Source organism: Arthrobacter sp. FW306-07-I (genome assembly GCF_021800405.1).
Taxonomy (GTDB): domain Bacteria; phylum Actinomycetota; class Actinomycetes; order Actinomycetales; family Micrococcaceae; genus Arthrobacter.
In genome coordinates this window covers 790,729-1,018,036 of sequence record NZ_CP084550.1, presented here as the reverse complement: position 1 = coordinate 1,018,036, position 227,308 = coordinate 790,729, and the positions used below count along the sequence as shown (strand labels likewise).

208 protein-coding genes, 1 tRNA gene and 3 riboswitches (2 of these 212 running past the window's edge) are annotated in these 227,308 nt (G+C 65.3%); of the genes, 94 read left to right on the top strand and 115 right to left on the bottom strand.

Features of this window, described 5'->3' with window-relative positions:
• Both LFT46_RS04795 and LFT46_RS04790 read right to left on the bottom strand, forming a co-directional pair.
• On the bottom strand, positions 1-50 hold the 5' portion of the coding sequence (locus LFT46_RS04795) for a PASTA domain-containing protein (protein WP_236821413.1). It extends 712 nt beyond the left edge of the window; only the first 50 of its 762 coding nucleotides appear in the window; its start codon is at positions 48-50; its stop codon lies off the left edge, out of view.
• Between the two features lie 66 nt (positions 51-116).
• Complete coding sequence (locus tag LFT46_RS04790; protein WP_236821412.1) at positions 117-1,391, bottom strand: GmrSD restriction endonuclease domain-containing protein; 1,275 nt, start codon at positions 1,389-1,391, stop codon at positions 117-119.
• Between the two features lie 397 nt (positions 1,392-1,788).
• Between LFT46_RS04790 and LFT46_RS04785 the strand changes: the two genes are divergently transcribed.
• The gene (locus tag LFT46_RS04785) at positions 1,789-2,181 is read left to right on the top strand and encodes a VOC family protein (RefSeq protein WP_236801299.1); all 393 of its coding nucleotides are present in this window, start codon (positions 1,789-1,791) and stop codon (positions 2,179-2,181) included.
• On the opposite strand, the gene LFT46_RS04780 is transcribed toward LFT46_RS04785, so the two are convergent.
• The gene (locus LFT46_RS04780) at positions 2,178-2,825 is read right to left on the bottom strand and encodes an SOUL family heme-binding protein (protein ID WP_236821411.1); all 648 of its coding nucleotides are present in this window, start codon (positions 2,823-2,825) and stop codon (positions 2,178-2,180) included. The two genes, LFT46_RS04785 and LFT46_RS04780, sit on opposite strands and share 4 nt — an antisense overlap.
• A gap of 65 nt (positions 2,826-2,890) precedes the next feature.
• Positions 2,891-3,340 carry a DUF3592 domain-containing protein gene (locus LFT46_RS04775; protein WP_236821410.1) on the bottom strand — a complete coding sequence of 150 codons (450 nt, stop codon included), beginning with the start codon at positions 3,338-3,340 and terminating at the stop codon, positions 2,891-2,893.
• Between the two features lie 193 nt (positions 3,341-3,533).
• Here LFT46_RS04775 and LFT46_RS04770 point away from each other — a divergent pair, with 193 nt between their 5' ends.
• Together LFT46_RS04770 and LFT46_RS04765 are read left to right on the top strand one after the other, a co-directional pair.
• Positions 3,534-3,995: a MarR family winged helix-turn-helix transcriptional regulator gene (locus LFT46_RS04770; protein ID WP_236821409.1), complete on the top strand. Its 462-nt coding sequence runs from the start codon at positions 3,534-3,536 to the stop codon at positions 3,993-3,995.
• Complete coding sequence (locus LFT46_RS04765; protein WP_236821408.1) at positions 3,992-5,263, top strand: MFS transporter; 1,272 nt, start codon at positions 3,992-3,994, stop codon at positions 5,261-5,263. The genes LFT46_RS04770 and LFT46_RS04765 overlap by 4 nt, the downstream gene beginning before the upstream one ends.
• A gap of 350 nt (positions 5,264-5,613) precedes the next feature.
• Here LFT46_RS04765 and LFT46_RS04760 read toward each other — a convergent pair whose 3' ends face one another.
• The 8 genes from LFT46_RS04760 to LFT46_RS04725 all read right to left on the bottom strand — a co-directional run bounded on the left by LFT46_RS04760 (position 5,614) and on the right by LFT46_RS04725 (position 10,895).
• Positions 5,614-5,964 carry a cupin domain-containing protein gene (locus LFT46_RS04760; protein WP_236801294.1) on the bottom strand — a complete coding sequence of 117 codons (351 nt, stop codon included), beginning with the start codon at positions 5,962-5,964 and terminating at the stop codon, positions 5,614-5,616.
• A 137-nt stretch (positions 5,965-6,101) separates the two neighbouring features.
• Positions 6,102-6,488, bottom strand: coding sequence for a VOC family protein (locus LFT46_RS04755; RefSeq protein WP_236801293.1), 387 nt, complete (start codon positions 6,486-6,488; stop codon positions 6,102-6,104).
• 237 nt (positions 6,489-6,725) lie between these two features.
• Complete coding sequence (locus LFT46_RS04750) at positions 6,726-7,049, bottom strand: hypothetical protein (RefSeq protein ID WP_236821407.1); 324 nt, start codon at positions 7,047-7,049, stop codon at positions 6,726-6,728.
• 71 nt (positions 7,050-7,120) lie between these two features.
• Complete coding sequence (locus LFT46_RS04745; protein WP_236821406.1) at positions 7,121-7,465, bottom strand: iron chaperone; 345 nt, start codon at positions 7,463-7,465, stop codon at positions 7,121-7,123.
• 8 nt (positions 7,466-7,473) lie between these two features.
• Positions 7,474-7,941, bottom strand: coding sequence for an SRPBCC family protein (locus LFT46_RS04740; protein ID WP_236801290.1), 468 nt, complete (start codon positions 7,939-7,941; stop codon positions 7,474-7,476).
• Positions 7,942-7,984: 43 nt separating this feature from the next.
• Positions 7,985-8,902 carry a 2-hydroxyacid dehydrogenase gene (locus LFT46_RS04735; protein ID WP_236821405.1) on the bottom strand — a complete coding sequence of 306 codons (918 nt, stop codon included), beginning with the start codon at positions 8,900-8,902 and terminating at the stop codon, positions 7,985-7,987.
• Positions 8,899-9,681, bottom strand: coding sequence for a DeoR/GlpR family DNA-binding transcription regulator (locus LFT46_RS04730; RefSeq protein ID WP_236821404.1), 783 nt, complete (start codon positions 9,679-9,681; stop codon positions 8,899-8,901). Before LFT46_RS04730 ends, LFT46_RS04735 begins: the two co-directional genes overlap by 4 nt.
• A 71-nt stretch (positions 9,682-9,752) precedes the next feature.
• Complete coding sequence (locus tag LFT46_RS04725) at positions 9,753-10,895, bottom strand: Gfo/Idh/MocA family protein (RefSeq protein WP_236821403.1); 1,143 nt, start codon at positions 10,893-10,895, stop codon at positions 9,753-9,755.
• 138 nt (positions 10,896-11,033) lie between these two features.
• On the opposite strand from LFT46_RS04725, the gene LFT46_RS04720 reads away from it, so the two are divergent.
• The 11 genes from LFT46_RS04720 to LFT46_RS04670 all read left to right on the top strand — a co-directional run bounded on the left by LFT46_RS04720 (position 11,034) and on the right by LFT46_RS04670 (position 22,480).
• Complete coding sequence (locus LFT46_RS04720; RefSeq protein WP_236821402.1) at positions 11,034-11,936, top strand: PfkB family carbohydrate kinase; 903 nt, start codon at positions 11,034-11,036, stop codon at positions 11,934-11,936.
• Between the two features lie 21 nt (positions 11,937-11,957).
• Entirely contained in the window at positions 11,958-12,842 is an 885-nt protein-coding gene (locus tag LFT46_RS04715) for an aldolase (protein ID WP_236821401.1), read from the top strand.
• A gap of 114 nt (positions 12,843-12,956) precedes the next feature.
• Complete coding sequence (locus LFT46_RS04710; RefSeq protein WP_236821400.1) at positions 12,957-14,246, top strand: ABC transporter substrate-binding protein; 1,290 nt, start codon at positions 12,957-12,959, stop codon at positions 14,244-14,246.
• Positions 14,243-15,199, top strand: coding sequence for a carbohydrate ABC transporter permease (locus LFT46_RS04705; RefSeq protein ID WP_236821399.1), 957 nt, complete (start codon positions 14,243-14,245; stop codon positions 15,197-15,199). The genes LFT46_RS04710 and LFT46_RS04705 overlap by 4 nt, the downstream gene beginning before the upstream one ends.
• A 4-nt stretch (positions 15,200-15,203) precedes the next feature.
• Positions 15,204-16,019 carry a carbohydrate ABC transporter permease gene (locus tag LFT46_RS04700; protein ID WP_236821398.1) on the top strand — a complete coding sequence of 272 codons (816 nt, stop codon included), beginning with the start codon at positions 15,204-15,206 and terminating at the stop codon, positions 16,017-16,019.
• 64 nt (positions 16,020-16,083) lie between these two features.
• The gene (locus tag LFT46_RS04695; RefSeq protein WP_236821397.1) at positions 16,084-17,523 is read left to right on the top strand and encodes an NAD-dependent succinate-semialdehyde dehydrogenase; all 1,440 of its coding nucleotides are present in this window, start codon (positions 16,084-16,086) and stop codon (positions 17,521-17,523) included.
• Positions 17,524-18,267: a sulfite exporter TauE/SafE family protein gene (locus tag LFT46_RS04690; protein ID WP_236821396.1), complete on the top strand. Its 744-nt coding sequence runs from the start codon at positions 17,524-17,526 to the stop codon at positions 18,265-18,267.
• A gap of 37 nt (positions 18,268-18,304) precedes the next feature.
• Entirely contained in the window at positions 18,305-19,564 is a 1,260-nt protein-coding gene (locus tag LFT46_RS04685; protein ID WP_236821395.1) for an AGE family epimerase/isomerase, read from the top strand.
• A 125-nt stretch (positions 19,565-19,689) separates the two neighbouring features.
• Positions 19,690-20,931, top strand: coding sequence for an MFS transporter (locus tag LFT46_RS04680; RefSeq protein ID WP_236821394.1), 1,242 nt, complete (start codon positions 19,690-19,692; stop codon positions 20,929-20,931).
• Positions 20,932-21,182: 251 nt separating this feature from the next.
• Positions 21,183-21,836 (top strand): hypothetical protein, encoded by a 654-nt coding sequence (locus LFT46_RS04675; RefSeq protein ID WP_236821393.1) that lies wholly within the window; start codon positions 21,183-21,185, stop codon positions 21,834-21,836.
• 95 nt (positions 21,837-21,931) lie between these two features.
• On the top strand, positions 21,932-22,480 hold the full coding sequence (locus tag LFT46_RS04670) for an RNA polymerase sigma factor (protein WP_236821392.1): 549 nt from the start codon (positions 21,932-21,934) through the stop codon (positions 22,478-22,480).
• An 835-nt stretch (positions 22,481-23,315) separates the two neighbouring features.
• Here LFT46_RS04670 and LFT46_RS04665 read toward each other — a convergent pair.
• Complete coding sequence (locus LFT46_RS04665; protein WP_236801285.1) at positions 23,316-23,651, bottom strand: cupin domain-containing protein; 336 nt, start codon at positions 23,649-23,651, stop codon at positions 23,316-23,318.
• A gap of 136 nt (positions 23,652-23,787) precedes the next feature.
• On the opposite strand from LFT46_RS04665, the gene LFT46_RS04660 reads away from it, so the two are divergent.
• The 3 genes from LFT46_RS04660 (at position 23,788) to LFT46_RS04650 (ending at position 26,323) form a co-directional block, all read left to right on the top strand.
• Positions 23,788-24,195, top strand: a complete 408-nt coding sequence (locus LFT46_RS04660) for a DUF1304 family protein (RefSeq protein ID WP_236801284.1) — start codon at positions 23,788-23,790, stop codon at positions 24,193-24,195.
• Between the two features lie 72 nt (positions 24,196-24,267).
• Positions 24,268-25,515 (top strand): mechanosensitive ion channel family protein, encoded by a 1,248-nt coding sequence (locus LFT46_RS04655; protein ID WP_236821391.1) that lies wholly within the window; start codon positions 24,268-24,270, stop codon positions 25,513-25,515.
• Between the two features lie 55 nt (positions 25,516-25,570).
• Positions 25,571-26,323 carry an ArsR/SmtB family transcription factor gene (locus LFT46_RS04650; RefSeq protein ID WP_236821390.1) on the top strand — a complete coding sequence of 251 codons (753 nt, stop codon included), beginning with the start codon at positions 25,571-25,573 and terminating at the stop codon, positions 26,321-26,323.
• An 82-nt stretch (positions 26,324-26,405) separates the two neighbouring features.
• Here the strand turns inward: LFT46_RS04650 and LFT46_RS04645 are convergent, their stop codons facing one another.
• Positions 26,406-27,752: an alpha-L-fucosidase gene (locus LFT46_RS04645; protein WP_236821389.1), complete on the bottom strand. Its 1,347-nt coding sequence runs from the start codon at positions 27,750-27,752 to the stop codon at positions 26,406-26,408.
• A complete protein-coding gene (locus LFT46_RS04640) occupies positions 27,745-28,560 on the bottom strand; it encodes a FadR/GntR family transcriptional regulator (RefSeq protein WP_236821388.1) in 816 nt (271 codons plus the stop codon). Before LFT46_RS04640 ends, LFT46_RS04645 begins: the two co-directional genes overlap by 8 nt.
• 131 nt (positions 28,561-28,691) lie before the next feature.
• Between LFT46_RS04640 and LFT46_RS04635 the strand changes: the two genes are divergently transcribed.
• The 8 genes from LFT46_RS04635 to LFT46_RS04600 all read left to right on the top strand — a co-directional run bounded on the left by LFT46_RS04635 (position 28,692) and on the right by LFT46_RS04600 (position 36,059).
• Complete coding sequence (locus LFT46_RS04635) at positions 28,692-30,077, top strand: L-fuconate dehydratase (RefSeq protein ID WP_236821387.1); 1,386 nt, start codon at positions 28,692-28,694, stop codon at positions 30,075-30,077.
• The gene (locus LFT46_RS04630) at positions 30,074-30,502 is read left to right on the top strand and encodes an RbsD/FucU family protein (protein WP_142130903.1); all 429 of its coding nucleotides are present in this window, start codon (positions 30,074-30,076) and stop codon (positions 30,500-30,502) included. Before LFT46_RS04635 ends, LFT46_RS04630 begins: the two co-directional genes overlap by 4 nt.
• A 20-nt stretch (positions 30,503-30,522) precedes the next feature.
• Positions 30,523-31,395 carry an amidohydrolase family protein gene (locus tag LFT46_RS04625; protein ID WP_236821386.1) on the top strand — a complete coding sequence of 291 codons (873 nt, stop codon included), beginning with the start codon at positions 30,523-30,525 and terminating at the stop codon, positions 31,393-31,395.
• 1 nt (position 31,396) lies between these two features.
• Entirely contained in the window at positions 31,397-32,368 is a 972-nt protein-coding gene (locus LFT46_RS04620; protein WP_236821385.1) for an aldo/keto reductase, read from the top strand.
• A gap of 37 nt (positions 32,369-32,405) precedes the next feature.
• The gene (locus tag LFT46_RS04615) at positions 32,406-33,251 is read left to right on the top strand and encodes a fumarylacetoacetate hydrolase family protein (protein ID WP_236801277.1); all 846 of its coding nucleotides are present in this window, start codon (positions 32,406-32,408) and stop codon (positions 33,249-33,251) included.
• A gap of 18 nt (positions 33,252-33,269) precedes the next feature.
• Complete coding sequence (locus LFT46_RS04610) at positions 33,270-34,028, top strand: SDR family NAD(P)-dependent oxidoreductase (RefSeq protein ID WP_236821384.1); 759 nt, start codon at positions 33,270-33,272, stop codon at positions 34,026-34,028.
• Between the two features lie 54 nt (positions 34,029-34,082).
• On the top strand, positions 34,083-35,378 hold the full coding sequence (locus LFT46_RS04605; RefSeq protein ID WP_236821383.1) for a hemolysin family protein: 1,296 nt from the start codon (positions 34,083-34,085) through the stop codon (positions 35,376-35,378).
• 210 nt (positions 35,379-35,588) lie between these two features.
• Positions 35,589-36,059: a hypothetical protein gene (locus tag LFT46_RS04600; RefSeq protein ID WP_236821382.1), complete on the top strand. Its 471-nt coding sequence runs from the start codon at positions 35,589-35,591 to the stop codon at positions 36,057-36,059.
• A gap of 66 nt (positions 36,060-36,125) precedes the next feature.
• Here the strand turns inward: LFT46_RS04600 and LFT46_RS04595 are convergent, their stop codons facing one another.
• From LFT46_RS04595 to fdhA, 5 genes are all read right to left on the bottom strand, one after another.
• Entirely contained in the window at positions 36,126-36,869 is a 744-nt protein-coding gene (locus tag LFT46_RS04595) for a dienelactone hydrolase family protein (protein ID WP_236821381.1), read from the bottom strand.
• A 65-nt stretch (positions 36,870-36,934) separates the two neighbouring features.
• Positions 36,935-38,296: an MFS transporter gene (locus LFT46_RS04590; protein WP_236821380.1), complete on the bottom strand. Its 1,362-nt coding sequence runs from the start codon at positions 38,294-38,296 to the stop codon at positions 36,935-36,937.
• A 68-nt stretch (positions 38,297-38,364) separates the two neighbouring features.
• Positions 38,365-39,315 carry a serine hydrolase gene (locus LFT46_RS04585; RefSeq protein ID WP_236821379.1) on the bottom strand — a complete coding sequence of 317 codons (951 nt, stop codon included), beginning with the start codon at positions 39,313-39,315 and terminating at the stop codon, positions 38,365-38,367.
• A 260-nt stretch (positions 39,316-39,575) separates the two neighbouring features.
• Positions 39,576-39,929: a GNAT family N-acetyltransferase gene (locus tag LFT46_RS04580; RefSeq protein ID WP_236821378.1), complete on the bottom strand. Its 354-nt coding sequence runs from the start codon at positions 39,927-39,929 to the stop codon at positions 39,576-39,578.
• Positions 39,930-40,034: 105 nt separating this feature from the next.
• Positions 40,035-41,246: a formaldehyde dehydrogenase, glutathione-independent gene (fdhA, locus tag LFT46_RS04575; protein ID WP_236801269.1), complete on the bottom strand. Its 1,212-nt coding sequence runs from the start codon at positions 41,244-41,246 to the stop codon at positions 40,035-40,037.
• A gap of 302 nt (positions 41,247-41,548) precedes the next feature.
• Between fdhA and LFT46_RS04570 the strand changes: the two genes are divergently transcribed.
• The 4 genes from LFT46_RS04570 to LFT46_RS04555 all read left to right on the top strand — a co-directional run bounded on the left by LFT46_RS04570 (position 41,549) and on the right by LFT46_RS04555 (position 49,548).
• On the top strand, positions 41,549-42,523 hold the full coding sequence (locus tag LFT46_RS04570) for an aldo/keto reductase (RefSeq protein ID WP_236821377.1): 975 nt from the start codon (positions 41,549-41,551) through the stop codon (positions 42,521-42,523).
• A 197-nt stretch (positions 42,524-42,720) separates the two neighbouring features.
• Positions 42,721-44,457, top strand: coding sequence for a RecQ family ATP-dependent DNA helicase (locus LFT46_RS04565; protein WP_236821376.1), 1,737 nt, complete (start codon positions 42,721-42,723; stop codon positions 44,455-44,457).
• A 37-nt stretch (positions 44,458-44,494) separates the two neighbouring features.
• Positions 44,495-45,697, top strand: a complete 1,203-nt coding sequence (locus LFT46_RS04560; protein ID WP_236821375.1) for a TerC family protein — start codon at positions 44,495-44,497, stop codon at positions 45,695-45,697.
• A 161-nt stretch (positions 45,698-45,858) separates the two neighbouring features.
• Positions 45,859-49,548, top strand: a complete 3,690-nt coding sequence (locus LFT46_RS04555; RefSeq protein ID WP_236821374.1) for a TM0106 family RecB-like putative nuclease — start codon at positions 45,859-45,861, stop codon at positions 49,546-49,548.
• A gap of 102 nt (positions 49,549-49,650) precedes the next feature.
• Here the strand turns inward: LFT46_RS04555 and LFT46_RS04550 are convergent, their stop codons facing one another.
• From LFT46_RS04550 to LFT46_RS04540, 3 genes are all read right to left on the bottom strand, one after another.
• The gene (locus LFT46_RS04550) at positions 49,651-49,962 is read right to left on the bottom strand and encodes an acylphosphatase (RefSeq protein ID WP_236801264.1); all 312 of its coding nucleotides are present in this window, start codon (positions 49,960-49,962) and stop codon (positions 49,651-49,653) included.
• 96 nt (positions 49,963-50,058) lie between these two features.
• Positions 50,059-51,012 carry a pullulanase X25 domain-containing protein gene (locus LFT46_RS04545; protein WP_236821373.1) on the bottom strand — a complete coding sequence of 318 codons (954 nt, stop codon included), beginning with the start codon at positions 51,010-51,012 and terminating at the stop codon, positions 50,059-50,061.
• A 261-nt stretch (positions 51,013-51,273) separates the two neighbouring features.
• Positions 51,274-52,335 carry an adenosine deaminase gene (locus tag LFT46_RS04540; protein ID WP_236821372.1) on the bottom strand — a complete coding sequence of 354 codons (1,062 nt, stop codon included), beginning with the start codon at positions 52,333-52,335 and terminating at the stop codon, positions 51,274-51,276.
• 311 nt (positions 52,336-52,646) lie between these two features.
• On the opposite strand from LFT46_RS04540, the gene LFT46_RS04535 reads away from it, so the two are divergent.
• Complete coding sequence (locus tag LFT46_RS04535) at positions 52,647-53,303, top strand: LysM peptidoglycan-binding domain-containing protein (RefSeq protein WP_236801261.1); 657 nt, start codon at positions 52,647-52,649, stop codon at positions 53,301-53,303.
• Between the two features lie 183 nt (positions 53,304-53,486).
• Here the strand turns inward: LFT46_RS04535 and LFT46_RS04530 are convergent, their stop codons facing one another.
• Positions 53,487-54,074: a hypothetical protein gene (locus LFT46_RS04530; RefSeq protein ID WP_236801260.1), complete on the bottom strand. Its 588-nt coding sequence runs from the start codon at positions 54,072-54,074 to the stop codon at positions 53,487-53,489.
• A 156-nt stretch (positions 54,075-54,230) separates the two neighbouring features.
• Between LFT46_RS04530 and LFT46_RS04525 the strand changes: the two genes are divergently transcribed.
• The 6 genes from LFT46_RS04525 (at position 54,231) to LFT46_RS04500 (ending at position 60,153) form a co-directional block, all read left to right on the top strand.
• Positions 54,231-55,151, top strand: coding sequence for an MSMEG_6728 family protein (locus LFT46_RS04525; protein WP_236821371.1), 921 nt, complete (start codon positions 54,231-54,233; stop codon positions 55,149-55,151).
• A 3-nt stretch (positions 55,152-55,154) separates the two neighbouring features.
• A complete protein-coding gene (locus LFT46_RS04520; protein WP_236821370.1) occupies positions 55,155-56,015 on the top strand; it encodes an SDR family oxidoreductase in 861 nt (286 codons plus the stop codon).
• A 70-nt stretch (positions 56,016-56,085) separates the two neighbouring features.
• Positions 56,086-56,481 carry a DUF1622 domain-containing protein gene (locus LFT46_RS04515; protein ID WP_236801257.1) on the top strand — a complete coding sequence of 132 codons (396 nt, stop codon included), beginning with the start codon at positions 56,086-56,088 and terminating at the stop codon, positions 56,479-56,481.
• A gap of 74 nt (positions 56,482-56,555) precedes the next feature.
• Complete coding sequence (locus tag LFT46_RS04510) at positions 56,556-58,469, top strand: HNH endonuclease signature motif containing protein (RefSeq protein WP_236821369.1); 1,914 nt, start codon at positions 56,556-56,558, stop codon at positions 58,467-58,469.
• A gap of 34 nt (positions 58,470-58,503) precedes the next feature.
• The gene (locus LFT46_RS04505; protein ID WP_236801254.1) at positions 58,504-59,283 is read left to right on the top strand and encodes an isocitrate lyase/PEP mutase family protein; all 780 of its coding nucleotides are present in this window, start codon (positions 58,504-58,506) and stop codon (positions 59,281-59,283) included.
• Positions 59,284-59,436: 153 nt separating this feature from the next.
• Positions 59,437-60,153: a YqjF family protein gene (locus LFT46_RS04500; RefSeq protein ID WP_336885560.1), complete on the top strand. Its 717-nt coding sequence runs from the start codon at positions 59,437-59,439 to the stop codon at positions 60,151-60,153.
• On the opposite strand, the gene LFT46_RS04495 is transcribed toward LFT46_RS04500, so the two are convergent.
• A complete protein-coding gene (locus LFT46_RS04495; RefSeq protein ID WP_236801252.1) occupies positions 60,150-60,503 on the bottom strand; it encodes a hypothetical protein in 354 nt (117 codons plus the stop codon). The two genes, LFT46_RS04500 and LFT46_RS04495, sit on opposite strands and share 4 nt — an antisense overlap.
• A 46-nt stretch (positions 60,504-60,549) precedes the next feature.
• A complete protein-coding gene (locus tag LFT46_RS04490; protein WP_236821368.1) occupies positions 60,550-63,036 on the bottom strand; it encodes a Tex family protein in 2,487 nt (828 codons plus the stop codon).
• A 129-nt stretch (positions 63,037-63,165) separates the two neighbouring features.
• Here LFT46_RS04490 and LFT46_RS04485 point away from each other — a divergent pair, with 129 nt between their 5' ends.
• Positions 63,166-63,483, top strand: a complete 318-nt coding sequence (locus tag LFT46_RS04485; protein ID WP_236802795.1) for a hypothetical protein — start codon at positions 63,166-63,168, stop codon at positions 63,481-63,483.
• 255 nt (positions 63,484-63,738) lie between these two features.
• Here the strand turns inward: LFT46_RS04485 and LFT46_RS04480 are convergent, their stop codons facing one another.
• The 4 genes from LFT46_RS04480 to LFT46_RS04465 form a co-directional block, all read right to left on the bottom strand.
• Positions 63,739-64,809, bottom strand: a complete 1,071-nt coding sequence (locus tag LFT46_RS04480) for an alkene reductase (protein WP_236821367.1) — start codon at positions 64,807-64,809, stop codon at positions 63,739-63,741.
• 122 nt (positions 64,810-64,931) lie between these two features.
• The gene (locus LFT46_RS04475) at positions 64,932-65,540 is read right to left on the bottom strand and encodes a PKD domain-containing protein (RefSeq protein ID WP_236821366.1); all 609 of its coding nucleotides are present in this window, start codon (positions 65,538-65,540) and stop codon (positions 64,932-64,934) included.
• 329 nt (positions 65,541-65,869) lie between these two features.
• The gene (locus LFT46_RS04470; protein ID WP_236821365.1) at positions 65,870-66,397 is read right to left on the bottom strand and encodes a DUF6318 family protein; all 528 of its coding nucleotides are present in this window, start codon (positions 66,395-66,397) and stop codon (positions 65,870-65,872) included.
• A gap of 348 nt (positions 66,398-66,745) precedes the next feature.
• A complete protein-coding gene (locus tag LFT46_RS04465; protein WP_236821364.1) occupies positions 66,746-68,473 on the bottom strand; it encodes a purine-cytosine permease family protein in 1,728 nt (575 codons plus the stop codon).
• A 187-nt stretch (positions 68,474-68,660) separates the two neighbouring features.
• Here LFT46_RS04465 and LFT46_RS04460 point away from each other — a divergent pair, with 187 nt between their 5' ends.
• Entirely contained in the window at positions 68,661-69,095 is a 435-nt protein-coding gene (locus LFT46_RS04460) for a pyridoxamine 5'-phosphate oxidase family protein (RefSeq protein WP_142130942.1), read from the top strand.
• A 19-nt stretch (positions 69,096-69,114) separates the two neighbouring features.
• A complete protein-coding gene (locus LFT46_RS04455; RefSeq protein ID WP_236801246.1) occupies positions 69,115-69,558 on the top strand; it encodes a very short patch repair endonuclease in 444 nt (147 codons plus the stop codon).
• A gap of 166 nt (positions 69,559-69,724) precedes the next feature.
• Here LFT46_RS04455 and LFT46_RS04450 read toward each other — a convergent pair whose 3' ends face one another.
• Entirely contained in the window at positions 69,725-70,906 is a 1,182-nt protein-coding gene (locus LFT46_RS04450; RefSeq protein WP_442863688.1) for a glycosyl hydrolase, read from the bottom strand.
• A 279-nt stretch (positions 70,907-71,185) separates the two neighbouring features.
• Between LFT46_RS04450 and LFT46_RS04445 the strand changes: the two genes are divergently transcribed.
• Positions 71,186-71,596 carry an Hpt domain-containing protein gene (locus LFT46_RS04445; protein ID WP_236821363.1) on the top strand — a complete coding sequence of 137 codons (411 nt, stop codon included), beginning with the start codon at positions 71,186-71,188 and terminating at the stop codon, positions 71,594-71,596.
• Here the strand turns inward: LFT46_RS04445 and LFT46_RS04440 are convergent.
• On the bottom strand, positions 71,569-72,333 hold the full coding sequence (locus LFT46_RS04440) for a response regulator transcription factor (protein ID WP_236801243.1): 765 nt from the start codon (positions 72,331-72,333) through the stop codon (positions 71,569-71,571). The genes LFT46_RS04445 and LFT46_RS04440 overlap by 28 nt on opposite strands.
• A gap of 94 nt (positions 72,334-72,427) precedes the next feature.
• On the opposite strand from LFT46_RS04440, the gene LFT46_RS04435 reads away from it, so the two are divergent.
• Positions 72,428-74,083 (top strand): sensor histidine kinase, encoded by a 1,656-nt coding sequence (locus tag LFT46_RS04435; protein ID WP_236821362.1) that lies wholly within the window; start codon positions 72,428-72,430, stop codon positions 74,081-74,083.
• Positions 74,084-74,165: 82 nt separating this feature from the next.
• Here the strand turns inward: LFT46_RS04435 and LFT46_RS04430 are convergent, their stop codons facing one another.
• The 10 genes from LFT46_RS04430 to speB form a co-directional block, all read right to left on the bottom strand.
• On the bottom strand, positions 74,166-75,419 hold the full coding sequence (locus tag LFT46_RS04430; RefSeq protein WP_236821361.1) for an McrC family protein: 1,254 nt from the start codon (positions 75,417-75,419) through the stop codon (positions 74,166-74,168).
• Positions 75,406-77,637 carry an McrB family protein gene (locus LFT46_RS04425; protein ID WP_236821360.1) on the bottom strand — a complete coding sequence of 744 codons (2,232 nt, stop codon included), beginning with the start codon at positions 77,635-77,637 and terminating at the stop codon, positions 75,406-75,408. Before LFT46_RS04425 ends, LFT46_RS04430 begins: the two co-directional genes overlap by 14 nt.
• A gap of 69 nt (positions 77,638-77,706) precedes the next feature.
• Positions 77,707-77,964: a PLD nuclease N-terminal domain-containing protein gene (locus tag LFT46_RS04420; protein ID WP_236801239.1), complete on the bottom strand. Its 258-nt coding sequence runs from the start codon at positions 77,962-77,964 to the stop codon at positions 77,707-77,709.
• 79 nt (positions 77,965-78,043) lie between these two features.
• A complete protein-coding gene (locus LFT46_RS04415) occupies positions 78,044-78,460 on the bottom strand; it encodes an acyl-CoA thioesterase (protein WP_236801238.1) in 417 nt (138 codons plus the stop codon).
• Between the two features lie 38 nt (positions 78,461-78,498).
• Positions 78,499-80,562 carry an ABC transporter ATP-binding protein gene (locus tag LFT46_RS04410; RefSeq protein ID WP_272910822.1) on the bottom strand — a complete coding sequence of 688 codons (2,064 nt, stop codon included), beginning with the start codon at positions 80,560-80,562 and terminating at the stop codon, positions 78,499-78,501.
• Positions 80,559-82,292 (bottom strand): ABC transporter ATP-binding protein, encoded by a 1,734-nt coding sequence (locus LFT46_RS04405; protein ID WP_236821359.1) that lies wholly within the window; start codon positions 82,290-82,292, stop codon positions 80,559-80,561. The genes LFT46_RS04410 and LFT46_RS04405 overlap by 4 nt, the downstream gene beginning before the upstream one ends.
• Positions 82,293-82,518: 226 nt before the next feature.
• Entirely contained in the window at positions 82,519-84,753 is a 2,235-nt protein-coding gene (locus LFT46_RS04400) for an MDR family MFS transporter (protein ID WP_236821358.1), read from the bottom strand.
• Positions 84,746-85,240, bottom strand: a complete 495-nt coding sequence (locus tag LFT46_RS04395; RefSeq protein WP_236801235.1) for a MarR family winged helix-turn-helix transcriptional regulator — start codon at positions 85,238-85,240, stop codon at positions 84,746-84,748. Before LFT46_RS04395 ends, LFT46_RS04400 begins: the two co-directional genes overlap by 8 nt.
• 146 nt (positions 85,241-85,386) lie before the next feature.
• On the bottom strand, positions 85,387-87,075 hold the full coding sequence (locus LFT46_RS04390; RefSeq protein ID WP_236821357.1) for a thiamine pyrophosphate-binding protein: 1,689 nt from the start codon (positions 87,073-87,075) through the stop codon (positions 85,387-85,389).
• Between the two features lie 4 nt (positions 87,076-87,079).
• Positions 87,080-88,144 carry an agmatinase gene (speB, locus tag LFT46_RS04385; RefSeq protein ID WP_236821356.1) on the bottom strand — a complete coding sequence of 355 codons (1,065 nt, stop codon included), beginning with the start codon at positions 88,142-88,144 and terminating at the stop codon, positions 87,080-87,082.
• Positions 88,145-88,452: 308 nt separating this feature from the next.
• Here speB and LFT46_RS04380 point away from each other — a divergent pair, with 308 nt between their 5' ends.
• Positions 88,453-89,283: a DUF559 domain-containing protein gene (locus tag LFT46_RS04380; RefSeq protein WP_236821355.1), complete on the top strand. Its 831-nt coding sequence runs from the start codon at positions 88,453-88,455 to the stop codon at positions 89,281-89,283.
• Positions 89,284-89,399: 116 nt separating this feature from the next.
• Here the strand turns inward: LFT46_RS04380 and LFT46_RS04375 are convergent, their stop codons facing one another.
• The gene (locus LFT46_RS04375) at positions 89,400-89,975 is read right to left on the bottom strand and encodes a helix-turn-helix domain-containing protein (protein WP_018769601.1); all 576 of its coding nucleotides are present in this window, start codon (positions 89,973-89,975) and stop codon (positions 89,400-89,402) included.
• A gap of 261 nt (positions 89,976-90,236) precedes the next feature.
• On the opposite strand from LFT46_RS04375, the gene LFT46_RS04370 reads away from it, so the two are divergent.
• Entirely contained in the window at positions 90,237-91,757 is a 1,521-nt protein-coding gene (locus LFT46_RS04370) for a sodium:solute symporter (RefSeq protein ID WP_236801231.1), read from the top strand.
• 102 nt (positions 91,758-91,859) lie between these two features.
• On the opposite strand, the gene LFT46_RS04365 is transcribed toward LFT46_RS04370, so the two are convergent.
• Positions 91,860-92,087, bottom strand: coding sequence for a hypothetical protein (locus LFT46_RS04365; RefSeq protein WP_236801230.1), 228 nt, complete (start codon positions 92,085-92,087; stop codon positions 91,860-91,862).
• Positions 92,088-92,352: 265 nt separating this feature from the next.
• Here LFT46_RS04365 and LFT46_RS04360 point away from each other — a divergent pair, with 265 nt between their 5' ends.
• On the top strand, positions 92,353-93,498 hold the full coding sequence (locus LFT46_RS04360; RefSeq protein WP_236801229.1) for a VIT1/CCC1 transporter family protein: 1,146 nt from the start codon (positions 92,353-92,355) through the stop codon (positions 93,496-93,498).
• Between the two features lie 40 nt (positions 93,499-93,538).
• Here LFT46_RS04360 and LFT46_RS04355 read toward each other — a convergent pair whose 3' ends face one another.
• Positions 93,539-94,675 (bottom strand): LOG family protein, encoded by a 1,137-nt coding sequence (locus LFT46_RS04355; RefSeq protein WP_236801227.1) that lies wholly within the window; start codon positions 94,673-94,675, stop codon positions 93,539-93,541.
• Positions 94,676-94,950: 275 nt separating this feature from the next.
• Here LFT46_RS04355 and LFT46_RS04350 point away from each other — a divergent pair, with 275 nt between their 5' ends.
• Both LFT46_RS04350 and iolB read left to right on the top strand, forming a co-directional pair.
• A complete protein-coding gene (locus tag LFT46_RS04350; RefSeq protein WP_236821354.1) occupies positions 94,951-95,691 on the top strand; it encodes a GntR family transcriptional regulator in 741 nt (246 codons plus the stop codon).
• A gap of 17 nt (positions 95,692-95,708) precedes the next feature.
• Complete coding sequence (iolB, locus tag LFT46_RS04345) at positions 95,709-96,602, top strand: 5-deoxy-glucuronate isomerase (protein WP_236821353.1); 894 nt, start codon at positions 95,709-95,711, stop codon at positions 96,600-96,602.
• A 6-nt stretch (positions 96,603-96,608) separates the two neighbouring features.
• Here iolB and LFT46_RS04340 read toward each other — a convergent pair whose 3' ends face one another.
• Complete coding sequence (locus tag LFT46_RS04340; protein ID WP_236821352.1) at positions 96,609-97,817, bottom strand: MFS transporter; 1,209 nt, start codon at positions 97,815-97,817, stop codon at positions 96,609-96,611.
• Between the two features lie 169 nt (positions 97,818-97,986).
• On the opposite strand from LFT46_RS04340, the gene LFT46_RS04335 reads away from it, so the two are divergent.
• Positions 97,987-98,436 carry a MarR family winged helix-turn-helix transcriptional regulator gene (locus LFT46_RS04335; RefSeq protein ID WP_236821351.1) on the top strand — a complete coding sequence of 150 codons (450 nt, stop codon included), beginning with the start codon at positions 97,987-97,989 and terminating at the stop codon, positions 98,434-98,436.
• A 92-nt stretch (positions 98,437-98,528) separates the two neighbouring features.
• On the opposite strand, the gene LFT46_RS04330 is transcribed toward LFT46_RS04335, so the two are convergent.
• From LFT46_RS04330 to iolC, 7 genes are all read right to left on the bottom strand, one after another.
• A complete protein-coding gene (locus LFT46_RS04330) occupies positions 98,529-99,965 on the bottom strand; it encodes a sugar porter family MFS transporter (protein ID WP_442863672.1) in 1,437 nt (478 codons plus the stop codon).
• A gap of 235 nt (positions 99,966-100,200) precedes the next feature.
• Positions 100,201-101,214, bottom strand: a complete 1,014-nt coding sequence (locus LFT46_RS04325; protein WP_236821349.1) for a Gfo/Idh/MocA family protein — start codon at positions 101,212-101,214, stop codon at positions 100,201-100,203.
• Positions 101,215-101,270: 56 nt separating this feature from the next.
• On the bottom strand, positions 101,271-102,182 hold the full coding sequence (locus LFT46_RS04320) for a sugar phosphate isomerase/epimerase family protein (RefSeq protein ID WP_236821348.1): 912 nt from the start codon (positions 102,180-102,182) through the stop codon (positions 101,271-101,273).
• 25 nt (positions 102,183-102,207) lie between these two features.
• Positions 102,208-103,722 carry a CoA-acylating methylmalonate-semialdehyde dehydrogenase gene (locus LFT46_RS04315; RefSeq protein ID WP_236821347.1) on the bottom strand — a complete coding sequence of 505 codons (1,515 nt, stop codon included), beginning with the start codon at positions 103,720-103,722 and terminating at the stop codon, positions 102,208-102,210.
• A 31-nt stretch (positions 103,723-103,753) separates the two neighbouring features.
• Positions 103,754-105,703 carry a 3D-(3,5/4)-trihydroxycyclohexane-1,2-dione acylhydrolase (decyclizing) gene (gene iolD / locus LFT46_RS04310; protein WP_236821346.1) on the bottom strand — a complete coding sequence of 650 codons (1,950 nt, stop codon included), beginning with the start codon at positions 105,701-105,703 and terminating at the stop codon, positions 103,754-103,756.
• A gap of 32 nt (positions 105,704-105,735) precedes the next feature.
• A complete protein-coding gene (locus tag LFT46_RS04305; RefSeq protein WP_236821345.1) occupies positions 105,736-106,671 on the bottom strand; it encodes a Cgl0159 family (beta/alpha)8-fold protein in 936 nt (311 codons plus the stop codon).
• Entirely contained in the window at positions 106,668-107,693 is a 1,026-nt protein-coding gene (gene iolC, locus LFT46_RS04300; protein WP_236801214.1) for a 5-dehydro-2-deoxygluconokinase, read from the bottom strand. Before iolC ends, LFT46_RS04305 begins: the two co-directional genes overlap by 4 nt.
• Before the next feature lie 253 nt (positions 107,694-107,946).
• On the opposite strand from iolC, the gene LFT46_RS04295 reads away from it, so the two are divergent.
• Entirely contained in the window at positions 107,947-108,306 is a 360-nt protein-coding gene (locus LFT46_RS04295; RefSeq protein WP_236801213.1) for an ArsR/SmtB family transcription factor, read from the top strand.
• A complete protein-coding gene (locus tag LFT46_RS04290) occupies positions 108,306-108,788 on the top strand; it encodes an SRPBCC family protein (RefSeq protein ID WP_236821344.1) in 483 nt (160 codons plus the stop codon). The genes LFT46_RS04295 and LFT46_RS04290 overlap by 1 nt, the downstream gene beginning before the upstream one ends.
• Positions 108,789-108,810: 22 nt before the next feature.
• On the opposite strand, the gene LFT46_RS04285 is transcribed toward LFT46_RS04290, so the two are convergent.
• The 14 genes from LFT46_RS04285 to LFT46_RS04220 all read right to left on the bottom strand — a co-directional run bounded on the left by LFT46_RS04285 (position 108,811) and on the right by LFT46_RS04220 (position 123,321).
• Positions 108,811-109,587: a triose-phosphate isomerase family protein gene (locus LFT46_RS04285; protein WP_236821343.1), complete on the bottom strand. Its 777-nt coding sequence runs from the start codon at positions 109,585-109,587 to the stop codon at positions 108,811-108,813.
• 28 nt (positions 109,588-109,615) lie between these two features.
• Positions 109,616-110,962, bottom strand: coding sequence for an MFS transporter (locus LFT46_RS04280; RefSeq protein WP_236801211.1), 1,347 nt, complete (start codon positions 110,960-110,962; stop codon positions 109,616-109,618).
• A 104-nt stretch (positions 110,963-111,066) separates the two neighbouring features.
• Entirely contained in the window at positions 111,067-111,834 is a 768-nt protein-coding gene (locus LFT46_RS04275; protein WP_236821342.1) for an SDR family NAD(P)-dependent oxidoreductase, read from the bottom strand.
• Positions 111,835-111,890: 56 nt separating this feature from the next.
• Positions 111,891-112,844 carry a 3-hydroxyacyl-CoA dehydrogenase family protein gene (locus LFT46_RS04270; protein WP_236801209.1) on the bottom strand — a complete coding sequence of 318 codons (954 nt, stop codon included), beginning with the start codon at positions 112,842-112,844 and terminating at the stop codon, positions 111,891-111,893.
• Entirely contained in the window at positions 112,841-113,335 is a 495-nt protein-coding gene (locus LFT46_RS04265; protein ID WP_236801208.1) for a ribose-5-phosphate isomerase, read from the bottom strand. Before LFT46_RS04265 ends, LFT46_RS04270 begins: the two co-directional genes overlap by 4 nt.
• Before the next feature lie 10 nt (positions 113,336-113,345).
• Positions 113,346-115,067 (bottom strand): dihydroxyacetone kinase subunit DhaL, encoded by a 1,722-nt coding sequence (gene dhaL / locus LFT46_RS04260; RefSeq protein ID WP_236801207.1) that lies wholly within the window; start codon positions 115,065-115,067, stop codon positions 113,346-113,348.
• Between the two features lie 44 nt (positions 115,068-115,111).
• Positions 115,112-116,110 (bottom strand): sugar phosphate isomerase/epimerase family protein, encoded by a 999-nt coding sequence (locus LFT46_RS04255; protein WP_236821341.1) that lies wholly within the window; start codon positions 116,108-116,110, stop codon positions 115,112-115,114.
• A 132-nt stretch (positions 116,111-116,242) separates the two neighbouring features.
• Entirely contained in the window at positions 116,243-116,932 is a 690-nt protein-coding gene (locus LFT46_RS04250; RefSeq protein ID WP_236821340.1) for a GntR family transcriptional regulator, read from the bottom strand.
• A gap of 118 nt (positions 116,933-117,050) precedes the next feature.
• Positions 117,051-117,827 carry an SDR family NAD(P)-dependent oxidoreductase gene (locus tag LFT46_RS04245; RefSeq protein WP_236801203.1) on the bottom strand — a complete coding sequence of 259 codons (777 nt, stop codon included), beginning with the start codon at positions 117,825-117,827 and terminating at the stop codon, positions 117,051-117,053.
• Between the two features lie 9 nt (positions 117,828-117,836).
• Complete coding sequence (locus tag LFT46_RS04240) at positions 117,837-119,186, bottom strand: MFS transporter (protein ID WP_236821339.1); 1,350 nt, start codon at positions 119,184-119,186, stop codon at positions 117,837-117,839.
• 226 nt (positions 119,187-119,412) lie between these two features.
• Entirely contained in the window at positions 119,413-120,144 is a 732-nt protein-coding gene (locus LFT46_RS04235) for a FadR/GntR family transcriptional regulator (protein WP_236821338.1), read from the bottom strand.
• A gap of 191 nt (positions 120,145-120,335) precedes the next feature.
• Positions 120,336-121,238 (bottom strand): succinate--CoA ligase subunit alpha, encoded by a 903-nt coding sequence (sucD, locus tag LFT46_RS04230; protein WP_236801197.1) that lies wholly within the window; start codon positions 121,236-121,238, stop codon positions 120,336-120,338.
• 11 nt (positions 121,239-121,249) lie between these two features.
• The gene (sucC, locus tag LFT46_RS04225; protein WP_236801196.1) at positions 121,250-122,419 is read right to left on the bottom strand and encodes an ADP-forming succinate--CoA ligase subunit beta; all 1,170 of its coding nucleotides are present in this window, start codon (positions 122,417-122,419) and stop codon (positions 121,250-121,252) included.
• A gap of 224 nt (positions 122,420-122,643) precedes the next feature.
• A complete protein-coding gene (locus LFT46_RS04220; protein ID WP_236821990.1) occupies positions 122,644-123,321 on the bottom strand; it encodes a hypothetical protein in 678 nt (225 codons plus the stop codon).
• A gap of 246 nt (positions 123,322-123,567) precedes the next feature.
• On the opposite strand from LFT46_RS04220, the gene LFT46_RS04215 reads away from it, so the two are divergent.
• Entirely contained in the window at positions 123,568-124,560 is a 993-nt protein-coding gene (locus LFT46_RS04215; protein ID WP_236820561.1) for an IS481 family transposase, read from the top strand.
• On the opposite strand, the gene LFT46_RS04210 is transcribed toward LFT46_RS04215, so the two are convergent.
• Both LFT46_RS04210 and LFT46_RS04205 read right to left on the bottom strand, forming a co-directional pair.
• Positions 124,531-125,097 (bottom strand): NAD(P)H-dependent oxidoreductase, encoded by a 567-nt coding sequence (locus LFT46_RS04210; protein ID WP_236821337.1) that lies wholly within the window; start codon positions 125,095-125,097, stop codon positions 124,531-124,533. The two genes, LFT46_RS04215 and LFT46_RS04210, sit on opposite strands and share 30 nt — an antisense overlap.
• Positions 125,098-125,126: 29 nt before the next feature.
• Entirely contained in the window at positions 125,127-125,804 is a 678-nt protein-coding gene (locus LFT46_RS04205; protein WP_236821336.1) for an NADPH-dependent F420 reductase, read from the bottom strand.
• A gap of 130 nt (positions 125,805-125,934) precedes the next feature.
• On the opposite strand from LFT46_RS04205, the gene LFT46_RS04200 reads away from it, so the two are divergent.
• Positions 125,935-126,513 carry a TetR/AcrR family transcriptional regulator gene (locus tag LFT46_RS04200; protein ID WP_236801194.1) on the top strand — a complete coding sequence of 193 codons (579 nt, stop codon included), beginning with the start codon at positions 125,935-125,937 and terminating at the stop codon, positions 126,511-126,513.
• A 49-nt stretch (positions 126,514-126,562) separates the two neighbouring features.
• Here LFT46_RS04200 and pcrA read toward each other — a convergent pair whose 3' ends face one another.
• Entirely contained in the window at positions 126,563-129,109 is a 2,547-nt protein-coding gene (gene pcrA / locus LFT46_RS04195; protein ID WP_442863687.1) for a DNA helicase PcrA, read from the bottom strand.
• Between the two features lie 317 nt (positions 129,110-129,426).
• On the opposite strand from pcrA, the gene LFT46_RS04190 reads away from it, so the two are divergent.
• Together LFT46_RS04190 and LFT46_RS04185 are read left to right on the top strand one after the other, a co-directional pair.
• A complete protein-coding gene (locus LFT46_RS04190; RefSeq protein WP_336885559.1) occupies positions 129,427-130,734 on the top strand; it encodes an HNH endonuclease in 1,308 nt (435 codons plus the stop codon).
• Positions 130,735-130,821: 87 nt separating this feature from the next.
• Positions 130,822-131,790 carry an IS481 family transposase gene (locus LFT46_RS04185; RefSeq protein WP_236799412.1) on the top strand — a complete coding sequence of 323 codons (969 nt, stop codon included), beginning with the start codon at positions 130,822-130,824 and terminating at the stop codon, positions 131,788-131,790.
• Here LFT46_RS04185 and LFT46_RS04180 read toward each other — a convergent pair.
• Positions 131,787-132,617, bottom strand: coding sequence for an inositol monophosphatase family protein (locus tag LFT46_RS04180; RefSeq protein ID WP_236821334.1), 831 nt, complete (start codon positions 132,615-132,617; stop codon positions 131,787-131,789). The genes LFT46_RS04185 and LFT46_RS04180 overlap by 4 nt on opposite strands.
• 32 nt (positions 132,618-132,649) lie before the next feature.
• Here LFT46_RS04180 and LFT46_RS04175 point away from each other — a divergent pair, with 32 nt between their 5' ends.
• Positions 132,650-133,276 (top strand): hypothetical protein, encoded by a 627-nt coding sequence (locus LFT46_RS04175; RefSeq protein WP_236801191.1) that lies wholly within the window; start codon positions 132,650-132,652, stop codon positions 133,274-133,276.
• On the opposite strand, the gene LFT46_RS04170 is transcribed toward LFT46_RS04175, so the two are convergent.
• Positions 133,273-134,043, bottom strand: coding sequence for a DUF998 domain-containing protein (locus LFT46_RS04170; protein WP_236821333.1), 771 nt, complete (start codon positions 134,041-134,043; stop codon positions 133,273-133,275). The two genes, LFT46_RS04175 and LFT46_RS04170, sit on opposite strands and share 4 nt — an antisense overlap.
• Before the next feature lie 83 nt (positions 134,044-134,126).
• Here LFT46_RS04170 and LFT46_RS04165 point away from each other — a divergent pair.
• The 3 genes from LFT46_RS04165 to LFT46_RS04155 all read left to right on the top strand — a co-directional run bounded on the left by LFT46_RS04165 (position 134,127) and on the right by LFT46_RS04155 (position 135,093).
• A tRNA-Arg gene (locus tag LFT46_RS04165) sits at positions 134,127-134,199 on the top strand.
• Position 134,200: 1 nt separating this feature from the next.
• Complete coding sequence (locus LFT46_RS04160; protein ID WP_442863671.1) at positions 134,201-134,677, top strand: DUF6314 family protein; 477 nt, start codon at positions 134,201-134,203, stop codon at positions 134,675-134,677.
• Entirely contained in the window at positions 134,674-135,093 is a 420-nt protein-coding gene (locus LFT46_RS04155; protein ID WP_236821332.1) for an NUDIX hydrolase, read from the top strand. Before LFT46_RS04160 ends, LFT46_RS04155 begins: the two co-directional genes overlap by 4 nt.
• A 16-nt stretch (positions 135,094-135,109) precedes the next feature.
• Here LFT46_RS04155 and LFT46_RS04150 read toward each other — a convergent pair whose 3' ends face one another.
• Positions 135,110-137,023: an ABC transporter ATP-binding protein gene (locus tag LFT46_RS04150; RefSeq protein ID WP_236821331.1), complete on the bottom strand. Its 1,914-nt coding sequence runs from the start codon at positions 137,021-137,023 to the stop codon at positions 135,110-135,112.
• A gap of 2 nt (positions 137,024-137,025) precedes the next feature.
• The gene (locus tag LFT46_RS04145; RefSeq protein ID WP_236801187.1) at positions 137,026-138,687 is read right to left on the bottom strand and encodes an ABC-F family ATP-binding cassette domain-containing protein; all 1,662 of its coding nucleotides are present in this window, start codon (positions 138,685-138,687) and stop codon (positions 137,026-137,028) included.
• Positions 138,688-138,959: 272 nt separating this feature from the next.
• On the opposite strand from LFT46_RS04145, the gene LFT46_RS04140 reads away from it, so the two are divergent.
• Both LFT46_RS04140 and LFT46_RS04135 read left to right on the top strand, forming a co-directional pair.
• The gene (locus LFT46_RS04140; RefSeq protein WP_236801186.1) at positions 138,960-139,691 is read left to right on the top strand and encodes a hypothetical protein; all 732 of its coding nucleotides are present in this window, start codon (positions 138,960-138,962) and stop codon (positions 139,689-139,691) included.
• On the top strand, positions 139,688-140,425 hold the full coding sequence (locus LFT46_RS04135) for a hypothetical protein (RefSeq protein ID WP_236801185.1): 738 nt from the start codon (positions 139,688-139,690) through the stop codon (positions 140,423-140,425). The genes LFT46_RS04140 and LFT46_RS04135 overlap by 4 nt, the downstream gene beginning before the upstream one ends.
• Positions 140,426-140,720: 295 nt before the next feature.
• On the opposite strand, the gene LFT46_RS04130 is transcribed toward LFT46_RS04135, so the two are convergent.
• The 10 genes from LFT46_RS04130 to LFT46_RS04085 form a co-directional block, all read right to left on the bottom strand.
• The gene (locus LFT46_RS04130; RefSeq protein WP_236821330.1) at positions 140,721-143,753 is read right to left on the bottom strand and encodes an alpha-mannosidase; all 3,033 of its coding nucleotides are present in this window, start codon (positions 143,751-143,753) and stop codon (positions 140,721-140,723) included.
• A 157-nt stretch (positions 143,754-143,910) separates the two neighbouring features.
• The gene (fdhD, locus tag LFT46_RS04125) at positions 143,911-144,804 is read right to left on the bottom strand and encodes a formate dehydrogenase accessory sulfurtransferase FdhD (protein ID WP_236801183.1); all 894 of its coding nucleotides are present in this window, start codon (positions 144,802-144,804) and stop codon (positions 143,911-143,913) included.
• Positions 144,805-144,967: 163 nt separating this feature from the next.
• Positions 144,968-146,446, bottom strand: a complete 1,479-nt coding sequence (locus LFT46_RS04120) for a molybdopterin molybdotransferase MoeA (protein ID WP_236821329.1) — start codon at positions 146,444-146,446, stop codon at positions 144,968-144,970.
• Positions 146,443-146,736 carry a DUF6457 domain-containing protein gene (locus LFT46_RS04115; protein ID WP_236801181.1) on the bottom strand — a complete coding sequence of 98 codons (294 nt, stop codon included), beginning with the start codon at positions 146,734-146,736 and terminating at the stop codon, positions 146,443-146,445. Before LFT46_RS04115 ends, LFT46_RS04120 begins: the two co-directional genes overlap by 4 nt.
• Positions 146,733-147,458 carry a molybdenum cofactor guanylyltransferase gene (gene mobA / locus LFT46_RS04110; RefSeq protein ID WP_236821328.1) on the bottom strand — a complete coding sequence of 242 codons (726 nt, stop codon included), beginning with the start codon at positions 147,456-147,458 and terminating at the stop codon, positions 146,733-146,735. Before mobA ends, LFT46_RS04115 begins: the two co-directional genes overlap by 4 nt.
• A 54-nt stretch (positions 147,459-147,512) precedes the next feature.
• The gene (locus tag LFT46_RS04105) at positions 147,513-148,013 is read right to left on the bottom strand and encodes an HNH endonuclease (protein WP_236801179.1); all 501 of its coding nucleotides are present in this window, start codon (positions 148,011-148,013) and stop codon (positions 147,513-147,515) included.
• A 264-nt stretch (positions 148,014-148,277) separates the two neighbouring features.
• On the bottom strand, positions 148,278-149,051 hold the full coding sequence (locus LFT46_RS04100; RefSeq protein WP_236801178.1) for an NlpC/P60 family protein: 774 nt from the start codon (positions 149,049-149,051) through the stop codon (positions 148,278-148,280).
• A 162-nt stretch (positions 149,052-149,213) separates the two neighbouring features.
• Positions 149,214-149,837, bottom strand: coding sequence for a C40 family peptidase (locus LFT46_RS04095; protein WP_442863670.1), 624 nt, complete (start codon positions 149,835-149,837; stop codon positions 149,214-149,216).
• A 124-nt stretch (positions 149,838-149,961) separates the two neighbouring features.
• Positions 149,962-150,139: riboswitch (cyclic di-AMP (ydaO/yuaA leader) on the bottom strand.
• Between the two features lie 128 nt (positions 150,140-150,267).
• Positions 150,268-151,089, bottom strand: coding sequence for a M23 family metallopeptidase (locus LFT46_RS04090; protein ID WP_236821986.1), 822 nt, complete (start codon positions 151,087-151,089; stop codon positions 150,268-150,270).
• A 10-nt stretch (positions 151,090-151,099) separates the two neighbouring features.
• A riboswitch (cyclic di-AMP (ydaO/yuaA leader) is annotated at positions 151,100-151,311 on the bottom strand.
• A 140-nt stretch (positions 151,312-151,451) separates the two neighbouring features.
• Positions 151,452-152,153 carry a metal-dependent transcriptional regulator gene (locus LFT46_RS04085; RefSeq protein ID WP_236821327.1) on the bottom strand — a complete coding sequence of 234 codons (702 nt, stop codon included), beginning with the start codon at positions 152,151-152,153 and terminating at the stop codon, positions 151,452-151,454.
• A 341-nt stretch (positions 152,154-152,494) separates the two neighbouring features.
• On the opposite strand from LFT46_RS04085, the gene serC reads away from it, so the two are divergent.
• Positions 152,495-153,625 (top strand): phosphoserine transaminase, encoded by a 1,131-nt coding sequence (gene serC / locus LFT46_RS04080; protein WP_236821326.1) that lies wholly within the window; start codon positions 152,495-152,497, stop codon positions 153,623-153,625.
• 135 nt (positions 153,626-153,760) lie between these two features.
• On the opposite strand, the gene LFT46_RS04075 is transcribed toward serC, so the two are convergent.
• On the bottom strand, positions 153,761-154,339 hold the full coding sequence (locus LFT46_RS04075; RefSeq protein ID WP_236821325.1) for a DUF3027 domain-containing protein: 579 nt from the start codon (positions 154,337-154,339) through the stop codon (positions 153,761-153,763).
• Positions 154,340-154,345: 6 nt separating this feature from the next.
• A complete protein-coding gene (locus LFT46_RS04070) occupies positions 154,346-154,729 on the bottom strand; it encodes a cold-shock protein (RefSeq protein WP_018762148.1) in 384 nt (127 codons plus the stop codon).
• Positions 154,730-154,957: 228 nt separating this feature from the next.
• On the opposite strand from LFT46_RS04070, the gene LFT46_RS04065 reads away from it, so the two are divergent.
• From LFT46_RS04065 to LFT46_RS04055, 3 genes are read left to right on the top strand one after another with little or no spacing between them, the layout of a single operon-like run.
• Positions 154,958-155,191 (top strand): hypothetical protein, encoded by a 234-nt coding sequence (locus LFT46_RS04065; protein ID WP_236801173.1) that lies wholly within the window; start codon positions 154,958-154,960, stop codon positions 155,189-155,191.
• A 10-nt stretch (positions 155,192-155,201) separates the two neighbouring features.
• Entirely contained in the window at positions 155,202-157,676 is a 2,475-nt protein-coding gene (locus LFT46_RS04060; RefSeq protein ID WP_236821324.1) for a helicase-associated domain-containing protein, read from the top strand.
• A 13-nt stretch (positions 157,677-157,689) separates the two neighbouring features.
• Complete coding sequence (locus LFT46_RS04055; RefSeq protein ID WP_236821323.1) at positions 157,690-159,336, top strand: DNA repair helicase XPB; 1,647 nt, start codon at positions 157,690-157,692, stop codon at positions 159,334-159,336.
• An 18-nt stretch (positions 159,337-159,354) separates the two neighbouring features.
• Here LFT46_RS04055 and LFT46_RS04050 read toward each other — a convergent pair whose 3' ends face one another.
• Both LFT46_RS04050 and LFT46_RS04045 read right to left on the bottom strand, forming a co-directional pair.
• Positions 159,355-160,224, bottom strand: a complete 870-nt coding sequence (locus tag LFT46_RS04050; RefSeq protein ID WP_236821322.1) for an FHA domain-containing protein — start codon at positions 160,222-160,224, stop codon at positions 159,355-159,357.
• A 5-nt stretch (positions 160,225-160,229) separates the two neighbouring features.
• Positions 160,230-160,487, bottom strand: a complete 258-nt coding sequence (locus LFT46_RS04045) for a hypothetical protein (RefSeq protein ID WP_236801167.1) — start codon at positions 160,485-160,487, stop codon at positions 160,230-160,232.
• A gap of 244 nt (positions 160,488-160,731) precedes the next feature.
• Between LFT46_RS04045 and LFT46_RS04040 the strand changes: the two genes are divergently transcribed.
• The 4 genes from LFT46_RS04040 to LFT46_RS04025 all read left to right on the top strand — a co-directional run bounded on the left by LFT46_RS04040 (position 160,732) and on the right by LFT46_RS04025 (position 163,920).
• Complete coding sequence (locus LFT46_RS04040; RefSeq protein WP_236801166.1) at positions 160,732-161,232, top strand: DUF427 domain-containing protein; 501 nt, start codon at positions 160,732-160,734, stop codon at positions 161,230-161,232.
• Between the two features lie 67 nt (positions 161,233-161,299).
• A complete protein-coding gene (locus tag LFT46_RS04035; protein ID WP_142131055.1) occupies positions 161,300-162,010 on the top strand; it encodes a response regulator transcription factor in 711 nt (236 codons plus the stop codon).
• 2 nt (positions 162,011-162,012) lie between these two features.
• Entirely contained in the window at positions 162,013-163,524 is a 1,512-nt protein-coding gene (locus tag LFT46_RS04030; protein WP_236821321.1) for a sensor histidine kinase, read from the top strand.
• Positions 163,525-163,632: 108 nt separating this feature from the next.
• Positions 163,633-163,920, top strand: a complete 288-nt coding sequence (locus LFT46_RS04025; protein ID WP_236801164.1) for a WXG100 family type VII secretion target — start codon at positions 163,633-163,635, stop codon at positions 163,918-163,920.
• 63 nt (positions 163,921-163,983) lie between these two features.
• Here LFT46_RS04025 and LFT46_RS04020 read toward each other — a convergent pair whose 3' ends face one another.
• Positions 163,984-165,138, bottom strand: coding sequence for a ribonuclease HI family protein (locus LFT46_RS04020; protein ID WP_236821320.1), 1,155 nt, complete (start codon positions 165,136-165,138; stop codon positions 163,984-163,986).
• Between the two features lie 271 nt (positions 165,139-165,409).
• Here LFT46_RS04020 and LFT46_RS04015 point away from each other — a divergent pair, with 271 nt between their 5' ends.
• Positions 165,410-166,729, top strand: a complete 1,320-nt coding sequence (locus LFT46_RS04015; protein ID WP_236821319.1) for an ABC transporter substrate-binding protein — start codon at positions 165,410-165,412, stop codon at positions 166,727-166,729.
• Positions 166,730-166,829: 100 nt separating this feature from the next.
• On the opposite strand, the gene groL is transcribed toward LFT46_RS04015, so the two are convergent.
• From groL to LFT46_RS03990, 5 genes are all read right to left on the bottom strand, one after another.
• Entirely contained in the window at positions 166,830-168,464 is a 1,635-nt protein-coding gene (gene groL, locus LFT46_RS04010; protein WP_142131065.1) for a chaperonin GroEL, read from the bottom strand.
• 291 nt (positions 168,465-168,755) lie between these two features.
• Positions 168,756-170,018, bottom strand: coding sequence for an ABC transporter substrate-binding protein (locus tag LFT46_RS04005; RefSeq protein WP_236801161.1), 1,263 nt, complete (start codon positions 170,016-170,018; stop codon positions 168,756-168,758).
• 2 nt (positions 170,019-170,020) lie between these two features.
• Entirely contained in the window at positions 170,021-170,227 is a 207-nt protein-coding gene (locus LFT46_RS04000; RefSeq protein WP_236801159.1) for a cold-shock protein, read from the bottom strand.
• Between the two features lie 66 nt (positions 170,228-170,293).
• Positions 170,294-170,929, bottom strand: a complete 636-nt coding sequence (locus LFT46_RS03995; RefSeq protein WP_236801158.1) for a LytR C-terminal domain-containing protein — start codon at positions 170,927-170,929, stop codon at positions 170,294-170,296.
• A 50-nt stretch (positions 170,930-170,979) separates the two neighbouring features.
• A complete protein-coding gene (locus LFT46_RS03990) occupies positions 170,980-171,309 on the bottom strand; it encodes a DUF3263 domain-containing protein (RefSeq protein ID WP_236801157.1) in 330 nt (109 codons plus the stop codon).
• Between the two features lie 95 nt (positions 171,310-171,404).
• Here LFT46_RS03990 and LFT46_RS03985 point away from each other — a divergent pair, with 95 nt between their 5' ends.
• Positions 171,405-172,175, top strand: coding sequence for a uracil-DNA glycosylase (locus LFT46_RS03985; RefSeq protein WP_236801156.1), 771 nt, complete (start codon positions 171,405-171,407; stop codon positions 172,173-172,175).
• A 14-nt stretch (positions 172,176-172,189) separates the two neighbouring features.
• Positions 172,190-173,032: a siderophore-interacting protein gene (locus LFT46_RS03980; protein WP_236801155.1), complete on the top strand. Its 843-nt coding sequence runs from the start codon at positions 172,190-172,192 to the stop codon at positions 173,030-173,032.
• A gap of 49 nt (positions 173,033-173,081) precedes the next feature.
• On the opposite strand, the gene LFT46_RS03975 is transcribed toward LFT46_RS03980, so the two are convergent.
• The 3 genes from LFT46_RS03975 to LFT46_RS03965 form a co-directional block, all read right to left on the bottom strand.
• The gene (locus LFT46_RS03975) at positions 173,082-174,569 is read right to left on the bottom strand and encodes a threonine/serine ThrE exporter family protein (RefSeq protein WP_236801154.1); all 1,488 of its coding nucleotides are present in this window, start codon (positions 174,567-174,569) and stop codon (positions 173,082-173,084) included.
• A gap of 84 nt (positions 174,570-174,653) precedes the next feature.
• Complete coding sequence (locus LFT46_RS03970) at positions 174,654-175,970, bottom strand: peptidoglycan bridge formation glycyltransferase FemA/FemB family protein (RefSeq protein ID WP_236801152.1); 1,317 nt, start codon at positions 175,968-175,970, stop codon at positions 174,654-174,656.
• A gap of 153 nt (positions 175,971-176,123) precedes the next feature.
• Positions 176,124-177,257 (bottom strand): lipid II:glycine glycyltransferase FemX, encoded by a 1,134-nt coding sequence (locus tag LFT46_RS03965; RefSeq protein ID WP_236801151.1) that lies wholly within the window; start codon positions 177,255-177,257, stop codon positions 176,124-176,126.
• 120 nt (positions 177,258-177,377) lie between these two features.
• On the opposite strand from LFT46_RS03965, the gene LFT46_RS03960 reads away from it, so the two are divergent.
• A complete protein-coding gene (locus LFT46_RS03960; protein ID WP_236801150.1) occupies positions 177,378-177,923 on the top strand; it encodes a TspO/MBR family protein in 546 nt (181 codons plus the stop codon).
• 10 nt (positions 177,924-177,933) lie between these two features.
• Here the strand turns inward: LFT46_RS03960 and LFT46_RS03955 are convergent, their stop codons facing one another.
• The 4 genes from LFT46_RS03955 to LFT46_RS03940 form a co-directional block, all read right to left on the bottom strand.
• Complete coding sequence (locus tag LFT46_RS03955; protein WP_236821318.1) at positions 177,934-179,376, bottom strand: L-serine ammonia-lyase; 1,443 nt, start codon at positions 179,374-179,376, stop codon at positions 177,934-177,936.
• 494 nt (positions 179,377-179,870) lie between these two features.
• Entirely contained in the window at positions 179,871-181,019 is a 1,149-nt protein-coding gene (gene gcvT, locus LFT46_RS03950) for a glycine cleavage system aminomethyltransferase GcvT (RefSeq protein WP_236801148.1), read from the bottom strand.
• A gap of 11 nt (positions 181,020-181,030) precedes the next feature.
• Positions 181,031-183,895 carry an aminomethyl-transferring glycine dehydrogenase gene (gene gcvP, locus LFT46_RS03945; RefSeq protein WP_236801147.1) on the bottom strand — a complete coding sequence of 955 codons (2,865 nt, stop codon included), beginning with the start codon at positions 183,893-183,895 and terminating at the stop codon, positions 181,031-181,033.
• A gap of 189 nt (positions 183,896-184,084) precedes the next feature.
• Positions 184,085-184,182: riboswitch (glycine riboswitch) on the bottom strand.
• Positions 184,183-184,276: 94 nt separating this feature from the next.
• Entirely contained in the window at positions 184,277-184,813 is a 537-nt protein-coding gene (locus LFT46_RS03940) for a TetR/AcrR family transcriptional regulator (RefSeq protein ID WP_236801145.1), read from the bottom strand.
• Between the two features lie 84 nt (positions 184,814-184,897).
• Here LFT46_RS03940 and LFT46_RS03935 point away from each other — a divergent pair, with 84 nt between their 5' ends.
• Positions 184,898-186,454 (top strand): MFS transporter, encoded by a 1,557-nt coding sequence (locus LFT46_RS03935; RefSeq protein WP_236801144.1) that lies wholly within the window; start codon positions 184,898-184,900, stop codon positions 186,452-186,454.
• 93 nt (positions 186,455-186,547) lie between these two features.
• On the opposite strand, the gene LFT46_RS03930 is transcribed toward LFT46_RS03935, so the two are convergent.
• Positions 186,548-187,027 carry a Dps family protein gene (locus tag LFT46_RS03930; RefSeq protein WP_142131093.1) on the bottom strand — a complete coding sequence of 160 codons (480 nt, stop codon included), beginning with the start codon at positions 187,025-187,027 and terminating at the stop codon, positions 186,548-186,550.
• 223 nt (positions 187,028-187,250) lie between these two features.
• Between LFT46_RS03930 and LFT46_RS03925 the strand changes: the two genes are divergently transcribed.
• Complete coding sequence (locus LFT46_RS03925) at positions 187,251-188,807, top strand: APC family permease (protein WP_236801142.1); 1,557 nt, start codon at positions 187,251-187,253, stop codon at positions 188,805-188,807.
• A 71-nt stretch (positions 188,808-188,878) separates the two neighbouring features.
• On the opposite strand, the gene LFT46_RS03920 is transcribed toward LFT46_RS03925, so the two are convergent.
• From LFT46_RS03920 to araB, 7 genes are all read right to left on the bottom strand, one after another.
• A complete protein-coding gene (locus LFT46_RS03920; RefSeq protein WP_236821317.1) occupies positions 188,879-189,424 on the bottom strand; it encodes an AMIN-like domain-containing (lipo)protein in 546 nt (181 codons plus the stop codon).
• Positions 189,425-189,600: 176 nt separating this feature from the next.
• Complete coding sequence (locus LFT46_RS03915; protein ID WP_142131097.1) at positions 189,601-189,903, bottom strand: DUF4193 domain-containing protein; 303 nt, start codon at positions 189,901-189,903, stop codon at positions 189,601-189,603.
• A 92-nt stretch (positions 189,904-189,995) separates the two neighbouring features.
• Positions 189,996-190,199 (bottom strand): hypothetical protein, encoded by a 204-nt coding sequence (locus LFT46_RS03910; protein ID WP_236801138.1) that lies wholly within the window; start codon positions 190,197-190,199, stop codon positions 189,996-189,998.
• 77 nt (positions 190,200-190,276) lie between these two features.
• A complete protein-coding gene (locus LFT46_RS03905; RefSeq protein WP_236801136.1) occupies positions 190,277-191,275 on the bottom strand; it encodes a LacI family DNA-binding transcriptional regulator in 999 nt (332 codons plus the stop codon).
• Between the two features lie 6 nt (positions 191,276-191,281).
• Positions 191,282-192,802, bottom strand: coding sequence for an L-arabinose isomerase (gene araA, locus LFT46_RS03900; RefSeq protein WP_236801134.1), 1,521 nt, complete (start codon positions 192,800-192,802; stop codon positions 191,282-191,284).
• Between the two features lie 28 nt (positions 192,803-192,830).
• On the bottom strand, positions 192,831-193,559 hold the full coding sequence (locus LFT46_RS03895) for an L-ribulose-5-phosphate 4-epimerase (RefSeq protein WP_236801133.1): 729 nt from the start codon (positions 193,557-193,559) through the stop codon (positions 192,831-192,833).
• Positions 193,556-195,328 carry a ribulokinase gene (gene araB / locus LFT46_RS03890; protein ID WP_236821316.1) on the bottom strand — a complete coding sequence of 591 codons (1,773 nt, stop codon included), beginning with the start codon at positions 195,326-195,328 and terminating at the stop codon, positions 193,556-193,558. Before araB ends, LFT46_RS03895 begins: the two co-directional genes overlap by 4 nt.
• Before the next feature lie 266 nt (positions 195,329-195,594).
• On the opposite strand from araB, the gene chvE reads away from it, so the two are divergent.
• The 3 genes from chvE (at position 195,595) to mmsB (ending at position 199,645) form a co-directional block, all read left to right on the top strand.
• Positions 195,595-196,725, top strand: coding sequence for a multiple monosaccharide ABC transporter substrate-binding protein (gene chvE, locus LFT46_RS03885; protein WP_442863669.1), 1,131 nt, complete (start codon positions 195,595-195,597; stop codon positions 196,723-196,725).
• Between the two features lie 108 nt (positions 196,726-196,833).
• A complete protein-coding gene (gene mmsA, locus LFT46_RS03880) occupies positions 196,834-198,363 on the top strand; it encodes a multiple monosaccharide ABC transporter ATP-binding protein (protein WP_236821315.1) in 1,530 nt (509 codons plus the stop codon).
• 4 nt (positions 198,364-198,367) lie between these two features.
• On the top strand, positions 198,368-199,645 hold the full coding sequence (gene mmsB, locus LFT46_RS03875) for a multiple monosaccharide ABC transporter permease (RefSeq protein WP_236821314.1): 1,278 nt from the start codon (positions 198,368-198,370) through the stop codon (positions 199,643-199,645).
• A 100-nt stretch (positions 199,646-199,745) separates the two neighbouring features.
• Here mmsB and LFT46_RS03870 read toward each other — a convergent pair whose 3' ends face one another.
• The 3 genes from LFT46_RS03870 to LFT46_RS03860 all read right to left on the bottom strand — a co-directional run bounded on the left by LFT46_RS03870 (position 199,746) and on the right by LFT46_RS03860 (position 203,720).
• Positions 199,746-200,999: an MFS transporter gene (locus LFT46_RS03870; protein WP_236821313.1), complete on the bottom strand. Its 1,254-nt coding sequence runs from the start codon at positions 200,997-200,999 to the stop codon at positions 199,746-199,748.
• 39 nt (positions 201,000-201,038) lie between these two features.
• The gene (locus LFT46_RS03865; RefSeq protein ID WP_236821312.1) at positions 201,039-203,210 is read right to left on the bottom strand and encodes an elongation factor G-like protein EF-G2; all 2,172 of its coding nucleotides are present in this window, start codon (positions 203,208-203,210) and stop codon (positions 201,039-201,041) included.
• A gap of 84 nt (positions 203,211-203,294) precedes the next feature.
• A complete protein-coding gene (locus LFT46_RS03860) occupies positions 203,295-203,720 on the bottom strand; it encodes a ChaB family protein (RefSeq protein ID WP_236801126.1) in 426 nt (141 codons plus the stop codon).
• A 1,252-nt stretch (positions 203,721-204,972) separates the two neighbouring features.
• Here LFT46_RS03860 and LFT46_RS03855 point away from each other — a divergent pair.
• Positions 204,973-205,311 carry a YegP family protein gene (locus tag LFT46_RS03855; protein WP_236821311.1) on the top strand — a complete coding sequence of 113 codons (339 nt, stop codon included), beginning with the start codon at positions 204,973-204,975 and terminating at the stop codon, positions 205,309-205,311.
• 294 nt (positions 205,312-205,605) lie between these two features.
• Complete coding sequence (locus tag LFT46_RS03850; protein WP_236821310.1) at positions 205,606-206,106, top strand: Hpt domain-containing protein; 501 nt, start codon at positions 205,606-205,608, stop codon at positions 206,104-206,106.
• A 120-nt stretch (positions 206,107-206,226) separates the two neighbouring features.
• Here LFT46_RS03850 and LFT46_RS03845 read toward each other — a convergent pair whose 3' ends face one another.
• Positions 206,227-206,880, bottom strand: coding sequence for a GntR family transcriptional regulator (locus LFT46_RS03845; protein ID WP_133832764.1), 654 nt, complete (start codon positions 206,878-206,880; stop codon positions 206,227-206,229).
• A gap of 104 nt (positions 206,881-206,984) precedes the next feature.
• On the opposite strand from LFT46_RS03845, the gene LFT46_RS03840 reads away from it, so the two are divergent.
• From LFT46_RS03840 to LFT46_RS03785, 12 genes are all read left to right on the top strand, one after another.
• A complete protein-coding gene (locus LFT46_RS03840; RefSeq protein WP_236821309.1) occupies positions 206,985-208,427 on the top strand; it encodes a purine-cytosine permease family protein in 1,443 nt (480 codons plus the stop codon).
• Complete coding sequence (locus LFT46_RS03835; protein ID WP_141158698.1) at positions 208,424-209,080, top strand: flavin reductase family protein; 657 nt, start codon at positions 208,424-208,426, stop codon at positions 209,078-209,080. The genes LFT46_RS03840 and LFT46_RS03835 overlap by 4 nt, the downstream gene beginning before the upstream one ends.
• Before the next feature lie 480 nt (positions 209,081-209,560).
• The gene (locus tag LFT46_RS03830; protein ID WP_236821308.1) at positions 209,561-210,898 is read left to right on the top strand and encodes an MFS transporter; all 1,338 of its coding nucleotides are present in this window, start codon (positions 209,561-209,563) and stop codon (positions 210,896-210,898) included.
• 36 nt (positions 210,899-210,934) lie between these two features.
• Positions 210,935-212,095, top strand: a complete 1,161-nt coding sequence (locus LFT46_RS03825) for an amidohydrolase family protein (RefSeq protein WP_236821307.1) — start codon at positions 210,935-210,937, stop codon at positions 212,093-212,095.
• A gap of 5 nt (positions 212,096-212,100) precedes the next feature.
• Positions 212,101-213,309 carry an alpha-hydroxy acid oxidase gene (locus tag LFT46_RS03820; RefSeq protein WP_236821306.1) on the top strand — a complete coding sequence of 403 codons (1,209 nt, stop codon included), beginning with the start codon at positions 212,101-212,103 and terminating at the stop codon, positions 213,307-213,309.
• Between the two features lie 19 nt (positions 213,310-213,328).
• The gene (locus tag LFT46_RS03815) at positions 213,329-213,892 is read left to right on the top strand and encodes a Rieske (2Fe-2S) protein (RefSeq protein WP_236821305.1); all 564 of its coding nucleotides are present in this window, start codon (positions 213,329-213,331) and stop codon (positions 213,890-213,892) included.
• Positions 213,889-214,977: an amidohydrolase family protein gene (locus LFT46_RS03810; RefSeq protein WP_236821304.1), complete on the top strand. Its 1,089-nt coding sequence runs from the start codon at positions 213,889-213,891 to the stop codon at positions 214,975-214,977. Before LFT46_RS03815 ends, LFT46_RS03810 begins: the two co-directional genes overlap by 4 nt.
• Positions 214,974-215,747, top strand: a complete 774-nt coding sequence (locus tag LFT46_RS03805; RefSeq protein WP_236821303.1) for an HpcH/HpaI aldolase family protein — start codon at positions 214,974-214,976, stop codon at positions 215,745-215,747. The genes LFT46_RS03810 and LFT46_RS03805 overlap by 4 nt, the downstream gene beginning before the upstream one ends.
• A gap of 39 nt (positions 215,748-215,786) precedes the next feature.
• Positions 215,787-216,761, top strand: coding sequence for a phosphotriesterase family protein (locus LFT46_RS03800; RefSeq protein WP_236821302.1), 975 nt, complete (start codon positions 215,787-215,789; stop codon positions 216,759-216,761).
• Positions 216,762-216,799: 38 nt separating this feature from the next.
• Entirely contained in the window at positions 216,800-217,132 is a 333-nt protein-coding gene (locus LFT46_RS03795; protein ID WP_236821301.1) for a 2Fe-2S iron-sulfur cluster-binding protein, read from the top strand.
• Positions 217,129-218,403 carry an NAD(P)/FAD-dependent oxidoreductase gene (locus tag LFT46_RS03790; RefSeq protein ID WP_236821300.1) on the top strand — a complete coding sequence of 425 codons (1,275 nt, stop codon included), beginning with the start codon at positions 217,129-217,131 and terminating at the stop codon, positions 218,401-218,403. Before LFT46_RS03795 ends, LFT46_RS03790 begins: the two co-directional genes overlap by 4 nt.
• 609 nt (positions 218,404-219,012) lie before the next feature.
• Positions 219,013-219,711: a GntR family transcriptional regulator gene (locus LFT46_RS03785; protein WP_336885540.1), complete on the top strand. Its 699-nt coding sequence runs from the start codon at positions 219,013-219,015 to the stop codon at positions 219,709-219,711.
• Positions 219,712-220,434: 723 nt separating this feature from the next.
• On the opposite strand, the gene LFT46_RS03780 is transcribed toward LFT46_RS03785, so the two are convergent.
• Positions 220,435-221,370: a C-terminal binding protein gene (locus LFT46_RS03780; RefSeq protein WP_236821299.1), complete on the bottom strand. Its 936-nt coding sequence runs from the start codon at positions 221,368-221,370 to the stop codon at positions 220,435-220,437.
• A complete protein-coding gene (locus LFT46_RS03775; RefSeq protein WP_236821298.1) occupies positions 221,367-222,146 on the bottom strand; it encodes a GntR family transcriptional regulator in 780 nt (259 codons plus the stop codon). The genes LFT46_RS03780 and LFT46_RS03775 overlap by 4 nt, the downstream gene beginning before the upstream one ends.
• 133 nt (positions 222,147-222,279) lie before the next feature.
• Between LFT46_RS03775 and LFT46_RS03770 the strand changes: the two genes are divergently transcribed.
• The 4 genes from LFT46_RS03770 to LFT46_RS03755 form a co-directional block, all read left to right on the top strand.
• Complete coding sequence (locus LFT46_RS03770) at positions 222,280-223,539, top strand: iron-containing alcohol dehydrogenase (RefSeq protein WP_236821297.1); 1,260 nt, start codon at positions 222,280-222,282, stop codon at positions 223,537-223,539.
• Between the two features lie 30 nt (positions 223,540-223,569).
• On the top strand, positions 223,570-225,018 hold the full coding sequence (locus LFT46_RS03765; protein ID WP_236821296.1) for an NAD-dependent succinate-semialdehyde dehydrogenase: 1,449 nt from the start codon (positions 223,570-223,572) through the stop codon (positions 225,016-225,018).
• 86 nt (positions 225,019-225,104) lie between these two features.
• Complete coding sequence (locus LFT46_RS03760; protein ID WP_236821295.1) at positions 225,105-226,406, top strand: MFS transporter; 1,302 nt, start codon at positions 225,105-225,107, stop codon at positions 226,404-226,406.
• Positions 226,403-227,308: the 5' portion of an Ldh family oxidoreductase gene (locus tag LFT46_RS03755; RefSeq protein WP_236821294.1), read on the top strand. Its footprint extends 171 nt past the window's final position; the window shows 906 of its 1,077 coding nt (coding positions 1-906); the start codon lies at positions 226,403-226,405; its stop codon lies beyond the right edge, outside the window. The genes LFT46_RS03760 and LFT46_RS03755 overlap by 4 nt, the downstream gene beginning before the upstream one ends.

Below are 227,308 nucleotides of genomic sequence, written 5' to 3'. Positions count from 1 at the left end.
GCCAGCGTCTTCTTCAACCTGCCAACTGCAGGAACTGTACTTGCTTTCACTTTTCCCCCTAGGAATGCGTGTGATGGTGATGAAAATTTCGCCCGGGTATTCCGGGAAAGACTGGCTTACTCGCAGGCGACACCGTCGGAGTCGCGATCCAGCGCGGGGCGGTAGCCCGGCTGGCCGGCGTAGATCGGTGCAGCTCCTGCGGCCCTCGCCGCACTGCAGTTCGCGTAGTAGGCAGCAGCAGGTGCCGGAGCAGGCGCAGCAGGTGCCGGGGCAACCGGTGCCGGAGCGGCCGGGGCCGGTGCAGGCGCAACGGCCGCCGGCGCGGGAACCGGGGCAACAGGCGCAGGTGCCGGCGCAACTGCCGCAGGTGCAGGTTCAGCCGCAACAGGGGCCGGAGCCGCAGCCTGCTGGTTTGTCGGGGCCAACTGGCCAGCGCAGTCGCCCAGGATCCGGGCCATAGCGTCGTGTTCGGCCTGGGTGACCCACAGCGAGTACGTCGCCTTCACGGAGATCTGGCGCGCCACGTACTCGCACCGGAAGCCCTTGTTCGGTGGCAGCCAGGTGGCCGCGTCGCCGTCGCCCTTCTTGATGTTGGTGGGCCCATCGGTGGCCTGCAGGTTCAGCGGGTCATTCGCAAACGCCGTCCGCTGTTCCGGGGTCAGCTGCTGGGCGCCCTTTTGCCACGCATCGCTGAGCGCCACTACGTGATCGATCTGCACGGCGCTGCTGGTGCCGGAGCCCCGAACAAAGCTGATGGTGGTGCCCGTGTAGGGATCCGCGAGGGTGCCGGACTGCACCTTGCACGGCACACTGTTCGTGTACGTGATGCCGGTGAGGTCGCGCTTGAGGATGTCGTTGCGGGTATCGCAGCCGTTGCGGTCAACGTCCGCCCACGCTTGGCCGAACCGCGCCCTGTCATACCCCGTCTTTGGGGCCCGGCCCTTGATGGGAAGGGTCGCCAGCACATCCATTGCTTTGGTGGCATAGGCCGGCTGCGCGTTCGGCGCCGTGGCAGTGACGCCGGCGGCAAGGACGTACGGATTCTCCGGGTCCAGCGGTTCCCCGGTTTCCTGCGCGGTGGGAGTTGGCGCGGACGACGGCGACACCTTGGGTGTTGCGGTGGGGCTTGCCTTCGCCGGGGCTGCCTTGGCCGTGCTCTCCGACGATGCCGCCTCAAGGTCCGCGCTGGCAACACGCGGCAGGGCGACGGCACCACCAATGAAGAGTGCCAGCGACGCAACGACAGCGACAGCGCCGGCCTTCCGGTTCGCGGGAAGCCAAGCCCACGAGCGGCGTCCCGTGAGGAGGACATACAGGCCGGTGAGTGCGAGTGAAATGGCCAGGACGACCAAGGCACCGCCGAATCCGCCGCTTACTGCTCCGAGGAGCATGAACAAGGCGGTAATAGCGCCAACAATAAAAGTTGAAGCGCGGGGTTTCCGCGGCGGCTTCGGTGCCGGCGCGAAAGAGGCAAACCCGGGAAGGGTTTCGTAGTCGGACATTCATTCCCCGTTTATGAGGGGCGACAATTGCTGATGCCCCTTCATTTGCCGGGCCTGCTGCTAAGCCTGGCAAAACTCATCACCGAGGAGCCTATGCGTCCTGCGAGGCTGGAAAGCTGCGCGGCTGCGATACTCGGCGAACATTCAGCCAGTCTTGATGCGACCTTGAGGAAAGGTGTCGCAATTGGCATTCGGGGCTTAACAATTAACCGCGATGTTCACGACGGCGATGCCCCACATGTGGCTGCCATTCCCCGCAGCAAAAAGCAGGGATAAAGTAGCCCGCATGCAAATGCGCCTTGAAGTTGTCCAGGTCCCGGTGTCCGACGTCGACAGGTCCAAAGCGTTCTACACAGAAAAGCTGGGCTTCATCCTGGACCACGACGTGGAGCACATCCCCGGCATGCGCGTGGTCCAACTGACTCCCCCGGGCTCGGCCGCATCGGTGGTCATCGGCACCGGGATGACCACCATGACGCCGGGCAGCCTGGAAGGACTGCAGCTGGTGGTTCCCGACATCGCTGCAGTCCGAAGCGAGCTGGTCCGGCGCGGCGCAGATATCAGTGAGATCCAGGACCTCGGCGGCGTCCTCTTCGCCTACTTCAGCGACCCGGATGGCAACCGTTGGGTGATGCAGGGACAGACGCAGCAGCACATCCGGGACGCCCACAAGGCCTAGGAAGAATCCGCCCCAGCCTCCCGCACGTCCTGGACGACTTCGTTGTGGCGCAGGAACCACGGCTTGAACGGCGGGTCGAAGCGGGCGAACCGGGGCGGCCCCACCGGCGTCAGTCCCGCCAGCGTAAGGGCGGCCTGCAGACCTTTGTTGCGCTTCTCAAACGCAGAGTCGGAGCCGCCGCCAGAGAATCCCACTACTGCGGCGAGGGAACCCGGCACCCCGCGCACCCTGACCTTTGGGTCGGTGGGTGCAGGGGCGGTTTCAGCCGTCACGCCCGCCGGGAGCACAAAGGCCACCGTGAATTCAGCAGGCTGTCCGGAACCGGGCAGCGGACCGCTTTGGAGCACCGGGGCGGTCATGGCCAGCTTCTGCGGGCCCAACCGCGGCTCCTGCAACACGGGGGCGGTCATGGCCAGCTTCTGCGGGCCCAACCGCGGCTCCTGCAACACGGGGGCGGTCATGGCCAGTTTCTGCCGGGCAGTGTTGTTGCCGCTGATGTAGTTGAAGAGATACCGGAAGGCGGCGTTGCCGGCGCGGTCAAAGCTGGCTGTCACCGTCACCTCGGCCACGACATAGTCCGGGTAACGGCGCAGTTCAAAGTGCGGATAGCGCCGGACCAACTCATAGGGCTGCTGCTCGGTCATAGTGGAGCCGAGCTTACGCCGGTCGGACGGGCGCGGCCAGGCCGAAGGGCACTACCAGGCCGGGGTCACCCGACTCCCTTCGTTGCCCGCCTCCGGAAACGGCCGCGCACGGCGGAAACTCCACGCAGGACGGCAGCCAGGACCCCAATGGCACCGAAGATCATCGTCAGGAGAACGCCCACACCACGGAACCACACACCGTCACTCTCGTACCCCGCCACAATGGCCTGGCTCGGATCGTCTTCGGCATAAAGCACCGTTGCGTCGCCGCCAACTACGGGGTGTTGGTCATGTTCCACGGCCGCGAATGTCCGGTGAGGCGACCCATCCGCCGTCGTAAAATCCACGGTGATCCGCCGCTGGGAAGCCTTGGTGACATCGTCGAAATCCACGATCGTTCCGGTCGCCTGCGAACCCGTCCGCGCGAGCTCCTCATCAGCGTTGATCATCAGGCTGCCCACGACGATGAGGATTGGACCCAGACAGAGGACCAGGACGGTCACCGCCAGGTTCACTATCCCTTTCCACGACAACTTCGATCCGCGGCCCGCGTCAGTTCTTCCCCCAGTCACGGGTCCCATTCTGCCGGAATATGTTGCCAAGCCCACGCTGCCCCCTATTGCCCTTTGGTAAGCAAGCGAAGCATAATAGTTAGCAGAACTAATTAGCATTGCTAAGGAACGTCCCGCAGGAGGCGCACCCGCTTACATGCCACCCACCCAAAGCAAAAACACCGCAACCGTCGACCCCAACGCTCCCGACACGCTCGCCATCGATCTCCGCACCGCCGTGATGCGCACTTCGCGCCGGCTCCGCGTCGAGGCCACCGGCGACGCCATCACCCCCGGCCAGTACACCGTCCTCGCCCTCCTGAACGGCAACGGCCCCAGCACGCTGCGGGACCTGGCCAAAAGCGAGCACGTCCAGGCACCGTCCATGACCAGGATTGTCAACGCGCTGGCGGACCAGGGCTTCGTCACCAGAAGCGCCGATCCCGACGACGGCAGGCAGGTCCGTGTGGACATCACCGACGCCGGCAGGACAGTTTTGGAAGAGGCACGGAGCCAGCGGACCGCCTGGCTGGCCCAACGCGTGGCGGGCCTCAGCGAGGAAGACCGGCTCATCCTCAGCCGCGCAGCCCGCATCATGCAGGAAATGAGCGGCAAATGAGCGCGATGTTCCGGGCCCTCGAAAACCCCAACTACCGCATTTGGGCCAGCGGTGCCATCGTCTCCAACATCGGCACCTGGATGCAGCGGGTGGCGCAGGACTGGCTGGTACTGACGGTCCTCACCGACCACTCGGGTGCCGCCGTCGGCCTCACCACGGGCCTGCAGTTCCTGCCCATGCTGTTGTTCGGCCCCTACGGCGGCGTGCTGGCGGACCGCTACCGCAAGCGCATTATTCTCATGTGGACGCAGCTGGCCATGGGGTTCACCGGCCTCGCCATCGGGCTCCTGGTGGTCACCGGCACCGCCCAGCTGTGGCATGCCTATGTGGCGGCGTTCTGCCTCGGCCTGGCCAGCGCGGTGGATGCCCCCGCGCGGCAGGCCTTTGTTTCCGAACTGGTGGGCCAGGAAAACATCTCCAACGCGGTGGCCCTGAACTCGGCATCCTTCAACACCGCCAGGCTCACGGGCCCGGCTATCGCCGGCGTCCTCATCGCTTGGGTGGGCACCGGCCCGGTGTTCCTGCTCAACGCCGCCAGCTTCGCCGCCGTCCTGATTTCGCTGTTCCGGATCCGCGTCACCCAGCCCGCCCCCGCCCCAAAGGGAGAGCGCAACAAGCACCAGGTGGCCGAAGGCGTCAGGTACGTGCGCCGCAGGCCGGACCTGATGCTGATCATGGTCCTGGTGGGCATCCTGGGCGCGTTCGGCATGAATTTTCCCGTCATCAACTCGTTGATGGCCACCACTGAATTCAGCATGGGCCCAAGTGAATTCGGGCTCCTCGGCTCGATCATGGCCGTGGGCACGCTGGCCGGAGCCCTCCTGGCGGCACGCCGCTCCGGCCCCCGGCTGCGGTTCCTGCTGGGCGGGGCACTGGGACTGGGAATCTTCACCATCCTGGGCAGCATTGCGCCAACGTTCTGGGTTTACGCCGCCATCCTGATTCCCGTGGGCTTGGCGTCCATTACCTTCCTGAACAGCTGCAACACCAGCATTCAACTCTCGGTGGAGCCGCGGTTCCGCGGCCGTGTACTGGCCCTGTACCTGGCCATCCTCCAGGGCGGCACCGCCATAGGTTCACCTCTGGTCGGCTGGATCGGAAGCCAGTTCGGGGCCCGATGGTCCGTCGCGGTGGGCGGCATCGTGGTGCTGCTCGCAGGCATCGCCGCCGTTGTCGCGGTCACCAAGCGGAACCGGCTCACCCTTCGGGGCGCGCTCCGCCTGGCCTTGGGCCGGCGCGAGCCCGCGGTGCAAGGGCCGGGCAGCTGACCGACCTTAGTCCCCCGATGCCGGCAGGAGCGCTGCGCGGCGGGCGATTTCCTCGTTGACAGAAAGCAGGAGTTGATTAGCGGGGCCGGGTCCATCCGAAGGGGCGGACCGCTCCAGTGCATGCCGCAGCAGGAGCAGGTCGGCGGCCGGAACGAGCGGCCAACGCCGGAAGGCATGGAATCCCCTGCCTTGTGCGGTGGTAGCGGGTCGGATTTTTCCGGTGAGCGGTTGGCCTGCAGCGTTCATCAGCAGCTCTCATGAGTGACTTGCCAGCTGACTGCTCAACCACGGGTAGGGACAAGATAACCAGAAGAGAGCGGTCACGCCACCCATTCCTACAAGCTGTGGATTTATGACGGGTTCTTCCCCACGATGTCCACCGAGATTTCGACCACCGGGGTTGTTCCCTTGTTCTCCAACCAGTGGGTAGTGTGCCGGTCCTCCTTCCAGCCCACACCGGGCCCAAACTCGTTGACAGCGCCGTCCCGGTGCTCCGTGACGGTCCCCTGCAGGACGTAGACGGTCCCGGGCCGGCCTTTATGGTCATGGAGCGGGCCGAAGACGCCCCCGGGTTCGATAGTTATCATCCTCATCCGCAGCTGCCGGCCTTCCATGCCATCAATCTCACCGCCAAGGTCGACAGTTGCCAGCAACTCCACCGCAACGCCCTTCGCGTCAGGCACCGCTTCGTCCCCGCCCATTGCCCTTCCTTTCCTTTGCACCGCTTACGACGGCGGCGCCGGCCTGCCGCTGCCACGCACCCGGGTGCGGGTGCTTGGGCGGCACGTGCCGGCGTCGTACTTCTCTGGGCTGAGCCTGCAACTGCAGGCCCCGGCCGTCAAGACGGAATCGAGGAAATGTTGAGGATATTGCCCTCGCTGTCCATGAACCAGGCACCCTTGCCCATGCCTTCCATGGTGGCGATGCCGTTCTCGGTCTTCAGGCCCGGCATGTCGTAGTCCTCAAAGACCACGCCGCGAGCCCGCAGTTCTTCCACTTCCTTTTCCACATCATCGACGCCCCAGGACATCTGGGTGTTCTTAGCGGAACCTGCGTTGTCCGTCCGGTACAGCAGGAACCCCGTTCCCTTGCCGCACCGGTAGATCAGATTCTCGTTTTCGATGGTCTGAGCCGGTTCAAGGCCCAGCTTGTCCCGGTAAAACTCCCTGGCCCGGTCAATGTCCTTGGCAGGCAGAACAGCCATGAGTTCCTTATCTTTGAGCATGACAACAAACCTCCTTGCGGTGTGATGGCGTTGCTCTCCCCCGAAGACGGCCCGGCCCTCGCCGGACCTCGTGGCCGTCCTTCCCGCCGACTGCCGGGCGGCCACCCGAAACCCCGCTTTGAAGCGGTGGCAGCAGCCATCGAACGCGGGGTCCCCGAAGTCTACGAAGCCATTATGGAACCGAAAACCGCGGGACGAAATAGGGGATTTTTTTGGGGCTGCAGCCGGGTCCGGCGGCTATTTTCGTGCCGCGCGGACGGCCTTGCGCACCGCAGAACCCGCCGCCGAGACAAGGGGAACCAGGCATACCAGGGCAGCTATGGTGTTGGGACGGAAGGCCGGTTTTCCCTTCACCGTGCGGTAGACGCCGAGCGGCACAACGAAACCGCCACCTCCTCCCCCGGACGCCCCTTCTTCTGATTCCGTGCCACCGCCGAAGCCGAAGCACACCAGCGCGACGGGCACGATTTCCTCGCCACCCAGGTTCACAGGGGTTCCATAGGCGCGGGTAACGCCCATGTTCTTAAAGGACTCGGCAAGGGATGCAAGAGTGTCAGCCATGGCCTTACCTTAGGAACTGCCAAGTCCGGGGAAAAGGTCCATAAGTCCCGCCGACGCTGTCAGCTCTTCCCCTACTTGCGGATTTCGGCGATTCGAAGCCGCACGATGTCCTTCACCACGTCCTCAGGAACAGGGTGGCCGGCGGAGAAGCGGATGGTGCCTTTGGACAGCGAAAAGCCTTCAAGCCGGTCCGCCACCGCCTCAACGACGTTGCCCGAGAACGGAAAGATGGAAAGGTGCGTTGCGGCAACCGCCACCGCGAAAAGCGGCTTTCCGTCCAACTTCAGGGCGGGCATCCCGTAGCTCATGCCCTCAGTAGCGTCAGGAGCCAGGGACCGGGCAACGCCGACCATGTGTTGCAGGCAGCCGCGGTCAGGTTCGTGCATCCCGGCCAGTGCGTCGTCCACCACGCCCATCGAAAGCGTCAGCCCTTCCTGGCCGCCACCGCAGATGCCAGCGCTGCCAGCCCCCGCTCATAGTCGGCACCCACCATCTTGTCCATGTCCATGAACAGGGCGAACACCTTGCCCAGGCCCTTGTTCTCCCCCGTCATCCGCCAGGTCACCTCCGTACCCGTGTCCACGGGGGTGAAGCTGAACGTCGTGGGATTCAGTGCCTTGAACGGCCTGGTGAACTGGAGCCGGATCCGGATCAGGCTGGCGGGTATGGATTCGGTGATCTCCATGGTGCCGCTGCCCGCCTTACGGTTGCCCCGCCACTCATACCCCGCGCCCTCTCCGGCCTGGCTGCCGAAGTAACGCCGGTTCATGGAGGGATCAATCGTTTCCCACGGGGACCAGGCCGCCCATTCATGGAAGTTGTTGACCAGCGGAAAGACCTCCTCCGGAGCAGCAGGAATCACAGCAGTACGGCGGACTTCAAAAGCGGACATGGCCCCAGCATAGGATCGGGAGCCACCACACTGAAGACCTTCGTTACGGAAGGACGACGTTTACCGGGTCCTTGCCTTCGAGCAGCAGCCCGATCTGCTTCCGGAGCAGCCGGACCATCCGGGGGAACATGGCAGAGCTGGCGCCGCCCACGTGCGGGGTGATGAGCACGCCGGGGGTGGTCCACAGCGGATGGTCGGCCGGCAGCGGTTCCGGATCGGTCACGTCCAAAGCAACCCGGAGGCGGCCGGTCGAGGCCTCGGCGAGCAGGGCATCGGTGTCCGCTACGGGACCGCGGGCCACGTTGACCAGCAAGGCCCCGTCCGGCATGGCCGCCAGGAACTTGGCGTCCACCAGCTTTTCGGTCTGCTCACTCAGGGGAACACTGACCACCACGATCTCGTGCAGGGGCAACTGCTCGTAGAGCGCATCGATCCCGTAAATGGTTCCGCGTTCGTCTTCCCGCTCCCGGCTGGCCACGCGGGTGACCTCGGTTTCGAACGGCAGGAGCCTTGCCTCGACGGCCTTGCCGACTCCCCCGTAGCCAACCAGCAGCACGCGCCGGTCTGCCAGGCTGGGGCGCTGGCTATTGTCCCAGGTCCCGGTCTCCTGGTTCCGGACAAAGTCCGGGATCCCACGCTGGGAGGCCACCATCATGCCCACGGCGAGCTCCGCCGTCGACGTCTCATGCACTCCGGCCGCGTTGGCGAACGTGACGCCTGCCGGCAAGACCGAGGCGACGCCGTCGTACCCGATGGACTGGCTCTGCACCAGGCCGACGTCGACTCCTTCCAATGCGGCGAGCGCCATCGGCTTGCCCATATAGGCCGGAACCAGCAGGTCAAACCGCCCTTCCGGTGCCGGCTCCGTCAGGTCCCAGCGGACAAACTCGACGCCGTCAATCGGCTCGAGCGCGTCAATGAGCCTTTGATCGGGCAGGCACACGCGCAGCCGGGCGGTCATGCGGCGACCATCAGCTTCACATTGGCAGCGCTCAGGGCATTCTCGATTTCGGGCGGCGGCGGCGCATCCGTCACCAGCATGTCCACCGCCTCGAAAGCGGCAAGCCGCGCCAGCGCGTACCGGAGCATCTTCTGGTGGGTTGCCACCACCACTACCTGTTCGGCTGAATTCATAAGGGCGATCTTAGTGGCGCGCTCAACGTCCCGCTCGATGTAAAACGCCTCGTCATGGATTCCGGATACGCCGATGAAGGCTGTCTTGGCGCGCAATCCTGCTGCCGCGCTGACGGTCATGGGGCCGTTGAAGGCCTGGCTGTCCAGCAGCAGCTCTCCACCCAGGCAGATGGTTCGCGCTGCCGTCAGCTGCAGGCAGCGCTGGATGGTCGGTGCCGAGTGGGTGATGATGGTGCCCGTGAAGGACGTGGGGAGCTGCTGCGCGATCTGGTAAGTGGTGGTGCCGGCGTCCAGAATGATCGCGTCCCGCTCCCCGACCATCGAAACGCAGGCCCGCGCCACCCGGAGCTTCGCCTCCGCATCCTCCCGCACCCGCGCGGCGAAGTCCGCGTTCTGCCCGTGACCGTCCACGGCGCTGACGCCACCGTGGACCACCCGGGCCAGGCCCAGCTTGGACAGTACGCGGGTGTCCCGCCGGACCGTCATGTCCGAAACTGCAAACGTCTCCGCCAGGTCGGTCGTGGAAATGAACCCGCGCCTGCCCAGCTCATCCAGGATGGTGCGCTGCCGAGGCGTCAGCGCACTCTCTTTCCGTGCGGTGCTCATAACCCCTTCTTTCCTCCCCAATAAACCGGGCCGAAGCCTGGCGGGATGTTGCAATTCCAACATCCGTCTACCTACGAAAGTACCCCGGAAGTTACATTCGTAAGCTCAATGGGACGGCCTTCCGTAATGGAACGCTCCGCAGCCAGTCCCATCCGCACCGACTGCAGGCCATCCGCGATGGTGACCTCCACCGGCCCTTCGCCCAGGATGGCCTTCCGGAAGCCCAGGTGTTCGTAGTACGTGGAGCCGTGGTGCGCACCTGCCGCAAGGACGGCCTCATCCACGGGAACCTCGTGCTTTTCCGGGCCCAGAGGGGACCTCGGGCTGAACTCAACGGTAGCTTCCGCCTCATCACCGGGAATCCAGTGGTTGGCAGCTACCGGAATGAGGGTTTCGATCTTGGCGGCGTCCCCCACGATGGAGATCCGTTCCTGGAACTTGGACCCTTCGGCGAACATGGACAGTTCCAGCATGGCCCGGCGTCCGCCCTTGAAGTCGACGATTACATACGCGTTGTCCACCATGTCCGGGATGCGTCCGCTGTACACCTCGTCCATATGGTTCACGTCGTGGCCGCCGCTGGCGTAAACGCGGACAGGCTCGTCCTGCAGGATCAGCCGCATCAGGTCAAAGAAGTGGCAGCACTTTTCCACCAAAGTTCCACCTGTCCGTTCGGCGAAGCGGTTCCATGCGTCCACCTTGTGCAGGAACGGGAACCGGTGCTCCACGATGGAGAGCATGTAGATGTTGCCCAACTTGCCGCCATGCGCAGCCCGGATGACTTCCTGCACCGGGGGCATGTAGCGGTATTCCATGGCCACCCAAACCGGCGCGGGGTAGTTGGCGGCGAGCGCTTCCAGTTCGTCTGCCTGCCCGGCGCTGGTGCAGACGGGCTTTTCCACCAGCACCGGCAGGTTGGTTCCACTGGCGAAGATGTCCTTCAGGATTCCAAGGTGCGTGTCGTTGGGGCTGGCAATGACCAGCGCATCCACCAACCCCGAGGCCAGCAGTTCGTTGTGGGTTGGGAAGGTCTGCACGTCATGGCCGATCTCCCTGACCGTCTCCTCCAGGGACGACGGCGTGGGATCCGAGACTGCGGTGATTTGGCTTCCAGGGATCAGGGCCAGGTTCCTGACATGTTCACGGGCCATGTGGCCGGCTCCGATAAGGCCGTACCGGATTGTCCGTACTGATTCCGCAGTAGGCACTGACATGAGCTGCTCCGTTTCTCTACGTTGGGTGGGGGGACCGCGGCGTTGCATCCCAAACACAACTATACAGAAAGTGTTGTTTTTCCAACATAGCGTGTGTATATTTCTTCAGTACCAGCCGGAACTACATCGAGGTGGAACGTGCCCCAACCGACAACTGGAACCCTGCTCTTCGTAGGATGCGCCACTCTTGACTCCATTGCCCTGGTGCAGGATTACCCCGCGGCGGACAGCCGCACGGTTGCCACGGACTTTGCGACGGCGGGCGGCGGCCCGGCAGCCACCGCGGCTGTGGCAGCAGCCCGGGCAGGAGCAAGGACAGCCTTCGCAGGAGTCCTGGGCACCGACGAGGAAGGTGACCGCATCATCCACGGCCTTGAGGCCGAGGGCGTGGACACGTCCGCCGTCGTCCGGGACGCCGCGGTCAAAACCGGCGCCAGCGTGATCGTGGTCAGCCGGGCCACGGAGAGCCGGGCTATCGTCACCCGCCCGGTCCCGCCGGTCAGCTTCCCCGCAGGCAGCCGCTTTTCCCAACTGCTGCAGTCCGCGGCATGGGTTCATGCCGACCACCTGGGCTGGAACGCTGTGGCCAACGCCTCCGCCCGCCCCGGGACAGTTAACATCAGCGTCGACGCCGGCAATCCGATTCCGGCCTTCAGCCCCCGCGGCATCGCCCTCTATGTCCCCACCATCGAAAGGCTCCGCGCTGAATACGGCGCGGACCTCTCCCCCCAGGCCCTCCTGCAGAAAGCGCTCGACGACGGCGCCTCCGTCGTCGTCGCCACCGCCGGCTCAGACGGTGCCTGGGTTTTGGAACGCGGCGGTGAACCTGTTCACGTGCCGGCCACCCCCGCAACCGTCGTCTCCACCCTCGGCGCCGGAGACGTGTACCACGGCGCACTGCTCGCCGCCGTCGCCGCCGGGCTTCCCCTCGTGGAGGCCGCAGCATTCGCCGGCCGCACCGCCTCCGCCTCCTGCGGCGGGCTGGACGGCCGCTCCGCCATCCCGCACCAGACCATCATTTCCGTCCCAGCCTCCATCTGAACCAGCTGAAAGAAGCAGCCCATGAGCCACACAGACCTTTCCCCCCTCCAGCGCCCGTCAGGCGCCTTCGCGATGCTGGCAGTAGACCAGCGCGAAGCCATGCGCAACATGTTCGCCGAACACACCGACCAGCCGGTCACCGACGAGGACCTCCGCGACTTCAAGCTCGAAGCGGCCCGGATCCTCAGCCCCTATGCATCAGGCATCCTGATCGACCGGCAGTTTGCGCTGGACCAGGCCATCGACGCGGGCGTGGTTGACCCCAGCTGCGGGCTCATCGCCTCCGCCGACCACTTCGAGCCCGCGCACGGGGAGCTGGTGGGCGAGGTGACCATCGACAAACTGGTGGACCCGCACAAGTACAAGGCCCTGGGTGCGAAGGCCCTGAAACTCCTGGTCCTCTACCGCCCCGACGAGCCCGCCGAGGGCCGCGTGGCGATGGTCCGGGAATTTGTCGAAAGCTGCCGGTCCGCCGGGCTGATCAGCATCATCGAACCCGTCTCCCGCAAGCCCCTTGCCGGCGGCGACTTCGACTGGAACGCCGGCATCCTGGCCGCAGCCAAGGAACTGGGCAGCCTCGGCGCCGACCTCTACAAGGCCGAGGTCCCCTACAAGGGCCAGGCTTCCGAAGATGAGGTCCGCGCGGCCTGCGCCGAACTGACCAAAGCCATCGACGGCCCCTGGGTGGTCCTGTCCTCCGGTGTTCCCGAGGACGTCTTCCCCGACGCCGTCCGGTGGGCCTGCCTGGAAGGCGCCAGCGGCTTCCTGTCCGGACGTGCCGTCTGGGCATCCTGCATCGGCGCCCCCGACGTCGTCCAATCCCTGTCCACCGATGCCGTCCGCCGGCTGCAGCACCTGTGCGCCGTCGTTGACGAGGCCGTCTCCGCCCAAAGGACCCACGCCTAGCACCCGTGGCGCGCCGCAGCGTGCCGCCGGGGCAACCCCTTCCGCAGTAAGCAAACGAAGTAAGCAACGCAGTTAGCAAGCAAGGCACAGCAAACACTCAACGAGGAGATTATTGTGAGTCAGATTTCACGCAGGCAGGCAGTCGCCCTTCTCGGGGCCCTTGGCTTCGGCGCCGCTGCGGCAGCGTGCGCCGGACCCGGCGGTTCCACCAAGCCGGCCGGCGCCTCCGGACCGGCGGCCCCCTCCGCCGGTGCCGTCACCGGAAAGGTGTCCTTCGCCCACTGGCGCGGCGAGGACAAGGCCGTGTTCGACGAGCTCATCAAGCGCTTCGCCGCAAAGCACGACGGCGTTGAAGTTGCCCAGGACATCTCCACCTCCAACGACTACAACGCCCAGGCGCTGCAGAAGCTGCGTGGCGGCTCCATCGGCGATGCGTTTGCCACCTTCCGTGGCGCACAGTTCAAGAACTTCACCGAAGCCGGAATCTACACCGAACTGAAGGACAGCCAGGCGGTAAAGAACTACCAGAAGGGCCTGCTGTCCGCGGGCCAGAGCGGTGACAGCCAGCTGGGCCTGCCCTACCAGGTGGTGTTCCCCATGCCGATGGCCAACCTGGACCTCTTCGATAAAGCCGGCGCGGAGATCGCCCCCAAGAACTGGGACGCCTTCCTGGCCATGTGTGAAAAACTCGCCTCCGCCGGTCTCATCCCCATCTCCTGGCCCGGCGGCGACGTTGGAAACGGCGGCCAGCTGTTCAACTGCATGATCGCCAACAACGCCCCCGTGGACGACATGTGCGCCCAGATCGAGCAGGGCAAGCTCAAGTGCACCGACGACTGGTTCATCAAGATGCTGAACCAGTACAAGGACCTGAGGCCGTTCGTGCAGCCCAACGCCACCGGCACCGCGGTGGAGCCGGCCCAGAACCTGTTCTCCCAGGGCAAGGCGGCCATGCTGGCCACAGGCTCGTACCACCTCGCCGCTGTCCGCGGACTTGGCGCCAAGTTCCCCATCGACCTGGTGTTCCCCAACACCACCTCCGATGGCAAGGGCAAGTATGAGGGTGCCTACAACGCCACCTTCATCCTTGGCGTCAACTCCGCCAGCAAGAACCAGGCCGCCGCGGCAGCGTGGATCGATTTCCTCTCGGAGCCGGAGAACGCCGGCTACTACGCCAACCAGACGGCCCAGCATGTGGCCGTGGACAAGGTGGAGTACACCAACCCGGACCTGAAGCGGCTGAGCCCCTGGCTGCAGAAGAAGACCGCGCTCGCCGCCAGGTTCCAGTTCAACAACCTCGACGTCCGCAACGCGGTGGAGGCCAGCGCCACGGCCGTCATCTCCGGCACCAGTCCGGAGCAGGCAGCCGCTGCCGCCCAGAAGATTGTTGACGAACGGCTATGAGCATCCATCCCGGAACGGCCGCCAAACGCAAAGCGACGGACAGCCCGGCACCAGCAAACCCTGCCAAGGTCCGCCGCCGCTCCCCCACCCGGGTGAATCCGGCGCTGTACCTTTTCCCGCTGCCCGCAGTCGCCGTCGTCGCCTTCTTCCTGGTGATGCCCACACTGCAGGCCTTCCAGTACGCCATCACGGACTGGAACGGATTCTCCGCGGCGTTCAACTACGTGGGCCTGGACAACTTCGTCCGCGCGTTCACCAAGGACTCACTGTTCACCAACGCACTGACCAACAACCTGAAGTTCGTGCTGCTGGTGGTGATCGCCCAGACCCTGTTCTCACTGGTGCTGGCACTGCTCCTGACGAAGAATTCACGCGGCAGCATCCTGCTCCGCGCCCTGTTCTTCTTCCCCACCATCCTGTCCTCGGTGTCGGTGGCCTTCATCTGGAAGTTCATCTACGACCCCAACTTCGGCCTGGCGAACTCGGTCCTTCGAACCGTGGGGGTGGATGGGGGCGCCTATCTCGGCAACGACGCCCAGGCCCTGTACTGGGTGGCCGTTACCCAGGTGTGGTTCCACTCGGGCCAGATGATGGTGGTCTACATCGCGGGGCTGCAGGCCATTCCCAGGGAACTCTACGAAGCAGCGGAAATGGACGGCGCCAACAAGTGGCAGCAGTTCAAATCCATCACCTGGCCGTTCGTCGCCCCGGCCACGTCCATCGTGGTGGCCTACACCACCGTGCAGTCATTCAAGGCCTTCGACCTGATCCTGGGCATCGCGGGCAACCCGCCCAAGGCCTCCCTGGACATCCTGTCCACCCGCATTTACAGCACCTTTGCCAACTCGGAGTTCGGCTACGCCGCCGCCCAGTCGATCATCTTCATGGCGATGATCGCCCTGGTCACGTGGCTGCAGCGCCGCCTGCTCCGGCTGACCCCGAAGGGGGACTAGCAGCATGCTCGCCTCATTCAGCCGCCGCGCCATCCTGGCCATCTATGCGGTCATCATCATCATTCCCCTCACCGTGGTGGCCTTCGGCAGTTTCAAATCCACGCAGGAACTGTTCGCAGGGCCGTTCAGCCTGCCGCACTCCCTCGCCCCTGACAACTTCGCCGAGGTGGTGGGAGGCCAAAACCTGGGCTCGTCCTTCATGAACAGCGCGATCGTCACCGGCATCTCCGTGCCGCTTACCCTGTTCCTGGCCAGCCTGGCAGGCTACGCAGTATCGCGTCTGAAGGGGTTCATGTCTTGGGCCATCTTCGGCTTCCTGGTCCTGGGCATGGCCATCCCCGCGCAGGCGAACATGGTGCCGCTCTACGTGCTCTTTGGGCGCCTTGGCCTGCTGGACAGCCTGGCCGGACTCATCCTGGCCAACGTGGTGTCCACACTGCCAATTGCCGTCTTCATCCTGGGCGGGTTCATGCGGACCCTGCCCAAGGAGCTCTACGAAGCCTGCTCCATCGACGGAAGCGGGCCCTGGAAGACCTACTCCTCCATTGCACTGCCGCTCTCCGCACCCTCCATCGCCGCCGCCGCCATCTTCCTGTTCGTCATCCACTGGAATGAGCTGCTGTACCCGCTGCTGTTCATCCAGACCCCCGGCAACCGCACCCTGCCGCTGGCACTGCTGAGCTTCCAGGGCGAGTTCCAGACCAACTACCCGCTCCTGTTCGCCGGCGTGATCCTGGCGTCCCTGCCGGTGGTAGTGGCCTACGTCTTCCTGCAGCGCTACTTCGTGGCCGGCATCACGGCGGGCGCCAGCAAGGGATGAGTACGACGACGACATACGGGTCCGCGGGCGGCAGCCCGCTGCCAGCCAACGAAAGGCACTGTTCATGAACCTCAAATCAGCCGGGCACCTTATTAACGGGAGCTGGCACACCGACGGAACCACCAAGGACGTCACTGACCCCGGGAACGGCAGCACCGTGGGCGAAGTTGCCTGGGGCGCCGCCGGGGACGCCACCAAAGCCGCCGACGCCGCTGCTGAAGCGTTTGGTTCCTGGTCCCGCACCACCGTCCGGCAGCGGGCGGACCTGCTCCGCACCGCGGCCGACCTGCTGGCGGAACGCCGCGACGAACTTGCCCACACCCTTGCCCTGGAAGCGGGCAAGCGGCTCCCCGAAGCCCAGGGTGAGGTGGACTTCTCGGTGGAATACTTCCGCTGGTTCGCCGAGGAGGCCCGCCGCGCCACCGGCACCGTCAGCCCGCCTGAACTGCAGGGCCGCCGCCACCTGACTACCCGCAAGCCGATCGGAGTGGCCCTCAGCCTGACACCGTGGAACTTTCCGGTGTCCATCCAGGCCCGGAAGCTCGCGGCCATGCTGGCCGCTGGCTGCACCGTGGTGGGCAGGGTCTCCGAAAAGGCCCCGCTGGCCGCCACCGGGCTTTTCGAGGTCCTGCACGACGCAGGCTTCCCCGCCGGCGTGGTCAACCTGGTCCACGGCCCCTCTCGCGAAATCACCGCTGCTTTGATGTCCCACCCGGCGGTCAGGGCCGTCAGCTTCACCGGCTCCACCGGGGTGGGCCGGCAGATCATGGCCTCCGCTTCGGAGCGGGTGGTTCGGCCCCTCCTGGAACTGGGCGGCAACGCGCCGTTCATCGTCTTCGAGGATGCGGACCTGGACGCCGCCGTTGAGGGTGCCGTCCTGGGAAGGCTGCGCAACACCGGCCAGTCCTGCGTGGCCGCCAACCGCTTCCTGGTCCAGGACAGCATCGCGGACGAGTTCGCGCAGAAGCTTGGTGCGCGCTTTGACGCGATGAGCATCGGCCACGGCGTTCCCGACGGCGGCGCCCCGGTTCCGGACCTGGGCCCGGTTATTGACGCCGAGAGGGTGTCGGCGGTGCAGGCACTGGTGGACGACGCGCTGGAGCGCGGTGCCCGCCGCGTCACCCAGCGGACTTCGGCACCCGGAGAAGGTGCCTTCATGGCACCCACGCTGTTGGCCGACGTCCCGGACGACGCCCTCCTGGTGACCGAGGAAGTCTTTGGCCCGGCAGCCGGCGTCGTCACCTTCTCCTCGGCGGAAGAAGCCATCCGGAAGGCCAACGCAACCGAGATGGGCCTGGCCGCGTACCTATGGAGCGGCAGTCCCAAGCGCGGCTGGGATATCCCGGAGCAGCTCGAAGCCGGAATCGTGGGCGTCAACGATCCCCTCCCCTCCGTAGCCTTCGCCCCCATGGGCGGCGCCAAGCAGTCCGGCCTGGGCCGGGAAGGATCAAGCCTGGGCCTGGAGGAATTCGAGGAGGTCCAGTACGTGGCCTGGAGGCCGTAAATGCTGACCACCGGGCTGGTGCTGGGCGCCGTCGTCATGGGAGCGGGGATGCAGCGGATCACCGGTATGGGTTTCGCCCTGGTGGCCGCCCCCTTCCTGGTCCTGTTGCTGGGACCGGTGGAAGGCGTGGTCCTGGTGAACGTATGCGGCGCCGTGACGGCGGGGGCCATCATCTTCCGCGTGGTCAAGGACATCGATTGGAAGCGCTACCTGCTGCTCGCGGCATCGGCACTGCTGGGCATCATCCCGGCGGCGTTCCTGATCCGCCTCGTTCCGGCGCCGGTCCTGGAGATCTCCATCGGAGTGCTCCTGGCCGCCGGTCTGACTGTCCTGCTGGTCCTGAAGTCCGCCACCCTGCCGGAGCGCCGCCGCTACCTCTTCACGGCCGGCGGCCTCAGCGGGTTCATGAACACAGCGGCCGGGGTGGGCGGTCCGGCCGTCAGTATGTACTCCATTGCTACCCGGTGGCAGCACAAGTCCTTCGCGGCCACCATGCAGCCGTACTTTTTCACCATCGGGACGTTCTCGCTCATCTCCAAAGCCATCACCGCCCCGGCGACGTTTCCAGTGATGCCCTTGGCCATGTGGGTGGCTGTTGCCGTGGCCTGCCTGGCCGGGCTGGTGCTGGGTGACGTCGCAACGAAGTTCGTCCCCGCGCGTGCCGCGCAAATACTACTGATCATCCTGGCCTATCTGGGAGCGGCGGCCACCATCATCCGCGGCGTGCTTGACGCCGCTGCCTGACCCGACATTCGAATTCTGACCAGAAAGAGGACATGACATGACCTGGCTCGACAGTGCAGCCCATGCACGATGGCTTGAGGCGGAAACCGACCGGCTGATCCGCTTCGCCGAGGCTTCCAAGGTATCCACGGGCTTCGGCTGGCTGGACAACTACGGCAAGGTGTTCGCCGACAAGCCGACCCATCTGTGGATCACTGCGCGGATGACGCACAGCTTCGCCGTCGCCGCGCTGATGGGGCGGCCCGGTGCTGCGACTCTCGTGGACCACGGCATCAGCGCACTCAACGGCGTCCTCCACGATGACGAGTTCGGCGGCTGGTACGCCGAGGTGGACGCCAACGGCCCCGTAAACGACACCAAGTCCGGCTACCAGCACTCCTTTGTGCTCCTGGCTGCCGCCAGCGCCGTCGCAGCAGGGCGCCCGGGAGCCCGGGAACTGCTGGACGAGGCGCTCCGGATAGCCGACACGAAGTTCTGGGACCACCAGGCCAACATGTGCTTCGACTCCTGGAACCGGGAATTCACCGAGACGGAAGCGTACCGCGGCGGCAACGCGAGCATGCACTCGGTTGAGGCCTACCTCATTGTGGCCGACGTGACCGGGGACCACCGCTGGATCGAACGGGCCCTGCACATCGCCGAGGTGCTCATTCACCACTTCGCGCGCAACAACAACTACCGGGTGTTTGAGCACTTCGACCCGGAGTGGAACCCGATGCCGGAGTACAACACCGATGACCGGGCCAGCCAGTTCCGTGCCTACGGCGGAACCCCCGGCCACTGGGTGGAGTGGGCGCGGCTGCTCCTGCACCTCCGCGCCGGACTCGAGGCCCGCGGCCTGGACGTCCCGGCCTGGCTCCTCGAGGATGCCCGGGGTCTGTTCGACGCCGCCATCCGCGACGCGTGGGAACCGGACGGCCACCGCGGGTTTGTGTACACCGTGGACTGGGAAGGCAAACCGGTTGTCACCACCCGCATCCGCTGGGTACCCGCGGAAGCCATCGGCGGCGCCGCAGCCCTCTACATTGCCACCGGAGAGAAGAAGTACGCGGACTGGTATGAGCGGATCTGGGACCATGCCCGTGACTGGTTCATCGACTACGAGCACGGGTCCTGGAAGCAGGAACTCGACGAGGACGGCAACGTCAGCTCGACTGTCTGGTCCGGCAAGGCCGATATCTACCACCTGTGGCACTGCCTGGTGGTCCCGCGCCTTCCGCTGGCCCCGGGGCTGGCTCCGGCACTGGCAGCAGGCCTGCTCGATTCCCGCCTGGACGCCTCCGGAAGGGGCCGCTGACGCGGTAGCGCGGGGTACCGTGTCACGTCTGTGACAGGGCTTTTGGTCCGGTAAATTTAATGGAGGAATTGTCCGGCGAGCCGAGCCGCATTCCAAGCCCTCCCCCTTGAATGGACCGCACCCCCATGTCTTCCGCGATTTCCGCGCCGTCCCCTACCCGTTTTCCCTACGCCGCGATGGTGGTCCTCGCCACCATCGCGTTTACTGCCATCACCACCGAACTCCTCCCGTCCGGGCTGCTGCCACAGATCAGCACCGGCCTGGGCGTCTCCGAGCCGGTAGCCGGATACCTGGCCGCGGCCTACGCCGCCGTCATTGTGGTCACGGTGGTTCCGGCGGCGCGTCTGCTGGGGAAGATCCCGCGGCACGCCCTGCTGGTGGGTCTGGTCCTGACATTCGCGCTCAGCAACGCGCTGGTGGGACTGGCGCCGGACTTCACCTCCGCGATGATCGCCAGACTGGTGGGTGGCCTGGCGCACGGATTGCTCTGGACCACCATGGCACCGTTCGTGTCACGGGTGGTGCCGGCGGACAAGGTAGGCAAGGCCCTGGCCATCGTGTTCAGCGGCAACAGCCTGGGCCTGGCCATCGGAGCACCGGTGGGGACGGCGCTGGGCGGGTTCCTGGGCTGGCGCGCCGCGTTCATGGTGCTCGCCGGATTCGGCGTGGTCCTGACCGTTCTGGCATTCTGGCTGCTCCCCCGCGTCCAGCGCATCAGCGACGCCGCCCGCCCCTCCCTGCGCAAGGCGATCGGCCAACCCGGCGTGAAATCAGTGGCGGTCGCCTGGCCACTGCTGGTGCTGGCCCACTTCGCTCTGTTCACGTACATCGCGCCGTTCATCCGTGAAGCGAACCTGCCGGACTACGCCACCAGTCTCTCCCTCACCGTTCTGGGCGGGTCCGGCCTGCTGGGCATCTGGATCGCCGGGCTCACGGTGGATTCCCGTCCCCGGCGTTCGCTGTTGCTGACGACGGCGGCAATCGCCGCATCGATGTTCCTCCTGCCCCTGGCGGTGGGGAACCTTCCCGTCGCCCTGGTGCTGATGACTGTCTGGGGTGCCGGCCTGGGCGCCATCGGTATCTACAACCAGTCCGCGATCCTGCGTGCAGGCGGCGAATACAGCGAGGCAGCCAACGGACTCACTGTCCTCACCATCCAGTTGGGCATCACCGTCGGCGCCCTCTACGGTTCGGCCGCCCTGGTGGTTGGCGGACCGCTGCTGGTTCCGGCCGCCGCGGCGATCCCGGTGGTGGCGGCGTTCGTCATCACCCTTGCCGGGAAGAGGTACGCCTACCCCCCGGGCCCGCGGGAGCGGATCTGGCTGGAGCCCCGCCCCATCACCGACAAAGTCGAAGATCCCGCCTAGCCCCCATCCACTGCTCCCCAGGGTCTCCTGACCTTCGCAAGCTTGCCCGGGCACCTGCATCGACTGCTCCGTAGATGTCGTTTTCAGCCTTCAGAACGACAAGTACGGAGCAATCGATGGGACATATGACAAATTAGTCACGAGATTCTTGGAAACCCGTAACCTCCATGACCTGAATTTCGATTCATTAAGTGCGGGGGAAACTTCGCGGAAGTTGAACGCAATCGCAAAATTCGTCAACGGAGGGTCTCATGTCTTTCTTCACCTTTTCAGGCAACAAGCTCGCCATGACCGTGCTGGCGGCAGGCGCGCTCGCGGTCGGCGGAACGGGAGTTGCCGCGATGGCAGAATCATCGCCGGACACGCCGTCCGTCCTTGCGGAAACGGAATCGCCGTCGCCGAGCCCCACGGCAACCGAAACTGAATCACCGTCGCCAAGCCCCACCGCGACGGAAACCGAATCCCCGGAGCCGACTCCCACGGAAACCGAGACGGAGGCTCCGGACCCGACACCAACGGCGACGGAAACGGAGTCGCCGGAGCCCGCCCCTACGGAAACGGCAGACCCTGAACCGTCGCAGACATCCACGCCGGCAGGACCTGACGCGTTCGGCCCTGCCGCCTTTGGCCTGTGCAATGCGTTTACCAATGGCGGCCTCGGTACCACGTCCACGGCCTACGCAGCCCTGGTCCAGGCAGCCGGCGGGGAAGGCAGCGTTGGCGCCTATTGCGCCACTGTTGCTGCTCCCCGAGGCGGCGAGGACGGCAGCGATGAGACTGCAACCACCGAGCAGGGCCAGGTGCAACAGCAGCAGGTAAAGGAGCAGCGCCAGGCTGCACCCGCCTCCAACGGCGGCGGCCACCAGGCCGCCGGCAACGGCGCCAAGCACGGCGGACATCGGTAGCCTGCCGACGATGTGCGGTTGCGCCGGGACTTTGAATGTTTCGCGCAACCGCACATCCGGCGACTGCTGCAAGCGAATCTGCCGCAGGGGGGCGGATGCAGAGCATTGAGCACGAGGCAGAGCGGTCCGGCCAGACGGACGAAAGCCGTTTCTGTGCTGCCTACCGTGAATTTTCACCCGGGGTGCTCAGCTACCTCCGTGCCCGCGGCGTCGAGGATCCCGAGGGCCTGACCCAGGAGGTCTTCCTGGCCCTCTATCCGCAGCTCGGCGATGTCCACGGCGGGGTGAAGGGAGTCAAATCCCTGGTTTTCTCCATCGCGCACGGACGCTATGTGGACGAGTACCGGCGGCGGCTCAAAGCGCCCCGGACCACCGATTACGACCCCGCCCAGGACCCGCGGTGCAGCAGCTCCGCGGAGGATGAACTTCTGGCGGTGGAAAACTCAGGCAGCATCAAAGCACTGCTGAACGATTTGCAGCAGGACCAGCAGGAGGTGATTGCGCTGAGGATCGTGGCTGACCTTTCGGTGGAGACGACGGCGGAAATCATGGGCAAGACCCCGGGTGCCATCAAACAACTGCAGCGCCGGGCGCTCTGCCGGCTGCGCAAGCTCCGCACCTCATTACGGGAGGACCGGTCATGACAGGGAAAGAGCACCCAAAGCAGGAACGCAGGCTGGATGACGAGCGCGCTGTCCAGGAACTGCTGGAAGAGGCTGGCCTCACCGACGATCCGTATCTCCGGGATGCGCTGCTTCAGGTCCGGGAGCTCAAGGTTTCCGATGTCCCGGCGCCGTCCCCCCGCCTGATGGCACTACTGGCTGCGTCGGAGACGACAGGCGTGGTCCGCCTGGAAACTGGCAAGCCTCGAAAGAAAAAGCGGGTGGTGCTCACCACGCTGGCGGTGGCCGCGTCGTTTGGTATCGCGGGCGGCGCCGCGGCGGGAGACGGGGATCTCCGGCGTGGAGCTGAGGGAAGCATCAGCACCGTATTGGGGTGGTTCACCCCACCGTCGCCCGCCGCTCCCTTGCCCGTTCCGGGACCGGAACCGGAGGCAACCAGCCCGCCGCCCGCCGTCGTACGTGTTTTCCCGCAAGCCCCGACGCCCAGCACTCCGCCCGTTTACGTGCCTGGCCAGGCATCGGAAACTTACCCTTCGCAGCCGGGACCCGGGGAGGTTGAAGGGCCAACCGACCCGGCGGCGACCGGCCAACCCGACCCCGGCGCCGAGGAGGCCGGATCCCTGCCCGGTGTGGCAAAAGGCCCTATCAAGGGACCGGCGTCAGGCGCGCCGGGACCACCAGCACAACCTCCAGCAGCAGGAGAGCCGGGAGCCGCGAGGCCGGATCCCGCTGGCCGGGCAGCAAGCGGAGGACCGGCTGGAGGCAACACCGTGGACAAGCCGGCCCCAGCCGCCGGACCCGGAAATAAACGGGCTCCAGCGCGCTAACAGCACCTGGTGGGAGCTGCCGGACCGGGTCAGTCGCGGTACTTTGCCACCGTGAACAGGAAGGTGCAGTCCTCTTCGGCGTGCAGGCTGTGCAGGCCGGGCGGGACAATCAGCAGGTCGCCGGTCTTGCCCTGCCAGGACTCCCCGGAGGCCTTGAGGCTCACGCAGCCCTGGATCACGAAGACCGTGGCGTCCCCGGGGTTCTGGTGCTCGCTGAGCTGTGTTCCGGCTTTCATGGCCATGACGGTCTGCCGGAGGATCTTTTCATGTCCGCCGTAGACGGTGTCAGCAGCACGGCCGTTGGTGGAGGAGAGAGCAGCCTCGAGCTGCTGCCGGGCCAGCGCGTCGATCGATATCTTCTGCATGCGCCCAAGGCTACCCGCGTTCTTCACGCAGGGGACTAGGTTGGGGCCCCTTCGGTCGGCACCGCTGAGCGCAGTGCCCGGCAATCCCCTTCCGTGGGGATGGAGCAACAGCGGGGCCGCTCCTAATCTTCGAAGCATGAACACAGCAGCACAGATCTTCGCGGTACTCGCCGCACTCATCTATATCTTCGTGTTTCCGGTGGAGAGCTTCCTTCTTCGACGCAGCCGGTGGGCGCAGAAGTTCCTGAGCACACCGCCCGAAAATGTATCCGCCGTGATGATGTGGGCCATTCCCACCGGGTACAAAAACCTGGTGATTGCGCTGGGCGTCATCGCCGGGGTGGTCGCCGCCAACTCGGGCCAGCTCGTGGTGGGCTACACACTGGTGGCCTACTGCTGCGCCAACATGGTCCTCACCGCGCCCACCATGCTGCTGGCAGACCTCCAGGGGCACTACCCCAGGAAGTGGGAGAGCGTTCCGGGGACCCTCGCCGCCACGGTTCCAGCCCTGCTGGCCCTGCTCCTCCTGCCCCTGGGACCCTAGCGGCGGCAGTGGACACGCCACGGCAGTCCCCCGATTTCGACGGCCCGGCAACGGCTTGATAAACGTTAAGAGATGCTAGATGTCCTGAACCCCGCCCTGCCCTTTATCGCCGTGGCCTTGGCGGTGCTGGCCGGACTCACACTGTCCTGGCTGCTCCGCAAGGTGGTCCTCCGCCTGAACCGGAAACGGCCTGAGCTGCAGGCCACCTCCCGGGTGGCCCGCCAGCCGCTGCGGCTGGCGCTGTGCCTTGTGGGCGTCCGCACTGCGCTGGGCCTGACGGCGGGAAGCGAAAGCTGGCACGCCGCCGTCGACCATTTCCTGCTGATTGCCCTCATCGGTGCCCTCGCCTGGCTGGTCATTGCGGTGCTGCTGATCGTTGAGGCCGTGGTGCTGAACCGGCACAGCGTGGACGTGGCGGACAACCGGCGGGCACGGCGGCTGCGCACGCAGATGATCCTGGCCCGCCGGATTGCCGTGGCGCTGGTGGTGGTGCTCGCCCTCGGCAGTGCCATGCTGACCTTCCCCGCCATCCAGGCGCTCGGTGCCGGACTGCTGGCATCCGCCGGCGTGATCTCCATCGTCGCCGGCCTGGCCGCACAGACGTCCCTGGTGAACGTCTTCGCCGGTATGCAGCTGGCCTTCACCGACGCCATCCGCGTGGACGACGTGGTGGTGGTGCAGAAGGAATGGGGCCGGATCGAGGAAATCACGCTCACCTACGTGGTGGTGCATCTTTGGGATGACCGCCGGCTGATCCTGCCCTCGACCTACTTCACCACCACGCCGTTCGAGAACTGGACCCGCCGCCAGTCCGAGGTGATGGGCACCGTGGAGTTCGACCTCGACTGGCGCGCCCCCGTGGAGGACATGCGCACCGAGCTTCGCCGGGCCCTGGCCGGCACCGAGCTGTGGGACGAACGCGTGGGAGTCCTGCAGATTACCGATGCCACCGGCGGGTTCGTCCGCGTCCGGATCCTGGTGAGCGCCGCGGACAGCGCCGCGCTCTTCGACCTGCGCTGCCTGGTGCGCGAAACCATGGTCACCTTCCTCCAGCAGAACCACCCGGAGGCCCTGCCGCACCAGCGCTGGGAGCAGGCAGCGGACAGAAATCCAGCGGACGACGGCGGCACGGGCAACCGGCGCCGGTCACCACTGCGCGGGCTGGGGTCCCCCGCTGCCGCGGATTCCCGTGCAGCCGATCCGCACGAGTCGCAGCTGTTCACCGGTTCCATGGAAGCGGTGGAGCGGTCGCGCGCCTTCTCCGGACCGGGTGACGAGGTCTTCGAGGAGCGCGACAGGAACCTGGCCTCCCGAAACTGAGTTCGCCTCGAAAACCCCTTGATAGGTGACCAATTGGTCACCTATCATTGCTGCCATGGACGACGTGTTCAAGGCACTCTCCGACCCCACCCGCCGGGACCTGCTCGATGAGCTGTTCCGCGAGGACGGCCAGACCCTGAGCGCACTTGAGGCACGGTTCGACATGACCCGGTTCGGGATCGCCAAGCACCTCCGCATCCTGGAGGACGCCGGGCTTGTGGTGACCCGTCGTCGCGGACGGGAGAAGCTGCACTTCCTGAATCCGGTTCCCATCCGGCTGGTCCACGACCGCTGGGTCAGCAAATATGCAGAACCATGGGCCGCTGCCCTCAGCGACCTCAAATCCAGATTGGAAAGTCCCATGGAAAAGATCTTTGAGATTTACATCAAGACCACGCCCGAACGGCTCTGGGAAGCCATCACGGACAGCGACATCCGCAGCAAGTACCAGTTCGGCAACACCCTTGAGGCCGACTGGTCCCCCGGCGGCCGGTTTGTCATGGGCAACCCGAAGGCGGGGGCAGCGCTGGGCGAAGGCGAGAACCTTGAGGTGGACCCGCCCCGCCGGCTGGTGCAGACCATGCGGGCGCTATGGGGCGAGGACGTTAAGGCTGAGGGCACGTCCAAAATCACCTGGGAAATCGAGCCGGTGGGCGATTCCTGCCACCTCACCGTCACCCACAGCGACTTGCGAGAAGGCGCCAACGAACAGCTCTACGGCGGTTGGCCGATGATCCTGTCCGGCCTGAAGACGTGGCTGGAGACCGGCGAGAAGCTCACCACGCCCGGCTCGCTGATGTACACGTAAAAGGCACGGGCATACGTGGAAGGCGCGACGGCGGCGGCCGCCCCGAGGTGGGACGGCCGCCGTCGTGGAGGTACTTCCGGGACTACGTCCGGGGAATGCGGACGATGGCAGGGCCGGGCCGGTCGGGTGACAGGGTGACTTTGAGTCCATCTGCAGCGGCCTCGACAGTTCCGCCGGGCCCCGCCACCGATGCCTGCGCCACGTCGAACCTGCCCGCGTCCAGCTTCAAGGCGGCTTCCGTTCCGTCGTCCAGCGAGTCAACGAAGGCCACTACCTCCGTTCCGCGGTCCACCCAGCGGATCCAGGAGTCATCGCCGCTTGCCCCGGGACCGTCCTGAAGCGGACGGGCCCCCACGAGGTACTGCTTGGCGGTGGCCATCCACTTTCCGAGGTCGGTCAGGGCCTGGCGCTGGATTTCGGGGATGGTGCCGTCAGCCCGCGGACCGACATTCAACAGGAAGTGGCCGCCACGGGATACTACGTCCGTCAGGTGGCGGGCCAACTGTTGGCCCGTCAACGACTGCTCCGGGCCTTCCACCTGGTTGTAGCCGAAGGAGAATCCGATGCCCCTGCAGTTCTCCCACTCGGATTCGGACTCGTTTTCCCTGGCGGCTTCGTACTCGCTGGTGCCGTAATCCTGGTGGGTAGCGCCCCAACGGTCGTTGACGACCCCGTCCGGAACAGCGGAGTAGAAGTGCTCAAACAGCGTTCCCAGCCCATGCTCGCCAAAGTGCTTGCCGGCGTCGGGCCATTCAATGTCGTTCCACAGGACGTGGGGACGGTACTTGTCCACCAGGTCCACTACGTGGTTGTAGGCGTACTCCGCGTAGCCGGCGTCCTTGGGGCGGGACGTATCGTGGACGCTTTCGCTGGTGGTGTGCGGCGGGAAGGGGCGCACGTGCCAGTCCAGGCCGCCGGAGTAGTACAGGCCCAGCTTCAGCCCCTTGTCCTCCACGGCACGGGCAATCTCGCCGATCAGGTCCTTGCGGGGACCACGGTGGACCGTGTTCCGCTCCCCCGTGCCCGGGGCGTCCCAGAGGGCAATGCCATCGTGGTGCTTCGTGGTGGGAACCACGTAATCAGCTCCGGCGGATTTGAACAGCTCCACCCAGTCCGCCGGATCGAACTGTTCGGCCTTCCACTGGTCCAGGAAGGCGTCATAGTCCTCGCCCCCAAACTCTTCCTGGTGGTGCTGCTGGGCAGGGCTGCCGTCAATGCGGATGGTGTTGTAGTACCACTCGGCGTAAGGGTTGTGCTTGAACCACTCGTTATCATCTATGGTGCCAAGGGCGCCGATCGGCTCCGCCCAGGCGGGGACGGAGTAGGCGCCCCAGTGAATGAAGATGCCGAAGGGGGAATTCTGGAACCACTCCGGGACTGGCCGGGATAGGTTGTTCCACTCTTCAGGCGTGGCGATGCTGTCAGTCATGTTTCACTCCAACTCTTGGTGTGCTGTGGACATTCGTCGTGACGGCAGGATTCTGGAGTTCGCGGTCCGGGATGGCCGTGACGTAGTCCTCCACGGCATACAGATGGTTAGCCATTCTGGTCCGGGCACGGTCAGCATCGTGCCGCCTCAGTGCTTCCAAAATGCCCAGATGCTCGCCATGGGTAGTCCGCAGTCCGGCAGCATCATGGATTGACCGCCACATCCGTCCGCGGACTGTCGTGGTGGAGACCGTTTCAATTAGGGCGGACAGCACATGGTTCCTGGATGACTCCGCGATCAGCCGATGAAACTCAAGATCGCATTGCATGGCTACGTCATGATCGACGGGTTTGGCATGAATGGCGGCGTGTGCCCGATCCAGGATGTGCCCAGCCTGCTCCAGTTGCTGCTCGGTAATGGAAACGGCGGCTGCAGCAGCGGCCTCGGTCTCAAGCGCGCGTCGCACTGTATGCACCTGGTTGGCCCGTTCTCCATCCTGTAGGCCCACCCAGAATTCCAGGGCGGACAGTAGGGCAGAGGGCTCCAGGGTGGTGACGAAAGTACCGGCACCCTGTCTGGTTTCCAGGATCCCCATGGTGGACAGGGCACGGACCCCTTCACGCAGGGACCCACGAGACACCTGCAACTCCGCAGCAAGGTCTTTTTCAACGGGCAGCCGGTCCCCCGGCCGCAGCCGACCGGAAGAGAGCATGTGCTTTACACCGGTGATCACGACGTCGGTTTGCGACATAGGGCCGCCGGACACGAGGTCCACTGCCCCGACGCCTCCTGCGGATCTATCATTCATACACTTTCATCCGATCTATTGGTTGGAAAACCGGGCTGCGTCCTATAGTGTCACGGAAAAGACCAAAATTCATCAGATGTAAAGGTGACCGCGGGGAAGTCACCTGGACTTTCTGGACCGGAGGGAATCGCTTGCCAAAGATCACCGGATTCGATGTGTTTGACGTACGGTTTCCCACGTCGCTGTCGGCGGACGGCTCGGATGCCATGAACCATGATGCCGACTATTCCGCCGCCTACATCGTGCTGAGGACAGACGACCCCACACTGTACGGCTGCGGGTTCACGTTCACCATCGGCCGCGGCAACGAAATCTGCGCCGCCGCCATCGAACTGAGGGCCCGGCCCCTCATGGGACGTGACGCCGACCAGATCGGACTCCACCTCGGGGAGACATACCGGGAGCTCAAGCGCGATTCCCAGCTGCGCTGGCTGGGACCAGACAAGGGCGTGGAGCATCTGGCCCTCGGCGCAGTGATGAACGCCGTCTGGGACCTCGCTGCACGACAGGCAGGGAAGCCTCTGTGGCGGTTCCTGGCGGACATGACCCCGGAGCAAATTGTTGACGCCGCCGACCTGAGCTACCTTTCGGACGCCCTCACCCGGGAAGAAGCGCTGGGCCTCTTGACGCGCCTTGCCCCCACCAGGGACGAGCGCCTCCGGCAACTGACTGAAACCGGCTACCCCTGCTACACCACGTCCGCCGGCTGGCTGGGCTACTCCGACGAGAAGCTCCGACGGCTGTGCCAGGAGGCTGTGGACCAGGGCTACCGCCACATCAAGCTCAAAGTGGGCGCATCCGTGGAGGATGACATCCGCCGCCTCGCAATTGCACGGGAGGTGATCGGTCCCGACGCCAACCTGATGATCGATGCGAACCAGGTGTGGGATGTTCCGCAGGCTATCGACTGGGTGAAGCAACTGGCCGAATTCAGCCCCCTGTGGATCGAGGAGCCAACCAGTCCCGATGATGTCCTGGGGCACGCCGAGATCCGCAGGGCTGTACAGCCCATCGGAGTGGCCACGGGCGAACACGGCATGAACCGCGTGCTCTTCAAGCAGCTCTTCCAGGCCGGCGCGATTGACTACTGCCAGCTCGATGCCTGTCGGCTCGCCAGTGTAAACGAAGTACTCGCAGTCCAGCTGATGGCGGCCAAGTTCGGCATTCCGGTGTGCCCGCACGCCGGCGGGGTGGGTCTGTGTGAGCTGGTCCAGCACCTCTCAATCTTCGACTTCATCGCGGTGTCAGGTGACCTGACGGGGCGGGTGACCGAGTTCGTCGATCATCTGCATGAGCATTTCGTGGACCCGTGCATCATCAAGGACGGCGCCTACGTGATGCCGGCAAATCCTGGATATTCGGCCGAACTCAAGCAGGAGACGCTGCAGGAATATGCCTTTCCCTATGGCAGCTACTGGTCAGGAACCCACAGCGGCCAGGCGGAACAGGCCTGGCGGGCGGGCAACCAACCCGGCCAGGTTGCCTTCGCGAGTGCACGGCTTGGGGCGCAGGCATGATCAACTACACCCTGACCCATCCGGGACTGCTGGCCGCTCTCGCGGAATCCGGCCACGGCTCGCAGATCCTTGTTGCCGACGCCAACTACCCGCACAACACCGGAGCACCCGCATCGGCCCGTCGCATTGCCCTGAACCTGCGGCCCGGCCTGCTGACGATTGACCAGATCCTCGAAGTCCTGGTCGACGCCGTCCCCCTGGAGGCCGCGGCAGTGATGACCCCGCCGGACGGAAACTGGACGGAGGCCGTCAAGGGCTACGAACGGACGTTGGGCACGGAAGTCCCCATCACGTCCCATCAGCGCTTCGAGTTCTATGACGCCGCACGCTCGCCCAACGTCGCCGTCGTCATTGCCAGCGGCGACACCCGGCACTACGCCAACCTGCTGCTCACCATCGGCGTGCGGCCCGACGGCACGGCCTGATGAAGGTGCCTTCACTGCAGGTGGTTGACTCACACGTCCACGTCTGGGATCCGGCCGTGCTGGACTACGCCTGGCTGGCCGAGGCTCCGGCCCTGAACAAGCCTTTCCTGCCGACGGATCTTCCGTACGACGGTTACAACACGCGGGGCGCCGTCTTCGTGCAGGCCGACTGCCGTGATGACCAGGCACTGAAGGAAGTGGACTGGGTGTCGGGCCTTCGGACGGACTGGCCCCAGCTGGCCGGGATCGTGGCGTTTGCCCCCATCAGCAAGGGCGAAGCCGTCGAGAAGGACCTTGGCCAACTTCTGGAACGGCCCCTGGTCCGCGGCGTGCGGCAGCTGTTCCAGGACCGGGACGAATCCTTTATGCTGCATCCTGACACCTTGGCGGGAGCACGGCAGGTTGCCGGCGCAGGGCTGGTTTTCGACGCGTGTGTCCGCTGGTGGCAGCTTGCAGCGCTGGCCGAATTCGCCCGCCGCGTGCCCGGCCTCGCGATCGTGCTGGACCACATGGGCAAGCCGCCCATTGCCAGCGGAGAGCTCACCGCCTGGCGCAGCGGCATGCAGGAGCTGGCCCGGTGCGGCAACTTCGTCGTCAAAATCTCCGGTGCCGGCGCAGAAGCTGACCCGGAGCGTGCCCTGGCTCCCCAGGCACTGCCGTTCATCCAGGAAACGCTGGCTCTCTTCGGGGCGGAGCGCTGCATGGTCGGCAGCGACTTCCCTGTCTCCCTGTCACACCCCGGTGCTTACCTTGACTGGATCACCACTGTGGAGCACGCGATGGCGGGCGCGTCGGAGGGCGAACGCAGCAAGGTTGCGCAGGAGACCGCAGTCCGCGCCTACGGGCTGGAAACGGCAGCAGAACAGGCAAGCCCACAAGAGGAGAAGGACTGACATGCAAGCAGAAACCCGCACCATTCCCGGTACTGACATCCAGCTGCCGGTGCTCGGCTTCGGCGGGGCACCGATCGGCAATCTCTACCGGGAGGTACCCGAACAGGAAGCGGTCGACGCCGTCACTGCGGCTTGGGAGGGCGGGGTGCGCTATTTCGACACCGCGCCGCACTACGGGCTGGGACTTTCTGAACGGCGCCTGGGTGCCGCGCTGGCAGGGAAGGACCGCGACAGCTATGTGCTCAGCACGAAGATTGGGCGGCTGCTGCGGCCCAACCCGTCGCCCCGAGGCAAGGACACGGAGGGCTTCGACGTGCCTGACAATGTCCACCGGGTCCGCGATTACTCACGGGACGGAGTGCTGCGCTCTATAGAGGAAAGCCTGCAACGGCTGGGCACCGACCGGATCGACATCGTTTACATCCATGACCCGGACGACTACTGGACCGAGGCCGTCGAAGGCGCGGCCCCGGCCCTGTCCGCGCTCCGCGACGAAGGGGTGATCGGCGCCTGGGGTGCCGGCATGAACCAGTCCGAAATGCTCCACCGGTTCGTCACCGAGACGGACATCGACGTGATCATGCTTGCCGGAAGGTACACACTGCTGGAGCAAGGCGCGGCCCGGGACCTGCTCCCGGCGTGCGTGGAACGCGGCGTCGGCGTGGTGAATGTCGGCGTCTTCAATTCCGGGCTGCTGTCCAAGGAACGCCCAGCCGCCAACGCCACCTACAACTACGCACCTGCCCCGCAGGAACTGCTGGACAGGGCGAACCTGCTGGCGGACATCTGCGAATCGCACGGGACCACCCTGCCGGCGGCCGCCCTCCACTACCCGTACCAGCACCCCGCCGTGACAAGCGTCGTCCTTGGCATGCGGACGCCGGCGCAGGTGAAGCAAAACCTGGACCTCGCCGCCCAAAGCGTCCCGACAGAGTTGTGGGCTGACCTGCGCGAGCGCGGACTGATCGCCTGAAAGCACAATCACGTACTACCGAGAAAAGAAGAAACGAATGCAATTTGCGCGCATAGGTGCCACCGGCAAGGAAACCCCTGCCGTGCTCCACGACAAGAAGTACTACTCCCTGGAGCGCGTGACGCGCGACATCGACGCCGACTTCTGGGAATCCGATGGGCCAGGACGGGCGGCAGCAGCACTGGCCGCCGGTGAACTGGCGGAACTCGCCGTTGACGGAGCCCGGATCGGTGCCCCGATCGCCAGGCCGTCCTCGGTGATCTGTGTGGGCATGAACTACGCAGCCCACGCCGCGGAGTCCGGCTCCGCACCCCCTTCGGTCCCCATCATCTTCCACAAGGCCCCCAACACCGTGGCCGGGCCGTTCGATGCGGTGGCCATTCCACGCGGTTCCACCAAGACCGACTGGGAAGTGGAACTTGGCGTGGTCATCGGGCGGCGCGCCTCCTACCTGGACTCCCCCTCCCAGGCCCTCGACTACATCGCGGGCTTCGTCACCGTCAACGACCTGTCGGAGCGGACGTTCCAGCTGGAGGTATCCGGCGGGCAGTGGTCCAAGGGAAAGAGCTGCGCGGGTTTTTGCCCCACGGGCCCTTACCTGGTGACCCCCGACGAGGTGGATGCCCGCGACCTGCGGCTTCGCAGCTGGGTGAACGGCGAAATCCGCCAGGACTCCTCCACCCGCGACCTGATCTTCGGCGTGGAGCAGGTGATCTATGACCTCAGCCAGTTCCTGGTCCTGGAGCCGGGGGACCTCATCTGCACCGGCACCCCGGAGGGAGTGGCCCTGTCCGGACGTTTCCCTTACCTAAAGGCTGGGGACGTCGTCGAACTTGAAGTGGCTGGACTGGGCCGCCAGCGCCAGGAATTCTTCCAGGGCTAATCACGAAAGGACCAAACAATGGAGTTTGCGGGAATCAAGGCAATCGTCACCGGCGGAGCGTCGGGGATCGGGGCCGCCACAGCCAAACTGCTCCAGGAGCGCGGGGCTGAGGTCGCGGTACTGGACCTTAACCCTGACCAGGCACCGGCGGGAGTCAAAGCCATCCACTGCGACGTCTCCGACTACGCCTCCGTCCGCCGGGCCATCGAAGAGGCTGCGGAGCAGCTTGGCGGGATCGACGTCGTGGCCAACAATGCCGGGGTGGGTGCCCAGGGCACCATTGAGGACAACGACGACGACGAGTGGCACCGGGTGTTCGACGTCAACGTGCTGGGCATGGTCCGCGTGTCAAGGGCTGCCCTGCCGCACCTGCGCCGGTCCAGCCACGCGGCGATCGTCAACACCTGCTCTGTTGCAGCCACCGCCGGGCTCCCCCAGCGGGCCCTCTACAGCGCAACCAAGGGGGCCGTGTTGTCACTCACCCTGGCCATGGCCGCCGACCACCTGCAGGAGGGCATCCGGGTCAACTGCGTGAACCCGGGGACTGCGGACACTCCGTGGATCGGACGGCTCCTCGCCAGCGCACCGGATCCCGCCGCGGAACGGGCGGCGCTGGAAGCACGCCAGCCGCACGGCCGGCTGGTCTCCCCGGAGGAAGTCGCGGGAGCTGTGGTCTACCTTGCCAGCCCGCTCTCCGGGTCCACCACCGGAGTTGACCTGGCAGTGGACGGCGGGATGCAGGCACTTCGGCTTCGGCCCCGCCCTGCCGTTTCCTGAGCAGCAGGGCAACAGGCACGCGCCACCGGGCCCGTAGCTCGGTAAGGTCGTGTCATGGACAGCGGTGCCCTGGTCAATATCGCGTTGGTTCTCGGTTTCGTGTTGCTGGGCGGGGTGTTCGCCGCGGCGGAAATGGCCCTGGTGTCCCTGCGCGAAAGCCAGGTGCGCCGCATCGAAAAGTCGGGCGACACCGGGGCCCGGACAGCAGCCCTGGCCCGCAACCCCAACCGGTTCCTCTCCACGGTCCAGATCGGAGTGACCCTGTCCGGGTTCTTCTCGGCAGCCTATGGCGCCTCGGCGATCGCACCCGGCGTCGTCCCCCTCCTGGAAGGCCTGGGGCTGGGTGCGGCGGCCGGGCCAGCGTCCTTCATCGGCATGACCCTGCTGGTGGCCTACCTGTCCCTGGTGCTCGGCGAACTGGCGCCCAAACGGCTGGCGCTGCAAAGCCCCGTCGCCTTCACCAGGGTCCTGGCCCCGCCGCTCATCAGCCTTTCAAGGATCATGCGGCCCGCCATCTGGCTCCTGTCCGTCTCCACCGACGCCGCCGTCCGGCTCTTCGGCGGGGACCCACGCGCCAAGCGGCCGGGCATCACTTCCGAGGAACTGTGGGACATGGTGGCCGAGAACGAAATGCTCGAAGAGAGCAGCCGGCGCATCCTGGCCGACGTGTTCGGTGCCGGAGACCGGACCCTGCAGGAGGTGATGCGTCCCCGCACGGAGGTCATCTTCATCGACGGCGCCATGACCATCGCCGATGCCCGCAAAATGGTCCGCGACGGCCCCTATTCCCGGTTCCCGGTCATTGGCAGCAGTCCCGACGACGTCCTGGGCTTTGTGCACATCCGCGATTTGATGCCGGGCGGCGAAGTGCAGGACCAGGCGCCGGTGCGCGACATCGTCCGGGAGATCCTTGCCATGCCGGGGACCAACCGGGTACTGCCGTCGCTGTCCCGGATGCGCAGGACGAACCAGCACATCGTGCTGGTGGTGGACGAATACGGCGGCACGGACGGCGTGGTGACGCTCGAAGACCTGGTGGAGGAACTGGTCGGCGAAATTTACGACGAGTACGACACCGGCGCAGAGCATGAGGACCGCGTCAGCATGGCCAACGGCACCATCGACGTTGATGGCGGCCTGATCCTCCAGGAGTTCACCGCGGCGTCCGGCATTGCCCTGCCGGAGGGCCACTACGAGACAGTGGCCGGGTTCATGATGGACCGCCTGGGCCGCCTCCCCACTGCGGGCGACAGGGTCCAGATCCCCGGCTACGTCCTGACGGTCCTCAGCATGGACCGGCTGCGGATAGCCCGGGTCCGCGTCACGCCAACCCCAAACCAGTCCGGCTGACTGGTTGAAAGGAGTACGACGGCGGCCCAAAGGTTTTTGCTCCGAGTGGCCCGGCGTGGCTCCGCCGCTCCTAAGCCGCACCGGCTCCCTCATGGGACCGATGGCCCTACGGCCGGGAGCGGGCGGCACCCACAGTTAAGGGGCGGCTGGCCGTTGGGGCCAGGAGCGGCTGGGGGCCTGTTTCCGCTGCACCATCGGGGCACAGGGCACGTGCTCCCTTACCCCGGCAGGACACATTGCCATGTTCACGAAACGTACCACCCTCATCGGCGCCGCCTGGCCCTTGGCGCTGCGGCCTTTGCAGCCCCCGCGAAGGCCGCGGGCAGCAACGGCGCGGACGTCACCAAGTTCAACGAGTGCACGGTCTACGGCAGCTACCAGGACTACCGCACGGGCACCGCGGTCACCCACCAGGTTTCGACCCGCAGCGGCATCCAGTCCACCTCGTCCGCCAGCAACTACACGGACACCCTGACCGCCACCAACGGCGGAACTGTTCTCACCGCCATCCGGACCCAGACGCACTCGCACACACTCGTACGGGACGGGCAACTCATCGAGAGGGGCCAGCACTACCGGGAGCAGACCACGGACGGTAGCCGGCAGTGCTGGGAACGGGAGGACTCCCACCAGACAGGTGACAAGGTCCAAGACGACCGTGAGGCACACTGCTGCCACTGATCCGGGTTTCGGCAAACCCTGCTGGTAGGGCTCGTGGCCGGGCGTCAGCGCAAGCAGCCGCCGCTCCTACTCCTCCAGGCTCCGCTCCAGGAAAGCGAGCGTGCGGGTCCAGGAGTCGGCGGCGGCTTCCGCGTTGTAGGTGTATTTGTTGGTGTCGTTGAAGAAGGCGTGGCCGGCGCCCGGGTACACCACCGCTTCGAAGTCCACCCCGGCTGCCCGCATCCGTGCTTTCAGCCCGGGCAGCTCCTCCATGAGAGCTGTGTCCTGCTGCCCGTAAAAGGCCAGGACGGGGCAGTTGATCGCGCGCAGCTCTGCGTCCTTGAATTCGGCGTGCCCGTAGAAGGGGACGGCTGCGCGCAACCGGGGTTCGGCAACGGCCAGCGAGAACGTGTACGTCCCGCCCAGGCAGAAGCCCGTTGCGGCGACGCGGCCGGTCAGTCCTGCCACGCCTTCCAGGTGGTCGAAACACACGTGCAGCGCAGCGACGGCGTGCTTGGCGTACTCAGGGGAACGGATGGGCGCCATGTGCTTGCGCAGGCGCGGCTGGGCGTTGCTGCGTTGTTGGGGATCAAAGGCGGCCTCCTGCAGTTCCCCGCTGAGATCCGGCACACCCCCGGCTCCGGACAGCAGGTCCGGGGCGACCGCCAGGTAGCCTTCCGCAGCAAAACGGTCTGCCACGTCCCTGGTGTGCCCCACCAGGCCCCACACTTCGTGGACCACCACCAGCCCGCCCTTGGGCGTCCCGGCCGGTTCACTGACGTACGCCTGGACCGAGGTTTCGGCGTTGCCAAGAGTCATCATGTTTCCCATGGGCCCAGCATGGCACCCTCCCCCGGGCGCTTCCTAGGGGCCCCGGCCCCTTCCCAGGGATGGGGCTACGCCTTCTGCTGCCGCCAGAACACGGAGATCCCGAACGTCAGGGCGCAGAGCACCAGCATGGCCAGCACCATTCGCATCCAACTCTCCTGGTGCACCCCGCCGGCGGCGAACACGCCGATCATCACCGTGGCGGTAATCGCGCCCACGTAGCGGCAGGTCTGGTAAATGCCGGCCGCAACGCCGCGGTCCTGGGGCCGGGTGGATAGGAACATGCCCTGGTTGGAGGCGATGCTCACGGTGCCGTAGGGCACGCCCATCAGCGCGGTCAGGACCACCACGAACGGGATCGCCAGTGTCCCGGTCAGCAGCCACATCAGCGCCGCCACCACGGTCAAAAGGACGACGCCGGCCAGCAGCACCCGCCGGACCCCGAACCTTCCCATCGCGGAGACGGCCCACGGGGTGGCGGTCACGGACATGCCCGCCAGCGGCAACATCAGCAGGCCCACGACGCCGGGATCGTAGCCGCCGGCTTCCTGCAGCAGCTGGGGCAGGCCGAAGAAGACAAAGTAGTAGACGCTGCTGAACACGGCGAAGGCCAGGTAGATCAGCATCAAAGGCCGGTTCCGGCCCAGCAGCCGCAGGTCCAGGAACGGCTTGGCAAAGCGCAACTCCCGCCAGGCAAACAGTGCCGCGAGGACGGTTCCGGCGGCCAGCATCAGCCAGCGATAGTCCGGCGCCACGTTCAGTGCCGCCATCATGACCAGCAGCAGGGCACCGATGAAGCCAGCGATGCCGGGAACGTCCGAGTCCCGCACCAGCTCTGCCACGCTGCCGTGCTCCCGGACCTTGTCGGGTGGCGCGGCCTTCCGCACGATCAGCAGCGCTGCCAGTGCCAGCGGAACGTTGATGAGGAACAGCGATTCCCAGCCCACGAAGCCCACCAGCAGGCCGCCGACGACCGGACCCACCGCGGCTGCGGACGTGTTGGCCATTTGCAGCCGGCCCAGCGGACGTGCCGTATCAACCTTTGCCTCGTGGGCCAGCGCCCCCACCATCACCACGGCGCTGGGATAGGCCGTGGCGGTGCCCAGCGCCATGACCGCCCGCGCGACGCAGAGCAGCGCGAAGTTCGGGGCCAGCGGAGCCAGGGCACACGTGATAGCCACCAGCGCCATGCCCAGCATGAACATCCGGCGCGGGCCGAACCGGTCTGCCAGCCTGCCCATGACCGGCTGGCCGGCGGCGGAGGCCAGGTAGAAGGAGGTAATAACCCAGGTAACGGCAGCAACGTCGAGCCCGAAGTCCGCGCGCAGCACCACCAGGGCGACAGCGATCATGGACGAATTGAGCGGGTTCAGTGCCGTACCCAGGCTGAGGCCGGCGACGGCCAGGGCAGTCCGGGGTTTGTTGCTCACGGTAACAGTCTGGCCCACAGCGCCCGCCGGGGACGACTCGGCGGCCTCCCGGCGCGGTGTGGCGTTCGCTACTTGCCGGCCAGGCCCACCGGGAACAGCGCGTCCTCCACCGCCCGGGTCAGGTCGCGGATGACCTCCGCCTGGTCATCATCCGCCACGCCGTCCGGGTTCTCCGTGTAGATCACCAGCGCGAATGTGGACCCGCCGTAACTGAGCAGGGCTGCGTCATGCAGTTCGCCGGACACCTCCCCGTACTTGTGGTGGACGTCCACTCCCGCCCGTGAACCAGCGGGAATGAGGTCTTCGTCATTGGTGTCCTGCATGTAGCTCAGCAACTGGTCCGTGTTGTCCTTGTCCAGCAGCTCCCCCGCGTACAGCTTCTTCAGGATCAACGCCATGTCCGCGGCGGTGAGGAGGTTTTGTTCGGGGTCATACGTGACACCGATGGAATCCGCGTAGGCGATCAGCTGCGGGTAACCCACGGCGTCCATCAGCAGCAGCCAGGAATCGTTGTTGCTGTCATTGACCATGGCCTTGAGCTGGAAAGCGGCGTCGTAGTCGCCCATGGGTGCGTCCAGGCTGGCCTGCCCTTCCTCCACCAGGTGGTAATAGGCGGCGGCGGTCAGGATCTTCGCCGTGCTGGCTGCCGTGAAGGTGCTTTGATCCCCGAATGTCCGTTCTGCGCCGCCGGACACGTCGGCGAGCGCCAGCCCGATCCTGTATTCGTCCGCTTCACTGAGGATGTTGTCCACGCTGTCCTGCAACGAGGGCGGGGCTGCCGCCACCGGCGCCGCGGGCACGGCCGGCGGGGTGGGGAGCACTGCACCCGACCGCGGTTCCGACCGGACCACCGCCAGGGTGATGGTGCCGACGATCACCAGGACCACGATGAGCGCCAGGATCAGCAGCCGTCGGTTGCCCTGGGCCTTGCTGGAACCGGGCTTGCCGGGACTGGGTTTGCGCGGTGCGGGCGGCGGAGCATCGCGGCCTGGTGTGGGCACCAAGGGGTGCTCGGACATACAAGGGCTCCTGTCCCGCCTCGATAAATACAAACAACGTCAGCGCGGCCATGAGCCGCGCTGACGTTGCCGATTAAATCACCGGAGGTTGGGAGCTTCCTGAAGGCCTGCAGGTGTTCCGCGCCACCTTGCTGAGACCCAGAGGAATCCTCAGCGACGGGCGAAATCCATGTCGACGCGCCAATTACTCTGCGCGCACCAAATTGTGGGCGCGCCAGGGAATATGCGCGTCGATTACGGCTTTGCGCGCCGAAATCCGGCTATCCGCGGGTGCGGGCAGCGAGCGCTGTCTCCAGGAACTCCAGGTGCGCCGGGGTAACCGCAGCCACGCTGCCCCGGTATTCAGGGTGCTTGGCCAGGAACTTCTTGATGAACGGGCACACGGGAACGACGGCGATGCCCGACTCCACGGTGCTGTCCAGGGCAGCCGTGGCCAGGCGGCCGGCCAGTCCCTGCCCGCCGTATTCCTCGTTGACCACCGTGTGGTAGAAAATCCGCTGCGGCGACTCCCCGCCGTCGTACTCCTTGTACGCCGCCTTGCCAATGACGTTGCCGGCGTCCAGGAGCTCGAAGCGCTCGCGCTCGGGGCTGTGGCGGATGGTGATGTCGCTCAAGGGAACTCCTTTGTTTGCGGGTGGTGCTGCCCGTGCAAAGCCTAACCCTGCACGGGCAGCACCTATTTCCGCAAGCGGTGGTTCCCTGAAGGCACTACCGCCGAATCAGCTCAAGTAGCCGTTCGGATTAAGGACGTACTTGGTGGCTGCGCCGGCGTCGAACTCTGCGTAGCCCCTGGGTGCATCCTCCAGCGGGATCGCCTTCGCGTTGACGTTCTTGGCGATGTTGACCTTGTCATTCAGGATGGCCATCATCAGCTGACGGTTGTACTTCATCACCGGGCACTGGCCCGTGGTGAAGCTCAGCGACTTCGCCCAGCCCGTGCCGAGGCTCAGGCTCAGGGAGCCCTTCTTGGCTGCCTCGTCGATGCCGCCCGGATCGCCCGTGACGTACAGGCCGGGAATGCCCAGCGCACCGCCCGCCGCCGTGATGTCCATCAGGGTGTTCAGCACGGTTGCAGGTGCTTCCTGCGCGCCCTTGCCATGGCCGCGGGCTTCGAAGCCCACCGCGTCAACGGCGCAGTCGACTTCCGGCACGCCCAGGATCTGCTCGATCTGGTCCTTCGGCTCGCCCTGGGTGAGGTCCACGGTTTCGCAGCCGAAGCTGCGCGCCTGTGCCAGCCGACCCTCGTTCATGTCGCCCACAATCACGACGGCGGCGCCCAGCAGGTGTGCGCTGGTGGCCGCTGCGAGGCCCACTGGACCAGCGCCGGCGATGTACACGGTGGAGCCAACGCCCACCCCGGCCGTGGTTGCACCATGGAACCCGGTGGGGAAGATGTCCGAGAGCATGGCCAGGTCCATGATTTTCTCCATGGCACGGTCCTTGTCCGGGAACTTCAGCAGGTTCCAGTCCGCGTAGGGCACCAGGACGTAGTTGGCCTGGCCGCCCACCCAGCCGCCCATGTCCACGTAGCCGTAGGCGCTGCCCGGGCGGTCAGGGTTCACGTTCAGGCAGATGCCGGTTTTGCGTTCCTTGCAGTTCCGGCAGCGGCCGCAGGCGATGTTGAACGGCACCGAGCACAGGTCGCCCACCTTGATGAACTCGACGTCCCGGCCCACTTCCACCACTTCGCCAGTGATTTCATGGCCGAGCACCAGATTGGGCGGGGCCGTGGTGCGGCCGCGGACCATGTGCTGGTCCGAGCCGCAGATGTTGGTGGCCACCGTTTTCAGGATCACCCCGTGGTTCACCGGGCGTCCCACGTTCGCGGGGTTGACCCCTGGCCCGTCCTTGAGCTCGAACGTTGGGTAGTCAATGTCGATTACTTCAACCTTGCCCGCTTCTTTGTAGGCAACGGCTTTGTTCCCTGTCATCTATCACTCCTATAGTCAGGCGTCCGGTGGGACGGCCATGATCTGGGTAGGTGGGACATCCCTCGGGGAAACAGCCCTGGCCCGTTGGTGCTTACTGATCTTTGGCGTGGTCAGATACCGGTTCCCGGGTGGGGATTCGCCCAGTCTAGGCACGGCCCCCTAAGCGGTCTAGGGGTAGGAAGCCTCTTGTTTACCGGAGTATTCACAGGGGAAGTGCCTATAGTGGCCTTCGCTGCACCAACCGGCCTCCAAGAACGCCGGCTGGCCGGTTCCCAAGCAAGTTCCACCTTGAGGAGAACGGCATGAAAACACGCACCATTGGACAACTGACAGTTTCCGCCCTGGGCCTTGGCTGCATGGGCATGAGCGAGTTCTACGGCGACGGCGACGAGCAGGAATCGATCGCCACCATCCACGAGTTCCTGGACGCCGGCGGGTCGCTGCTGGACACCGCCGACATGTACGGCCCCTTCACCAACGAAAAGCTGGTGGGCCGTGCCATCGCCGGGCGCCGCGAAAACGTTGTGCTGGCCACCAAATTCGGCAATGAGCGCCGCGAGGACGGCTCGTGGGTGGGCATCAACGGCCGCCCCGAATATGTCCGGGCAGCATGCGATGCCAGCCTCCAGCGGCTGGGGGTGGACCACATCGACCTCTACTACCAGCACCGGGTGGACAAGACTGTTCCCATCGAGGACACGGTGGGCGCCATGGCGGAACTGGTCCAGGCCGGAAAGGTCCGGCACCTGGGCTTGTCCGAAGCGTCGGCAGAGACCATCCGCCGGGCCCACGCGGTGCACCCCATCACGGCACTGCAAACCGAGTATTCACTGTGGGAGCGTGAGCCGGAGACCAAGGTCTTTCCCGTGCTCGCGGAGCTCGGCATCGGGTTCGTCCCCTACAGCCCGTTGGGCCGCGGCTTCCTCACGGGGCAGATCCGCAGCGTGGATGACTTTGCCGAGGACGACTTCCGCAAACACTCCCCGCGCTTCCAGGGCGAAAACTTCACCCGCAACCTGGAGCTGGTGGACCGGGTCAAGGAGCTGGCCGACCGGAAGGGCTGTACACCGGGCCAGCTTGCGCTCGCCTGGCTGCTGGCGCAGGGCGAGCACGTGGTCCCGATCCCCGGCACGAAGAAACGGGAACGGTTGCGCGAAAACCTTGGCGCCGTGGACGTCGAACTTGGTGTGGAGGACCTCCAGTTGCTGGACCAACTGGCGCCCGCAGGGGCAACGGCCGGTGCCCGCTACCCGAACATGTCCACCATCGACACGTAACCATCCAGGACCCCGCTGCTGGCGGCCCGGACCCGCATCCCCGTTGAAGGCCGGCAACGGTTATGCGGGTCCGGGCCGCCCACACTGGAAGGGCGCCACTGGCGGGAATTTACGACGGCGGGGCGGGGCTGGCGTAGGGTGGTTGCTACGGCTGAAGCAAGCGGCCGCTCTCTCTTCTTGCCTGCGGAGCCCGTTCCATGTCCGACAAACCTGCCCTCCGGGCCCTTGCTGAATCAGCCTTCTCCCTCCCCCACCTCCGGGACGGCCAATTGACCGGCATGGCCGCCCTCGTGGACGGCCGCGATGTCCTGGCTGTGATGCCCACCGGCTACGGGAAATCCGCGATCTACCAGGTCGCGGCACTGCACCTGCACCAGCAGACCGGACGTCCCGCCGTCGTGGTTTCACCGCTGATTGCCCTACAGGAAGACCAGCTGGACGGGCTGTCCCAGGACCTGGGCACCGATGCGGCAGTGGCAATCAACTCCTCGCACAGCGACGCCGACGTCGAAGCTTCGTGGAACGCCGTTGAGGACGGCAAGGCCGTGTTCGTGTTCCTTGCCCCGGAGCAGCTGGCTAAACAATCAACTGTGGACCGGATCAAGGCCCTGGACATTTCGCTGTTCGTGGTGGACGAAGCACATTGTGTTTCGTCCTGGGGCCATGACTTCCGCCCGGACTACCTTGGCCTGGGCAATGTCCGCGAGCAACTGGGTAACCCGCCCGTGGCAGCCCTGACCGCCACGGCTTCCCCGCCGGTGCGGGACGAGATCGTGGAGAGGCTGGGGATGAAGGACCCGCTGGTCCTGGTCCGCGGCTTCGACCGGCCCAACATCCGCCTTGACGTTGTCCGGCACCACGAGGACAAGGGCAAGCGCAAAGCGGTGCTGGAGCAGGTTGCGGACCTGACCAGGAAAGGACAGGGGCTGCTGTACGCCGCCACCCGCAAGGACACGGAGAAGTACGCGGCCAAGCTGGCCAAGGAGGGGCTCCGCGCCGAGGCCTACCACGCGGGCCGTTCGGCCGGGGACCGCGAACACATCCACGAGCTGTTCCTGGACGACAAGCTGGACGTGGTGGTGGCCACCACTGCCTTCGGGATGGGTATCGACAAACCGAACGTCCGCTTTGTGGTCCACGCCGACATCCCGGAATCGCTGGATTCCTACTACCAGGAGATCGGCCGGGCAGGCAGGGACGGCGAGCCTGCCTCCGCCGTCCTGCACTACCGCTCTGAGGACCTGGGGCTGCGCAAATTCTTCGGCACCCACTCCCCCGACCCCGACTCCCTCCTCGCGGTGCTGAAGGCACTTAAGGCTGCGCACGCCGCCACGCCAAAGTCCTCCCTCGCGGAGCTGACGGGGTTCAAGCCCCGCCGCGTCACGGGCCTGGTGAACCAGCTGGAGGAGATCGGTGCGGTGGGTGTTGGCAAGCGCGGCGTCCGGCTGACGTCCAAAGCCAAGCTGCCCACCTTGGTGAGTGACGCCGTCGAACTCGCCGAAGCCCGCCAGCGGGTGGACCAGTCCCGCCTCACCATGATGCGCGCGTACGCGGAGACGGACGGCTGCCGCCGGCAGTTCCTGCTGGGCTACTTCGGCGAGGACCTGCCCGAGCCCTGCGGCAACTGTGACGGCTGCGCTGCCGCTGCCGCCGCTCCCGTTGACGCAGCGAAGGAAGGCAAGCCGGACAAGAAGCAGGCGAACAAGAAGGCCGGCAGGAAACAGCAGGGCGCAGCGTCCGACGGCGGCGCACCGGCTTCCGGTGCCGGCGATGAGCCGTTCCCGCTCCAGTCAGCAGTGGTCCACAAGGAATGGGGGCCAGGCCTGGTCATGCGGCACGAGGACGATGTGATCACCGTGCTCTTCGAGCAGGAAGGGTACAAGACCCTGTCCCGGTCCGCCGTCGTGGAAAACCAACTCCTGAAGCCCTCTTAGGTAGGCTGGGGGGACCCTCCAACGAAAGGCCCCCCGCGTGGAAGTACCTGCGTTTGCCTGGACCCTGACCATTGCGGGAATCGTGGGGCTGCTGGCCTTCGACTTCTTCTTCCACGTCCGGAAGGCCCACACCCCCACTATCAAGGAATCGGCCACCTGGTCGGCGATCTATGTGGGAATTGCCGTGCTGTTCGGGCTGGGTGTACTGCTGTTTGGCGGCCCCGACATGGGCACCGAGTACTTTGCCGGCTATGTCACGGAGAAGGCGTTGTCCGTGGACAACCTCTTCGTTTTCCTCATCATTATGGCCAGCTTCAAGGTGCCGCGGGCCGACCAGCAAAAGGTGCTGCTGTTCGGCATTGTGTTCTCCCTGATCGCGCGCACGGCGTTCATCTTCCTGGGTGCGGCACTGATCAACAGCTTCGCCTGGGTGTTCTACATCTTCGGGCTCATCCTGCTGGTAACTGCGGGCAACCTGCTCAAGCCGGACAGCCACGACGACGACTCCGAAGGCCTGGTGGTCCGGCTCGCCCGGAAGTTCCTGCCGGCGTCGCAGCACTACGACGGCGACAAGCTCTTCACTGTGGAGAACGGCAAGCGGGTCCTGACTCCGATGCTCTTGGTGATGGTGGCCATCGGCGGCACGGACATCCTGTTCGCCCTGGACTCCATTCCGGCGATCTTCGGCCTCACCCAGAACGTGTTCGTCGTCTTCACCGCCACGGCGTTCTCGCTGATGGGCCTGCGCCAACTGTTCTTCCTGATCGACGGCCTGCTGGACCGGCTGATCTTCCTCTCCTACGGGCTGGCGGTCATCCTCGGCTTTATTGGCGTGAAGCTCATCCTGCACGCCCTGCACGAAAACACCCTCCCGTTCATCAACGACGGCGAACACGTCAACGTGGTGGAAGTCAGCACCGGAGTCTCCCTGGGCGTCATCCTGGGTGTCCTGGTGGTGACCATCCTCGCGTCCATCTTCAGCCCCAAGGGCAAGGCCAAGAACGCCGTGTCCGGGGCCAGGCGGCACGCCACCGAATACCTGGACCTCAATTACGAAACAGACATGGCCGAACGCGACAAGATCTTCGCCAGGATGTGCCGGGAGGAGACCCAGATCCGCAAGCTCCCGGAAAAGTACAAGCGCCTGGTCCGCAACGAGACCGAGTTCATGGACTTGATCCGCAAGGCCCACGCGGAACATGACAAGGCCCAGGTCCGGGCAGCCGCAGCTGAAAGCTGACCTGCCGGCTTTTGCCAAGACGGGCCTGGCGTTCACGCCCGGGTCCGTTGTTGTTGAGGGCCTGTCCGGTCTTTGTCGGTCCCTCTTGCTACGTTTGTTCCAGCCACGAAAACAGGGCCACGGAAACCGTCTCCGGGTCCGGCTGTCATTGGGGAGGCCCCGTGTTTCTGCTCCACGCTGCCGGTGTTGAAACTGACTCCGGTTCGCCACCGGACCTGGTCTTTTCGGCCAGTGACCTGGTGGCTGCCTCCGAGTGTGAGTACCGCACGCTCCGGATCCTGGACGAAAAGCTGGGCCGTGCACCCAAGGCAGAGTTCGCCGTTGACGAGATGCAAAAGCGCGCGGGTGAGCTGGGCGACCGGCACGAGCAGACGGTGCTTGCCAGCCTGGTGGCGAAGTACGGCGAGTGGGACGCCAGCCGGGGCTCGGGCGTCTACTCGCTGGAGCGCGGCGAAAACCTCCGCGGCGAGCTGCAGGCAAAGCACGCGGAAACCGAACTGGCGCTCCGGTCCGGTGCGGACGTGGTGTTCCAGGCCACCTTCTTCGACGGCGAATTCCTGGGCTACGCAGACTTCCTGGTCAACGAGGCCGCCGGAACGGGAAACCCTGGGCGGTACGAGGTCTGGGACACCAAACTCGCCCGGCACGCCAAGGCAGGGGCCCTCCTTCAGCTTGCCGCGTACGGCGACCAACTCCTGGGCATGGGGCTGGAACCGTCGCCGGTGGTCACCCTCGTCCTGGGCACCCGGGTGGGCGACGACTGGCTGCGCAGCAGCCACTCACTGCCGGACCTGCTGCCGCTGTTCCGGGAGCGGCGCCGGTGCTTCCGCCAGCTCACCTCAGACCACCGCGGGGGCGATACCCCGGTGCAGTGGCAGCAGCCCGGCATCGTGCACTGCGGACGCTGCGACTACTGCGCCGAGCAGGTCAAGCTGCACAGGGACCTGCTGATGGTGGCAGGCATGTCCGTTGTCCAGCGGCGGAAACTTCACGAAGCCAACGTCAGCACCATCGATGAACTGGCGGCCATGCCGGCCGCGGACGCAAAGAACTCCGTGGTCCGGCTCCGCGCCCAGGCCCGGATGCAGCTGGGCCTGGATGAGCCGGCGGGGTCCCGCACCTACGTTAAGGATGGTGAACCGCACACGGTCTCCTACACCGTTCTTCAGGAGACCGTGATCGGGTCCCTTCCGGCACCAAGCGCCGGCGACATCTTCTTCGACTTCGAAGGCGATCCGCTGTGGCAGGATCCTGCCACCGGCGCCTGGGGCATCGAGTACCTCTTTGGCGTCATCGAGGCCCCGGTGGCGGGGGCTGAAGACCATCCAGTGTTCCGTCCGTTTTGGGCGCACTCCCGCTCCGGCGAACGCCGCGCCTTCCTCGACTTCCTGGAGTATGTGGAGAAACGCCGCGCCACCTACCCGGACATGCACGTGTACCACTACGCCCCGTACGAAAAGACTGCGCTAAGGAACCTTTCCCTCGCCCACCAGGCCGGCGAGGAGACGGTGGATGACTGGCTGCGGCAGGGGCTGCTGGTGGACCTCTACGCCACGGTGCGGCATTCCATCCGAATCTCGGACGCGTCGTATTCCATCAAGAAGCTTGAGCCGCTTTACATGGGCGACAACCTGCGCTCGGGGGACGTCAAGGACGCTGGAGCCTCGGTGGTTGCCTACGCCGCCTATTGCGCCGCCCGTGATGAAGGGCGCCAGGACGATGCGGCCGCCATCCTGGCTTCCATCTCGGACTACAACCAGTACGACTGCCTCTCCACACTGCGGCTGCGGGACTGGCTGCTCCAGCTGGGAGAGGAAGCCGGTGCTTCCCTGAAGCGCGGCCGGACGGCAGGAGCGGTGGATAAAGGCGGGCTTGGTGCAGGCGCCAGTGGTCCCGAAGCCGGTCCGGCCGAACTAGCGGGCATTGCCGGTAATGCGGAGGGTGACGCTACGCCGGTTGAGGAGACACCGGAGGAGGGCAAGCTGCGCGCATACCTGGCTGCCCTGCCGGACAATCGCCCCTGGACTAATGACGAACGTGCCATCGCCATGGTGGCCGCCGCCACGGGGTACCACCGGCGCGAACGCAAGCAGTTCTGGTGGCAGCACTTCGACCGGGTCGAGGCACCGATGGATAACTGGTCCGACCAACGGAACGTCTTCGTGGTTGATTCTGCCGAAGTCGTTTCGGACTGGGCCCTGGCAAAGCCAAGGGAACGGATGCGCACCCGGCTTCTGAAGCTGCGCGGCACCATGACCGAGGGCTCTGATTTCCGCGCCGACTCCACCTGGTGCCGGCTGTACGACCCGCCGGGGCCCGACGGAATGCTTGCCCCCGATGCGCTTCCCGGCACCAGGGCCTACACCTTCGGAACCAGGATCCATGAGCTGGAGGCCGCGCCCGACAATCCCGGGCACACCCTGATCACCATCGCCGAGCGTGAGACCGGAAAAGTTGCTGCCTACGCGCACCTTCCAGTGGCCCTCACCGAGGACAAACCCATCGCCACGGACAACATCGAGGCCGCCATCGCGGAAATTGCGCGCGCCGTCGGCTCCTCAGTCCCGTCCCTCCCCGCGCAGCCGGGACTGGATATCCTGCGCAAGCTCCCGCCGCGGTTCCGCTCCCTCCAGGGACCGGCCGACGTACTGCATGGCAGTGATGGTGCGGCCGATTACGCGGGGGCCATTACTGAATCCTTGCGGGACCTGGACAACTCCTACCTGGCGGTACAGGGGCCGCCGGGGACGGGCAAGACCTTCGTCGGGGCCCATGTGATCGGCAGGCTCATCGCTGAAGGCTGGAAGATCGGCGTAGTTGCCCAGTCCCACAACGTCGTGGAAAACCTTCTGTGCCGCTCCATCGAGACGGGCGGAGTGGATCCTCAGGTGGTGGCCAAGAAACTGGGGTCCCCCCACGATGTTCCCTGGACGCTCACCTCCGAAGGCGACGTAGCCCGCCTGCTGTCGTCACCTGGCGGATGTTTGGTGGGTGGCACCGCATGGACCATGACCGGCAAGGAGGTCCCCGCCGGCTCGCTCGATCTCCTGGTCATTGATGAGGCCGGCCAGTTCTCGTTGGCCAACACACTTGCGGTCAGCCGCGCGGGTAATCGACTGCTCCTGCTGGGTGACCCCCAGCAGCTCCCGCAGGTTTCCCAAGGAGCCCACCCCGAACCCGTGGATGAGTCCGCCCTCGGCTGGCTCGCCGCCGGGCATGCCACCCTTCCCGCGGCCCTGGGCTACTTCCTCGCCGACAGCTGGCGCATGCACCCGGAGCTGTGCCGCGCCGTGTCCATCCTCAGCTACGAGGGAAAGCTGAAGTCGGCTCCGGCCGCGGCCCACCGCGAACTGGAGGGGATGGCACCGGGGGTGGAGACCGTCTTCGTCAACCACACCGGCAACACCACGGCGTCCAAGGAAGAGGCCGACGAAGTGGTGCGGCAGGTCCAACGCCATCTCGGCCTCAAGTGGACTGCCGGTGCCGGCAGCGAGGCCCGCCCCCTGGAGCAGCAGGACCTGCTGGTGGTGGCCGCGTACAACGCCCAGGTTCACCTAATCCGAAGGCACCTGGCAGAGGCCGCACTGCCGGAGGTTCGGGTGGGCACCGTGGACAAGTTCCAGGGTCAAGAGGCACCCGTGGTGTTGGTTTCGATGGCCTGCTCGGCGGTGGCCGAGGCACCTCGGGGCGCAGAATTCCTGCTGAACCGGAACCGCATGAACGTGGCTGTATCCCGTGGCCAGTGGCGGGCAGTCATCGTCCGGTCCCCGGAGCTCACCAGCTACATGCCGCACAAGCCTGCGGCCGTGGAGGAGCTGGGAGCGTTCATCGGCCTGAGCCCGCGGGAATAGCCATCGGAGTCCTGTGGGCCCATCGACGGGCGCTCGGCAAGGGCACGGAATTGGCGGGACCAAGGTTGAGCGAGCCGCCTTGTTGGAGCGAGGCCGGTTCAGTCAGCCCACCCGGAAGCCGCGGAAATTCCCCTTGGCTTCGGAGATGGCATCATCCACCCGCTCCACCCGGCCGGGAGTCCGGCCCGAGTTCAGCCAGTCCAGCAGTTTGTGGACTTGTGGCCGGGGACCCTCGGCAACCACGGATACCGAACCGTCGTTGAGGTTCTTTACCTCACCCGATAATCCAAGGTCCTCCGCCGTACCCATCGTCCAGTACCGGAAGCCCACGCCTTGGACCATGCCGAACACGCGGGCGTCCAGCCGCACGCTATCCTGCGTTGGGCCGTCCTGCGTGCGTTCGTGCCTGCCCATCCCGGGCCTCCTATGGAAACATCGGCGTGCCCAACCAGGCAGCGGCAGGTGCCGTTTGAATCGGCAGTAACCGCTGCCCGATTGGGCACACGAGGCTTAGTTGATGGTGATGTCGCGGGTGGCGTGGTTGTAGCGGATGGTTACGGTGCCACCGGCGTGGTGCAGTTCGTGGTTAGGCCCGTCGAACGTGCCGAAGGCGCCGTAGTTCTCATCCCACGAACGGTTGAGGGCAATTTTGAAGGTGTAGTAACCGGCGGGAAGCTCGGCGCTCTTCTTCCACAGCTGGTCCAGGAAGTCGAACTCCATCTGGGCTTCGTCGTACTGCGGTGCCCAGTCCTCGGGCGCACCCAGGATGGTGTTGAAGTCACCGGCCACCGCGACAGCCTCGGGCTGCGGCAGGGTTTCAACATCAGGGCCCTCGAACGGCTCAGCCGCTCCGGTCGCCGTGGAGGTTTCGGCAGGGGCAGCAACAGCTTCGGTCTTGTCCTTGGCCGCAGACTTGCCCTTGCGGACGGCCTTCACCACGGGCTCCACGGCCTCTTCGAGTGCCTTGGCTGCCTTGCCCACAGCGGAAGCTGCCTTCTTCGCCGGTGCCTTCTTGGCGGCCTTCTTGGGAGCTGCCTCCTTGGCCGGAACCTCCAACGTTGCCGCAGCGGCTGAAACCGGGCGGACAAAGCCCTCGGGAGCCGTGGGAACGGGAGTGTCCGCAGGGACCGGAGTGCCGGCGTCGAGCGCTGCCGCAAAGGAGTCCACATCCGGGAAGGCAACAGTGGCCCGCATGCCATCCTCGGTGATGGTCCAGCCCGAGCGGCCCTTGACCAGCCAGCCCGCCTTGACCAGCTTGGCTGTTGCCGAGGTGAGGGTCTTGTGGCCACGCGGGATGCCGCCACTGAGGAGTTCGGCCTCATGCTCGTTGAACGGCACGCGGGCGGTTGCTTCCGCCAGGACCTGGCCAGCATTCAGTGCATCGCCGGACCACACGCCTTCGGTCAGGACATCCAGCACGGTCTTGAGCCGAAGGTAAGTGTTTTCTGCGGTGGACTTGGCCATGATTCCCCTTATATAAAAGCGATCGGTCTTAGGCATCTTGCCAACTACCCATTAAATCGCGCGACTTTAATTGGTTAACTCTGCGTGTCGTGACCGTCTGTGAAGCGGATGGTGCCGCAAGTGAGGCGGAGGTCTCGGGTAAGGGCTGGCTGCATAACCCTGAAGCGCCGACATGGGTGCTGCCTTGCACTCCCCAGACACGCCTGCGGCACCTAGTTTACCGGGCAGAAAGCCCGGCTGTTGCGCCCGACACAGCAGCCGTCAGTCGGACAGCTCCCTGCCGTTAAGTTCGGCCAGCAGTTCCGCCTTGCGCTCGTCGGAAGCAAAGGAGGAGTGGATCGAGTTCGCTGCCAACCGCGCCTTGTCAAAATCGGAGAGGTCGAACACGGCGGTCAGCTGCGCGAAGTTGTCATCCACGTAGCCGCCGAAGTAGGCGGGATCGTCCGAGTTGACCGAAACATTGAGTCCCGCCGCGAGCATGGCCGGCAACGGATGGCCCGCCAGGGTGTCAACGGCGCGGAGCCGGACGTTGGACAAGGGGCAAACGGTCAGGGGAATACGCTCGTCCACGAGGCGCTCTACGAGGTCGGGGTCGTCCATGCAGCGGATGCCGTGATCGATCCGTTCCACACCCAGGAGGTCCAGGGCTTCGGTGATGTACGACGCCGGGCCCTCCTCCCCCGCGTGCGCCGTCAACCGCAGGCCCGCTTCACGCGCCTTCGCGTACAGCCGCTCGAACTTGGACGGCGGGTTTCCCACTTCGGCCGAGTCCAGGCCGATGGCACCGATGGGTGCGTTCATGGCCAACAGCTGGCCCAGGACCTCCAGTGCCGAGTCCTCCGGCAGGTCGCGCAGGAAGGCCGCGATGAGCATGGTGGAGATCCCGTACTCCTCCTCGGAGGTTGCCAGCACCGAGGCCACGCCGTTGACGCATGCCTCCAGGGGGATGCCGCGCGAGAGGTGCGCCTGCGGGTCCATCATGATTTCGGCGTGCCGGACGCCCGCGGCAGCGGCGCGCTCCAGGTAGGCGCGGGTCATGTCCGCAAAGTCCTGCTCGGTTTGGAGCACCGCCATGTTGGCGTAGTAGAGGTCCAGGAAGGACTGCAGGTCGGTGAACTCGTACTTCTGGCGCAGCTCATCCAGTCCGGAGTAGGGCAGGGAAATGCCGTTGCGTTCGGCCAGGGCAAAGATGAGCTCGGGCTGCAGCGTGCCCTCGATGTGCAGGTGCAGTTCGGCCACCGGAAGGGGCTTGGCAGGGACCGCGGATTCCGCGAGTTCCGTTTCGGTTTCGGGCATGGTGCTGCCACCGGGAAAGTTGTCCATCCGGTCAGGATAGTGCCCGTCCCGCTTTCGCGCCTGCGCGAAAGCTTGCACCGGGTGTTAGGCACAGCATCGACCTGCTTGGCGCCACAGCCAACACGCCCGCTTCAATCTCGATTTGATAACGGCCGGGCGATGTCCTAGCGTGAAACACATGCCCGCCTGGCGGGCTCTTTGATTGCCCGGTGCTGCCTCCACCAGAACTGCCCAGCGGCAGCCACCGACAGTGACCTCGATATCGTCAGGGGTGGGCAGTGTCGCGATAACCTCCGGGGACGGAGCCAGCGTTGGTGGCCTTCAGGAGCATCACCATCATGAAAAACACCAAATTCCGTACTGCCGCGCGCCGCGGAGTCACCTTGGCCGCCGTCTCCGCGGCAGGTTTGGCCCTTTCAGCCACAGCGGCCAACGCAGCCACACCCACCTCCACCTGGGACGCGCTGGCCCAGTGCGAGAGCGGCGGTAACTGGTCTATCAACACGGGCAACGGTTTCTCCGGCGGCCTGCAGTTCACTTCCAGCACCTGGTCGGCCTACGGCGGAACGGGATCTCCCGAGAACGCCAGCCGCGAACAGCAGATAGCAGTAGCCGAGCGGGTCCAGGCTTCCCAGGGCTGGGGCGCCTGGCCGTCCTGCTCGTCCCAGCTCGGACTGAGCGGTGGCGGCGGAGCCCCGGTCCAGAGTGCACCTGTCCAAAGCGCTCCCGTTCGGAGCGCCCCGGTCCAGAGTGCACCCGTCCAGGCCACGCAGGTCCAGAGCGCTCCGGTCCAGCAGGCACCGGCGCCGCGGCACGCCACCTCCGTTGCCCTCAGCGGCGAGACCTACACCCTCCAGGCCGGAGATACCCTGAGCATCGTTGCCCAGAAGCTGGGCATCCAGGGCGGATGGCAGCACCTTGCCGACGCCAACCTGGACACCATTGCAGACCCGAACCTCGTGTTCGCGGGCCAGGTCATCCAGCTTCCCGCCTAACAGCGGACGCAGCACCACAAGCGCCCCTGGGCGCCCCGCCTTCCCAAGGCGACACAGACAGGTCGGCGATAGACAAATTCCGTTGACCAAACCACGACGCCGGCACACCCCCACAAGGGATGTGCCGGCGTCGTTCTTTTAATTCCTCAGCCGCTGCCGTGATGGGCGGCCGTCGGCTGACGGTCAGCTGGCGGGCAGTTCGCGGACGATGCGCACCTTCCAGGCGGAGTCGTCGCTGGTGTCCAGCAGCGCCACGGTGCCGTGCGCCAGGTTCAGTGCAACCCGCTTGACGGCGAGCAACTCCAGGTAGAGGTGCTCGTTCATGCGGCTGGGGGTATCGATCATGTACTTCACGGCGTCGCGCACCTTGCGGTAGTTGGCGCTGCGCTCGCGGTGCATGTGAAGCTCCAAGGCGGATTGCTGCTTGAGTCGCGGCTCGTGCCGGTTGAGCAGTGTCACTGCGGTGTGGACTGCAACTACCAGCGCGAGCGAAACGCCGTAGATCCACCAGCCGCTGGAGAGAAGGAACAGGGGCAGGTTGGCGATGGCTACCAGTGCGATGACCACGCGAAGGGCGGCAATGCGGCGCATCGTCCGGGCGACGGCGGCCATGCCGTCGCGGAAGCGGTGCTGGTCTTTGCGTGCAGCGGCGGGATCGATGATGAATTCGTCCAGAACCAGGATGCCCTGGGCTTCCGGACCGAGCATTTGTCCATAGCGGGGAAGGGCAGCGGGGGCAGGGGTGACGGCTTTGTCAGGTGTAAATGTCATGAGAGGGCTTCCAAAACGCGGGGGTGGTTGCGGTGATCTTAGTGGTTTAAGCTGAAAGCCGTATGTAGGCGTCCATTATTTGGACATAGACACTCTCTGCCTGTGGCCGCCGGCACTCCAATTGGCACTTCCGGCTGGGACCGTCAGACTGAATGGATGCAAACCTTTCTCCCGTACCCTGACTTCCGCAAAAGCGCCGCAGCCCTGGACACCGCGCGGTTGGGCAAGCAGCGGGTCGAAGCGCTGCAAACCCTCCGCGCCCTGGTGATTCCGGGCTACGGCTGGCAGACCCACCCGGCGATCCGGATGTGGATGGGCCACGTGCCTGCCCTCACCATGTACGGACTGGCGATGGTGGACGAATGGATTGAGCGCGGCCACCCGGACAACACCCGCAACAACATTGCCGAGTTCGCACCGCAGGCAGCCCACCCGGACTATGCCGCGAAGATCATCATGCCGCCGTGGCTCGGTGATCCGGACTTCCACCTAAGCCACCGTTCCAAGCTGGTCCACAAGGAACCGAAGTTTTACTCCTCAGTGTTCCCGGACGCCATTCCGGACATGGACTACGTCTGGCCGGAACCCCGGCACGAATTCCTGCCGGAGGAGCCGGAAGGGGACATCCTGTGGATCCTGCGGGAACCGTACGAGGACGTGGATCCGCAGTCCCTCACCACGGTGGCACTTCCTCCGGTGAACCGAGCCGCTGCTGCCGCGGCCGCCATGTCCGCGGACGACCACGGCTACTCCCCCGTTTACGTGGACGACGACTCCCGCCGTCCGTCCCGCACGCCCAAGAAGGCCCCGCCCAAGCCCCAGGCGAAGAAGCCCACCCGCAAACGGCTGGCACAGGAGGAAGCGTTCCGGACCCTCCCGGGAAAGACGCCGGTAGCGGTTCCGTTCGAGAACGGGGCCAGGTTCGCGGTGGGACAGGTGGTGGGCCGGCCCATCACCCTCGACGACGGCCGCTTCGGCAGGAATTTCGAGGTCACGGAAATCATCGACCGCTCCGCGTTTACATACCCGGCCCTGCTGCAGGACCCCCGCGTGTTCTTCCCGGTGGAGGCCCCGTAGGCCATGACGATTCTCCTGGCAGGATGCGGCGACCTAGGCACCGAGGCGGGTTTGCGGTTCGCGGCTTTGGGCCACCACGTTGTGGGGTGGCGCCGTTCCCCTGCAAAACTGTCGGCAGCCATCGAAGGTGCCGCGGCTGACCTCGCGTCTACGCAACTGCCGGCCGTCCCCGCAGACATCTCCGCCGTCGTCATTGCCGTGGCGGCCGACTCCCCGACGGAAGAGGCATACCGCTCTGCGTATGTACGCGGAATAGCAAACGTCCTGGATGCACTCGAACGCGACGGAGTGGCGCCTCGCCGCATCATCTTCGTCTCCTCCACCGCGGTCTACGGTGATGCGGGTGGTGGCTGGGTGGACGAGTCCACGCAACCCAACCCCGGTGGTTTCTCCGGCCGGGTGCTGGTGGAGGCCGAAGACCTTCTGCAGGCCAGGCTTGCCGGAACCACCACTGCCGGCATCTCGCTCAGACTGGGTGGCATCTATGGGCCGGGACGGACTCGGCTGATCGACCAGGTGAAGTCGGGGTCGGCTGTCATTCCTGAAGACGTGCGCTACACCAATCGGATCCACCGGGACGACGCCGCGGCGGCCCTGGTGCATTTGGCAACAATGGATGCCGGGCCAGCGCCCGTATACGTGGGGGTGGACAACGAACCAGCCGATCTGGGAACGGTGTTGCGCTTCCTGGCGGACGAACTCGGCCTTCCTTCACCCCGCCTGGGTGAGGCCGGACCTGCCCGCGGGGGAAACAAACGCTGCGGTAACCATCTCCTTCGCAGCACGGGCTTTGCCTTCACGTTTCCCACATTCAGGGAAGGGTACAGGGATGTTATAGCGGGGAACGGCGTACGCCATCCGTGAGTAAGTCCGCCGTTCTTTTGATCGCTGCCAGGCTGGCCATGGGGACACCTGGCCTGAGTTGAGGCAGGGCATGGAATTTCGGCAAATTATTGAGACGGTTGGGCAGCTGGTCGACTTCGCAGGCGTTGCGGTCATGGTGATCGGGGCGGTGGCCTCCCTCCCGATGGCAATCCGCGGCCACCAGCCGCGGCGGCTTCCAGCGGGGGCGGAGAAACTGAGCTTCTACCGCTCCTATCGCCAGCTGCTGGGCCGGTCCATCCTGCTGGGCCTTGAACTGCTCGTGGCTGCCGACATCATCCGTACCGTTGCCGTAACGCCCACCTTTTCCAGCGTCGGGGTGCTGGCCATCATCGTGCTGATCCGGACGTTCCTCAGCTTCTCACTGGAGCTGGAAATTACGGGGCGGTGGCCATGGCAAAAGGAAGCACCGCCAGCCCGTTCCGACTCCACCGCAACAGCAACCTAAGGCTCTTGACTGGGTTTTCCACATAGCGGTTTTGGGGTCTCTTGATTGTCGGTGGTGGCTGGCAGAGTGGGGTCATGGAGGCCATTGGGGAAGATCTTGGGAGGGCGTACGACGCCGGCAGTCGGCTGCCGCGCCCGGCCCACCTTCACCCGGTCCCCAGCGAGGAACCTGTGCAGCCATCAGCCTCGGGGCCCGGGGAGCAGGACGTGTTGGACGGGCTGGCCGCACAGCTGGCTGCCGCTGCCTTGGCCGCCCCCGGCCTGCTGGCAACCGCCAGCCATGCCGAAGCTGCAGATTTCGCCGCCCAGGTCGAGGGCCTTGCCCGCTCCATCGAGTACCTTCAACTCCTCGCAGCCGGGGCTGTGGACCGGACCCGAACCCAGGCCATCAACGACGCCGCAACCGCCAAAACCCGGGCAGGCCGGTCCCGCGCAGCCTCGTCCTCCGCAGGCCGGTCCACGGGCTGGACCACCGGGTGGGACGCCAACGGCGTCGAAACCCTCAACACCACCGAAACCCCGCACACCTCCCCTGCCGATGACGGGTGCCGGAATACTGCAGAGTTCCTCCGCCTGCGCCTGCAGATCCCCATCCGCGAAGCCCGCCGCCGCCTCGCCCTCGCCCACCACGTCCTGCCCGGCACCAGCATCACCGGCGGACCACTCCCACCAACCCGGCCACACCTCGCCGCCGCCCTCACCCCCACCGGGAACAACACCGAAACCGCAACCACCGTCGAGGGGACCACCATCGAAACCGGGCCGGGCCCGGCGGTTTCCTCACACGCAGCGACCATCATCACCGCCACCCTGGACCGGCTCCACCACCACACCACCGAAGAGACCCTCGACCGGATCGAACACCACCTCACCACAGCCGCCACCACCACCGACCCCGACTTCCTCACCCGCCTGGCCCAACGCTGGACCGACACCATCGACGCCGACGGCACCGAAGAAGCCCTCCGCCACACCCAAGGCGCCTTCATCCGCAAACCCCGCCACGGCCTGCACCACCTCGAAATCTTCGCCACCACCGACCAATACGAACACCTCCTCACCGTCATGAACACCGCCACCAACCCCCGCACCACCACCGGCAACACCAGCCCAAGCACAGGGAATGACACAGCCGACAGGGCAGGCACGGGAACTGAAGGCAGTGCAGGGACAGGGACAGGCACAGGGCACACCGCAGGGATGGACACCGGTACGGAGGCCGGCACCGAGGGGAGCACAGCAGCGGGCAGCGCAACAGAGCACACCAACCTGCCGGACCTGGACCGGCGCACCCGCGCCCAAAAACAACTCGACGGCCTCGTCACCGCCGCCAAAGCCGCCCTCACCACCAACACCCTGCCCACCACCGGCGGCAACCGACCCCAAATCATCGCCACCATCCACTACCAAGACCTCTTCCCAGCCAACGCCACCACCCCCGCCGGAAAAGCAGAACCAAAAACAGCAGAACCCGGAACGGACACAACCACCAGAACCGACACAACCACAGCAACAGCCGCTGACACCGGCCACCCCGAACCAACCGGGACCGGCACCTTCATGTTCACCGGGCCCGTCGCCGCCGCCACCTTGCGCAAAACCGCATGCGACGCCGACATCATCCCCGCCCTCCTGGGCACCAACAGCGAAATCCTCGACCTCGGCCGCAAAACCCGCCTCTTCACCCCCGCCCAACGCCTGGCCCTCACCGCCCGCGACCAAGGCTGCGCCTTCCCCAACTGCACCATCCCCGCCCCCTGGTGCGAAGCCCACCACATCACCTACTGGTCACACGAAGGACCCACCACCATCAACAACGGCGTCCTGCTCTGCAGCCACCACCACCACCTCATCCACAAAGAACAATGGACCATCACCACCGTCCACCACACACCCACTTTTATCCCCCCACCCCACCTCGACCCCAACCAAACACCCCAACAAAACCACTACTTCAAACCACCACCACCACCCCACCCACAAAAATGAAACCTGCCCAAAGCAGTCGGGTTAGGCTTCACCCATGACTGAAACCAGCAGCGCCAAAGCCACTGAACTGCTCCGTCTGCACCAAGCCCCGGAGATTCTTCAAATGGTCAATGTGTGGGATGCCATCACTGCCAAAGTCATTACGGAGATTCCGGGAACCACTGCCCTTGCAACGGCCAGCCACTCCATCGCCGCCACCCTTGGCTACGAGGACGGCGAGAACATTCCCGTCGACGAAATGATCAGCTTCGTCGGCCGCATAGCTGCGGCCACCCATCTGCCCGTGAGCGCCGACCTTGAATCCGGTTACGGCAATCCGGGCGAGACCACGCGCAAGGCAATTGGCGTCGGAATTGTGGGGGCCAACATCGAGGACCAGATGCGGCCGCTGACGGACGCCGTGAACCAGATGGCTGCCGTCGTTCATGCCGGTGCTGCAGAAGGAATCGATTTCGTCCTGAATGCGAGGACCGATGCGTTCCTGAAGGGCAAGGACCGTGCGCCTGAAGATGTACTTTTGGATGCCATCGAACGCGGCAGGGCGTTCCTGGACGTAGGCGCCACCACGGTCTTTGTCCCGGGGCTGCTGGACCAGCCAACGATCACAGCGCTGGTAGAAGGCATCGGCTGGAACAAGATCTCGGTCATCAACGTCCCGGGTTCGCTTCCGCCGGCCAAGCTGCAGGAACTGGGCGTTGCGCGCATCTCGTACGGTCCATGGACACAGAGAGTGGCCCTGACAGCCCTCGCCGACGCAGCCGCAGAGCTCCTCGCAGGTGGCCAGCTTCCCGAGGACACGCGGCCTTTGAACTAGCTGAAACCGCAGCCGTCGAACTTCAAGCGCCAGCGGCTGATTGGAGGAAGGAGTGGTGGAACCTTGACGGAGAACTTGAGCGCCGCAGAACTGTGGCCTCGCCCGACAGAATTACCAAGGCCGGTATTCTCCGACCAGCGGTGGCTTGATGCCGTGTTCCTCCACTGGCGAATTCCGGAGGCAGTGGCGGCCAAGTTCATGCCATGTGGGGTTCAACCGGATATGTTCGACGGCAGTTCCTGGGTTGGGCTCATTGGATTTCGCATGGTGCAGGCGGGACTCGGCCACGGCCCCGGCATTCCCTACCTGGGAAGCTTCAATGAGGTCAACGTCCGGCTCTACTCCCGCGAGCCGGACGGGACCCGTGGGGTGGTGTTCCTGAGCCTGGACGCGAACCGCCTCCCAGTCGTTGTCGCAACGCGGACGGCCGGAATTCCCTACGTGTGGTCGCAGATCCGGCAATGGCCAGCCTTTCCGGGCAGCGATAACAGGCGCCAGCATGACGGCTCCAGGACCGATGCCGGCAGCACAGGTGAACTTCCTACCGAATACTCCGTCCACCGGTTTGGCAGCAGCGCTGCACAAAGCGACTTCGGGGTCGTCCCAAAGCTGCACGTCGCAGCCAGCGATCCACTATCGATCTTCCTGACTGCAAGGTTCGGCATGCACGGCCGCTTCCGCGGCAAATCCATATACGTTCCGAACAGCCACCACGATTGGCCGCTTTTTGAGGCAGACATCCACCAGCTCAGCGATGGATTGGTTGCGGCAGCCGGCATCAACGTGAACGGGCCGCCGGAATCGGTCCGCTACTCGCCGGGAGTCAGGACACGGTTTGGACGACCCCGCCTGCTGGGCGCCGGCGGCTAGAAGGTTGCGTCCTGGGGATCCGGCGCTCCCTGGGCGTCCTGCCAACCTTGGCCTTCGGTAAACGTGCTCACCAAGGTACCGACGCCCGCCTGCAGGGAGTTGGACGGGTCGAAGTAGAGGGATGCTTCCGATGCCCGGCTGTGGGTGATCAACTGCTCAGCTTCCAGCTTCGCCTCGGGCACCGTTGCGCCGATGATGCCGGTGCGGGCCGGAAGATCCGGTGTGTGCACCACTTCGGCCTTCGTCTGGGTCAGCGGGACCGTGTCGCCGGAATTGATCTCGTCGTGAGGGAACTCGAACTCGTCATCGCCGGGGGCGGCAGGAACGGTGTACTCCAGGAAATAGGTCATACCCCACCCTTGCAGAAAAGCCACCCCTGCCAAAGTCCCTCAGAAGCTACTTGCCCAACCCGGCCTTCCTCAAAGCCTCGGCCATTGCAGTGTCAATGGGCTGCGGCTTTGGGGTCGCACGGTTATTACCGCCTGCTGCACGCGGGGACTGCTTGCCTTGCTGTTGCCGGTCCTGGCGTCCGCCGCGATCAACCTTTTGGCCACCTGCTCCCCCGCCATTGCCTCGCCCTTCTTGTCCCGCACCGCCACGTCCTGCACCGGCCTGTCCACCGCTGCCATCTCCCGTGCGCCGCCCGGAACCTGCGCCGCCGCCGGCTGATTCGTCGTCGAGCCTCAACGTCAACGAAATGCGTTTCCGCTCCGGATCAGCCTCCACGACCTTCACACGGACCACCTGGCCAGACTTCACCACCTCGCGCGGATCGGACACAAAACGGTTGGCCAGGGCAGAGACATGGACCAGCCCGTCCTGGTGGACGCCCACATCCACGAAGGCACCGAAAGCGGCAACGTTGGTCACCGTTCCCTCAAGGATCATGCCCGGCCGCAGGTCCGAGATCTTTTCGATCCCCTCCGAGAAGGTGGCGGCAGCAAAGGCGGGCCGGGGGTCTCGGCCCGGTTTGTCCAGCTCTATGAGGATGTCCTGGACCGTTGGCAGGCCGAACGTGTCATCCACGAACTTTTGCGGGTCTAAGGACGACGCCGGCGCCGACCCGGCAGCCGCCCGGATCTTCCTGGCCACCGCGTACGCCTCCGGGTGGACGCTGGATGCATCAAGGGGATCTGCTCCCCCGGTGATTCGAAGGAAGCCGGCGCACTGCTCGAATGCCTTGGCGCCCAGCCGCGGCACCTTCTTGAGGTCGGTCCGCTTGTTGAAGGGGCCATGTTCGTTCCGATAGGCCACAATGTTTTCGCTCAGCAGGGGCCCGACACCGGCCACCCGGCTCAACAGTGCGGGCGATGCGGTGTTCACATCCACTCCCACGGCGTTCACGCAATCCTCCACCACTGCATCAAGGCTCCGATCCAGTTTCGAGGCCGTGACGTCGTGCTGGTACTGGCCCACGCCGATGGACTTGGGATCGATCTTGACGAGTTCGGCGAGCGGATCCTGCAGGCGGCGCGCAATGGAGACGGCACCGCGAAGCGAAACGTCCATTCCCGGCAGTTCGGCGGCGGCGAGCGCCGAGGCGGAGTAGACGGAGGCGCCGGCCTCGGACACCACCAGTTTCTGCGGTTTCCGGTCCACCTCCGGCAGCAGTTTGATCAATTCGACAGCCAACTTATCCGTCTCACGCGATGCCGTCCCGTTGCCAATCGCCACAAGTTCGACGGCGTGCTGCCGCGCCAAACGCACCAGGGTGGCCAGGGCTTCGTCCCACTTGCGGGCGGGAGCGTGCGGGTAGACGGTGTCAGTGGCTACGACCTTCCCGGTGCCGTCCACCACGGCGACCTTCACCCCGGTGCGCAGCCCGGGGTCGAGGCCAAGGGTGGCGCGATTTCCGGCCGGTGCGGCCAGCAGCACGTCGCGAAGGTTGGCGGCGAACACCCGGACCGCTTCGTCCTCCGCCGCCGCAAACAGCCTGGCACGAAGGTCAGAAGTAAGGCGGGCCAGCACGCGGGAGCGCCAAGCAACCTGGGCTGTCTGCATCAGCCACGCGTCGGCAGGACGGCCGCGGTCGGCGACGCCGAGGAACCTGGCCACCGCGGACTCGTAGCGGGCGCGGGCGGCGGAAAGGGCGGCGTCGTCCGCTGGATCTGCTTCTGCAAGATCCAACTCAAGAATGCCGTCCTTCTCCCCGCGGAACAGCGCCAGCACGCGGTGCGACGGCATCCGTTCCGGCGCCTGCGCGAACTCGAAGTAGTCGGCGAACTTCTGCCCTTCAGCCTCCTTGCCCTTCTTGACGCGTGAGACCATCCGGCCCTGCGTCCACATCCGGTCCCGCAGGTTGGCTGCGAGGTCGGGATCCTGAGCCACCCGCTCCACCAGGATGGCCCGGGCACCGGCCAACGCCGTGGCGGCGTCGGCTACGGAGTTCTCGTTGTTGAGGTACTTGGCGGCTTCGCGTTCGGGGTCCAGGTCCGGCCGCTTCAGCAGCACGTCCGCGAGCGGCTCCAGACCCGCCTCACGCGCCATCTGGGCCTTGGTCCGGCGCTTGGACTTGAACGGCAGGTAGATGTCTTCGAGCCGTGACTTGGTATCGGCAGCCAGGACTGCCTTACGCAGTTCCGGCGTCAGCTGCCCTTGCGCTTCAATCGCTTCGAGGACGGAACGACGGCGCTCCGACAGCTCGCGGAGGTAGCGGAGCCGCTCGTCGAGGTTCCGGAGCTGGGTGTCGTCCAGCGTCCCGGTGGCTTCCTTGCGGTACCTTGCGATGAACGGAACCGTGGAGCCGCCGTCGAGCAGGTCGACGGCCGCCTTCACCTGCCACGCCTTGACCCCCAGCTCGGCGGCAATCTGGGCAAAGACCGCGTCCTCCCCTGACGCGTGGGAGGGTGCGGAAATCGGGAAAGGCGCAGGCAGTTGGGTCACCAGAACATCTTGCCTTACCGACCTGCCGGGCTCCACCGGAGGGCGTCTTCATGTGGATATCGGGGTTTGCAGAGGGTATTCCGTTGGAGCCGACGAAGTGCTGTAGTGGACATGCCGTTAGTGGCGCCGATGCTTGAGGAAGAGGCCATCATGCGGGAACTGCTTGTTGTTTTCCAGGAGGGGTTCGACGAGGCCAACATCACCGTGACCGTGAACGGCAAGGAGGTGCGCAGGGAACTGGGTGTCTCCACCAATCCACTGCTCGGCATCGCGTCGGAGGTGTCCGTGGATCTGCCGGCCAAGGGGGCGCAGGTGGGAGTGGAGGTGACCAACCGGGGGCTCAAGGCGATCACCAAGGTCAGCGGCAAACCCAAAAGTGTGTTGGTCTCCATCGAGGACGGACGGCTGCGGATGCGGGAAGGCACGGGCCGGGAGGCAGTACTTTAGCGGGGTTGGCAGCCTGGCCTTGGCGGGGCTGCCGGTTGCAAAACTGGCTCTGGTAAGAGTCCATTCGTTGGAGTACCATCTGATCACCGCCGGCTTCCCGATGGAGTCCGGCGGGCCACATAAGTCGTCAGCCGGAGGTCGTCGGATGGCCTTACGGCGACGCTGCCCGGGACCAGCACCCCAGACAGCCAACGACGGCGGCACCCAACTTGGGTGCCGCCGTCGTCGTTTTTCCGGGCTGGCCGGTCAGGTGCTTTAGCCCTGGTACATCGGGTAATCCGTGTAGCCGGTGGCGCCTTCTGCGTAGAACGTGGACGCATCAGGCTCGTTGAGCGGGAGGCTTTCCTTCCAGCGGCGGGCAAGATCCGGGTTGGCGATCGCAGGCCGGCCCACAACCACCGCGTCGGCGTGGCCCTCGGCCACCAGGTTCACGGCTTCTTCCCGGGTGGTGACGACGCCGAAGCCGGTGTTGACCAGGAAGGTGCCGCCGAAGCGCGTGCGGAGGTCCTGGACGAGTTCACCCGTGGGATCGTGGTGCAGGATGCTCAGGTAGGCGAGGCTGAGCGGCGCGATGCTGTCCACGAGGACTTCGTAGGTGGCGCGGACGTCAGCGGCGTCGGTCTCGGCGATGCCCTGGACGTTGTGCTCGGGGGAAATCCGCAGGCCCACGCGGTTCGCGCCGAGGGCTGCCACCACTGCGTTGACGGTTTCGATCACGAAGCGTGCGCGGTTTTCGGGGGACCCGCCGTAGCTGTCCGTCCGGATGTTGGAGTTCGGCGCCAGGAATTCGTGCAGGAGGTAGCCGTTGGCCGAGTGCAACTCCACGCCGTCGAACCCTGCCTCGATGGCGTTCAGCGAAGCGTTGACGATTTCCTGGATGACCAGGGGGAGTTCGTCGGTGGTCAGGGCGTGCGGGACCGGGTACGGCTGCTTGCCGGCAGGCGTCCGGACAATGCCGTCAATGGCTACGGCGCTGGGGCCGACGATGGGCAGGCCACCGGTGATGTCAGGGTGGGAAACCCGGCCGCCATGCATGATCTGGGCAAACATGCGCCCGCCTTCGGCGTGCACTGCGTCAGTAACCTCCTTCCACCCGGCGACCTGTTCCGGAGTGACGATCCCGGGCTGTCCCGGGTAAGCCTGCCCGACGGGGGTGGGGTAGGTGCCCTCGCTGACGATGAGGCCCAGGGAAGCGCGCTGGCGGTAGTGCTCGACGAGGAGCGGTCCCGGAATGCCCTTCTCACCCGCGCGGAGGCGGGTCAGCGGTGCCATCACCAGACGGTTGGGAAGTTCAAGTTCGCCGAGGGTGAGCGGGGAAAACAGCATGCGCAGTTCCTTTCGAAGGCTGAAGACGTACTGCCTCTGCCAACTGTGGGGCGCATGCAACTATTCCGGCACAGCACCGAATGCGACGGGGATCACAATCCTGCCTTAACCTGGGTCCGGCCTTACCGGGTGCCGGCACCCGGGCAACCCTGCCCCTGTGGATTGGTGTTGCAGTCGTCCGCGTAGTTGCGGGTGAGCGAGCGCCAAACGCTGACGGTTTGCGGCGGTGCACTGAACTGCCCCTGGCCTGGGATGGGCAACGGCGGGCCGGAGTTCACCGAATAGGTGCCCTGGAAGGTGGTAGTCATGACCACCTGGAAATCCCCGGTGGATGCGTAGGCGTGGCTGGTCCGGGTCTTTTCACCCCAGCGGTCCTGCGGCAAGGGCCCTCCCATGGACGGTTGAGGGCCGAAGACAGTGCCGTCACCGTAGTTCCACGTGTACTGCACGGGCGTAGCCACCACGTGAACCTTTTGACCGAACATGGTGATCTCGAACTGCTGCTCCACCGCCTCCGCGTAGATGTTTGTCTCGGCGCCGCGGAGGGTGTTCGGGCTCGGCTGCGCCGTAACTTTCCCTGCGTTTACCGGAAGGTTCTGGAACTGCCGCTGGATATCCGCGGCGATGCGAGGCAGGAGGTCCTCGGGCTTCGCGTCGAAGAAACACGTCGGGCCCGAATGATATGCCCAAGTTGGGTTAGTGATCCCGGCAGGGGCTCGGTACCAGACCACGGGGATTCCGTCCTCGCCCTCAGGACCCCCCTTACACGTCAACTCTCTGCCAAGACACGGTGTGGCGAACTCTCCTCCATCTAGGTCGCATTGGTATTCGTACTTGTACTGGTACGGATCAGCAACGGTCTTGCCATCCTCATCCTGTTCGAAGACACCGGTTGAAGGATTTGGTCGCCAACTGCCCCCGAGAGTGGCGCCGTTACCGCCCCACCCTGACCCTATTGAAGGCGACTCGTCTTCGGCTGCGGCCGGAGAAGGAGCCGAAACAAGTACTAGGCCCATCAGAATTGCCAACAGCGGACGAATCAACTCGTCAAGCCTCTTCATCACTTGACCATGTGCTCGACCGTTTGAGCCTTCCACCCCTGACCGACGTAGGCCGCCACGACGATGTCAGGTGTCGTCGGCAGTGCGGCGACTCGCCCCTTCACGCTCCCGTCAGATAAGTGGTAAGCAATAGCCTCCTGCTGGACTTGCGCAATGGCTTGGTAGGTGGATGGTTGAGACATAACGAAGTTACTGTCGACAGCATCAACGGTGATACGACCACCCTCCAGCCACCGGCCGCGTGTATGCCAGTCCGTGACCTCTTGCTTTACCTTCTTGCAGCTGGCGCATGCTGAATCCGAGATCGATTCGAGCACAGCGGCGTCTCCAGTCTCGTATGCGTAACTCAGCGCCGAGTACCAATACCTCGTAAATGCCTCGAGCCCTTCCTTCGTCTCCGTCTTAGCCACCTCGGGCAGGACGGGAACCGGGACGTTCTGGGCTGGGCCGGATGCGTCGGCCGGCTTGTAGACAGCACTCGGTGTCGGGGTGGGAGTGGGCGTGGCGGTGGGTGTCTCGGCGGCCACGGGGGAAGAAGTGCCGCCCGGACCAGGAGAACCGCCCGAGTTGCAGCCAGACAAAGCCAGAGCAAGTCCAACAACGAGGGCGGCCGCACCGGACTGCACCGTGCGTGGCGAAACGAGAGCGCGGGACGAAAAGAAGTTCTGCGATGTCATGGGCCGCTATTCCCCCAGTAGTTTCAAGACGGCTTGCTCCGGACAGTGAGTTAAGGGTAGCCCACGTCATAATTCGCTGAGGAAGTTATCCACAGGCAGAAGGCCCCCCGATGCATTGTCTACCATCCGGAACACGACAAAAGAAGTCATAAAGGAAGCCGGCGCACAAAGGTGCGCCGGCTCCCAATCAATAAACTTCTACTTCTGGGCGGGAAGCACCAGCTCCCCCGTCTTATCAGTCGACAAGGCGAGCGAAGAAACATACTGCGCGCCGCCGTCGGACGCGTCTTGTGCGGAACGCACCATGTCCGGACGCTCGAACTCCAGGCCGGTTACGTGGCACAGGAGTTTGCCGTCGCTGGGGTTCCCGTCGGCGTCGAACATTGGCAGGTCGATCCCGTCGTCAACACGCCGCAGGTAGAACCGCCCGCGGGTCAGCACGGCCAGGACCGGCGGCAGCACGAGCGCCAGGCCCACCGCGAAGATCGGCGAGTAGGGCTGGATGGCGGCACCGAACGCCCCGAAGAACACCGCGATGGAAACGCCTGCGGACACCAGCATGGACACAAACCCCACCGGGTTCACGGCATACAGCATGCCGCGGCGGAACTCCGGCACCTTGGGCGAAATCTTGAGCAGGTACTTGTTGATGGCGATATCGGACGCCACCGTGACCACCCAGGCCATGGCGCAGTTGGCGTAGAACCCGAGGATGGTGTTCAGGAAGTCGAACATGTTGGCTTCCATCAGAACCAGTGCGATCAGCAGATTCACCACCACGAACACCATCCGCCCCGGGTACGTCTTGGTGATGCGCGTAAAGGAGTTGGTCCACGCCAGCGAACCGGAGTACGCGTTGGTGACGTTGATCTTGATCTGGGAGATGACCACCAGCACCACCGCCAGCGTCATGGCCAGCCACGCCGGCATCATCTCCTGATACACGCCCAGGAACTGGTGCACCGGCTCGTTGGCGGTGGCCGAGGCGGCGGGATCCAGGGAAGCGATCAGGTAGATGGCGATGAACAGGCCCACGATCTGCTTGATGGCCCCGAAAATCACCCAGCCCGGCCCGGCCAGGATTACGGCCCGCCACCAGGCGCCCCGGTTGGCGGCGGTGCGCGGCGGCATGAACCGGAGGTAGTCGATCTGCTCGGCGATCTGCGCCATCAGGGACAGGCACACGCCGGCGGCCAGCATCACGGATGCAAGGTTGGGGCCGCTGTCACCGGACTCGCCGGTGTAGGCAAAGAAGCTGTTGATGCTCTCGGGGTGCGAGATCAGCAGGTAACCCACGGGCACCACCATCAGGAGCAGCCACAGCGGAGTGGTCCAGACCTGCAGTTTGGCCAGGGTGTTCATCCCGTAGATCACCAGCGGAATGATGATGACGGTGGACGCGGCGTACCCCAGCCACTGCGGAATCCCCAGTCCCAGCTCCAGCCCCTGCGCCATGATGGAGCCTTCCAGCGCGAAGAAGATGAAGGTGAAGGTGGCAAAGATGACGTTGGTGACCACCGATCCGTAGTAGCCGAAGCCGGAGCCGCGGGTGATCAGGTCCAGGTCGATGTTGTAGCGGGCCGCGTAGTAAGCCAAGGGAAAGCCTGTTGCGAAGATGACGACGGCGGCCACCAGGATTCCCAGCAGCGCATTGACCGTGCCGTAGGAGATGCCGATGTTGGCTCCGATGGAGAAGTCCGCAAGGTAGGCGATGCCGCCCAGCGCGCTGGTGGCCACCACCCCGGCGCTCCACTTGCGGTAGGAGCGCGGCGCGAACCGCAGCGTGTAATCCTCAAGGCTTTCCTTGGTGGCGTTCAGTGCCGCGCTATTGCCCGCTGTCGGGGTTGCCGGAGAACGTCCGACGACGGCGGCATCAGCAGGTGCCGCAGGTTCCAGCAGTTGCGTTGTTTCTGTGTCGTTGCCCATTGGGTGCGTCGCTTTCTTTCGCATTCAGCCGTGATGACTCTGCATGCGACGCTATCCAGCCGGAAAGACAACGCGGTCACAGGCCTGTTTCCGAAGTGTTAAGCCTTGACGGAGGTGTCACAAAGGGGCGGGAATTGCGGGTCCAAAGCCTCTGGCGCATTTCTACTTGAGGTAGAACAATGGCCGCATGATGTTTGAACACGCGGACGGCAATCCCGTCCTGGAACTCGATGATGAGCAATCGTGGCGTCTTCTGGCCGCGACGCAGCACGGGCGGCTGGTGGTCTCTGTAGCGGGGGAACCCGACATCTTCCCCGTGAACTACGTGACCTCGAACCGGAAGGTCTATTTGCGAACCGCCCCCGGGAACAAGCTCGCGCAGCTGACCATCAACTCCAAGGTGCTGTTCGAAACTGACGGCATCCTGTCGCAGGAGGCATGGTCCGTGATCCTTCGCGGGACCGCACGGGTCCTCAGCAACTCGGCTGAGCTTGCGGCCATCGAGGAACTCGGCCTGAAGACCTGGGTTCCCACCCTGAAGGACTTTTACGTGGAGATTGAGCCGAAGTCCGTCAGCGGCCGCCACTTCGTGTTCGGCGAACAACCGGAACGGGAAATCTAGGGACTCCTAGACTGGAGGAATGGCGGACAAGCCCACTGCAGACAAGCTCACCCCCGAGCAGCGCAGCTGGAACATGTCCCGGATCCGTGGCAAGAACACCAAGCCCGAACTGCTGGTGCGCGGGATCCTGCATGCCAAGGGCTACCGGTATCGCCTGCACGGCAGGTCCGGCGGCACCAAACTGCCGGGCAACCCGGACCTTGTCTTCGCCGGGCGGCACAAGGTGATCTTCGTGAACGGCTGCTTCTGGCATTTCCACGACTGCCGGGTGGGCCTGCACGCACCGAAAGCCAACGCGGAGTTCTGGGATGCGAAGCGGACCCGGACCCGCGAGCGCGACGCCGGCCAGCGCCGGCAACTGGAAGACGCCGGCTGGGAAGTGTTGACCGTCTGGGAGTGTGAGCTGAAGGATCGTTCAGCCCTCGAGTCCCAGTTGGTGCACTTCCTCGAAGCCGGCGCCTGACAGATAGCTGGCGGAGCCTGACAGTTGAATGGCACCTGACGGCTGGATCTTGAGCCAATCTTTAGCTGTTTCCGTCACCGTCCTTGATCCTGGACAGGCAGGATGGACGGGTTGCCGCGATCAGGCAGCCCACACTGGCGGTTTCGGAGCAGCTATCCCCTATCCCCTAGCTTCTCCGGGCCAGCAGTGCGGACTTGAAGGCGGACGCCGACGAGTCGCTGCTGTTGATGCGCCAGTCTGTTTCCTTCTGCATATGGAACCAGACGAAGCCCATCACATCCGGCTGGGCAGCCAGGTAGGACACCAGGTCCGTGTTCCAGGAAGCCTTGAAACCACCCAGCTCGCTGGAGGCCGTCTCGGCAATCAGGACCGGCTTGCCCGGTGCCAGGCTGCGGAGCTGGGAGATGCCGGGGGCAAAGAGATCCACCGGGGAAACCCAGCTGCTCCAGGTTTGCGAGGTGCCCCAGTTGTAGCCGTCCAGGGCCACAATGTCCACGTAGCCTGCGCCCGGGTACAGGCCGGCCAGGTCAGTCGAGCCCCAGTAGGGCACGTTCGGCGACCATACCCACTGGACGTTACTGGCACCCGTAGCGGCAACAACATCGTGAACATGCCGCCACGCAGCCACGTACTCTCCCGCCTGGTTTCCATTGACGCCTTCGGCCCACGGATACCAGTTGCCATTCATTTCGTGCGCGAAACGCAGCATGACCGGCTTGCCCCAGCCCGCCAGGGACTGGCCCCACTGGCTGATGTACGCATCAAAGTCCCCTGCGGTAATCCGTGCCAACGAGTAGGCGGGCTGATCCACTCCGCCTCCCCATGCCCACGGCTCCCAAGTGACCAAGGGTGTGGCTCCGCGCGAGCGGACGGCATCCAACTCAGTGATCGGCGGGGCCTGCAGGAAATCCTTGTAGCTCATCACCACGGAAGGGATTTCCCCTGCCAGGCTGGCCACCTCGTCCAGCTCAGTACTGGCCAGCGGTCCTCCCGGCGTTGCCACCCCGAAGCGCAGAGGGGCTGAACTGATGGTTGGCGCAGGTGCGGCCGCTGGAGCGGGAGCCGCCTGCACCACAAACGTTGCTGACGCCTTGATGGACGATGTCTTGGCAGTAATGGTGAGGTTTCCGGTGGATGCGGCCGGAATGGTGATGCCGGTGCTGAAAGCGCCGGTCGATGTGGTTTGGAACGTGAAAGTAGTGGAACCCACGATCACTGTACCCGTGGTGGCGGCTTTGAACCCGGTTCCGGTGACAGTGACGGCGGAACCGGCGGGACCGGACGCCGGATTGAGCGTGATTTGCGGTGTGGTGGCTGCGCTGGCCGGCTGGACGATGGACAAAGCCAGCCCGGCCCCGATTATGAGCGCGACAAATAAGGTCCTAAGTGTTCGGAACACGGCAATCTATCCCCAGATTGAAAAGGCGGCTATGGCCGCTGATGACGTCAATGCGAAAAAGCACTGGCATCGATCCTATGGCCCAAAAACCGCAGTCCCATCAAGAAAACCACAATTCTTCCCGAGTCTTCTGCGAGGTTGCGGGAACGGTCCTAACCTGAAACAGAACAAGATCCCCCGCCTAAACACCCTGTTTTCGGGTCCCCAAATCCAGCAGAAAGGAGTGTCGTGAGCACGTCGGATGATGCGCCAAGGCCGCTGGTGGACCAGTCCGTCCTGGACCGGCTACGGGAAGAACTCGAGGAGGAAGAAGGCTACAGCCGGATCTTCGTTGGGAATTTCATCGAGTTCCTGCCGCAACGGCTGGGCCGGTTGCGGCTTGCCCTGACTACCGGCGACCTGGACGGCTCCATGGACGCAGTCCTGAGCCTTAAGACCTCAAGCCAAATGGTGGGCGCCGAGCGCTTGGCCGGCCTGGCCCTGGAACTCGAGAACGAGATCCGCGGCGAAGCCCGCCACGCTGACATGGCGGTGGCGTTGCCCAGGCTGGCCGCCACCTACTTGCGACCCATCACCCAGTGCAGCAGGCAAACCATGCATCGGTTGCAGGCTCAGTGCTGTCCCGGCGCCAAACGGTAGCCCACCCCGCGGACCGTCTGCAGCCACCGCGGCTGCTGCGGCGAGTCACCCAGCTTCTTGCGCAGGTTTCCCATGTGGACCTCCACGGACCGTTCGTCGGCCTCGCTGATGTAGCTGCCGACGTCGTAATCCTCATCCCGGAGCCGCCGCACCAGGTCCGATTTGGTGCGGACTGTCCGGCCCGCTTCCAGCAGCGCGTACAGCAGTTCGAACTCGGTGCGCGTCAGGTTCATCTCTTTGCCGTCGACGGCGACGGTCCGCGAGGCGTAGCTGAGCTCCAGGCCATTGTGGCTGAAGTTTCCACGCTCCGGGTGGGCCGCGCTGTCCGGGGAAGCATCAACGGCAACGTCGCCGGGGTCGGGAACAGACCGCGGCCGGCGCATCATGGCCGCAACCCGCGCCCGCAGTTCCCGCGGGCGGAACGGCTTGGTGAGGTAGTCGTCCGCGCCTGATTCCAGCCCGATGAGGGTGTCCAGTTCCTCGGTCCGCGCCGTGAGCATCACGATGTAGGCGTCCGAAAACTCGCGGATCTGCCGGGACACCTCAAAACCGTCGATGTCCGGCAGGCCCAGGTCCAGGGTGATGACATCAGGATTCAAGCTTTTGGCCATCAGGACGCCCTCGGCGCCGCCACTGGCGACAGTGACGTCAAATCCAGCCTGGGTCAGCACAGTGCGAACCAGTTCCCGAATGTCGTGGTCATCCTCGATGACCAGACCCACACGTGCCTCACTCATAGAGCCCCCTCAGTGCCAACGTCAGAAGTATAGCTGGCTGCGGATATCCTGCTGGTATGGTCTCGCACAGCCCGACGTCCGCGTCTTCCGCGCCATGAGCAACCCCACGGCCTGGTCTTCCGGACGGCTGCGTTTTTTCAAGCGGCCCTTCCATGAATACCGGCTGTCCGACCGGGTGGCCCTGAGCCAAATGCCGCTGTTCGTGACCACGATCCTGACCGCCCTGCTGGTGTGGGCGTTCTTCCCGGTCACCATGAACAACCCCTTGTTCGTCGCGTTCCTCATCTCGCAGCTGGCCATCATGGCGCTTTGCTACGTCATTCCATGGGAACGGCTGCCCTACACCAGCTTCCTGGCCATCCCACTGCTGGACTTCGTTTCCATCGCGGCAGGCAGGGAGGGCGGCCAGGAAAGCCTTACCGGCATCAGCCTTCTCGCCGTGTTTCCGGTGATTTGGCTCTGCGCCTCCGGATACTACCCTCGGGCTGCCTTGTGGCTGTCCTTCCTGGGGCCGCTGGCCATCATCTGGGTTCCGTTGCTCCTGAAAGGCGACTACACCCCGCAGGACTTTGCCCGCTCCCTGCTCCTGCCCGTCATGATGCTGGGCATCGGAGTGTCGGTCAGCGTCCTGACCTTGAGCATGATGCGCCAGCAGAAGGAGCTGGAGGACAAGGACGAGCAACTTCGGGCCAGCCTGCGCACCAGCAAGCGCCAGGAATCGCTGCTGAACACCATCCTGGACACCGTGCACCTGGGCGTCCTGGCGGTTGACGCCGACGGCCATGACATCCTGATGAACCGCAAGCAGCGCGCCAATCACGAACTGGCCCGGCCAAAGAACATCGCGGATCCCAACGAGTCGCAGCTCTTGGTCTTTGGGGCAGACCGAAAAACCCTGATCCCCGTCCAGGAGCGTCCGGTACGGCGCGCCGTCCTGGGAGAGACCTTCACCGATTTCCTGGTCTGGCTCGGCGAAGGGAACGACCAGCGGGCACTGGTGACCACGGCACGCGCCATGAGGGACTCCGACGGCAAGTTCACCGGCTCAGTGATCGTCTTCAGCGACGTAACTGACCTGGTCAACGCGCTCACCGCCAAGGATGACTTTGTCTCCAGCGTCTCCCATGAATTCCGCACCCCGCTGACCTCCATCCTTGGCTATGTGGAGATTCTGCTCGCCGACGAACCGGAGGAACCGCAGCGCGAAATGCTGGAAATCATCCGCCGCAATTCCGAGCGGCTCCTGACCCTGGTTTCGGACCTGCTGTCCAGCCGGAACGGCCAGCTGATCGTCACGCCGCACGCCGTGGATGTCGCCGACCTCGTCCGGAACAGCGTGTCCTCGGCAATGCCCCGGGCGGCAGCGGCCGGCGTCGAACTGCGGGCCGAAACCCCGGAGCAGCTGGAGGCCCACGTGGACAGCGCGCGCATCTCGCAGGTCCTGGACAACTTGGTGTCCAACGCCATCAAGTACTCACCGGACGGCGGCAAAGTGGTGGTGTCGCTGGCGCGGGAGGACGGGCACCTGGCCTGCCGCGTCACGGACACCGGTATGGGAATGACCCCGGAGGACGCCTCCGAGGTGTTTGCCAAGTTCTTCCGCACCAGCAGCGTCCGGCGCACCGCCATCCCCGGCGTGGGCCTGGGGCTGCCCATCAGCAAGGCGATCGTCGAGGCACACGGCGGCACCATCGACGTGCAGAGCACCCTGGGCAAGGGAACAACCTTTACGTTCCGCGTGCCGGTCTGATCCCCGCCTGGACCCTAACCTCGCAGGCTCGGCCAGGGAGCCCGGCAGGCGTGGGCCCACCGACGGCGGGCTGCCGGGCGTATCAGCCGTTCCGGGCTTGGCGGACCACTTCGCCCCATGACTGGCGGGCGAGTTCCTGGACTGAGGCAAGGATGCCCGACGGCGGCTGGCTGAGGTCCAGCGGGAACTCCACGATGTCGATGTCGGTGTTCAGGATGCGGCGGAGTTTCACTTCGCCCTTGCCTGCGTAGACCAGCCAGGCGGTGGGCACGGCCAGCGCGGTGCAGTGGGCCAGCATCTGATAGTGGTCGGCCGTCAGGGACGCCCCTGCATCAGATGCCGCCCGGTACTTGGCGTTGTAGGCCACCACGGGGCGCCCGCCCAGCAGGTGGACCGCATCCGGTCTCACGGAGAGCCGGTCGGAATCGCGCACTGCCTCGCTGAGGAGCGTGTTGTAGCGCAGCCGGAGCTCACCAGGGTAGGCCGCCATGGCGCTGCGCAGTGCGGTTCCCACGAAGTCCTCGAACACCTGCGCCATGTCCACCACGAACGAAGCCGTCCGCTGCCTGCCCTCACCGGCTTCCGCGGACGCGTTGCGCAGGATCAGGTCGGCCAGGCGCAGCACGGCGTGATAGCGCAGGTTCATCCTTGTTGGCTTCCACGGCGGCACCGGGGCGCCGGCTGGAAGGCGCGTGACGCCGTCGAGCTTTCCCTTCAGCTGGCGCAGCCGGCCCAGCACTTCGGGCCGCACCCCCGGCACCTGCCCCATCCGCTCAAGCGCGGCGCGCAGGATCCGGTTTTCGGCGATGTCCTCGGTGAACTCGTCATAGGAGACCTCCAAGGGAACCAGCATGCCCGGGCGCCGGGAGATCTGGTCCGAAATCCGGATCCGCCCCTTCACGGTCCGCAGGGACTCATCCACAGTGAGGTAGCCCTGCAGGAGGCCGCGACCCAGGGCGCGTTCAGCCAGCTGCGCCAGCGACTCGGCCAGCGCGCTCCACAGGTCCCGGTCCTCGGTTGCCGCCACCAAATCCGGCCGGAAGCCCTGCTCCCCCGCGTAACTGAGCAGGAACAGGAGCCGGCTCAGTCCCAGCCGGTCCTTGGGCCGGACGTCGAGCTGGACCGTGGCAGTGCGAACGGAGCCCACCTTGCCCACCGGCTCGATCCGGTACAACCCCATGCCCATCGGGGAAGCTTTGGCCAGGCCGCTGGAGTTCAGGACGGAAGCGCTTGGTGCGTCCAGCCGTTCCACCAGGCCGCTGGACAGCTCATCGAGGACCAGGTGGCGCACCGCACCGGTTGAAATGCCGGCCGCCCGCGGATCAGCGCGCTGCAATGCGTCCCAGCAGCTGGTCCAGCCCGAACCGTTCTTCCAGCTGCGCGCGCGTCAGCTGGCCGTGGTAGTGCTCCTCCAGCAGCGGCATCAGCTCGTACTTGAAGATCCGTCGCAGCCCGGCAGGGGTCTGGGCCGCGGGCTTCATGAAGTACGACGGCCCGATCATCAGGTCCCGGTCCCACTCATCGATTGCCCCGTTCAGCGCGTCCAGCAGCAGCGCCGGGGTGGTGTCCAGCTGGCGGGCCTCAAGGAACCTCAGCAGCGACCCCTTCACCGGTTCCGTCTGCGGATGCAGTTCGATGAAAGAGAACCGGCGGCGGATGGCGGCGTCCATCATGGCGATGGACCGGTCCGCCGTGTTCATGGTGCCGATGATGTACAGGTTGTCCGGCAGCGTGAACGGCTCGTTGGGGCTGTACTGCAGGTAGATCCGGTCATCCCGGTACTCCAGCAGGAAGTACAGCTCGCCGAACACCTTCGCCAGGTTGGCGCGGTTCATCTCATCGATGATCAGGAAGTACGGCTTTTTCTCGTTCCCGGGCTTGGCGGCTTCCTCAGCCAGCCGCCGCAGCGGACCCGCCACCAGTTTGAAGGACACCTGCCCGTCGTCGGTCTTGTCCGGCCGGTAGCCCTCGAAGAAATCCTCGTAGGCGTAGGACGGATGGAACTGGACCAGCTTGACGCGTTCGTCCGTGGTGTCGTCCGCCAGCTCGGCCGCCAGGTGCTTGGCCAGGTAGGTCTTGCCGGTGCCGGGCGGCCCGTAAAGGACCAGCTGCCGGTTCTCCTCCAGCAGATCGGCGATCTCCTGCAGAGGTTCCAGCTCCATGTGCAGCGACGCGGCGAATTCCTGCGTCAGCGGACGGAAGCCCTCCTGCACAGGGAGGACGACGGCGGCAGCGTCGGTATCGCCGTCGGGCTCGGTTTCCGCCTCGGCGGGGAGCAGTGCCTGCAGCGCCTGCACCACCCGGGTGGCGTCCACCACGATGCCGGGGGTGGCCAGCTGCCGCTGGACGTGCCGGGGAAGGCTGGTGGTGGCGTGCCCGTCGTCGAACCAGCGCACCTTGCGCCGCAGCCGGCGGTTGTCGTCGTTGTACTCGGGCTCCCCCAGCACCCCGCCCAGCCGCACCGTTCCGGCGTGCTGGTAGAGCACCAGGTCGCCGGGCTTCATGACGGTCAGGAACGCAAACACGGCGGTCTTGGTGTCCTCTCGCTCCACGTAGCCCAGGTGCTTGTAGTCCTCGTCAACGGCGTGCTGCACCACGCCGGCGGTGACGCCGGGCTCCAGCAGGCGGAGGTGTTCGACGTCGAGCGTCACCTTCTCCTCGCCATGCCAGGCGGTAAGCAGCTCGGCGTTGTCGCTGTGCGTCCGGAGCAGCCAGGCACGCCGCCCGGGGTCGCCCACCTTGCGCCACTGGCTGACCAGTTGGCGGGAGTACCAGTCGATGCGCTGGCCCGCCTGTTCGTCCAGGTGCAGCCGGATACGGTGGATATCGGCGGTTATGTCCTCTTCGCTGTCTCCCCTGGCGCCGCCCACGAGCGACGCAAAGGCATCCCGGATTTCCTGCCGTTCCACGTCCGCCACCACCGGCTCGAAGTAGCTGGGCCAGGCCAGGAACTCGATGCTGCGCCGGATGGCCGGCTGGTCATCCGGCGTGGATGCGGCGAGGCGGTGGAACTGCAGCGGGTCCTTGAGGGCTGCCTGCACTACGCTGGCCGGCCGCTGCGCGACGTTCCGGACGAACCGGCACAACCACTTGAGGTGGTCCCAGATGGTCCAGTTGAATTCGGCGGTGCGGTCGCGGATGACACCGTGGTCCGTCATCCCGGCGTACAGCTCTTCGGGCAGTTCCAGCGGTGGCTCCAGCCAGCCTGCGGCCTCCGCCACCCGGGCGCGCTTGACCTTCAGCGACTTCACCTCGTGTGCCAGCGGAAGGGACTGCAGGAAGAGCAGCTCCACGGCCAACTGCTTGGCCCCGCGGGTGGCACCCTCCAGGTTCTCGCGGAGGTTGGTCATCATCGGCGCCTTGGAGTCAGCGATGCCCCGTTCCAGCCGGTCAAGCAGCTCGGCGGCAGCCGGAACGGACCACGTCCTGGTGCGGCCGTCCAGGGGTGACGCCTTGCCCTGCAGGCCCGGCCCCAGCACGAACCACGCCGCATCCTCGATCTCCTTGGAGATGCCGAGGGCGCGGGTCATGGCAACAGTGGCAGTGGGGGTCATGCCCCCAAATTTACAGGGTCTGGCTGGGCGCACGCTCCACGGTGGCTGAACCGGGCACCGCCAGGCCGGCTATTTTCCGGCGGCGGAGTGCTTCCTTCCGAAGATGAAGTAGCCCATGGGCCCGATGAAGTTAACGAAGGACGCTGCCCGCCACGCAGCCTTCGGCCCGTTAATCTGGTCGGCAGGGCGGTGGGAAATGTCCCGCTGGGCGGCAACCAGCAGGGATACCTGGACGATCGCGGTGAGGATGGTGCCCACCTTCCTGCCCGGCGACATCTCCTTCCAGGTCTTCTTCTTCCGTGAGGCGCGGGTCTTGTTCTTGGCCATCGGGCTTCCTTTCGCTGTAGGTAATGGTCCAGTTCAGTGTTTCCAGTCCACTGGTTTCCGGGCAGTCCTGACCAGAGTCTTAGTGCCTGTAGGGAGCCATCCGTTCTTTTTGCTCCTGGGTGAGCCGTTGCACGCGACCCGTGGCTTCATCAACGAAGGCCAGGTGGCTGCTCGCCTTCACGCAGTCCTCCCCGGTCACGGGGTCCTGGACCACGTAATGGATGTCAAAGCTGGCGCCCTTGACGGCGCCGATCCAGACCTGGACCAGGGCCGGAACGTTGCGGTACTCCAGGGTCCGGACATAGCGGATCTTGTGGTCAACGATCAGAGCAAGCGTGCCCTCCGGGACATCGTTGAACAGCGACACCGGGGGCTCGATACCGGGACGACCTGTACCCCGCGGTGGCCCAAAGGCTGCGATCCGCGCTTCCTCCAGCATCCGCACGATCTGGACGTTGTTGATGTGGCCGTAGGCGTCCATGTCGCCCCAGCGCATCGGGACAAGGACCTCGATGCGCTGGCCACCGTGCGCGCTCAGCTGCGCACCGCCGTCGAATCATCCAACGGCATTTCCCCGGCGTCCGCACCCGCGAACTGTGACATGTAGAGGCGGTGGTAGGCGCCGCCGGCGGCGAGCAACACCTGGTGGTTGCCCTGTTCCACGATTCGTCCGTTTTCCATGACCAGGATCGTATCTGCATCGCGGATGGTGGAGAGCCGGTGCGCGATCACAAAGCTGGTCCGGTCGGAGCGCAGTGCCGCCATGGCCTTCTGCACCAGCAGTTCGGTGCGGGTGTCCACGGAACTGGTGGCCTCATCCAGGATCAGCAGCGAGGGGTTGGCCACGAAGGCGCGGGCGATGGTGATCAGCTGCTTTTCGCCGGCGCTGACGTTGTTGCCTTCTTCATCGATCACGGTGTCGTAGCCTTCCGGCAGGGCGCGGACGAAGCGGTCCACGAAGGTGGCCCTGGCAGCTGCGATGACCTGCTCCTCTGTGGCGTTGAGGTTGCCGTAGCGGATGTTGTCGTAAATGGACCCGCCGAAGAGCCAGGCATCCTGCAGCACCATGCCCACCTTGGAGCGTAGCTCTGAGCGGCTGAGGTGGGTGACATCCACGCCGTCCAGCATGATGGAGCCGGAGTTGAGCTCGTAGAAGCGCATCACCAGGTTCACCAGGGTGGTCTTTCCGGCTCCTGTGGGGCCCACGATCGCCACCGTGTTGCCCGGCTCTGCCGTGAAGGAGAGGTTCTCGATGAGCGGCTTGTCCGGGGTGTAGCTGAAGGTAACGTTCTTGAAGTCCACGTGTCCGTCGGTCTTGGCCGGCAGGTGTTCGGTGGCGGTTTCGGCGTCCTGTTCGTCGGCGTCAAGGAACTCGAAGACACGCTCCGAGGACGCCACCCCGGACTGGAGCATGTTGGCCATGCCGGCCATCTGGCCCAGCGGCTGGGTGAACTCGCGGGAGTACTGGATGAATGCGGTGGCATCGCCCAGGGACATGGCGCCGGAGGCCACGCGGAGTCCGCCCACCACCGCGATGCCCACGTAGCTGAGGTAGGACACGAACTGCATGACGGGGAAGATGATCCCGGAGACGAACTGCGCGCCGAAGCTTGCCTTGTAGAGGGCTTCGTTGCGTTCTTCGAACCGTGCCAGCATGTCCGCATCCCGGCCGAAGACGCGCACCAGGTCGTGCCCGGAGAAGGACTCCTCGATCTGGCCGTTCAGCGACCCGGTGTTCTTCCATTGGGCGGCGAACAGTTTTTGGCTCCGGGCTCCGATCAGGCCGGCGGCCACGCCGGACAACGGGAGGGCGATCAGGGCAATCAGGGCAAGCTGCCAGGAGACGATGAACATCATGATCACGATGCCCAGGACGGTCAGCACGGAGTTGACCAGCTGGGCGAAAGCCTGTTGGAGTGCCTGCTGGATGTTGTCGACGTCGTTGGTCACCCGGGACAGCACATCGCCGCGCTGCCGGGTATCGAAGTAGTTCAGCGGCAGGCGGTTGAGCTTGTTCTCGGTATCGTCACGCAGGCGGCGGATGACCTTCATGACGATGCGGTTCAGGACGTAGCCCTGCAGCCACATGAAGATATTCGCGACGAAGTACATCAGCAGGACAATGGCGATGAGCATGGTGAGCTTGTCGAAGTTGATGCCCGTGCCGGGCACCAGCTCCATGCGGGCCACCATGTCGGCGAAGTTGTCCTGGCCCTGTTGGCGCAGCCCGGCAACGAACTGCTCCTTGCTGGCTCCGGCGGGCAGCTGCTTTCCCACTACCCCGGCGAAGATGACATCCATGGCCTGGCCCAGGATCTTGGGCGCAATGACGTTGAGGACCACGGAGACCACCACCAGGCCCACCACCGCGTAGATACCCAGGGCTTCGGGCTTCAGCAGGCCCATCAGCCGTTTCGCAGATGGCCAGAAGTGCTCGGCTTTCTTGGCGGGCATGCCGCCGAACATGTCCCCGTCCGCTTCGGAGGGGGTGAACTCCTCCTCGAGGAAGTCGTCGTCTTCATGCCCGGCGCCGGCAGCCACCGCGGATTCGGGGGCGGCCTCTTCCACGGGGGCGGAGTCCTTCTTGCGGGGGCTCATGCCACTTCCTCCACACTCAGCTGGGATTCGACAATTTCCTGGTACGTGGGCGAGGTTTCCAGGAGTTCCTCGTGCGTGCCACGGTCCACGATGCGTCCGTTGTCCAGCACCAGGATCTGGTCGGCCTCGGTGATGGTGGAGATCCGCTGGGCCACGATGATGACGGTGGCATCCCTGGTAATGGCCTTGAGGGCGGCCCGGAGCCGGGCGTCAGTGGCCACGTCCAGGGCCGAGAACGAGTCGTCAAAGAGGTAGACGCGGGGTTTGGTCACGAGCGCACGCGCAATGCACAGGCGCTGGCGCTGTCCGCCGGAGACGTTGGTGCCGCCCTGCGAAATCCTTGCGTCCAGCCCGTTCTTCTTCTCGCGGACAAAGGACTCGCCTTGGGCTACCCGAAGGGCATCCCAGAGTTCCTGTTCCGTCGCCTCGGTCTTGCCGAACCGGAGGTTGTGTTCGATGGTGCCGGAGAACAGATATGGACGCTGCGGCACCAACGCAACCCTCTTGGTGATCTCGGCGCGGTCCAGCCTGTCCACCGGGACACCGTCCAGCAGCACCTGCCCTTCCACGGGGTCATACAGCCGCGGCAGGAGGGACAACAGGGAGGTTTTCCCGGCGCCCGTGGACCCGATGATGGCGATGGTCTGCCCCGGGTGGGCGGTGAAGCTGATGTTGCTGAGCACCGGAGACTCGGCGCCCGGGTAGGCGAACGTGACGTTTCGGTATTCCACCGCTCCGGTGAGAGTGGCCGGAGCCTGAGGCTGCTGGGGATCGTGGATGGAGGGCTCGACGCCGAGCACCTCGCCGATGCGGTCAGCACAAACGGAGGCGCGCGGGATCATCATGGCCATGAAGGTGCCCATCATGACCGCCATCAGGATTTGCAGCAGGTACTGCAGGAACGCGGTGAGCGAGCCCACCTGCATGGCGCCGGCATCCACCCGCTGCCCGCCAAACCAGAGCACTGCCGCCGTGGACAGGTGCAGGATCATGCTGATGGCCGGAAACATCAGGACGAACAGGGCTCCGATGCGGAGCGAGACGTCCGCCAGTTCCTTATTGGCCCCGCCGAAGCGTTCGGTCTCGAACGGCTCACGCACGAAGGCCCGGACCACCCGGATACCGATGATCTGCTCGCGCAGCACGGCGTTGATGCGGTCGATCTTCCGCTGCATGGACCGGAACAGCGGCATGAGCCGGACCACCAGGTAGCCCACCACCACGGCCAGCAGGGGAACGGAGACCCAGACCAGCCAGGACAGATTAATGTCCTCGCGCAGCGCCATGATGATGCCGCCGATGCACATGATGGGGGTGGCCACCATGAAGTTCAGCCCCATGAGGAGGAGCATCTGCACCTGCTGGACATCGTTGGTGCCCCGGGTAATCAGCGTGGGCGCGCCGAACGCGTTGACATCCTTGGCGGAGAAGCTGGTGACCTTGCGGAACACCGCATGGCGCAGGTCCCGGCCCACCGCCATGGCCGTCCTCGAGCCGAAGTAGACGCCGGCGATGGCCGCTGCCACCTGGGCGAAGGCCACCAGGAGCATCACCGCGCCGGTGCGCCAGATGAAATCGGTGTCGCCGCGTGCCACGCCCTCGTCAATGATTTGCGCGTTCAGGCTGGGCAGGTACAGCGCAGCGATGGTGGCCGCGAGCTGGAAAATGACGACAGCCAGGATGTACGGCGAATACGGTTTGGAGTAGCGCCGTATGAGGGTGAGGAGCATGGACTCAACTCTAGTGATGGGCACCGACATTTGGTCCCTCGCCGGCATCTTTTCCGCCGGTGAACAGCCTGCCGAAACCGGGCTTACGGGGAGGGCGGCACCAGGCAGAGGAAGACATCACATGCAGCAAAGCCGCCGCCCGCTCCCGGAGGTCTTCCGGGTGCGGGCTGCGGCTTTGGCGTTGCCATGGCTCCAACCATGGCAGGGAGGAACTGCTGTCCTGGCCTTACTGTCCTTGGCCCGGCTCAGAACCGGCACCGGCAGACGGCGCATCCGGCGGGGTGGCGGCGCTGTGCTTGCCACGCCCGGCCAGGTACAGCGCGGCTGCTGCCTGGATCTTGCGTTCCTTCAGGAGCTTGCGCTGCAGCCTGCTGAGCTCCGCCGCAGTGGCGGCCTGCTTGGCGGCAACGTCCTGCTGGGATCGAAGCTGCTCCTGGATGTCCAGGACCAGGCCGCCCAGTTCCACCTGCTGGCGGGCCAGCAGGTGCTGGGTTTCCTGCAGTTTCTGCAGGGTGGCAGCGGCACTGGCAACGGCATCGGCGATTTTATCCGCGTTATCCGCAGACCGCAGGTCCAGTCCGTCCGAACTGAAGCTCCGGGCGAAGACTTCCTCGAAGTCCTCCGTGGCTACCCGGCCGGACGCTGCTGCCGCAGCGGCAGCACCGCCGTCGTACCTCTTGGCCGCCGCAGCGGGCACTGCGGCACGTGATGCACTGCGCGTGGCCATTCCGGTCCCGGCGAGGGCGTCACCGGCGGGGGCATCCCCGTTCGGAGCGTCCGCGGAGACCATGGGCAGCTGGCCGGTCATGGTCGCGGTCATGCCTGCTTCACCGGCGGCGTTGGCTTCAAGCGCCTTTTCAGGGGTGATGTCAACGGTCCTGCGCAGCGGCACTTCCTTGATGAAGATGACGGCGATGAGGGCAACCACACTGACCGCGGCGGAGATCATGAAAATGCCTGCCGTGGCGTCACCGTAGGCGGCGCGCATGATGTCAGCGATCGGGGCGGGCAGGTCCTTGAGGTCCAGCGTTGCACCGCTGTTTCCGGAAGCCTGGATGCCGAGTTTCGCGAGGCCGTCCGTGGCCAGGTCCTTCACGTGGTTGGCCATGACCGCGCCCAGGACGGACACGCCGATGGCACCGCCCACGGAGCGGAAGAAGGCCACGGAGGCGCTGGCGGAGCCGATGTCCTTGGCCGGTACGGTGTTCTGGACGGCCAGGACCAGGTTCTGCATGAGCATGCCCAGTCCGATACCGAAAATGCCCGTGTAGAGGCCGGTCTGCCAGAGTTCGGTGGTGTGGTCCATGGTGCCGGCGAGTGCCAGGCCGCCGATCAGCAGGACGGTGCCGCCGACCAGGAATCGCTTCCACTTGCCATAGCGGCTGATCAGCTGGCCGGAGACGACCGAACCGATGAGGTTGCCGGCGATCATGGGCAGGGTCAGCAGGCCGGCTTCGGTGGGCGTGGCGCCGCGGGCCACCTGGTAGTACTGGCCCAGGAAGGTGGAGGAACCGAACATCGCCACGCCGACGGCAACGGAAGCCACGATGGCCAGGGCGGTGGTGCGTTCGGAGATGATCTTCAGCGGAATGATCGGCTGGGACACCTTGGACTCAACCAGCACCAACAGTGCGAGCAGGAGGACGCCGCCGCCCACCATCACTGCGGTCTGCCAGGACCACCAGTCGTAGTAGTCGGCCTTACCGGCGAAGGAAACCCAGATCAGGAGCAGGCTGACGCCGGAGGTGAGCAGGATGGCACCGAGCCAGTCGATCTTGGCGGGCCGCTTCACGTGCGGAACCTTCAGCGTCACCTGGAGCAGGATCAGGGCGACGACGGCGAGCGGGACGCAGACAAAGAAGGTCCACCGCCAGCCAAGGGAGCTGTCCACGATGAAGCCGCCCAGCAGCGGGCCGCCGGCGGTGCCAACCGCCATGACCGCGCCCATGTAGCCGGAGTACTTGCCGCGTTCACGCGGCGGAATGATGGAGCCGATGATGGCCTGTGCCAGGGCGGTGAGGCCACCCATGGCGATGCCCTGGATCACACGGGCGGTGAGCAGGAACGGGATGCTCTCGGAGAAGCCGGCCATGACCGAGCCGGCCACGAAGATCACAATGCTGAGCTGGACCAGGACCTTCTTGTCAAAGAGGTCGGCGAGCTTGCCCCAGATGGGGGTGGTGGCGGCGTTCGCCAGCAGCGCGGCCGTGATGACCCACGCGAAGTCCGTCTGAGTGCCCTTGAGCTCGGACATGATGGTCGGCAGCGCGTTGGCCACGATGGTGCTGCTGAGGATCGCGGTGAAGAAGGCAGCCAGAAGGCCGGTCAGGGCCTCCATGATCTGCCGGTGGTTCATGGGCGCGCCGGGTTCGTGGCGTTTGGATTGCCGCGACTCCTGTTTAGCGGTCCGCTGGCGCTGGCGCTCCTGCTCCTGGTCCGCGGCGGCGGTGACGTTAGCCATTAATGGACTCCTGCTTTTCGTGTTCAGTGGTGGTTCCGGCCGCCCTTGCCCGGATGGAATTCTTCAGGGATGCGGTGAGCTTGTTCAGCATCGCGGCTGTTGCAGTGGCGTCGTCCTCGTTCCAGTCGGCGAGGTATGCCTGCAGCGTCTCCGCCCGGTGCTGCACCAGCTCTGCCAGCTTCGCTTTCCCCTGCGGGGAGAGTGCCAGCAGCTGTGCCCGGCCATCCTCCGGATCCGGGGTGCGGACCACCAGGCCCGCATCCGCCAGCTCGGCAACGTGCCGGCTGAGCACCGGCGCACTGACCCCCAGGCGCTCTGCAAGGTGCGCGGCCCGGGTCTCCCCTTCGCCGATGAACCTGAGCACGCCCTGGAGGGCGATGCCGGTGTCCTGGCCTTTGGCGTTGATCATAGTGACGCAGCGCAGCGCGCGCTGCAGGTCATAGATGTGGCTGACAAGGTCGGCTGCAGTGGCCGGTGCGACAGACATGATCCTCCCTAAAGGATTAGTTGCTGCAAGCAACTGTATCAGGAAAAGGTTGCTTAGGGAAACGAACTTGTCAGGAGGCAGGTAGAAGCAGAAACTCCCCCACTTCCAGCAGGAAGTGGGGGAGCTCCAGTACGAAAGGGTTGCGGTCAGCCGCCCAGGTGGGTGGGACCAAACATCTTCAGCAGGGTTTCAACCACGACGACGTTGGGCCCGTCGGCAGCGAATCCCGCCTTCAGCGCGTCCCCCACACCCTCCGGGGGCACGCGTGTGGCCGGCACGCCAAAGGATTCAGCGAGCTTCACGAAGTCCGGCCGGGCGAGTTCGGTGGCAGTGGCTTTGCCGAACGCGCCCACCATGTACTCGCGCAGGATGCCGTAGCCGCCGTCGTCCACTATCAGCCAGGTGACCGGGACATTGTGCTGCCTTGCCGTCGCCAGTTCCGCGATGGAATACATGGACGAACCGTCCCCGGAGACGGCAAGCACCCGTGCTGGCTTGCCCAGTGTTTCCAGCCCCACGGCCGCGCCAATGGCACCGGGGAATGCGAAGCCCAGCCCGCCGGCACCCTGCGCGGAATGGAACTGCCCCTGCCGCGCGTCCCAGCAGGACCAGCCCCAGTACGCGGCGATGGTCATATCCCAGAAGGTCTGCATGTCCGCCGGAACGGCCTCACGGATGTCGGCCATGAACTTCAGTTCCTTGGCCAGGTCCTGCGATTCCAGCCGGGCGCGGACCTTGGCGAGGGATTCACTGACCAGTGCTTCCGGGGTTCTGCCATGCCAGTCCGGCGCTGCAGTCCCGCCGGGCTGCAGCGCCTCATCGAGGGCCGCGAGCGCCTGGCCGGCGTCGGCCCGAATACCCAGCCCCGGCCTGTTGGACTCCAGCACGCGGGGCTCGGCGTCGATCTGGATGATCCTGCCCCGGGGCTCGAAGGTGAAGTAGTTGGAGGTGACCTCGCCAAGGGACGAGCCGATCACCACCAGGACATCGGCGTCCTCCAGGACGTCGGTCATGTAGCGGTCCTCAATCCAGGACTGCAGGGACAGCTCGTGGTTCCAAGGGAAAGCGCCGTTGCCGCCTGGGGTGCAGATGACCGGTGCGCGCAGCTTCTCTGCGATCGAGAGCAGCGACTTCTCCGCCCTCCCGCGGCGGGTCCCGCCACCGGCGATGATGGCCGGGCGTTTTGCTGCTTCCAGCCACTTCACGGCCTCGCGCACCAGTTCGATGCGGGGCGGGTTGTCCGCCGCTTCGGCAAGGGCATCCTCCACCGGCGGAACCATGATCGGATCCAGGAGCACATTCTGGGGGATCTCCAGCCACACCGGCCCCTGGGGCGAGGAGATGGCCTCGGTCCAGGCGTCCTGGATCGCGGAGGGGATGCCGGATGCGTGCTGGATGAGCCGCTGGCTCTTGGTGACGTTTGCCGCGGAGGCTTTCTGGTCGTCCAGCTGGTGCAGCATGCCCTTGCGCCGCGCGCCCAGGCCCTCCAAAGGAATCTGGCTGGCCACCACCACCATGGGCACACCCGTGGCGTAGGCCTCCTGCAGGCCGGCGAGCGAGGTCAGCGCGCCGGGGCCGGTGGAGAGGAACAGCACGCCCACTTCGCCGGTGGCGCGGGAGTACCCGTCTGCGGCAAAGGCGCTGTTGTTTTCCACCCGGGAGGAGACGAAATGCAGGTTGCCGCGGCCCATGGCGTCGAAGAGGCCCAGGGCGTGTTGGCCCGGGATGCCGAAGACCGTCTTGGCTCCCAGCGCTTCGAGGGTCTCGACGACGAGGTCCCCGCCATTGCGGACGCCGCTCCCCTGTGCCGGGGCGGGCCCGTCCGATACCGTCACGGCCCTACTCCTTGGTGGCGGCCGCGAAGCCGGCGGGGCGGCGGGTTTCCTGGCCAAGAGCCTGCGCCGCGTATCCGTTTTCCGCGCCAATACGGCTTCCGGGAGCGGCGTTCTCCGCCATGAGGGTCACCAGTTCGTAGGCGACGTGGCTGGCGGCAACGCCGGTGATCTCCGCGTGGTCATAGGCAGGAGAGACTTCGACGACGTCGGCACCCACCAGGTTCATGCCGCGGAAGCCCCGGATGATCTCCAGGAGTTCGCGGCTGGTGATGCCGCCGGCCTCGGGAGTGCCGGTACCCGGAGCGTGGGCGGGGTCCAGGACGTCGATGTCCACGGAGATATAGAGCGGGCGGTTGCCGATCCGGTCCCGGACCTTGGCCACCGTCTCCAGTACGCCCTGGTAGTAGACGTCCGCGGAGGTGACGATGCCGAACCCAAAGCGGTGGTCGTCGTCGAGGTCCTTCTTTCCATAAAGCGGGCCGCGGGTGCCGATGTGGCTGATGGCCTCGGTGTCCAGGATGCCTTCCTCCACCGCCCGGCGGAAAGGCGTGCCGTGCGTGTATTCGGCGCCGAAGTAGGTGTCCCATGTGTCCAGGTGGGCATCAAAGTGGAGCATGGCAATGGGTCCACCCGCACGTTCGGCGGCGGCGCGCAGCAGCGGCAGGGCGATGGTGTGGTCCCCGCCCAGGGTCAGCAGCTTGCTCCCCGCGGCGGTGAGGTCCAGCGCGTTCTGCTGGATGGTCTCAATGGCGTCGTTGATGTTGAACGGGTTGACCGCCATGTCCCCGGCATCGGCCACCTGGATGTTTTCGAACGGGCTCACATCCCAGGCGGGGTTGTAGGGACGCAGCAGGCGGCTCGCCTCGCGGACATGATTGGCGCCGAAGCGGGCTCCCGGACGGTAGGAAACGCCTGAGTCAAAGGGGACGCCCACTACCGTGACGTCGGCTTTGTCCACCTGGTCCAGGCGCGGAAGGCGGGCATACGTGGCAGCTCCGGCGTAGCGGGGAATCCGGGATGAATCGATGGGGCCAAGGTTGCCGTTGGCTTCAATGCGCAGCTCTTCCAATGGAGGCCTCTCCTTCGAGGAGTTGAGGGGACTGGTGTGACTGCCATCATACACCCATGTTTCCCTGTGAGCATCAGGTGTTTACCTCCTGGCGGCGCGCAGAGGTCGGATCGTACCTTCCTCCCCAGTTACTTCCGGTGCCGCGCCACCTTGGAATTCGCGCTCCGCGAGTTTCCAGCATTTCCGACGCTGGAGCTAGGCAGGCGGAGAAAGTAAGTGGGCAGGAACGTACCCGGCACCGCACGGAGTTGCCCACATATGGACTGCGGCGGGTTCCAGACGTCCTCCCACGCGCCTCAAATAACCTGGTGGACCTCATCGAATACCTGCACAAGTGCGGCGGTGTGGCCAGGTCCGGCCAATTCCTGGCGGCAGGATTCCCGCGCCGGGACCTGCTGAAACTCAAGGATCTCGGCGTTGCCCAGCCCAAGAGGGGCGTATTCGCCCTGCCGGGCTGCGACCCCCATCTCCTGGTGGCCGTCATGCACAATGCCAGGCTGAGCTGTGCCAGCGCCGCCGCCCATTACGGCCTGTGGCTGCGCAACCCACCCGAACGCCCGCATCTGGCGTGCAATCACGGACACGGCAGCGGCTTCATCCGGCATCGCACGGTCAGGTTCCAGGGCAACCCTTTACTCCCCGTTGCAGCCATCGAGGACGTAGCCCTTCATGCCCTGACGTGCCTGGCGCCACCGGCGTCCACCGCGCTGGCAACCTCAGCGATCAGGCTGCACGGAGTGCCCCGCGAACTGCTGGCATCCCAGCTGCAGGCAGACCGCTCCGGAACCGCCCGCCGCATCCTGCGCGGGCTGGATCTGCGGGCAGAATCCATCGTTGAGGTCGATGCCCAACACCTGTTCCGCAGCCAGGGCATCGACTACGAACCACAGGTCTTCCTCCCGGGGATCGGTCGCGTGGACTTCCTGATCGCAGGGTTTCTGATTGTGGAGCTTGACGGCTTTGCCTTCCACTCCAAACGCACCGATATGCTTCGGGACCGGAAGCGCAATAATGCCGCAGCCGTCAGCGGTTACGCCGTCCTTCGCTTCATGCCGGAGCACATCTGGTTTGATCCCGGCTCGGTCGTCAGGGAAATCAGGACGGTACTGGCGGGAGGCCAGCGGAGCCCGCGCCGATAAGGGGGCAGTCCAGCCCAGTTACCCCGCCCCATGGCCCTGCGCATCAGGGCATTCCGCAGAAACCGGGCAGCACTACTGCGGAGGCACGGCGGCAACCGGGCAGGAGTGCACAGAGATCAGCGGCTGGCCGCGGGGACCAGGACCCAGAGCACCTCGACCGGCTTATCCGTGGGGTTGACCCAGGTGTGGGGTTCGCGGCCGGGGAAGGTAACCGTGTCGCCGGTGCTGAGGTCGTATTCCTCGTTGGTCAGGATCAACTTGATGGACCCCTTGATCACGTGCAGCACATCCACGTCGCAGTCCACGGCGTAGAGCTCGGACTCGCCACGGCCGTGCGGTTCGATGACGGCCTGGATGATCTGGACCCGGCGTTCCGAGCGGGCAGTCAGGAGGCGTTCCACGATGCCCTGGCCGCCCAGCGAAATCCGCGGGCCGTCGTTCCGCTTGGTCAGGTGGGTTTCAGGCGCGGCAAAGAGGTCGCCAATGGAAATGGACAGCACTTGGCACAGCGTCACCAGGGAAGCAACGGAGGGCGAGGTCAGGTCCCGCTCCACCCGGCTCAGGAAACCCTTGGTCAGCCCGGTGGCGTCGGCTACCTGCTCGATGGTGAGCCGCTGGGACTGCCGGGCGGCCCGGATCCTGGAGCCGATGGCAACCGGGACGTTGCTGGGCTCAACTGGCAGTGCCTTCATCTACGAACCTTTCATGGCCGGCAGCCCGGCTCCACTCTCGAGCCATACTAATGGCCGCCGCTTATGTGACGCGCGGATGCCACACGGGCAATCCCCAGCCACTGGCGCCCCTTGACTGTTGCAGCCGTCACACTCTAGTCTGTGGAAACTCCTGTTGCCTATAGGGCAATTCCAGGAGCCGTTTCCGTTCGTCCGCGGCGGTTCCGGGCGCCGTCGCCCCCGGTCCCACACCCGGCGCCCAGCTGCTCCAAGGAGCCATCTATGGATGCACGTGCCATCAACATCGCCATCGTGGTGGTGTACCTTCTCGCAATGCTGGCCTTCGGCTGGTGGGGCAAGTCCCGTACCAAAAACAACAGTGACTTCCTGGTGGCAGGCCGCCGCCTTGGCCCGTTCCTCTACACCGGAACCATGGCCGCCGTCGTCCTCGGCGGAGCCTCCACCGTTGGCGGCGTGGGGCTCGGCTACAAGTTCGGCATCTCCGGCATGTGGCTGGTGGTGGCCATTGGCGCGGGCGTCCTGCTGCTGAGCCTCCTCTTCGCTGGCACCATCCAGAAGCTGAAGATCTACACGGTGTCCCAGATGCTCTCCTTCCGCTACGGGAGCAGGGCAACCGAAGCCTCGGGCATCGTCATGCTGGCCTACACACTGATGCTTTGCGCCACCTCCACCGGCGCCTACGCCACCATCTTCGTGGTGCTGTTCGGCCTGGATCGGGCGCTGGCTATCGCCATCGGCGGCGCCATCGTGCTGGTGTACTCCACCATCGGCGGCATGTGGTCCATCACCTTGGCGGACCAGGTGCAGTTCGTCATCAAGACCGTGGGCATCTTCTTCCTCATGCTCCCGTTCACCCTGAACGCCGCCGGTGGCCTGGACGGGATCCGCAGCCGGGTGGACGCCAGCTTCTTCCAGATGGACGGCATCGGCGTCCAGACGATCATCACCTACTTCGTGGTCTACACCCTTGGCCTGCTGATCGGCCAGGACATCTGGCAGCGCGTGTTCACCGCCAAGACGCCCAAGGTAGCCCGCTGGGGCGGCGCCACGGCCGGCATCTACTGCATCCTCTACGGCGTGGCCGGGGCCCTGATCGGCATGGCCGCCAGCGTGGCCCTCTCCAACGTCAAGATCGCCGCCAAGGACGACGTTTACGCAGAGGTGGCCCAGAACCTGCTCCCCGTCGGCATCGGCGGGCTGGTCCTGGCAGCCGCCGTCGCCGCCATGATGTCCACCGCTTCCGGCGCCCTCATTGCCGCTGCCACCGTTGCCCGCGCCGACGTCCTCCCGTTCGTGGCCGGCTGGTTCGGCAAGACGGTCAACACCGGGGACACCGAGAACCCGGAGCATGACGTCAAGGCCAACCGCATCTGGGTTCTTGCCCTGGGCATTGTGGCCATCGTCATCGCCATCATCACCAAGGACGTGGTGGCGGCCCTGACCATCGCCTACGACATCCTGGTGGGCGGGCTCCTGGTGGCCATCCTGGGCGGACTCGTGTGGAAGCGCGGCACCGGCCTGGCCGCCGCGGCCTCCATGGCCGTCGGCTCCGTCGTGACCCTGGGCACCATGATCATCCTCGAAATCAACGCCAAGGCGCCCCTGGACGGAATTTACGCCAACGAGCCCATCTACTACGGCCTGATTGCCTCCGCCGTTGTCTACATTGCGGCGTCACTGCTCACCCGGCCCACGGACCCCGCAGTTATGCAGGCGTGGCAGCGCCGGGTTTCCGGGCAGGAACCCGAGGACGCCCCGGAGGAAGTCCTCGCCGGCCGCTGACAAATAGAATCCCCGGCAAAGATATAACGCACGACGGCGGCACCTCCTTTCGCTTTACCGCGAAAGGAGGTGCCGTCGTCGTAAGTCCTACTCCTCCATGTCCTAGCTCTCAGTGTCGCGGGGCTCGTCGTCATCCAGCGGGACCTCGCGGTCCTCGGCATCGATGACCACCGGCGGCGACTGGACCACCGGCTCCTCCTCATCAATCAACGCGTCCTCCGCGTCCCAGTCCGCATCGTCTACCGGTGCATCCTCGGCGTAATCGTAGGCGGGGTCCGCTTCCACGGCGTCCAGGTGCGGCATGTCCGGGTGCTGTCCGGTGGTGCTCATGATTCAACCTCCGTAGGTTCGCCTGACGTGCTCTTTCGGGAGGGCGCAGCCTGCGCCACACCTTCATCACAGCACCGGCCGGCCGGACGGGTCAATAGCCGCCGGAGCCCGGGAAGAAGGCCGGGAACGCAAGCGCCAGGGGCCCTTGGTTTAAGGCAAACCGAAACTTTGCAGCGAGGTTTGCCAGCCAAAAAACCGCGGAAATCCGCAGTAGGCTGGCAGGGCAAAGGCGCGAAAACATGCCCTTTCCAGCCCAGGAGTATCAGTGTCGCAGCACGCCCAATCCAATCCGCATGCCATACCCCAGGAGGCCCCGCACACCGTGCAACCCCAGCCCTCGCCGTCGAACATCAAGCGGTGGCGCCAGTACCTGGCCGATGAGCGCGCCGAAGCCGCCGTCTACCGTGACCTGGCACAGAACCGCGAGGGGGAAGAGCGCGCCATCCTCCTGGCCCTGGCCGAGGCCGAAGGCCGGCACGAGGCACACTGGCTGGCACTGCTCGGTGAGCACGCCGGCAAACCCAGGAGGGCATCCACACGAAGCCGGTTCCTGGGGTTCCTGGCCCGGCACTTCGGCTCCGTGTTCGTGCTGGCCCTAGCCCAGCGCGCCGAGGGCCGCTCCCCTTACGCCAAGGACCCCAACGCCACCCCGGCCATGGCCGCCGATGAGCAGATCCATGAGGAAGTGGTCCGAGGCCTGGCAACGCGCGGCCGCAACCGCCTGGCCGGTACGTTCCGCGCGGCCGTCTTCGGGGCCAATGACGGTTTGGTCAGCAATTTGTCCCTGGTGATGGGCATGGCCGCATCCGGTGTGGCCAGCAGCGTGGTGCTGCTCAGCGGCATCGCCGGGCTCCTGGCCGGCGCCATGTCCATGGGCGCAGGTGAATTCATCTCCGTCCGGTCCCAGCGCGAATTGCTGGCCGCCACCCGTCCAACGCAGATCACCCTGGCGGCGGCGCCCAAGCTGGACCTCGAGAACAACGAACTCCTCCTGGTGTATTTGGCCCGCGGGATGTCCCGGGAAGCGGCGGAACACCGGGTTGCCGAGCGCACGGGCCAGTTGTCCTGCGACTGCGATCCCAGCCTGTCCCTGCAGCCGGAGCTCGCGGAGGAAGACGACCGGCACGAGGCAGTGGGCACGGCGTGGGGAGCCGCATTGTCCAGTTTCTGCTTCTTCGCCTCCGGCGCGGTCATCCCCATCCTGCCCTTCGTGTTTGGCATGACCGGCGTCGCAGCCCTCGTCGTGGCAGGGGCCCTGGTGGGCATTTCCCTGCTGGCGACCGGCGCCGCCGTCGGCCTGCTGTCCGGCACGTCCCCGCTGACCCGCGGGCTGCGGCAGCTGGCCATCGGCCTGGGCGCGGCCGCCATCACGTACCTGCTGGGCATGCTGTTCGGCACGGCGGTGGGCTAGCAGCCAGCAGCGGCTTTTCATGGAGGTCCTTCGGCAACGTTCAGCGTTCCCGGAGGACCTCCACTGCTTCGTCCACCGTGTCCACCAGGAAAATGTAATCCGCCATGGCCCGGCCGGCCGCGAGGCTGCGCAGCATGGGCCAGGCCGGGTATTCCTGCTCCCAATGGCGCCGCCCCACCAGTACCATGGGCGCCACCTTTTCGCGGGCGCCGTAGTAGTTCTCGCAGGCGTCCTGGAAGATCTCCTGCACTGTGCCGGCGGCGCCGGGCAGGAAGACAATCCCGCCGTGGCACAGTTCCAGCAGGATTGCCTCCCGGATGGCGTTGGCAAAGTATTTGGCGATGTGCGTGGCAAAGTAGTTGGGCGGCTCGTGCCCGTAGAACCAGGTGGGGATGCCAAGCGAGGGCGTCCCGTCCGGATGGCGTTCGACGACGGCGGCGGCCGCACGTGCCCACGCCGACACCGAGGGGCGGAACCCGGGAACAACGGCGAGCGTGGCCAGCGCTGCCTGCACGTCGCCGTCGGACGCCTGGCTCAGGTAGGCGCCCAGGTTCGCCGCCTCCATGGCACCCGGCCCACCGCCGGTAGCCACCGAATGGCCGTCGAGGGCCAGCAGCCTCCCCAGCCGCGCCGCCTCCGCGAACTCCCGACTGCCGCGCGGCGCCGCGTGGCCGCCCATGACGCCGACGATGGACCGTCGGGTCCAGGTCCCGGAGCGGGTCAGCTCGTCCAGTGCATCACCGATGGCATGGTCGTGCAGGGCAGAGGCCAAGGTTGAGTCCACCCGGTGCCGCTGGCCCGGCTGGATGCTCCAGTGGTAGATGCGCGCGTCCGGCACCTCCTCATACGGGGACGTGGCCAGTCCGGCGTACAGCTCAGCCGGGGAATACAGGGCCGCCCGGTAGGGATCGAACGGGACACCTTCCAGCCTGGGGAAGATCAGGGCTCCGCGGCTCCGGAGGTAGCCCTCCATGCCGTCATCGAAGAGGCAGCCCAGGAACATCGCGCCCTCGACGCTCACGCTTTTCAGTGCTGCCGACCGGCCCCGCAGGTCCAGCGACTGCGCATGCCAGCCGTGCAGGTTGACGGCGCCGCCGGCCACCAGGCGGTCGAAGCTGGCCAAGTCCTGGACCTCGAGGGTGCGCGGGCGGGGACCAAGGCTACCGGCAAAATTCATGATTGTTGTCCTGCGGCCCACGTCATGGTGCCAGCCTAGCCACCCAACGCAAACGCGGGGGCGGGAGGAGGCGTCCTTCTCCCATGCGTCCCTACAACAGGACAACCCTCCGCCCCTGTATCACAGCAGCCGTGGAGCACCCTTGACCGTCCCGGTGCGACTGCTACGATCGAGAAGGGACTATGTCCTATCAAGAGAACATATGGCGGCAAAGTGCCCCCAGCGCGCCTGTCCCGACCGGGCGGCGCTGATCCAACCGACACAAGGGACGCATCGTGGCGAACAATCTGGGACTCACCATCGACCGCTCCTCCCCCGTGCCCCTGTACCACCAGGTGGTCCAGGGTATTGAAGCGGCCATCTACAGCGGCGCACTGGAACCCGGCAGCCGACTGGACAACGAAATCGACCTGGCGGCCCAGCTCAACCTGTCCCGGCCCACCATGCGCAAGGCCATGGACGAACTGGTCCGTTCCGGCCTCCTGGTGCGCAAGCGCGGTGTAGGAACCCAGGTGGTCTCCAGCCAGGTCCGCCGCCCGCTGGAACTCTCCAGCCTCTATGACGACCTCACCAACAACGGCAAGAAGCCCACCACCGACGTCCTGAGTTTCTCGCATGTGGAGGCGGATGACGCCACCATCGCCACGCTGCAGCTGCCGGCAGGCTCCAAGGTGTACCACTTCACCCGGCTCCGTAAAGTGGGCGGCAAGCCGCTGGCCCTCATGGAGAACTGGGTGCGCGACGATATCGCTGACATAGATGAGGCCATGCTGCGGGCCGAGGGGCTCTACTCCATCCTGCGCCGCGGCGGTGTGAACTTCCGGCTGGCAACCCAGCGTATCGGCGCCAAAACCGCCGATGATTACCAAGCCTCCATGCTGGACACCGCGGCCGGGTCTGCGCTGGTCACGATGGAACGCACCGCCGTGGACGATACCGGCCGCAGGGTTGAAACGGGCCACCACGTGTACCGCGCCGATTCCTACAGCTTCGAAATGACACTCGTCCAGCGCTAATCCAAGGAGCCAACTCCATGACCAACTGGGTCTACCCCCTGGGCACTGCCGGCCATGGCAAATGGGACATTTCGATCGGAACCCCCGATTCCTCCCTTACCGTGAACGGCTGGGCACACACCGGACTGAAGGTGGCCACCCTGGCCGCGGGCGCCGCCGTCGAACTTCCCGCCGCAGACGAGGAACGCATCGTGGTGCCCCTTACCGGGTCCTTCACGGTCAGCGTTGACGGCAGGGACTACCCGCTGGCAGGCCGGGCGTCGGTCTTCGCAGGCCCAAGCGACGTGCTCTACTCGGGCACCGGACGTGCGGTAAGCATCAGCTCCCCCGACGGCGGCAGGGTTGCCGTGGCCACCGCGCCGGCCAAGGCGTCCTATCCCACCCGACTGGTATCTGCAGCCGAAACCCCCGTCGAACTGCGCGGCGCCGGCAACTGCTCGCGCCAGGTCCACAATTTCGGCACGCCGGCAGCGCTGGAAGCCGACCGCTTCATCGTGTGCGAGGTCCTCACCCCCGCCGGCAACTGGTCCTCCTACCCTCCGCACAAGCACGATGAGGAGAAGGACGGCGAGACCTCCCTCGAGGAGATCTATTACTTCGAGACGCAGGTGGCGGCCGGATCAGGCGCTCCCTCCGACACCGACGCAATCGGCTACCAGCGTGTCTACGCCTCCGACGAGCGGCCCATCGACGTGACGGCCGAGGTGCGCACCGGCGACGTCGTCCTGGTCCCCTACGGCTGGCATGGCCCGGCCATGGCAGCTCCCGGATACGACCTTTACTACCTGAACGTCATGGCGGGACCCGGTCCGGTGCGGGAGTGGCTGATCAGTGACGACCCGCACCACGGCTGGGTCCGGCAAACCTGGGAGAACCAGGACATCGATCCGCGTCTGCCGTTCCGCCCCTGAGCCTGGCTAGGACCGGACAAGCCCAGGCATGTCAGTGGATGCCGCCACTACCTTGTGCTGCTTCTCGCTCCGCTTGGCGCCGGCCGCAGCGAAGGCCATGACGGCAAGGCCCGCAAGGGTAATCACTGCGCCGGCCCAGATGGGCGAGGTGTAGCCGAGCCCGGCGGTGATGGTGACGCCGCCCAGCCAGGCGCCCAGGGCGTTGCCCACATTGAAGGCACCGATATTGGCGCCGGAGGCCAGCGTGGGAGCCCCGGAGGCGTACTTCATCACGCGCATCTGCAGGCCCGGTACGGTGGCAAAGCCGAAGCCTCCCATCAGCACCAGGGAAATGACGGTGAGGACCGGGTTGGCGGCTGCCAGGGCGAAGGCCACGAGAACCGCGGTCAGCGCGGCGAGCACTGCCAGGAGCGTGCGGTCCACGTTCCGGTCTGCGGCCTTGCCGCCCACAGTGTTTCCCACGAAAAGACCCACCCCGAAGACGATGAGCAGCCACGGCACGGTTGACACCGCGAAGCCGGAGACCTCCGTGAGCGTGTAGGCGATGTAGGTGAACGCGCCGAACATGCCGCCGTACCCGAGGATGGTAACAACGATGGACAGCCATACCTGACCGGACCGGAAGGCTCGAAGTTCGGAGCGAAGGCTGCCTGCTTGCTCTGCCGCACCTGCCGATTTGGGGACCAGCGCCAGGATCCCGGCGAGCGCGGCCACGCCAATGGCTGTGATCGCCCAGAACGTGGCACGCCACCCTGCGGCCTGGCCCAGCAGCGTTCCAAACGGCACGCCCAGGACGTTGGCCGCGGTGAGGCCGGTGAACATCAGCGCGATCGCACCGGCCTTCTTGCTGGGCGGGACCATGCCTGCCGCCACCACAGCGCCGATGCCAAAGAAGGCGCCATGTGAGAGGGCGGCAATGACGCGGCCCAACATCATGGGCCAGTATCCCTCCGCAGTGGCCGAGAGCAGGTTTCCTGCGATGAACAGCACCAGCAGTGCGGCCAGGACCGGCTTACGCTGGAAGCGCGTGACGGCAGCAGTCAGCCCCAAGGCGCCCACCACCACGGCCAGCGCGTAGCCGGAGATGAACCAACCGGCCGAGGCCTCACTGACGCCGAAGTCCGCCGCGACCTGCGGAAGGAGCCCGGCAATGACGAACTCGGTAAGTCCAATGCCAAACCCGCCGAGGGCGAGTGCTATCAAGCCAACAGGCATGCGAATGCTCCTTTGAGCTATAGGTGTGGTTGTTCCCTTGACGGGATAGCGCCTAAGATAGTTGCAGACGCGGTATTTATTGTTGCACATGCAAATATACCGCGCAAGCAACTATCTTCAACCGCAGCTAGTGGTCGGGTTGCCGACCCCTCTTGTAAGGAGTAAAAGCATGGGCATCAAGGACGACGCCGTCGAGGTCCGCGCCCAGGGCTGGCGAACCCTTGCAACCCTGCACGGGCTGATTGAAACCGAACTGGAGCGCTCGCTGCAGGCAGAGTCGAAACTTTCAGTGGTGGAGTACACGGTGCTGGATGCCCTCAGCCGGCAGGATGGATGGCACATGCGCATGCAGCAACTGGCCCGCGCCACGGCATTAAGCCCCAGCGCCACCACCCGGCTGGTCAACCGGCTGGAGGACCGCGGCCTGCTCACCAGGATTTTGTGCGACGACGACCGGCGCGGGATCTACACCGAGTTGACTTCCAGCGGGAGCAGTTTGCTCGCGGAAGCGCGGCCGGTGCACGACGCCACCCTGGAACGTGCCCTCGATGAGGCCACGGCCATCCCGGAACTGGCGCCGCTGGTGGATGCCCTGCCCCGGTTGCACGCCAGCACCTAGAGCCCGCCGCACGCGCCGAAACGCCCCTGGGGATTCCCTCGGGGGGGGCGGTGCGGGGCCGTTGCGGCGTGGAACAGGTGTGCCCGTTTGGGTTAGGAGAGCTGGGCTTCGGTGGTTGGGGCCTTGCTGCGCGCCACGTTCTTGAAGTAGTGCTCCAGGTCCTCGAGGCTCTTGTCCTTGGTCTCGGGAACGTACTTCGCGGCGAAGGCAATGGCGGCGACGCCGAGGACTGCGAACACGAAGAACGTGTTGGAGATGCCGATCGCCGCCAGCAGCTGCGGGAAGCCGAACCCGATCAGGAAGTTCACGATCCACAACAGGAAGGCCGACGCCCCCATGCCCAGGCCGCGGATCTTCAGCGGGAAGATTTCCGAGAGCATCAGCCAGGTCACCGGTGAGATGGCGCCCTGCTGGAACGCCAGGAACGTGACGGTGAGCGCCAGTATGACGAAGCCGCGGGCTGTGCCTTCCGGCAGGATCAGGGAGAAGAGGCCAATCAGCAGCAGCGCCGTGGTGGTTCCCACCTGGCCCGTAATTAGCATCCTGCGCCGGCCCACCTTGCCCAGCAGCCAAATTCCCACGAACGTGGCGAGGACTGAGATGACGCCGTTGGCGATGTTGGCTGTCAGCGCCGCTTCACGGCCAAAACCTGACTGGGAGAGGATCTGGGTCCCGTAGTACATGATCGAGTTCACGCCGGTGATCTGCTGGATCACCGCCAGGCCAAGGCCCACGAAGAAAATCCGGCGAAGCCACGGGATGCCAAGGTCCTTCCAGGACCCCATCTTGGACTTGTAGTCCTCCACGGCCATGGCCTTGACTTCCTCGAACTCCCTCCGCGCCTCTGCCTGTGACCGGATGCGCTTCAGGACGCTGAGCGTCGCCTCGAAGCTGCCCATGGAAGCCAGCCAACGGGGGCTTTCGGGCATGTAATTCATCCCGATCCACAGCGCGACGGCCGGGAGGGTGGCGATGACCAGCATCCAGCGCCAGATGCCGTGGGACTCACCGAACGAGTTGCCGAGGTAGGCGTTGAAGATAAATGCCAGCAACTGCCCTGTAACGATCATGAGTTCGTTTTGGGTGACAATGCGTCCGCGCCGGTTGCTGGGCGATACCTCGGCCAGGTACACCGGAACAGTCACCGATGCCCCGCCCACGGCGAGCCCCAGGATGAACCGGGCGGCGATCATCACTTCCGTGCTGGGTGCAAAGGTGCAGCCCATAGTGCCCGCGAGGAAGATGAGAGCCAGCACCATGAGCATCCGACGGCGACCGTGACGGTCCGCCAGGCGGCCGCCGAACAGGGCGCCGAAGGCAGCACCAAACAACAGGGACGAGGTGACCAGGCCCTCGGTCAGTGGTGTCAGGCCCAGGTCCTCCTGCATATAAGGCAGCGCCCCGTTGATCACGCCGGTGTCGTAGCCGAAGAGCAGGCCGCCCAGGGTGGCGGTGACGGTGGCAGTCCGCAGTGCCCACTTGTGGTTCCCCGGCTCCCTTCCTGCCGTCCCACGGTGAAGCGAGGTCACGGGCGTCCTCATTGGACGCACCATTTTCCGGCCTCCGGCTGGTAGCGGAGGACCTTGGCTCTATTCTCGTTTTCGGCACAGACGCTGGACACCATCTCAGTATTCTGCCCGCCCGGGACGGCGATCTCGTTCCAGTTCCCAGGGAACGCGTCTGGAATCACATCCACGTCGCCGGGGACCGGGTGTCAGAGGATGGCCGGCTCCTCCCCCTTTCCCGCAGCCTACTTGTAGCGGCCTACTTGTAGAGGTCGGGCTTGGGGTTCAGCTTTACGGTGACCTTTTCGCCGTTCTTCTGCGCTTCGACGCCTGCTTCGCAGCACGCAGCGGTGGCGTACCCGTCCCAGGCGGAGGGGCCGCCGATGTCGCCCTTGACTGCCGCGTCCACCCATGCCTGGATTTCGACGTCGTACGCCGGGCCGAAACGTTCCTCGAAGCCCGGGGTGACGTTGCCGCCCCAACGGCCGGCGCTGCGGGTGTACGGGCCCTTGTCGCCGCCGATGCTCACGATGCCGTCCTCAAAGGAGGCCTGCGTGGCCACCTCGTAGCCAAACTTGGCGTTGACGTAGATTTCGACGTCGGCCAGGACACCCGACTCGGTTTCGATCAGCACGTGCTGGGGATCGTGCTGGCCGTTCGGGGCATTGCGGGTGGCCTTGCCCAGCCGGACCTGGACGCTGGTGATTTCCTCGCCGGCGAAGTACCGGATCGCGTCAAACTCATGGACCACGGAGTCGTTAATGAGCATCTCGTTGGTAAAGCCCGGGGGCGTGTTGGGGTTGCGGTGCTGGTGGTGCAACATCAGCAACTCGCCCAGTTCATGGTTGCGGATGATCGAGCCTAACGTGGCGTATTCGGCGTCGAAACGGCGCATGAAGCCCACCTGGATGCGCTTGTGCCCCAGTGCCACCTCGGCTTCGACAATCTTCCAGGAGGATTCGGCGTCGGGCGTGAGGGGCTTTTCGCACAGGATCGGGATGTCCCTGGCTATTGCCTTCAACAGGATGTCCTGGTGCAGGAAGCCGGGGGTGGCAATCAGGACGGCATTGACGTCGCCATTGTCGAGGGCCTCTTCGGCGTCCGCCAGGGCCACTGCGCCCGGGATGCCTTCGACGGCGGCCTGGGCGCGGGCGAGGTCGACGTCGACGACGGCGGCAACTTCGGCTCCGTGGATGCGCTGGTTGAGGCGTTGGATGTGGTCTGCGCCCATACGGCCTGCGCCGATGACGGCAACGCGGAGGGTTTCAGTCATTGTTCTGGTCCTTTGGGTTCTGGGACGGTGCCGTGCTGGCTGTCAGTGCTGGTCCGTCAGCTGACGGTCGTGCGGGAGCCGCAGGACAGCAGGTAGTTGCGGGTCCGCTTGGCGATGGGCATGGGAACGTCGAAGGCCACGGGGTACATATCCTGCTCCACGATGCCGAAAATGGGCCGGTTCAGTGCTTCCACAGCTTCGATGACCGCGCGCAGGTCCGGCAGGCCGTTGGGCGGCTCGGTCATGACGCCGGCCAGGTTCGCGGCGGCCCACGTCATATTTTGCTCGTTGACTCGTCTGAGGATCTCCGGGTTGATCTGCTTCAGGTGCAGGTAGCCGATGCGGTCCGGGTAGTTCTTGATCAGGTCCAGGCTGGAGGCGCCGCAGTATTCGGCGTGTCCGGTGTCCAGGCAGAGGTTGAGGTACTGCGGATCCGTGGCGCCCAGCAGCGTTTCGATGTCCTCCTGCGCGCCAACGTGGGAGTCGGCGTGGGAGTGGAACTGCTGCTTCAGGCCGAAGTCCTCCAGCAGGGTCTTGCCCAGCCGGTTGTGGCCGGAGAACAGGTCACTCCAGGCTTTGTCGGTCAGGGTCCCGCTCTCCACCGCTTGGCCGGTGACGTCGTCGCGCCACATGGCCGGAATGACAACCATGTGCTCGCCGCCCATGGCCGCGGTCAGTTCGGCCACCTTGCGGGCCGGCTCCCAGGCCTTTTCCCACTGGTCCAGGCCCCGGTGAAAGGCCGTGAACACGGTGCCGGCGGAGATCTGCAGGTCGCGCTGCTTAAGTTCCTCGGCGAGGCGGGCTGGGTCCGTGGGAAGGTAGCCGTAGGGGCCCAGTTCGATCCACTTGTAGCCGGACTCGGCTACTTCATCCAGGAAGCGTTCCCACGGGGTCTGCTTTGGGTCGTCCGCGAACCAAACACCCCAGGAGTCCGGTGCCGTGCCGATGATCAGCTTGTTCTCAGTCATGACAGCGTTGTCTTTCTTCTGGGGATTAGTTGGAGGGGAAGTTGTAGGAGGCGCCGGAGGCGTGGTGGGTTTCGGGCCAGCGGGAGGTGACCACCTTGCCGCGGGTATAGAAGCTCACGCCTTCGGGGCCGTAGATGTGCTTGTCGCCGAAGAGGGAGGCCTTCCAGCCGCCGAAGGAGTGGTAGGCCACCGGAACCGGGAGGGGCACGTTGATGCCGATCATGCCCACGGTGACGGAGCGCTGGAACTTGCGGGCGGCGGCGCCGGAGGAGGTGAAGATGGCCGTGCCGTTGCCGTAGGGGTTGGCGTTGATGAGCTGGATGCCGTCTTCGAGGGTGTCGACGCGGACCACGACCAGGACGGGTCCGAAGATTTCCTCCTTGTAGGCGGTCATTTCAGTCTTGACGTGGTCGATCACGGTGGGGCCGACCCAGAAGCCGTTCTCGTGGCCCGGGACCACGAGGTCGCGGCCGTCCACGACCATGGCGGCGCCGGCGGTTTCGGCTTCGGTGACGATCCTGACGATGCGTTCCTTGGAGGCCGGGGTGATGACCGGGCCCATTTCGGCATCGGGCTCGGTGCCGTTGTTGACCTTGACGGCTTCGGCGCGTTCCTGGACTTTCGCGACCAGGGCGTCGGCGGCGTCGCCAACGGCCACGGCGACGGAGATGGCCATGCAGCGTTCGCCGGCAGAGCCGAACGCGGCGGCGGCGAGGTGGTCGGCGGCGTTGTCGAGGTCGGCGTCGGGCAGGATGATGGCGTGGTTTTTCGCCCCGCCCAGGGCCTGGACGCGCTTGCCGTGCCTGGTGGCGGTCTCGTGGACGTACTGGGCGATCGGGGTGGAGCCGACGAAGCTGATGCCGTCCACGTCGGGGTGGGTCAGCAGCCCGTCGACGGTTTCCTTGTCGCCGTGCAGGACTTGGAACACACCGTCCGGCAACCCGGCTTCCTTCCAGAGCTTGGCCAGCAGCAGCGAGGCCGAGGGGCCACGCTCGGAGGGTTTGAGGATGAACGCGTTGCCGGTGGCGATGGCCATCGGGGCCATCCACAGCGGCACCATGACGGGAAAGTTGAACGGCGTGATGCCGGCGACGACGCCGAGGGGCTCGCGGAAGGAGAAGACGTCGATGCCGGTGGAGACCTGGTCCGAGTAGTCACCCTTGAGCAGCGTGGGGATGCCGCAGGCGAACTCGACGACTTCCAGGCCTCGGCCGATCTCGCCCTTGGCGTCCGAGAGGACCTTGCCGTGCTCGGCGGTCACGAGCTGGGCGAGTTCGTCCACGTGCGCGGCGACGAGTTCACGGAATTTGAACAGTACCGCGGTGCGCTTGGCCAGGGCGATGTCACCCCAGGTGTCGGCGGCCTTGCGGGCGGCGGCGACGGCGGTGTCCAGGTCGGCGCGGTTGGCCAGGCGCAGGGTGGCGGATACGGCACCGGTGGCCGGGTTGTACACGGGCGTGGTGCGGTCGCCTTCGCCGGCGGTTTCGGCGCCGTTGAGAAAGTGGTTGATGACGGTGGCCTGGGTGATGGTGGCAGTCATGGGACTCTTCCTTGAGTAGTGAAAAGTGCGGTTAGCCGAGCAGTTTGCGCTGGCGTGACTTGTGCTCGGTGTAGGCCTGGAAGGCCTGCTTGGTGGATTCCAGTTCGGCCACCTGGGAGACGGGGACGTCCCACCAGGACTCGGAGGACGGCGCGTCCAGGAGCGGATCTGATTCGACGTGGATTAAGATGGGGCCGCTGCCTTCGGGCGCGGCCTTTGCGTCGCGGACGGCCTGTTCGAGTTCTGCGATGACCTTCTCGCCGGGTTCGATCCGGATGACCTTCACGCCCAGGGACTGGGCGTTCAGGGCCAGGTCCACGGGCAGGGTCTCGCCCTCATCAAAGCTGTGCGCCTCTTCGTTCAAGGCCCGGTACTTGGTTCCGAACCGCTGCGAGCCGAGGGATTCGGAGAGCGAGCCGATGGAGGCGAAGCCGTGGTTCTGGATCAGGACCACGATCAGCTTGATGCGTTCTGCGACGGCGGTAACCAGTTCGGTATGCATCATCAGGTAGGAGCCGTCCCCCACCATGACGACGACGTCCCGCACCTGATCGCCTGACCCTCCGGCCGCCGTCGTACTTGCCGCTTCGGCGATCACGGCGCGCTTGACGCCCAGGCCGCCGGGGATCTCATAGCCCATGCAGGAATAGGCGTACTCAACGTGGTAACCGAACGGGTCCCGGACCCGCCACATCTTGTGCAGGTCACCGGGCAGGGAACCGGCGGCGCAGACCACCACGTCGCGGGCGTCCATGGCCCGGTTGGTAGCGCCGATGATTTCGTTCTGCGCCGGCAGCGGGGTGTAGCGGGTGTCGAAGGCCTCGTCCACGGTGGCGTTCCAGCGCTTCTTCTCGGCCTCGATCTTCTGCTCAAGGTCTGCTCCCACCCGGTACCCGCCAAGGGCTGCGTTGAGCTTGACCAGTGCCTTGCGGGCATCGGCGACGATCGGAAGCGTGGTGCCGTGCTTGTAGGCGTCGATCGGGGCGACGTTGATGTTCACGAACTTCACGTCCGGGTTCTGGAAGGCGGTCCGGGACGCCGTGGTGAAGTCCTCGTAGCGGGTGCCGATGCCGATGATCAGGTCCGCCCCGGCGGCGATGGCGTTCGCCGCCGTCGTGCCCGTGGACCCGATGGCGCCCAGGGAGTACTTGTGGTCCCAGGGCAGCACGCCGACGCCGGCCTGCGTGTTCCCCACCGGGATGCCGGTCAGCTCCACGAACTTCGCGAGCTCATCGTTTGCGTAGGCGTACAGGACGCCGCCGCCGGCAATGATCAGCGGGCTCTTGGCGGCCCGTATCGCCGCGGCGGCGCGGGCGATGTCGTCGTCCTCGGCGTCGGGGCGGCGGATCCGCCACTCCCGCTCGGCCAGGAACTCCTCGGGAACATCGAAGGCCTCGGCCTGAACGTCCTGCGGCAACGAAATCGTCACCGCTCCCGTCTCGGCCGGGTCGGTGAGGACGCGCAGTCCGTGGTGGAACGCGGAGAACAACTGCTCCGGCCGGTTGACGCGGTCGAAGAACTTGGACAGCGGCCGGAACGCATCATTGACCGTCAGGTCGTAGGCGTAGGGCTGTTCGAGCTGCTGCAGCACCGGGTCCGCGGCGCGGGTGGCAAAGGTGTCACTGGGCAGCAGCAGCACCGGCAGGCGGTTGGTGGTGGCCAGCGCGGCGCCGGTCAGCAGGTTGGACGAGCCCGGGCCGATCGAGGTGCTGATCGCGTAGGTCTGGCGGCGGCGGGTGTGCCGGGCGTAGCCGACGGCCTGGTGGACCTGGGCCTGTTCGTTCCGGCCCTGGTAGTACGGCATGATGGCCGGATCCAGCTGCTGGTACTGCTTCAGCGCCTGGCCCACTCCGGCCACGTTGCCGTGCCCGAAAATCCCGAACGTCCCAGGAATGAGACGCTCACGGAACTCAACACCGCCAACCGAGTCAACGGTGTACTGCTTGGAAAGGTATTCGACGACGGCTTGGGCAACGGTCATCCTGCGCGTTCCTGTTGTGGATCCCATGGGAGTTACTCCGATGCTTCTGCGGTGTGGTGAAGGAGGGAAGCGGCCGTGGCGACGGCGCCCGCGACGTCCCCGTCGGCGGGGTAGAGCAGGGTCCGGCCAACCGTGAGGCCCTGCACGCCGGGCAGGGTAAGGGCTGCCTGCCAGGACGCAAAGACCTCGTCTTGGGACCCGTCCGGGTCTCCGCCCAGCAGGACGGTGGGCATGGTGGTGGCGGCCATGACGCGTTCCATCTCAGCCACCACCGGAAGCTTCATCCAGGTATACGCGCTGGTGGAACCCAGGCCCTCTGCGATCGCGATGGACTTGATCACCGCATTGGTCGACAGGTCGTTGCGAACCCGGCCGTTCTCCCGGACGGACAGGAACGGTTCCACCATGGCAATCAGCTTCCGCTCGGCCAGGGAATCGATGGCCTTGGCGGTCGCCTCCAGGGTCACCACGGTGTCGGGGTCGCCCAGGCAGATGCGGGTGAGCATCTTCCCGCCGTCCGCGCCCAGGGCCTCAAGGGCGGCGGCGGTGTGCCCGGTGAACCGGTCATCGAACTCGTTGACCAGCCCGGCCAGGCCACCGCGGTTCATCGAACCGAACACCAGCTTGCCGTCCAGGGCACCCAGGAGCAGCAGGTCATCCATAATGTCCGGGGAGGCCAGGACACCATCGACGGCGGGGTTGGCCAGCGCCATCTGCAAACGGTCCAGCAACTGGCGGCGGTCAGCCATGGCCACCGGGTCGTTGCCGACCGCCAGGGCGCCGCGGGCAGGGTGGTCTGCGGCAACGATGAAGTTCTGCCGACCGGCCTTGAGGCCGGGGTGGCGGCGGCGGGACTTGGCAGCCCGGGCCACAGCATCCGGATCTTCCAGGCGGATGGTGCTTAGGTGCTCGTAGCGGCGCGGATCGTCGTTCAGGGCACTGTCAGGGGTTAGGGGCGTGAGCGTCACAGTGCTGCTCCTTCGGTGGCAAGCTGGGTAACAGTGCCCGGAGCAGTAGCAGGGACATCGCGGCCGCGTTCGGCCAGCAGCGAGGTGACTTCCTCCGGCGTCGGCATCGCATCAGCGCAGGACAACCGCGAGGCAACGATCGCCCCAGCGGCATTTGCGTAGTCCAGGACCTGGGCCAGCGGCCAGCCGGACAGCAGCCCGTGGACAAAGGCGCCGCCGAAGGAGTCGCCGGCACCCAGGCCGTTCAGCGTCTCCACCGGGACGGGGGCGGAGACCGCACGTTCGGTGCGGGTCTTGGCCATCACGCCTTCGGGGCCGAGCTTGACGACGGCGATCTCCACGCCGGCGGCCAGCAAACGGTCCGCCTGCTCATCAGGGGTTCCCTCACCCACGGCCACGGCGCATTCCTTGTCATTGCCGATGGCAACAGTCACGTGCGGCAGGACCTTGGCCACCTCGGCACGGGCCTCTTCCTCCGAGGCCCAGAACATCGGCCGGTAGTCCAGGTCCAGGATAGTGAACTGCCCCTCGGCCAGGCCGGTACGGGGACGGGCCTCATGGGCGGCAAGGTGCGCGCTGCGGCTGGGCTCCTGGCACAGACCCGTGACCGTGGACCAGAAAATCCCCGCCTGGCGGATGGCATCAAGGTCCAGCTCCTCGGCCCTGATCTGCAGGTCCGGAGCCGTGGGGAACCGGCCGTAGAAGTACAGCGGGAACTCGTCCGTTGCCGGTTTGATCGCGCAGAACGTCACGGCCGTGGGCCAGTCCTTGACGGGTGTGACAAAGGTGTCGTCGACGTTGAACTTGCGCAGCTCGCGGTGCAGGTATTCACCGAACGGGTCATCCCCGGTCCGGGTGATCACACCGGTCCGGCGGCCGTGGCGGGCGGCGGCAACAGCGACGTTCGACGGTGAACCGCCCAGGTACTTGCCGAAGGAATTGACATCCTCCAGGCCAACCCCGATGTCGTTCGGGTAGATATCAACGCTGATGCGCCCGATCGTAAGAAGCTCGTGGGTCACGGGAATCGTTGACCTTTCTGGTGTGGAACGTCGGCCCCTTGCGGGCGGGACTTCCGGGCTTGCCGGCGTGGTGTGGGCCACAGCCATTACTTTGCCCCAGATCTAATGTCCTGTCAAAGGTTTGTACTGACATACTTACGCGGCAGGCTCGCAAGGCTTTCCCCTCGACTCTTGCGCGGCTACTGCAGCGGACGTATCGTTAATCAACCGATAGGTTGATAAACAACCAGGTTGATTACTCGAAAGGCTGGACATGATCTCCGACGACGCGGCTTTGGACACGGCTTTCCTGGCCCTGGCCGATCCCGTCCGGCGCAGCATCATTGCCCGGCTGAGCAGAGGTCCCGCCACCGTCAACGAACTGGCGGAACCGTTCGAGATTTCCAAACAGGCAGTCTCGAAGCACATCCAGGTACTCGAGCAGGCGCAGCTGGTGACCCGAAGCAGGGATGCCCAGCGCCGGCCCGTGCACCTGAACCCCGCGCGGCTTGAGGCGCTTACCGCGTGGATTGACCAGTACCGGTTGGTCCGCGAAGGGCAGTTCCGCAACCTCGACGCGGTGCTGAAAGAACACGCTGCGGCAAGCGGCGGCCAATCCTCCAAGGAGTCATGATGAGCAATTCCCTGAAACTCAGCGTTCCTGAGGGCGTCCCCTTCATCGATTACGAGCGCGAGTTCGATTTCCCGGTGGCGGATGTGTTCCGTGCGCACAAAGAGCCGGACCTGATTGTCCAGTGGCTGGGCCCGCGGGGCATGAAAATGGAGATCGACCATTACGATTTCCGCACCGGCGGGAGTTACCGATACATCCACACCGGCCCTGACGGGGTGCCCTACGAGTTCCGCGGCATCTTCCACACGGTCCGCGAAAACGAGTTTGCCCTGCAGACCTTCGAGTTCGGCGGGTACCCGGACGTGGTGAGCCTGGAGTTCATGACCTTCGAGGACCTGGGCAACGGACGCACGCGGTTGCGGGGGCACTCGGTGTACCCCAGCCAGGAGGCGCGCGACGGCATGGCACAGTCCGGCATGGAGGGCGGCCTCAGCGAGGGCTATGAGCGGCTTGAGGAATTACTGGCGGGGGCGCGGGTCTGAGCCGCGGCCTTAGTTGCGGGTCTTAGCGGGTCTTGGCAAGGGCGATGGCTTCGTCCAGGACGCGGCCCAGGTTGGCGGCGTCGTGGGCGAACCGGCCCAGGAAGAGTCCATCCGCGGCCGGCAGTTGGGGCAGCAGCCCGGGGCCGGCGCTGCCGCCGTAAATGAGGGGGCAGTCTGCGCCCAGCTCAGCACGGATCTGGGCCAGGACTGAGTTGACGTGCTGTGGCGGGGCAGGTTCCTGCGCGCCGATGGCCCACACCGGCTCGTAGGCCAGGACCAGTCGGCTGAGCAGCGCGGCATCTCCCGCGGTGGCGGAGCGGACCTGCGCCACGCAAAAGGCGGCGGCAGCCCCGGCGTCGAGCCTGTCCGGCTCACCGATGCAGAGCAGCGGGGTGAGGGAATGGCCGACGGCGGCACGCACCTTGCGTGCCACCACGGCGTCATCCTCGGCAAAGAGTTTGCGGCGTTCCGCGTGGCCAATTTCCACGAGCGAGACGCCGAGTTCGGCGAGCATCCCCGGGCTGACTTCCCCGGTCAACGGCCCGTCCCCCCAGGCGCAGTTCTGCGCCCCAAGCAGCACGGGCGAGCCGGCCAGGACCCGGCCTGCGGGTTCCAGGACCGGAAAGGACGGGATGACGAAGACCCGGACGGGCTGATTCCCAGCCAGTCCTGGTCTCTCGTCCACAATGGAGCGCACCTCCGACAGCCAGCGCAGGCTTGCCTGGTAGCCCAGGTACATTTTGGTGCTGACACCGATGTAGAGGGTGCCGCTGCCTGCGTTGCTGCCGGAGGTGCTCATGGATTCCTTGCGTTGATGGTGGGCCCGCTCAGTCGAGCAGGTCGTCGGCCTTGTTCTTGAAGCGCCGGGTGGCGAACATCATCGCCGCCGCGACGAATGGCAGGACACCCAGGGCATAGACGCCCATGGAGCCGGTGGGCGATTGGGTCGCCTCGTTGACGGCAGTCCGGAGGATCGGCGCCACGAAGCCGCCCAGGTTGCCCAGGGAGTTGATCAGGCCGATGCCGGCGGCAGCAGCTGAACCCGCGAGGAACGCGGTGGGATAGGACCAGACCACGGGACCCACGGCCAGGAAGCTGCAGACAGCCAGGGTTATGAAGATCATGCCCAGCACCGGCTGGTGGTTGGTCCCCGCCCAGGCCGACCCGAAGATGCACAGGCCGGTGGAGATGAAAAGGATGGTGCCGAACTTCCGGCGCTTGGCTACGGTATCCGCGGCCTTGCCGATGAAGTAGCAGGAGAAGATGCCGAAGAACCACGGAACGGCAATCAACAGGCCGACGGCGAGCCCCACCTTCTGCCCGGTGAGGGAAGACACCTGCTGGGGCAGGAAGAACGTCACGCCATACACGGCGACCTGCAGGCAGAAGTAGATCACGGTGAAGTACCAGACGCGGCCGTTGCGCATGGCAGCGAGGATGCCGCGCGGACCGTGCTCATCCTTGATGTTGTCCTCAAGGGCCATGACTTCCTTCAGCGCGTACTTCTCATCGCTGCTGAGGAACTTCGCCTTTTCCGGACCATTGATCAGGAAGAAGAAGGCTGCGATGCCTGCCAGGACGGCCAGCATGCCTTCAACGAAGAACATGACCTGCCAGCCGCGCAGGCCGGGCACCTGGTCACCGATGTTGATCAGCCAGCCCGACAGCGGGTTGCCGATCATCTGCGAGAACGGCTGGGCCAGGTAGAAGATGGCGAACATCTGGACGCGCACCTTGTTGGGGAACCATTCGGCAAGGTACATGATCACGCCGGGGAACAGCCCGGCTTCGGTCACGCCCAGGAGGAAACGCAGGATCACGAAGGACGTCTCGCCCTGTACAAAGGCGAAGCAGGCGGAGACGATGCCCCAGGTGATGGCGATGCGGGCCAGCCAGATCTTGGCGCCGACCCTCTTGAGCAGCAGGTTGCTGGGAATCTCGAAGATCGCATAGCCAATGAAGAAGATGCCGGCGCCCAGGGCGAAGGCCGCGGCGGACACTCCCTTGTCAGCTCCCAGCGCCGCCTCGGCAAAGCCGACGTTGGTGCGGTCCAGGAACGAAACGACGTACAGGATGACCAGCATCGGCATGAGCCGGCGGGCTGCCTTGAAGATCGCGGACTTCAGGACCGGACGGGCCAGAAGCTCCTTGGATGTTGCGGTGGTTTCGGACACAACACTCTCCTTCGAGTGGTGATGTTGGTGGTACCAGGGGGCCGGCGGCCCGCTGGCTTAGTGGGTGGCGCCCGGCCTTTCAATTTGGCCGGGAAGGCGCGCCGTTAGTGCATGTAGAGTCCGCCGTCGACGTTCAGTGTCTGGCCGGAGATGTAGCCTGAGTCTTCGCCGATCAGGAAGGAGATGGCTGCCGCCACGTCGCGGGGGCTGCCCACCCGGTTCACCACCAGGTCCTTGACCAACTCATCCTTGCGTTCCTCACTGAGAGTGCCGCCCATGATGTCGGTGTCAATCGGGCCCGGTGAAATGGCGTTGACCGTGATGTCGTACTCCCCCAGTTCCCGGGCGGTGGCACGGGTCAGGCCGATGACGCCGGCCTTCGCCACCGAGTACGGGGTCTTGCTGAAGGTTCCGCCGCCGCGCTGGGCGGAGACCGAGGAGATGTTGACAATCCGTCCCAGCCGGTTCTTGACCATCGACTCGGCGGCCCGGCGGGTGGCGTAGTGGACACCGTTCAGGTTGATGTTGATGACGCGGTCCCACTCGGCGCCGTCGAGTTCGAGGTAGGGCACCGGGGAGCTGACGCCTGCGATGTTGGCCAGCGCCACCAGCTGCGGCAGTTCCGCTTCGATCTCGTCGATCGCGGCCCGGACCCATGCTTCGTCGGCAATGTTTGCGCCGGCGCCATGGGCTTTGACGCCGTGCTTTTCCGCCAGTTCCTTGGCCACCGCTTTGCAGGCCGCGTCATCGAGGTCGATCACGCCGATGTTCCAGCCGCGCTCGGCCAGGTAGTCGGCGGTGGCACGGCCGATGCCGCGCTCGGAGACGGCGCCGGTGACGATCACCGTGCGGTCTGCGGGAAATGCTGTCATGAAGTGTTCCTTCTAAAGGGGTGGTTTTGGTCCCGGAAAGCGCTAGTCCGCAAAACTCAGGACAGCGGGGCCGGGCCCAGTTCCTCGATGAGCTTCTGCATGGCGACGTACGCCTTGTTCCGGTAGGCAACCAGGGCTGCGGTGCGGTCTGCGGGGACGTCAAGGAAGCCGGAGCCGGTCTTGGTGCCGAGCTGGCCGGCGTCGACCTTTTCCTGCAGGATCTTCGGGGTGGCGAACCGCTCCGGGAAGCCGGTCTGCAGCGACTTGTAGCAGAAGGCGTAGACATCCAGCCCTGCCATGTCGGCGATGGCGAAGGGGCCGAAGAAGGGCAGCCGGAAACCGAAGGTGGTACGAACCAGGGTGTCCACGTCCTCCGCGCTGGCGATGCCTTCCTCCACCACCTGCGCGGCCTCGTGGAAGAGGGCGTACTGGAGCCGGTTCAGCACGAAGCCGGTGACGTCCTTGACGGTGGCGGTTTCCTTGCCGGTCTCCCCCACGATGGTGCGCGCGGCCTGGACGGTGGCCTCGGAGGTTCCTTCGTGCGGGATGACTTCCACGCCGGGGATGAACGGTGCCGGGTTGGAGAAGTGGACGCCCAGGAACCGCTCCGGGTTTTCCACTACCTCGGCCAGTTTGGCGATGGAGATGGTGGAGGTGTTGGAACCGATGATGGCGTCGGGGCGCGCTGCGGCGCTGATCCGGCTCAGGGTGGCGTGCTTGATTTCGAGGACTTCGGGCACGGCCTCCTCGATGTACTCAGCGCCGGCCACTGCTTCCTCGATGTCCTTGGCGGCCCAGAGGTTTTCCTTGAGCAGGTCCGTGGCGTTGGCCGGGAAGAGGCCTGCGGCGACGAACTCGTCGGATTCCTTCAGCAGCCGCTCGTAGTTGCTCTGGGCGATCTCGGCGGAGACGTCGGCCAGCGCGACGCGGGCTCCTGCGAGTGCCAGGACCTGGGCGATACCGCCGCCCATGTAGCCTGAGCCAACGACGGCGATGTTACGGGTGCTCATTTGTCCTCAAGTCCTTCCGACGCGTCCTCGTAGGAGGAGATGGCGTCTACTTTTGCCGCGGATGCGGAGTTTTCGTCGAAGCGGTAGTCCAGCCACTCGCCCACAAGTTTCTTGGCGAGCTCCAAGCCGATGACGCGCTGGCCCATGGTCAGAACCTGGGCGTTGTTGGACAGTACGGAGCGTTCCACCGAGTAGCTGTCGTGGGCGGTGACCGCGCGGATGCCCGGTACTTTGTTGGCAGAAATAGCGACGCCCAGGCCGGTGCCGCAGATCAGGAGGGCGCGGTCCGCTTCGCCGGCGGCCACCTTGCGGGCGGCGGCGACGGCCAGGTGGGGGTACGCGGTGGCATCGTTGGATGCCACTCCCACATCCTCTACCGAGGCAACGCGGGGGTCCGCCTCCAGCAGTTCGCGCAGGGCGTTCTTGTATTCCACGCCGGCTTCGTCGTTGCCGACGACGATGCGCCAGCCTGGCTGGGTGTTCTCGGTCATGATGTTCTCCTTAGGAGCTTTCGATGGTGGCGGCGTAGTCGGCCACCCTGCGGGCGATGAGTCCGAAGGACACGGCTCCTGGGTCCGGGTGGCCCAGGCTCTTTTCCGCCAGCGGCCGGGCCCGGCCCTTTTTCGGGCTGAGCTCTGCAGTTGCGTCAGCGGCCTTTGCCGCCGCCTCCGCTGCTGTGCGAAGGCTGGCAGCCAGGCTGCCGCCGTCGTCAATTGCCTTGCTGAACGTTTCGGCGAACGGAAGCAGCGCGTCCACCATGGTCTTGTCCCCCGCTTCCGCCTTGCCCAGGGTGATGATGGCGTCGCGGAGGGCGTTGACGGCCGCCGCTGCGTCGGCGGCAGTGTAGGAGTCCTTGCTGCCAAGGGTCTTTCCGACGGCGGTGACGGCGGCGCCCCAGAGGGCCCCGGAGGTGCCTCCCGCGCGTTCTGCCCACTGCTCCCCCGCCGCCGCGAGGAGTTCCTCGAGCCCTGCGCCGGCAGCGTGCGACTTTTCGGCCGCGGCAACGGCGGCATCAACACCGCGGCGCATGCCAATGCCGTGGTCACCGTCCCCGGCGATGGCGTCCAGCTTGCCCAACGCCTCTTCGTGTTCGACGACGACGGCCTGGGCTTCCTTCAGCGCGTCCAGTGCCGTGGCGGCCAGGGCAGTTGACGCGGGGGTGGCAGCCAGCGTCGGCTCGGTTCCGGCCTCCTCAAGGGACTCCACGGACCGTGCACGCCGGGGAGCCAGGTTGCCCTTGCGGAAGGCGGGGGTGTCAGCCGGCGCGGACCAGAACTTTTCCAGTTCCCCGTCCAGCCAGAACAGCGTCAGGGACAGGCCGGACATGTCCAGGCTGGTCACCAGTTCACCGCATTCGGGCTCCACGATCTCCAGCCCGGCCTCGGTGAGCAGTGCCTCGATCTTGCCGAACAGCAGGAACAGTTCGTCGTACTTCACCGTGCCCAGGCCGTTGAGGATGGGCACCACACGCCGGCCCGCGGTTTCCGGCTTGTCCTTCAGCAGCCCGTCCACCAGCAGCTGCGCAAGCTCGCTGGCGCTGGGCAGGGGCTGCTCGGAGATCCCGGGTTCGCCGTGGATACCGAGCCCCACGGACATCATGCCCTCCGGCACCGTGAACAGGGGCTCACCTGCGCCGGGGAGGGTGCAGCCGGCGAAGGCAACTCCCAACGAGCGGGTGTGGTGGTTGGCCTTGATGGCGAGCCGCTCCACCTCGTCCAGGTCCAGGCCGGCCTCCGCTGCCGCCCCGGCCACCTTGAAGACCGTGAGGTCGCCGGCGATGCCTCGGCGCTTGCCGATCTCTTCCAGCGGAGCGCTGGCAATATCATCGGTGACCAGGACGGTCCGGGTTTCGATGCCCTCGGCGTTCAGCTTGTCCTGCGCCTGCCCGAAGTGGAGCACATCGCCGGCGTAGTTGCCGTAGCTGAGCAGGACGCCGCCGCCAGTCTGGGATGCCTTGGCAACGCGGTACACCTGCCCCGCTGAGGGGGAAGCGAACATGTTGCCGCAGGCACTCCCGGCAGCGAGCCCGGCGCCCACCAGACCGGCGAAGGCCGGGTAGTGGCCCGATCCGCCGCCGATGACCAGTGCCACCTGGCCATCGGGTGATTCGGTGGAGCGGACCACGCCGCCGTCAACGCGGGCCACGTACTGGCGGTTGGCGGCGACGAAACCGTCGAGGGCTTCGTCTGCGAACTGCGCTGGATCGTCAAATATCTTTGTCATGATTCCTCGTTGAACCGGTCGTCTCGGTTGGGATGCCTGCAGGCCTAGCGGGCAGGAACTGCCGCCGGGGTCTGGCGGCCCTGGGCTACCAGGCTGGTGCCCAGCTTGTAGCCCTCGCGCTTGGGCAGGACCTGGCGGCGCAGGTAGTCCTGGTTGGCCGCGGTGACGCTCAGGCCGTCGCCACCGTAGTGTTCGGTGCAAATGATGCCCTGGAAGCCGACGGAGATGGCGAACTGGAAGGCCTCGCGGTAGTTGATGAGGCCGGATTCCATGGGGGCAGGCATGGCCACGTACTGGTCCCGGGCCCGGTCCTCATCGCGGATGTAATTCTTGACGTGCCAGTAGTTGGAGTACGGCAGGGTCTTGTGCACCACTTCACGCCAGTCCTCGATGGGACGGTGAAGGCGGATCAGGTTGCCGAGGTCCGGGTTCAGGCCGACATTGGGCAGGTCGATGTCCTGAACCAACTGCACGGAGGAATCGGCCGTTCCCAGGTAGGTGTCCTCGTACATCTCCAGCGATACCAGGAGGCCGAGTTCCGCGGCGTGCTTGCCGACTTCGCGGATGCGGGTAACGGCATTGTTCCACGTTTCTTTGTCCCCCACGGGGTCCTTGTGGCCTTCAACCGTCCAGAACCACAGCTGCTTCTGCTGTTCAGGGGTGATGGCCTGGTGCAGCCCGATCGAGACCACCTCGCAGCCGAGCTGCGCTGCGGCCTCCAGGGTGCGGTGGGTGTAGGCCAGGTTGTCTTCCCAGTTGGCCTCTTCGATCACGCTGCGGCGGATGGCGGAAATGGAAGGCAGTCCCAGGCCGGCTGCGGTGGCGGCGGACTTCAGCTCATCGAGGCGGGCGCTGGACAGGTCACCGGGGCGTACCCAGCTATCGGTGAGGTCGGCGTTGGTGAAGCCTGCGTCAGCGACTTCCTCGAAGACCTTCTGCCAGTCGCTGGCGGGCGCGTCCTGGACGGAGCTTCCATCGGGCTTGGTGCCCGGGAACTGCAGCAGGGCTGCGGCGATGGGCCAGTTTTCGGCGGTGTACGGCATTGTTCACTCCAGATTTAGAATCGCATTTCCTATAGGATCTACGTTACTTGTCCGCCCTGTCAAGGGGCGCTTTGTTATGCCTGCTCAAGCGCAGGTTTAGGGAAAAGGGGGCAGCGCAGCGGCTGGATACTGCTAGCTGCGCACTTCACTGTCATGCTGTGAGCGCTGTTTGACGCCCTCGATGTGTTCGATCATTTTCTGCCGCGCAAGTTCCGCGTCACCGGCCACAAAGGCTTTGAGGATCTCGGTGTGCTCCGCAATTGCGTAATCGGCGTCGGTCACGCCCAGGCCCCCGAAGAAGCGGAAACGCTGCACCTGACCACCCAATGCGTTATAGGCGGACAGCAGGAACTGGTTGTCAGCGAACTCGGCTATCAGGCGGTGGAAACGTTCGTCGGCTTCCCAGTAGGCCCGGAACTCGTTGAAGGACGGTCCCCGCGGGGCTGCCTTCAGGTCCTCGATGGCCTGTTCCAGCTGCTTGGTCAGTTGCGGATCCCCGTGCTTGCAGGCCATGAAGGCGTTCGCCGGCTCGATGACCAGCCGGGCGTCCATCAGGTCAGCCAGCTCTTCGGGGGAGAACAGCGGCGCCACGCGGTAACCGCGCAGGGCCATCCTCCGGACCATTCCCGTAGCTTCCAGGCGGGCCAGGGCTTCACGGACCGGCGTCGGGGAAACGTCCAGTTCCCTGGCCATCCCGTCAATGCTGACGGGAGTGCCAGCCTCCAGCCGCCCGTCCATCAGGGCAACGAGAAGCGCCTCATAAACGTGGTCGGCGAGGACCTGCCTGCTGACGCCGCCGGAGGCCTGGTTCTTGGTTGCCATGTAGAAATCCTATAGCCGCAGAACGCGCGGTAGCGCGAGTGTGAAGGGCGCTGCCGGACCCGCCATGGTGCCGTGCGGACGGTTGCCGCACGGCACCATGCTGGACAGAAGCGTGGTGTCAGGAAACCTGCAGGCCGCCGTTGATGTCGTAGGTGGCGGCCGTGATGTAGCCGGCGTCCTCGCCAAGCAGGAACGCGATCAGTGCGGCCACTTCCTCGCGTGTTCCCACACGGCCCATCATGATTCCCTCGGACATCTGGGCCTTGCGCTCGTCGGTCAGCGTGCCGCCCATGATGTCGGTGTCGATCGGACCCGGCGCGATGGCGTTCACGGTGATGTTGTGCTCGCCCATTTCACGGGCCAGTGCGCGGGTGAACCCGAGGATGCCGGCCTTGGAGGCGCTGTACGCCACCTTGGAGTAGGTGCCGCCGCCGCGCTGGGCGGAAATCGAGGAGATGCTGACGATCCTGCCCAGTTCCCGCTCGATCATGCCCTTGAGCACCCGCTGCGACACCACGAAGGTGCCGCGCATGTTGATGGCGAAGACCTTGTCCCATTCCGCCACCGTGGTTTCCATGAACGGAGTGGGTGAGCTGATGCCGGCGAGGTTGACCAGTCCAACGATCGGCGGAAGCGCCTGCTCAATCTCGGTGATGGCGCGGTCCACCGATGCTTCGTCCGAGACGTCCGCGCCCACGCCGATGGCCTTGACGGCCCGGTTGGCACCGATTTCCGCGGCGGCGGCCTGGGCGTCTTCGGCGTTGATGTCGAGGATGGCGATGGACCAGCCCTCGCTGGCCAGGCGGTCGGCGGTTGCACGGCCAATGCCACGGGCGGATGCGGCGCCGGTGAGGACTGCGGTGCGTTCTGCGGGGAATGCGTGCTGAGTTGTCATTGGTATTTCCTAGTGGGTTTCGGCGGCAGGAAGGGTGGCACCGGGGGCGGAGACGCCTTCGGGCCGCTTGCGTGCGTAAAGGTAGGTGGCGGCTGCGGTTATGGCGAGGCAGGCGGCCAGGAAGACCAGGCCTGACTGGCTGTTCCCGGTGGCATCCTTGAGGATGCCCACAATGTAGGGCGCCACGAAGCCGCCCAGGTTGCCGAGCGAGTTGACCATGGCCAACCCTGCAGCAGCAGCGGCGCCGGTGAGGGCCGCGGACGGCATGGCCAGGAACGGGGCGATTGCCGAGTAGATGCCCATGGCCGCAAGGGTCAGGAACACCATGGCGAGCACCGCGTTGACCGGCAGCAGGAAGCCGGCACCCAGGAGGCCGACGGCGGCGAGCACCATGCTGATGCTGGCGTGCCAGACGCGGTTGCCGGTACGGTCCGAGCGCTTGCTCCAGAAGTAGACGAACACGGCTGCGATGGCATACGGGATGAAGACGATGAACCCGACCTGGGTTGAGTCGAAGGTTCCGAGGGCCTTGACGATAGTGGGCAGCCAGAGGCCCAGCCCGTAGATCCCGCAGACCAGACCGAAGTACAGCGCGGAGTAGGCGATGGTGCGGGGGTCTTTCAGGCCTGCAAGGAAGTTGTGGTTTCCTGCCTTCTGCTTGTGCGCCAGTTCCTCAGACATGGTGGTGGAAAGCCATTCGCGTTCCTCCGGCTTGAGCCACTTGGCGTGTTCGGGCCGGTCCGTCATGACGAAGGGCGTGATAATGCCCAGGATGATGGCGGGGATGCCTTCAAGGATGTAGAGCCACTGCCAGCCGTGGAGTCCGGCGACGCCTTCAAGGTTCAGGAGCATGCCGGACACGGGAGCGCCCAGGGCGTTGGAGATGGGCTGGGCCAGGATGAAGATGCCCAGCACGGTGACGCGCTGTGCTGCCGGGAACCAGAGGGTCAGGTAGAAGAGGATGGCGGGGAAGAAGCCGGCTTCGGCGGCGCCAAGCAGGAAGCGGATGATGTAGAAGGTGGCTTCGCCGTTGACCAGGAACATGGCCGTGGCGAAGATGCCCCAGCTGATCAGGATGCGGGCAATCCATTTGCGGGCGCCGAAGCGGTACATGCCGCCGTTGCTCGGAATTTCCAGCAGGGCGTAGCCCAGGAAGAAGATGCCTGCACCCAGACCGTAGGCGGCCTCGGTCAAGCCGATGTCCCCTTGCATGCCGAGCTTGGCAAAGCCCACGTTGTTCCGGTCGAGGTAGGCAATGAAGTAGAGCAGGACGATCAGGGGCATGAGCCTCCGGCGAACCTTGCGGAGGGTGGTCTCGCCCAGTTCGCTGAGCGCGGGGGCGGCGGCACGGGAGGTCATCGCGTACCTCCCGCTTTTGTTTGGGGACCCTTGAAAAGGGAATGCGCGCGCATGAAGACTCCTTTGGCTGGCGGCATTTTGTGGGGGATGGTGATATCAGATGTCTGATGTCTGACTGAGATTGTAGTCACACGGGAACGCGACCGTCAACACAGGGTCTTTCCGGAGCGCCATCGGGCAGCTCATGCAACGCCGCTGCCCCTGGGCAGGTGCGGCCAGGGGGCTTTCAGCCGGCGGTGGCTCCAGTGCGGCTGGACATGGCAAGGAACTGCTCGTAGTCCTCGAAGGTCTGGGTGATGTGGGCGTCCATGGTGGAACGGGCAGTGGCAGGATCGCCGGCGGCAATGGCAGCCAGAACCATCTTGTGGTGGTGGATGGCGTGGCGCTGCACATCCGGGAACGCCGAGGTCTCCCGCCGCATGGCATACAGCAGTGTGGACAACTGGCCCAGCAGGGCCGGCACGAAGGGGTTGCCGGAAGCGCGCAGGACTGTGTCGTGGAAGGCGATGTCCGCCACGGTGAGGGCATCCACGTCCCCAATTTGGTGCGCCGCTTCCATCCGGTCCACGCTTTCCTGCAGGGCGGCGAGGTCGGCGGGCCTGTGCCGGGAGGCGGCCAGTTCAGCAGCTCCGGTCTCCACCATGCGGCGGACTTCCAGCAGCCGCAGTGCTACCTGGTCGGAGGCCACTCCCCTGGAGGCCGCCTGCATAATGGCGTCCATGCCGGTCCATCGTTCGGGAGGATTGACGAATGTGCCGAGCCCGCGTTTTACGTAGACCACGTTTTGGGCCTTCAGGACGTTCATGGCTTCACGGGCCGTCAGCCTGCTGACCCCGGAATCCTTGGCGATATCTGCCTCGGGCGGCAGGGCGTCTCCGGCCTTAATCTCTCCGCTGAGGATGTGCTCAAGGACTTTGTCCACGACGGCGTCGACCAGGGTGCGTCGCTTTTCTGCCATCGTCTTTCCCCTGCCTGGGCACGCACGGCGCCCCTGAATTTGCCTTCCTCAACATTACTCGACGCGCCCGTTCACCCGCCGCCCGCCGTCGTCGTTCCATGCGGACGCTTGTTAAACAGCAAACGCGGGGCCTCCCCGTGCCGGTCCCCGGGAGGGACCGGGCCTGGGGTGGCCCCGCGCCGTGCGTACTGCTAGAGGGCTGAGTAGACCTCGCGGAGCAGCTTGGCGGTCTCGGAAGGCGTCTTGCCAACCTTCACGCCGGCAGCTTCGAGGGCTTCCTTCTTGGCCTGGGCGGTACCGGCCGAGCCGGAGACGATGGCGCCTGCGTGGCCCATGGTCTTGCCTTCGGGAGCGGTGAAGCCGGCCACATAGCCGACGACCGGCTTGGTGACGTTGGCCTTGATGAAGTCGGCCGCGCGCTCTTCAGCGTCGCCGCCGATCTCGCCGATCATGACGATGGCCTTGGTCTCGGGGTCAGCCTCGAACGCGGCCAGGGCGTCGATGTGGGTGGTGCCGATGATGGGGTCGCCGCCGATGCCGATGGCGGTGGAGAAGCCCAGGTCGCGCAGTTCGTACATCATCTGGTAGGTCAGGGTGCCGGACTTGGAGACCAGGCCGATGGGGCCCTTGCCGGTGATGTTGGCGGGGGTGATGCCAACCAGCGCTTCGCCGGGAGTGATGATGCCGGGGCAGTTCGGGCCGATGATGCGGGTGACCTGGTTGCCATCGGCGTCCACCTTGGACTGGGCCAGGGCCCAGAATTCGGCGGAGTCCTGGACGGGCACGCCTTCGGTGATGACCACGACCAGGCCGATGCCGGCCTCGATGGCTTCGACGACGGCGTTCTTGGTGAATGCCGGCGGCACGAAGACGATGGAGACGTCGGCGCCGGTTTCAGCCATGGCTTCCTTGACGGTGCCGTAGACGTTGATTTCCTTGTCACCGTGCAGGACCGTGGTACCGGCCTTGCGGGCGTTGACGCCGCCAACGATGTTGGTGCCGGCCTTGAGCATCAGCGCGGTGTGCTTGGTGCCTTCGCCGCCGGTGATGCCCTGGACGATGACCTTGGAGTCCTTATTCAGATAAATAGACATGGTGCGTCCCTTTACTTCGCTGCGTTGGCGAGCTCGGCGGCCTTGTCGGCGCCCTCGTCCATGGTGGCGGCCAGGGTAACCAGCGGGTGGTTGGCCTCGGTGAGGATGCGGCGGCCTTCCTCGACGTTGTTGCCGTCGAGGCGGACTACCAGCGGCTTGTTGGCGGAGCTGCCCAGCTCGGCCAGTGCGCCGACGATGCCCTTGGCGACGGCGTCACAGGCGGTGATGCCGCCGAAGACGTTGACGAACACGGACTTGACCTGCTCGTCACCCAGGATGACGTCCAGGCCTGCGGCCATGACCTCTGCCGAGGCTCCGCCGCCGATGTCCAGGAAGTTGGCGGGCTTGACGTTGCCGTGGTTCTCGCCGGCGTAGGCGACGACGTCGAGGGTGGACATGACCAGGCCGGCGCCGTTGCCGATGATGCCTACTTCGCCGTCCAGCTTGACGTAGTTGAGGTCCTGCGCCTTTGCCTTGGCCTCAAGCGGGTCAGCTGCGTCCTTGTCCTCAAGCTGTGCGTGCTTGGGGTGGCGGAAGTCAGCGTTCTCGTCCAGGGAGACCTTGCCGTCAAGGGCCAGGATGTCGCCGTTGCCGGTCTTGACCAGCGGGTTGACCTCTACCAGGGTGGCGTCTTCCTTCTTGAAGACGTCCCAGAGCTTGAGGATGACGCCGGCTACCTGGCCGCGCAGTTCCTCGGCGAAACCGGCAGCTGCGACGATTTCGTCGGCCTTGGCCTGGTCGATGCCCACGGCGGGGTCGATGGCGATCTTGGCCAGCGCTTCGGGGCGTTCGACGGCGAGCTGTTCGATTTCCATGCCGCCTTCAACCGAGCACATGGCCAGGTAGTTGCGGTTGGCCCGGTCCAGCAGGACGGAGAAGTAGTATTCCTCGGCGATGTCCGCACCCTGGGCAATCATCACCTTTTTGACGGTGTGGCCCTTGATGTCCATGCCCAGGATGTTGGAGGCGTGCTCAAATGCCTCGTCGGCGGACTTTGCGACCTTGACGCCGCCGGCCTTGCCGCGGCCGCCTACCTTGACCTGTGCCTTGACAACGGTAACGCCGCCGATCTTCTCGGCAGCTGCCTTTGCTTCTTCTGGGGTGTACGCCACGATGCCGGCAAGCACGGGTACACCGTGCGCCTCGAACATATCGCGCGCCTGGTATTCAAACAGGTCCACGGTTTAGTGTCCTTCTACGTCGAAGTAGTTTCGGTACAGTCGGACACCATCGAAAAGACGATGACCGCGCTGCGGATTGCACGCACCGGCGGCCTGTCTGGAAACGAGCCACGCGGCGTAATGCTCCATGGGGAACTCTAGTCCTTTGGAGGGACCGGGCCGTCCCAGACTACCTCTTATGTGAGTAAGCACACTATTCTATGGAACGTAGAAAAACCGCGGATTTACGGGGTTTTTGGGGCATCCGGCTGAGCATCGGGACTGCTTTTGACCGGTCCCCGGATGAGTTCGTAACGTTCGGTTGAAACGAAGAATCCGACGCCGGCGGAGACGTTTCCGCATGCCACGCCCCCGTTGTAGGCCGAGCAGCGCAGCCCGTTGCGTTCGAGGTTCTGCCCGTCCGCGAGCACGGGCAGCTGCGCCAAGGGCCCGGCTTTGGTTCCCTTGGGTCCATAGGCTGCTTCCATGGATGTGACGCCGGACCGGCACTCCCCGTAGCGGGCACTGTCCGGGGTCACCAGCGCCACTCCGCCCAGGTAGCCAAGGTGGGTTTTGGCGCAGTCGTCCTTGATGTCGCCTGGTTGCGGTGCCGGGTAGGTGGCCAGCTCGCAGTGCGCCACGGGAACAATCGGCAGCTTGTTGTTGGCGGAGTCGGTGTAGCGGTTCTGCTCATAGGGCAGGTTCAGGTGCTCCCCACGTGCAGACGTGAGTGAGCAGGCGACGGTCCGGTCCGCAGTGATGAAGGACAGGACGTCGGTGCCGCTGGAGAACGCCTTCGCGTCAACCAGCGGCGCCTTCTCCAACTGTTCCACGGGCTTCAGCGGGGCCGGCGGGACGTAGCCGGGGTCCCTCGTGGTCACGCTGCAGCCTGTGGCAGTGATTAGGAAAAGGGCGGCGAGCATCCCCCATACAGTCCGTCGCATGGCCTCAATTATGCCCCGCCACCCCTCGACCGGAGGCGCCCCGGAGTCTTCCGCCGACCGCATTGCAGGGCTGGGGCTTCGCGTGCCTAGCCCCCTAGGTGTACTACCCAGGGACGTTGGTTGGGTGAATGTGATGACTCGCTGGAGTCGTTGACCCAAAGGTGAGGACCTCCGGTTGCACAGTGGAGTTGCTTAGACAACCGCTGCAGCGACCAGGAGGTCCTCATGTCCCACGCTAATGCCGCTTTGACTCCGCGCCAACGTTTGCGCGTCGCGCGTCTGATCGTGGACCACGGCTGGCCAGTATCCCGGGCTGCCGAGCAGTTCAACTGCTCCTGGCCGACCGCGAAACGGTGGGCGGCCCGTTACGCCGCGATGGGTGAGGCCGGTATGGCTGAGAGGTCCTCCCGCCCGTACCGGGTGGCCAACCGGACGCCGCAGCAGCTGGTGCGCAAAGTCGTGCACCTGCGCTGGAAGCAACGGCTGGGACCGGTCGCGATCGGGGCGAAGCTGGCCATGCCGGCCTCGACCGTGCACGCGGTCCTGGTCCGGTGCCGGCTGAACCGCCTTCATCACGTGGACAAGCGCACCGGAGAAGTCATCCGCCGCTACGAACACGAGACTCCCGGAGCGATGATCCACGTCGATGTGAAGAAGCTCGGCAACATCCCCGACGGCGGCGGCTGGCGCTACGTCGGCCGGCAGCAAGGCAAACAGAACCGTGCTGCGACTCCCTCAAAGCCCCGCAGCAAACACCGCAACCCGCTGATCGGGACCGCCTACGTGCACACGGTCATCGACGACCATTCCAGGGTCGCCTACGCCGAGATCCACGGCGATGAAACGGCAGCCACCGCAGTAGCAGTCCTGCAAAGGGCTGTGTCCTGGTTCGCTGCCCGCGGCGTCACCGTGGAACGGGTTCTCTCTGACAACGGGGCGGCCTACAAATCACATCTCTGGCGCGACGCCTGCCGGGAGCTGGACATCAGGGCAAAGAAGACCCGACCCTACCGGCCGCAGACCAACGGCAAGATTGAACGTTTCCACCGAACCCTTGCCGACGGGTGGGCATTCAAACGCTTCTACGCTACGGAATCAGCCCGCAGAAACGCCCTCCCGGCATGGCTGCACCACTACAATCACCACAGGCCCCACACCGCAATCGGAGGCCACCCGCCCATCAGCCGCTTAACCAACCTGCCTGGGCAGTACACCTAGGGCTGCAGGCACGGGCGAAAGCAGGTTCCGGAAGCGCTGGGCGTGTGCCGCCAGTTCCGCGGGTGTCGCCCGGGAAGCCCCGTGCAAAATGAGGGGTTCGGCCATTTCGAGGCCACAAAGGTGCGCGGTCGCCTCCAAGGGACGCAGCAACTCCGACATGGTGAAACGGCTATGCCCCGTCGGCGCATAGGAGGATTCGGGCCCACCGGTTGAGGTGACCAACTGCAGTCGCTTGCCATGCAAGGCATCACCGCCGGCACCGTAGGCGAATCCATGCGTCAGCACTTGGTCCATCCACTCCTTTAGTAGGCCGGGAACGGAATACCAGTGCCAAGGGAACAGCAGCACGACGAGGTCGTGCTGCTGAAGGAGTTCCTGCTCCCGCCCGGCGTCCATGTGCCGGTCCGGATATGTGGATGCGAGGTCGCGGACAGTGACGCCGTCAAGATCTTTGATGGCGTCAGCGAGGTCGGCGGTGATGCGGGATCCTGCGAGGTCCGGATGGGCGACGACAACGAGAGTGCGGTAGGTGGTCATTGGAGGGCGGCGCTCCTCTCAGTGTTGGGTCAGCGGACGATCTTGAAGTTGAACGCGGGTGTTCCGAGGGCGCCCCAAAGGCGGAGCCAGACGGGCAGGAGCATTTCGGTGCCACGCGCCGTAGTGATGTCGCCGAGGTCGATGACATCCTGGTGGCCAAAGTCCTTCAGCAGGCCACTGACGATGGCCTTGGCCTCGGCATCGTTGCCGGATACGAAAACCGTGCCGGGATCGGCCAACTGTTCCGGCCGGGCCATGAGGTCCGCGTTCATGGTGTTGAGCGCCTTCACCACATGCGCTGCTGGAAAAGCGCGCTGGATCTGCTCACCCAACGAGTCAGTGTCCTTGACGAACAGGGTCGGGGGCATGCCGTTGCTGAAGTCGAGGGGGTTGGCGATGTCGAGGATGATTTTGCCGTCGAGATTTTCCGGCCCGGTTTGGCCGAGCACCTCGAGTGACGCGCCGCCGTTGGTGGCGTTGACGATGAGTTCCGCCCCCATGGCGGCGTCTGCGAAGCCGGCAACCCTGATGGCGGGGCGCTGATCGGCCCAGGCGGCGAAGGGCGGCGTTCCCATCGCGTCGGCCTCGCTCCTGGCCAGCGTTGCCTCCGGATCGCGGGTGCCCATGGTTACGGCGTGACCGAGCTCAGCAAGGCGTGCGGCGATGGTCCGGCCGACCATGCCTGTTCCAAGTACTGCAGCCTTCATCATCTTCTCCTGCTTCTTGTCGGGTAGTGTCCAAATGAATGTGACGGATCGTTCTCAAGCTTGTGACGGATCGTTCCGTCTGTCAAACTGAAGCAAGTAGACATCCCCGAAATCTAAAAGGAGTGGTTTCATGGCGCGCAGGACGGGCGAGGAGAACCGCCGCAACATTCTCGCCGTGGCTACGCGCCTGTTTTACACGCGGGGCATCAGGGCCGTGGGGATGGATACGGTCATTAAGGATTGCGGAGTTGGCAACGCGACTGTCTACCGCCAGTTCCCCACCAAGGACGCCCTCGCCACCGCCTACGTCGAAGGCCGCGCGGACGCCTGGTTTGAACGCATGCGCGGGGCTGCCGGAGAACACGCGGATCCACGTGCCAAGCTCATCGCCGTCTTCGAAGTACTCGCCACGGACTGCGCCGGCAGCAGCTACCGGGGATGCCCCATGCTGAATACCAACACTGAGTTTCCCGAAGGAGAGCACCCTGCCCACTTGGTGGCAGTGACCCACAAGCAACAGGTCCGCGACTGGTTCTGCTCCCTCGCCGTTGAAGGCGGGGCGGAGGACCCCGACCGGATCGCCGAGGAACTCCTCATCGTCCTCAACGGAGCCTACGCCACGGCAGCCGTCCTCGACGGTGGAACGTACGGAACGCGCGCCGTAGACATGGCCCGAAGGCTCATCGCCGACGCCTGCCCGGGTACATAGCGCGTGCCGGGCACGCCGCGTATGGGCGCGGCAGGGGCAGGAATGTCTCCTAGGCGTCCAGCTTGGTCAGCGGCGCGTACCGGAGCAGCAGCCGCTTCTCGCCGACGTCGAACTTGACCTTGGCTACGGTCTTGTCCCCGACCCCTTCAAGCGCCAGGACGGTCCCGTTGCCAAAGCTGGTGTGGTTGACCTTGTCCCCCACGCTGACGGCGATGATTTCCTTCTGCGGCTGCACCCGGTTCTTGGCGATGAAAGCCGGAACATCGGCGTTGAAGCCGGCCGATGAATCAGCCGCTGCGCCACGGGCCGTTCCGGCTCCCCAGAAGGACCCGCTGTAACGGCCGGATCCAATGGAGCCACCGCCCCACCCGCCGGCCTGCCTGCTGGTTCCCTCGCGTTTCCATTCCAGGAGCTCGGCGGGGATTTCCTCCAGGAACTGGCTGGCGGGGTTGTACTGGCTCTGGCCCCACATGCTGCGGACCTCGGACCGGGTGACGTACAGCCGCTTGCGGGCACGCGTGAGCCCCACGTAGGCCAGCCGGCGCTCCTCCGCCAGTTCCTTGGGGTCCGTGGCGGAGCGCTGGTGCGGGAAGAGCCCGTGCTCCATGCCGGTGAGGAAGACCACCGGGAATTCCAGGCCCTTGGCGGTGTGCAGGGTCATGAGCGTCACCACGCCCAGGCGCTTGGCCTCGGCCACGGCTTCGTCAATGTCTGCGCCGGGGGCATCCGGGATCTGGTCGGCGTCCGCCACCAGGGAGACCTGCTCCAGGAACGCGGCCAGCGACCCTTCCGGGTTTTCCTGTTCGTACTCGCGCACCACGGCCACGAGTTCGGCCAGGTTCTCCACACGGGACTCGTCCTGTGGATCCGTGCTGGACCTGAGGGCGGCAAGGTAGCCGGTCTGTTCCAGGACGGCTTCGAGTGCTGCGGCAGCCCCGGACCCGGCGGCTACCTCGGCAAGGTCGTCCAGCATTTTCACGAAGCCCAGGACGGCGTTGACGGAACGGGTCGCCATGCCGGGCGCCTGGTCCGCACGGCGGGCGGCCGCCATGAAGGACGTGCGCTCCCGCTCTGCCAGGGCGGCGACGGCTCCTTCGGCGCGGTCGCCGATGCCGCGCTTTGGCTCGTTCAGCACCCGGCGGAGGTTGACGTCGTCGTCCGGGTTTACCAGGACCCGCAAATAAGCAAGGGCGTCCTTGATTTCCTTGCGTTCGTAGAAGCGCGTGCCGCCCACCACCTTGTAGGGCAGACCCACGCGCACCAACACGTCCTCGATGGAGCGGGACTGGGCGTTGGTGCGGTAGAAGATGGCGACGTCACCAGGGCGGAGGTTCTCCTCGTCCTGGAGCCGGTCGATCTCCTTGGCAATGAACTGCGCTTCGTCATGCTCGTTCTCGCCGACGTACCCGATGATCTTGTGGCCTTCACCCTCGGCAGTCCACAACCGCTTTTCGGGCCGGTTGGGGTTGCGCGAGATCACGGAGTTGGCGGCGCTAAGGATGTTCTGGGTGGAGCGGTAGTTCTGCTCCAGCTTGATGGTGCGGGCTTCCGGGTAGTCCTTTTCGAACTCCACGATGTTGCGGATGTCCGCGCCGCGGAACGCGTAGATGGACTGGTCCGAGTCGCCCACCACGGTGAGTTCCGAAGCTCCGGGGCCCTCGCCCACGATCTCCCGCACAAGCGCGTACTGGGCGTGGTTGGTGTCCTGGTACTCGTCCACCAGGACGTGGCGGAACCGGCGGCGGTAAGACTCAGCCAGCGCCGGGAAGGCGCGGAACATGTAGACGGTCTCGGCGATGAGGTCGTCGAAGTCCATGGCATTGGCCTGTCGGAGGCGCTGGGTGTAGCCCTTGTAGACGTCTGCCACCGCGTGTTCGAAGGGGTCGTTGTAGTTGGCTGCCGAGGCAAAGGAATCAGCGTCGACCAGCTCGTTCTTCAGCGCGGAAATCTTGTGCTGGATGGCCTTGGGCGCGAACTTCTTGGGGTCCAGGTCCAGCCCCTTGGACACCTGGGTGACCAGCCGCAGCGAGTCGGCGGAGTCGTAGATGGAAAAGTTCGACTTCAACCCGACGTTGGCAGCTTCCTGCCGGAGGATCCGGACGCAGGACGAGTGGAACGTGGAGATCCACATGATCTTTGCGCGCCCGCCCACCAGGGCCTCGATGCGTTCCCGCATCTCCGCGGCGGCTTTGTTGGTAAACGTAATGGCCAGGATCTCGCCGTGATGGGCACGTCCCGTGGCGATCAGGTAAGCGATCCGGTTACTGAGGACACGTGTCTTGCCCGATCCGGCACCGGCGACGATCAGCAACGCCGAGCCGCCGTGCTTGACCGCTTCCTCCTGCTGTGGGTTCAGTCCCTCCAGCAACTGGGCGGCATCCAGGCGGCGGCCATGGTGGCCGCCGGCATCGTGCCGGTTCCCGCGGTCCTGGTTGGCCTGCTGCCAGCCGCCGGCCTGGTGCTGCCCATCCATGCCGGGAACCGGCATTCCGCCCGGTCCGGCCGCGGTGGCAACGCCCTCCGGCCCCGTCCTGGTGCGGGCGGTGGCGGCAGGAGCGGCCTTGAACGGTCCGTCAGAGTACGGGTCAAACAACATATCCATGGTGCCTACAAGTCTAGGCGGTGGGACCGACAACGCCTTCCAGCCTGTGGATTACAGCCTCTATCCACATAGGCAGAAAGGTAAGTGCCCATGTCAGACCCTGGTGGAAGACTCTTTATATGGGAGCGGTTTTGGGGACGGCGGCAGTGCTAGGGGCGGAGCCTAATGAACTCCTGGCTGCTGGTGCGCTTCAGTCCCCCGCAGTCGATCAAACTGCCAGGGAAGCCGATCCATTGCCGCCTGCTGCGCCTTCCATTGGTGATGTCCTCAGCCTGTTGGCCCGTGTTCCGTTGGCTACTGATGACGCGGGAATGATGGACCAGATGCGCCGTCTGGAGGACCTGAAGTGCGTGGCGGGTGCCCGGCAGGCGGGGCTTGCTGTGGCTTTCGACGCCGATCAGCGGCGTGGGCAGGCCGCGGGCGGGGTCCCAGCCGATGAGCAGGGTGCCGGGGTGGCGGCGCAGATCGCGCTGGCCCGGCGCGAGTCCCCCGCGAAGGGCTCCCGGCTGCTGGGCATGGCCAAAACCCTCACCGGCATGCCGCACACCTCCGCTGCGTTTCGAAGTGGTTTGTTGAATGCGTGGCGGGCCACGCTGATCGTGAAGGAAACCATTTGCCTCTCCCCCGAGGACCGGGCCGGGGTGGATGAGGAACTCGCCGCCGACACCGGCGCCCTCGACGGCATGGGCGACAAAGCCATCACCGCCGCCGTCCGCGCCGCCGCCTACCGGCGCGACCCCGCCTCGGTCGCGAAGCGTGCTGCACACGCGGTCACGGAACGCAGCGTGAGCCTGCGCCCGGCCCCGGACACCATGACGTACCTGACCGCCCTGCTCCCCGTCTCACAGGGGGTGGCCGCCTACGCGGCACTGGCCCGGGATGCCGACACAGCACGCTCAGAAGGGGATGAGAGGTCGCGGGGGCAGGTCATGGCAGACACCCTCGTCGAGAGGGTCACCGGGACCCCCGGCGGGATCAGCGGCGTGGAGGTCCAGCTCGTCATGACAGACCGCACCCCCCTCCAAGCCGATGCCGAACCCGCACGGCTGCCCGGTTATGGCATCATCCCGGCGGCATGGGCAAGGGAACTCGCCCTCGCTGGTTCGTCAATGCGAATGCCGGTAACAGCCCCCGGCCCCGGCAACCTTGGTTCTCCGGCCACCCCTGAAGCCGCTGGCGAGGCCACCGTGGACGCGTCCGGCCGTCACAACCTGAATCTCTGGATCCGCCGGCTCTACACCGCCCCCGGCACAGGTGAATTGGTGGCGATGGACTCCAAAGCCCGGTTGTTCCCGGCGGGTTTGAAGCGTTTCCTCCAGGTCCGGGACGATACGTGCCGGACCCCGTACTGCGACGCCCCGATCAGGCACCACGACCACATCAGGCCTTGGCACAGCGGCGGCCCCACCACCACCGGCAACGGCCAAGGACTCTGCGAAGCCTGCAACCACGCCAAGGAAACACCGGGCTGGACCGCCAAACCCGTCCCCGGCCCTCGCCACACCGTGGCAACCACCACCCCAACAGGCCACACGTACCACTCCACCGCACCACCACTCCCCGGCGCAGCCGCCGGCAGCGCGCTGGTGACGCCTAGGTGTATTGACCACGGAGGTTAGGAACATGCGGCGTGGTTAGGTGACAAAAAGAAGACCTCCAAGTGGAGTGGGGCTTGTCTAAGAGTCCGATCCACAAGGAGGTCTTCAATGTCCCATGCTAACGCGCTTCTGACGCCGAAGGGACGGCTCCGGCTGGCCCGGTGCATCGTCGATGACGGGTGGCCGCTGCGCCGTGCTGCTGAGCGGTTCCAGGTGTCGGTGACGACCGCAGCGCGGTGGGCGGCCCGTTACCGGGAGCACGGGGAGCACGGGACGGGTGATCGTTCCAGCCGGCCCATCAACTCCCCGCGTCGGACCTCCACGCGGCGGGAGCGGCGGATCGTCGCGATCAGAGTCAACCGGCGCTGGGGCCCGGCACGGATCGGCTATCTGCTGGGCATTCACCCCTCCACGGTGCACCGGGTGCTGTCCCGGTTTGGGCTGGCGAGGCTGGCGTGGATGGACCGGGCCACGGGCCGGGTGATTCGCCGGTACGAGCACCACAGCCCCGGGGACCTGGTCCACGTCGACATCAAGAAACTTGGACGGATCCCTGACGGCGGCGGACACCGCAGTGTCGGCAGGGCCGCCGGAAACCGGAACAAGACCGGTACCGCGGCGAACCGGAGACCGGGTCACGCCTTCTTGCACAACGCCGTCGATGATCACTCCAGGCTCGCCTACACGGAGATCCTGACCGATGAGAAAAAGGACACTGCGGCCGGATTCTGGGAACGCGCCAATGCCTACTTCGAGTCCCACGGGATCACTGTCAAACGGGTCCTGACCGATAACGGATCCTGCTACCGCTCCTACGCATTCAAAGACGCTCTGGGCCCGGACATCAAGCACAAACGCACCCGCCCCTACAGGCCTCAGACAAACGGCAAAGTCGAGCGCTACAACCGCACCATGCTCGACGAATGGGCCTACGCCCGTCCCTACGCCTCCGAGGCCGAGCGTGTTGCCGCTTTCGCCGACTGGCTCCATCATTACAATCATCATCGAGGCCACACCTCACTCAACGGTCAGCCACCGGCCAGCCGCGTCACCAACCTCTCAGGTCAATACACCTAGGCCACCGAGCCTGACTCGAGGGCGGCACGCAACTCACGCACCGCCGTCGTTCCTCCTGCTATGAACCACTCGAGCCCGTTGACCCGGACGGTGTCCACGGCACCGCCGGCAGCAAGGACAATTGCCTTGCCGGGCAGCCAGTCCCACTCCGGGCAACTGTGCTGGAACCAGCACCCCAGCTGCCCGTCCGCCACCCGACCCAGGTCGCAGGAGCCCGAGCCGAGCATTCGGAGGGACGCCGCGGAGGTGGCCGCAGCGTGCCACGGCATGGCACACATGGGGTCCATCAGCCAGGTGGGGTGGATGTAGGTGGCCGCACCGAGTTCGGCAACACCGGTGGTGTTGCGCCTGCCACCGCCAGCAGAAAACGAGGTCAGTGCTTCGCCATTCAAGGTGGCAGGCCGGTCAAGTCCGCCCAGCCACAACTTGTCCTCCTCAGGCTGGAAAACCGCGCCCAGCAGCACGCCGCGGCGGTCCTTGAGGGCGAGGGCTGAACACCAGTAGGTGGAACCGTGCAGGAAGTTGTAAGTGCCGTCCACGGGGTCGATTACCCAGGTACGCCCGCTGGTGCCCTGGACGGAAGCCCCTTCCTCGCCAAGAATGCCGTCATCCGGCCGGCAGCGCCGCAACTGCTCCAGAACGTAGGCCTCGGCAGCATGGTCAGCCTCAGTGACCACGTCGGAGACGGACGTTTTTTGTTCCGACTCCAGTCCAGCCATGCGCATGAGGAGGGCCAGCTGTCCGGCTTCCCGGACCAGCGCTGCCGCCAATTCGTAGTCATCCAATGAGGGGTCAAGAACAGCTGCGCTGTGTCGGCCAGTGGTCATGGGTTCAGTTTATGGGGCGGGATAATGGTGCCATGGCCAAAACCCCTGCCCAGCGGATCAAGAAGCACGGCGCCAACGCTGCCGTCCCGCAGCATCACCTGCCACCGGTGGTCAATCCCACCACTTCGCGTACTCCGCAGAAAGCGCAAGGCAACAGCAACCTGATCGTCATTGCGGGTGTGGTGGCCAGCCTGTTCCTGTTTTGGTACCTGCACCTGCTGACCCTGAGCCAGATGACGCAGCTCTCCCAAGATATGGCCATGCCGGATTCACTGGTGGGCGGGTTCGACGCCGCCTACATCGGCCGGCTGCAGGGAGTCATGAACGGCGACGCCCTGGGCCAGCTGAGCTACGTCCACAAGACCGCCGGGACGCTCTTCCCGCTGATTTTCGGCTTCACGTGGCTGCTGCTCATCGGCACCAACGTGGCGAAGAAAGCCTTGCGGTGGGCCCTCTGGGCTCTCCCCATGCTGTTCGTCGTGGTCCGGTTGTGGGGCAACGTGGCCATTGACGCCATGATGGGCACGCCGGGTCCCGACGCCGGCCAGGTTGCCTTGGCGTCCGGCCTCACCGTTGCAGGCTGGGTGCTTTTAGTGCTGAGCCTCCTGGCCGGGGCCGCGGCCGTGTTTCTCAACAGCCGCGAACGGAAAGAGCGCTAAACAGCAGCCGTCTTTGCGGCCGCCGCCTCCCGTCGTTCCTTCCGGTGCCGGTGCACGCGCTGCGCGATGACCAACCCTGCGGCGGCCATGCCCACGGTTACCGGATAACCCATGAGCCGCTCCAGCGTTCCAGGTTCGGGCACGTCCATGTGCGTGAGGCCTCCGGTTGCTGTGGCCGCCAGTGAGACGCAGCCGCACACCACGAGGAACCATGCCATCGGGGTCTTACCCAGCCAGAGGATTCCCAGCACCAGCAGGGCGGCTCCGCCGGTTATGAAATAGACGATGGCGCCGGTGTAGTGCCACGGCGAGCCCGCGTCCTCAGGGACCAGCCCCACCAGCACCGTTCCGGCCCCGGCGGCTCCGGTGAGCAGTCGGACCGCCGCCGCTGCAAGCCATGGCTTCCGGCGGCGCCAGTCCACCCCGGTACCGGGCCGGGCCGCCACGCGCAGCAGCCCCGAGGTCAGCAGCACCGCCCCGAGCAACAGCCCGAGGCCCTGGAGCACGAACGAGCCGTTCATCAGCCAGTTCAAGGGCGAGCAGACATCCCGGCCGGAATAGATGCCGCAGTGGAGCGCGCCCAGGTCGCTGATGTACCCGGTCCGCAGATCGTACGGACGGGGCCCTGCCCAGGCCACAGCCACCACTGCCTCCGCAAGGAAATATTGCAGGACGCTCAAAACAGCCCATGCCCCGATGTAATGCCGGGTGGACGCAACGTTCGGGATGAATGCAACGGCAGGAGCGGCAGTTGGGGCTGGACTCATGCCTTGAGCGTAGTACGCCCCCGCACCTTGTATGCTTGTAACCGTGTCCGGACGGACCGGCCCTGCCGAATCACCGGATGCGCGCCCTCGTAGCTCAGTGGATAGAGCACGGCTCTCCTAAAGCCGGTGTCGTTGGTTCGATTCCAATCGAGGGCACTTGAACTCTCCTTCCCCGGAGCCCAGCCTCCGCGCCTACCTCCTGGGCAGCCAACAAACGCAGTATGGGCTGCCAGGCCGCTGGCAAGTGGAACGGGACCTGCTGGACAGGTCGGACGGCACCCGCGGAACCTTTTCCGGCGTCGTCCTTTTCACGCCAACGGACGACGGCGGCCTGGACCTTCATGAGGAAGGCACCATGCGCTGGCCTGCTTTCACCGGCCCCGCCTCGCGGGCGTACGTCCTGAGGCCCGGAGCCCAGGCGGACGCGCTGGACGTGTTCTTCCCCGACGGCAGGCCGTTCCATCGCATGAGCTTCACCCCTGACGCCAGCCTGGACTCGCACTGGTGCGATCCTGACACCTACCGGGTGTCCTACACCCGCCAGGGCCCCGACGGGTTCAGCTACAGCTGGGACGTCACGGGCCCACGCAAGGACCTGCTGCTGGTCTCCCACCTGGAAAGGCTCCCCGGGTGAGAGACCGGATCGTGGTGTCCGCCGTTTGTGTCTTCGACGACGCCGGACGGCTCCTGACCGTACGGAAACGGGGAACGGCCATGTTCATGCACCCCGGCGGCAAACCGGAACCAGGTGAAACTGCCGTCCAGGCCGCCGCCCGCGAGCTCGCCGAAGAAGTGGGAATCGTCCTGCACCCGCAGGAACTTGAGCTCATGGGGGTCTGGCTCGCCGACGCCGCGAACGAGGCCGCCACGGACATCGAAGCCACCGTGTTCCTGGCCCCGGGCACCTGGCAGGCCACCCCCGCTGCCGAAATCGCGGAAATCCGCTGGCTGGACATCACCGGACCCGCCGAGGGCTCGGACTTCCCGCAGGACCTGGCGCCGCTGCTGACGGACCACATCCTGCCCCTGCTGGCGTCGAGGGCCGTCTAACAGGGCCGCCACAGGCCTAGAACTCCGGGACAGCCTCTTCCGCCACAGCGGTGGCCTCGGCAAACTGGGTTCGGTACAGCTCCGCGTAGCGGCCGCCGGCTGCCAACAGTTCCGTATGGGTACCGCGTTCCACGATTTGGCCGCCCTCCACCACCAGGATGGCGTCGGCCGCGCGGACCGTGGAGAGCCGGTGTGCAATCACGACGGCGGTCCGTCCTTCAAGTGCCGCGCCCAGGGCCGCCTGCACGGCGGCTTCGTTCGTGGAGTCCAGTGCCGCGGTGGCCTCATCGAGGATGACGACACGGGGCTGGGCGATCAGGAGCCGTGCGATGGTCAGCCGCTGGCGTTCACCGCCGGAAAGCCGGTAGCCGCGCTCCCCCACCACAGTTTCCAGCCCGTCCGGCAGGGACCTGATCATGGTCTCCAGCCGGGCCTGCCGCAGGACGTCCCACATGTCCTCATCGGTGGCGTCGGGCCGTGCCAGACGGAGGTTGGAGGCGATGGTCTCGTGGAACAAGTGGCCGTCCTGGGTGACCATGCCCAGCGTGTCCCGCAGCGAATCGAAGGTGGCGTCCCGGACGTCCAGCCCGGTCCCGGGCACGGTGCCGCCAAGACGCACGGCGCCCGAGTCGACGTCGTAAAGCCGTGACAGAAGCTGGGCAATGGTGGACTTGCCTGCACCCGAGGAGCCCACCAGGGCCACTGTCTGTCCCGGTTCCACCCGGAAGCTGACGCCGTGCAGCACTTCCTCGCCGCCACGGGTGTCGAGGGTGGAGACCTCCTCCAGCGAGGCAAGGGAGACCTTGTCCGCCGAGGGGTAGGCGAACCGGACGTTGTCGAACTCCACGGACACGGGCCCGGCAGGAACCGGCACGGCGTCCCGCTTCTGCTGGATAAGCGGTTTCAGGTCCAGGATCTCAAAGACCCGTTCAAAGCTGACCAGCGCACTCATGACTTCCACGCGTGCGTTGGACAGCGCCGTGAGCGGGGCATAAAGGCGGGTCAGCAGCAGCGCCAGGACCACCACGTCCCCGGGTGCGAGCTGCCCGCCCAGCGCGAGCCAGCCGCCCAGGCCATAGACCAGCGCCAAGGCGAGCGCGGACACCAGGGTCAGGGCCGTGACGAACGTGAACTGCAGCATTGCCATGCGCACGCCGATGTCGCGGACGCGGCCCGCGCGGGCAGCGAACTCCCGGGATTCCTCGTCCGGGCGGCCGAACAGCTTGACCAGAGTAGCGCCGGGCGCGGAGAACCGCTCTGTCATCTGGGTGCCCATGGCGGCGTTGTGCGCAGCGGCTTCGCGGCGCAGGTCCGCCAGTTTGGAGCCCATGCGCCGGGCCGGGATCAGGAAGATCGGCAGCAGGACCATGGCGAGCACGGTGACCAGCCAGGACTTGTTGAGCATCACCACCAGGGTCAGAATCAACGCCACGGAATTGCTCACGACGCCGGAGAGGGTTCCGGCGAATGCCGACTGCGCCCCGATGACGTCGTTGTTGAGGCGGCTGACCAGTGCTCCAGTCCGGGTGCGGGTGAAGAAGGCGATGGGCATGCGCTGCACGTGGTCGAAGACCCGGGTGCGCAGGTCCACGATGACGCCTTCGCCAATGGTCGAGGACAGCCAGCGGGTCAGCAGCCCCACGCCCGCTTCGGCCACGGCCACGATGGCGATCAGCACCGCCAGCCAGATCACGGTACCGGCATCGGTCTTGGCGATGATGGCGTCAACCACCTGGCCGGCGAGCACCGGGGTGGCCACCGCCAGGAAGGCCGCAGCGATGGAGGAGAGCACGAAGGCGATGAGCTTGCCCTTGTGGGGAGCGGCGAAGGCCAGCACCCGCTTCAGGGTTTCCTTGGAGAACGGCTTGGAGCCGCTTTTGGCGGTGCTGATGTTGTAGAGCGAGCTCCAGGCCACGCGGTCCATGCTCATGGTTATTTCTCCTGGCTTGCAGTGTGGTGGAGCTCCTGGACCGTGCCGTTGTCCAGGTGCCACCGGTAGTCGAGTCGTACATTTTCGAGCAGCCGGCGGTCGTGGGTGACCAGCAGCAGCGCTCCGTCGTAGCTTTCAAGGGCCTCTTCCAGCTGCTCGATGGCGGGCAGGTCAAGGTGGTTTGTGGGTTCGTCCAGCACCAGCAAGTTCACGCCGCGCGCCTGCAGCAGCGCCAGTGCTGCCCGCGTCCGCTCCCCCGGCGACAGGGAATCGACGCTCCGCGCGGTGTGGTCCGCCTTGAGGCCGAACTTGGCCAGGAGCGTGCGGACATCGGCGCCCGTCCAGTCGGCCAGGACCGCTTCGACAGCGTCCCCCAGCGGCAGCCGGCCGTCAAGGAGTCCGCGGGCCTGGTCAATTTCGCCGACGGCGACGGAGGCACCCATGGAGGCGTCGCCGTCGTCCGGTGCCTGAGTTCCCAGCAGGAGGCGCAGGAGGGTTGACTTGCCGGCCCCGTTGGGACCAGTGATGCCCACGCGCTCCCCGCCGTTGAGCTGAAGGTTGACCGGGCCCAGCGTGAAATCACCTTGGCGTGCCACTGCATTGCGGAGGGTGGCGACGACGGCGCTGGACCGGGGTGCCTGGCCGATGCTGAACTGCAGCTGCCATTCCTTCCGGGGCTCCTCCACCACGTCCAGGCGCGCGATGCGCGACTCCATCTGCCGGACCTTCTGTGCCTGCTTCTCCGACGACTCGGTACTGGCAGCGCGCCGGATCTTGTCGTTGTCCGGGTTCTTCTTCATCGCGTTCCGGACGCCCTGCGAGCTCCACTCGCGCTGCGTGCGTGCACGGGACACCAGGTCGGCCTTAGTGGAGGCAAACTCCTCGTACTTCTCGCGGGCGTGCCGCCGCGTCACCGCGCGTTCCTCAAGGAAGGCGTCGTAGCCGCCGTCGTAAACTGCCACGGTATTTTGCGCCAGGTCCAGCTCCACCACGCGGGTGACGCAGCGGGCCAGGAACTCGCGGTCATGGCTGACCAGCACCACGCCCCCGCGCAGCCCAGTGACGAAGTTTTCCAGGGTGGCCAGGCCGGCGAGGTCAAGGTCGTTGGTGGGCTCGTCCAGCAGCACCACATCGAAACGGCTCAACAGGAGGGCGGCCAGGGCCACGCGTGCCGCCTGCCCGCCGGAAAGGCCCGTCATCAGCGCATCGGCGCCGGCATCCAGGCCCAGGTCCGCAAGCACCGCCGGGATGCGGTCGTCCAAATCCGCGGCCCCGGAGGCCATCCACCGGTCAAAGGCACGGGAATAGGCATCATCCGCTCCCGGAGCGCCTGAGCCCAAAGCTTCCGCCGTGGATTCCATCTCTACGGTCGCTTCGGAGCAGCCTGTCCGGCGGGCGATGTAGGCGGCCACCGTTTCGCCGGGGATCCGCTCATGTTCCTGTGGAAGCCAGCCAACAAACGCATCAGAGGGGGCAAGGCTCACGGAACCATCCTGTGGCTGGTCGACTCCCGCAAGGAGGCGCAGCAGCGTCGATTTTCCAGCACCGTTCGCGCCCACCACACCTACCACGTCGCCGGGGGCCACCGTCAGCGAGAGCCCGGAAAAGAGCACGCGGTGCCCATGGCCTCCCGAGACATCCTTGGCAACAAGGGTTGCAGTCATCGATTCGTCCTTTCGCCGCTGCCCGGACAGCCATTGACGGCCGGCAGAGGCGGCGAAAACAGGGCCGCGGCACCGCTGGGGCTGCTGGACATAGAAGAACCCGCTGGTCCGGACTTGGGGGGTGTACGGACCAACGGGCTCGACCATCAACTATAGACGAATCCGGACTCGGGGCAAAATCGGCCATACGGCGCCTGGCGATGCCAGCAGGACGTTTGCCCGGGGCGGCACGGTAAAATCGTCCAGACCACCCATTCTGCAGAGAGTCCTCCATGACCCTTTCCGCCAAGGCGTTCCAGCGCTGGCTGCAAAGCATCGCACCCGATGCCAGCACCGCTGACGTCTGCCGGGTCTCGGGGATCAAGCGCACCACCCTCGCCCAGCAGCTGGTCCGGGGCAAGGTCTCCGTGAGCACCGTGGTCAGCGTCAGCCGCGCCTACAACATCAACCCTGTTGCGGCGCTGGCCGGTTTCGACGCTTACAGCGTCCTTTCCGGCCCGCCGCGCCCACCCACGCGCAGCGAACTGGTAAGCCAGATTTCCACCGCAGACCTCATGCGCGCGCTCCTGGAACGGCCGGCCATGGAGCCCGCACGGGGAGCGTCCACCCCCGCCCTGGGTCCCACTCCGCACCCCACCTCGGTGAAGAACTGGGTTGATGCAATTGACGACGGCGAGGTCCGGCACCGCGTTTCGGCTTCAACCGGGGTGGCCCCGCAAAACTACTCTGCCCAGTTGACGGCAAACCGGCTGTCGCCTGAGCTCGCCGTGGCCACGGCACTGGCGGCCGGGGTAGGACCGGCCGGCGGCCTGGTGGCCACGGGGATCATCACCGAAGAGGAGGCGGGCTGGCCGCCCGGGGCGCGGCAGGCAGCCCTGGACAGCCTCACCGACGGGGAGCTCACCGCGCTGGCCGGGGAACGGCTTCAGGCATTAGGGAAAGTGCTGCGCCGGCAGGAGCAGGACCAAGCACAGACAGAAAAGATATGGGAGAACCTGGGATGATCGAGACGCTTCAGTGGACCACGCTGGCGGTTTGCGCCCTCGTCTCGGTGGCCCGCATCCCCAGCACCCTCCGCGGCGAGAACCGCTCTCTGTTCGGCATCTTCGCGTCGATGACGCTGGCCATCCTGCTAAGCATCAAGGGCCCTTACCTCGTGATCGACCAAGCACTGGGTGGCATCAACCTGGCCAACCTGCTGCTGCGGTTCGTGATCTTCGGCGTCATCTTCTTCATGGGCATCCGCATTTCCAGGGGGTTCAGCGCCGACAGCGCCCACCGGCACATCACAGGAAAGACCGGCATGCTGGTCCTGCTTGTTGTCTCTGTGGTCATGGTCGCACTGTTTTTCTCCATGGACACCGCCGGCTCCTCGGCGGGCCTCCAGGCCATCTCTGCCAAGGACGACCGCAACTTTGCGCTTGTTGAGTATTACGGCGCGGCAGGCCGGGCCTACCCGGCGTACGTCGCCCTGGCGCTGCTGCCGGCTCTGGTGCGCGCGGCACAGGACCGACTTCCGGTACTGGTCCGCATCGCCGCAGGGCTGTTGGCGCTGGGTGGAGTAGCGGTTGCCCTCACGCTGCTCTTCCCGGTGATTCCGCCCGAACTCGGCCAGATCGAGTTCGTGATCAACTACACGGCCATCCTGTGTTTCGTCGTTGGGCTGGCCTTGATCTGGGCTGCACGCGTGGTCAACGGGCGCGGAGCGGGACGCCAAAAGACATCTACCGAAACGTAACCTTCGCTGGCTTTCACAAAATCATTAGAATGTGAAACAATCATGAATGTGTGAAGGCGGGGCTGCTTGGCGTTTACGAACGGGGATAAATTCTGAAATGCCGGCCGCCCCGGGGGCCTTTACACACGTTGGGGGGATGAGTGGTGGCGGATCGTTGGGGACCGCCCCCACTCAGCCTGTTTAACGGCTCTTTAGCGGAAGCTTACCGGCCCTCGGCTCCTAGAGCTTTCGGGCAGGTACAAGGACTTCCCTGCTGCTGAAATCCCCGCACCTACGCAAAGGCCTTCCGGGGCCGCTACTTCCGGGCAAACCGCAATGTCACCAACTGGAACGGCCGCAGCTTGAGCTCCGCCCCGCTGTCCCCTGGTGCCACCCCGGGAGCTTCAGTGCCGCGTTCCAGGAGGTCCGTTGCAAGAACGTTCCGCACCGGGAAGTTCGCCGTGATGCTCCCCGCCGAGCGCTGTCCCAACGACTCGTAGAGGCGGACCACTACGTCCCCCGAACCGTCCTGCGCCAGCTTCACGGCCTCGATCACCAAAGCGGGATTGCTGACGGTGAAGAGCGGCTCCACCGGGGAGGCGCCGGTGACCAGCCGCGGCGCCAGATTGGTCCGGTAACCTTCCTGGACTGCGTCCGCGATATCGGCACCCGGCCGGATGGACACCGTCAGCTCGTGGTGGCCACGGTCAGCACCCGGGTCGGGAAACTTCGGCGCCCGCAGCAGGGAGAGGCGAACCGTAGTGGTGGTGCCGCCGTCGGATTCCCTGACACTCCTGCCTACGTCGTGGCCGTACGTGGATGAGTTGGAGACCGCCACGCCATAGCCGGGTTCGCCCACGTGGATCCACCGGTGGGCGCAGATCTCGAACTTCGCCGCCTCCCAGGACGTGTTGGTATGGGTGGGCCGGAAGACGTGGCCGAACTGCGTTTCGGCAGCGGACCGGTCCGCACGCACATCCAGGGCGAAACCAAGTTTCAGCAGCTTCTCGCGCTCCTGCCAGTCCACGGTCGTGGTGATTTCCAGTGAGGGACTGCCCGGCGCCAGCGTGATGCGCTGGGTCAGCTTCGAGGTGCCGGCCGTCCGCTCCACGACCACCACCGCACTGCCGCCTTCGCTGGCAAGGCGGACCGACTCTGCCTGGACCAGTGGCGTGACGTTGCGCCGATAGAACTCGTCGATGTCCCAGGCATCCCACTCGTTGGGCGTGTCCCGGTGCAGTTCCAGCAGATTGCCGCGCTGGCCGGGAGCGATCGCTTCGCGGCCGCTGCCATGGTCCCGCAGGGAGGACAGAAGCCCATCGGAATCCACCACCGCCCGGATGATCCCGTTGTCCAGGATGAAGCCGCCGTCCTCCGGCATGGCCTGTGCCGGTACCTGGGGAGCCGCGGGTTCAGCTGCGGCCAGCGCGGGAACCCCATCCCTCGCATGCGGGGCTGCGTTGAGCAGGAATTGCCGGTCCCCGGAACCCAGCACCGCGGCAGCAGCCTGGCCGATCAGTGCCTCGAGGGCAGTTTCAATGGCTTGATAATTCCGCTCCGCGTCCTGGTGGACCCAGGCGATGGCACTCCCGGGAAGGATGTCGTGGAACTGCTGCAGCAGCACCAGCTGCCACAGCCGCTTAAGCTCAGCGGCCGGGTAGTCGTAAGAACCCGCGCCCCGGACAGCGGCCGTGGCGCACCACAGTTCCGCTTCCCGCAGCAGGTGCTCGCTGCGCCGGTTGCCCTTCTTGGTGCGGGCCTGGCTGGTGTAGGTACCGCGATGCAGTTCCAGGTACATCTCCCCCACCCACACGGGCAGCGCCTGGTACTCTGCCTCGGCCTGCCGGAAGAAACTCTCGGCGGAGCCAATCCTGACCTTGGGTGATCCCTCCAAGTCCGCGGTACGGGCGGCAGCGGCGAGCATCTCCCGAGTGGGGCCGCCGCCGCCGTCGCCGTAACCGAACGGCACCAACGACACGGAGCCGCGGCCGTGGTCCCGGTAGTTGCGCTCGGCGTGCGCCAGGTCGCGGCCGCTGAGGTCCGAGTTGTAGGTGTCCACGGGCGGGAAGTGGGTGAACAGCCGGGTGCCGTCGATCCCCTCCCAGTTGAAGGTGTGGTGCGGCATCCTGTTGGTCTGGTTCCAGGAGATTTTTTGGGTCAGGAACCAGCTGCTGCCGGCAGCCTTGACGATCTGGGGCAGCGCAGCGCTGTATCCGAACGAGTCCGGCAGCCACGCTTCCCGGCACTCGACGCCGAACTCAGCCAGGAAGAAGCCCTTGCCCTCCACGAACTGCCGCGCCATCGCTTCGCCGCCAGGCATGTTGGTGTCCGACTCGACCCACATGCCGCCCACCGGGACGAACTGTCCGGCCCGCACTTTTTCCCGGATCCGGCTGAACAGCTCCGGGTACAGCTCCTTGATCCAGGCCAGCTGCTGGGCGGACGAACAGGAGAAGACAAAGTTAGGGTCTTCGTCCATCAGGGCCACCACGTTGGAGAATGTCCTGGCACATTTGCGGATGGTTTCCCGGACCGGCCACAGCCATGCGGAGTCAATGTGGGCATGGCCCGTGGCAACCAACTGGTGAGCTGACGCGTAAGCCGGCCTGCCGAGGACTCCAGCGAGCGCCTGACGTCCCGCCCCAGCGGTGCCGGCAACATCATCGGGGTCCATCACGTCCATCATGTGTTCGAGGGCCCGGAGGATTTCATGGCGCCGGGGAAGCTCCAGCGGGAGCTGTTCCATAAGCCCGGACAGCGTCCAAATGTCCTGCTGGAGTTCCCACACGCATTGGTTGAGCTCAGCGATGGCGATGCTCCCGAGCCTGTACTGCGGCGCTCCCCCGGCGGTTGCCTTGTCGCCCAGCGGGGTGGCGGCGAAGGTCCAGCCCTGTGCCATGTCCGGGTTCGCGGCCGCTTCCACGTAGAAGTCCACCGCCATTCCGCTGCCCAGCAGCTTCAGGGGGATGTACTGGTTGCGGGGAGAGATGGCCTTGATGATGGTGCCGTCGGGCCGCCACGCTATGCCTTCGCACTGGAAGCCGGGCGCTTCGGTGGTGAACCCCAGGTCCACCACCACCTCCACTGCGGTGTCCGGGCCGCCGCCCCAGGAATCAGGCACCTCGCCTTGCAGCCGCAGCCAGGTGGTACCCCACGGCCGGCCCCAGGCGGCGCCGTGCTCCTGCGGCTGGAACTCCTGCCGCATCGCGTCGAGCGCGGGGACCGGTTCGTCCGGAACTTCCCAGCTGCTCAGGGCAAGCGGAACCGACCTGCTGTAGACGGCGGGGGCAATGCGCTCGCGCACGAACCTTGCCAGGCGGACTTCCGTGATCCTGCGGTCGTCATGCAAAATATGTCCTCTTTAGGCTTGAGACTGGATCATCGCGTCCATTCGATGGACAAAATCTACCCGCTGGCGGCACTGCAACCAACCCCTTGTGCAGTTATCCGCCGGCTGCTCGGGCGCCGCAGGCGGCCCCGCACGCCAGGCCGCTATGCGCTTACCCCTATGCACCGGGCCCCTGTGCAGCAGGTAGGGCCGGTTCGGGCCGCAGGATCCGCGCGTCCCCGGCGTAGACGTTGAAGCTGGTACCCCGGCTGAACCCGGCCACAGTCAGTCCGTTGGCCTCGGCCAGTTCCACAGCCAGGCTCGAAGGGGCGCTGACGGCGGACAGGACGGGGATCCCTGCAAGGGCAGCTTTCTGCACCAGTTCGAAGGATGCCCGTCCGGACACCTGGAGGACCGTCCCGGTCAGCGGCAGGAGGCCTTCGCGCAATGCCCAGCCCACCACCTTGTCCACTGCGTTGTGCCGCCCAACGTCTTCGCGGAGGCACAGAAGCCGCGGCCCGCCGTCGTCCTCAATCTTGAACAGGCCCGCCGCGTGCACGCCCCCGGTATCGTCAAAGACGCGCTGGGATTTCCGCAGCAGCGCGGGCAGGGACGCCAGGACGTTTGCGTCCACCATCAGCGGGTCCGCCTGCGGGCTGAAGTGGGACGATTTCCGCACTGCTTCGATGGAATCCGTGCCGCAGATGCCGCAGGAGCTTGAGGTGTAGACCTTGCGCCCGGTATCGGGAAGCGGGACGTCCGGCCTCAGCTGGGCCTCCACCACATTGAACGTCTGGACCCCGTTTTCATCCTCACCGGCGCAGAAACGCAGTGATACCAACTGTTCGGGCGCCCAGATGACCCCCTCGGACACCAGGAAGCCTGCCACCAGGTCAAAGTCGTCCCCTGGCGTGCGCATGGTGACCGAGTAGGAGAGCCTGCCCAACCGGATTTCGAGCGGTTCCTCGACGGCCAGGACGTCTTCGCGGTGTCGGACCGGGTACTCCAGGGCGGCCGGCGAACCGTCCAGGACATACTTGTGCACCTTGCGGCGCTGGGTTACGCGTCCCATGTTCCACCCTGCCTGTTCATTACTCCATCATGGCACCATCGCGGCCCGCCCCAATCCAAGACCCACAGTCCAGAAGCCCACAGTCCAGAGGCCGGCAGTCTATAGGCCACAATCCAACGGCCCAGCGCACGAACGCGGGCCTTGGGGTTCCGGCCCTATAGTTTCAGCCCAGGAGCGCGCTCCAGTCCACGGGCCCGTTCGATGCCGGTTTACCCTTGGCCTGGCTGCCCCGTGCATTGCTTCTCGGCTTGGCTTTGGCCGCCCCTTCCTTGGGCGGCGGAATGGGTGGCCCCCAAGGCAGCGCGAAAGCGGGCACCGGCTCGCCCAGCTGCACGCCGTGCGGCGGCACCACCAGCACGCCGTCGGCGGCTGCCAGGCCGCGCATCATGCCGGGGCCTGTGTGCTGCGCAGGGGAAGCCATCCCATACAGCAGCCGGAACGGCATCAGGCGGGTGCGTCCGGGATCGGCGTCGATCATGGTGCCGCACGGTACTTCCTGCACGGCGGGCATAGCGCGGTGCCCCAAGGCGGCGAACAATGGTGCGCCGACGGTGGACAGGGCCATCATGGCCGCGAGCGGGTTGCCGGGAAGTCCAAGGACAAAGCGTCCGTCCGGCAGTTCGGCCAGGACGGCAGGGTGGCCGGGCCGCATTGCCACGCCGTCGATGATGAGCCGCCCGCCGAGTTCGGCAACGGCCCGCCGGAGGTGGTCCGTGCCTGAGCGCCCAGTGCCTCCGGTGGTAATGACGACGTCGGCCGGCAGGTCGGGCGCGTCCGGCACCTCCGGCAGCACGTCTTCGAGCGCCGCAAGCCATTCGGCGTACGAGTCGCCGATCCGCTGCTGTCCTGCGTGGATACCTCCGAGCATGGCGACGACGGCCGGCAGTTGCGGGCCGAACGTGTCGCGAACCTGGCCGGGAGCCGGGGTACCACGTTCCACCACCTCGGATCCGGTCAGCACCAGCCGCACCACCGGCTTTCCCTGGACCTGCACTTCGTCGTAGCCTGCCAGTGCCGCCAGGGCCAGGTGTGCCGGGTTGAGTTCCACCCCGGCCTTGACCAGGACGTCCCTTTCAAGGGCTTCCTCCCCGGCCTTCCTGATGTGTTCGCCCGCGCGGGGTTCGCCCGGCCTGGCCTTGCCTCCGACCATCACCACCGGGCCCTCATCGTCCCGGCCGAGGACTGCACTCTCGGTACGTAGGACCGCCTTGGCACCCGCGGGAATCAGGCCGCCGGTGGCAATGGGACTGGCTTGGTGCGGCGCCAGCCGGGTGCCCGGCTCCACCGGGATCCATGGACCGCTTCCGTTGACCGCCCAGCCGTCCATGGCCGAGGACGCATAGTGCGGCATGTTTTGGAGGGCCACGATGTCCTGGTCAAGTTTCCGGCCCAAGGCGATCTGCAGGGCCACGGGGCTGGGAGGAATCGGGGTGGCCGCATCGTAGGCGGCCTGCCTGGCCTCTTCCCACGTGTGTGCCAGGTGATGGTGGTGGGCATGCCCTGGTTCGGTTTCGCCCGGCTCCGTGTCGCCGGATTCAGCCCCAGCCGTACCACTTTCTTCCGCGGCGGCTTCTGCCGGTCCGGCATTCTCCGGCCCGGAATCGGGCGGTGCCATCGGATCGCTCTGGGCTTCTGCTGTCATTCGCCGGGAGTCCCGGCGGCTTCAGCCTCGTAGTCAGCTGCCAGGGTGCGGGCAACGGCCAGCGCCGCGTCCATGGAGGCTGCGTCCAGCTCCCTGCCGGGAGCGGCAGCCAGGCCTGCGGCGAAGCCGGCAATGAAGGTGGTAAGCGGTGCGGCCGGCCGGACAACGGCATGGGCGGCAACGCCGGCGAGTGCCAGCACCGCGTTGATGTCTACCTGGACGTCCTCGAGCTTGTACGCCTGGAGGAGGGCCCTGCACCATTCCTCCAGCGTTTCGTCCTGGCTTTTCACGACTTGCCTCCCACGTTAGTTCCGCCCGCGCTCCGGTCCTTGCATTCACGCTGGCTCCTGGCGGCAACCCCCAGCGCGGCAGCATCGTCCCAGGTATCCACGTCGGAGGTGGACCCGGCGGGGACTGTGACAAGCTGCACGTCCAGACTAGCAAGGAGAGCCCGGACGGAGCCGTTGACCAACGCGTCGCGTGCGGCCAACTCCGCGCAGGTTTGTTTTAACCCGGGCGTGCTGTAAAAGGCCGCCAGCGGCTGGACCTTCCCGTCGCCGGCCAGGGCCATCACGCCGCCTCCTCCGCCTCCCCCGGGGCGTGCTCCAGATGCGGCAAGAGCCTTCCGCAACACGGCCACCGCTTCGGAGGCCAACGGCATATCGCAGGCCAGCACCAGGGTGAAGGGGGCCGCTCCGCCATTTTCGCCCAAGGTGTTCAAACCAGCCGCGATGGCAGCGGCAGGCCCTGCGAACGGCGGCTCTTCTCGACAGATGAGCACGTCGGCCGGCCAGGCTGCCGGGGATACAGGGCGGGGTGTTGTGCTTTGGGATGGCAGGAAGGCGCTGTCGCCGACGACGACAGTGCGGCGGGCGCCGGCTGCGGCGTCCAGGGCCCGTTCCAAGAGCGTTTGGCCTTGGAAGACAAGGGACTGTTTGGGTACCCCGCCCAGCCGCGAGGACCGGCCCCCGGCCAAAATCAGGGCATCAAAAACCAGGCTGTTCTCTTGCACTCCCCCAGCCTAGCCATCAGGCGGGGCAGCGATCACTCCCGTCGAAAGCGGAGGTCAGGCGGCGCGTTCGGGCAGGAGGAACGGATCCCACGCGGGCGTGGGCTTTTCCAGTTCCTTGATCTGCCAGATGGTGCCGCGCGGAGGCTCCGGCACAAAGCGCAGGCTCCAGCCCATCTCGGTCGGGGTGTGGTCGCCCTTGACGTTGTTGCAGCGAAGGCAGGCTGCCACCAGGTTCTCCCACGAGTCAGCCCCGCCCCGGGACTTGGGGTGCACATGGTCGATGGTATGCGCTGCCTTGCCGCAGTATGCGCATTTATGGCCGTCGCGTCTGAGTACGCCCCTGCGGCTGACAGCCGTGGAGTGGTTGTATCGGGGCCGGATGTACCGGTTGAGGAGGATCACGGACGGGCGGCCCAGGACGTCCGTGGGTCCCACGACAGGGTCATCCCCTTCGGCCACGACGCTCGCCTTGCCCGTGAGCACAAGCACCAGCGCCCGGCGGAAAGTAATGACCGCCAGCGGTTCATATCCAGCATTCAGAACGAGAGTGCGCATGCACTTACCTCTTCACGGCCGCACCCGTCAGGGGCACGAGGGCCGGCTGCCCTCGGCATGTCCGGGCTATGGATCGACATCACAAGAGTAAACAGAGAAGTGCAAAATCAGGTAATCGCCGCCCGGATTCCCTGCGGGGAACGTTCCCCAGCAGGGCAGGCATCAGTCCCCTGCGGGGAACTTCTTAAACGCCAAGGACCCCCGCTGCGAGGGCGGGGGTCCTTGGACAAGCACTGCCTGTTGCCAGTGCCGGACATGCGGTGCTTACCTGACGTGGATGAAAACCGGCCCGGAGCCCACGTTTGCGCTGAAGACCACGGTGTCGTTGCCGTTGAAGCCGCCATGCACGGCCATGCCGTTTCCGGCGTAAACAGCGATGTGTGCCATTCCTCCGCCACCATCGGCGTAGTAGATCAGGTCGCCGGGCTGTGCCTGGGAAGCAGGCACCGTGTCCCCCAGGGACAGGTAGCCGGCGGGCCAGTCGTGGAAGTGGATGCCGACGGCGGCCAGGGCGTTGGTCACCAGCATGGTGCAGTCCTGGTGGACGCCAAGCTGGGCGTAGGCGGCGGAGAGGATTGCAGCACCCTTGCCGCTGGCAGAAGCCTGGGCTGCGGGAGCGGCCGGGGCAGCGGCGGTGGCGACCTTGGCGGTGACCTTGGGAGCGGCAACGGGCTGGGCGGCGGGAGCAGGGGCAGCTTCCTCCACCTGAACCTGGGGCTCGGGCTCGACGACGGGGGCCGGCGTGGTGGTCACAGCTGGCTTCTCGAAGCTGATCGCAATGGTGGAAGCGGCGGAAATCGGGGCGTCGACGGCGGATTCAACTTCCAGCGCGGAGGCGGGAGCAGAGTCGCGCTTGACGTTGGCATCGGCGGCGTTGGCCGCAATGCCGCTGGTCAGGACCAGGCCGGAAGCGGCGGCGATGACCGCAGCCTGGCGGCCCATGCCCCCGGCGTTGTCGCTGACAGCCTTGGCAATGACAGCGATCGAGTTGGTCTTGGTGACCTCGGCGCGGTGCCGTGCGGTAGCACGAGTCGTCATCAGTTCTCTCTTTCGTTTTCCTTGCAACCGCAGGTAGGCAGGCAAAGTGTGTTGGACGCGCCGGCATCTTGGGGGTACGCCGGCGCGTCCCGAACGGGGATGTGGTTTCTAGCGAAGAAGCTTTGGGCAAAGAAATAGCCCTTGGAGCACGGAGCCCAAGAACTATTTGTTGAGGTGGTAGTACGACGAGGTACCGGTGGCTGCAGGCGAGTGGAGCAGCGTGCCCTGTGAGGGGTTGAGTGCGCTGATCATCATGCCGTTGCCGACGTAGATGCCAACGTGGGCGCCACCGTTCTGGACAACCAGGTCACCCGGCTGCGGCGCGGAGGTGGGGGTCATGATGCTCCACGCGTTGGTGCGGGGAATGCTGATGCCTGCCTGGGCGTAAACCCACTGCACGAACCCGGAGCAGTCCCAGCCGGTGACGGGGCTGGTGCCGCCCCACACGTACGAGTGGCCGATGCCGGTGTAGGCAATGGCTGCGATGCCCGAGGTCGCCGCCGAGGAGACGGTCTGGGCGGTCTTGGCGGCCGGCGCGGCGTCCTGGCCGGCAGCAGCAGCAGCGTTGGCCGTGTCGGTGGACTGGGTACGCACCGGCTGCACCTTGGGAGCAGCGGCGGTTTTGACCACGGGACGTTCAAAGGAAACCGTGGCGGTGGGGGCAGCGGTGACGGCGAGGGCCGTTTGGGCCGAACCGGACTCAGTGGAAGCTGAGACACCGGCAGTGGTATCAGCAGCAGTGGCCGGCAGGCCCATGCTCAGGATCAGGCCCGAGGCGGCTGCCACAACGGCAGCCTGGCGGCCTACGGTCCCGGCATTTGCACTCACGGCCTTGGAAACGGCATCCAAGGGGTTGGTGCGAACCGTTTGCGCACGGTGGCGCGCAGAATTATGGCGTGAAGACACGAAGGTAGCCTCTCCCAATGCCTGCGAGGTGAGCTGTCGGATTCGGATGGGAGTCACCCGGCCACGCTGCTTCCTGGGAAGCTTGTGACTTAACCCCAAGGCCTTCTGGATGAAGGCCGAAATTGGTTCCCCCGCCCCTGCCAGACGATGAAATGCGAACGGACCTTGAGCGGTGGCAGAGTTAGGCAATCCACTCAAGAGCGTCAACTTCGGAAAAGTTGACGCGAGTTAGACGGTACAGCAGTTTTGTTTCAATGTCACATTCAGGTCACGGCTAGTCACGGCGATCTGAGAGTGCGCAATCATTCGGTTACAACCAGCCCATGGGATCGACCACTTCGCCATTGACCTGGACTTCGAAGTGCAGGTGGCAGCCGGTGGACGCACCAGTGGTGCCGCTCAGCGCCACCACGTCCCCGCGGGAGACGGTCTGGCCCACCTTCACATTGAAGGACGACAGGTGGTTGTACGTGGTTTCCAGCCCGTTCCCGTGGTCGATGACCACTCGGTTTCCGCCGCCGAACTGATGCCAGCCCGCGAAGGTCACGGTACCCGTGGCGGCCGCCAGGACGGATGTCCCACACTGCGCCACGAAGTCCTGGCCCCGGTGGAAGTCGCCCGAGCCTCCAGTAATCGGGCTGACCCGATAACCGAAGGGGGAAGCGGTGGCAAGGGATGCCAGCGGTGCAGCCAGGGTGCCGGCTGACGCGGCACGCGTCACGGAGCCGGCCGACTGGGCACTCAGCAGTTGCTTTAGCTTCCCGTCCGGGTCCGCCTGGGTCACCACGGCGGACCGGCTGAAGTCGATCTGGGCACCGATGTCGGCCGAGATCTCGGGCTGCGGCGTGACTGAGGAGGCTGCAAGCGGGGCGCTGCCGGCGGCATCAGTGGCCATAACGGGACTTGTGGCGGGCACGGTCACGGTCAGCACCAGGCCGGTGGCTGCCAGGGCAATGCCGGCCTTCTGGCCGATGCCGCTGGCAGCGGCAAACTCCGTCATCTGGCGGAACGGACCCCGGCGGCGGCGGGCGTCGCGATGGAGGTCGCGGGGGCGCTCCGCTGCGACAACTTCGACAACCCGCGGCGCCGAAGGGGGGCCGGCAGCACGGCGGCGTCCCCGGGGGGTGTGCATGGTCAAGAAGGGTTCCTCTCTGGAAAAGCCTGCGGAGTTAGCTGTCGGATTCGGGTCAGAGAGATCAAAGACCCGGCCCGCCAAGGGCAAGCTTCTGCGCAGGGGTATTCCCGGAAGAATCCTTCACTGGAGAGGCTTGCTGCTGACGGACTTCACCCCAAGGCAGTCCCCCGCTGCCGCTTGTGGTTCCCCCGCCTCTGCCAGTAACGACTCGTGCACCCGATCCGCTGGCAGAGCTCGGCTCCGGATCAGGTAACGCTTAAGTTTCAAACGACTGGTTCTACTATAGGGGCTTAAGACCCTAGGTAACAATTCCGTTATCTTTGGCTGGAAGGGCAGGTCCGGGGTATGGAAGTTTCGCTTCAGCCCTGCTTGACGGCCACAAAGACGTGTGCGGCAACCTCCGGCGGAAGCTCCAGCGCTCCTTCAATCCCGGCCACCCGCACCGAGATGTAGTCGCCCACGCGCTCCAGGGCCACTGCAGCGCCGGGCCGGATTCCGCCTTCGTCCAACTGCGACAGCAGCTCCGGCTCCACCTGGATCGGCTCCGCGAGGCGGCTGATGGTCACGCCGGAAGCAGGCACGTAGCTCTTCATCGCCTCCACCAGGCTGATGGCGCCGTCACCGAAGCCGGGGGCCGGCCGGCCGCCCAGCGCGGCAAGGCCCGGGATGGGGTTGCCGTACGGGGATTCGGTGGGGTGGTCCAGCATCTCGTAGATGCGGCGCTCCACCCGCTCACTCATCACATGTTCCCAGCGGCAGGCTTCATCGTGGACGTAGGCCCAGTCCAGCCCGATGACGTCCGCCAGCAGGCGTTCGGCCAGCCGGTGCTTGCGCATCACCTCCGTGGCGCGCTTGCGCCCGGTGTCAGTGAGCTCCAAATGCCTGTCACCAGAGACAACAACGAGCCCATCGCGCTCCATCCTGCCGATGGTCTGGGAGACGGTGGGGCCGGAGTGGCGCAAGCGCTCGGCAATACGGGCCCGGAGGGCGACGATGTTTTCTTCCTCAAGCTCCAGGATGGTCCTGAGGTACATCTCCGTAGTGTCGATCAGATCCGTCATCCAGCTCAGCTCCTCGAGCGCAGTACCTTGCGTTGTCCCACCGTATCGCCTCTTCCCGCGAGGTAGTCCGGGGGAAAGCTTAGCCTATTTTGACTTTGTCCGAATAGCCGCGGCCCCAGGGGGAGCCGCAACAGGTGCACGCGGAAGGGTTGCACACGCGGGACACTTGCACGCCCGCCGCGTTGTCTCAGTGTCTGGACTTTGCCGCTGCCGGTTGCCGCCCAGCGCCGCTGTTCAGGCAGAATGGAAAAGGCCTATGGCACAGCCGCCGCCCGGCTGCCGGCCACCACAACCCGCCCGTGCGGACCAAAGCGTTCGTCCCCGCCGAAATTGGAGCACCTGTGAGCGACACCAGCATCACGATTCCCGCCGACCTCCTGCCCAAGGACGGACGGTTCGGTGCCGGTCCGTCAAAGGTCCGGCAGGAACAGATCGATGCCCTCGCCGCAGCGTCCAAAACCATCCTCGGCACCTCTCACCGCCAAGCCCCGGTCAAGAACTTGGTGGGGTCCGTCCGTGAAGGGCTGAGCCAGTTCTTCCGCGCCCCGGAAGGCTACGAGGTTGTCCTTGGCGTTGGCGGCTCCACTGCTTTCTGGGATATCGCGAGCTTCGGCCTGGTGGAGAAGAAGGCCCAGCACCTCTCCTTTGGCGAGTTCGGGTCCAAGTTCGCTGCGGCCACCAACAAGGCACCTTTCCTGGAAGCCTCCTCGATCATCAAGTCCGAGCCCGGCACCCGACCAATGGCACAGGCCGAGGCCGGGGTGGACGTTTATGCCTGGCCTCAGAATGAGACCTCCACCGGTGTGGCAGCCCCGGTCCAGCGGGTTTCCGGAGTCGACGAGGGATCGCTTGTCCTGGTGGACGCCACCTCGGCTGCCGGCGGCCTGGATGTGGACGTTGCCCAGAGCGACGTCTACTACTTCGCGCCCCAGAAGAACTTCGCCTCTGACGGCGGCCTCTGGCTTGGCCTGTTCTCCCCCGCCGCTCTTGACCGGGCCGCCCGCATCAAGGCCAGCGGCCGCTGGATCCCGGACTTCCTGGACCTCCAGACTGCCATTGACAACTCCCGCCTGAACCAGACCTACAACACGCCCTCGCTGTCCACGCTGGTGACCCTGGATGCCCAGGTGCAGTGGCTGAATTCCAACGGCGGCCTGGATTTCGCGGCTGCACGTACCGCCGATTCAGCCGGACGCATCTACAGCTGGGCCGAGGCTTCCGATTTCGCCACCCCGTTCGTTGCCAAGCCGGAGGAACGCTCCAACGTCATCGCCACCATCGACTTCGACGAGTCGGTGGACGCCGCCGCAGTGGCCAAGATCCTGCGCGCCAACGGCATCGTGGACACCGAGCCCTACCGGAAGCTGGGCCGCAACCAGCTGCGCATCGCCACCTTCGTGGCCATCGAGCCCAGCGACGTCTCGGCCCTGCTTGCCAGCATTGACTACGTGGTGGGCGAGCTGCGCAAGTAGGCACAGTGGACCATTAGGCCCTGTCCCTACGCTGGCACGCTTGACGTACGACGGCGCCGCCCGGGTTTATCCCGGACGGCGCCGTTTTCGTTGTGCCTGGCAAAGGACGTGGCCAGCCTCGCGGTAAAGGTGCGGCTAGGCTCCTGCCTGCGCTCCGTCGTCGTCCGCCGATTCCCCTGCCGGCCCTGAGTCCCCTTCTGCAGCGTGGCCGGCGCCGGCCTCGGCAGGTTCCGCCGTCAAGGGACCACCGGTCTCCTGGCCGTCTGTTTCCTGGGCCTCTGCTTCGTGGCCACCCGCTTCAGGCTCCTGCGGCTGTTCGTCCTCGGGACGGACCCGCTCGGCCCACGGCACCCACTCCGGGGCGAGGATGGAATCCTCGGACGGCAGCAGGCCCAGTTCGTTGACCGTGACCACCTTGGAGCGCGAGTTCCGGGTCAGCACCGCGTACCACTGCCACCCTGCGTAGCCGGGCAGCCGGGACTCGAACAGGTGCGTCACCAGCCGGTCGCCCTCGCTCTTGGCCGCAAGGTGCGCGCCGATGGTGGCAGCCGGCGTGATGCTTTCCACTGCGGTCCGGGCGGCATCAACAGCCGCGGCCAGGAAAGCGTCAGGCTTGCCCGTACGCCACACGGGCACGCCGGCCTTGCGCTTGGGCGGGGTCTTGGCAGCCTGCTCCTGCACTGGCGCGCCCGGCTGTTCAGATTGGGGATTCATGGGCGCTTAAACGTCCAGCTCGTCGGCAACCTTGCGCAGGGCGGCAGCAATGGCCTTGCCCTTGTTGCCGTCCGGGTACTTGCCCTTGGAGAGGGTGCCGGACAGATTGTCCAGGACGGTCACCAGATCCTGCACCAGCGGGGCGAGGTCCTTGGCGCTGGGACGCTTCGCCTTGGCAATGGACGGGGTCTTGTCCAGCACCCGCAGGCCCAGTGCCTGCGCTCCCTTGCGGCCGTCCGCCACACCGAACTCCACCCGGGTGCCCGCTTTCAGCTCCGTTACCCCTTCGGGCAGCGACGACTTGGGCAGGAAGACCTCCTGGCCGTCTTCGCCCGCGAGGAACCCAAAGCCCTTGTCCTTGTCATACCACTTGACCTTGCCGGTAGGCACGTAATCAACCTTCTTCGTTCTGCTGTCATGAGACACGGCCGCCTGCCACCGCATCCGCATTGTTGTGCGGGTTCAAGGTATGGCAAGCGCAAACCGTGTTGGTCTGTATCCTTCAAGGTTATCCTGCCGGATGCCCTCATTACGCTTTCCCCAGCACTGTTCCGCCGCAGGCGCAAGGGCGCCGGGAGTGTTTAACCCCACCAATGCAGCCGCTGTAGCGTTACGTCCATGACTCCTTCGCGTTACCGGCGGCCGCTGATGGTCCTCGCCGCTGTTATTGCCGTGCTGTCCCTCATAGCCGTAGGGATGGTCATGGCGCTTGCCTTCACCGGGTCGGTGGCCCCCACGTGGGTCACCTACTCCGCGCTGTACGGCCTCCCGGTGGCCTTCATCCTGATGCTGGTAGTGGTCCTGGACGGCGTCGCCGCCCGTCGGCGGGCGGGAAAGGCTGAGCGGCGGTAACGTTGGAGTGATGTCCCTTATTCGCGCGCTTGGCATGGAACTGGAGGCACGCAGCGACGATTCGCTGCGGGCGTTGTTCGCCGCGCGGCCGGACCTCATCTCCCCCTCCGTTCCGGATTTCGCGGCGTTGGCGGCGCGCGCCACTTCCCGTGTCAGCGTCCAGCGCGCCCTCGAGCGGCTCAACCGCCCGCAGATGCAGGTCCTGGAGACCCTGCACCTCTGCACCAACACGGACACCGGGCACAGCGCCTCGGCGGAAGGCCTGCACCAGCTGATCCGCGGTTCCTCGCCGGCAGTCGTTGAGCAGATCATCGGCACCCTGCAGGAGCTTGCCCTGGTGCACCCCGCCGCTCCCCCGCACGGCACCCCTGCCGCGGCCGACCAGCAATTCTTCCTGCCGGTGGGCTCGCTCAAGGACGTGGTGGGCATCTACCCGGCAGGGCTGGGGCGGAGCTACACGGAGCTGGTCCGCCTTCAGCCGGCCTTCGCGCAACGGGCGGTGCGGCTGGTCGCCGAGCTGCACCGCAGCGGGTTCGCGATCCACGGCGCCACCACGCCGATGGAGGCGGCTCTGGCGCTTCAGCACTGGACATCGTCCCCCGAAGCCCTGCAGGACATCCTGGCCAAGGCCCCGGAGCGGACGACGGCGCTGCTTGCCAAGTTCCGGAACTGGGCCATGGGTGCCGTCCCCCAGGCGCAACGGAAAGCCTCGGTCGCCACGGAGGGGGCCGACGTCGGGCCCGTGGACTGGCTCCTTGCACGCGGGCTGCTGGTGCCGCTGGACGCGGCGCACGTTGAGCTGCCGCACAGCGTGGGACTGGCACTGCGCGGCGGCGCAATCATCAATGACTTCACCCTTTCACCGCCGGTTGCCGAACTTGGCCGCACCACCGCGGCGCTGCGCAGGAATGCGGCCCTGAGTGCTATTTCCGAAACCCTTCGGCTGGTCTCCGAACTGTTGCATGCGGTTAAGACGCAGCCGCTGGCCACCCTGCGAAGCGGGGGCGTGGGCGTCCGCGAGCTGCGGCGGCTGTCCGACCAGCTGCGCATTGACCAGGGCGCGGTGGGCCGGCTGCTGGAGCTGTGCGGCCTGGCCGGCCTGATCCGCCTCGACGTCGATTCGTCATCGTGGGTGCAGCCGCCGGAACTGGAGTGGCTGGTCCTGCCCCGGCAGGAACAATGGCTGTGGCTGGTGAACGCCTGGCTGGCCAGCGAGCGCGTGCCCTCCATGGTGGGCCAACCCGTCAATTCAGCGCCTGGGGCGGCGGCCGCCCGCTCGGCCTCCGGCACCACCATCGCCGCCTTGTCCGCGGGGGCCCAGCGCCCGGATGCCCCGGTTGTCCGCAAACGCATCCTGGAAATCCTGCTTGAGCTGACGCGGGAAGCCGAGGACGGCGACGGTGGCGCGCCCGTCCTTGATGCCGCCGCGGTGCTGCAGCGCGCCGAATGGTCCCAGCCGCGGATGGCCCGGCGGTTCAGTTCCCTGATCCGGGGCGTCCTTGCCGAGGCTGAAATGCTGGGCCTGGTGGGCTCCGGGGCCCTGAGCCAGCTGGGGAGCGCCTTCGCGGAGGACGACCCCGATGCCGCCCTTGCCATTCTGGGCGAACATCTGCCCGCCGCCCTGAACCACGTGCTGCTGCAGGCTGACCTGACCGCTGTTGCTCCCGGTTACCTCTCCCCTGCACTGACGGAACAGCTCCAGGGAATGGCCGACGCCGAGGGGCAGGGTCCTGCCACCATTTACCGGTTCTCCGCGGAGTCGATCAAACGCGCACTGGACGGCGGCTACGACGCCGCCGGCCTGCTGGCGTTCCTCCGGGAGCACTCGGCCACGGCGGTTCCCCAGCCGCTGCAGTACCTGGTGGAGGACACCGCTTCGCGGCACGGCAGGCTGCACGTAGGCCAGGCTGCGAGCTTCATCCACAGTGAGGATGAAACCGCGCTTACGGACCTGCTGGCGGGACCGAAGGCTGCCCAGTTGGGCCTCGTCAGGCTGGCCCCCACGGTTGTCGCGTCCTCCGCGCCGCCCCGCGAGCTTGCCGCCGTGCTCCGCAGCCTGGGCCTCTCGCCGTCGGTGGACGGCGCCGAACCCGCAGCGCACCTCCGCCGGTCCGCTGCACCCCAGGAGAGCCTGCGCCCGGTGTACACCGCCCCGCGGATGGCGCCCGCGGCTGAGGAAGTGGAAGCGCAGCTGGACGTGCTGCGGCAAGCCGGCACCGCCGTCGGGCACCACCCCGGAGCAGCGAGCGGCAGCGAGGTCGCCACCCAGCTGGGACTTGAGGCGCTGCAAAGGGCCATCCGGCTCAAGCAGCGGATCAACATGAACGTGGTGGACAACCTGGGGAATGCCAGCCTGGAAGTTGTTGTTCCGCTATCAGTAAGCGGGGGCAGGGTCCGCGTGTTCGATCCGGCCAAGGACACCGAACGGGTCCTGTCCGTCCACCGCATCATCGACATCGAGGCCGCAGAGGAACTGCGCCAGTAAAGGATTCCCCCGCGTGACCGACGGACCCCTGATCGTCCAAAGCGACAAGACCATCCTCCTCGAGGTGGACCACGAGCTGGCCACCGAAGCCCGGCACGCCATTGCGCCCTTCGCCGAGCTGGAACGTGCGCCCGAGCACATGCACAGCTACCGGCTTACCCCGCTGGGCCTGTGGAACGCCCGTGCCGCCGGGCTGGACGCCGAAAAGGTACTGGACGCGCTGCTGAAATACTCCCGCTTCCCTGTGCCGCATTCACTGCTGATCGATGTCGACGAAACCATGTCCCGGTACGGCCGGCTGCGCCTGGAAAAGGACCCCCGCCACGGGCTGGTCATGCGGACCGATGACTATCCCGTCCTGGAGGAAGTGATCCGGGCCAAGAAGATCGCCCCGCTGCTGGGACCCAGGATCGACGGCGAGACGGTAGTGGTGCACGCCTCGCAGCGGGGGCAGCTCAAGCAGCTGCTGCTGAAGCTCGGCTGGCCCGCGGAGGACTTGGCCGGTTATGTGGACGGCACCCCGCACCTGATTTCGCTCAATGAAGACGGGTGGCAGCTCCGGCCGTATCAGCGCCTGGCCAGCGAGAACTTCTGGGCGGGCGGCAGCGGGGTAGTCGTGCTGCCCTGTGGCGCCGGCAAAACCCTGGTGGGCGCCGCGGCCATGGCCACCGGTTCCACCACAACACTGATCCTGGTCACCAACACCGTGGCCGCCCGGCAGTGGAAGGACGAACTGCTCCGGCGCACCTCCCTTACCGAGGAAGAGGTGGGTGAATACTCCGGCGCCCTCAAGGAGGTGCGGCCGGTAACCATCGCCACCTACCAGGTGCTCACCACCAAGCGGGGCGGCATCTATCCCCATCTGGAACTGGTGGACGGCCATGACTGGGGACTGATCATCTATGACGAGGTCCACCTCCTTCCGGCACCGATCTTCCGGATGACCGCAGACCTGCAGGCGCGCCGGCGGCTTGGGCTGACTGCCACCCTGGTCCGGGAGGACGGCCGCGAAGGCGAGGTTTTCAGCCTGATCGGTCCCAAACGGTACGACGCGCCGTGGAAGGACATCGAGTCCCAGGGCTACATCGCACCCGCGGACTGCGTTGAGGTCCGGGTGGACCTGCCCAAGGACGAACGCGTCGCCTACGCCATGGCCGATGACGCCGACAAGTACCGGCTCTGCGCCACCTCCGAATCCAAGACCCGGGTGGTGGAGGAACTGGTGGCCCGGCACACGGGTGAACAGCTGCTGGTGATCGGCCAGTACATCGACCAGCTGGATGAGCTCGGCGAGCGCCTGGAGGCGCCCGTCATCAAGGGCGACACGTCGGTCAAGGTACGGCAGAAGCTCTTTGATTTGTTCCGCGCGGGAGAACTGCAAACCCTGGTGGTGTCCAAGGTGGCCAACTTCTCCATCGACCTGCCTGAGGCTTCGGTGGCCATCCAGGTCTCGGGCTCCTTTGGATCCCGGCAGGAGGAGGCCCAACGGCTGGGCCGGCTGCTGCGGCCCAAGAAAGACGGCCGGGCGGCGCGCTTCTACTCCCTCGTGGCACGCGACACCCTGGACCAGGACTTCGCCGCCAAGCGCCAGAGGTTCCTGGCAGAGCAGGGGTATGCGTACCGGATCATGGACGCCAAGGACGTTGCCGCAGCCGACTGATCCGCCGCGGGCGCCCTCCTAGCGGATGTATTCCGAGCTGTCCCGCTCCATGGTTCCTGTCCGCGGGTCCAGCTGGGGGCGTTCGTAGGCAAGTTCCCCGCCGCTGCGCCCGCCAAAGGGACGTCCGTGGTCAGCGAATTCCTCCCGGAAAAATGCCAGGCACCACTGCCCCATTTGCATCCTGGCACCTGTCCGCAGCACGGAGGGCCCGTTGCGGCGGACACTGCCGCTGACGTCCGCATGCGGTACCAGCACGTATTCGTCCTGGTCGTCGTGCACAATTTCGGCGTGGAGTGCCTCCAAACCCTCCAGCTGGACATCGGATCCATCGCCGCTGCCGATGGTCGTGACATCTCCCGTGAGGGCTACCTCCCGCGGAATCTGCCCCGTCCACGTGGCCGCGTCCTGGACGAAGATCAGGCGCGGCCGTCCGCCACCCCTGGCGTAATGGGTGGTGGTAATGCGGCGGACAATGTTCCGCTGGACCGTGGGGACCAATGGCAAAGGTGTGGACGGCGGCAGCAGCGGTACCCCCTTGGACCCACGCCTGCCCTGCCTGACCAGCGGGAGCAGGGAGCCGAGTTTGCCCAGCTTGATGTGGGGTGAGCGCGTCACCAGCCGCTGCGAAGCAGGGCTGTCCACCTTGCCCAGGCTGACGATGTTGCCGTCGGGGCCGGCCAGGGTGACGGTCAGCCCCTTGCGGGCGAGCATCTCCGCCAGCGGCTTGACCTCATCCAGCGACGGCAGGCCGCTGCCGGTCAACGGCGCCAGCCCCTCAAGGGACACCGTCACTTCCGTTCCCGCGGCCCTGGCCCTGCCCGATGTGACCGCACCGGATTCGTCGGTGTACGAAAAGTCCAGATCAACGTCCAGACGGTTCTCCGCCATTTTGGTCAGCCGCGGTTCGCGTCCGGCCCGGAAACGTCCCGGTCGCTGGTGGTGACCCGCAGGCTGCCATTGAGCTTCCAGGTGGCACGCGGCGCGTCGGGGCCAATATCCCGCGGAACTTCGACGGTCATGTCGATGAACTGGTAATTGATCGCTGCACCCTTGCCAGTGAGATAGGACCACATCTCCTCGGCAAGGTCTGCCCAGTCCCGGATCGTGCGGTCGCCTGCGGCTGCGTTTTCGGTGGCGCTCAAGTCAGTCATGATGATCTATCCCCTTCATTGGGTCAGGAACTATCCAATAACTACCGGTGTTGGCGCGGCTCCCGGCGGCGGATGCATGCACTCCGGGGGAACCGTTGGAACGCTGGTGCGCCGGGCGCAGGTGCCCGGCAAGCATCACTGTATTCCGGCGCCACAGGCTGCGGAAGACGGCAGGGGCTGAACGTTCTTTCCACGAATTGGGTTCCCTGATGCACAAAGGGGCGGCTGGACTCAGACTGTAGGTATGACTACAAGAATCGTTCGTGCCACCCCCGGCCCTGGGCAGGAATCGGTGTGGGACTACCCCCGCCCGCCCCGGATCGAAGCCAGCAGCGAGCGCATCCGCATTGTCCTGGGCGGGGAGCTGATCCTCGACACCACGGATTCACTGCGGGTCCTGGAGACCAGCCACCCGCCCGTGTACTACGTCCTCGAGTCGGCATTTGCCGCCGGCGCGCTGGAGCCGTCCTCGGGCAGCAGCTTCTGCGAGTTCAAGGGCGCTGCGAAGTACCTGACCGTCTGCGGCGGCGGGAAGGAAGCGGACAGCGCCGCGTGGTCCTACCCCGAGCCGGCGCCAGGTTTTGAGGCGCTGGCCGGCAGGGTTGCCGTCTACCCGGGCCGGATGGACTACTGCGAGGTGGACGGTGAGCGGGTCACTGCACAGCCGGGCCGCTTCTACGGCGGCTGGATCACCAGCAGGGTTGTGGGCCCGTTCAAGGGGGAACCGGGAACCATGGGCTGGTAAGGCCAAGCCCATCATGCTCACAACGCATATCCAGACAACTCCCAGAGACTGGGAGCATGATGGGAGCATGAACAAGAACGGTCCAGAAGCCAGGCTGCTCGTCGTTGATGATGAACCCAACATCCGCGAGCTCCTTTCCACGTCACTGCGGTTCGCCGGCTTTGAAGTGGTCTCCGCAGCAAACGGGCGCGATGCCCTGGCCGCGGCCGACACCCACGCCCCTGACCTGGCCGTGCTTGACGTCATGCTCCCCGACATGGACGGATTTACTGTCACCCGCCGGCTCCGCGCCTCCGGGAAGCACTTTCCCGTCCTCTTCCTGACGGCAAAGGACGACACCGAGGACAAAGTCACCGGACTGACCGTGGGCGGGGACGATTACGTCACCAAGCCCTTCAGCCTGGATGAAGTGGTGGCGCGCATCCGGGCGGTGCTCCGCCGGACCCAGCCCCTGCTGGACGACGACGCCGTGATCCGCGTGGACGACCTGGAACTCGACGACGACGCCCACGAAGTACGGCGCGGCGGCACGGTCATCGAGCTCTCCCCCACGGAGTTCAAGCTGCTGCGCTACCTCATGCTCAATCCCAACCGGGTGCTGTCCAAGTCGCAGATCCTGGACCACGTCTGGGAGTACAACTTCAATGGCGATGCGTCCATTGTTGAGTCCTACATCTCCTACCTGCGGCGGAAGGTGGACATCGACCCCGACGCGCCGGCCCTGATCCAGACCAAGCGCGGCGTGGGCTACGTGCTGCGGACGGCCGAAAAGCGCTGACCTTGCTCAAACGGTGGAAGTCGGCCTCGCTCAGGTCGCAGCTGGTGGCCATGATCATGGCCCTCCTGATCGTGGCCCTGACGGTGACCGGAGCCGTGACCCTGACCCTGCTCCACACCTACCTCCAGGGCCAGGTGGACGACAAACTCAACGCCGCCGTCGACTCTGCCCGGAAACAACGCTCGTTCACCCAGCTGCAGGCACCCAGCCCAATCCCCACTGACTACTCCCTGATGCTTTTCACCCCGGGTGAGCAGCCGTACACCTTCGGCGGGGACCCGGACGACCATCCGGACATCAGTAACATTTCGGTGGAACAGGCACAGGCGCTCCAGCTGGCTCCCTTCCAGGTCCGTGGGACGGACGGCGAAAACTGGCGGGTGGTGGCGGTGACCGTCCAGAACGGACCCACCACGTCCGTGGTGGTGATCGGGCTGCCCCTGGAGAGCGTCGACGACGTCCTCAAGCATGCCACCCTGGTGGTCACCGGCGTCGGCCTGCTGACCCTGCTGCTCGCCTCGCTCATAGCCAGCTGGACCGTCTCGCGCGCCTTCCGGCCGCTGGCCAGGGTGGAGAAGACAGCCGCCGCCATTGCCGCCGGCGACCTCTCCCGGCGTGTGGAAGTCGAAAACCCTGCCACCGAGCTGGGCCGGCTGAGCAGTTCCCTGAACGCCATGCTGGCACACATCGAGACCGCCTTCGCGGCGCGGACCGCCTCGGAGGCCAGGATGCGCCGCTTTGCCGCTGACGCGTCCCACGAGCTGCGCACTCCCCTGGTGACCATCCGTGGATTCTCCGAGCTGTACCGCCACGGTGCCCTGGCGACGGACGAGGACGTGGCCACGGCCATGGGCCGCATCGAAAGCGAAGCCAAGCGCATGGGTTCCATGGTCGAGGACCTGCTGCTGCTGGCCCGCCTGGATGAGCAGCGGCCGCTGCAGCAAAAGCCGGTGGACCTGCAGCTGATTGCCCATGACGCGGTGGTGGACACCCAGGCCAGCGACCGTTCCAGGGCGATTTCGCTCACGGGGCTCGACGGCGGAGCAGCGGCCCCGGCACCGGTCCTTGGTGATGAGGCCAAGCTGCGCCAAGTGGTGGGAAACCTCGTAGGCAATGCCTTGCGCTACACCCCGGAGGGCAGCCCCATCGAACTGGCCGTCGGGGTCCGCCAAACCGACGGCGGAGAACGGTCCATCATCGAAGTACGGGACCACGGGCCGGGCATCTCGGAAGAAGACGCGGCCAAGGTCTTTGAACGCTTCTACCGGGCGGACACTTCCCGGACCAGGGAGACGGGCGGCAGCGGACTGGGCCTTGCCATCGTGGCAGCCATCGTGGGATCCCACGGGGGCACGGTGCGGGTGGAAAAGACCGACGGCGGGGGCGCAACCCTGGTGGTAAGCCTTCCGCGGCGTGCCGACACACCAGGCAGTGACAGCGACGGCGGGCAGGACGCCGCTGACGACAGTACCGCCCGGGCCGCGGGCAGCGACGGATCGGTTATCCACATATAACCCGTGGCCGTGGCTCCCGCCTGGCACTGCTCCGTAGGCTCGTCACAGCAGCCCGGACCCGCCGGGCGCGGGACCCCTTGAGGACCCGCCGCAGCGAAAGGCACAGCCATGAGCATCATTTCCGTCGACACCGAACTACTGCAGCTGAAGTCGGCCAACGTCCAGGCCACCGTGGACCGGATCAGCGCTGACGTGCAGACCATGAAGCGGGGCCTGGATGAGCTGCAGGGCTCATGGCGGGGTTCCGCGGCCACCAACTTCCAGGCACTCGTCACCGAATGGACCATCACGCAGGGCCGCGTGGAAGCGTCGCTGGCGTCCATCAATGCCGCCCTTGCCTCTGCGGCCGCCACCTACGCGCAGGCGGAGCTGGGGAACACGCAGCGGTTCAGCTGATGCGGCGTCTCACGTGAGGGCGCGGCCCCTCCGCCAGCACAGCCCCCTGCTGGTACTCCGGTTCTAGGCCTCCGGGGTTCCCTGGTGGAACCTCAGCCGCCACCGGCCGCTGTCCAGGACCCACAGCGAGCTGCGAAGCGTCGTGCCGGACCGGGCGAAGCTTCGGTACGTCAGCAGGACCGCGCTGGTGCCGATGCGGTCGGCGCCCAGGATTTCAATGTCGGTCCGCTCGCCGGGGTCCTCCTCGAGGGCCATCATCATGGCGTCCCGGGTCCAGACCCTTCCCGAGCTGCCGATCTCCATGAAGTCCGGGTGCAGAAGGACCGCGGTCCGGCCAATGTCCCCCCGCACCAGCGGCCCCAGGAGTTCGCGTTCGAGTTCCTCCACCAGCGCCTCGGGCGGGATGGAGCCTGCCCGCTGCGTTGCCTCGGCCACTTCAAGGGCTTCATCGTCCAGTTCGCTGAACAGGTCCAGTTCATCGAAGGCCGACACGGGCTCGGGGACGGATCTGCGCTGGTTGGCCCCACCTGCCGGTACACCCGTGCTGGGTGCTGCCGGGCGTGCCGCTGCCCCGCCTGCTGCACCCGGGCGCGCTGATTCCCGGGGTACTGCCGGCGTTTGGGCGGGGGCAGCAGCCGGGATGTCCAGGGTGGCCGGCGGGAGGCCCACACCGGAGGGGGCCTGCGCGTGCAGGGCACGCTCGCGGCCGTTCTGGCCGCGTGAAAGGTCGTGCTGTGCACCCGGGTGGTGTCCGCCGGGGAACCCCGGGCCGGAACGTGCGGCCACGCCCTGCTGGTAAGCCGTGGCCGCGGCCCTGGCCCGCTCGTCGGCGGCCTCGTTGAGGTCGTGCCCGGCGTGGCCCTTGACCCACTCGAAGGTGTAGGTGCGGCCGGCCAGTTCGCGATCGAGTTCCTTCAGCAGTTCCACGTTCAAAACAGGCTTTCCGTCAGCCTTGCGCCAGCCCTTCCGCTTCCATCCGGGCATCCACTTGGTGATGGAGTTGATGACGTACTGGCTGTCACACAAGATGCGCAGGTCCTCCCCGGGGAGGTGCGCAGTGGCGCGCAAAAGGTCAAGGACAGCCATCAGCTCCCCCTGGTTGTTGGTCCCGTGCGGCCAGCCACCGGCCCGCCAGCAATCGTCATTCACATACCAGGCCCATCCCGCCGGGCCAGGGTTTCCCAAGGCCGAACCGTCAGCCGCTGCAGTAATCGTCACCAATCCATCCTGCCAGAAGCAGCCGGCAATGGGTTGCGGCCGGCTGTGCTGCAGCCCATCCTGCCGGGGCTGCCGGGGCCTTGGGCTGCGCGTCCCGCGCCTGCAGCCTTACGCGCGCAACTTCCGGAAAACGCTTACCGAAAAGCCTTGACGGGGATGTAGACCACGCGAAAGAATCGCACCATAACTCGAGAAAACGGTTTCTGAGGCGCAGCTTCTTCAGCTCGCAAGGCTGCCAGAGCGTGACGGAACCAACCGAAAGGAACATTCAATGACGATTCCAGTCGTAAGCCGCCGGAGGTTTCAGCTTGGCGCTGCGGCCGTGGCTCTGTCCATCCTGGCCACGGGCTGCGGTGCCGCCGGCGGCTCGGGCGGTTCAGGCGACAACGGTCAGGTGACCCTGCGGTTCGCCTGGTGGGGCAACGAGTACCTGAACGGACAGACAAACAAGGTCATCGCCGCGTTCGAAGCGTCCCACCCAAACATCAAGATCAAGGCCGAGCCGGGCGAATGGTCCAGCTACTGGGACAAGCTGGCAACCAAGACCGCCGCCAACGATGCGCCCGATGTCATCCAGATGGACCAGAAGTACATTGCCGAATACGGGGGCCGCGGGGCGCTGCTGGACCTGTCCAAGCAGAACGGCATCGACACGTCCAAGCTGGACAAGGAGGCACTCGCCTCAGGCCAGTACGATGGCGCGCAGTACGGACTGAGCACCGGCCAGAACGCCTATGTCATCATGGCCAACACCAAGGTATTCCAGGCGGCAGGCGTTCCGGTTCCCGACGACAAGACGTGGACGTGGAAGGACTTCATGGACACTGCGGCGAAGATCAGCGCCGCAGGCGACGGAAAGAGCTATGGAGCCGCGTACGGCAGCAACGAGGCCGACCTGATCGTCTGGCTCCGCCAGCACGGCGAGAACCTGTACTCGGAGGACGGCAAGCTCGACTTCGAGACGGCCACGGCTGCCTCCTTCTGGGAGCGGCTCAAGGAGCAGCGCGATTCAAAGGCCAGCCCGCCGGCAAACGTAGCGACGGAAGACGCAGGCGCGAGCCTTGAGCAGAGCCTCTTCGGCACCAACCGGGTAGGCATGGCCTGGTGGTGGACCAACCAGCTGGGTTCGCTGGAAGCCACCACCGGCAGCAGCATCAAGATGCTGCGTGCCCCGAGCGTTGACGGCGCCTCGGCCAAAAACGGCATGTACTACAAGCCCACCATGTTCTGGTCCGCTTCCTCGCGCTCCAAGCATGCCCAGCAGGCAGCCGAATTCATCAACTACCTCACCAACAGCCCCGAAGCCGGCGCCATCCTCATGACGGACAGGGGCGTGCCCACCAACAGCGAAATCGTCGCCGGCATTACGCCCTCACTGAAGCCGGCCGACACCACGGTGGTCAACTTCCTGAAGGACATCGCTCCGGATATCAAGGATGCGCCCCCGGTTCCACCAGTCGGTGCGGGCAGCGTCCAGAACGTCATCAAGCGCTACACGGATGAAGTCTTGTATGACCGCCTGACCCCGCAGGCTGCCGCGGAGGCCTTCAAGAAGGAAGTCCAGGGGATGCTGGATTCGGCCCGGAAGTAGAGCCCCGGGCGGGCCCTTCCCCAGGCACAAAAAATGCGGCCCCCTCACCAGGAGGGAGCCGCATTTTTTGTTGGCGGGAGGGGTTTCCCGGCCGGGAGGCTTAGAAGCCGCCCATGCCGCCCATGCCGCCCATGTCGTCGCCGCCGGCAGGGGCAGCAGCCTTCTCCGGCTTGTCAGCAACCACTGCTTCGGTGGTCAGGAACAGGCCGGCGATCGAAGCTGCGTTCTGCAGGGCAGAGCGGGTCACCTTGACGGGGTCGTTGACGCCGGCAGCCAGCAGGTCGGTGTACTCACCGGTTGCGGCGTTGAGGCCGTGGCCGGCGGGCAGGCCGCGGACCTTGTCGACAACCACACCCGGCTCCATGCCGGCGTTGAAGGCGATCTGCTTCAGCGGCGCGTCGATGGCAACGCGGACGATGTTGGCGCCGGTTGCTTCGTCACCGGACAGCTGAAGGTTGGCGAATGCCTTGGCACCGGCCTGGATCAGGGCCACGCCGCCACCGGCGACGATGCCTTCCTCAACTGCAGCCTTGGCGTTGCGGACTGCGTCCTCGATGCGGTGCTTGCGCTCCTTGAGTTCAACCTCGGTGGCGGCACCGGCCTTGATGACTGCAACGCCGCCGGCCAGCTTGGCCAGGCGCTCCTGCAGCTTCTCGCGGTCGTAGTCGGAGTCGGAGTTCTCGATCTCGGCGCGGATCTGGGACACGCGGCCTGCGATCTGGTCGGCGTCGCCGGCACCTTCGACGATGGTGGTCTCGTCCTTGGTGACGACAACCTTGCGGGCCTGGCCCAGGAGCTCCAGGCCAGCGTTCTCCAGCTTGAGGCCAACCTCTTCGGAGATGACCTGGCCGCCGGTGAGGACGGCGATATCGGCCAGCTGGGCCTTACGGCGGTCACCGAAGCCCGGGGCCTTGACGGCGACGGACTTGAAGGTGCCGCGGATCTTGTTGACGATCAGGGTGGCCAGGGCCTCGCCCTCGATGTCCTCGGCGATGATCAGCAGCGGCTTGTTGGACTGCATGACCTTTTCCAGGACAGCAACCAGTTCCTTGACGTTGGAGATCTTGGAGTTGACGATCAGGATGTACGGGTCCTCAAGGACCGTTTCCTGGCGCTCTGCGTCGGTGACGAAGTAGGCGGAAATGTAGCCCTTGTCGAAGCGCATGCCTTCGGTGAGCTCGAGCTCCAAGCCGAAGGTGTTGGACTCCTCGACCGTGATGACGCCTTCCTTGCCCACCTTGTCCAGGGCTTCGGCGATGAGGGCACCGATCTCGTCGTCACCGGCGGAGATGGAGGCGGTGGCCGCGATTTCTTCCTTGGTTTCGATTTCCTTGGCGGAGTTCAGCAGTTCGGCGGTGACGGCGTCAACGGCCTTCTCGATGCCGCGCTTGAGGGACAGCGGGTCGGCGCCGGCGGCAACGTTGCGCAGGCCTTCCTTGACCAGTGCCTGGGCCAGGACGGTTGCCGTGGTGGTGCCGTCGCCGGCAACATCGTCAGTCTTCTTGGCAACTTCCTTGACCAGCTCTGCGCCGATCTTCTCGTAGGGATCGTCCAGCTCGATCTCCTTGGCGATGGAAACACCATCGTTGGTGATCGTGGGGGCGCCCCACTTCTTTTCGAGGACGACGTTGCGTCCACGCGGGCCGAGGGTGACCTTAACGGCGTCGGCGAGGGTGTTCAGGCCACGCTCAAGGCCGCGGCGTGCCTCTTCATCAAATGCAATGATCTTGGCCATAACGGCAGTAGTCCTTTCGGGACAGTCGTTAAGAATGAACCTTCGCTGCAGTGCCCGCGACGGACGATCCTTTAACGGCGGCCTCTGTATGCCTCCGCGCAGGGATCTCACTGAAGTGAGGTGTTTCTTTCGCTCCTCGGCCGATGCAGGGCGCCGCCGGCCGGAACCAGGCTTTGCTTTAGCAGTCGGTACGTCAGAGTGCTAACTCAATAATTAGCACTCCCCAGGTTAGAGTGCAAGCGATAAGACGCGCGGACAAGGCGCTGGCCGCAGTGGCTTCGCCCAGGGCGATCAGCCGGAGTGTCCGGCTGTTTCATGCCCGGTGGGGCTGGGGTTGTTGTCCGCCCCATAGGTGAAGACCGAGAAGGCAGCTGTGGTGATGTCCCCGTTGGTGTCGAAGGCAACCGGGCCGGATTCGCCGTCGTAGTTTATGTCCGGGCCGGCGGCGAGGCCGCCAAGGCACTCCTTGTAACTCCGGCAAGGAGCCTGCGGCGTACCCGCCCCGGGGGCAGTTCCGCCCGAGACCGCGATGAGGTTCGCGGCGATGGACCGCCCCGCGTCATCCTGCGCCCGGGCCGCAGCGAGTGCCGCCAACGTCACGGCGTCATAGGTTTCGGCAGCGTAGGAGACGTCCTTCAGGGAGGCGTCCACCGCCAGCAGTTTCCCTTGGAAGGCTGCCGTGGGGAGCTGGCCGGGGACGACGGCGCGGGCGCCTTCGAGGGCCCGCGCCGGCAGACCGGATCCGTAGCGGGCGAAGGCGCCGTCACTGAGGATGAACTTCGAACCGCTGAGGCCGGCGTCGTGGAGCTCTGCCAATGCGCCCTGCGCACCATCCCTGGCCACCAGGACGACGGCGTCCGGAGTGGCTTTCGCAACGGAGCGTGCGGCTTCGGCGGCATCCCCCGGTTTGAAGCCCACCCCGGGCAGGACCTTAAGCCCGGACTGTTGGGCAGCTTCGGTGACCGCGGCGGAGAGGTCCTTGCCGTAGGAACCCTCCTGGTAGAGCACGCTGATGCTGGCGGCCCCGGCGTCCTTTGCGAGCTTGGCCAGCACGGGCCCTTGTGCGACGTCGGCTGCGGCGGTTCGGAAATAGTAGCCTCCGCTGGCGCTCGTCGAGAGGCCGGCAGCAGTGTTGGCCGGGGAGATAAGCGGCACGTGGGCCCGGGACAGGATGTCCACGGCGGCGGTTGCGTGGCTGGAGTCCGTGGGTCCGATGGCTATGTCCGCCTTGGCAGCCGCCAGATCCTTGGCCTGGGCTGCAGTGTCCTGGTCCGGGTGCACCGGCAGCAGCTCCACGGGCCGGCCTTTGTGTCCGCCGGCGGCGTTGATGTCCTGGATGGCCGCTTTGGCTGCGGCCAGCTGGGGTGCGTTGAGGAAGGCGTTGTCGCCGGTGTTGTCAAGGATCAAGCCCACCCGCAGGACGCCGTCGCCGGAGGCCTCCGCGGATTCTGTCCTGGCGTTGCCGCCGGTGCCGGCGCAGGCCGTCATGGAAAGGAGGCCTGCCAGGGAAAGGGCGAGTCCTGCCAAGGCACGCGCTGGGGAATGGTGGGGCATCGTCACTGCGCGGGCCGTACGTTTTCTGCCTGGGGGCCCTTTTCGCCCTCGCCGATCTCCAGCTGCACCCGCTGCCCCTCGGCCAGGGCCCGGTAACCCTCCCCCTGGATCGCGGACCAGTGGACAAAAACGTCGTCACCGGAGCCGTCAACGGTGATGAAGCCGTAGCCCTTTTCAGCGTTGAACCATTTCACGGTTCCCAGTGCCATGATGGACAACTCTTTCCGTTGGGGCCCGGCCTCGGGGGCGGGCCGGAGTAGATGGAGGGCTTGCGGCTACCGGTAACCCGGGCCGAGCACCACCACGAGCGGTACCTGGAATTCGGTGCTGTTCACCACAGTGGGGATGTTCAACAGTCCGGCAAGCTCCTGCGCGCTGGCCAGCTGCTGCGGGCCGGCATAGAAGATCACGGAGGACTTCTGCGGGGCGCCGGACCAGTTGCCTACCTGGCCGAGCCGCCAACCGTCAGCCTGGACCGTTCCGCCCACACGGCTGGCCAGTCCTGCGGTGCCGGCAGCGTTGTAAACCGCCACTGCCTGGGTCTTGTCGACGACGGCCTGCTGGGTGGCGGAAGGAGTTGGCTCGGGCCCGCTGCCCTGGGTTGGTTCGGCAGAGGCGGACGGGGCCGGGGCTGACGCCGGCGCTGAGGATCCCAGGGTGGGCGAAGGCGTGGACCCGGTTCCGGCCAGCGGGGCTGATTCGACGGTTGCCGAGGCCTGGCTGGCGGTGGTGTTGAAGCCGAGCTTGGGAAGGATCAGGAAGGAGACCAGTCCAATGGCGAGGGCGGCCACGCCCACCGCCAAAATGGGCCACAGCCGCACGCGGGACGGGGCCGAGGCCGTCCGGTGGACACCTTGTCGCGACGCGGTCTCCGGGACCTTGTCGAATTCATCGCGGGCGTATCTGGTCATGGTGGAAGGACATCCTTGTTGATTGCGGCTGTTGTCCCGGCCTGGGGCGTCTAAGCGTCGGATCCCAGGCGCCGGGCGGTGCGTGCACGGTGGCGCGACGTACGTAGTCTACGCAATCTCTTCACCAGCATGGGATCGTGGGCCAGGGCATCCTCGCGGTCGATCAGTGCGTTGAGGAGCTGGTAGTAATGCGTCGCGGAGAGATCGAAGAGGTCGCGGATGGCTTGTTCCTTGGCTCCCGCATACTTCCACCACTGCCGTTCCAGGGCCAGCATCTGCTGTTCGCGCTCGGAAAGCGAGGACTCGCGGAGGCTGAAATCCGCCAGGAGGGACTTCCCTGGATCCTGCTCCGGCAGGTGTTCCCGGGCCGGTTCCGCCACGGCGCACTCCTTCGCTGGTTACGGTCAATGACTTACCCCTATGCTACCGGCCGAATAACACGAGTGTCATTTGCGGTGCCTGCAACAATGGAACGATGTTTGAATCGGATGCGCTGTTCGAGCTGCAGCAGGACCCGGCGGAGGCCATCAGCTTTGCGGACCTGGCCCAATTCCCGCTGGCAGAGCTCATGGCTCCGGACTGGGCCGCGGCCCTCCACAGCGTGGAAGGCCAACTCCGGAAGGTGCTCGCATTTTTGGCAGGCGAAGAGGCTTCCGGGCACCAAATCCTCCCACCGCCGTCGAACGTCCTGCGCGCCTTCCGCCAGCCCCTCGCGGGCGTGAAGGTGCTCATCGTCGGGCAGGACCCCTACCCCACGCCGGGACACGCCGTCGGGCTGTCATTCTCCGTTGAGCCGCACGTCCGGCCCCTTCCCCGCAGCCTGGTGAACATCTACCGCGAGCTGGAATCTGACCTGGGCATTCCGCCGCGCGTCCACGGTGACTTGTCGGCATGGACGGAACAGGGCGTGCTGCTCCTGAACCGGGTACTCACGGTCCGGGCTGGGGCGGCGGGTTCCCACCGCGGCAAGGGCTGGGAGGAGATCACGACGGCGGCAGTCACCGCGCTGGCCAACCGCAAGGCTGCGGACGGGTCTAGGATGCCGCTGGTGGCAGTGCTGTGGGGCAAGGAGGCCGAGGGCGTTCGGCCGCTCCTGGCCGGAGCCCCCGCCGTCAGCAGCGCCCACCCCAGTCCGTTGTCTGCCTCGCGCGGGTTCTTTGGCTCCCGGCCGTTCAGCCGCGTCAACCAACTGCTCCGGGAACAGGGTGCGCTGGACGTAACCTGGGAACTGCCGCCGTCGCCCTAGCTTAGGCTTGCCTTATGAGCACTGTCCCTGCCGCCACCAGCGCCACCAAGAAGAGCCGCCCACAGGTCAACCTGAAGGTGCTGCGCAAGGAGCAGCTGTCGCCGCACATGGTCCGGATCGTGGCCGGCGGCGAGGGCTTCAGCGACTTCACCAACAACGGGTTCGTGGACCGGTACGTGAAAATCGTCTTTCCGCAGCCCGGCGTCCAGTACCCCTCTCCCCTTGATCTCTGGGCCATCCGGGAGACCATGCCGCGGGAACAGTGGCCCTTCACGCGCACCTACACGCTGCGCTGGGTTGACCCGGAGGCCCGGGAGCTCGCCATCGACTTTGTAGTCCACGGCGACGAAGGACTGGCAGGTCCTTGGGCGGCCGGGGCCCAGGCCGGTGACCCGCTCACCTTCACCGGTCCCGGCGGCGCCTACAACCCCAACCCGGACGCGGACTGGTACCTGTTTGCCGGTGACGAAGCAGCCCTGCCAGCCATCGCCGCCTGCATTGAGTCACTGCCGGCAGCGGCAACCGGCCTGGCCTTCCTGGAGGTCGGTTCCGAGGCCGACATCCAGTCCATCTCCGCCCCTGCCGGCCTGGCGATCACCTGGCTGCCGCGCAACGGCGTTCCGGCAGGGTCCAGCGATCTGCTGGTGAGGGCTGTGGCCGGGGCCGAGTGGCCAGCAGGCACTGTGGATGTCTTTGCCCACGGCGAGCGCGGGTACATGAAGGCACTGCGCGAGGTGCTCTTCAAGCAGCGGGGCCTGGAGCGCCGGCAGGTGTCCCTTTCGGGGTACTGGGCGCAGGGCCGGGTGGAGGATGTGTTCCAGGCCGAGAAGAAGCTGCCGGTCGGGCAGATTCTGTAGGCCGGATCCAGCCGCGGTGCCGCGTGGGTTAGTGGCGGCACCACCGCGGCTAGCGGCGGCGCGCCCGGCGCCGCTCGTTGCTGGCCAGGCTCCGGGTGAGCGGGCGTGCCAGGACGTCGCCCAGGACGATGCCGCCGGCTGTGCCCAGCACAATGGCCCCGGCACTGAGCATCCCTCCGGCGCCCGCCAGGATCTCGGCTTCTTCAACAGTGAGCACGTACATGGAGCGGAAGATCGTGAGGCCCGGCAGCAGGATCAGTGCCGCGGGGACGGCGACCACCAGCTGCGGCGCGCCCATCCGCAGGGCCACCACCCTGGCCAGGAGGCCAATGACGACGGCGGCAATGGCCGGTGAGAACCGGTCGCCAATCCCCAGCAGACCGCAGCCGAGCAGCACCAGGTAACCGGCCACGCCAACGGCCGCCGTGGGCAGCAGCAGCTTCCACGTGGTCTGTTCCGTGACGCCGATGGCCATCACCGCCGCGGCAACGAAGACAACGAGGACCCAGAGATCGTAGGCAGGCGGGAACGTCTGCGTGACGTCGATGCGTTGCAGCCCGGTCAGCTCCCCCACCACGAAGGCAACGGCAATTCCTGCCACGATGGCGCCAAAGGTCAGCAGCGTGGACAGGAACCGTCCTGCCGCCGTCACGGGGAAGCCGTTGATGGCGTCCTGCACAGAGGACACCAGGCGCCCGGTGGGCAGGAGCAGCAGGATGCCGCCCACCACCACGATGGACGGCGATGCGGTTAGCCCGAACTGCCACAGCAGGAGGGCAAGGATGGTGACCACGGAGGAGCAACTGGCGGTGATGAAGAAGTCCGGGACCCGCCAGCGGCCCAGCTGCCTGGCCAGCAGGCTGATGCCGATGTTGGCCACAAACGCGATGATCGAGGACACCGGGCCCCCGCCCAGCACCCCCACGAACACCGCAGCGAAAACACCGAACGCGGCAGTGACCATCCAGCGCGGGTACGGCTTGGGGCTGGTGATGGCCTCGTTGAGCCTGCGGATCGCTTCGTCGCGGCCCACGCCGCCGGCCACGATGTCCGTGACCAACTGGTGCACCTTGGCCAGGCCGGCGTAGTTGTTGGTCCAGGAGCGCACCACGCGCAACAGCGCGATGGGGGTCTGGTCCTTGGGCGCGTAGTTGATGCCGACGGACTGGTTGGTGATGTCCACCTCGATGTTCTTCAGCCCCAGGGCGGCCGTAACCGCGATGATGCTGGTTTCCACCTCCAGCGCCCCGGCACCGTAGCGGAACATGGTCTCTGCCAGGTGCAGCGCAAAGTCGAGGGTTTTGCGCGCGGACTGGTCTACGCCGCCCACCTGGATGGTGGGGTTCGCATACGGGCTGCCGGCCAGGCGGTCAACGATGCTCAAGGGGGCCGTAGGCGGATTCTCGCCCTGCACCAGGCGTCGGATCATTCGCCTGGCGGCGGCATCCTGGCGGAGCTGCGCAGGGGTCAGCGGTTGGGTTTTGGGCAGGCCGTCAGTATTAGGCCGGTACCCTGGCTGTTCGGGCCGGTCATTCATGCCCGCTTCCTCCCTGTGCGCATTGGTTAGTAATGCGCGGTCGCTTGATGATGCGCAGTTTGATAGTGCGCGGTTGGTTGATGGTCAGGCTGCGCGCTTCAGCGGCAGCTTGCCCACCACGGTGCGGGCAGCTGCAACCGCGGACCGGGCCAGCCGATTGGCGTGGAAGACGGCGGGACGCACCGGCAGGACGAAGTCACCCACCAACTGGACCACTTCCCCACCGAATCCCTTCTTGAATTCGTACCCGCCGTGGCCTTCCTCGTCCTGCCCGGAAATGCCGAAGGTGCCGTAGAAGTTGTAGCGCGGGTATCCCTTCTCTAGCGCGTGCAGCATCATGCCCCAGTAAAGGGAGGTTGCACCGTTGAAGTAGATGTAGTCCTGCACGGTGCCGCCGATGACGCACACCACCTCGTCGCCGTAGCAGACAAAGTGGATGGCGGCCACGGTGGCGGTCCCCACGGAGTCGGGGAACCGTTCGATGTCCTTCAGGCTCCGCTCGTAGCTGTCCACCAGGTCCTGGACCACCTTGAGCCGGTTGGCTTTCTTCTTGCTGCCGGTTTCCTCGACTTCGCGGCGGAGCTCCGCTGCGGTGGCCGATTCCTTGGCCAGGCGCTCTGTGATGGATTTGCGGTAGGCCGGGATGTCGATCTTGGCCATCATGAGCTTGGTGAATTCAGGCGACGTGGTGCGGAGCAGGTGCTCGTAGTAGGCACGTTCGCGGTAGACGAAGCCCTTTTCGTCACCGGCGCGGCTCAGGGCGCCGTAGAAATCGTCCAGGGTTTCCAGGGTGGCCTGCTCCAGGAAGACGCCGTTCTTTTCGGCTTTCCGAATGGCTTTCCGGGTCCGGTAGCTGGTGCCCATAATCAGTTCCTCTGCGTCCTGGATGCCCACGAGGTTCTTGATGAACATCCAGTTGACGTTGACGAAGTTCATGTCCAGGCCCTGGTGCTGGAATCCGAGCCGCTCCAGGTCCGCCACCAGCGGGCGGTTGTCCTCGATCTCGGGGTGCTCGGCGCCATCGGCATCCCGGGCGATGTACCTGATGTTGGGGGAGATCCGCAGTTCGGCAGCTTTGCGCCCTGCGGCCTGCTTGCGGAGAAGTTCGACGACGGCACCCACCAGGGCCCGGTCCGTGTAGTCCATGAGGGGCCCCTTGGCGCATTCACAGACCGTGTAACCCAGGCGGGTGGTGGTGTAGTTCAGCTTTCCGGCGGCCACAAGCTCGCCGTCGCGCCGGACCCCGAAGAGTTCCACCTTCTGGCCGCGGGCGCGCTGGAAGCGGGCAAAGTCGATCGACTGCAGGAAGCTGTTCTGGCGATGCTTCAGGGCGAAGGCCTCGAAGTCGGCGTCGCTGAGGTTGGCGTATTCAAGCCCGGTAGCGGCGGAAACTGTATTCAAGGGGTGACCTTCTTCTCGACTCTTCGCGGCCTCAATCGGCACGCACTGTATGGAGGGTTTTTAGGCGGAGGAATCTTCAGGCGGATTTTAGTCGCGGCAGGGCGGCCCTGCGGCCGGCAGGGGCGCGCTGGCCACAGCCCTGGTGGATGCAGCTCAGTAGAACTGCTGCCCGGTGCGCGCGGTTTCGATCCTGCGGAACACCTTTTCGCCGCCACTGACCCAGAGCCGGTGCCGGAGCGGGGACAGCACGTAGTCATGGCAGCCCACAAAGTCGGTGACCGTCTTGGTGAAGCTGGTCTTGAACATCCCCATGCCGTAGAGGTTGTGGGTCTTGTCCTTGATCCGTGCAGCCGGCGGCGTCCCGCAGAAGTCGTATTCGGTGCAGCCGAGCTCCTGCATCCGCTTGATCGCAGTCCACTGGACCAGGTGCGAGTCCCCGTACTGCTTGCGGTTCTGGATGGAACCACCGTCCTTGTAGGTGGCCTTGGCACCGTAGTTGATGACGAACGCGCCGACGCTGGGCTTCCCGTCCTCATAGGTGAAGAAGAAGTTGCCCTGGCCGCGGTTGCAGAACTCGTCCCAGAACCGTGCGTAGTAGTCGTAGCTGCGGAGGGGCATGGAGCCCTTGGCGTTGACGGTGTTGGCCATCAGGTCGTACAGCGCCCGGTAGGTTTCGGGTCCCTGCTCCTGCCGGACCACCTGGCAGCCCTCCCGCTCGGCACGCCGCACTGCATTCCTGGCACGGGAGGAGATGGCTTTGAACACTTCCTCCTCCGTGCCGGAGATGTCCAGCAGGGCGGTGGAGTCGTTGGACTGGATGTTGGGGGCCTTGACCAGGTTGGCTGCCTGCAGTTCCTGCTGCGCGTCCGTGGAGTCGATGATGTCCGGCTCCACCTTGATGGCGAAGACGTTCAGTTTGCTGCTGCGGACGAAGGCCGCGCACGCTTCGAGGGCGGGCCGCAGGTCAGCCGCGTCCGCCAGGTCGGGACCCTTGATGAGGTACCAAAGCCGTCCCAGGACCGGGAAGCGCTTTTCCAGCACCAGGTTGTAGCTGGGATTTCCGCCGCCTTCCAGCACCAGGAAGCGGACTTTCCAGCCACTGCCATTCTTGACTGATGCGTAGGCGGCCGACTGCAGCATGTTGCCGCCGTTCGGGTTGGCCGTGACGTGCTTGTCCCAGTTCTCAATTTCCTCGGCTGTGGCAAAACGTGCGGTGAATTCTCGCAAGGGGGCCGTGTCCAATCGGGTTTGTGCGCGGTTTCGGTACTTCTGGATGCGTGCGGACATGCAGCCTCAAGTCTAAAGCCTGATGCGCTCCCGGCCTTTCCCCGGCCCGCCCGGCACTGCGCCCTGCCGCTTGCCTCCGCTGGCTTGACGGGGCTTGGGGCGTTCAACAAGGGTTGGGGTATGAGGCCGGATGGGGAAGAGACAGCCGCGCCTGCGGGTACCGGCAGGCAGCCGTACAGCGCCGGGGTGCAGGTTGCCGCGCTTGCCGGGTTCCTGGTGGCGTCCTTGGTCGTGGCGGGGCTGGGCGGGCTTGCGTCGGCGGCCAATGTCACCGGCTGGTATGCCACGGCGGACAAGGCTCCCTGGTCCCCGCCGAACGGCGTGTTCGGTCCGGTCTGGACTGTCCTGTACACGGCGATGGCGGTCGCGGCATGGCTGGTATGGCGGAAACGGACCAACCGGACCCGCCCGGCCATGTTCGTCTACGCCCTCCAACTGGTCCTCAACCTCGCCTGGACCCCAGCATTTTTTGCCCTGTATCCCACCCTCGGCACGGCAGCCCTGTGGCTGGGGCTGGTGGTCATCCTTGCCCTGATCGCCGCCGTCGCTGTGACGGTTTTGTACTTCGGTCCGATCAGCCGGACCGCCGGGCTGCTCCTGCTCCCCTACATCTCATGGCTGGTGTTCGCTGCCAGCCTGAACTGGTGGGCGGCAGCGCACAACTAGGAGGCCGCTGTCAGCATTCGACGACGTTGACGGCGAGGCCGCCCATGGCGGTTTCCTTGTATTTGGAGGACATGTCTTTGCCGGTCTCGCGCATGGTGATGATGACTTCGTCGAGGGAGACCCGGTGGGTGCCGTCGCCCCAGAGGGCCATTTTCGCGGCGTTGATCGCTTTGGCGGCGGCGATCGCGTTCCGTTCGATGCAGGGGACCTGGACCAGGCCGCCGATCGGGTCACAGGTCAGGCCCAGGTTGTGTTCCATCGCGATCTCGGCCGCGTTTTCCACCTGCGCCGGGGTGCCGCCCATGACCTCGGCCAGGCCGGCGGCGGCCATTGAGGACGCGGACCCGACCTCACCCTGGCAACCGACCTCGGCCCCGGAGATCGAGGCCTGTTCCTTGTAGAGGACCCCGACGGCGCCGGCGGCGAGCAGGAACCGCACCACCACATCCTCCCGGTCTTCCTTCGTGGCCTTATCCATGCCGGGGGCGAAGTGCAGCGCGTAGTACAGCACCGCGGGGATGATCCCGGCCGCCCCGTTCGTGGGCGCGGTGACCACCCGGCCGCCGGAGGCGTTCTCCTCGTTCACCGCCAACGCCACCAAGTTAACCCACTCCTGCCAATACCGCGGGTCGTGGAAGTCCCAGTCCTGGAAATCCAGGTCCTGGTTGTCCTTGCCGGGGCGTGCGCATTCCTTCTTCAGCCGGTCGTACCAGTCCGGGGCGCGGCGGCGGACCTTCAACCCGCCCGGCAGCACCCCCTCCCGCTTCAGCGAGGTCTGGACACAGTCGGCCATGACGGACCAGATGTGCAGCAAACCGGTTCGGATCTCCTCCTCGGACCGGGCGGCCTTTTCGTTGACCAGCATCACGTCCGCGATGCCCAGCCCGGTGTTCCGGCAGTGTTCCAGCAGTTCCGCGGCGGTCCGGAACGGCAACGGCAACTCCTGTTTGGACGCGTCCAGTTCCTGCTGCGCGGCGTCCTCCTCGCCCTCGCGGACGATGAACCCGCCACCGACCGAGAAGAACGTCGCCGCGTGCAGCACCTCCCCGCCAGCATCCGTCACCGTGAAGGTCATCCCGTTCGTGTGCCGCGGCAGCACCGTCAACGGCCGCAGCACCATATCCTCCACCCCGTACGGCAGCGGCACGGCACCGGCCAGGTTCAAGGTCCCGGTCTCCGCGATCGAGGCCAGCCGCTCCTCCACCTCCACGGGCAGGATCAACTCAGGATGGAACCCCTCCAACCCCAACAGGACCGCGGTCATCGTCCCGTGCCCATGCCCCGTTGCCGCCAGCGAACCATACAAATCCACCCGCAAAGACGCCACATCAGCCAAGACTCCAAGGCTTTTGAGTTCCTCCGCAAACACAGCAGCAGCCCGCATCGGCCCCACAGTATGCGACGACGACGGACCAATACCGATCGAAAACAAATCAAAAACGCCAACAGCCATGTGCGTGGTTCCTAACTAATACAAGTGGTCGGGATGGAGCGGGCAGGACATCCTCTGCGTGCTCGGTCGCGAAGACGCCCGCTGAGCGGACGTGACGCTCCCTTAGACGCACGCTGCCGGATGCCCCGCCCACTCCGAGCGGACACGGCACCAAAGCGCCCGGCTCCAGTAGGCAACGATCGGGCCGACAACGCTCGCGAGTGCCGGGGAAAGAGAAACACACACGTAGTCCGGTCCCTCCCACACTCTCTCGCCCGGAACAAATAACCCGCACGTAGTCCGCGCCCGCCCGGAAGCTGTGCGGCGATCCTTTGCCCGCCCGTTGCAACTCCCCCGGTCGCAACGTACGCACGAGGGGGCGGCGGAGCCGGACTTTTCGAAAGCCTGCGTCAAAGCGACGAAGGAGCAGCACGCGTGAAAATGTGCGGTCCGCCCCTCCCGAAGGTAACCAAGCACCCCGACGGGCGAAGGTGACAAAGGCGGAGCACCAAAAGCTACTTGACCCGCTTATAGAACGGGAGGTCGACGACTTCGAAAGGCTCTGCCTTGCCGCGGAGATCAACGTCCAGGGCAGTGCCGGGTGCCGAGTGTTCGACGTCGACATAGGCCATGGCGATGGGGTACCCGAGGGTGGGCGAGGGCTGGCCGGAGGTAACTTCGCCGACGACTGCGCCATCCTTGAGGACAGGGTAGTGCGCGCGGCCGGCGCGGCGGCCCTGGCCCTTGAGGCCTACGAGGCGGCGGCCGGAGGCGCTGCCGGCGCCGGCTTCCTTTTTGGCTGCCAGCGCAGCCTTCCCCACGAAGTCGCCTTCCTTGGAGAGGGCGACGACGGCGCCCAGTCCGGCGGCGAATGGATCGCCCTGCAGCGACAGTTCGTTGCCGTACAGCGGCATGCCGGCTTCGAGGCGGAGGGAGTCGCGGGAGGCGAGCCCGGCGGGGATGAGTTCCCCTTCGTCGGCGATGGCGATCAACGCCTGCCACAGGGCGGGGGCATCGTCGTTGTCCAGGAAGATCTCGAACCCGTCCTCACCGGTGTATCCGGTGCGCGCAAGGAGGAGTTCCTTTCCTGCGCCGCCCACCAGGAAGGAAACCTCGACGGCGGCGTAGTACTTCAACTCCGTCACCAGCGAGTGCTGCGTGGCCGGGACCAGGCGCAGCAGCAGTTCCTGGGCCTTGGGCCCCTGCACCGCGATCAGGGGTGTGCGGGCCGACGCATCGTCCACCACAACGTCGAAGTCGGCTGCCCGCTCGGCAAGGGCTGCAGCCACCACGACGGCATTGCCGGCATTGGGCACCACCAGGAAGACGTCGGTACCGTCCTGTGCAGCTGGACGGCGGTAGATGATGAGGTCGTCGATAATCCCGCCGTCCTCATTGCAGATCAGCGAGTACTTCGCTTTTCCCTCGGCCATGGCGGAAATCTTGCCCACCAGCGCGTAGTCCAGGAAGGCGGCCGCGTCCGGGCCGGTCACCCAGACCTCACCCATGTGGGAGAGGTCGAACAGGCCCGCAGCTTTACGGACGGCGTGATGTTCGGCCAGTTCCGAGCTGTACTTGAGCGGCATCTGCCAGCCGCCGAAGTCGGTGAAGGATGCGCCCAGCTTCTTGTGTTCGTCGTACAGCGACGTGTAGTTCCCGGTCATGGTGGCGGGCCTCAGTTCTCGAACTCGGAGAGCGGCGGGCAGGAGCAGATCAGGTTCCGGTCCCCGGCTGCGCCGTCGATGCGGCCCACCGGCGGGAAGTACTTGTCCTGCTTGTGGTGGGCTGGGAAGGCGGCCTGCTCGCGTGGGTAGGCGCGGTCCCAGTCGGAGCTGACGACGGCGGCTGCCGTGTGGGGTGCGCGGCGCAGGGGTGAATCCGTAACGGCAAAGTCGCCGTTGGCCACCTGGTCGATTTCCTTGCGGATGCTGATCATGGCCTCGATGAAGCGATCGATCTCCGCCAGGTCCTCGGACTCGGTAGGCTCCACCATCAGCGTGCCCGCCACGGGGAAGGACAGGGTGGGGGCGTGGAAGCCGAAGTCGATCAGCCGCTTGGCAACATCCTCTGCCGTGACGCCGGTCCTGGCCGTGAGTTCGCGCAGGTCGAGGATGCACTCGTGGGCAACGAGGCCGCCTTCGCCGGTGTAGAGGACCGGGAAGTACTCGTTGAGCCGGGAGGCGACGTAGTTGGCAGCCAGCAGCGCTGCCTTGGTGGCCTCGGTCAGCCCCTCCCCGCCCATCAGCTTCACGTAGGCCCAGGAAATGGGCAGCACGCCGGCCGAACCGAATCGGGAGGCGGAAATCGGCACGTCGGTGGCGCCGGAACCTGCGTTCCAGGTGGTCGCGTCACCGGGCATGAACGGTGCCAGGTGTGCCTTGGCTGCAACCGGGCCGACGCCGGGTCCGCCGCCGCCGTGCGGGATGCAGAAGGTTTTGTGCAGGTTCAGGTGGGACACATCGCCGCCGAACTTGCCGGGCTGGGCGAGCCCAACGAGCGCGTTCAGGTTGGCGCCGTCGATGTAGACCTGGCCGCCGGCGGCGTGCACGGCGTCGCAGACCTCACGGACGTCGCCGTCATAGACGCCGTGGGTGGACGGGTAGGTGATCATGATGCAGGACAGGGCGTCCTTGTTCGCTTCGATCTTGGCCGTCAGGTCGTCGTGGTCGATGGTGCCGTCAGCGGCGGTGGCCACGACGACGACCTTCATGCCCGCCAGCACGGCGGAGGCGGCGTTGGTGCCGTGCGCCGAGGCCGGGATCAGGCAGACGTTGCGCTGCTGGTCGCCGCGGGAGTGGTGGTAGCCGCGGATCGCCAGCAGACCAGCGAGTTCACCCTGCGAGCCGGCATTGGGCTGGATGGACACCTGGTCGTAGCCCGTGATGGCGGTCAGGTCCGCTTCAAGGTCGGCGATCAGTTCACGCCAGCCGGCCGTCTGGGAGTCTGGGGCGAACGGGTGGATGGAGGCGAACTCCGGCCAGGAAATGGCTTCCATCTCGGCCGTGGCGTTCAGCTTCATGGTGCAGGAACCCAGCGGGATCATGGTGCGGTCCAGCGCCAGGTCACGGTCCGAGAGCTTACGGATGTAGCGCAGCAGCTGGGTTTCGGACCTGTGCGTGTTGAACACCGGGTGCTGCAGGTAGTCGGAGGAACGCTCGACGGCGGCCTCCAGCCCGAAGCCCTCGCCGCCGCCAACGGAACTCCCGGAAACGGTGGCGCCAAAGATGTCGCCCACCTGGGCGACGATGGCCGGCGTCGTGGTTTCATCAAGGGCGATGCCCACGGTGTCGGCGTCGATGCTGCGCAGGTTAATGCCCCGGGCCTCGGCGTCGGCGATGACGGCGGCAGCGCGGCCGGGGACGCGGACCGTCAGGGTGTCGAAGAAGCTCGCGTGCAGGACCTCAACACCGGCAGCCGTAAGCGAGGCCGCCAGGGTACGGGCGTGGCTGTGCGCCGTTACGGCAATTGCCTTGAGGCCGTCCGGGCCGTGGTAAACGGCGTACATGGACGCGACGATGGCCAGCAGCGCCTGGGCTGTGCAGATGTTGGACGTGGCCTTCTCGCGGCGGATGTGCTGCTCACGGGTCTGCAGCGCCAGGCGATAGGCGGGAACACCGGCGTCGTCCTTGGAGACACCCACCAGCCGGCCGGGCAGCGAACGCTCCAGCCCCTTGCGGACAGCCATGTAGGCGGCGTGCGGGCCGCCGAAGAACAGCGGCACACCAAAGCGCTGGGCGGAACCCACGGCGATGTCGGCGCCCTGCTCGCCCGGAGGAGTGATCAGGGTCAGTGCCAGCAGGTCCGCTGCCACCGTGACCAGGGCGCCGCGCTCCTTGGCGGCGCTGATGACTGCGGACTGGTCCCAGACGCGTCCGGAAACGCCGGGCTGCTGCAGCACAATGCCGTTGATGTCGCCTTCGGGCAGGCCCTGGGACAGGTCGGCGACCTCCACCTCGAAGCCCAGTGCCTCAGCGCGGCCCTTCACGATGGCCAGGGTCTGGGGCAGGACGTCGGCGTCCAGCACGGTCTTGCCGTCGGCGGCGGGCTTGGCCTTGTTCGCGCGGCGCATCAGGAGCACGGCCTCGGCCACGGCGGTGGCTTCATCCAGCAGCGAGGCGTTGGCGATGGGCAGGCCCACCAGGTCCTGCACCATGGTCTGGAAGTTCAGCAGGGCCTCGAGCCGGCCCTGGGAGATCTCCGGCTGGTAAGGGGTGTAAGCGGTGTACCAGGCCGGGGACTCAAGGATGTTGCGGCGGATCACCGGCGGAGTGACGGTATCGAAGTACCCCTGGCCGATCAGCTGCACGGCCGCCTTGTTCTTCCCGGCAAGCTTCCGCAGTTCCGTGAGGACCTCAACCTCGCTGAGGGCGTCCTGGAGGCGGAGGGCGGTTTCCTGGCGGATGACCTTGGGAACGGCCGTGTCCACCAGGGAGTCGACAGTGTCGTAGCCCACGGCTTTGAGCATGGTGTCGACGTCGGACTGGCGGCGCGCGCCGATATGGCGGTCTACGAAGGTGGTGGAGGCTGGGCTAACCGACACGAAGGAACTCCATTTACTCAGGCGGCGCAGGGTACGCCACAGCTATTCGGGTTCCTCCCCGCTCTGTATTGGACCTGAGAGTTTCCGCGGTGCCTGCCTGGCAGGACCCGCTTGCACCGTCGGTGAGCACAGCAGTTCTTTCGCTCCCCAAGGGGAGGAGGACAACTGCCTGCTGCTTTCCAGAGGCGCCTCGCCGCGGCGGTACAGGGGCCTGCGAGATTCCTGGGGAGGATTTGCTCCTACGGCGCCTGCCTGTGCTTCCGGCAGAACTCTCCCGCCGCAGATCAAAGGCTATTCACTTGTTGGGCCATGACGGCCGGTGGCGGCCCTCACAACTCTCCATTGTCCTACGCGCCCGCCCCTCCCGGCAAATGGCAAATGCTACCTGCGGAGCCGCTCCAGGGCGGCGAGGAGTTCCTCCACGTCAGCGGCCGCTCCCCCCGCCGGCGCGGGGGCCACCGACAGCATGGCGTTGAAGTAGAGGCCGTCACCCATATAGAGAACTGCCTTCGCCAGCCCCGGACCGACATCCGCCGCGATCTCGTCCAACCAGCGCTGCTGGATGGCCGCGAACCGGCGCCGCGTTTCCTCATGCGCCACCTCGGCAAGCCTGGTGGCGGCAACGATGGCCCTGTCCAGCGGTGTGTCCGCCCACACCGAGGAACGGATGAAGTATGCCGCCGCGCCTTCATCGGCCGAGGCCATGGCATCGGCGTCTTCCCGGGCAAGGCCCTCCAGTCGGTCCAGCAGCACGGCAATGAGCGCTTCCTTGTTGGGAAAGTGGTAGAGCAGGCCGCCCTTCGACACGCCGGCCTTCCGGGCTACGGCGTCAAGGGTGGCAGCGCGCTCCCCCACCTCGATCAACAGGGACTCGAAGGCATCAAGGACCGCGTCGCGGGCTACAGGCTTTCGGGGCATGCTTCCCATCATGCCCTTCCCCGGGCGGGAAGACGGAACCGGCAGCCATTTCAAACTATACCGTCCGGACGGTATAGTTATTTCATGACGACTTTCACCAGCCCCGCACCCACAGGCGCGGACAAGAACGCCCCGCGGCAGCCGTGGCGTGACTGGCTGGCGCTGGCCCTGCTGATGTTTCCCGTGCTCCTGGTCGCCGTGGACAACACCGCGCTGACCTTCGCACTGCCGGCCATTGCGCGCGCCCTGGAACCCACCGGGGTGCAGCTGCTCTGGATCGTGGACGCCTATCCCCTGGTACTGGCCGGCCTGCTGGTATCCATGGGGAGCCTCGGCGACCGGATCGGGCGCCGGAGGCTCCTGGTCATGGGCAGCCTCGGCTTCGCCGCGATCTCTGCCGCCACGGCCTTTGCCCCCACACCGGAGTGGCTGATCGCCGGCCGTGCAACCCTGGGCTTCTTCGGGGCCATGCTGATGCCGTCCACGCTGTCGCTGATCCGCAACATCTTTCCCGAGCCCAACCGCCGGCGGCTTGCCGTCGCCATCTGGGCTGCGGGATTCTCCGGCGGCGCGGCCCTGGGACCCATTTTCGGCGGCTGGCTGGTGGAGCACTTTTGGTGGGGTGCGGTCTTCCTTGTAGCGGTCCCCCTCATGATTCCCCTGCTGGTGCTGGCGCCGGCACTGGTCCCGGAGTCGAAGGATCCCGCGCCGGGGAAGGTGGACATCCCGAGCATCCTGCTGTCCATGCTGGTCATGGTGCCCGTGGTGTACGGCATCAAGGCAGTTGCCACGGAAGGGCCGGGCGCAGCAGGTCTGGGGGCGATTGCCTTTGGCCTGGCGATGGGGGCGGTGTTCGTGCAGCGGCAGCGGCGCCTGGAGCACCCGCTGCTGGACATGTCCCTGTTCCGCAACAGGGTATTCAGCATGGCCATTGCCGCCAACATCCTGGCCCTGTTTTCCTTCAACGGGTTCATCCTGTTCCTTGCCCAGCACCTGCAGCTCCTCGAAGGAATGAGCCCCTCCGCGGCAGGAGTTGCCATGGTCCCCGCGCTGGCGGCCACGGTGGTGGCAGGCCTGGTGGTGGTGCCGCTGGTCCGCAAGGTCCGGCCCGGGTACGTGGTGGCTGCGGGGCTGGCGTTCAGCGCTGCAGGCTACAGCATGGTGACGTTCGGAAACCACGACGGCGGCCCGTCGCTGCTGCTGGCAGCCCTCCTGGTCCTGGCGCTGGGCGTGGGCACGGCGGAGACCATCTCCAACGACCTCATCCTGGGTGCCGCCCCGCCGGCAAAGTCAGGGGCCGCCGCGGCGATTTCCGAAACGGGCTACGAGGTGGGCTCACTGCTGGGGACAGCTGTCCTGGGATCCATCCTGACAGCCTCCTACCAGCAAAACCTTCGGCTGCCGGCAGGCCTGGAGGGCACACTGCCCGGGCCTGTCCTGCACAACGCCGGAGAAACACTGGCGGGCGCGGTGGAGGCGGCCAACCTCCTGCCCGCATCGCTCGCTGGAGCGGTCCTGGACGCTGCCGCCGCGGCGTTCGATTCCGGGGTGCACGTGACTGCGGCGATTGGGCTGGTACTGATGGCGGCGGCGGCAGTCCTCGCCGCCGTCGTGCTTCGCAAAGCGCCAAAGGCGGTCTAGTGCCGCCGGGCCGCCTGGAACGGTCCGGGCAACAGAAAGTGCCCGGGGCCGAGGAGGAATCCCCTCGGCACCGGGCGCCCCGTGAAGTGCCCGCTACTTCGAGTCGGCAGCCGTGACCTTGGCGGTTGGCTTCATGTTTTCGGCCTGCACCATCCAGGCGAACTGCTCCAGCCGGGCGATGAACTCATGCAGGAGGTCCGCCGAGGTGGGGTCCTCCTCGTCCACTTCGTCATGGACCTTGCGCATGGTGCCCACGGCCGCCTCCATGGCGGCGACGATCCGCTCGATGGCATCCTCGGTGCTGATCAGCCCTTCAGGGAACTGGGCCAGGCTGGTGGTTTCGGCAACGGTGGAGCTGCGTCCGTCCGGAAGCGCATGCAGGGCCCGCATCCGCTCGGCGGTGTCGTCGGCAAACTGGCGGGCGGCGTCCACGATCTCGTCCAGCTGGAGGTGAAGGTCGCGGAAGTTGGTGCCCACGATGTTCCAGTGCGCCTGCTTTCCCTGGACATGGAGCTCAATCAGGTCTGCAAGGACAGCCTGCAGGTTGTTGGTCAGTGTGGGTGAAGCTTTCATGCATCCTCCTCAAAGTGGTCCAATATGCCAGACGCTACCAGCCGCGGACCCCGCGGCGGCAGCACTTCCGACAATTCATCAGCGAGCTTACTAATTCCGCAAACGAGTCACAAACGAATGTGATTCATATTGCGTCTTGCATCACACGCCGGGCACCCCCATACTAAATGAACGCCATTCATATAGTGACGACCGTCTCACAGCCTTTTCAGAAAGTGGTGCCATGACAGAGACAATCCGCACCAGCACTTCCAAGTCCGGTCCGCATGTCCATGCGCCGGCCGCGGACGGCTTCAGCGACAAGGGCCTCAAGGGCGGGCAGCTCGGGCTCCTCGCCGTCGTCGTCCTGGGCATTTCGACCATTGCCCCCGCCTACACCCTCACCAGCGCGCTGGGCCCCACCGTCAACGAAGCCGGCCTCCAGCTGCCAGTCATCTTCCTGATCGGGTTCATCCCCATGATCCTGGTTTCGCTCTCCTACCGGGAACTCAACGCCGATTCCCCGGACAGCGGCACCACCTTCACCTGGGTGACCAAGGCCTTCGGGCCATGGATCGGGTGGATGGGCGGCTGGGGCCTGCTGGCGGCCAACATCATCGTGCTGTCCAACCTCGCCGGCGTCGCCGTCGACTTCTTCTACCTTTTCCTGTCCCAGCTCACCGGCTCCCCCGAGCTCGCAGACCTGGCGGACAACAAAGCCCTGAACGTGCTCACCTGCTTCGTCTTCGTGGCGCTGGCCGTCTGGGTCAGCTACCGCGGGATGCACACCACCAAGCTGGTGCAGTACAGCCTGGTGGGCTTCCAACTGCTGGTCCTGGGCCTGTTCGTGGGCTTGGCCTTTGCCAACTGGTCCACCTCTGAAACGGCCATCCCGTTCAGCTGGGACTGGTTCGACGTGACCAAGATCGAGACCTTCGGCCAGGTTGCCGCGGGCATCTCCCTGTCGATCTTCGTCTACTGGGGCTGGGACGTCTGCCTCACCGTCAACGAGGAGACGGCCAACGGTAAGAAGACCGCCGGCGTGGCAGGAACGCTGACGGCTGTCATCGTCCTTGCCATCTACCTCCTGGTCAGCATCGCCACCATGATGTTCGCAGGCGTTGGCGATACCGGCAACGGCCTGAACAACGCCGAGAACCACGAGAACATCTTCACCGCACTGGCCTCCCCCATCATGGGTCCCTTCGCCATCCTGATGTCCCTCGCCGTACTCTCCAGCTCCGCTGCATCCCTGCAGTCCACGTTCATGTCACCGTCCCGGAGCCTGCTGGCCATGGCGCACTACGGTGCGCTGCCGGAGCCCTTCAGCCGGATCAGCAGGAAGTTCGCGACGCCGGGCTTCGCCACCATCGCGGCCGGCATCATCTCCGCGGGCTTCTACGCCGTGATGCACGTGGTCAGCGAGAACGTCCTGAACGACACCATCCTGGCCCTGGGCCTGATGATCTGCTTCTACTACGGCCTCACAGCGCTTGCCTGCACCTGGTACTTCCGCCACAGCCTGTTCAACAGCGCACGCCACTTCCTGTTCCGGCTGGTGTGCCCGGTGGTGGGCGGCGTGGGCCTGTTCGTGGTGTTCTTCCAGACCGCCGTGGACAGCCTGGCCCCGGAATTCGGCAGCGGTTCGGAGGTCTTCGGCGTGGGCTTGGTGTTCATCCTGGGCATCGGCATCCTGGCCCTGGGCGGCGTCGTCATGCTGGTCATGTCCCGCACCCACCCCGGCTTCTTCCGCGGTGAAACCCTGAAGCGCGATACTCCCGCCCTCGTGGTTCCGGAGTAAGGACAGCGCAGAAAAGGTGCCGTGCCCCGTCAGGGGCGCGGCACCTTTTTGGTTTTACGACGACGGATCGGTCACCAATAGTGCGCCACGTCGATCACCACGCGGGAGCCGGAACCCGGACCGTCAAGGGTGAAGACCCGGAACGGAAGGCGGGCGCGGACGCCCAGGCCCAGGCTGGTGTACCCTTCGAAGCTTCCTGCAGAGACGACCTGGCGGAAGGTCTGGTAGCCGGAAACGTTGCTGAGTTCGTTCCTGTCCGCGGGGTTGTAGGTGGCGTTGCCGTTCTCGTCGTAGGAGGGCGCCTTGATGCTGATGTGCAGGCGCGCACCACCCCGCACCGGAATGGGAAGCCCCGAGCCCTCCTGCTCAATCCGCGGCACGTACTGAACGGTGTAGGCGACGGCAGGGCCGTTGAGGTCAACCACCAGCCGGTCGAAGCAGTAGTGCCGCCCCGTGCGGACATTGGTGACGGATGCGGTACCGGTGTCCTGCCCGGATTTCGCCAGCGAGCCCCAGGTGAGCCCGCAGTAGGGAGCCGCCGAGGCAGGTCCCTGGACTACGATTCCCAGCCCTACAGCCAGCATGAGGGCTGCGAGCCAGATGGAGAACTTTTTCATTGCTGTGCCATCCAGGATTCAAAGCCATTGGATGCTTCCAGCGTAGGAGTGTTCCTCCCCGGAGACGAGGGGTCATTTTGATAACGACGGCGGCCGGAGATCGACGGCTCGAAAAAGAAGCACGCAGGACAAGAAAGCACCGGCCACCCCAGGGGCGGCCGGTGCAGGAAAAAGTCTTAGCCTTCGCAGTCGCGGCAGTACTTCAGGCCGTTCTTTTCACGTGCAACCTGTGACCGGTGGCGGACCAGGAAGCACGACGAGCAGGTGAACTCGTCGGACTGCTCGGGAACCACAATAACGGTCAGTTCCTCGTTGGACAGGTCGGCGCCGGGCAGGTCAATACCTTCAGCGGTGTCGTTTTCGTCAACATCGATAACCGCCGTCTGCGCGTTGCCGCTCCGTGACGCCTGGAGGGCCTCGAGAGAGTCAGCGGGCGACTCTTCTTCCTGCTTGCGTGGAGCATCGTAATCGGTAGCCATAGCGTGTTCACTTTCGTTGCTGCGCAGCGCCATTTCAGGCACCTCAGTGAAGCAGTTTAGGGCATTACAACGCTAGTGGCGCAATAGTGTGCTCAACCAGACATAGCGCTGGTTTCGGCCCCTGCTGCCGCATGCTCGGAGCGGGCGTGATCCGCTCCCGCGGACACCCCGCTCAGTGCCGGCAGCCAGCCCCAGCGGGTGGCTTCAGCCATAGCGCCTGTGGCCTGGGACTCGGATTCATACGTGAACGTGTCCAGCAGCCAGTCGCGGAGCCGGATAAGCAGGGTTGCCGTCATGCCTGCCAACGTACGCAGCGATTGTTGTGGCCACGTTTCGTGTGGGTCTCCCCCGGATTAAATCGGCTGCCGGAAGCTCAGGAGGGCGGAGCGGTGCTGCTGCGCAGGACGAGTTCGGGCTCCACCACCAGGGTCTGCGGCCCGTCCATACCGTCCAGTGCCTTGAGCATCATGTCCATGCACCGCCGGCCCAGTTCTTCGAAGTCCTGCCGGACCACCGTCAGCGGCGGGCTGAAATAGCCGGCTTCGGGCTGGTCGTCGAAGCCCACCACGGATATGTCCTCCGGTACCTTGATACCCGCCTCATTCAAGGCACGCAGGACCCCCAGCGCCATCTGGTCGTTGCCCACAAACAGCGCAGTGGCACGTCGGGTGGCTGCCACTTGCCGGCCAATGGCATAACCGCTCCCGGCGCTCCAGTCCCCCTCGATCATGAGATCGGCCTCGAGACCGGCCGCGTCCAGGGTGCACCGCCAGCCGTCCGCGCGCGCCACCGCATCAATCCAGTCCTGGGGCCCGGCCACGTGTCCGATGCGGACATGGCCCTGTCCGATGAGGTGCCGCACGGCCAGTTCGACCCCCCGGCGCTGGTCCACCTTGACCCCGCCAACAGCGTCGTTTCCTGTGGTCCCCACGGCCACCACAGGCACTCCAAGGGGCAGTTCCGCGAGGGCGGCGGGCATCTCAAGGTGCGGAACAATCACCACGATGCCTTCCACCGACTGGTCCAGGAAGTGCCGGACGGCAGCCAGGATCGCATCACGGTTGACCTCCCGCAGGGCAGCGACGCTGACGAAGTACCCGGCGTCCCGTGCGGCGCGTTCCACCCCCAGCAAAGTGTTGGCAGGCCCGTACTGCGAGAGTTCGCTGGCCAGCACCCCGATGGTCTGCGAGCGCCGGGTGACCAGGCTCCGGGCAGCGGAGTTGCGGCGGTAGCCCAGCTGGGCAATCGCCGCCTCCACCCTCTCACGGGTCCCCGCGCTCACATTCGGGTGGCAGTTGACTACCCGGGATACTGTCTGGTGCGAGACGCCGGCCAGCTCCGCCACGTCCTCAAGCCTCGGCCGCCGCACCATGCGTGGTCAGATCCCCCCGGCCAGCTTGTAGTAGGCGGCGTTCCAGTTCAGGTCTTTCTTGAACTGGCGGATGGTGGTGCCTTCGTCGATGGTGAGCAGTTCGGTCCTGGCGATTTCCGCGAAGTCCTCGAACACATCCATCCCCACCTGGGTGGAGAGGACGGTGTGGTGCGCGGCGCCGGCGGTGAGCCAGGCGGCGGCGGAGGTGGCGAAGTCCGGCTTGGGCTGCCACAGGGCACGGGCCACGGGCAGGTTGGGCAGCGGCTGGTCAAGGGGAACGACGTCGACGGCGTTGGCCACCAGGCGGAATCGGTCCCGCATGTCCGACAGGGCGACGACGACGCCCGGGGAGGCGTCAGCGTCGAACACCAGGCGAACGGGGTCTTCCTTGCCGCCGATGCCCAGCGGGTGGATTTCCAGGCGCGGCGTCTGCGCGGTCAGGGAGGGGCAGACCTCCAGCATGTGGGCGCCCAGGATCTTCTCGGATCCCGGTTCCAGGTGGTAGGTGTAGTCCTCCATCAGGGAGGCCCCGCCGGGCAGGCCGGCACCCATCACCTTGGCAGCGCGCACCAGGATGGCGGTCTTCCAGTCACCCTCGGCGCCGAAGCCGTAGCCGGCGGCCATGAGCCGCTGCACCGCCAGTCCGGGCAGCTGGCGGAGGGCTCCCAGGTCCTCGAAGGACGTGGTGAATGCCGCGGACCCGTTGCCCTCCAGGAAGCTGCGCAATCCCAGTTCAATCCGGGCGCCGTACCGCAGCGATTCGTGCCGGGCCGCGCCTGCGCGGAGCTCCGGCACCACGTCATAAAGGTCCTCGTATTCCGCCACCAGGGCGTCGACGTCGGACTCTGCAGCGCCGTGCACGGCGTCGGCGAGTTCGTTCACGGACCAGGTGTTGACCGCGACGCCGAACCGCAGCTCGGCCTCCGTCTTGTCGCCCTCGGTGACGGCCACGTTGCGCATGTTGTCCCCGAAGCGGGTCAGCCGCAGGGTCCGGACGGCAGCCCAGCCGGCGGCGGCGCGCTGCCAGGAACCGACCTGGCGGGCGACCTCGGGGTTGGAGACGTGCCCGACGACCGTCTTCCGGGCAATGCCCAGGCGTGACTGGATGTAGCCGAACTCGCGGTCGCCATGCGCGGCCTGGTTCAGGTTCATGAAGTCGAAGTCGATGTCCGCCCAGGGCAGGTCGCGGTTGGCCTGCGTGTGCAGGTGCAGCAGTGGCTTGCGCAGCAGGTCCAGGCCCTGGATCCACATTTTGGCGGGGCTGAAGGTGTGCATCCAGGCAGTCACGCCGATCACGGAATCATCCGAGTTCGCCTCCAGCGCGGTGCGGCGGATGGCGTCCGAATCGGTGAGGACCGGCTTCCACACGATCCGCACCGGCACCGCGGAGGATGCGTTGAGCTGGTTGGCAATCTCCTGTGACTGGGCAGCTACCTGCTTGAGGACCTCCTCGCCGTAGAGGTGCTGGCTGCCGGTGAGGAACCAGACCTCGTAGCCGTCGAGGGAGGTGTTTGCTGCGGTGCTCATGGATTCTCCTGGAAAGTCGGTTCTTGGCCTACTGGCCGTACACGTTCTGGTAGCGGGCGTAGAGGGAGTCGATGTGGTCCTGCTTGATGGGCAGCGGTTCACCGAGTTGCCGGGAAATATGCACGGTCCGCGCAACTTCCTCGCACATGACGGCGGCCTTCACGGCGGACCGGGCATCCTTGCCGATGGTGAACGGGCCGTGGTTCTGCATCAGGACCGCGGGCGAGTTGCAGTTCTTCAGCGTCTCCACGATGCCCTGGCCGATCGAGTCATCGCCGATCAGCGCGAACGGTCCCACCGGAATCTCGCCGCCGAACTCGTCACCCATCATGGTCAGCACGCACGGGATGGCTTCTCCCCTGGCGGCCCAGGCGGTGGCGTAGGTGGAGTGGGTGTGCACCACCCCGCCCACCTCGGGCATGTGCCGGTACACATAGGCATGGGCGGCCGTGTCCGAGGACGGCGACAGCGGCGGGTTGCCCCAATCCACGGTCCCGCCACCACCGACGTTGGTGCCCCGAACCGGGGTGCCGTGCAGGTCGGTCACAATCATCTGCTCCGGGGTCAGCTCCTGGTAGGAGACGCCGGAGGGCTTGATGACCATGAGGTCTGTTCCCGGTACACGGGCCGAAACGTTGCCTGCGGTCCACACCACCAGTTCATACCTGGTGAGCTCGGCGTGCAGGGCGCAGACTTCCTCCCGGATCCGGGCGATGGTTTGCAGGATCGCCGGAGTTACCCCGGTACCGGCGGTCATGCGGACACCTCCACAGCGGTAGCCGACAGGTTGCCAGTCCCCGGCAGCCCAGTCCGGGCCGCCTTGCGCTGGATGGCCTTAAGCCGGTGCATGACGTCATTGCTGCCGCGGCCGAAGTAGTCGTGCAGCGTTCTGTACTCCTGAAACAGTTCGTCGTACGCGGCCACGTTTTCCGGTATCGGGGTGTAGACCTCCCCAGGTTCGGCGCCCATGGCGGCGGCAGCTTCGCGGATGTCCGCGTACTGTCCCGCCGCGACGGCGGCGTGGATGGCCGAGCCCAGCGCCGGGCCCTGCCCGGAGCCGATGGTGGACAGCTGCAGGCCGGTGGCGTCCGCGTAGATCTGCATCAGGAGTTTGTTTTTGAGCAGGCCGCCGGCCACGATGAATTCCTTGACCGGGACACCGGCATCGCGGAAGGCGTCCACGATGGTGCGGGTTCCGAAAGCCGTGGCTTCGAGCAGCGCGCGGTACGTGTCTTCCGGCCTGGTAGCCAGCGTCTGGCCCACCACGATCCCGGAGAGCTCATGATCCACCAGGACCGAACGGTTGCCCGAGTGCCAGTCGAGGGCGATCAGGCCATGCTCCCCGATGGCCTGCCGCGAGGCGAGTTCGGTGAGGTACTCGTGGATGCCCAGGCCCGCATCCTTGGCAGCCTGGTGGTATTCGGGCGGGACGCCGTACTTGGTGAACCAGCCAAAGATGTCCCCCACGCCGGACTGGCCGGCCTCATAGCCCCACAGGCCGGGCACGATGCCGCCGTCCACTGCCCCGCACATGCCGGGCACCTCCCGGAGTTCGGTGCCGTTCATGACATGGCAGGTGGAGGTGCCCATGATGGCCACCAGCTGGCCGGAGTCCACGGCCTTGGCAGCCGGGGCCGTGACGTGTGCGTCAACGTTTCCCACGGCCACGGCGATGCCCTCCGGCAGTCCGGTCCAGGCAGCAGCCTCCGCGGTGAGCGTGCCGGCAGCGTCCCCCAGCCGCCCGATGGTGTGCTCCAGCTTGGAGCTGACAAAGTCCTTGAAGTCCGGGTTCAGGGCCGCCAGGAAGTCCTCGGACGGATACCGGCCATCCTGGTAGATGCCCTTGTAGCCGGCGGTGCAGGCGTTGCGGACGTAGCGCCCGCAGAGCTGCCAGACGATCCAGTCGGCCGCCTCTACCCAGTGGTCCATGGCGGCGTATGCTTCCGGGTCCTCTTCCAGCAGTTGCAGGCCCTTGGCGAACTCCCATTCGGAGGAGATCAGTCCCCCGTAGCGTGGAAGCCAGTCCTCGCCCCGGTCGGCAGCGAGCCGGTTGATCCGGTCAGCCTGCCCCTGCGCTGCGTGGTGGCGCCAGAGCTTCACATAGGCGTGCGGCCGGTTGGCGAAGCCGGGCAGTTCGTTCAGGGGGGTGCCGTCAGCCTTGACCGGCACCATGGTGCAGGCGGTGAAATCTGTGGCGATGCCGACGACGGCGGCAGGATCGATCCCCGCGTCCGCCACTGCGGCGGGGATGGCCTTGCGCAGGACTTCCCGGTAGTCGTTGGGCACCTGAAGTGCCCATTCACCGGGAAGCCTTGCGGGACGTCCGCCGGATTCGGCGCCCGCCGTGTCTTCGGGCAGTGAATAGGTGACCACCGCGTGCGGGTACTCGTGGACGGCGCTGCCGAGTTCCCTGCCGTCGCGGACCCGCACCACCACGGCACGGCCCGAAAGGGTGCCGTAGTCCACCCCGATGACGTAGTGGTCTTGGCGGGAGTCGGAGCTGGAAGTGAACAACGTTTCTGGCATGGGTGGCCTCCGTCCGGGAGGCGGGAGGCCTCATTACCGGGTTTGTAGGGGTCGGGGTCAAGCTAGGTGCTGCAGCAAGTGTGAACGCTAACAAGAAAGAAGTCAATGGAACCGAAAAAGTTGCGAAATTTCGATGGCTTACTCTTGTTAGCGTTCACAAAGCGGTCTATATTGAACCGACACATCAACAATGTGGCCAGGACCAGGAAGCGTCGGTGCTGCCTGTCCAACAACACTTCGCGGCAATGCTGCCGCGGAAGGAGAAAATGGTGAGAATCAAAAAACTCATGGGCGCGGTGGCCCTTGTCCTCGCCCTGACGGTGGGCGCCACCGGCTGTGGCTCCCGGGGCGGAGCCGCCACCGAATCCGGCAGTGCCGCCAAGCCCGGCGATTCACTGGTTGGGATCTCGATGCCCACCCAGACCTCCGAACGGTGGATTGCCGATGGCGCCAACGTCGAGAAGTCGCTGAAGGACCTCGGCTACAAGACAGACCTTCAGTTCGCCAATGACGACATCCCCACGCAGGTGTCGCAGATCGAAAACATGCTGACCAAGGGCGCCAAGGCCCTGATCATCGCCGCGATTGACGGCACCACCCTGACCGACGTCCTGGCCAAGGCCAAGGACCAGAACGTCAAGGTCATCGCGTACGACCGCCTGATTAACGGCACCCCGAACGTGGACTACTACACCACGTTCGACAACTACACCGTGGGCGTGCAGCAGGCCACCTCACTGCTGACGGGCCTGGGCCTCCTGGACGCCAGCGGCAAGAAGGTTGACGGCAAGGGGCCGTTCAACATCGAGCTTTTCGCCGGCAGCCCCGACGACAACAACGCCAACTTCTTCTGGAGCGGCGCCATGGACACCCTGAAGCCGTACATGGACGCCGGCACCCTGAAGGTCCCCAGCGGCCAGACCAAGTTTGAGCAGGCCGCGATCCTTCGCTGGCAGGCACCGGTGGCGCAGAAGCGCATGGAGGACATCATCACCTCCGCCTACAGCTCGGGCACCAAGCTGAACGGCGTCCTCTCCCCGTACGACGGCCTGTCCATCGGCATCCTCTCTGCCCTCACCAGCACCGGCGGCTACGCCAAGGGCAGCCTGCCCGCGGTCACCGGCCAGGACGCCGAAAAGGGTTCCGTCAAGTCCATCATCGCCGGCGAGCAGTACTCCACCATCTTCAAGGACACCCGCCAGCTCGGCGCGCAGGCCGTCAAGATGGTCGACTCCGTCCTCAAGGGCCAGGAGCCGGAAACCAACGACACCAAGACCTACAACAACAAGGTCAAGGTTGTCCCGGCGTTCCTGCTGAAGTCCGTGATCATCACCAAGGACAACTACAAGAAGGAACTGATCGACTCGGGTTACTACACCGACGCCGACGTCAAGTAGTCAGCGTCAGGGGGCTGTGGCCTGGGTATCCGTCCCGGGCCACAGCCCCACCCGCACCCTCCTGCAGCAGCAGGAAGGCAAGCTCCGAACAGTCAGTGGGAATTGACGATGAACACACCCATTCTTCAAATGCGAGGAATCACCAAGACGTTCCCCGGCGTGAAAGCGCTGCAGGACGTCACCCTGGATGTGAACCGTGGCGAGGTCCACGCCATCTGCGGGGAAAACGGAGCCGGCAAGTCAACGCTCATGAAAGTGTTGTCCGGCGTCTATCCACACAACACCTTCGAGGGGGAGATCCTCTTCGAAAACGAGCCCTGCCACTTTTCCAGCATCTCGGACAGCGAAAAGCGCGGAATCGTCATCATCCACCAGGAACTGGCCCTCAGCCCGTACCTGTCCATTGCTGAGAACATCTACCTTGGCAATGAACAAGCCACCAACGGGTGGGTGGACTGGCGCAAGACCAACCTGGAGGCAGCAAAGCTGCTGGCCCGCGTCGGCCTCGACGAAAACCCAGTCACCCCCGTGCAGCACATCAGCGTGGGCAAGCAGCAACTCGTGGAAATCGCCAAGGCGCTGTCCAAGGAAGTGAAGCTGCTCATCCTGGACGAGCCCACTGCGGCCCTCAACGACGAGGATTCCGGCCACCTGCTGGACCTGATCCTCCACCTGAAGGGCCAGGGCGTCACCAGCATCATCATCAGCCACAAGCTCAATGAGATCCGCAAGGTGGCTGACGCCGTCACCATCATCCGGGACGGCAAGACCATTGAGACGCTTCGGCTGGACGAAGGCCAGATCACGCAGGAACGGATCATCCGCGGCATGGTGGGCCGGGACCTGGAGAGCCTGTACCCGGACCGCGAGCCGCACATCGGCGAGGAAGTCCTGCGGATCGAGGACTGGTCAGTGCGCCATCCCCAGGACCACACGCGCATGGTGGTCAACAACGCCAACCTGTACGTCCGGAAGGGCGAAGTGGTAGGACTGGCCGGGCTCATGGGCGCTGGGCGCACCGAGCTTGCCATGAGCGTCTTCGGACGCACGTACGGAACCGCCACGTCAGGCAAGGTCTACAAGTACGGCGAGGAAATTAACACTGCCACGGTGTCCGACGCCATCAGGAACGGCATCGCCTATGCCACGGAAGACCGCAAGCACTACGGCCTGAACCTCATCGAGGACATCAAGCGGAACATCTCCCTGGCGGCCCTGCGCAAGCTCGCCAAACGCGGCTTCGTGGACAAGAACCAGGAAACCGTGGTGGCCAACGGCTACCGGAAGAGCATGAACATCAAGGCTCCGTCGGTGGCGGCCATTACCGGAAAGCTCTCCGGTGGCAACCAGCAGAAGGTGGTGCTGAGCAAGTGGATGTTCTCCGATCCGGACGTGCTCATCCTCGATGAACCCACACGGGGAATCGACGTTGGCGCCAAATACGAGATCTACACGATTATCGGGAAACTCGCGGCCGAAGGAAAAGCTGTCATCGTCATCTCCTCGGAACTGCCTGAACTGCTGGGCATCTGCGACCGCATCTACACGCTGGCCGCCGGCCACATCACAGGTGAAGTTCCCATTGCCGAGGCCACCCAGGAAACCCTGATGCACTACATGACCAAAGAGAAGGAATAGCGAAATGTCCGCCCTCAGAGAATCGCTCGGATTCCTCACAAGCCAACTGCGCCAGGTGGGCATCTTCGTTGCCCTGATCCTGATTGTCCTGCTGTTTCAGGGACTGACCGGCGGGATCCTGCTGGAACCACAAAACGTCACCAACCTGGTGGTCCAGAACAGCTACATCCTGATCCTGGCCATCGGCATGGTCATGGTGATCATCGCCGGGCACATCGACCTTTCCGTCGGCTCGGTGGCCGGGTTCATCGGCGCCGTGGCCGGCGTCATGATCGTGCACTGGGGCTGGCCATGGTGGGCCGCCATCCCCGCCTGCCTGCTGGTCGGCGCCCTGGTGGGCGCCTGGCAGGGCTACTGGATCGCCTACGTGGGGATTCCAGCTTTCATCGTCACACTGGCGGGCATGCTGATCTTCCGGGGCCTGACCCTCATCACCCTGAAGAACCAGCAGATCACCCCCTTCCCGGCCGAACTGCGGGCCCTCGGCGGCGGTTTCCTTCCCGACCTCACCGGCGGCACCTCCGTACTGGAGTGGCTCACGGTCATCCTGGGCGTCGGGGCCACGGCCGCGCTGTTGATCCAAGCGCTCAAGGAACGCCGGATCCGCCGGAAGTTCGACCTCGAAAGCGAGCCCCTGGTGTGGTTCGTCATCAAGACCGCCTTCACGGCGCTGCTCATGCTCATCATCACGTTCCTGCTGGCGTCCTACCGCGGCACCCCGATTGTCCTGGTGGTCCTGGCCGCCCTGGTGATCGCGTACACGGCCCTCATGAACAACAGTGTCTTCGGCCGGCACACGTACGCCATCGGCGGCAACCTGCATGCGGCTGAACTGTCCGGCATCAAAACCAAGGCCGTAACGTTCCGGCTCTTCGTAAACATGGGCGTGCTGGCCGCGTTGGCGGGCCTCGTCTTCACCGCCCGGCTCAACTCGGCGCAGCCGGCCGGTGGAACCGGCTTCGAACTGGATTCCATCGCCGCGGCCTTCATCGGCGGCGCCGCGGTCACCGGCGGTATCGGAACCGTCGCCGGAGCCATGATCGGCGGACTCATCATGGGCGTGCTCAACAACGGCATGTCCATCCTGGGCCTTGGCACCGACTACCAGCAGCTCATCAAGGGCCTGGTGCTCCTTGTCGCCGTGGGCTTCGACATCTTCAACAAGAACCGCAGCGGTGGCGGCGGCGACATTGGGAAACGCTTCAAGCTGAAGACCTCCCCTCCGCCCGCACAGGAGAAGCCGGCTCCGGCCAGCGAAGCAGTGGAAGCAGGCGTCAAGTAGGACGGATCTCCACCTGCGCTCGTGGTGGCCCCCGTTGCCCGGACCCAGTCCCGGCAACGGGGGCCTTCCCTGTTCCCGGCTCCAGCGCTTTCCGCCCCTATCAGGGTGCGGCGGCCAGGCCCGCGGCGAAGTCGGCCGGCGCGCGCCGGCGCCGGCTCAGCAGCATGAAGGGTGCCGCCAGCAACTGCACCGCGCCGCCCAATGCCAGCGATGCAGGGTAGCCATAGAGGTCGGCGGCCCGGCCGAGCACGGGTTGCACCACCACTCCCCCACTGGAGCCCATAAGCGAGGCGAAGCTAAGGACCGTGGCCCGCTGCTTCGAGGCGATCATGTCGTTGAGGTAGGCCTGGCGCACCGGGGTGCCTGCGGAGGCCACCACGGCCCACAGGGCCAGGAGCACCAGCGCCAGCCAGAAGACCTTCGTGGCCAGGAGCACCACCAGGACCACCGAACTGGCGACCGTGGAAGCGATCAGCACGGTGGTGCGGCGGCGGACCAGTTTCCGGACCAGGGGCGCCAGCCAGCCGCCGACGATGTCTGCTCCCGCCACGATGGCCGCTGCCAGGCCTGCGATGGCATAAGCCTTGGGATCGCCAAAAAGCTGCAACAGGTAGGGCTGGAGGGCATAGAAGACGTAGAACCCAACGCCTTCGGTGAACGGGGCAGCGAGCATCATGAACCGCACCGGCGGATTCCTCAGCCCGCCGTCCACGGACGCCTTCAGGACTGCGCGTGTGGCCTGCAGGGGGTGGGCCGAGCGCTCTGGTGTGAAGCCGACGTCGTGCATCAGCAGGAAAGCCACCACGAACATTGCCACCAGGACGACGACGCGCAGCAGGAACGGCACGCCCAGGTTGGTGGCCTGGGCAATGACCCCGCCAGCTACTGACCCTGCCAGCATGGCGATGCCGGAAACGATCTGGCCGTGGCCCAGGACGGTTTCCAGGCCGCCGTCGTAGCCGGAAAAGTGCAGCGCGTCCACCAGCCAGGCTTCCACTGCCCCGGAGAAGAACGTGAACCCAAGGCCAAGGAGGGCCGACACGGCGGCCCACCACCAGAACGGCGCGGACAACTGCCACAGCAGGTAGTAGAGGTAGGTGGACCCGGCCAGGGTCACCGTGCCCAGCAGGAAGGAGGTGCGGCGCCCCCAGCTGTCCGCCACCACCCCTGTGGGCACCTCAAACAGGACCATCCCGGCCGTGAAGAATGCATTCGCGGCGAACGCCTCCAGGTTGCTCAGCCCGGCATCGAGCAGGAACAACGTATTGATTCCCCAAATGAACGAGGCCGCAAGGGTGTTCCCCAACGTCAGCGTCAGGTAGACGGTCTGGATCTTACGAGCTGCAGCATTCACTGGGCGGCGCCCCGCATCATTCTTCCTGTCCGGACCGGATCAGGATGGGCTGAAGTTCGGCGGTACCGGCTCGTGCCGCAGGTACTGCCGGCGGAACCGGCCGGTGCCGGCGGTCAGGGCCCGCAGTTCCACGGCATACCGCAGGAGTTCCTGGTCCGGAACCTCCGCGCTGATCTCCGTGAGCCCCTCCCCCGACGAGGTGGTGCCGGTAAGGCGCCCCCGACGGCCGGACAGATCGCTCATCACGGAGCCGACGTGTTCGTCGGCAACCGTGATGGACACGGAGGACACGGGTTCCAGCAGCTGGACCTTACCCGCGGCCGCCGCCTCCCGGAGCGCAAGGGCCCCCGCCGCCTGGAACGCCGCATCGGATGAATCCACGCTGTGGGCCTTGCCGCCCGTGAGGGTCACGCGCACGTCCACCACAGGAAATCCCGCAGAGACCCCCTTCTCCATTTGCGCCCGCACCCCCTTCTCAATGGATGGGATGAACGTTCCCGGGATGACTCCACCCACCGTCTTGTCCACGAACTCGAACCCGCCGCCGCGATCCAGCGGCTCCACCTCGATGTCGCACACGGCGTACTGGCCGTGGCCGCCGGACTGTTTGACATGCCGGCCATGGCCGGAGGCGGCGGCCGCGAAAGTCTCCCGCAGCGGCGTCACCACGGCCACGGTATGCAGCTTCACGCCCTGTTCGCGCAGCCGGTCCAGGACCACTTCGGCGTGCGCCTCGCCCATGCACCACAGCACCAGCTGGTGCGTTTCGGTGTTCCGGTCCACACGGAGGGTTGGGTCTCCTGCCGCGATCCTGCCCAGGCTGCGGGCCAGGGCGTCCTCGTCGCTGCGGGAGTCGGCCTCCACCGCAACCGGCAGCAGCGGCTCCGGCATCTCCCAGGTGGCCAGCAGGAGCGGGTTTTCCCGGCTGGAGATGGTGTCCCCGGTTTCGGCGCTGCCGAGTTTCGCCAACGCGCACATGTCCCCCGCCACGCAGTAGGGAACGGGCCGCAGGGTGGCTCCCAGCGGGGAGTAGATATGGGTGACGCGTTCATCGGTGTCGTGGTCCTGGTGGCCACGGTCAGCCAGACCGTGGCCACCTACGTGGACGGGCGAGTCCTCGCGCAGCGTCCCTGAGAAGACCCGCACCAGGCAGATACGGCCCAGGAAGGGGTCGTTGGAGGTGCGCACCACTTCGGCGGCGAGCGGACCGGAAGGATCGCAGGCCAGGCGTCCGGCCGCTTGGCCGAACAGGTCGGCGGCGTCCGGCAGGCTGCGTTCCACCGGAGGCGGGAAGGCGCGGACCAGCAGGTCCAGCAGTTCCGCGGTGCCAAGGCCGGTGACGGCAGACGTGGGCAGCACGGGAAAGAACGAGCCGCGGGCCACGGCGGTTTCCAGGTCGGCGGCCAGCACCGCGGTGTCCATGTCCTCGCCTTCCAGGTAGCGGTCCATCAGCGACTCATCTTCGCTTTCGGCAATGATGCCCTCGATGAGCGTGCCCCTGGCAGCCCCGGCCTCCGCGCGTTCATCGGCCGCTGCCGGACGGGCTTCAGGTGCTGCCTCTTCGACGGAGTAGTCCGTCACCTGCTGCGACAGCAGGCCCAACAGGCCGGTAATCCCGCCTCCTGACCGCACCGGGACGTACAGCGGGAGGACGCCCTCGCCGAACGCCCTCTGGCAGGCGGCAAGGGCGGCGTCGTAATTTGCGCGCGGATGGTCCACCCGGGTGATGACGACGGCGCGTGGCAGCCCCATGTGCGCGCACTCGCCCCACAGGGCGGTGGTGGTTGCGTCGATTCCGTCGACGGCGGAGACCACGAAGAGTGCGGCATCCGAAGCCCGGAGGCCCGCCCGCAGCTCACCGATGAAGTCCGGGTAGCCCGGAGTGTCCAAGAGGTTCACCTTGACGTCATCCAGCATCAGCGGCACCAGGGACAGCGTGACGGACCGCTGCTGGTGCACCGCCGCGGGGTCCGAGTCGCTGACTGTCGACCCGTCCGCGATGGAGCCTTTGCGGGTGATCATGCCGTTGGCTGCGAGCAGGGCCTCGATCAACATGGTCTTCCCTGCACCGGAGTGTCCCACCAGGGCCACGTTCCGGATGCGGGCCGGGTCCTGCGCCGCGATGCCGCCGGCCTGGTCGGCACGCCTGGCATCAGGCCCGTTCCTGCCGCCTGCCGCCCGCGCTGACTCCTTGGTGCTTTTCACCGACATTGGAACCTCCTGGCATCATTGCCGACCGGACCGAACGTGTCCTTCGATTCGACACCTTGGACGGCGGGACGGCAAGAGCGAAGGCTATTTACTGCGGGCTTTGCGGGTGGCTGCGTCGTTGGCCTTCTGGAGTGCCTTCACCAACTCGTCCTTGTCCATCTTCGAACGGCCCTTGACATCCAATTCCTTGGCCAGCTTGTAGAGGTGATCCTTCGAAGCGTTGGCGTCCACGCCGCCGGCGGTGGGTTCCGACGAACGGATGCCCTGTTCCGCGCGCTTGTCCGACGGGCCGCGTTTTTCCTTGGGCTCCCAGTGGTCGCCCACTTTCTCGTAGCTGTGCTTCAGCGAGGCATACGCTGCACGCGCGGCCCGTTGTTCGTCCTGGTCATAGGACTCAAGGGCGGAATCGTAGGTCTTGGCGAAGGTGTCCTGGGCCTTTTGGTCAGAACGCTGCAGGGTCGAGGGGAGCTCTTCCTTGCGGGCATGGTCGTTCTTGCCGGTCTTGGGCATGTCACCCATCCTCCTTTAGTCAGCACGCTGATCATTTGGATGGATCCAGCTTAGACCCGGAGGTTGCATTGAGCCCCCTGTCGGATTCGAACCGACGACCCCCGCTTTCGATCCGGCTACCTAAATGGACCTCGAAAGTAGTCCAAAAACCCCGAAATTTAGCGGTTTTTGCAGCTCACGACAAGCGGTGAATAGTGGTCGTTTGTCGTTGATTATGGTGAGTTAATGGTGAGTCGGTGGCATCGTGCTCGACTATCTCCGGTTGCCGTGGTCGGGCAGAGGTAGCCCCCCCGGCGAAGCTGGAGTCCTTCTCCACGAAGGGCCTCTCATCGGGCTTGGGCGCCATCCTCTGCGATACCGTCATCAGAAATGCTGTCACGCTCATTCTTAGCGTGCCGCCATGCGGCCACATGACCGTGAGCAAGTGAAAGAATGGGCCGTTGCTTGTCATTCGGATAGTCCATCGTCGCTGGGCGGGGCCTCCATGCAACCAGGGCGCTTCGCGCCGCTCGAGGTCCAAAACTTCGTTCGGCGCTCCGTCGTCGCTTATATCCTTACGAATTTTTGAACCGCTCACGGTTCCCCAAGTTGCACTCCAGCCCCTATACCCAGCGCTGGGATCCCCTATCAGAACGACGCCGAAAACCCATGACGATCGGCGCGGGCCCCTAGGCCACCTTGAAACCTGGCAAAAGGCGGCAAGTTGATGAAACGCCCACTGTCAGCCATGGAGGTTGCGGCGCCAGGTACGGGCGCCAGGTAGGAGAGCGCTCCATCGGCTGTTGCGTCGACGCAGCCACATGCTATTTCAGCAGTTAGCGCTTCCCGTAGTGGCGGTGGATGGGCTTTGCTTGCTGGTGCCCAGGCATAGTGCGATTGCTTCCCGGGAGAGGCCGGATTGCCGGGCGCTCCTGGCAGGGAGGATTGTTTCATCCGCTCCACCTCCACGCGTCAGCCTTAATGTCCACGAGAGAGAAGTCACGTCTGTTGACGACCATGGGAACGCTCAGGGTCCCTTTTTGTACTCTACGGGGAGAGTTCGAGAGGACGGGACCGAGAGCAAGGGATCACTTCCGCTGGATGCCAAGTGAAGCCTTGCGCCGGCAGCCATCCCTGCGAAAGACTCGGGGAACGCATGCTGAATTGATGAAAATTTGGAGCGGGATACCACTAAAAAGCGGAGGCAACGATGCCGACGTGTAGTGGCGGCAATGACGCGGCCTCGGACATCCCGCATACCGGAAGGATCGCAATGGCAGGAATGTTCGAACTGTTTGTGGACGCAAAATCAGCCTTCAGGTTCCGGCTGACAGCCCCGGACGGCACCGTGATGGCAGTATCCAAACCCTTTGACACCAAAACCGAGGCCGTGGCAGGTATCGCTGCCGTTCGCGAGTATGCAGGAATGGGCCTGATCACCGACTCCTGCACGACTCTCAATGAAATCGATCGTCCACCCCACGATGATGCGGCCGCGCCTGCCGGGGACTCACTGAAGGTCACCAAGATTGACTTCCACACCCGCGCTAGGGCGGTCCGCCGAGCCGTTTCCGGTCCGCGCTGGGCAGGTGCAATTCACAGCCTTTCCTGAACAACTGGGAAGGACCTCTTCTACCCTCGCCAGCACATGGACATATCTCCACTCTCGGCTCTTTAAAATCCTGGGTGAGAGAAGTCGTCAAGGTTACCGTGAGAGTTACGCCGGCTTCGCGGGCGGCAGTAGAGCCGCCCATATGCTGGCGATTAATCTTGAGGAAATCTTGATTGGGGGCGAGCACCCGCTTGATCCTCATCTGGAAGAGTGTCGCGGGTCAGGTCAAGCAGAGCGCCTGGTCCTTAGCGGGTTGTCGTCGGTTCCGTGCGCTCATGATTCATGAGGATCCGTTTGGAAACCACCCTCAACATATATGGTGAACAACGGCTTACGGCCGCGGAGACGCTGGAAACAGCGGGGGCTGAACCGGCCACTTCTTCGGCGGCCGCCCGTGGAGACAACCCGATTCTCGACCTGCAGAGCCTGTGCGACATCGCCAACGATACTGGCGGCCCTGCTCTGGCCCTTCGATTTCTCAGCGACTTCTTAAGTTTGCAACCGGTTCGGCTGGCCCGGCTCCTTGCCGCTCTGGATGCCGAGGAGCCCGCAGCATCCGTTGATGCCGTACTGAGCCTGCAGACTGCTTCGTCCATGGCAGGGGCAACTGAAATCGCCGAGCACTGCGCGCGTATCCTGCCACTTGTCGTGGCCCGAGACTTCCCGCGTGCGCGGGTACAGGTAGCGGCTCTGGAACGCAGTGTCGACGTCTTGATGGCTGCGTCTCCCAAGCTGCTGGCGCACGCCGAGGCCCGGCTTGGCACCATGGGCGCCGTGGCTGCGGTTTCTCCCTAGGTTGACGGAACCTATCTTATCGGCTCTCTAAAAGAGTCGAGGGAGTGACAGCAAGAGGGGTTGTTTTCCCAGTGTCGGTAGTGGGCGTTTTCCCCTGGCTCCCGAACTGGCTGGTGCTGGCTAGCGGCTTTCCACGCGTGCGCGCACAGTTCGGTAGGCGAACTCTACGAGGTAGTCGTTGAGGGCATGGCTTGCTTTTTCGGCGTCCTCTGTTTCGCTGTTGAGGATGGCGCGGAGGATTTGGGCGTGTAGGCGTGATCCCTGGCTGACTTCGGCTTGTTCGTCCCGGACGTGGGTGATCCAGAATCGGCGCGAGAGTCCTTGGAGGGGGGCCATGGCGTCGGCGAGGTATTCGTTATGGCTCGCGGCGACGATCATCTGGTGGGTTTCCTTGACTGTGTCCAGGTACTGCCTGAGCGTGAAGCGGTCTGCCTCGAGCAGCTGAACCATTTCCTGCATTGCGTTGCGCTCAAGGCTGGTTGCGGCTTCACAGGCCAGACGCACCGCCAGGGCTTCGAGTACCCGCCGGAGTTCGAGCATCCTTAACTGGGCTTCTACCGAGGCGGGTGGGACGAGTACGCCTTTGTTGGGGTGGATCTCCACGAGCCGGTTCCGGGCCAACTGCTGCAGGGCCTCCCGCACCGGGGTCCGGCCCAGGCCGGTCTTCTCCATCAGGACCGCCTCGGAGACAAGTGAGCCGGGAGTAAGTTCCTGGAAGACGATGAGGCGTTCAATCTCCTCGTAGGCTTGGGCGGCTTTTCCTTGCTGCATCATGCTCCCACTTTAGCCGAACCCCTTGCACAACCGGTATATCGGTCGCATACTGGTGTGACTGGCTTCACCTCCCCTTCCCACTTTCAACAGATTTGAGGTCTGCAATGGCGAAGACCCTTACCGTCGAACGGCGTTCCATCGACTACATCCCACCTGAAGAGCGCCATGGCAAGCCCAGGAGCCTGCTCTTCGTATGGTTCGCTGCCAACACATCCATCACCGCAGTCGTAACAGGTGCCCTGTTTGTCATCTTGGGCAACAGCGCTCTCTGGTCGATCCCGGCCATCATCCTGGGCAACGCGGTAGGCGGGTTTTTCACCGCCCTGCACTCCGCCCAGGGCCCCAAACTCGGTGTGCCACAGATGATCCAGAGCCGGGCGCAATTCGGCTACTTCGGGGCGATCCTGCCGCTGGTCCTGGCCCTGATGATTTACGTCGGCTTCTACGCCACGGGCCTGGTCCTTGGCGGCCAGGCGATCGGCACCCTGCTCCACGTCCCGCCGCAGGTGGGCGCCATGGTCTTCGCACTCATGTCGGCGACACTGGCCATCATCGGCTACCGCTACATCCACAAGTTTTCGCACATCGCCGCCGTCCTGAGTGCCGTCGTGTTCGTCATCCTCCTCGTCCGCATCATCGCCGACGGGAACATCGGCCCAGTCGTGGAGACCAACGCGTTCGATGGGGCCGCGTTCGTCCTGGGCATCTCCCTCTCGGCCTCATGGCAGCTGACCTTCGGACCGTATATTGCGGACTACTCGAGGTATCTACCCGAGGACACCTCCAAGCGCGCCACGATCGGCTGGACCTTCCTGGGCAGCGTCCTGGGCGGCTCCCTGGCCATGACCCTGGGCGCTCTCGCCGCGGCCCTGGGCGGCAAAGCCTTCGGTCACGACCAGGTCGGCTACCTCGCCGGGCTCGGCGGCGCCATCTGGCCGCTGGTCCTGCTCGCCGTGATCCTGGGCAAGCTCACCGGCAACACCCTCAGCTCCTACGGCGGCTACATGTCACTCGCCACGATCATCACCAGCCTCACCGGCCAAGACCGGGTCAGCCCCCGTCAACGCTCGCTCTACGTCATAGCGATCTCGGTCGTTTCACTGGCCATCGCGTTGGCGGCCACCAACAACTTCCTGACCAACTTCACTAACTTTCTGTTGTTCCTGCTCTACTTCATGACCCCCTGGTCGGCCATCAATCTCGTCGACTACTACTGGGTCCGCAAGGAGCGCTACAGCATCGCCCAACTCTTCCTCCGAAACGGCGAATACGGCCGTTTCAACAAAGGCGCCTTCCTGGCATACGCCGTCGGAGTGCTCATCCAAATCCCGTTCATGAACAGCTCGCTCTACGTCGGCCCCATCGCCAACCTGCTCGGAGGCGCAGAAGTAGCCTGGCTCATTGGCCTCGTCGTCGCAGGCGGCCTGTACTACGCCACCTCCCGCGCCGTCCGGAACCGCGCCAGGACCTTTGAATCAATTTCAGGAAAGCCGCATGGGACCGCTGTCCCCGCAACGGCAACCATCACCTCTGAGGAGACCTTGTGAAATACGACCCCGCGCTCGAGCGCAGCCCCCTCCCCTACTCGCCCTTCAAGAGCTGCACCGTTCCCCGACCCATCGGCTGGCTCTCCAGCATCAGCCCGGACGGCGTGGAAAACCTGGCCCCTTACAGCCAGTGGCAGAACCTGACCTTCGACCCGCCCATGGTCATGTTCTCCGCCAACCAATACCCGGACGGGCGGCGGAAAGACACCGTCCTCAACGCGGAGCAGACCGGCTGGTTCGTCTGGAACATGGCCACCTACGACCTCCGTGAGGCCGTCAACATCAGTGCCATGGCACTGCCTTTCGAGGAAAACGAGTTCGACCGCGCCGGCATCAGCAAGCGATACGCCGAGCTCTCCCCCACACCCATGGTTGCCGAGAGCCCCGTTCATTTCGAATGCAAGTACCTCTCAACACACAGAATGACTGGCAACTCCAACGTCGGGACCATCGACATCGTCTTCGCACAGGTCGAACGGATCCACATCAACGACGAAGTCCTCACCCCCGACGGCCGACTCGACATCCCGAAAATCCGGCCCCTGGCCCGAATGGGATACCACGACTACACCTCCATCACAGAGACCTTCGAGATGAAAATCCCCCAAGCGTCCGACGACGAGGCATACGGCCTCGCCGGCCAACCCGCCTAACAAACCCCGCGATCCCGAAGACCCTGCACTCCCCCTGCAGGGTCTTCGGCTACACAGCGGAAGTCACCCAATCGGACAAACTACTCCCGGCTCGGCCCAGCCGGTACAGATTTACAGAATATTTACTATCGGCGCTTTAGCGCTGGCGGGGAGCGCCTTCGAAAGGACTATTTCCCGAGCGTTGGCTGGGGCGGTTTCACCTGACCATGTCAGCTCAGAACTGCCGAATACGCCGCCTGTTCGCTGTTCCAGGAACCCTAGGGTCAAAAGGAGCATCGACTCCGGTCGTCTAGACACCTGGACCGAAGGGATGACGCCACCCCTCATACTCTGATGGGTTGGAGGGCGGTGCGTTCAACCGTCCTCTACGTTAGTGATGTCAGTCACGAAAACTCTTGATTTTATAAAATATAAAAGCTAGAGTCCTCGAGAACGGGGAATCGCCCCGGTCCTTACACGGAGGCCTAGATGGACGACTCAATGACGAGTACTTCAAGCCCGGCGGAACGGGTTGAACTGGAACCGGAGCTGCCGGTTACTCCCCCCAATGAACGGCGACGCGTTCTGGTTTCAAGCCTGATCGGCGCTCTGATCGAGTGGTACGACTTCTATCTGTTCGGCATCGCATCGGCCATCGTCTTTAACGCCCTGTTCTTTCCAGAATTCGATCCGCTCGTCGGGACGTTTCTGGCGTTCACGACCCTGGCTATCGGATTCTTTGCCCGCCCCCTCGGCGGAGCCATTTGGGGCCACTTCGGTGACCGAGTTGGCCGGAAGCAGATGCTGGTCCTGTCGATCGTTGCGATGGGCATCTGCACCGCTGCCATGGGTTTGTTGCCGACATACGCCCAGATCGGGGTCGCGGCACCCATTCTGCTGTTGCTGCTCCGCCTCGTTCAGGGTGTGGCAGCTGGCGGTGAATGGGGCGGCGCGGTCCTCATGGCGATGGAACACTCACCCAAGCGCCGCGGGTTCTCGAGCAGTTTCCCGCAAATTGGTCTTACGGGCGGAATCCTCGTTGCCAACGGAGTGTTCGCTGCCGTCGCCGCACTCATGACCCAAGCGCAGCTCCTGGCCTGGGGATGGCGGATTCCGTTCCTGTTCTCGGCCGTTTTGGTGATTATTGGCCTGTGGATCCGCCTGGGTGTGAGCGAGAGCCCCGTCTTCCTGGCTGAGCAAAAGAAACAGTCGCAGGATCCGGGCCGCCAGAAGGCGCCCCTAGCTGAGGTCTTCAAACATCCACGGACCCTGATCGTGACCGTCCTTCTGGTTACCGGCCCGTTCGCGGTCAGTGCCGTGTACCTGACGTTTGCTGCTTCCTACGGCCTGCAGGTCGGCTTCTCCCGGTCGGATCTGCTGACAGCCTCCATCGTCGCGGCAGCCGTCGGTGTGATTGGACAACCGATTTTCGCCACCTGGTCGGACTACATCGGCCGGAAGAAGGTCGTGGCCAGCGGCCTGATCCTTCAGGCCGTCACAGGCGTGGTGTTCTTCGCGCAGATGAACGCCGGCAGCGTCCCCGGGCTGTACTGGTCCATTTCCCTGATTTCTGTCGCCCACGCGATTTGTTATGCGCCGCTGGCGGCCTGGCTCGGAGAACTCTTCCCCACCCACCTGCGTTACACAGGGTCCTCCATGGGTTACCAGATCGCCGGCACATTGGGCGGCGGCCTGGCCCCGGCCATTTGCACCGCGCTCCTGATAACGGCCGGAGGCGCGCCCCACTCCGAGCTGGTCGTCGGCTTCACGGCGGCAATCAGCCTGCTCTCCCTGATCGGTGTGCTCATGGCCAAAGAAACGTACAAAGCCAAGCTCTAAGACCTCAACGCAGACTGACGCAACAAGGAAACAACCATGACGATCACCACCCTCAACACTCCCGCGACGTCCCGCGGATCCAAGCTCGGCGTCATCGACGTGGATTTCCACCCGATGCCCCTGCCCACCGACCCCCAGGTCGCACGCCACCTTCCCCAGCAGTGGCGCGACTACATCAGCCGGTATGGCCTTGGCGCCATGGGTGGAGGCGTCTACCCATCACAGCGCGAATTCACTCACAGGCTCGACGCCGTGGACGTGAACGGTCGGGTCGGAGTCGATCCGCACCTGGCCGTTGAACAGGTACTGGACCTCTTCGACATGACGGCTGCGGTGCTGACCTGTCCCCAGACCTACATCATCACCAACGGCGGGGCGAACATGCCGCACCAGCTGGCGACCAGCCTGTACCGCGCCTACAACAATGCCCTCGCCGAAACCTGGTGCGGGGCGGACGACCGCTTCCGGGCCTCCATCACCGTCGCCCGCGACATCCCCGGGGGTGAAAAGGAAATCGAGCGCTGCAAGGAGGGCGAAAACGGGGACAAGTTCGTTCAGGTTCTCATGTCGCCCTCGGGACAGGATCCGCTCGGAAAGCACCGTTACTGGCCGATCTTTGAAGCCTGCGAGCATTACGACATCCCGCTGTCCTTCCACGTGCCGGGCATGGGCCGCCAGCCCACCGGAGCAGGCCGCCAGAACTTCTACGCCGAAACCCACGCCGCATTTGGCGTCCTGCCGCTGGCCCTCGTTCCCAGCCTCATCTTTGAAGGTGTCTTCGACCGCTTCCCCAAACTCAAGATCGCCGTTCTCGAAATGGGCTGGGACTGGGTCGCCCCCTTCAGCTGGCGCCTGGATGCAACCTACAACGCTCTGCGGGACGAGGTTCCCCACCTGCAGAGGAAACCATCGGAATATCTGAAGGAGCATTTCTGGTTCAGCACCCAGCCACTGGAAGAGCCGGAGCGTCCGGACCAGCTCGAGGATGTCTTCGGGATGTTTGAAGGATCCGGCTTCGCTGACCGTCTCATGTTCTCCTCGGACTACCCGCACTGGGACTACGACTCGCCCTATGAGTCTATTCCGGAAAGCTTTCCCGAGGACCGCCGGCGCCGCATTCTGGGGGAAAACGCCAGCAAGCTCTACGGCATCCCCCTCCGTGAAGACAGCGGACTCCCGTCACCGACCGGAGCGTAGCCGCCATGAGCATCAGCAGCACGATCAGTAAACGGCGTCTGGCGGCAGTACTGAATTATGACGATGCGCGGGCGGGAGCGCACAAGCGCCTGCCCAAAGCGATCTTCGACTACGTCGACGGCGGCGCCGAAGACGAAGTGACGCTGCGCCGCAACACGGACGCTTTTCGCGACCTGACCTTTGAGCCCCGGGGGGCCACCTGGGTCGAACAACCCGACCTGAGAACACATGTCCTGGGCCTTGACCTGTCAATGCCGGTCCTCACCGCACCGTGCGGTGGTATGCGGCTCGTCCACCCGGACGGCGACCTCGGCATCGCAGCGGCCGCAGCCCACGCCGGCATAGCCCACGTTGCCACATCGGCTTCCGGCTACACCCTCGAAGAAATCGCCGCGACCCCCGGACCACAATGGTTCCAGGCCTACCGGTTTTCCAACCAGGACGCGATGAAGTCCTTGGTCCAGCGGGCGAAGGCAGCCGGCTTTGACGGGCTGGTCGCCACCATCGACACCAGCGTCTCCGGCAACCGGGAAAAGGACTTCCGCAACGGTTTCAGCTACGACATGCGCATCAACCTCAGCAACGCCCTCCGAATGGCACCCCAGATGCTCCGCCGCCCCGAATGGGTCTACCGCTACATGCGCGACGGAATGCCATTCCAGCTGCCGAACACCGCCGACCTGACCGTGGACGGCAAGCCCATGGAACTGACAGAAATGATCCGGACCGGAAAGGACTCCCACTCCCCCTCCTGGGACGATATCGCCTGGATGCGCGCGAACTGGGATGGACCACTCATTGTCAAAGGAATCCTAAGCGTCGCAGATGCACTCACGGCAGCCAGGCTTGGGGTCGACGGCATCATCGTCTCCAACCACGGCGGCCGCCAACTCGACGGCGCCCCGGCTTCGATCACCGTGCTGCCCCAAATCGTCGACGCCGTCGGTGAAACCGTCACCGTCATGCTCGACAGCGGCATCCGCCGCGGAAGCGACGTGCTCAAAGCACTCTCACTCGGGGCCAAGGCAGTCCTTGTTGGCCGGTTGCCAGCGTGGGGCCTGGCAATCAGCGGGCAGGCCGGGGTCTCCCACGTCCTGGAAGTTACCCGGGCCGAGATGATCAGGACCATGCGGCTGCTGGGGTGCCCGTCAGTGCAGCAACTGGACCCCGCCTGGCTCAGCGGCCCCCTCCTCGCCGGTGCCGAGGCACGGTAAAGCAGAAAGCGAATATCAAATGACCGAATCAACCGCCACCAAACGCCCCCAGAAGTTTGTCGTCGCAAGAGCCGAAGAAATACCCGAAGGCAGCCGCCTTATCGTCGACGTCGGAGGACGGGAAGTCGGAATTTTCAACATCAAGGGAAAGTACTACGGCATGCTCAACCGCTGCCCCCACGTCGGCGGTCCACTATGCCAGGGCCAACTGGTTAATACCGTCACCTCGACCGGGCCCGGCCACATCACCCTTGATGAGTCGCAGGACCTGCTCACCTGCCCGTGGCACAACTGGGAGTTCGACATCAAGACCGGACAGTCGTACTGGGATCCCAAGCACATGCGCGCGCGGCCCTTCGCGGTCGGCGTCGAGGCCGGACAGGACGTTGCCGAACAGGTCGAGGACGGAACGCTCGGGCGGATCAAGGGGCCCTACCGCGCCGAAACCATCGAAGTCACCGTCGAATCCGATTACGTCGTGCTGTCTATGCGGCCCCAGCGGCCCGGCGCCCCCGTCAAACCCGGTGCCTGCGCACCGCCTGCCGCCCTAAGCCATGAAGAGAAAGTAGAGGTTCCCCGATGACTACCGCCCTGCTCGCCGGAACCAAGAGAAGCACCCTCTGGACCGGCCCCGTCATCGACTGCGACGTCCACGCCAACGTTCCCTCCATCGATACTCTCTTCGATTACATGGATCCTGTCTGGGTCCAAGGCACCAAGGAACGTGGCTGGCACGGCCCGGCCGCCCCGCGCCTGAGCTACCCGCCAGGAGCTGCCACCACCGCCCGGGAAGAGTGGCGCCACGAGGCGCTGATGCCGGCGTCCCAGCTGTCCATGCTGCAGAAGGACATCCTCAACCCCTGGCAGGTGGACCGTGCGGTACTTAACTGCTACTACGGTGTGGACTCCCTTCGCCACCCCGATTGGGCGGCAGCCTTGGCCGCATCCGTAAACGATTGGATCATCGCAGAATGGCTGAGCAAGGATCCGCGCCTTGCAGCGTCCCTGGTGATTCCGGCCCGTGACCCGATCGCGGCGGCGGCCGAAATCGACCGAGTCGGATCTCACCCCGGTTTCGTTCAGGTTATGCTTCCGGTCCGCTCCGAACGCCTCTACGGCCAGCGGATATTCCACCCAATCTACGAGGCGGCTACCCGGAACGATCTCGTTGTCGGCCTCCAATGGGGCGGTACGACAGAAGACGCCCCGTCCCCGACAGGCTACTCATCCTGGTATGCGGAGGAATATGCCGCCGAAACCCAGGTCTACCTCGCACAGCTGACAAGCATGGTCTTTGAAGGCGTCTTCCAGAAGTTCCCGACCCTGCGCGTGGCGGTCATGGAAGGAGGATTCAGCTGGGTTCCCATGTGGGGCTGGAGCATGAACAAGAAATGGAAAGGGTTGCGCCGCGAAACCCCGTGGGTCGACCGGCTGCCCCTGGATATCGTCAGGGACCACGTCCGTTTCTCCGTAGCGCCCGCCGACCTCGGGCCGCGTGAACACTCGCAGCGAATCATCGAATGGCTTGGTTCGGACGACCTGCTGATGTTCGCCACCGACTACCCGCACCGCCATGACGACCACATCGACGAACTGTTGGACATCGTCCCCGAGACGATGAAGGCAAAGCTGATGTCCCAAACCGCTAAGTCCTGGTACAAACTATGACCAGCCTTCCCCGCCCCAACAGGCTCAAGACCCGCCTGTCAGCCAGCCACGCCGCCGTTGGACTCTCCTGCGCCCTGGGAAGCGCCCAAATCGCCGAAGAGTTCGCGATGGCAGGATTCGATTTCATCTACATCGATCAACAGCACGGCCTGACATCCCAGGACACCCTGATCGAAATGCTCCGCGCGATCGCCGCCAGCCAGACCACACCCCTGGTACGGGTGGCCCAGAACGACCGCGCCCTCATCGGCCAGGCACTTGACGCCGGAGCCGAGGGCGTCATCGTACCGATGGTCAACACGGCCGAGGAGGCTGCCCTCGCCGCCCGGGCCTGCCGGTACTACCCCCAGGGTGAGCGCAGCTGGGGACCCATCCGCGCCCGCTACGGCCTTGGAACCGACCCGGAAACCGTCAACCGCGAGGTCCTGTGCCTGGTCATGATTGAAACCGCCGAAGCGCTGAACAACCTCGAGGACATCATCACCACACCGGGAATCGACGGCGTCTACATCGGACCGGCCGACCTGGGCGTCAGCCTCGGCGGCCAGCCACTAAACATCGAACAAGCCACCGATCCCGAACATATCAGCGCCATCACCCGCATCCGACAGGCCTGCCTCGACAACAACCGGATTGTCGGCATTACCGGGGACCCGGAAAAGCTCATCGCTGACGGGTTCAACCTGGTCACCGCGGCCCTGGACTTTGCCATCATCCGCAAAGCACTGGACCAGATCCACCGGCAGACGCCCGTAAGCGCCGCACAGTAGAAAACTTTCAGACGGAACGAAGGAAAGGCAAAAGCCATCATGACCAGCGTCGAAACAGTCCGGGGACCAGTCGCCGTAGAAAACCTCGGCACCACCCTGACCCACGAGCACCTGTTCACCAAAAACCCCGAACTCGAACAAAACTACCCCCACCCCGAATGGGATGAAGACCGCTTCGTCCAGAAAGCCATTGACGGCCTGAACGCTCTCAAGGCCAAAGGCATCGACACGGTAGTCGACCTCACCGTCCCGGGCCTCGGCCGCTACATCCCCAGGATCCAGAAGGTGGCCGCGGAGACAGAAATCAACATTGTCGTGGCCACCGGCTTCTACAGCTTCAAAGACCTGCCGATGTTCTTCAAGGTCAATGGTCCAGGACTCATAGTCGACCGGCCCGAACCGCTGGAAGAGTACTTCATCAAAGACATCACCCAGGGCATCGCCGACACCGCAGTCAAGGCCGCCATGATCAAGATCGCAACGGACGAATACGGGATCACCCCGGACGTGGACCGGATCATGCGGGCAGCGGCCGTAGCCCACCAGGAAACCGGAACGACTATCACCACCCACACCCACGCCGAACACTTCACCGGACGGGACCAGCAGAAGTTCTTCGAAGCCCTCGGAGTTCCGCTGGAACACCTGGTCATCGGACATTGCGGCGACAGCACTGACCTGAGCTACCTCCGGGAACTCATGGACAACGGATCAACCATCGGGCTCGACCGGTTCGGCATGGAACAGGTGCTGCAGGACGACCAACGCATAGACATGCTCGTAAAACTCTGCGAACTGGGCTACGCCGACCGCCTGACACTCTCGCACGATGCAGGTTTCTTCAGCATCAACACCCCCCCGTCCTGGCGGGCAAAACACGCCCCCAACTGGCACCACGCCAACATTTCGGACCGCATCCTTCCCGCCCTACGCGAACGAGGCGTGTCCGACGAAACCATCCACCAGATCATGGTCACGAACGCCGCCCGGGTCCTGGTCGGACGACGCCCCTGACCACCCAGGCAAAGCCACAAACAGCTAGGAACCAGAGAATGCCAAAGATCTTCTACCACCACGCAAGCGGCAACACAGACGTTGTCGACGCCGTCCCAGGTACCTCCGTCATGCGCGCCGCCGTCACAAACGGCGTGGACGGCATCATCGGGGAGTGCGGAGGCCAGGCCATGTGCGCTACCTGCCACGTCTACGTCCGGGAGGACTACCTCCATTGCCTGCCTGGAATGAATGAGGACGAAGAGGAGATGCTTGAAGTCACCTCCTCACCCCGGGATGCGGAGCGATCGCGCCTCGGCTGCCAGATCAAGGTCGGACCCGCCCTCGAAGAGATCGCCGTCGACGTTCCCCTGACACAGGCAGAACAATGAGCGGCATCGTCATCATCGGCGGAGGGCAGGCCGGCGTCCAGCTGGCCGACTCCCTCCGGAGCGAAGGCTACCAAGGTCCCATCGACCTATTCGCGGATGAACCCCACCTGCCCTACCAACGCCCGCCACTGTCCAAGGACTTTATCACCGGCGACGACAGCGCTGAGCCCCTGCCGTTGCGAGCCGAAACGTTTTTCGCCGAACGAGGAGTGCAATTCCACCCGGGCATTAGGGTGCTCGCCATCGAACGAGACCAGCAAACTGTCAGCACCAGCAACGGCCGCACTGTCCCGTATGAGTCGCTCGTTTTCGCTACCGGCGCGCGCAACCGGGAAATGACCATCCCGGGAGTGGACCTGAAGGGCATCCACTACCTCAGAACGTTGGACGATGCCATGGCGCTGCAGACAGCAATGACAGCAGCAAGGCGTGTCGTGGTCGTAGGGGCCGGATTCATAGGCCTGGAATTCGCCGCAGGTGCCCGACAACGGGGACTGGATGTGACCGTCCTCGAATTCGCCCCCCGCCCTATGGCGCGGGTCCTCTCGCCAACCATGTCGGCCTACTTCGCAGAAACCCACACCTGCAACGGCATCAACATGCGGCTGGGCGAGGGCGTTGCCTCATTCACCGGGACGGATGGGAAGCTCACAGGGGCTGTGGGCACCAGCGGCACGACATACCCGGCCGACCTCGTCGTCATCGGAGTCGGCGTTCTTCCCAACAGCGAACTGGCAGAACAAACAGGCCTCGACGTCAACAACGGGATCACCGTCGATTCCTGCCTCCGCACAGCCGACGCTCACATATTCGCACTCGGCGACTGCAGCAACTACCCCAATACCCACGCGCGGACGCGCCTCCGCCTCGAATCAGTCCAGAACGCAACCGACCAAGCCAGGACCCTGGCCAAAACCCTCACCGGCAAACCGACGGCGTACAAAAACCTCCCGTGGTTCTGGTCGCAGCAAGGCCCCATAAAACTACAGATCGCCGGAATCATCGGCGCAGACGACGAAACGATCCTCCGCGGAACCCCCGCCACCGGAAATTTTTCCGTGTACTGCTTCAGCGGCAGCCAGCTGACAGGCGTGGAATCGGTCAACAGCCCCGCAGATCATATGGCAGCCCGCAGAATCCTCGAACTGGGCCTTCCACTCATGCCCGAACAGGTAATGGATGCCGAATTCGATCTCAAGGGCTTTTCGAAAACAACACCCCTACCCCTCCATGAGAAGGAAAACCTTGAACAACCCGTGGCCACGCCATGACCGGAAAAGCTTTTGGGAATCAACGCGTCAATGCTCTGGCGCGGGTTCGGCTAAGTCCGGACCGGCGTCGTAGAAAACGCTATAGCCGCTGGGCAATGCGGCGTGAATAGCCGCACGCGACTGACGGGAGAACGCTGGTCGCCGATCGCAGCAGCTATGAACTGCTGCCCTCCAGAACATTCCACTGCCCACGCGGTCGATAGCTCGAACGTTCAGCAGCACCTCACGGGCGCTGCTGGACAGCTCAGCCAATATAGGCAACGGCCCATCGTCAACCGCCAGGGAGAAAACATGACACCGGTTCAGTGGAGCGCCGGACTTGCTGCCGCTCACACCGAGAGCCAAGGCGGCCAGGTAGCCCATCGAAGCGCCGCGCCCAGCAACGACAACGGCAATTCGATGGCAGGCTACACATCAGCACCATGGGAGGGTTGGTACCAAGAGCCCCAAGCCCATGTTCTGGACACCTGGAAATATAGTCAAGGCACCGTTTTATCCCTCGGCAATGCGGAATGACTGCCCTATCCTGTCCCTGGGCAACTCGCGCAGGCACTGCCAGGACGAGACAATTCAGAAGGCCTCGAATCACCACATGATAAAATATTTTTTATGCAAAAGCTCAGCAAACGGGAGTTGATGGGCCAAGAAGTCGCATCGCTTATACGTGACCAAATACTCAGCGGCGACGTCAAACACGGGGAAGCATTGAGACTCGCCCCCCTGGCCGAGAAGCTCGACATGAGCATCACTCCCGTACGGGAGGCCCTCCTGCAGCTGGCACAAGACGGCTGGGTAGTGCACCAGCCGAACCGCGGGTTCCGGGTTGTTCCGATGCGGCGCGACAACGTCGTCGACACATACTTCATGTGGGCCACCGCGGAAGGTGAACTAGCGGCCCGTGCAGCCACGCGCGATGACCCAGAAGGCATCATTGTCCTCCGCAACATCGACGACGAGCTGCACAAACTGGATGACCACCACACCACCACAGCACTGGAACTCAATGCCAACCTTCACACCACCATCCACACCATGGCCGACGCTCCCAAGCTGCTATGGTTCGCCGAGGCCGCACGACGACTCGTGCCTCTGAGATTCGATTCGTCTTTTCACTCCGTTCCGGGCTGGGCCGAGATCAACCGCTTCGGGCACACGGCCGTAATCGATCGGATTGAAACGGGTGACGCCGCAGCGGCCCGGAAACTCATGTTTGAACACTTTCAAAGCACCTGCGACCTGCTCGTGCGATGGCTGGACTCGCTGGACTTCTGGGAGTCCGAACCGGCACCGAAACCGCGTCAGAGCTAACCCTTGGACGGGCATCACCGCACCGATCTACTCGTCGCCCTGCTTATAGCCCGCGACGACACTTCCAATAACCATTCCCAATACAAGAATGGTTCGAATCTGCCCGACGCCTAAGCCGGCAGGCGATGCCAGCGCCGCCGGAAGCGTTCGTGACAGCTATACCCGGGAAACCAAAAGATAAATAGGACCGCTGAGGCTTCGGAGCCACTCGTGGGATTTACCTCTCCCGGAGAAGCTTGACGGAACAAGTCGCACCATCGGCACGAGAACAGCGGCAACGGAGACCTGCAATAATCGGCAACCACCCAAGGCCCACCCGGCTGATGTGCGCCCCAACCCGACGCAAATGCCCTGCGGGGCCACCCAGGAATAAGGGACTTCAATCCGAGTCCGCTGAGGTAGGTTCCGCCGCCCACATCCAGGGACAATTCTCATGGGTTATCAACGGCTACTGCTGGTTTGGGAGCTAAGCCAGGGCACCCAATCTCCAGCCCGGATACCCGAATTGACCCCCAAACTGTGGACGGCACAGAGCCACCAGCGCAACTTGTTCGATCCTCGCCAGGTTGACGGAATCTTCACTATCGGCGCTTGGTGTGCTCGCTGAGAGGCCAACAAGGTGGGGCTATCTGGGCGCGACGTTACTTGAGACCCACACCTTGGAAGTGATCCTCCAAGTGCCTCGCTTTCCGGCGCGAAATACGTCCAGTTCGGATCGGAGTCTTATGACCCGGCCAGGGCGTAGTCCGCTTTTTGTCCGGAAAGGACTTTGATGATCTGTCCTACGGCTTTGCGTTGAGATTCTTTGAGTGCTTCCTCTGAGTAGTATGCGGAATGCGGGCTGACCAACAGGTTCGGGATGTCTGTAAGTAGTTCAGGATCCACCGGTTCCACCGGGAAGGTATCCAAACCTGCACCGCCGAGTCGGCCATCGCGGAGGGCTGCGAGTAGGTCTTCCAGGACGACGAGGGGGCCGCGTGCGACATTGATGACCATGGCTTTCGGCGGCATGCGGGTTATAGCGTCGGCGCTGATGATTCCGTGCGTATCTGGTGTCAGCGGTGCGTGGAGGAAGAGGAGGTCGGACTGTGCGAGGAGTAGGTCGAGGCTGACAGCGGTTACCGAGGGCGGAAGCTTGGACGCATAGGGGTCATGGGTGATGATGCGGCAGCCCAAGGTGGCCATGGTGGCCGCGACCTTCCGCCCGATCCTGCCGAATCCAAGGAATCCCGCGGTCAAGGTGGACAAGCGGTGGATGGGGCGGACGGAGGAAATGCGCCAGTCTCCCCTGCGGGTTGCAGCATCGGCGTCCTGCAACCGCCGATGGATCGCCAAAGCCATCGCCACCGCATGTTCGGCCACTTCCTCAACACAGTAGTCAGGAACATTGGTGACTGTGATGCCCCGGGATTCGGCGGCCGCCAGGTCGATGTTGTCCACGCCGATGCCGTACCGGGCGATGATTCTGGCCTGCTGCATGGTGGCCAGGACGTCGGCGGGCAGCGGATGGTAGGTCGTCAGGACAGCGTCCGCGTCCACAAGGTGTTGTCTTGCCTCTTCATCCGAGGTCGCGATGACCAGTTCGTGCCCGGCTTCGCTGAGCAGTGTCCGTTCGATCTCGACGCTCGGAAATACCTGGTCGGTGAGCAGGACTTTCATGATTCTTCGACCTCTCCCTCGCCGGCCGGACTTACCCGGGCGTCGCCGTTTCCGTTTTCAAAAGCGTTCAATAGCCTGTCCCTGGAATTTTCAATATGCCGCTTCATGAGGGCGGCGGCACCTTCCGCGTTGCGTTCCTTGATCGCGGCAAGAATCTGGTCATGCTCCCGCAATGCCTCCGACGTGCCCTGGGTGTTGAAGTGCAGGCGGAAGAGGTGGAGGTGACCGTGCAGGGCAGAGAGGCTTTCCCGGACCAGCGAGTTTCCCCCACAGGAAGCAATGAATTCATGGAATTCCGCGTCCTGCTGGGCAAACGAAGCGTACGAGCCGCGACCCGACTGCTGTTTCATTTCGGTTGTCATATGCTCCAGCGTGCCGATCTGCTTCTCGCTGGCGAGCCGGGCGCAACCACTCACGGCGAAAGGTTCGAGGAGGAGCCGCATCTCGTACAGCTCCTCGAACTGGCGCCGGCTCATGCGTTCAGCCGCGCGGTAGCCGACCAGGTGCGTTTTGGTCACCAAGCCTTGGGCCTCCAGCCGCAGCAGGGCTTCCCTGATCGGGCTCTGGGACACGCCGAGGCTGCGTGACAGCCGGTCAATCATGATTCTGGAGCCAGGTTCGATCGACCCGGACAGGAGTTCGTTGAGCAGCGTGTCGTAGACGCTGTCACCAAGCCGCCCCGGGCGCCGGCGTGTCCCTCCCCCGGCATCAGCATCCTGCCAGGGTCCCCCATGACCCAGATCACTTTTTTCTCTTGACATGGTCTTACCTTTCATGAATTATCTTCACATTGGATCGTATCGGATCTGATTTTTCAAGGACCACGGCACGCAGCAGAGCGGCCTGAAGCGACGACACTGCGCAATCACCGCCAGACCGCAGACGAACGCCGAATTCGAAGAGGAATACATGCACCAGCCAGTCTTGGGCCTGCTCCGGCAGCCCGCCACGATTCTCGTCGGGAGGGGGCAGCGCCACGCCCTCCCCCACCACCTGCCATCCGGAGCGCGACAGGCCCTAATCGTCACCGACGCCCGCATGGCCCAGGAACCGGCATTCACCGCTATGATGCGCCAGTTGAGGGACTCGGGCATTCACTGCACCACCATCGCCGATGTGCAACCGGAACTGCCCGTCGCGGACATCCTCGCCGCCAAGGAGAAACTTGCCGATGAACGCGTCGACGTCGTCGTCGGCATCGGCGGCGGAACCTGCATGGATTTCGCAAAGGTCATCGCCATCCTGCTCACTCACGGCGGCAAGCCGCAGGACTACTACGGGGAGTTTGCCGTCCCCGGCCCGACCGTCCCCGTTATCGCCATCCCCACCACAGCAGGAACAGGCTCGGAAGCAACACCCGTAGCCGTGGTCAGCGACCCCGACCGGGAAATGAAGGTTGGCATCTCCAGTCCCTACATCGTTCCTGTCACCGCGATCTGCGACCCTGAACTGAGTGACGGGGCCCCGCCGGCGTTGACCGCAGCCGTTGGAACGGATGCTCTCTCGCACGCCATTGAGTCATTCACTGCCATTCAGCGGCCGGCCACACCTCTCCTTGGTTCCGAGCGGGTGTTCGTCGGCAAGTCCCTGCTGACCGATCAGTATGCCTTGGCGGCAACAGCTGCGATAGGAAGAAGCCTCAAGACCGCCGTCAAGGGCGACACTGACCCCGAGCGCCTTGCGGCGGCACGGGACGATATGGTGTTCGCCGCAATGGCAGGCGGCCTGGCGCTGGGCACCGGCGGTACGGCGGCAGCGCATGCCCTGCAGTACCCCGTCGGTGCAGCTACACATACCCCTCACGGGGTCGGCGTGGGCGTCCTGCTCCCCTACGTCATGGAGTTCAACCGTCCGGCACGCGTGGCGGAGTTCGCCACCCTCGCCCGGGCCATGAACGTGGGCAGCGGGCAAGAAGACGATGAACAGCTTTCCCACCTCTTCATCGACCACATCGCGGGACTCCTGACCGCCATCGGGATCCCCACCACCCTCGACGGGCTCGGCATGCCACAGGGCAAGGAACGTTGGCTGGCAACCCAGGCAATGAAGGCAACCCGGCTGGTCGAAAACAATCCCCGCACCCTGGACATCGACGCCCTGGAAACCATCGCAGCCGCCGCCTACCGCGGCGACCGGCAGCTAGTCCACGCCGCCACAGCAACCCGATAAACCCCTCACACTCCAAGGAAGACAACACGCATGACCGCAATCGCAACATCACTTCAAAACACGGACCTGTGGATCGGCGGACACTACGTTCCTGGCGCCAATGACCAGATTCCTGTCCTCAACCCGTCCACCGGTGAAACCATCGCCACCGTCGCAAACGCCGACGAGAAGCAGGCGACCAACGCCGTTGATGCCGCTGCCGCAGCCCTGCCCGCGTGGAAGGCCCTTGCCCCCAGGGAACGAGCCGAAATCCTTCGGCGCTGCTTCGAGCAAATGACCCGTCGCGCGGAAGAAATCGCCCAGCTGATCTCAACCGAGAACGGGAAGACCCTGGCCGACGCCCGCGGCGAGACAGCCTACGCCGCAGAATTCTTCCGCTGGTACTCCGAGGAGGCGGTCCGGGCCCGGGGGCACATCAGCGTCTCCCCCTCCGGCAAGAACCGCATCCTGGCCCAGTACGAACCGATCGGAGTGGCCGTCCTGGTCACCCCGTGGAATTTCCCCGCCGCCATGGCGACCCGGAAAATCGCACCAGCCTTGGCCGCTGGCTGCACGGTGGTGCTCAAACCTGCCACGGAGACTCCCCTGACGGCGTACCTCATTGCTGAATGCTGCCGCGATGCGGGTGTTCCCGAGGGCGTCGTGAACGTTGTGACCACCCGGAAGTCCGGCCCCGTCGTGTCCGCGATGCTTCACGACGACCGGGTCCGCGCCCTGTCTTTCACGGGCTCCACCGAAGTCGGACGCACCCTGCTGCACGAGTCCGCGGACAACGTCCTGAAGACTTCAATGGAGCTCGGCGGCAACGCACCGTTCCTGGTCTTCGACGATGCTGACCTCGATGAAGCAGTAGAGGGCCTCATGGTTGCCAAGATGCGCAACGGCGGCCAAGCCTGCACCGCGGCGAACCGGATCTACGCGCACCGCAGCATTGCCGACGAACTCGGGCGCAAACTCGCGTCACGCATGGGAGAACTGGCCATGGGAGCTGGCACCGATCCGTCGTCAGGATGCGGGCCGCTGATCAATGCGGACGCCGTGTCCAAGGTCGATGCCCTCGTCTCCGAGGCAGTTGGCGACGGAGCGGAAATCCTGCTCGGTGCCACCCTGCCGAAGGGCCAAGGATATTTCTACCCGCCCACCGTCCTGGCAGGCGTCCAGGCCAGCTCCCGGATCGTCAGGGAGGAAATCTTCGGACCCGTGGCCAGCATCATCGCCTTTGACACCGACACCGAAGCCATCGATGCCGCCAATTCCACAGTCCTGGGGCTTTCCGCCTACATCTACACGAAGGACCTGCAGCGCGGCCTTACCATCGCCGAGCAGATCGAGTCGGGAATGATCGCCATCAACCAGGGACTGCTGTCCGACCCTGCGGCACCCTTTGGCGGGGTTAAGCAAAGCGGCCTGGGCCGCGAAGGCTCCCAGGACGGAATGCTCGAATTCATGGAGACCAAGTACATCGCCACCAAGTGGTGACCACTCCCCGCAGACCAGCGAGCTTCAGGAAGACCTGAACTCGCCCACCCTCAAGCTAGACGACGAAATCAAAGGAGATAGTAGTTGTGAAACCAACCAACAAGCGGTGGATCGTTGTCATCCTCATATTCCTGGCAACATCCATCAACTACCTGGACCGTTCAGTCCTCGGGGTCGCCGGCCCCTCCATGATGAAGGACCTGAACATGGACAAGATCCAGTTCGGCGTGCTCGGCTCCGCCTTCTTCTGGACCTACGCCCTGATGCAAATCCCCGTCGGAGTCCTGGTCGACAAGATCGGCGCCCGCGCCATCTATGCGATCGCCATCGTCTGGTGGTCCATCTGCTCCATGCTCACCGGCATGGTTCGCTCCTTCGGCCTCCTCATCGGCGTCCGTGCACTCATGGGCATCGGTGAATCCCCCGCCTTCCCCACCAACGTCCGGGTCATTTCCGATTGGCTGCCTTCCCGAGAACGCGGACTAGCCAATGGCCTGTTCACCATGGGAATCGCCGTAGGGGCTGGCCTCACCACCCCGGCCGTCGCCTGGGTCGTCACAACTTTGGGATGGGAAACGGCGTTCCTTCTGACCGGTGCGATCGGTGTCATCTGGGCGGGACTGTGGCTCTTCCACTTCACCAACAAGCCCAAGGACAACAGGAAGGTCAACGCGGCCGAACTGGCCCACATCATTTCCGGCAACGCCGCACCCCAGGCCGCCGGCCCCGTCGTGAAGATCCGCTGGGGCCAGATGCTCCGGTCCAAGAACGTCTGGGCCATTCTCTATGGCCTCTTTGCCCAGGACTACCTGCTCTACCTCATGCTGACCTGGCTACCGGTGTACCTCGTCACCGAGCGGAAAATGACCCTCATCACCGCAGGCTTCTACGCCATCCTGCCGTGGGTCTGCGCCTCCATCGGCGCCCTGCTCGGCGGCTACCTGTCAGACCGCATGATCAAAAACGGACTCTCCGCGGTCCGCGCCCGGCGCCGGGTCATGGCCACCGGTATGATCATCTCCCTGGCCATCATCCCGGCAGCCTTCGTAAGCGACCAGCTCTCCGCCGTGCTTCTCATCGCAGCCTCACTCGGAGGCATGATGTTCTCCAACGGTGCATCCTGGGCCATCGTCTCCGAGATCGCACCCAACGGAGCCTCCGGAACCCTTGCCGGAATGCAGAACTTCATCGGCAACATCGCCGGATGGATCGCCCCCATCCTCACCGGATTCATTGCCACCGTCACCGGCAGCTTCATCTCGGCCCTCGTGATCGCCGGTCTGATCGGCGGAGCAGCAGCGGTGATCTACCTGGTGCTGCTCAAAGAACGCAACGAATTCACCCCCGAACGCGCAACCACCTCCAACACTGAAGGAGCACTCCAGTGACCGCATCCCATACCATCCAGGCCGCCGACCTCCTGGAACTTACCGCAAGCATCCTCCACAAAAACGGACTGCCCCATGCGGACGCGCGGATCGTCGCCGACTCCCTCGTCGACGCAGACCTCCGCGGCGTAAGCAGCCACGGTGTCCTCCGCATGGAGACATACCTGCAGCGCCTCAACAATCGCGTCATGAACCCGACGCCGCAGCTGAAGACACTCAGTGAGACACCCGCGACCGCGGTCCTCGACGGCGACAACGGCTTCGGACAGGTCGTATCGCAGCGCGCCGTGGACATCCTGCTCGCCAAGACGAAGGACACCCCGCTCGCAGCCGTCAGCGTCCGTAACAGCAACCACTTCGGCGCAGCGGCCTACTGGGCCGCCCAACTGGCGGAACACGACTTGATCGGCATCACCGTGAGCAACGTCGAACCGCTCATGCCCGCGCCGGGCGGAGCGGAAGCCAGGATCGGCAACAACCCGCTCTCCGTGGTTGTCCCCGCCCTGACCCATCGGCCGATTGTGGTGGACATGGCCACCAGCGTGGTCCCCCTCGGAAAGATCCTCAACGCCAAGAGCAAAGGCGAAGCGATCCCCGAGGGCTGGGGCGTGGACAGCAGCGGCCAGCCGACCACAGTTCCCGACGAAGTCATCAACGGCGGCTCCCTGTTCCCCGTCGGCGGACCGAAGGGCTACGGACTGGCAATCATTGTTGAGGTCCTCTCCGCACTCCTGAGCGGCGGGGAATTCGGCACCGACATCCACTCCATGTACCAGGAGCTCGAAAGCCCCAACAGGATCAGCCACTTCTTCATGGCGATCAAGGTCTCCGCCTTCCTGGACCCGCAGATCTTCAAAGCATCCGTGGACCGCTACATCGACCAGATCAAGAACTCAGCCCTG

What these genes read in the sequence shown, in the direction of transcription:
- LFT46_RS04790 (WP_236821412.1), bottom strand. Translation starts at nt 1,391, where the DNA reads ATGCTCCTCGGAGCAGTAAGCGGCGGATTCGGCGGTGCCTTGGTCGTC.
- LFT46_RS04785 (WP_236801299.1), top strand. Translation starts at nt 1,789, where the DNA reads ATGCAAATGCGCCTTGAAGTTGTCCAGGTCCCGGTGTCCGACGTCGAC.
- LFT46_RS04780 (WP_236821411.1), bottom strand. Translation starts at nt 2,825, where the DNA reads ATGACCGAGCAGCAGCCCTATGAGTTGGTCCGGCGCTATCCGCACTTT.
- LFT46_RS04770 (WP_236821409.1), top strand. Translation starts at nt 3,534, where the DNA reads ATGCCACCCACCCAAAGCAAAAACACCGCAACCGTCGACCCCAACGCT.
- LFT46_RS04765 (WP_236821408.1), top strand. Translation starts at nt 3,992, where the DNA reads ATGAGCGCGATGTTCCGGGCCCTCGAAAACCCCAACTACCGCATTTGG.
- LFT46_RS04760 (WP_236801294.1), bottom strand. Translation starts at nt 5,964, where the DNA reads ATGGGCGGGGACGAAGCGGTGCCTGACGCGAAGGGCGTTGCGGTGGAG.
- LFT46_RS04755 (WP_236801293.1), bottom strand. Translation starts at nt 6,488, where the DNA reads ATGCTCAAAGATAAGGAACTCATGGCTGTTCTGCCTGCCAAGGACATT.
- LFT46_RS04750 (WP_236821407.1), bottom strand. Translation starts at nt 7,049, where the DNA reads ATGGCTGACACTCTTGCATCCCTTGCCGAGTCCTTTAAGAACATGGGC.
- LFT46_RS04745 (WP_236821406.1), bottom strand. Translation starts at nt 7,465, where the DNA reads ATGGGCGTGGTGGACGACGCACTGGCCGGGATGCACGAACCTGACCGC.
- LFT46_RS04740 (WP_236801290.1), bottom strand. Translation starts at nt 7,941, where the DNA reads ATGTCCGCTTTTGAAGTCCGCCGTACTGCTGTGATTCCTGCTGCTCCG.
- LFT46_RS04735 (WP_236821405.1), bottom strand. Translation starts at nt 8,902, where the DNA reads ATGACCGCCCGGCTGCGCGTGTGCCTGCCCGATCAAAGGCTCATTGAC.
- LFT46_RS04730 (WP_236821404.1), bottom strand. Translation starts at nt 9,681, where the DNA reads ATGAGCACCGCACGGAAAGAGAGTGCGCTGACGCCTCGGCAGCGCACC.
- LFT46_RS04725 (WP_236821403.1), bottom strand. Translation starts at nt 10,895, where the DNA reads ATGTCAGTGCCTACTGCGGAATCAGTACGGACAATCCGGTACGGCCTT.
- LFT46_RS04715 (WP_236821401.1), top strand. Translation starts at nt 11,958, where the DNA reads ATGAGCCACACAGACCTTTCCCCCCTCCAGCGCCCGTCAGGCGCCTTC.
- LFT46_RS04705 (WP_236821399.1), top strand. Translation starts at nt 14,243, where the DNA reads ATGAGCATCCATCCCGGAACGGCCGCCAAACGCAAAGCGACGGACAGC.
- LFT46_RS04700 (WP_236821398.1), top strand. Translation starts at nt 15,204, where the DNA reads ATGCTCGCCTCATTCAGCCGCCGCGCCATCCTGGCCATCTATGCGGTC.
- LFT46_RS04695 (WP_236821397.1), top strand. Translation starts at nt 16,084, where the DNA reads ATGAACCTCAAATCAGCCGGGCACCTTATTAACGGGAGCTGGCACACC.
- LFT46_RS04690 (WP_236821396.1), top strand. Translation starts at nt 17,524, where the DNA reads ATGCTGACCACCGGGCTGGTGCTGGGCGCCGTCGTCATGGGAGCGGGG.
- LFT46_RS04685 (WP_236821395.1), top strand. Translation starts at nt 18,305, where the DNA reads ATGACCTGGCTCGACAGTGCAGCCCATGCACGATGGCTTGAGGCGGAA.
- LFT46_RS04680 (WP_236821394.1), top strand. Translation starts at nt 19,690, where the DNA reads ATGTCTTCCGCGATTTCCGCGCCGTCCCCTACCCGTTTTCCCTACGCC.
- LFT46_RS04675 (WP_236821393.1), top strand. Translation starts at nt 21,183, where the DNA reads ATGTCTTTCTTCACCTTTTCAGGCAACAAGCTCGCCATGACCGTGCTG.
- LFT46_RS04670 (WP_236821392.1), top strand. Translation starts at nt 21,932, where the DNA reads ATGCAGAGCATTGAGCACGAGGCAGAGCGGTCCGGCCAGACGGACGAA.
- LFT46_RS04665 (WP_236801285.1), bottom strand. Translation starts at nt 23,651, where the DNA reads ATGCAGAAGATATCGATCGACGCGCTGGCCCGGCAGCAGCTCGAGGCT.
- LFT46_RS04660 (WP_236801284.1), top strand. Translation starts at nt 23,788, where the DNA reads ATGAACACAGCAGCACAGATCTTCGCGGTACTCGCCGCACTCATCTAT.
- LFT46_RS04655 (WP_236821391.1), top strand. Translation starts at nt 24,268, where the DNA reads ATGCTAGATGTCCTGAACCCCGCCCTGCCCTTTATCGCCGTGGCCTTG.
- LFT46_RS04650 (WP_236821390.1), top strand. Translation starts at nt 25,571, where the DNA reads ATGGACGACGTGTTCAAGGCACTCTCCGACCCCACCCGCCGGGACCTG.
- LFT46_RS04645 (WP_236821389.1), bottom strand. Translation starts at nt 27,752, where the DNA reads ATGACTGACAGCATCGCCACGCCTGAAGAGTGGAACAACCTATCCCGG.
- LFT46_RS04640 (WP_236821388.1), bottom strand. Translation starts at nt 28,560, where the DNA reads ATGAATGATAGATCCGCAGGAGGCGTCGGGGCAGTGGACCTCGTGTCC.
- LFT46_RS04630 (WP_142130903.1), top strand. Translation starts at nt 30,074, where the DNA reads ATGATCAACTACACCCTGACCCATCCGGGACTGCTGGCCGCTCTCGCG.
- LFT46_RS04620 (WP_236821385.1), top strand. Translation starts at nt 31,397, where the DNA reads ATGCAAGCAGAAACCCGCACCATTCCCGGTACTGACATCCAGCTGCCG.
- LFT46_RS04615 (WP_236801277.1), top strand. Translation starts at nt 32,406, where the DNA reads ATGCAATTTGCGCGCATAGGTGCCACCGGCAAGGAAACCCCTGCCGTG.
- LFT46_RS04610 (WP_236821384.1), top strand. Translation starts at nt 33,270, where the DNA reads ATGGAGTTTGCGGGAATCAAGGCAATCGTCACCGGCGGAGCGTCGGGG.
- LFT46_RS04605 (WP_236821383.1), top strand. Translation starts at nt 34,083, where the DNA reads ATGGACAGCGGTGCCCTGGTCAATATCGCGTTGGTTCTCGGTTTCGTG.
- LFT46_RS04595 (WP_236821381.1), bottom strand. Translation starts at nt 36,869, where the DNA reads ATGGGAAACATGATGACTCTTGGCAACGCCGAAACCTCGGTCCAGGCG.
- LFT46_RS04585 (WP_236821379.1), bottom strand. Translation starts at nt 39,315, where the DNA reads ATGTCCGAGCACCCCTTGGTGCCCACACCAGGCCGCGATGCTCCGCCG.
- fdhA (WP_236801269.1), bottom strand. Translation starts at nt 41,246, where the DNA reads ATGACAGGGAACAAAGCCGTTGCCTACAAAGAAGCGGGCAAGGTTGAA.
- LFT46_RS04570 (WP_236821377.1), top strand. Translation starts at nt 41,549, where the DNA reads ATGAAAACACGCACCATTGGACAACTGACAGTTTCCGCCCTGGGCCTT.
- LFT46_RS04565 (WP_236821376.1), top strand. Translation starts at nt 42,721, where the DNA reads ATGTCCGACAAACCTGCCCTCCGGGCCCTTGCTGAATCAGCCTTCTCC.
- LFT46_RS04550 (WP_236801264.1), bottom strand. Translation starts at nt 49,962, where the DNA reads ATGGGCAGGCACGAACGCACGCAGGACGGCCCAACGCAGGATAGCGTG.
- LFT46_RS04545 (WP_236821373.1), bottom strand. Translation starts at nt 51,012, where the DNA reads ATGGCCAAGTCCACCGCAGAAAACACTTACCTTCGGCTCAAGACCGTG.
- LFT46_RS04540 (WP_236821372.1), bottom strand. Translation starts at nt 52,335, where the DNA reads ATGGACAACTTTCCCGGTGGCAGCACCATGCCCGAAACCGAAACGGAA.
- LFT46_RS04535 (WP_236801261.1), top strand. Translation starts at nt 52,647, where the DNA reads ATGAAAAACACCAAATTCCGTACTGCCGCGCGCCGCGGAGTCACCTTG.
- LFT46_RS04530 (WP_236801260.1), bottom strand. Translation starts at nt 54,074, where the DNA reads ATGACATTTACACCTGACAAAGCCGTCACCCCTGCCCCCGCTGCCCTT.
- LFT46_RS04525 (WP_236821371.1), top strand. Translation starts at nt 54,231, where the DNA reads ATGCAAACCTTTCTCCCGTACCCTGACTTCCGCAAAAGCGCCGCAGCC.
- LFT46_RS04520 (WP_236821370.1), top strand. Translation starts at nt 55,155, where the DNA reads ATGACGATTCTCCTGGCAGGATGCGGCGACCTAGGCACCGAGGCGGGT.
- LFT46_RS04515 (WP_236801257.1), top strand. Translation starts at nt 56,086, where the DNA reads ATGGAATTTCGGCAAATTATTGAGACGGTTGGGCAGCTGGTCGACTTC.
- LFT46_RS04510 (WP_236821369.1), top strand. Translation starts at nt 56,556, where the DNA reads ATGGAGGCCATTGGGGAAGATCTTGGGAGGGCGTACGACGCCGGCAGT.
- LFT46_RS04505 (WP_236801254.1), top strand. Translation starts at nt 58,504, where the DNA reads ATGACTGAAACCAGCAGCGCCAAAGCCACTGAACTGCTCCGTCTGCAC.
- LFT46_RS04495 (WP_236801252.1), bottom strand. Translation starts at nt 60,503, where the DNA reads ATGACCTATTTCCTGGAGTACACCGTTCCTGCCGCCCCCGGCGATGAC.
- LFT46_RS04485 (WP_236802795.1), top strand. Translation starts at nt 63,166, where the DNA reads ATGCTTGAGGAAGAGGCCATCATGCGGGAACTGCTTGTTGTTTTCCAG.
- LFT46_RS04480 (WP_236821367.1), bottom strand. Translation starts at nt 64,809, where the DNA reads ATGCTGTTTTCCCCGCTCACCCTCGGCGAACTTGAACTTCCCAACCGT.
- LFT46_RS04465 (WP_236821364.1), bottom strand. Translation starts at nt 68,473, where the DNA reads ATGGGCAACGACACAGAAACAACGCAACTGCTGGAACCTGCGGCACCT.
- LFT46_RS04460 (WP_142130942.1), top strand. Translation starts at nt 68,661, where the DNA reads ATGATGTTTGAACACGCGGACGGCAATCCCGTCCTGGAACTCGATGAT.
- LFT46_RS04455 (WP_236801246.1), top strand. Translation starts at nt 69,115, where the DNA reads ATGGCGGACAAGCCCACTGCAGACAAGCTCACCCCCGAGCAGCGCAGC.
- LFT46_RS04440 (WP_236801243.1), bottom strand. Translation starts at nt 72,333, where the DNA reads ATGAGTGAGGCACGTGTGGGTCTGGTCATCGAGGATGACCACGACATT.
- LFT46_RS04435 (WP_236821362.1), top strand. Translation starts at nt 72,428, where the DNA reads ATGAGCAACCCCACGGCCTGGTCTTCCGGACGGCTGCGTTTTTTCAAG.
- LFT46_RS04425 (WP_236821360.1), bottom strand. Translation starts at nt 77,637, where the DNA reads ATGACCCCCACTGCCACTGTTGCCATGACCCGCGCCCTCGGCATCTCC.
- LFT46_RS04420 (WP_236801239.1), bottom strand. Translation starts at nt 77,964, where the DNA reads ATGGCCAAGAACAAGACCCGCGCCTCACGGAAGAAGAAGACCTGGAAG.
- LFT46_RS04415 (WP_236801238.1), bottom strand. Translation starts at nt 78,460, where the DNA reads ATGCGCTGGGGCGACATGGACGCCTACGGCCACATCAACAACGTCCAG.
- LFT46_RS04410 (WP_272910822.1), bottom strand. Translation starts at nt 80,562, where the DNA reads ATGAGCCCCCGCAAGAAGGACTCCGCCCCCGTGGAAGAGGCCGCCCCC.
- LFT46_RS04405 (WP_236821359.1), bottom strand. Translation starts at nt 82,292, where the DNA reads ATGCTCCTCACCCTCATACGGCGCTACTCCAAACCGTATTCGCCGTAC.
- LFT46_RS04400 (WP_236821358.1), bottom strand. Translation starts at nt 84,753, where the DNA reads ATGGCTAACGTCACCGCCGCCGCGGACCAGGAGCAGGAGCGCCAGCGC.
- LFT46_RS04395 (WP_236801235.1), bottom strand. Translation starts at nt 85,240, where the DNA reads ATGTCTGTCGCACCGGCCACTGCAGCCGACCTTGTCAGCCACATCTAT.
- LFT46_RS04375 (WP_018769601.1), bottom strand. Translation starts at nt 89,975, where the DNA reads ATGAAGGCACTGCCAGTTGAGCCCAGCAACGTCCCGGTTGCCATCGGC.
- LFT46_RS04370 (WP_236801231.1), top strand. Translation starts at nt 90,237, where the DNA reads ATGGATGCACGTGCCATCAACATCGCCATCGTGGTGGTGTACCTTCTC.
- LFT46_RS04365 (WP_236801230.1), bottom strand. Translation starts at nt 92,087, where the DNA reads ATGAGCACCACCGGACAGCACCCGGACATGCCGCACCTGGACGCCGTG.
- LFT46_RS04355 (WP_236801227.1), bottom strand. Translation starts at nt 94,675, where the DNA reads ATGAATTTTGCCGGTAGCCTTGGTCCCCGCCCGCGCACCCTCGAGGTC.
- iolB (WP_236821353.1), top strand. Translation starts at nt 95,709, where the DNA reads ATGACCAACTGGGTCTACCCCCTGGGCACTGCCGGCCATGGCAAATGG.
- LFT46_RS04340 (WP_236821352.1), bottom strand. Translation starts at nt 97,817, where the DNA reads ATGCCTGTTGGCTTGATAGCACTCGCCCTCGGCGGGTTTGGCATTGGA.
- LFT46_RS04335 (WP_236821351.1), top strand. Translation starts at nt 97,987, where the DNA reads ATGGGCATCAAGGACGACGCCGTCGAGGTCCGCGCCCAGGGCTGGCGA.
- LFT46_RS04325 (WP_236821349.1), bottom strand. Translation starts at nt 101,214, where the DNA reads ATGACTGAAACCCTCCGCGTTGCCGTCATCGGCGCAGGCCGTATGGGC.
- LFT46_RS04320 (WP_236821348.1), bottom strand. Translation starts at nt 102,182, where the DNA reads ATGACTGAGAACAAGCTGATCATCGGCACGGCACCGGACTCCTGGGGT.
- LFT46_RS04315 (WP_236821347.1), bottom strand. Translation starts at nt 103,722, where the DNA reads ATGACTGCCACCATCACCCAGGCCACCGTCATCAACCACTTTCTCAAC.
- iolD (WP_236821346.1), bottom strand. Translation starts at nt 105,703, where the DNA reads ATGACCGTTGCCCAAGCCGTCGTCGAATACCTTTCCAAGCAGTACACC.
- LFT46_RS04295 (WP_236801213.1), top strand. Translation starts at nt 107,947, where the DNA reads ATGATCTCCGACGACGCGGCTTTGGACACGGCTTTCCTGGCCCTGGCC.
- LFT46_RS04290 (WP_236821344.1), top strand. Translation starts at nt 108,306, where the DNA reads ATGAGCAATTCCCTGAAACTCAGCGTTCCTGAGGGCGTCCCCTTCATC.
- LFT46_RS04285 (WP_236821343.1), bottom strand. Translation starts at nt 109,587, where the DNA reads ATGAGCACCTCCGGCAGCAACGCAGGCAGCGGCACCCTCTACATCGGT.
- LFT46_RS04275 (WP_236821342.1), bottom strand. Translation starts at nt 111,834, where the DNA reads ATGACAGCATTTCCCGCAGACCGCACGGTGATCGTCACCGGCGCCGTC.
- LFT46_RS04270 (WP_236801209.1), bottom strand. Translation starts at nt 112,844, where the DNA reads ATGAGCACCCGTAACATCGCCGTCGTTGGCTCAGGCTACATGGGCGGC.
- LFT46_RS04265 (WP_236801208.1), bottom strand. Translation starts at nt 113,335, where the DNA reads ATGACCGAGAACACCCAGCCAGGCTGGCGCATCGTCGTCGGCAACGAC.
- dhaL (WP_236801207.1), bottom strand. Translation starts at nt 115,067, where the DNA reads ATGACAAAGATATTTGACGATCCAGCGCAGTTCGCAGACGAAGCCCTC.
- LFT46_RS04255 (WP_236821341.1), bottom strand. Translation starts at nt 116,110, where the DNA reads ATGCCGTACACCGCCGAAAACTGGCCCATCGCCGCAGCCCTGCTGCAG.
- LFT46_RS04250 (WP_236821340.1), bottom strand. Translation starts at nt 116,932, where the DNA reads ATGGCAACCAAGAACCAGGCCTCCGGCGGCGTCAGCAGGCAGGTCCTC.
- LFT46_RS04245 (WP_236801203.1), bottom strand. Translation starts at nt 117,827, where the DNA reads ATGACAACTCAGCACGCATTCCCCGCAGAACGCACCGCAGTCCTCACC.
- LFT46_RS04240 (WP_236821339.1), bottom strand. Translation starts at nt 119,186, where the DNA reads ATGACCTCCCGTGCCGCCGCCCCCGCGCTCAGCGAACTGGGCGAGACC.
- LFT46_RS04235 (WP_236821338.1), bottom strand. Translation starts at nt 120,144, where the DNA reads ATGGCAGAAAAGCGACGCACCCTGGTCGACGCCGTCGTGGACAAAGTC.
- sucD (WP_236801197.1), bottom strand. Translation starts at nt 121,238, where the DNA reads ATGTCTATTTATCTGAATAAGGACTCCAAGGTCATCGTCCAGGGCATC.
- LFT46_RS04220 (WP_236821990.1), bottom strand. Translation starts at nt 123,321, where the DNA reads ATGCTCGCCGCCCTTTTCCTAATCACTGCCACAGGCTGCAGCGTGACC.
- LFT46_RS04215 (WP_236820561.1), top strand. Translation starts at nt 123,568, where the DNA reads ATGTCCCACGCTAATGCCGCTTTGACTCCGCGCCAACGTTTGCGCGTC.
- LFT46_RS04210 (WP_236821337.1), bottom strand. Translation starts at nt 125,097, where the DNA reads ATGACCACCTACCGCACTCTCGTTGTCGTCGCCCATCCGGACCTCGCA.
- LFT46_RS04205 (WP_236821336.1), bottom strand. Translation starts at nt 125,804, where the DNA reads ATGAAGGCTGCAGTACTTGGAACAGGCATGGTCGGCCGGACCATCGCC.
- LFT46_RS04200 (WP_236801194.1), top strand. Translation starts at nt 125,935, where the DNA reads ATGGCGCGCAGGACGGGCGAGGAGAACCGCCGCAACATTCTCGCCGTG.
- pcrA (WP_442863687.1), bottom strand. Translation starts at nt 129,109, where the DNA reads ATGTTGTTTGACCCGTACTCTGACGGACCGTTCAAGGCCGCTCCTGCC.
- LFT46_RS04190 (WP_336885559.1), top strand. Translation starts at nt 129,427, where the DNA reads ATGATGGACCAGATGCGCCGTCTGGAGGACCTGAAGTGCGTGGCGGGT.
- LFT46_RS04185 (WP_236799412.1), top strand. Translation starts at nt 130,822, where the DNA reads ATGTCCCATGCTAACGCGCTTCTGACGCCGAAGGGACGGCTCCGGCTG.
- LFT46_RS04180 (WP_236821334.1), bottom strand. Translation starts at nt 132,617, where the DNA reads ATGACCACTGGCCGACACAGCGCAGCTGTTCTTGACCCCTCATTGGAT.
- LFT46_RS04175 (WP_236801191.1), top strand. Translation starts at nt 132,650, where the DNA reads ATGGCCAAAACCCCTGCCCAGCGGATCAAGAAGCACGGCGCCAACGCT.
- LFT46_RS04170 (WP_236821333.1), bottom strand. Translation starts at nt 134,043, where the DNA reads ATGAGTCCAGCCCCAACTGCCGCTCCTGCCGTTGCATTCATCCCGAAC.
- LFT46_RS04150 (WP_236821331.1), bottom strand. Translation starts at nt 137,023, where the DNA reads ATGAGCATGGACCGCGTGGCCTGGAGCTCGCTCTACAACATCAGCACC.
- LFT46_RS04145 (WP_236801187.1), bottom strand. Translation starts at nt 138,687, where the DNA reads ATGACTGCAACCCTTGTTGCCAAGGATGTCTCGGGAGGCCATGGGCAC.
- LFT46_RS04140 (WP_236801186.1), top strand. Translation starts at nt 138,960, where the DNA reads ATGACCCTTTCCGCCAAGGCGTTCCAGCGCTGGCTGCAAAGCATCGCA.
- LFT46_RS04135 (WP_236801185.1), top strand. Translation starts at nt 139,688, where the DNA reads ATGATCGAGACGCTTCAGTGGACCACGCTGGCGGTTTGCGCCCTCGTC.
- fdhD (WP_236801183.1), bottom strand. Translation starts at nt 144,804, where the DNA reads ATGGGACGCGTAACCCAGCGCCGCAAGGTGCACAAGTATGTCCTGGAC.
- LFT46_RS04120 (WP_236821329.1), bottom strand. Translation starts at nt 146,446, where the DNA reads ATGACAGCAGAAGCCCAGAGCGATCCGATGGCACCGCCCGATTCCGGG.
- LFT46_RS04105 (WP_236801179.1), bottom strand. Translation starts at nt 148,013, where the DNA reads ATGCGCACTCTCGTTCTGAATGCTGGATATGAACCGCTGGCGGTCATT.
- LFT46_RS04100 (WP_236801178.1), bottom strand. Translation starts at nt 149,051, where the DNA reads ATGACGACTCGTGCTACCGCACGGCACCGCGCCGAGGTCACCAAGACC.
- LFT46_RS04090 (WP_236821986.1), bottom strand. Translation starts at nt 151,089, where the DNA reads ATGCACACCCCCCGGGGACGCCGCCGTGCTGCCGGCCCCCCTTCGGCG.
- LFT46_RS04085 (WP_236821327.1), bottom strand. Translation starts at nt 152,153, where the DNA reads ATGACGGATCTGATCGACACTACGGAGATGTACCTCAGGACCATCCTG.
- LFT46_RS04075 (WP_236821325.1), bottom strand. Translation starts at nt 154,339, where the DNA reads ATGAATCCCCAATCTGAACAGCCGGGCGCGCCAGTGCAGGAGCAGGCT.
- LFT46_RS04065 (WP_236801173.1), top strand. Translation starts at nt 154,958, where the DNA reads ATGACTCCTTCGCGTTACCGGCGGCCGCTGATGGTCCTCGCCGCTGTT.
- LFT46_RS04060 (WP_236821324.1), top strand. Translation starts at nt 155,202, where the DNA reads ATGTCCCTTATTCGCGCGCTTGGCATGGAACTGGAGGCACGCAGCGAC.
- LFT46_RS04050 (WP_236821322.1), bottom strand. Translation starts at nt 160,224, where the DNA reads ATGGCGGAGAACCGTCTGGACGTTGATCTGGACTTTTCGTACACCGAC.
- LFT46_RS04045 (WP_236801167.1), bottom strand. Translation starts at nt 160,487, where the DNA reads ATGACTGACTTGAGCGCCACCGAAAACGCAGCCGCAGGCGACCGCACG.
- LFT46_RS04040 (WP_236801166.1), top strand. Translation starts at nt 160,732, where the DNA reads ATGACTACAAGAATCGTTCGTGCCACCCCCGGCCCTGGGCAGGAATCG.
- LFT46_RS04035 (WP_142131055.1), top strand. Translation starts at nt 161,300, where the DNA reads ATGAACAAGAACGGTCCAGAAGCCAGGCTGCTCGTCGTTGATGATGAA.
- LFT46_RS04025 (WP_236801164.1), top strand. Translation starts at nt 163,633, where the DNA reads ATGAGCATCATTTCCGTCGACACCGAACTACTGCAGCTGAAGTCGGCC.
- LFT46_RS04015 (WP_236821319.1), top strand. Translation starts at nt 165,410, where the DNA reads ATGACGATTCCAGTCGTAAGCCGCCGGAGGTTTCAGCTTGGCGCTGCG.
- groL (WP_142131065.1), bottom strand. Translation starts at nt 168,464, where the DNA reads ATGGCCAAGATCATTGCATTTGATGAAGAGGCACGCCGCGGCCTTGAG.
- LFT46_RS04005 (WP_236801161.1), bottom strand. Translation starts at nt 170,018, where the DNA reads ATGCCCCACCATTCCCCAGCGCGTGCCTTGGCAGGACTCGCCCTTTCC.
- LFT46_RS04000 (WP_236801159.1), bottom strand. Translation starts at nt 170,227, where the DNA reads ATGGCACTGGGAACCGTGAAATGGTTCAACGCTGAAAAGGGCTACGGC.
- LFT46_RS03995 (WP_236801158.1), bottom strand. Translation starts at nt 170,929, where the DNA reads ATGACCAGATACGCCCGCGATGAATTCGACAAGGTCCCGGAGACCGCG.
- LFT46_RS03985 (WP_236801156.1), top strand. Translation starts at nt 171,405, where the DNA reads ATGTTTGAATCGGATGCGCTGTTCGAGCTGCAGCAGGACCCGGCGGAG.
- LFT46_RS03980 (WP_236801155.1), top strand. Translation starts at nt 172,190, where the DNA reads ATGAGCACTGTCCCTGCCGCCACCAGCGCCACCAAGAAGAGCCGCCCA.
- LFT46_RS03975 (WP_236801154.1), bottom strand. Translation starts at nt 174,569, where the DNA reads ATGAATGACCGGCCCGAACAGCCAGGGTACCGGCCTAATACTGACGGC.
- LFT46_RS03965 (WP_236801151.1), bottom strand. Translation starts at nt 177,257, where the DNA reads ATGTCCGCACGCATCCAGAAGTACCGAAACCGCGCACAAACCCGATTG.
- LFT46_RS03960 (WP_236801150.1), top strand. Translation starts at nt 177,378, where the DNA reads ATGAGGCCGGATGGGGAAGAGACAGCCGCGCCTGCGGGTACCGGCAGG.
- LFT46_RS03955 (WP_236821318.1), bottom strand. Translation starts at nt 179,376, where the DNA reads ATGGCTGTTGGCGTTTTTGATTTGTTTTCGATCGGTATTGGTCCGTCG.
- gcvT (WP_236801148.1), bottom strand. Translation starts at nt 181,019, where the DNA reads ATGACCGGGAACTACACGTCGCTGTACGACGAACACAAGAAGCTGGGC.
- LFT46_RS03940 (WP_236801145.1), bottom strand. Translation starts at nt 184,813, where the DNA reads ATGCCCCGAAAGCCTGTAGCCCGCGACGCGGTCCTTGATGCCTTCGAG.
- LFT46_RS03935 (WP_236801144.1), top strand. Translation starts at nt 184,898, where the DNA reads ATGACGACTTTCACCAGCCCCGCACCCACAGGCGCGGACAAGAACGCC.
- LFT46_RS03930 (WP_142131093.1), bottom strand. Translation starts at nt 187,027, where the DNA reads ATGAAAGCTTCACCCACACTGACCAACAACCTGCAGGCTGTCCTTGCA.
- LFT46_RS03925 (WP_236801142.1), top strand. Translation starts at nt 187,251, where the DNA reads ATGACAGAGACAATCCGCACCAGCACTTCCAAGTCCGGTCCGCATGTC.
- LFT46_RS03920 (WP_236821317.1), bottom strand. Translation starts at nt 189,424, where the DNA reads ATGAAAAAGTTCTCCATCTGGCTCGCAGCCCTCATGCTGGCTGTAGGG.
- LFT46_RS03915 (WP_142131097.1), bottom strand. Translation starts at nt 189,903, where the DNA reads ATGGCTACCGATTACGATGCTCCACGCAAGCAGGAAGAAGAGTCGCCC.
- LFT46_RS03910 (WP_236801138.1), bottom strand. Translation starts at nt 190,199, where the DNA reads ATGACGGCAACCCTGCTTATCCGGCTCCGCGACTGGCTGCTGGACACG.
- LFT46_RS03905 (WP_236801136.1), bottom strand. Translation starts at nt 191,275, where the DNA reads ATGGTGCGGCGGCCGAGGCTTGAGGACGTGGCGGAGCTGGCCGGCGTC.
- araA (WP_236801134.1), bottom strand. Translation starts at nt 192,802, where the DNA reads ATGAGCACCGCAGCAAACACCTCCCTCGACGGCTACGAGGTCTGGTTC.
- LFT46_RS03895 (WP_236801133.1), bottom strand. Translation starts at nt 193,559, where the DNA reads ATGACCGCCGGTACCGGGGTAACTCCGGCGATCCTGCAAACCATCGCC.
- araB (WP_236821316.1), bottom strand. Translation starts at nt 195,328, where the DNA reads ATGCCAGAAACGTTGTTCACTTCCAGCTCCGACTCCCGCCAAGACCAC.
- chvE (WP_442863669.1), top strand. Translation starts at nt 195,595, where the DNA reads ATGGTGAGAATCAAAAAACTCATGGGCGCGGTGGCCCTTGTCCTCGCC.
- mmsA (WP_236821315.1), top strand. Translation starts at nt 196,834, where the DNA reads ATGAACACACCCATTCTTCAAATGCGAGGAATCACCAAGACGTTCCCC.
- mmsB (WP_236821314.1), top strand. Translation starts at nt 198,368, where the DNA reads ATGTCCGCCCTCAGAGAATCGCTCGGATTCCTCACAAGCCAACTGCGC.
- LFT46_RS03865 (WP_236821312.1), bottom strand. Translation starts at nt 203,210, where the DNA reads ATGTCGGTGAAAAGCACCAAGGAGTCAGCGCGGGCGGCAGGCGGCAGG.
- LFT46_RS03860 (WP_236801126.1), bottom strand. Translation starts at nt 203,720, where the DNA reads ATGCCCAAGACCGGCAAGAACGACCATGCCCGCAAGGAAGAGCTCCCC.
- LFT46_RS03855 (WP_236821311.1), top strand. Translation starts at nt 204,973, where the DNA reads ATGGCAGGAATGTTCGAACTGTTTGTGGACGCAAAATCAGCCTTCAGG.
- LFT46_RS03845 (WP_133832764.1), bottom strand. Translation starts at nt 206,880, where the DNA reads ATGATGCAGCAAGGAAAAGCCGCCCAAGCCTACGAGGAGATTGAACGC.
- LFT46_RS03840 (WP_236821309.1), top strand. Translation starts at nt 206,985, where the DNA reads ATGGCGAAGACCCTTACCGTCGAACGGCGTTCCATCGACTACATCCCA.
- LFT46_RS03830 (WP_236821308.1), top strand. Translation starts at nt 209,561, where the DNA reads ATGACGAGTACTTCAAGCCCGGCGGAACGGGTTGAACTGGAACCGGAG.
- LFT46_RS03825 (WP_236821307.1), top strand. Translation starts at nt 210,935, where the DNA reads ATGACGATCACCACCCTCAACACTCCCGCGACGTCCCGCGGATCCAAG.
- LFT46_RS03820 (WP_236821306.1), top strand. Translation starts at nt 212,101, where the DNA reads ATGAGCATCAGCAGCACGATCAGTAAACGGCGTCTGGCGGCAGTACTG.
- LFT46_RS03815 (WP_236821305.1), top strand. Translation starts at nt 213,329, where the DNA reads ATGACCGAATCAACCGCCACCAAACGCCCCCAGAAGTTTGTCGTCGCA.
- LFT46_RS03810 (WP_236821304.1), top strand. Translation starts at nt 213,889, where the DNA reads ATGACTACCGCCCTGCTCGCCGGAACCAAGAGAAGCACCCTCTGGACC.
- LFT46_RS03805 (WP_236821303.1), top strand. Translation starts at nt 214,974, where the DNA reads ATGACCAGCCTTCCCCGCCCCAACAGGCTCAAGACCCGCCTGTCAGCC.
- LFT46_RS03800 (WP_236821302.1), top strand. Translation starts at nt 215,787, where the DNA reads ATGACCAGCGTCGAAACAGTCCGGGGACCAGTCGCCGTAGAAAACCTC.
- LFT46_RS03795 (WP_236821301.1), top strand. Translation starts at nt 216,800, where the DNA reads ATGCCAAAGATCTTCTACCACCACGCAAGCGGCAACACAGACGTTGTC.
- LFT46_RS03790 (WP_236821300.1), top strand. Translation starts at nt 217,129, where the DNA reads ATGAGCGGCATCGTCATCATCGGCGGAGGGCAGGCCGGCGTCCAGCTG.
- LFT46_RS03785 (WP_336885540.1), top strand. Translation starts at nt 219,013, where the DNA reads ATGCAAAAGCTCAGCAAACGGGAGTTGATGGGCCAAGAAGTCGCATCG.
- LFT46_RS03780 (WP_236821299.1), bottom strand. Translation starts at nt 221,370, where the DNA reads ATGAAAGTCCTGCTCACCGACCAGGTATTTCCGAGCGTCGAGATCGAA.
- LFT46_RS03775 (WP_236821298.1), bottom strand. Translation starts at nt 222,146, where the DNA reads ATGAAAGGTAAGACCATGTCAAGAGAAAAAAGTGATCTGGGTCATGGG.
- LFT46_RS03770 (WP_236821297.1), top strand. Translation starts at nt 222,280, where the DNA reads ATGCACCAGCCAGTCTTGGGCCTGCTCCGGCAGCCCGCCACGATTCTC.
- LFT46_RS03765 (WP_236821296.1), top strand. Translation starts at nt 223,570, where the DNA reads ATGACCGCAATCGCAACATCACTTCAAAACACGGACCTGTGGATCGGC.